We start from the raw sequence: 180,791 nt of genomic DNA, 5'->3' as shown, positions 1-180,791 counted from the left end.
TGGTGGAGCTAAGCGGGATCGAACCGCTGACCTCTTGCATGCCATGCAAGCGCTCTCCCAGCTGAGCTATAGCCCCACATGTGACTTTACTGACCGCACTCTGTTGGGTTCAGAGTTTGGTGGAGCTAAGCGGGATCGAACCGCTGACCTCTTGCATGCCATGCAAGCGCTCTCCCAGCTGAGCTATAGCCCCATCGTAAAGCTGTCATGTTGACGGGCGGCATAATATGAATTCCACCGCGGAGTGTCAACGGCAAAATCAATCCCAGCCATTCAATCGCCGAAAAATCATGCAAATGAATCACTTTGCGAGCCTGCTCGCAGTCAGGAGTTAAGCCTGTCACGTTTTCACGTAAAACGGTGCTATAAAATGAGCCGTTAATTAACCCCACTGATATTCAGGAAATTGCATGATCAAGGAACGAATGACGCCAGAAGAGTTAGCCCTCCTCACTGGCTATAGCCGCCAGACCATCAATAAATGGGTACGCAAAGAGGGTTGGATTACATCACCAAAACCAGGTGTCCAGGGCGGGAAAGCTCGCCTGGTACATGTGAACGAAAAAGTCCGTGACTTTATCCGCAGCGCACGTCGGGCAACTGAAACGTCCGAACTGCCAGAAGGCGTCAGTCATGATAGTTCGCTTCACACGCTGCTCCTGACGCTGGCCAATGAAATGACGCCGGAAGAGCAGAAGCAGATGACATCGCTGTTAATGCGGGAAGGGATTACCGGATTGTTGCAACGTTTAGGGATTCGCGATCAGAACTGATATGAAAAAATTACGCAGCAAAATGACCACGGAAGAGCTGGCGGAGAGTTTGGGCGTTGCCAGACAAACGGTTAATCGCTGGATACGCCAGCAGGGATGGAAAACCGAAGGCCTCAACGGCGTGAAGGGTGGTCGCGCGCGGCTCATTCATATTGATGCGCGCGTGAAGGAACATATTATGAGCCTCCCGGCGATCCGTAACCGTCAGGCGGTTTACCATCTCGCTGAGGTCACCGCTTCATACAGTGAACCCTCTTCAAACCTGTCTCCGGGCATTATTGAGACGCTGGAGAGTATGACTCAGCCAGAGCAGAGGCGTCTGGACGCCTTATTGAAACGCGAAGGCATACACGGCTTTCTGACGCGGCTCGGTCTCACGGAATAAGAGGCATAAAAAAACGGCAGGTTAACCTGCCGTTTTTTATCTGAGGCGTAATTACTGCTGATTTTCGCGTTCAGCAATAAAGTCCAGCGCCTTGTTAATGCGCGCCACGCTGCGTGACTTGCCGATGGCGTGAACCGTCACATCCAGTGCCGGAGACTGACCCGCCCCGGTCACCGCAACGCGCAGTGGCATACCGACTTTACCCATACCGACTTCCAGCTCGTCTGCCGTCGCCTGAATGGCGTGATGCACATTCTCAGCGGTCCACTCAGTAAGGGCCGCCAGCTTGTCGCGCACCACTTCCAGCGGCTGACGCGCAACCGGACGGAGGTGTTTCTTCGCGGCGTCCGCGTCGAACTCTTCAAACTCTTCATAGAAGTAGCGGCAGCTTTCGGCAATCTCTTTCAGCGTTTTGCAGCGCTCGCCGAGGAGTTTCACCAGATCCGCCAGCTCAGGGCCAGTGCGGGTATCAATATTTGCCTGCTCAATATGCCACTGCAGATACGTCGCCACATATTCTGGCTGCATGGTGTTGATGTAGTGATGGTTCAGCCACAGGAGCTTGTCGGTATTAAAGGCGCTCGCTGATTTGCTTACAGAGCTCAGAGAGAACAGTTCGATCATCTCTTCGCGACTGAAGATCTCCTGGTCACCGTGGGCCCAGCCCAGACGCACCAGATAGTTCAGCAGCGCTTCCGGCAGATAACCGTCGTCGCGATACTGCATAACGCTTACCGCACCGTGACGTTTAGACAGTTTTTTCCCGTCATCGCCGTTGATCATGGAGACGTGCGCATAAACTGGCACAGGGGCGTTCAGCGCCTTCAGGATGTTGATCTGACGTGGCGTATTGTTGATATGGTCTTCACCACGGACAACGTGAGTAATTTCCATATCCCAGTCGTCAACCACAACGCAGAAGTTGTAGGTTGGAGAACCGTCGGTACGACGGATGATCAGATCGTCCAGCTCCTGGTTGCTGAATTCAATTGGGCCACGGATCTGGTCGTCAAAGATTACCGATCCCTCTTGCGGGTTAGCAAAACGCACCACGCAAGGCTCATCTGCAGCATGCTCGCTATGGTCGTGGCGGCAGCGGCCGTCATAACGCGGCTTTTCACCGTTCGCCATCTGCGCTTCACGCAGTTCATCCAGACGCTCTTTAGAGCAGTAGCACTTATACGCCGTGCCCGCGACCAGCATCTCATCAATGACGGCGTTATAGCGGTCAAAGCGTTTGGTCTGGAAGTAAGGACCTTCATCCCATTCCAGATTCAGCCAGTTCATCCCATCCATAATGGCTTCAATTGCTTCTGGCGTGGAGCGCTCAAGATCGGTGTCTTCAATACGCAGCACGAACTCACCTTTGTTGTGGCGTGCGAAAAGCCAGGAATAGAGAGCGGTACGTGCACCACCGACGTGCAGATAGCCTGTCGGGCTCGGCGCGAAGCGAGTTTTGATTTTCATGAAATGGCCTTACGTTATAAAGATGCCGGCAATCGGCAAATCCTGGGAAAAAAACAATGGGCAATATTCTATCACTGTGGGGGGATTCCTCAATGTTGATCCCTTTATCGTGACCGAGTTTGCGATTTTTGTTTAGAAATCATGCGCCATTGCCCGTTTCGCGATCGTTTTGTTTAATTTTACGACGAACGAATAAAAACTTTAGAAAATGCGTTGACTCATTTTCAACTCTCCCTATAATGCGACTCCACACAGCGGGGGTGATTAGCTCAGTTGGTAGAGCATCTCCTTTACACGGAGGGGGTCGGCGGTTCGAGCCCGTCATCACCCACCATCTACTTCGGTAGACTCGCAGTGTAGATAAGAATTGAGATTGGGCGATTAGCTCAGTTGGTAGAGCATCTCCTTTACACGGAGGGGGTCGGCGGTTCGAGCCCGTCATCGCCCACCATTTCGGGTCGTTAGCTCAGTTGGTAGAGCAGTTGACTTTTAATCAATTGGTCGCAGGTTCGAATCCTGCACGACCCACCAATGTAGAAAGGCGCCCTAAAGGCGCCTTTTTGCTATCTGCAGTTTGTCTACTTCCGCCTTCCAGTACACTTTCACCGCATCATCAATACTGATTGTGTATCGATGTAACTCCCTGCCAGATATGGCAGTTTTGCTCAAGCTAATCCCGTTAGTGCCGATACCTCTGTTTTATAACGCGAGGAAAAAGTATGACGACCATTCAGGCTTCAACCCAACAGATTCAAACCAGCGGCGCGAGTGGAACTTCCAGCAGCAACGATATCGCTACGCAAATCACCCGCATTCTCGACAAGATCAAAAAGCTGACTCAGCAGTTAAAAGAGCTGGCGAACAGCCCCATCAGCACCGATGAGAAGAAAAAGCAGCAGGAACTTATTCAGACCCAGCTCAAAGTGCTGCAGGCACAGCTCGCCGCGCTGCAGCGCCAGCAGGCCGAAGAAGCCCAGAAGAAGCAGGATCAAAAGCTGGGCAAAGTGGAAGGTGTGAATAACCCTTCAGACAATAATCAGATTGATATCTACATCTAATCTTCTGATGCGTTAAACAGTGGGTCGCGTATGCGGGCTTCGGTTAATCGTTGTGCCTGGATACGCACCACTTCCCAGATAGCCTGCGCCGCCCCCGAGAGTGAGCGATTTTTTCGCCGCACCAGCATCAGCTTTCGCTCAACAACGGGCGTTAATCGCTTGACGGCCAGCCGGCTTCCCTGCGGCAGGGGAAGCGCCAGGGCGGGCAACACGCTGATGCCAATGCCGGCTTCCACCATGGGAAACAGCGTCGCCGGGTGACCAATCTCCTGCACGATCGTTGCCTTTACGCCCTGATTCACCAGCGCGGAATCAATCAGCGGACGGCTGCCCGAGGCATAATCCTGTAAAACCAGGTTCGCGCCCGTCAGGGACTGCCAGCTGACTTCCGGCAACGTAGCCAGCGGGTCGTCGTCACGGCAGAGCAGCAAAAAGGGCTCGGAAAGTACGCTTTCGCACGCCAGATCGCTCGCCTGGCCGGGATCGATAACGATACCAAAATCCACATCTCCCTGGCGGATGCTCTCCAGCACCCACTGCTGCGGCCTGTCATGCAGGACAAAATCAATGTCCGGGTAGCGATGACTTCCCTCGGCAATACATTGCGGGATAAGGTGTGCAGAGATTGTCTGACTGGCCGCGACGCGCACGGTCCCCGAAAGCTGCTGCCCCAGCCTCCCCACGTCTCTGAGCGTGCTGTTCAGCTCATCCAGCAATCGTTCAAGACGCAGGGCGAGCTGCTGCCCTGCTTCGGTCAGCACCACTTCACGGGTTGTGCGGTCAAGCAACTTCACCCCGGTCTGATTCTCAAGCTCTTTCACGCTGTGGCTGACCGCCGACTGGCTCAGGCCAATCATCTCCCCTGCCCGGCTAAAGCTGCGGGCGTGAGCGACGGTGACGAAAATACGAAGCTGGCGTAAGGAGTAATTCATCTGTTTCATTCATGAATGGATGCAATAAATCAATTTTATTTCTCAAATGGAAAAAAGCACAATAGCGACATCTGTTTTCAGGAGTCATTATGAAACTATTTCGTATTGTTGATCCGTTTACGCTCACCCTGGTGGTTACCGTTTTACTGGCCTCGTTCTTCCCCGCCCGCGAGGGCTTCGTCCCGTTTTTTGAAGGGCTGACGACGGCCGCCATCGCGCTGCTGTTCTTTATGCACGGCGCAAAGCTCTCGCGCGAAGCGATTATTGCCGGCGGTAGCCACTGGCGTCTGCACCTCTGGGTGATGTGCAGCACGTTCATTCTGTTCCCAATCCTCGGGGTGCTGTTTGCCTGGTGGGCGCCGGTTAACGTCGACCCGGCGCTCTACACCGGTTTCCTGTATCTCTGTATTCTGCCGGCTACCGTGCAGTCCGCCATTGCCTTTACCTCTCTCGCCGGAGGAAACGTTGCGGCCGCGGTTTGCTCGGCATCGGCATCCAGCCTGTTAGGGATTTTCGTTTCCCCGCTGCTGGTGGGCCTGCTGATGAACATGCACGGCGCGGAAGGCAATCTCGAGCAGGTTGGAAAAATCTGCCTGCAGCTGCTGCTGCCGTTTGTCCTGGGGCATCTATCCCGTCCATGGACCGGGGCGTTCGTGGCTAAGCACAAGAAATGGATTTCAAAAACCGACCAGTCGTCGATTCTGCTGGTGGTCTATTCCGCCTTCAGTGAAGCGGTTGTGAACGGGATCTGGCATAAGGTGGGCGCAGGTTCGCTGCTGTTTATCGTGGTGGTCAGCATCGTCCTGCTGGCGATTGTGATTGCGGTAAACGTCTTTGTGGCACGCAGGTGCGGCTTCAGCAAAGCGGATGAAATCACCATTGTCTTCTGCGGTTCGAAAAAGAGCCTAGCTAACGGTATCCCGATGGCCAATATTCTGTTCCCGACCTCGGTGATTGGGATGATGGTGCTGCCGCTGATGATTTTCCACCAGATCCAGCTGATGGTCTGCGCGGTGCTGGCGCGTCGCTACAAGCGCCAGACCGAAAAGCTGGCGCAGGAAGAGACCCGCGCCGCGAAGGCTTAAGGACGTTTCAGGGGCTGAACCAGCTGGGTCAGCCCCTCGGTTTTGATCAGTAACGTGATAGCCATCAGCTCGCCCAGCCGCCCTGCCGGGAATTCATCCTTACGGGCAAACCACAGCAGATACTCCTCCGGCAAATCAATCAGCCTGCGGCCCTTGTATTTACCGAACGGCATCTCCGTATTGGCTATTTCAACGAGCTGTTCTTTCTCCACGTTACTCTCCTAACAGACGCATCATTTCCGCTTCATCGATAACCGCAATGCCGAGCTCCTGGGCTTTTGCCAGCTTCGAACCCGCCGCTTCCCCGGCGATCACCAGGTCGGTTTTCTTCGACACGCTGCCCGCCACTTTGGCCCCCAGCGCCACCAGGCGCGCTTTCGCATCGTCGCGTGAAAGCTGGCTCAGGCTGCCGGTCAGGACTACTGTTTTACCGGCGAACGGGCTGTCGATCTCTTCGGCGTTAACCACTACCGGCGCGGGCCACTTAATGCCCTCTTCCAGCAGCTTGCCGATGACTTCACGGTTGCTCTCTTCGGCGAAGAAGTTAAAGACGTGCGTGGCGACCACAATGCCAACGTCAGGGACTTTCTGCAGCTCGTCGATGCTTGCCTTTTCCAGCGCCTCCAGCGTACCAAAGTACGCCGCCAGGCCCGCTGCCGTCGCCTCACCCACTTCACGAATGCCCAGCGCGTACAGGAAGCGGGCAAAGGTCGTCTCTTTGGCGGCTTCCAGCGCGTTAACCACATTCTGGGCTGACTTTGGCCCCATGCGATCCAGACCGGTCAGTTTACCTGCCGTCAGCCTGAAGAGATCCGCTGGCGTATGGACATACTCTTTCTCAACCAGCTGATCGATAATCTTGTCGCCCATGCCGTCGACGTCCATCGCCCGACGGGAGACGAAGTGCTTCAGCGATTCTTTACGCTGCGCACCACAGATTAACCCCCCCGTACAGCGCGCCACAGCTTCACCTTCCACACGCTCAACGTCGGAGCCGCACACCGGGCAGTGGGTCGGGAAGACGATCTCGCGCGTATCGGCAGGACGTTCCGACTCCACGACGTTAACCACCTGCGGGATAACGTCGCCCGCGCGGCGAATCACCACTTTGTCACCAATGCGCAGGCCGAGGCGTTCGATTTCATCGGCGTTATGCAGCGTGGCGTTACTCACCAGCACGCCCGCAACCTGCACGGGCTCCAGACGGGCGACCGGGGTAATCGCCCCCGTACGACCGACCTGGAACTCCACGTCGCGAACGACGGTCATCTGCTCCTGAGCAGGGAACTTAAACGCCACCGCCCAGCGCGGCGCGCGCGCCACAAAGCCCAGCTGCTCCTGCAGCGCCAGTGAATTCACCTTGATGACGACGCCATCAATATCAAAACCGAGCGTCGGACGGTCCTCTTCCACCTTGTGGTAGAACGCCAGCACCGCTTCCGGCGAGTCGCAGAGCTGAACGCGGTTGCTCACCGGCAGGCCCCACGCTTTAAACTGCAGCAGGCGTCCGAGGTGCGTATCCGGCAGCTCGCCGCCCTCCAGAATACCGACGCCGTAGCAGAAGAAAGTAAGCGGTCGCTTCGCGGTAATACGCGGGTCAAGCTGGCGCAGAGAGCCTGCCGCCGCATTACGCGGGTTAGCAAACACCTTCCCGCCGGTGCGACGCGCCTCGTCGTTAATTTTCTCGAAGCCCGCCTGGGGCAGGAACACCTCGCCGCGCACTTCCAGACGCGCGGGAATGTTGTCACCCTGCAGCTTCAGCGGGATCGCGCGGATGGTACGCACGTTGGTGGTGATGTCTTCGCCCGTCGTACCGTCGCCACGCGTTGCGGCACGCACCAGCACGCCGTTTTCGTAGAGAAGACTGACCGCCAGGCCATCCAGCTTGAGCTCGCAGCACCAGGTGAGGGAGTCGCTGCTTTTCAGGCGATCCTGCACGCGCTTGTTAAACGCGAGGAAGCTCTCTTCATCGAAGACGTTATCCAGCGACAGCATCGGCACCTCATGGCGCACCTGGCTGAAAGCGCCCAGCGGCTCAGCGCCGACGCGCTGGGTAGGGGAATCCGGCGTGATAAGCTCCGGATGCTGCGCCTCTAATTCGCGCAGCTCGCGCATCAGGCGGTCATATTCGGCATCCGGGACTTCCGGCGCGTCCATAACATGATAGAGGTATTCATGATGGCGAAGCGTGGTTCGCAGTTCAGTGAGTTGTTGTTCGATTGAGTCCATATCGCACCATCAATGAGAAAAAACCCCCGACAGGCGGGGGTTGAGGAGGAGTTGAAGTAAACGCGACGATTACGCGTTAGCTTCCTTAACTTCGCGGATGCGGTCCTGATACTCGCGCAGCTTCTGCGGGGTCATCATTCGACGCTGATCGTCGAGCACCACGCCGCCGACTTCGTCAGCGATGTGCTGAGCGGACTGCAGCATCAGCTTAAAGTTTTGCAGTTCGTCGCCGTAAGAAGGCACCTGCATAAAGATAGTGACGCCCGGGGTCACGAAATCACCGGTCATTTCCGGATCAAAGGTGCCAGGGTTAACCATGTTGGCCAGGCTGAACAGCGCCGGACCGCTACCGTCAGGGCTCAGATGGCGATGGAAAATGTTCATATCGCCAAACTTGAATCCTGCCTGTTGAATACTGTTGAGCAGCACGTCACCGTTAAGATGGCTGCCGTGATGCGCGGCCACGTTCATGATGATCACCGCTTCTTTACGCTGCGGTTTTTCAACAACCGGCTCTGGTTCTACAACGGGCTCAGGCTCAACGTGTAGAGCCGGAGCAGGCTGAGGCGCAGGCTGTACGTGAGCAGGCTGCTGCGGTTGTTGTACCGGCTGAGCAGGCTGTTGCTGCACGGGCTGCTGCACCGGTTGCTGTTGAACCGGCTGTGGCGCAGCAGGCTGCTGATAGACAGGCTGTTGCGGCGGCTGGCGCACCGGTTCTTCCACAGGCTGCGGCGCTGGCTGGCGCGGCTGTGCGGAAGCATACGGCGGTTGATACTGGTGCTGCGAAGGACGAGGCGCTTCATGCTCCCCATGGCCTGCGCCGGGCGCAGTATTGACCCGATGAACACGAACTTCACCCACGCCGTCGTCATCGCTGCCGTCGATGTCATCTTCACTGTCATCGTCGTCACGACTGGACTTCATGCGCTTCAGTGGGCGATCGCGAAACATCGAGGAACGCTCTTTACGGCTGGTCCAGAAACCATGTACCAGTAAAGCGATTATGGCGATCGCGCCAACAATGATTAATATCAGACGCAAATCCTGCATCATTATATTCTCTGTTGTTCTAACACCTTGCCACCACGGCAAACATTTACTCACTAAGAGTATTTGCCGTTTACGTCAAGTGCAAGTGTGTGCAGAGCATTCACAGCATAAAGATGAAGGAAATCGTGCTTTTTGCTGGTTTTTCGAACATTTCCGAACTGGTCATTGCTCCGTAAGTGGATAATATAGGCGGGCAATTCCACTGGTTGTGTAAAAAGGAGTACAGCCTGGCTATGGTTTCAACATCTTCTTCTCCCCCGCGCAGCGGCGTCTGGTATTTTTCTCAGGGCTGGAAACTGGTCTCCCTGCCGGGGATTCGACGCTTCGTGATTCTGCCGCTGTTGATCAACATTATTCTGATGGGCGGCGCGTTCTGGTGGCTATTCGCAAAGCTGGAGAGCTGGATCCCGTCGCTGATGAGTTACGTGCCGGACTGGCTGCAGTGGCTTAACTACCTGCTCTGGCCGGTGGCGGTGATCTCCGTGCTGCTGGTGTTTGGGTACTTCTTTTCGACGATTGCCAACTGGATAGCCGCACCGTTCAACGGTCTGCTGGCGGAACAGCTGGAAGCGCGGCTTACCGGTGCGACGCCACCGGACACGGGCGTGCTGGGGATCATGAAAGACCTGCCACGCATCATGAAGCGCGAGTGGCAGAAGTTTGCCTGGTACCTGCCCCGCGCGGTCGTGCTGCTTATCCTCTATTTTGTGCCAGGCATTGGCCAGACGGTGGCGCCGGTGCTGTGGTTCCTGTTCAGCGCCTGGATGCTGGCCATCCAGTACTGCGACTATCCGTTCGATAACCACAAGGTGCCGTTTAAAGAGATGCGCACCGCCCTGCGCAGCCAGAAGGTCGCCAATATGCAGTTTGGTGCGCTGACCAGCCTGTTCACCATGATTCCCTTCCTGAATCTGTTCATCATGCCCGTCGCCGTCTGCGGCGCGACGGCGATGTGGGTCGACTGCTACCGTGCTAAGCACGCGTTATGGAAATAATGCAAAAATGTGTAAAGCAGGGGTGGCTTATGCCGCCCCTTATTCCATACTGATCCCCATTATTTCCTTGCAGTATATAGATATGCGAATTCCTTACTTCCCCCTACCTGCTCAACAGGTATGCTGGGTCGGTATCCCAATTTCATACAGTTAAGGACAGGCCATGAGTAAGATTTATGAAGACAACTCGCTGACTATCGGTCATACGCCCCTGGTTCGACTGAACCGTATCGGTAATGGACGCATTCTGGCGAAGGTCGAATCACGTAACCCGAGCTTCAGCGTAAAATGCCGTATCGGTGCAAACATGATTTGGGATGCTGAAAAACGTGGCGTACTGAAGCCTGGCGTTGAGCTGGTGGAACCGACCAGCGGCAATACCGGTATCGCTCTGGCCTATGTTGCCGCCGCGCGTGGCTACAAGCTGACGCTGACCATGCCAGAAACCATGAGCATTGAGCGTCGTAAGCTGCTCAAAGCGCTGGGCGCGAACCTGGTGCTGACCGAAGGCGCGAAGGGCATGAAGGGCGCCATTCAGAAAGCTGAAGAGATTGTGGCCAGCGATCCGGCGAAATATCTGCTGCTTCAGCAGTTCAGCAACCCGGCTAACCCGGAAATTCACGAGAAGACCACAGGTCCGGAAATCTGGGAAGATACCGACGGCCAGGTTGACGTCTTTATCTCCGGAGTGGGTACCGGCGGTACGCTGACCGGCGTGTCACGCTATATTAAAGGCACAAAGGGTAAAAAAGACCTGATCACCGTTGCCGTTGAGCCAACTGACTCACCGGTTATCACCCAGGCACTGGCGGGTGAAGAGCTTAAGCCAGGCCCGCATAAAATTCAGGGTATTGGCGCAGGCTTCATTCCGGGCAACCTGGATCTGAAGCTGATCGATAAAGTGGTGACTATCACTAACGAAGAAGCCATTTCTACCGCGCGTCGCCTGATGGATGAAGAAGGCATTCTGGCGGGTATCTCTTCCGGTGCAGCCGTTGCGGCAGCGCTCAAGCTTCAGGAAGATGAAGCCTTTACCAACAAGAATATTGTGGTTATCCTTCCTTCTTCGGGCGAGCGTTACTTGAGCACCGCACTGTTTGCCGATCTGTTTACCGAAAAAGAGCTGCAACAGTAGTGCCAGCATGTTAATAACGCGTAAAAAAGCACCTTTTCAGGTGCTTTTTTGTGGCCTGCTTCAAACTTTTGCCCCTCCTGGCATTGCTTCACCCCGTTGGGTCTGGTATTTAAACCAGCAATTATTTTGATGCGTGAAATTAATCGGTGAATGAAATAGCCTTGCTGAATCGATTTTATGATTTGGTTCAAGTCTTGCTTTCGCTGCATAATGTTTAATGACGATCGAAACGTCAGCGCTAACAATACAGGCTAAAGTTCAGTCGCCAGGCTAGACTTTAGTTCCACAACACTAAACCTATAAGTTGGGGAAATACAATGTTCCAGCAAGAAGTTACCATTACCGCTCCGAACGGTCTGCACACCCGCCCTGCTGCTCAGTTTGTTAAAGAAGCAAAAGGCTTCACTTCTGAAATCACTGTGACTTCCAACGGCAAAAGCGCGAGCGCAAAAAGCCTGTTCAAACTGCAGACTCTGGGCCTGACTCAGGGCACCGTTGTCACCATCTCTGCAGAAGGTGAAGACGAGCAGAAAGCAGTTGAGCATCTGGTAAAACTGATGGCTGAGCTCGAGTAAGTTTCCGGGTTCTTTTAAATATCAGTCACAAGTAAGGTAGGGTTATGATTTCAGGCATTTTAGCATCCCCGGGTATCGCTTTCGGCAAAGCACTGCTGCTGAAAGAAGACGAGATCGTCATCGACCGGAAAAAAATTTCTGCCGACAAGGTTGATCAGGAAGTTGAACGTTTTCTGAGCGGTCGTGCCAAGGCATCTGCGCAACTGGAAGCAATCAAAACTAAAGCTGGCGAAACTTTCGGTGAAGAAAAAGAAGCCATCTTCGAAGGGCACATCATGCTGCTCGAAGATGAGGAGCTGGAGCAGGAAATCATAGCCCTGATTAAAGATAAAGGCATGACGGCCGACGCGGCTGCGCATGAAGTTATCGAAGGTCAGGCAACTGCCCTGGAAGAACTGGATGATGAATACCTGAAAGAGCGTGCGGCTGACGTACGTGACATCGGTAAGCGCCTGCTGCGCAACATCCTGGGTCTGGCCATCATCGATCTGAGCGCGATTCAGGATGAAGTTATCCTGGTTGCCGCTGACCTCACCCCGTCTGAAACCGCACAGCTGAACCTGAAAAAGGTCCTCGGTTTCATCACCGACGCGGGTGGCCGTACCTCACACACCTCTATCATGGCGCGCTCTCTGGAACTGCCTGCCATCGTGGGTACCGGTAGCGTCACCTCTCAGGTGAAAAACGGCGACTATCTGATTCTGGATGCCGTAAACAATCTGGTTTACGTCAACCCAACCAATGAAGAGATCGATAAACTGCGCGCGGTTCAGGAGCAGGTTGCGACTGAAAAAGCGGAACTCGCTAAGCTGAAAGACCTGCCAGCCATCACCCTGGACGGCCATCAGGTAGAAGTGTGCGCAAACATCGGTACCGTCCGCGACGTTGATGGCGCTGAGCGCAACGGTGCGGAAGGCGTAGGTCTCTATCGTACAGAATTCCTGTTCATGGACCGCGACGCGCTGCCAACGGAAGAAGAGCAGTTTGCTGCCTATAAAGCCGTAGCTGAAGCGTGTGGCTCTCAGGCGGTTATCGTCCGTACCATGGACATCGGCGGCGACAAAGAGCTGCCGTACATGAACTTCCCGAAAGAAGAGAACCCGTTCCTGGGCTGGCGTGCAATCCGTATCGCGATGGATCGTAAAGAGATCCTGCGTGACCAGGTTCGCGCGATCCTGCGTGCCTCTGCTTTCGGTAAACTGCGCATCATGTTCCCGATGATCATCTCTGTTGAAGAAGTGCGTGCACTGAAGAAAGAGATCGAAATCTACAAACAGGAACTGCGCGACGAAGGTAAAGCGTTTGACGAGTCAATCGAGATCGGCGTGATGGTGGAAACACCTGCGGCGGCGACCATTGCGCGTCATTTAGCCAAAGAAGTTGATTTCTTTAGTATCGGCACCAATGATTTAACGCAGTACACCCTGGCAGTTGACCGTGGTAATGATATGATTTCACATCTCTACCAGCCAATGTCACCGTCCGTACTGAACTTGATCAAGCAAGTTATTGATGCTTCTCATGCAGAAGGTAAATGGACTGGCATGTGTGGTGAGCTTGCAGGCGACGAACGTGCTACACTTCTGTTGCTGGGTATGGGTCTGGACGAATTCTCTATGAGCGCCATTTCCATCCCGCGCATTAAGAAGATTATCCGTAACACGAACTTCGAAGATGCGAAGGTGTTAGCAGAGCAGGCTCTTGCTCAACCGACAACGGACGAGTTAATGACGCTGGTTAACAAGTTCATTGAAGAAAAAACAATCTGCTAATCCACGAGATGCGGCCCAAATTACTGCTTAGGAGAAGATCATGGGTTTGTTCGATAAACTGAAATCTCTGGTTTCTGATGATAAGAAAGACTCCGGAACTATTGAGATTGTTGCTCCGCTCTCCGGCGAGATCGTCAACATCGAAGACGTGCCGGATGTAGTGTTTGCTGAGAAAATCGTTGGTGATGGCATTGCTATCAAACCAACTGGCAACAAAATGGTTGCTCCAGTTGACGGCACCATCGGTAAAATTTTTGAAACCAACCATGCGTTCTCTATCGAATCTGATAGCGGTATCGAACTGTTCGTTCACTTCGGTATCGACACCGTTGAACTGAAAGGCGAAGGCTTCAAACGTATCGCGGAAGAAGGCCAGCGTGTTAAAGTTGGCGACCCGGTAATTGAATTCGATCTGCCACTGCTGGAAGAAAAAGCCAAGTCTACCCTGACGCCGGTTGTTATCTCCAACATGGACGAAATCAAAGAACTGATCAAACTGTCTGGCAGCGTCACCGTGGGTGAAACCCCGGTTATCCGCATCAAGAAGTAATTCTTGCCGCACAGAAAAATGGCGCCTTCGGGCGCCATTTTTGTTTATGCCGGTAGGATAAGCTCGTCGTAGCCCTTCGACTGGGTATAGAGCATCACGTCAGTCACCCGATCGCCGGCCATGCGAATGGCATCGGCAACGGTTTTTCCCTCAACAATTCCGCTCACCAGCTCTGAACAGAACAGGTCGCCCGTCCCTTTCAGATCGGTTTCTACGCGCGGATGCGCGCTGACGGTCACGCCTTCATTCGTCACCAGCACCACGTGGATGTTTTCCGGGTCATCGGCCACCGGCGCGCTGGTGATCGCCACCCATTTCAGGCTGTCGGAGAGCAGTCCCTGCGCCGCCGCGATGGCGCTTTCCGGCGTACGGCACGGTTTGCCGCTTAACACTTCCAGCTCATAGACGTTCGGCGTAATCCCCTGCGCTAGCGGCAGCAGGTGTTCCCGATACGCCTGCGGGATCTCAGGCTTCACGTACATACCGCTGTCGATATCGCCGATAACCGGGTCGACCAGCACCAGCAGGTCAGGATGCTGCGCTTTGACCGCCTTCAGCCATTGAGCCAGCAGAACGATCTGGCTGGCGCTGCCCATATAGCCGGTGGTGACCGCTTTAAGCTCGCGCAGGATCTCGCGCTCTTCCAGTGCCTTAAGATAGCCGCTGAACCACTCATCGGGGATCACTCCACCATAAAACGTATCGTAGTGCGGCGTGTTGCTAAACAGTACCGTCGGCACGGCGGTAACGTTCAGCCTGTGGGTACGAATATTCGGTACCGCAATGCTGTTTCCCACGCTGCCGTAAACCACCTGCGACTGCACGGCGACAATGTCGGTTTGCTGCGCCCGGGTATTATCCCGGAATAGAATCATCTCCATGACGCTTAAATCCCCGCCCCCTGCGAATAACTCTCTTCACCAAAGACGCCGGTAGACAGATAGCGATCGCCGCGATCGCAAATAATCGCCACCACTACCGCCCCCGGGTTTGCCTGCGCTACCCGAATCGCACCCGCTACCGCGCCGCCCGAACTGACGCCGCAGAAGATACCTTCGCGCACGGCCAGCTCACGCATGGTATTTTCCGCCTCGCGCTGGTGAAGATCCAGCACCTGGTCCACCAGCTGCGCATTAAAGATGCCGGGCATATACTCCGCCGGCCAGCGGCGAATACCCGGAATGCTGCTCCCCTCTTCCGGCTGGAGGCCAACGATGGTGACGGCTTTTTCCTGCTCGCGCAGAAAACGCGATACCCCGGTAATGGTGCCTGTGGTGCCCATGCTGGAGACAAAATGGGTGATACGCCCGTCGGTTTGCTGCCAGATTTCCGGGCCGGTGGTGGTGTAGTGCGCGTACGGGTTGTCCGGGTTGTTGAACTGATCCAGCAGTTTACCTTCACCGCGCCCGGCCATCTCCAGCGCTAAGTCGCGTGCGCCTTCCATTCCCTGCTCTTTGGTCACCAGAATCAGCTCGGCCCCGTAGGCACGCATCGCGGCGCGGCGCTCCTGGCTCATGTTGTCCGGCATCAGCAGCTTCATGCGGTAGCCTTTCAGCGCGGCGATCATCGCCAGGGCGATACCGGTGTTGCCGCTGGTGGCCTCTATCAGCACGTCGCCTGGCTTAATTTCTCCGCGTTTTTCGGCCTGGACAATCATCGACAGCGCCGCGCGGTCTTTCACCGACCCCGCCGGGTTATTGCCTTCGAGTTTGACCCAGATTTCGCTGCCGTTGTCCGGACCCATGCGCTGAAGCTTGACCAGAGGAGTGTTGCCGATGGTGTGTTCTAGTGTATTCATGATCGCTGTCCAATAAAAAGCCCGGTGGCGCTTCGCTTACCGGGCCTACAGACGTCATATTGTAGGCCGGGTAAGCGCAGCGCCACCCGGCAAAACTACGTAATCCTAACCTATCAGGCTGACTCCGCCAGAGCAATATCCTCGCGCGTCTCGATGCGCTCCTTCCCGTGATAAATACGGGCGTGCTGCAAACCAACAAACAGGCGCTCCCCCCGGTGCGGCGGCACGTCGTCGCGCATGACCACGGTCAGCGGCTCGGTATACCAGCCCAGCGGCTGTACCACCAATTGGGTGTAGTGACCTTTAGGGCTAGCTTCCAGCACCTGCACCGGCAGCGGTGAATCCAGGCTGGTTCGGCGGCTCACGTCCACTTCCCACGGACGCAGGAACAGATCGACCGGCCCCTGATGCGCGGAGGTATAGCCCAGCGGCCAGCGATGCGCGCCAACGTGGAACTGTCCGCCGCGAATAGTGCCCTGCAGACGGTTTACCTCGCCCATAAACTCCAGCACGAAGCGGGTCGCCGGTTCACGCCAGAGCTGCTCCGGCTCGTCAACCTGCTCAATGTTGCCCTGGCTCATGACCACCACGCGATCCGCAACTTCCATCGCCTCTTCCTGATCGTGGGTCACGAAGACGCTGGTGAATTTCAGCTCTTCATGGAGCTGACGCAGCCAGCGGCGCAGCTCTTTACGCACCTGCGCATCCAGCGCGCCGAAGGGTTCATCCAGCAGCAGAATTTGAGGCTCAACGGCCAGCGCGCGCGCCAGCGCCACGCGCTGTTTCTGCCCGCCGGACAGCTGGGCCGGGAAACGATCCGCCAGGTGAGCCAGCTGCACCATCTCCAGCAGTTTGGTCACTTTCGCCTTAATAGTTGCCGCATCCGGACGTTCGCGACGCGGCAGCACGGTCAGGCCAAACGCGATGTTGTCGAACACGGTCATGTGGCGGAACAGCGCGTAGTGCTGGAACACAAAGCCTACTTTACGATCGCGGGCGTGCAGACGGCTCACGTCGGTGCCGTGAAAGCGGATGTGCCCGCTGGTCTGATGCTCAAGCCCGGCGATAATACGCAGCAGCGTGGTTTTGCCCGAGCCGGACGGCCCCAGCAGCGCCACCATTTGTCCGGAAGGGATATCCAGCGAGATATCATTCAGCACCTGGGTGCGACCAAAAGACTTCTTAATATTGGCAATCTCAATGCTCATGATTTCCCTCCTGATGCTGACGTTTTTCCTGATTTTCTAAACGCCACTGCACCACACTCTTCAAAAACAGGGTCAAGATGGCCATCAGCGTCAGCAACGCTGCGGCAGTAAACGAGCCGATGGTGTTGTAGTCCTGCTGCAGCAGCTCAATCTGGAGCGGCAGCGACAGGGTTTCACCCCGGATGGAGCCGGAGACGACGGAAACGGCACCGAACTCACCAATCGCGCGGGCGTTGGTCAGCACCACGCCGTAAAGCAGCGCCCAGCGGATATTCGGCAGCGTCACGCGACGGAACATCTGCCAGCCGGAAGCGCCCAGCAGCACCGCCGCTTCGTCTTCGTTGCTCCCCTGGCTTAACATCACCGGCACCAGCTCACGCACCACAAACGGACAGGTCACGAAGATGGTGACCAGCACCATGCCCGGCCAGGCGAACATGATCTGCAGGTTATGCTCGTCCAGCCAGCCGCCCAACGGACCGTTGGAGCCGTAAAAGAGCAGGTACACCAGACCCGCCACCACCGGCGATACGGCGAAAGGAATGTCCAGCAGGGTCAGCAGCAGCTGACGTCCCGGGAAGTTAAAGCGGGTTACCAGCCAGGCCAGCAGGGTCCCGAACACGAGGTTCACCGGCACGGTGATCAGCGCAATCAGCACGGTCAGCCAGATGGCATGCAGCATATCCGGGTTCGCCAGGTTTTCCAGCGCGGGCATCAGGCCCTTGCTGAACGCCTGAACGAAGATATAAACCGTCGGCACGACGAGAATGAGGGCGGAAACCAGCACGCCCGCCCCAATCAGAAACCATTTACCCCAGTTGATGCGGGGTGCATCGTATCGCTTCAATTGCGTAACTTCCGCCATCAGTGACCTACCACACGTCGACCAAAGCGACTTTGCAGAGTGTTAATCGAGTACAGCAGCAGCAGCGAGGCCGCCAGGATCACCGAGGCAATCGCGCTCGCCGCCGGATAATCAAACTCCTGCAAACGGATGAAAATCATCAGCGAGGTGACTTCTGTTTTCCAGGCGATGTTCCCGGCGATAAAAATCACCGCGCCAAACTCACCGAGGCTGCGGGTAAACGACAGCGCAACGCCCGCCATCAGCGCAGGAGAGAGCTCCGGCAAAACCACCTTGCGGAAGCTCTGCCAGCGCGTGGCGCCGAGCGTTTCCGCCGCTTCTTCGTATTCCGGACCCAACTCTTCCAGCACCGGCTGCACGGTACGAACCACAAACGGGATGCTGGTAAAGGCCATCGCCACCGCGATACCGAGCCAGGTGTAGGTCACTTTGATGTCAAATTTCGCCAGCCACTCGCCGTACAGCCCGTTCACGGAGAAGAGCGACGCGAGGGTTAAGCCCGCCACCGCCGTCGGCAGCGCAAACGGCAGATCCATCAGGGCGTCAAGCAGCGTGCGACCCGGGAAGCGATAGCGGGTTAAGATCCACGCCATCAGCAGGCCAAACACGCCGTTAAAAATGGAGGCAACAAACGCCGACAGCAGCGTCACCTTGTAGGCCGCCACCACCTGCGGGTTGGTGACCACGTCCCAGTACTGCGCCCAGCTCATCTGAGCAAGCTGCATCACCAGCGCGCTGAGCGGCAACAGCAGGATCAGGCAGACGAACAGCAGGCTGGTCCCGAGGCTTAAGGTAAAGCCCGGCAGCACGCGTTTTGTCGAAACTGCAAACATCACTTATGCCCCGCCGCCAGCAATTTGTCTAACTCACCGCCGCTGGCAAAATGCGTTTTCATCACATCAGGCCAGGAGCCGAAATGATCTTCCACGCGGAACAAATCGGTCTGCGGGAACTTATCTTTCAGCTTGTTCATCACGTCCGGGTTATTCACGCGATAGTAATAATCGGTAATGATGGTCTGCGCCTGCGGGCTGTACAGGTAGTTGAGGTAGGCTTTTGCCGCTTTCTCGGTACCGTTTGCCTGCACGTTTTTATCCACCCACGCCACCGGGAACTCGGCCAGGATGTTGGTTTTCGGGATAACGACCTCGAAGCCCTGCGCTTCGTACTGTTTGCGGATATTATTTACTTCCGATTCAAAGCTGATCAGAACATCGCCGAGACCGCGCTCCGCGAAGGTCGTTGTCGCCCCGCGGCCGCCGGTATCAAACACTTCGACGTTTTTCAGGAACTGGGTCATGAACTGCTCGGTTTTTGCTTTATCGTTACCGTCAGCCTTGTCCGCCGCGCCCCACGCGGCTAAATAGGTATAACGCGCGTTACCGGAAGTTTTTGGGTTCGGGAAAATCAGCTTCACGTCGGAACGCACCAGATCGCTCCAGTCGTGGATATTCTTCGGGTTGCCCTTACGCACCAGGAAGCCCATGGTGGAATAGAACGGGGAGCTGTTGTTCGGCAGTCGGCTCTGCCAGTCCGCTGGGATCAGCTTGCCTTTGTCGTGCAGGATCTGCACGTCAGTCACCTGGTTGTAAGTCACCACATCTGCTTTCAGGCCCTGCAAAATCGCCAGCGCCTGCTTGGACGATCCGGCGTGGGACTGTTTGATGGTCAGCTTGTCGCCGTTATTATCTTTCGCCCACTGCTGTTCGAACGGTGGATTAAGGGCGGCAAACAGCTCGCGGGAGACGTCATACGAACTGTTCAACAGTTCAGTCGCCTGCGCCTGTGCCACCAGCAGTAAACCTGCCAGCGCCAGAGTTCCTTTTTTCAGTACAGTAACGGCCATTGCGCACCCTTATAAATGTGATGACTATCTTATAGTCATAATATTTATAACGGGGATGAAAGGAGTAACGGTTTTATATACCGTTTGGTGATTTAGAAGCAGAAAAGGGAATAAGGGTGAGGCCTGATGCCTTCACCCCAGCCCTCTCCCGCAGGGAGAGGGAGAAAGGACATTACAGCGCCAGCAGACGCTCAACGGACGGCGCAAAGTAATAGCCGCCGGTCACCGGTTTGGTGAAGCGCAGCATGGCGTCGCGCTTGCCGTCGGTATCGCCAAACATGCTCAGCAGCTGCTGCTCAATGTTATACAGGCGCGCGCAGTAGGCGCAGAAGTAGAGGCCGTGCGTGCCGCTTGCGGTACCGTACGGCAGGCTCTGGCGAACAATCTTCAGCCCTTTTCCGTCTTCTTTGAGATCAACGCGGGACAGGTGAGAGGTTACAGGACGGTCGTCGCCGTCGATCTCTTCGTTGGCTTCTTTAGTGCGGCCAATCATCATCTCCTGATCGTGCACGCTCATGCGGTTAAGCTGCTTGAGGTTGTGCTCCCAGCGCTGCACGAACACGTAGCTGCCGCCCGCGTCCACGCCGTCTTTGATTACCGCGACTTCACGACGCGTCTCTTCGCCTGCCGGGTTTTCGGTCCCGTCGACGAAGCCGCTCAGATCGCGCTCTTCCACCCAGCGGAAGCCGTGAACCTCTTCCTGCACCTCAACGCTGTCGCCAAAGGCCGCTACTGCCGCCTGGGCAACGGAGAAATTCACGTCGTGACGCAGGGAGAGAATATGGATCAGCACGTCGTACTGAGTTGCCGGAGCCAGGCCTTTGCCGTAAGGGATGAAGTCTTTCAGCTCTTCCGCCCCTTCGCCACCGCTCAGCTGACGCCAGACGTTATTGCCAAAGGCAACAACGGCGCCGAGGTGGGCTTCCGGGAATTTGGTCTGGAAGGTTGCCAGCTTATCAACAAACGCTTTACTGGCCGCACGCAGGGCATCCACGTCCCCTTTAACATTGGCTTCAATCCAAATCGCCGCGCGGCAATGTTCTGGCAAAATGCCACTCTGAACCTGAGACATCGCTCCTCCTGAAATAAAGATGCCACGTCAGCGTGGCATTGATGGCGGCTATTATACCCGGATTTCAGCGAGGCGGTTTGTTCAGGCGCAAATTACTGCTTCCAGAGTATTTTGCTCACTTTCCAGCTCCTGAGCGTGTCGTCGGACGGCATCAGACCTTCCGGGCCGCTCCAGGTTCCGGTGAAGACATAGCTGATGTGCTGGCTGCCTTCAGCCTTACATTCCACCGCGACCTTGTCGTCAGACGGCAGGCTGGTGCAGTTGCCAAAGGCCTGCTTATAAAGGTCGCTGAACGGCGTACCCACCTTCACACCGCTCGCCGTCGGAATATCTTCATCCATCACAGCGATACGGTTTACGGTGCCTTTGTCACCGTTAATCACCAGCGCCAGCTTGTCGCCCTTCAGCGCTTCGTAATAGCGAACAATATTGCCATTCTCCGTTTTCATGCCGCTGCGCAGACGGTAATCGCCGCTGAGCGCATCCTGAATGGCGTCCTGATCCAGCGCCGTCGCGGCGGTAATTTTCCCCACGCCCTGCTCGGTGACTTCCGTTGATGAGCCAAACCAGTTCCACGGATACGCGGCGGACCAGTTAATGGAGGAGAGCGTCGAACAGCCGGTCAACGCCAGCGGGAGAGCGCATAAAAGTAAACGCAGCGATTTCATTGAAACGTCCTTTCTTGTTAAATCAACGCTTGTTGGAGTGCAACATCGGCAAAAAGTGCCGGATTAATCATCCTGATGCGCAAAACAGGCGCGAAGACGCGGGTTGGTCAGCAGCCACAGCAGCGCCACAATATCGGCAACCACCAGCGCAACGCCGGTGCCCGTCAGCGGTTCACCGTACCACCAGAGTACCGGCTGCCAGAAGAGCAGCGCAACCTGGGCGAGGATCAGCAGCCAGCGAAGCGCGCGCCAGAAACGTGGGATCGCATGCCGTCGTCCGCTGCACAAAAAAGCGACCACCGCCGGTACGCCCGGCAGCAAGCCGAGCCAGAAGGCGTCGTGATCGGGATAGAAGAGATTCAGCAGCGTGTCGCCCTGCCCGCGCGACGCGGCGGCCATCACAAACAGCACCCAGGTCCGGGCCTGGAGCAGCAGAACGCACCAGAATAAAAAGGGCAGCCTGACGCGGCCCTGCGCGTCATAGTCTGCCGGATGGATCTCAGTACTCTTCATCTTCGATCAGACGCTTTCCTAAACTCAGCACGTCGGAATGCTCGTAGCCCAGACGCTCATACATGCCCAGCACCACGTCGTTATCTTCCCGTACCATGATCTGGATTTTCGGGCAGCCGCGGGCGATCAGCTTCTTCTCGAGCCGGTTCAGCAGCGCATTGGCAATGCCGCGGCCACGGTATTCCGGGTGGACGCCCAGATAATAGGCCGAGCCGCGGTGGCCGTCATAACCGCCCATGACCGTCCCCACAACCTCGCCATTGACTTCCGCGACCAGAAACAGACTGACGTCGTGATTCAACTTACGTTCGATATCCATTTCCGGATCGTTCCACGGACGCAGCAGATCGCAGCGCTCCCAAAGGGTGATCACCTCTTCGAAATCTTCCTGGCGAAAAACGCGTATCTCCATGGTATTAACCGCCTTTTCGGGTTTAAAAACAGTGATTATGGCGCGAAGCTCGCCTTTCGCCAATAACCGGGGAAAATCTCGCCAAAATTTGGCATAATGTCACTTTGTCACGTATTGAAATGAAAAGTAAAACAATTCTCAACATGGACTGTCGTAACGGGAAACACGATACGATATAACACCAGGACCCCATTTTTTAGTATTCAGGCCGCATGAGCACATTCAAACCATTAAAAGCACTCACATCGCGTCGTCAGGTTCTCAAAGCGGGGCTGGCGGCCTTAACGTTAACGGGCATCGCAAAGCAGGCTCAGGCAAAAGACGAGAGCACGCTCAAAACCAGTAACGGACACAGCAAACCGAAAACCAAAAAGCCGGGCGCGAAGCGTCTGGTAATGCTCGACCCGGGCCACGGCGGTATTGATACCGGCGCCATCGGCAAAAACGGGTCAAAAGAAAAACACGTCGTGCTGGCAATTGCAAAAAATGTGCGCGCAATTTTACGCAGCAACGGCATTGACGCCCGTCTGACGCGCTCTGGCGACACCTTTATTCCGCTGTATGACCGCGTTGAGATCGCCCACCAGCACGGTGCGGATCTGTTTATGTCGATTCACGCCGACGGCTTTACCAACCCTTCTGCGGCAGGCGCCTCGGTGTTTGCACTCTCTAACCGTGGTGCCAGTAGCGCCATGGCAAAATACCTCTCCGACCGCGAAAACCGGGCGGATGAAGTCGCCGGGAAAAAAGCCACCGACAAAGATCATCTGCTACAGCAGGTGCTGTTCGACCTCGTGCAGACGGATACGATTAAAAACAGCCTGACGCTCGGCTCGCATATTCTGAAGAAGATTAAGCCAGTGCATCGTCTGCACAGTAAAGGCACCGAGCAGGCGGCATTCGTGGTGCTGAAGTCGCCGTCCATCCCGTCCGTGCTGGTGGAAACGTCCTTTATTACCAACCCGGAAGAAGAGCGGCTCCTCGGCACCACGGCGTTTCGTCAGAAGATCGCCAACGCTATCGCCTCCGGCATTATCAGTTACTTCAACTGGTTCGATAACCAAAAAGCGCACTCCAGGAAACGTTGATGAAACCCGATGCTCAACTGGTCAAAACCTTCCTGCTGCAGCTGCAGGATGAGATCTGCCAGAAACTGGCTGCCGCAGACGGCGGTGAATTTCAGGAAGATAACTGGCAGCGCGAGGCCGGAGGCGGCGGGCGCAGCCGCGTGCTGCGAAACGGCGGCATCTTCGAACAGGCAGGCGTGAATTTTTCCCACGTTCACGGCGACGCCATGCCCGCATCTGCGACGGCGCATCGTCCTGAACTGGCGGGCCGTAGCTTCGAGGCGATGGGCGTTTCGCTGGTAGTGCACCCGCACAACCCGTTCGTGCCGACGAGCCACGCCAACGTGCGCTTTTTCATTGCGGAAAAACCAGGCGCCGACCCGGTCTGGTGGTTCGGCGGCGGTTTCGATTTAACGCCATACTACGGCTTCGAAGAAGATGCCGTGCACTGGCACACCACCGCGCGGGATCTTTGCCTGCCGTTTGGCGAAGACGTCTACCCGAAATTTAAAAAGTGGTGCGACGACTACTTTTACCTGAAGCACCGCGACGAGCAGCGCGGCATCGGCGGGCTGTTCTTTGACGATCTCAACACGCCTGATTTTGATACCGCGTTCAGCTTTATGCGCGCGGTAGGCGAAGGCTATACCGACGCCTATCTGCCCATCGTCGAGCGCCGTAAAAATACCGACTACGGCGTGCGCGAGCGAGAGTTCCAGCTTTACCGCCGCGGGCGCTACGTGGAGTTCAACCTGGTGTGGGATCGCGGGACGCTGTTCGGTCTGCAGACCGGGGGGCGCACGGAGTCGATTCTGATGTCGATGCCGCCGCTGGTGCGCTGGGAGTACTGCTACGAACCAAAAGAAGGCAGCCCGGAGGCTGCCTTGCGTGAGTTTATTCAGGTTCGGGACTGGGTGTAGCCCTTATGCCCTCTCCCTTTGGGAGAGGGTAAAAATTACAGCGGCTGCGTCTGCGCCTCAACCACCGCCAGCGCCACCATATTCACGATACGACGCACAGAGGCAATCGGCGTTAACACGTGCACCGGTTTCGCCACGCCCATCAGTACCGGTCCTACGGTCACCCCTTCAGAGCTGGAGACGCGCAGCAGGTTATAGCTGATACGCGCCGCTTCCACGTTCGGCATAATCAGAATGTTGGCCGATCCCTTCAGCGGGCTGTCCGGCATACGTTCGTTACGGATGCTTTCCACCAGCGCGGCATCGCCGTGCATTTCCCCGTCAATCATCAGCTCCGGCGCACGCTCGCGCACCAGCTCCAGCGTCTGACGCATTTTGCAGGCCGCCGCGGATTTAGACGAACCAAAGTTAGAGTGCGACAGCAGCGCCACCTTCGGCTCAATACCAAAGCGACGCACGGTCTCGGCGGCCATCACCGTGATTTCCGCCAGCTCGTCCGGGGTCGGATCGTCGTTAACGTAGGTGTCCGCAATAAAGGTGTTGCCGCTCGGCAGCAGCAGCGCGTTCATCGCCCCGGCGGTATGGACGCCGTCGCGATAGCCGAAGATCTCCTGCACCACGCTAAAGTGCTCGTGGTAGTCGCCGATGGTGCCGCAGATCAGCGCGTCCGCCTCGCCGCGATGCACCATGATCGCGCCGATCACCGTCGTGTTGCTGATGACCGCTTTCTGAGCCTGCTCCTGGGTGATCCCCCGGCGCTTCATGATCGCGTAGTATTCGCTCCAGTACTCTTTGAAGCGCGGATCGGATTCGTTGTTAACGATCTCGAAGTCGACGCCCGGCTTAATCTGCAGGCCCAGCTTCTGGATACGCATTTCAATCACGCTCGGACGACCAATCAGGATCGGTTTCGCCAGGCCTAAGGTGATCAGCTCCTGGGTGGCGTGCAGCACGCGCGCCTCTTCCCCTTCCGCCAGCACCACGCGCTTCGCGTCGGCGCGGGCCTGAGAGAAGATCGGCTTCATGAACAGGTTCGTTTTATAGACAAACTCGGTGAGCTTATCGACGTAAGCGTCGAAATCGTGAATCGGACGCGTCGCTACGCCGGAGTCCATCGCCGCTTTGGCCACCGCAGGGGCAATTTTAACAATCAGACGCGGGTCGAACGGTTTCGGAATGATGTAGTCCGGGCCGAAGCTCAGATCCTGATCGCCGTACGCAGACGCGACCACTTCGCTCTGCTCGGCGTGGGCAAGCTCCGCGATGGCGTGAACGGCGGCAAGCTTCATCTCTTCGTTGATCGCCGTTGCGCCGACGTCCAGCGCACCGCGGAAGATGAACGGGAAGCAGAGCACGTTGTTGACCTGGTTCGGGTAGTCCGAACGGCCGGTACAGATGATGGCGTCTTCGCGCACCGCTTTCGCCAGCGGCGGCAGGATTTCCGGTTCCGGGTTCGCCAGGGCCAGGATCATTGGCGCACGCGCCATCTTCTTCACCATCTCCTGGGTCAACACTTTCGGACCGGAGCAGCCGAGGAAGATATCCGCGCCGTCAATCACGTCGTCCAGGGTGCGTTTACCGTCGTCGTCGACCGCGTACGCCGCTTTGGTTTCAGCCATGTTCGGCTCGCGGTCTTTATAGATAACGCCCTTGGAGTCGCAGACCACAATGTTGTGTTTCTGCATACCCAGCGCCACCAGCAGGTTCATACAGGCGATGGCCGCGGCGCCTGCGCCAGAGACCACCATGCGCACGTCGGAGAGATTTTTCTCTACCACGCGCAGGCCGTTGAGAATCGCGGCGGTGCTGATAATCGCGGTTCCGTGCTGGTCATCATGGAACACGGGAATGTTCATACGCTCGCGCAGCTTCTGCTCGATATAGAAACATTCCGGCGCTTTGATGTCTTCCAGGTTAATCCCGCCGAAGGTCGGCTCCAGCGCGGCCACCACGTTGATGAATTTGTCAGGATCGAGTTCGTCCACCTCGATATCGAACACGTCGATACCGGCGAATTTCTTGAACAGTACCCCCTTCCCTTCCATCACCGGCTTACCGGCCAGCGCGCCGATGTTGCCCAGCCCCAGCACCGCCGTGCCGTTAGAGATCACGGCGACAAGGTTGCCGCGCGCGGTATATTTGTAGGCCGCCAGCGGGTCTTTTTCGATTTCCAGACACGGGGCTGCGACGCCCGGCGAATAGGCCAGCGCCAGATCGCGCTGGGTTGCCAGCGGCTTGGTTGGGGAGACCTGGATTTTGCCCGGGACAGGGAACTCGTGAAAATCGAGGGCACTCTGTTTCAACTGCTCATCCATCTTATTTTTCCTTTCACGTATCGGTCAAAAGGGTGACGTAAGCGATCCTGATGCACACCCTGGTGTGCCGCCTAGTATCGCCTCAGGCCGCCTCCTAAACTTTGAAGGCAGCCAAACTCTCACCATCACACATTAAAAATTGTTATCAATTTATAACAGCCATGTTACCCGTCTCAAAAGCAATGCCTCCCCCGTCTGCTATGCTTTTTTGTTAAGTCCATCATGATTTTTCCAGAAGTGTGAACTAACGCACTCATCTAACTCTTTTATTTCCAAGGAGTAATTATTTATGAACCAGCTAGACGGCATCAAAAAATTCACCACCGTGGTTGCAGACAGCGGCGATATCGAGTCGATTCGCCACTATCAGCCGGAGGACGCGACCACTAACCCTTCGATACTGCTCAAAGCTGCAGGGCTTGCCCATTTTAGCCATCTGATTGATGACGCCATTGCCTACGGTAAACAGCGCGGGAAAACGCAGGAGCAGCAGGTCGCCGAAGCCAGCGACAAGCTGGCGGTTAATTTTGGTGCGGAAATTCTTAAAAGCATCCCGGGCCGCGTCTCGACCGAAGTCGACGCCCGCCTCTCGTTCGATAAAGAAAAGAGCATTAATAAGGCGCGTCGCCTGGTGGAACTGTACGAGGAGCAGGGGATCGATAAATCACGCATTCTGATCAAGCTGGCGTCCACCTGGGAAGGCATCCGAGCGGCTGAGGTGTTGGAAAAAGAGGGCATCCACTGCAACCTGACCCTACTGTTCTCGTTTGCCCAGGCGCGCGCCTGCGCTGAAGCGGGCGTGTTCCTCGTCTCGCCGTTTGTCGGGCGCATCTACGACTGGTATCAGGCGAAACAGCCGATGGATCCGTACGTGGTGGATGAGGATCCGGGCGTGAAATCGGTCCGTAATATCTACGACTACTACAAACAGCACCGCTATGAAACCATCGTGATGGGGGCCAGCTTCCGCCGTACCGAGCAGATCCTCGCCCTGGCAGGCTGCGACCGTCTGACCATCTCCCCTAACCTGCTCCAGGAGCTCCAGGACAAAGAAGAAACGGTGATCCGCAAGCTGGTGCCGACCTCCACCGTTCTGCCAAAACCGAAAGCCATGACCGAAGCGGAGTTCCGCTGGGAGCACAATCAGGACGCCATGGCCGTGGAAAAACTGGCGGACGGCATCCGCCAGTTCGCCGTCGACCAGCGCAAACTTGAAGATCTTCTCGCCGCCAAACTTTAACCTTGCCACGGAGTGAACTATGTCCCGTAAAGAGCTAGCCAATGCCATTCGCGCCCTCAGCATGGATGCCGTGCAAAAAGCCAATTCCGGCCACCCCGGCGCGCCGATGGGCATGGCTGATATTGCCGAAGTGCTGTGGAACGACTTTCTGAAGCACAACCCCAATGACCCGACCTGGTACGATCGCGACCGCTTTATTCTCTCCAACGGTCACGCCTCAATGCTGCTCTACAGCCTGCTGCACCTTTCCGGCTACGATCTGCCACTTGAGGAGCTGAAAAACTTCCGCCAGCTGCACTCCAAAACGCCGGGGCACCCGGAAATTGGCTATACCCCGGGGGTGGAAACGACGACCGGACCACTCGGTCAGGGGCTGGCCAATGCGGTCGGGCTGGCGATTGCCGAACGCACGCTGGCGGCACAGTTTAACCAGCCGGACCACGAGATTGTCGACCACTACACCTACGTGTTTATGGGCGACGGCTGCCTGATGGAGGGGATTTCACATGAGGTCTGCTCCCTGGCGGGCACGCTGGGGCTCGGCAAGCTAATTGGCTTCTACGATCACAACGGCATCTCCATCGACGGGGAGACCGAAGGCTGGTTTACCGACGACACGGCAAAACGCTTCGAAGCCTACCACTGGCACGTGGTGCACGAGATCGACGGCCATGACCCTGAAGCGGTGAAAAAAGCGATTCAGGAAGCGCAGAGCGTGAAGGATAAACCGTCCCTGATTATCTGCCGCACGGTCATCGGCTTCGGCTCGCCGAACAAGGCGGGCAAAGAAGAGGCGCACGGCGCGGCGCTGGGCGAGGAGGAAGTCGCGCTGACCCGGCAGAAGCTGGGCTGGAAACATCCGCCGTTTGAGATCCCGAAAGAGATCTACAGAGCCTGGGATGCCCGTGAGACGGGTGAAAAGGCCCAGCAGGCCTGGAACGAGAAGTTTGCCGCCTACAAAAAAGCGCACCCGGATCTCGCCGCCGAGTTTTCCCGCCGCATGAGCGGTGGCCTGCCGGAGGACTGGGACGATAGAACCCAGGCGCTGATTGAAAACCTGCAGTCCAACCCGGCGAAAATCGCCACCCGCAAGGCGTCGCAAAATACCCTGAACGCAATCGGACCTCTTCTGCCCGAACTGCTCGGCGGCTCGGCGGATCTGGCGCCCAGTAACCTGACTATCTGGTCGGGCTCAAAATCGCTGAAAGAGGACATTGCCGGGAACTACATCCACTACGGCGTGCGCGAGTTTGGGATGACCGCCATTGCCAACGGCATCGCCCATCACGGCGGGTTTGTTCCGTACACCGCCACCTTCCTGATGTTCGTCGAGTACGCCCGTAACGCGGCGCGCATGGCGGCCTTAATGAAGGCGCGGCAGATTATGGTTTACACCCATGACTCCATCGGACTCGGGGAAGACGGGCCTACGCACCAGGCGGTTGAACAGCTGGCAAGCCTGCGCCTGACGCCCAACTTCAGCACCTGGCGCCCGTGCGATCAGGTCGAAGCGGCGGTAGGCTGGAAGCTGGCGGTAGAACGCCACAATGGCCCAACGGCATTAATTCTGTCACGCCAGAACCTGGCGCAGATTGAGCGAACCCCGGAGCAGGTGAAAAACATCGCCCGCGGCGGCTACATCCTGAAGGACAGCGGCGGCAAGCCGGACGTGATCCTGATTGCGACCGGCTCCGAGGTGGAAATCACGGTGAAAGCGGCGGAGAAACTGACTGCCGAAGGACACGCGGTGCGCGTGGTGTCCCTGCCCTCAACGGACATTTTCGACGCCCAGGACGAGGCGTACCGGGAATCGGTCCTGCCGTCCAGCGTCGCGGCTCGCGTGGCGGTGGAAGCCGGTATTGCCGACTACTGGTACAAGTATGTCGGGCTCAAAGGGGCGATTGTCGGCATGCGGGGCTACGGCGAGTCCGCCCCTGCCGACAAGCTGTTCCCGTACTTCGGCTTTACCGTTGAGAACGTGGTGGAGAAGGCGCTGAGCGTGATCTAGTGGGGTCTGCGTTGCCGGGTGGCGGCTACGCCTTACCCGGCCTACTAAAACCGCCAAACCGTAGGCCGGGTAAGCAACAGCGCCACCCGGCATAAAACTACCGCGTGATCCACAGCGTGGGCCAGGCATCTGGCCCGTTCCAGCTGTCGCAGCTGGGCTCCTCGGCGTAGCGCACCAGGCGGAAGCGCTGGCCGTCAAAACGCCAGCGCGTCTGGATCCCGCAATCGCCCAAACCGCGCCCCAGCGCGAGCGTTGTCAGCTCGCGCGTCTTTTCATCGAAGCTGGCGTTCATCAACTCCATTTCGCTCCCGTCGCCTGATGGCGTAAACGGCAGACGCAGCCTGACGCTGCGCGCGGTGAACGGTTTTTTACGCGATACCAGCCACGCCAGATCGACCGTGTTATAGGCCCCCGCCTCGCAGCTGACGATCAGCAGCGCTTTGTCATCGGTTAACGCGGTGACGCGCACTTCCCGACGGTTAGGATCCAGCGAGCACTGGCTTGCGTTCATCCGCCCGGTACCATAGTCCAGCAGGTCGTTCAGTTCGGCGTGGGAGAGCGGCGTCGGGGTCGGGTTGACGACCGCCACCTTTTTAAGGGCAGGAGCAGGCGGAACGCTTAACGGCGGATCGTCACCTTTCTTGATCCACGCGGTTTCACTGCCGACGCGCTTTTGCTGCGCATCAATGAACAGCAGCGCGGCCTTAAGCCCGGTCAGTGAAATAACCTGCTTACCGTCGCGCAGGGTCAGGGCCTTCCCTTCCTGGATGTTTTTCAGAAAGGCGGTGATGGTAGCCGCATCGTCCGTTTTAAGATGCCAGGGCGTGAGCTGCCAGCGCTGTTTGTCCAGCTTCAGGGGAACGTTATCCAGCAGCAGCCGGGGGGCAATCTCTGGCTCTTTTACCGAGGGCGTATCAAGGCCGCCGAGATCGATACGCAGCGTGGCGTCCGTTTTCGCCCCGGCGCTACGGGTGAGCGTCATGACCAGACCACGGTGTTCACCCGTGTTGCGTGCGAGGCAAAAATTCTGGTTATTGCAGGTTACCTGCCAGTCGGAGAAGGCTTGCTGGGCAGGTGCAGCCCGCACCTGCGGCGCGAGGAGCACACAAAACAGGTAAAACAAAAAGACGCTGTAGCGCATGAATGACACAATCCCGGAACGAAAACGCTTAACTGGGCAGTATCTTCGTGTTCCCGCCGGGGTTGCTCAATCGGATTTATCAGATATACCCGAAAAACAGGCTATATCCGTTCGAAAGTGGTGCTCATCAGCCCGGTTGTCTGTAAATACTGCAGTAATATCACCGCCTTACCATCCCTGATTTCGCCTGAACGCATCATCTCCAGCGCCCGGGCAAAAGGAAGCTCCAGCACTTCGATATCTTCATCCTCCACGCCACCGCCCCGGTGAGTGCGCTGCGCGTCGCTGTATTCCGCAATGAAGAAATGCACAATTTCCGTTACGCCGCCCGGCGACATAAACAGCTCGAAGACCTTTTTGACCTCGCCCACTTCGAAGCCGGTCTCTTCCACGGCCTCTTTGCGGATACAAACTTCCGGCTCATCATCATCGAGCAGGCCCGCGCAGGTTTCAATCAGACGTCCGTCAGGGTTGCCATTAACCCATGTCGCCACCCTGAACTGACGGATCAGCACCACGCTCTGCTTTTCACGGTTATAGAGCAGAATGGTTGCCCCGTTGCCACGGTCGTAAACCTCGCGTTTGTGGCGGATCACCTCACCGTTGTTACGCGTAAGATCATAGGTGATGTTACGCAGGACAAAGTAGTTTTCAGAGAGAATTTTGTCTTTGATAACGTCAATTTTCAAGGTCATACGGGCTCCACAACACAATGAGTCGTCTTATACTACGCCGTGAATCCCGCTTTGTCGCCCGCCGGTTTAATGATGATTTGGCGCGTTAACCCCAAGCCAGTCGAGTATCCCCTGCGCCGCATGACGCCCTTCCGCCATTGCGGTCACCACCAGATCCGCGCCGCGTACCGCATCGCCCCCGGCGAAGATCTGTGGGTTAGTCGTCTGGTAACGGTAGCGGCTCTCGACGGAGGCAACGATCCGCCCCCGGTCGTCCGTTTCGACACCCTGCGCCTGCAGCCACGGCATCGCGTGCGGGTTAAAACCAAACGCCATGATGACCGCATCAGCCGCCATCACGAACTCACTGCCCGCTACCGGAACCGGTCGACGCCGTCCCTGCGCGTCCGGTTCACCGAGCTCGGTACGCAGCATCCGGATACCGCTGACCTTACCGTTCGGATCCAGCGTCAGCTCAACCGGCTGGACGTTAAATTCAAACGCCGCGCCCTCTTCTCGGGCGTTCTTCACCTCTTTCTTCGAGCCAGGCATATTGGCCTCATCCCGACGATAGGCGCAGGTCACCTTCGCCGCGCCGTGGCGTAACGCGGTGCGGACGCAGTCCATCGCGGTATCGCCCCCGCCAAGCACCACCACGTTTAAGCCCTGGGTATCAATAAACGGTTCGCTGGCCGTCGACTCCAGCCCCATAACATGGCGCGTGTTACCTACAAGGAAAGGCAGCGCGTCATAGACCCCAGGCGCGTCTTCATGCGGGATACCCGCCTTCATCGAGCGATAGGTTCCCACGCCAATAAACAGGGCGTCGTACTCGTGCTTTAACTGCGACATCGACACGTCCTGGCCCACCTCGCAGTTCAGCTCGAAGCGGATCCCCATCGCGGTAAATATCTCTCTGCGCCGCGCGAGCAGCGATTTGTCCAGCTTGAATGCCGGGATGCCAAAGGTCAGCAATCCGCCAATTTCCGGATGCCGGTCATAGACCGTCACACTCGCGCCGCTGCGCGCCAGCACGTCGGCGCACGCCAGCCCGGCGGGCCCCGCGCCGACGATCGCGACACGTTTACCTGTCGGCGTGACGGCGGACATATCTGGCCGCCAGCCCATCGCCAGCGCCCGATCGGAGATATAGCGCTCAATGTTACCGATGGTCACGGATCCCGCCTCTTCACGTATTGTGCAGGCACCCTCGCATAATCGGTCCTGCGGACAGACGCGGCCGGTAATTTCAGGTAAACAGTTGGTCTGATGTGAAAGCTCGACCGCGCCGGCGATATCCCCCGCGTTGAGGCGCTCGATCCACTGCGGGATGTGGTTATGCAGCGGGCAGGTCCATTCGCAAATGCTGTGCTCTCCGCATTTCAGGCAGCGCGACGCCTCGCGGGCGGCCTGCTCGTCCCGGAACGGCAGGTAAATTTCGTTAAAATGGCCCACGCGTTCTGCGGCAGCCAGCTTGTCGGGCTCGCCGCGTGGCGGGGTTGTTTGCATCTGATGCAGTTTGGTGCGCGAAGCGTCCTCTCTGACGGCTTCCGCATGCCAGGGCTGCGCTTCCAGGCAGGCCGTGCGCTGGCGGCGCGATTTCGCCAGAGTATCAAGGACAGCAGGCGTCGCCAGTGAGAGGACATCTGCCGGGCAATTTTCGATACAGGCCGGGCCGTGTAGCCGCGTCAGACAGAGATCGCATTTATTCGCCGAGGCCTTCACGCCGCCGCTGTCGAGCGGGGTGACGATAATCTCCATCGTGCCAAACGGGCAGGCCACCACGCAGGCCTTACAGCCGATGCATTTTTGTTGATTCACCTGTACGCTGTCATCGCATTTGCTGATGGCGCCGTTCGGACAGCTTTGCGCGCAGGGCGCGTTTTCACAGTGATGACAGGTGACGGGGCTACTCTTCTCGCCGGCTCGCAGGACCGTAATGCGGGGATGAAAATGGCGCTCGCTCAGGACGTGCTGCTCATCGTTGTGCGCCATCACGCAGGCCACTTCGCAGGCGCGACACCCGATGCACTGCTGGCTGTTAGCCATAATAAAACGATTCATAACCACACCTGTTTTTGGTTCAATAACCTTATTCTTTGTATGAATATGGTATTTACGCATCACGGCGCGATCGGGCAATGTTCAAATGCCCGGAATGCCGAATTATTTACAGTGAACCTGTAGCAGATCAATTTTATTCAGAGAGCCGTTCTGTGACCGTTAAACGACCCGTTTCCGGAAGCCTTGCCTGGGCTTTCTTTTCGATAATTGCCTTATCCGTGCTGACCAGCACCGTCGCGCTGCTGACGCTAGCCAGCAGCCAGCGTGACGCCGAAGCCATTAATATCGCGGGTTCGCTGCGCATGCAGAGCTATCGTCTGGGCTACGAGATGCAGCGCAACAGCCCTGCCCTTGCCGCGCATCGCGACAGCTGGCAACGGACGCTGAGCGCGCCTGCCCTGCAGAAGCTGAACCGCTGGTACGTCCCGGACAATGTTAAAGCGCGCTACCAGCAGCTGCACGTGGCCTGGCTGGAGATGGATGCGCGCATCGCCCGCGGCGACAGCGCGTGGTATCAAACCCACATTGAGGATTTTGTCGGCCGTATTGATGCCTTTGTGCTCGCCCTTCAGCACTACACCGAACATAAAATCCAGACGGTGACCCTGCTCTCGCTGGCGGGCGCTCTCGGGATCCTGCTCCTGACGCTGTTTACCCTGCGACGCATCCGTCGCCAGGTGGTGTTGCCGCTTAACAATCTGGTGGCGGCCAGCGAACGGGTTGAGCGTGGCGAATTTACAACCCCGGCGCCGGATACCGCCCTGCCGAACGAGCTGGGCCAACTCTCCCGCGCCTTCAACCACATGTCCGCCGAGCTGGCTACGCTTTACCGTTCGCTCGAAGCCTCGGTCGCGGAAAAGACTCGGCATCTGCATGAAGCCCACCAGCAGCTCGACATGCTGTTCAAATGCTCTCAGGCGCTGAATACCGGCCAGATAGACAGCCACTGCTTTCGGCATATCCTGCAGATTGTCCATGACTATACGCAAATGAATTATCTCGAACTGCGCACCAGCGACGACTGGCGGCTGTCTGAAGGGACGGAGTCACATGGCATTCCTTTGCAGCACCTGCCGGTACTGATGCAGGACACCCTTTACGGCGAGCTGCGCTGGCAAAGCGAGACGGACAGCGTTCCCCTTCCGCTGATGAGAAGCGTGGCGACCATGCTCGGGCGCGGGCTGTACTTTAACCAGGCGCAAAAACATTACCAGCAGCTGCTGCTGATGGAAGAGCGCGCCACCATTGCCCGCGAGCTGCACGATTCGCTGGCGCAGGTGCTGTCGTATCTGCGCATTCAGCTTGCGCTACTCAAACGCGCCGTGCCCGAGGAAAATACCCGGGCGCAGACCATCATCACCGACTTCTCCCGCGAGCTGAACAATGCCTGGCAGCAGCTTCGCGAGCTGCTCACCACCTTCCGCCTGACGCTCAACCACGCAAACTTACCCGCGGCGCTGCAGGAGTCCCTCGACGTCCTTCAGAGCCAGACGCAGGCGAAGCTGCATTTAGACTGCCGCCTCTCCTCGCTGGCGCTGGACGCGCAAAAGCAGGTGCATTTGCTGCAGATCGTGCGTGAGGCCGTGCTGAACGCCATTAAGCACGCTCAGGCCAGCGAGATCACCGTCAGCTGCGTGACCGCCGTGGACGGTACGCACAGCGTCAGGATTCGTGATAACGGCATCGGGATTGGCGAAGCCAGCGAGCCGCCGGGACACTACGGCCTGAACATTATGCGCGAACGCGTGCAGCGGCTCGGCGGGATGCTGCACTTCTCGCAGCCGCAAAACGGCGGCACGCTGGTCAGCGTGACGTTCCCGGCGCCCGCGCCGTTAACGGGTAAATAACGGTAAAGGAGGACGCGCAGGAAAAAGCGCATGATAATTTACATTATCTCCTTTATTTCTCCACGTTTGGCCTGAGCCTTACCGCTAAAGTTATGCGGGCAATAAACAATAATGACGTGCAGCAAAACGAGGTCACTCTTTCATGGCGAATTTTTTCATCGATCGCCCCATTTTTGCCTGGGTGCTTGCCATCCTGTTGTGTCTGACAGGTGTCCTGGCGATTACTTCACTTCCTGTTGAGCAATACCCCGATCTGGCACCGCCTAACGTGCGCGTAACGGCAAACTACCCCGGCGCTTCCGCACAAACGCTGGAAAACACCGTGACGCAGGTTATCGAGCAGAACATGACGGGTCTGGATAACCTGATGTACATGTCCTCACAAAGTAGCGCCACGGGCCAGGCGACGGTTACCCTGAGCTTTAAGGCGGGCACGGACCCGGACGAAGCGGTGCAGCAGGTGCAAAACCAGCTGCAGTCGGCCATGCGCAAGCTGCCCCAGGCGGTGCAGAATCAGGGCGTGACCGTGCGTAAAACCGGTGATACCAACATTTTAACCATCGCGTTTGTCTCGACAGATGGCTCGATGGATAAACAGGACATTGCGGACTACGTCGCCAGTAATATTCAGGATCCCATCAGCCGTATCAACGGCGTCGGGGATATCGACGCCTACGGCTCACAGTACTCCATGCGCATCTGGCTCGATCCCAACAAGCTAAACAGCGTCCAGATGACGGCAACCGACGTGACGAATGCCATCAAGGCCCAGAACGCCCAGATTGCGGTGGGGCAGCTGGGGGGAACGCCGTCCGTCGATAAGCAGGCCCTGAACGCCACCATCAATTCGCAATCCCTGCTGCAGACGCCGGACCAGTTCCGCAACATCACCCTGCGCGTGAATCAGGATGGGTCGGAAGTGCGTCTGGGCGATGTCGCCACGGTGGAAATGGGGGCGGAAAAATATGACTACCTGAGCCGCTTTAACGGCAATCAGGCCTCCGGTCTGGGGATAAAGCTTGCGTCCGGCGCAAACGAAATGGCCACGGCAAAACTGGTGTTAGACCGTCTGGACGAACTTTCACAGTATTTCCCGCACGGGCTGGAGTACAAAGTCGCCTATGAAACCACCTCCTTCGTTAAAGCGTCGATCGAGGACGTGGTGAAGACCCTGCTGGAAGCCATCGCGCTGGTATTCCTGGTGATGTACCTGTTCCTGCAAAACTTCCGCGCGACGCTGATCCCAACCATTGCCGTCCCCGTGGTGCTGCTGGGGACCTTTGCGGTGCTTTACGCGTTCGGGTACAGCATTAACACCCTGACGATGTTTGCGATGGTGCTGGCGATTGGCCTTCTGGTGGATGATGCCATCGTGGTGGTTGAAAACGTCGAACGCATCATGAGCGAAGAAGGACTCTCCCCGCGCCAGGCGACGCGCAAATCCATGGGGCAAATTCAGGGGGCGCTGGTCGGTATCGCGATGGTGCTGTCGGCCGTCTTTATCCCGATGGCCTTCTTTGGCGGCACCACCGGGGCGATTTACCGTCAGTTCTCAATAACCATCGTCTCGGCGATGGTGCTCTCCGTGCTGGTGGCGCTGATCCTCACCCCTGCGCTGTGCGCCACCATTCTGAAACCGCTGCACAAAGGGGAGCAGCACGGGCAAAAAGGGTTCTTCGGTTGGTTTAACCGGATGTTCAACCGCAATGCCGCGCGGTATGAATCTGCCGTCGGTGGCGTGCTCCATCGCAGCCTGCGCTGGATGATGATTTACGTTATGCTGCTGGGCGGCATGGTCTGGCTGTTTATGCATCTCCCCACCTCGTTCCTGCCGATGGAAGACCGGGGCATGTTCACCACCTCGGTGCAGCTCCCGAGCGGCGCAACGCAGCAGCAGACGCTGAAAGTGGTCCAGAAAGTGGAGCAGTACTTCTTCACCAAAGAGAAAGATAACGTTGTGTCGGTCTTCTCCACCGTGGGCTCTGGCCCGGGCGGAAACGGGCAGAACGTCGCCCGCATGTTCGTCCGCCTGAAGGACTGGGACGAGCGCGATACCAAAACCGGAACGTCATTTGCCATTATTGAACGTGCGACCAAAGCCTTTGCGCATATTAAAGAGGCGCGCGTCTTCGCCAGCAGCCCGCCGGCGATAAGCGGTCTGGGCAGTTCCGCCGGGTTTGATATGGAACTGCAGGATCACGCCGGCGCGGGCCACACGGCGCTGATGGCGGCACGCGATAAGCTGTTAGCGCTGGCGGGCAACGATCCTGGCCTGACCCGCGTTCGCCATAACGGTCTTGACGACAGCCCGCAGCTCCAGGTGGATATCGATCAGCGTAAGGCGCAGGCGCTGGGCGTGTCGATCAACGATATCAACGATACCCTGCAGACGGCGTGGGGCTCGAGCTATGTGAATGACTTTATGGATCGCGGCCGCGTGAAAAAAGTGTATGTCCAGTCCGCCGCGCCGTTCCGCATGCTGCCGGATGATATAAACCGCTGGTTTGTCAGGAATAACGCTGGCGGCATGGTGCCGTTCTCCGCGTTTGCCACCTCGCACTGGGAGAGCGGTTCGCCGCGTCTGGAGCGCTATAACGGCTATTCTGCGGTTGAAATCGTCGGGGAAGCCGCGCCGGGCGTCAGTACCGGTACCGCTATGGATACCATGGAAAAACTGGTTCAACAGCTGCCCGCCGGTTTTGGTCTGGAGTGGACGGCCATGTCCTACCAGGAGCGTCTCTCCGGGGCACAGGCTCCCGCACTTTACGCGCTCTCTCTGCTGGTGGTCTTCCTCTGCCTAGCCGCACTGTATGAAAGCTGGTCGGTACCGTTCTCGGTCATGCTGGTCGTGCCGCTTGGCGTCATCGGTGCGCTGCTGGCGACCTGGATGAGCGGCCTCGAGAACGATGTTTACTTCCAGGTGGGTCTGCTCACCGTGATTGGGCTATCGGCGAAAAACGCCATTCTGATCGTTGAATTTGCCAACGAGATGAATGCCAAAGGCCACGAGCTGATGGCCGCCACGCTGCACGCCTGCCGTCAGCGCTTACGCCCGATCCTGATGACGTCGCTGGCGTTTGTCTTTGGCGTACTGCCGATGGCAACCAGTACGGGCGCAGGCTCCAGCAGCCAGCATGCCGTCGGGACGGGAGTGATGGGCGGCATGATTTCGGCAACCATCCTGGCCATTTACTTCGTGCCGTTGTTCTTTGTGCTGGTCCGTCGTCGCTTCCCGCTAAAGGAACGCGCTGAGTAAGTGATTGAAATAAAAAAAGGCGGCTTTATCGGCCGCCTTTTTATTGTGTGATTAATTCACACTATGGTTATTTTACTTATTTTAGTGCTCTTGCAATTCTTACTGAATGTCATTTACGAAGCATGCCTTCGATAAAATCTTTCCAGTTCCCCAGTTCACGTTCAATCATAACAACCTCTCTTATTATTATGCGCATTCTACAAAAACGGACCATCATTGTGAAGACTATTTAACCAATTGCTGTGATTGTACCCCACGTCCTGCGGGGATTTATGATAAATATGAACGGAGAGGCCTCAATTTTTTGTGACGGCTGGCAATATTTTGAAATAACCCTCCGAACGGGTGAGTTTTATTTTACCCGCTGAGTTTATTCGAAATTTAAACTTTATGGACATCTATGCTTAAAGGGTGAAAGAATATTCAGCGTACAGATGTGAGTTGAATTAAGAAGACGCGTAAATCCAGACGATTCCTGAATGTGTTATATTCCACTTAAGGATACATCTTCGAATTTACTGAACGTTTAATCATCATTAGGTCAAAAGGATTCACCATGGTTGTGATGTACGGCATTAAAAATTGCGACACCATCAAAAAAGCCCGCCGCTGGCTGGAAGCAAACGGCGTGGAGTATCGCTTCCACGATTACCGTGCCGACGGGCTTGATGCAGAATTTCTGCATAGCGCGATCGGCGAGCTGGGGTGGGAAGCCCTGCTGAACACCCGCGGCACCACCTGGCGTAAGCTGGACGAATCTCTGCGCGCCAGCATCAACAACGCCGACAGCGCGGCAAAACTGATGCTCGACATGCCGGCAATTATCAAACGCCCATTGCTCTGCGCGCCAGGGCAGCCTATGCTGCTGGGTTTCAGTGAAACCCTTTATTCCGACTTTTTTCGTTGAGGTGTAGTTTATGTCATGCCCGGTCATTGAGCTGACTCAGCAGCTTATTCGCCGTCCTTCCCTTAGCCCGGACGACGCAGGTTGTCAGGCACTTATGATTGAGCGCCTGCGTGCCATCGGTTTTACCGTTGAACGCATGGATTTTGGCGATACTCAGAACTTCTGGGCGTGGCGCGGACAGGGCGAAACGCTGGCCTTTGCCGGGCATACTGACGTCGTTCCCGCCGGTGACGCGGATCGCTGGATTAACCCGCCGTTTGAGCCGACCATCCGCGACGGCATGCTGTTTGGTCGCGGCGCGGCAGACATGAAAGGCTCCCTGGCGGCGATGGTCGTGGCGGCAGAGCGCTTTGTGGCTCAGCATCCAAACCACAAAAACCGTCTGGCGTTTTTAATCACCTCCGACGAAGAAGCCAGCGCCCATAACGGCACCGTGAAGGTTGTTGAAGCACTGATGGCGCGTAACGAGCGTCTCGACTACTGCCTGGTCGGTGAGCCGTCCAGTACCGAAGTGGTGGGTGATGTTGTCAAAAATGGGCGCCGCGGCTCGCTGACCTGTAACCTGACCATTCACGGCGTTCAGGGGCACGTTGCATACCCGCATCTGGCCGATAACCCGGTCCATCGCGCTGCGCCGATGCTGAGCGAGCTGGTGGGCATCGAGTGGGATAAAGGCAACGAATTCTTCCCGCCAACCAGCATGCAGATCGCGAACGTCAAGGCCGGGACCGGCAGCAACAACGTGATCCCGGGTGATTACTTCGTCCAGTTTAACTTCCGCTTCAGCACCGAACTGACCGATGAGATGATCAAGGCGCGCGTTATCGCGCTGCTGGAAAAATATCACCTGCGCTACACCGTGGAGTGGTGGCTTTCCGGCCAGCCGTTCCTGACGCAGCGCGGTAAGCTGGTGGATGCGGTGGTGAACGCCATCGAGCACTATAATGAAATTAAGCCACAGCTGCTGACAACGGGTGGCACCTCAGACGGGCGCTTTATCGCCCGTATGGGTGCCCAGGTTGTCGAACTGGGTCCAGTGAACGCAACCATTCATAAAATCAATGAGTGTGTCAATGCGGCAGATTTGCAACTGCTGGCCCGTATGTATCAACGAATTATGGAGCAACTCGTCGCCTGACGAACGCTCTGAGAGGAATAGCGAATGGATTGGCTTTCAAAGTACTGGTGGATTCTGGTGTTAGTTTTTCTGGTCGGCGTACTGCTGAACGTGATTAAAGATCTTAAGCGCGTTGACCATAAAAAATTTCTCGCCAACAAACCGGATCTTCCCCCGCACCGTGATTTTAACGACAAGTGGGACGATGACGACGACTGGCCGAAGAAGGACCAGAAGAAGTAATCCCCTCACCCCCAGCCCCTCTCCCCAGAGGGGCGAGGGGAGCCATGTTCCCTCCCCCTTAGAGGTGAGGGGAAATAATCACATAAACTCTACAATATCATCGTTATCCGGCTTACCGCCGCTGAGCGCTTCATCAAAGTAGTGCTTCGGTACGGTATAGCGCAAACGATCGAGCGCGAACTGCATGCTACGGTCGTCAATCGCGTGGCCCAGATCGTCAACAATATCCAGCGTCGCGTCCCCACCTTCGCGAATCAGCGCTTCCTGAGCGGCAACCGCATGCGATAGCTCAATCACCCGGTCTTCACCACCGTGGATCAGGTGGATCGTGGTCTGCGTGGTCGCGCTTGTCGGTAACGTCGCAAAACGGCCGTTAAACGCAATGACGCGTGACGTCAGACCCGGCTGCGCTTTTACGCTTTCCAGCGACATGATTGACCCCTGCGAGAAGCCAATCAGCGCGGTCGCGTCAGCACCTACGCCGCTCTGCTGCTGCCAGTAGCGGACGATGTCGATAAAGGTCGGCATGATGGCGTCGATGCGAGCCTGACGATTCTCTTCCGTCACGCTCTGAACAGAGAACCACTGGCGCCCGTTCGGACCACATGGCTCTACGCCACCGATGCTGACAATCAATGCCTCCGGAAAAACGGGCGCAAACCAGCTGCCAATCTGACCCATATTGACGGCATTATCGCCAACGCCATGAAACAGAAGCAGTAACTGTTTAGCCGGTTTGTCAGGGCTTTGAACAACAAAATGGTCGTGTTTCATGGTGGTCTCCTTAATAGATGACCTGGATTCTACGCCTCCCGACGTGAATGACCATGCCACTTTACTGAAGAAGTCATTGAAAAAATTGCCATTGCAAAATGTCTTCTTTCAACTGCTGGCTACGGAGATAATCAAGACTTTCAATCGCTTGCGCGGTTTCATTTCGCAACGTTGCCAGCAACGCTTTTCGCCCGACGCCTTCCGTTTTTCCGTCCATTTTCCCGCGCAGGGCCGGAAGCGGCATGTCCACGGTTAACAACAGCCGCGTCAGTGCGGCAACCGAGGTTGAAAACGCCCGATGAGCAAAAGCAAACCCCGCCAGCTCCAGCCAGTCGTCATTATTAAGGGTAGCTTCCCAGCCGTCTTCCACGGGGATCTTTTCACCGTTCCAGGCCGATAGCACCCGCGCATCGCGCTTCAGACGCCGCTGCGCCTGCTCGCACAGCTGACGCCCGGCCTCGCTCTGGGGCAGCAACGCCATGGCGGTGTAGCAGCCGCTGCTGGCTTCACGATGGCTGCCCATCCGCACCAGCACAAACCCACATTGCTGCCAGAAATGCCACAGCCCATCGGTATAGCCAAAGCTCACCGACAGATAGTCTTCGCCGCTGGCGCCGCGAACAAGCGCCTGGCCAATCCCTTCCCGCTGACGGTGAGGATGTACGGCAATGCGGGTGACCCGTCGTCCTCTGAGCGTCGCCGCCAGCGGAGAGCCGCCGTGCGCCGCCAGAGACTGCGCCACCAGGTTACCGCGCGGACGCCGATATCCTGCCCATACGGCGCGGCTAAGCTCAGGGGAGAGCCCGCCCTCCTCCACCAGCCAGAGCGCCCCGGCGATAACCGGATTCGTTTCGGCAACGGCAAACTGCTGCCCGGGCGCGTCCATCATGCGGCGTAAATCGAGCGGCGAGGTGCGATAATGCGCCGCGCAGAGGAGCTCGTATACGCTCGCTGCAAGCGCCGGGCGGCTTTCCCATGCCGTCGGCGTCAGGGACGTTAAACGCACCTCCCCTTCCGGGCGTAGGTCAATCAGCGTATCGTCAAACAGCAGCGCGCTGGCAACAACCCGCTCAAGCGGGCAGCCCGCAGCCCAGCGTACCGGTGTAGATAAGCTGTAGCGCTGCAGCCCGGCAAACCGACCGCAGAATTTAAGCAAGAATCCCCGGCCCGTCCCCTCATATCCCTGCACCGTGGTGGTCAACAGCACGCGAGGGAAACGGGCAACTAGCTTTTCAAGCAGAGGTCCGGGGATCGCAGCGGCTTCATCGACAATCAGCCAGTCAGCCCGGTGTGAAGAGGCAAGCAGCGCGTCCGGGGCCATAAAATGAAAACGCTCTCCGGCAAAGCGGGCGATGATATCCGTCGCCCCCTTCGACGGCGCGGTAACCACGGCGCTGCCCGCAATGCGGTTCAGCAGCATGCCCGCCAGGGCTGATTTTCCGCGCCCGCGCGCGGCGGTGACGGCCACGATGCCACCCGACATCCCCTGCAGCACATCCAGGATCTCAGCCTGCTCGCGCTGCGGGGCGCCGCTGGCAGGCTGCCAGTCTGGCGCGTCGGGTAAAGGCGGAAGGGATAACCCGCGGCCCTGAAGCCAGACAATCGCGTCGGGATCGGCGGCAATCGTCCGGCAGAAATGGTGGACAAAATGCGGCGTGGCTATCGCTTCGGCGCTGTCGCTCCAGCGCAGTGAATCGCTGTCAGGCAACCCGGGCCACGCATCGAGCGGCGGAACCCGCAGCACCAGAAGGCTTCCGGCGCTCAGCGTTCCGCTCAGGGCGGCAAATGCGGCGACATCAAACCCGGCGCTGGCGTCAAAAACGGCGTGCCGGTACTCGCGTCCCAGCAGGCCGCCGATGGCTTTTGAAGGGTGTTCGTCAAGCCTTACCCAGTCTCCGGGCAAGGCGTCACGCAGGGTCAGCGCCTGGGTTAACGTCCACTGCGCCTCACCGCTGAGCACCACCAGCCGACGATGGCCGGTGCGCTCAAGCTCTCTTATCAGCTGTTCAAACTCCAGCATTACATCGTTTTGCCGAAGGTATTACACTGCGCCGGATCGCCGCTGTCGAAGCCGCGTTTGAACCAGCTATAGCGCTGCTGTGAGGTACCGTGAGTGAAGCTGTCCGGCACGACGCGTCCCTGGCTCTGCTGCTGAAGACGGTCGTCACCAATAGCCTGAGCGGCATTTAACGCCTCTTCAAGATCGCCGGATTCCAGCACGCCCTGCTGCTGCATACTGTGGCCCCAGACGCCCGCGAAGCAGTCCGCCTGCAGCTCCATTTTAACGGAAAGGCGGTTCACGTCAGCCTGAGACGCATTTTGCTGGAGCTGGCGCACTTTGGGCTCAATTCCCAGCAGTTTTTGCACGTGATGGCCGACTTCATGCGCAATCACGTAGCCCTGGGCAAAATCACCGTCAGCGCCAAGCTTGCGTTTCATGTCATCGTAAAAAGAGAGATCGATATAGACGGTGCCGTCTGCCGGGCAGTAGAACGGCCCCATCACAGATTGCCCGGTACCGCATCCGGTGCGGGTTGCCCCCCGGTACATCACCAGCTTCGGCTGCTGGTAGGTACGCCCCATCTTCTCAAACAGCTGACCCCAGGTGTCTTCTGTTGTGGCGAGAATAACGGAGGTAAATTTGGCCGCTTCATCTTCATTCGGGCTGATGGAGCGCTGAGAATGCTCCTGCTGCTGCAGCGGCTGACCGGTCATCAACCCGGTGAGGTCAACGCCGTAATATCCCGCAACCAGCACGACAATCAGCAGGATTATCCCGCCCTTGCCGCTGGGTAACCGGAAGCCTGGTCCTCCCATTGAAGGACCGCCGCCGCCATCACTGCGTCTGTCTTCTACATTGTCACTTTCACGACGCCCTTGCCAGCGCATAACCACCTCGAACTATTCCATTTATAATAGCTATGATCGTAGGCGGTTAACGGCAAGATTACCATAGGAAACAAAGGTAAGACGCCAAAGGATGGGAACATCCTTTGGCAAGTGAGGGAGTTAGTCGAGCTTAACGCCTAAACGGTGAGCAACCGCTTCGTACGCTTCAATCAGGCCACCCAGGCTCTGACGGAAACGGTCTTTGTCCATTTTATCCAGGGTTTCTTTATCCCACAGGCGGCTACCGTCTGGTGAGAACTCATCGCCCAGCACCACTTCGCCTTTGAACAGACCAAACTCCAGCTTGAAGTCGACGAGGATCAGGCCCGCGTCATCAAACAGTTTTTTCAGCACGTCGTTGGCTTTGTAGGTCAGCTCTTTCATGCGCGCCAGGTTCTCCTGGTTCACCCAGCCGAAGGTTTCGCAGTAGGATTCGTTGACCATCGGGTCGTGCATGGCATCGTTTTTCAGGAACAGGTCGAACAGCGGTGGATTCAGTTCGATACCTTCTTCAATGCCCAGACGCTTCACCAGGGAGCCCGCCGCACGGTTACGAATAACGCACTCAACCGGAACCATATCCAGTTTTTTCACCAGACATTCCGTATCGGACAGCAACGCTTCCATCTGGGTCGGGATGCCCGCTTCGGCCAGTTTGGTCATAATGAAGTGGTTGAACTTGTTGTTCACCATGCCTTTACGATCGAACTGCTCAATGCGTGCGCCATCCCCTGCTGACGTATCATTGCGGAACTCGAGCACCAACAGATCCGGGTTTTCCGTGCTGTATACGGTCTTCGCTTTGCCACGATACAACTCAGCTTGCTTCTGCATCTTCATTACTCCTGGTGTGATGATTTGTGTTCAAAACTGGGGATATTATGCCACGCACACGTTTGCGTAGCACTAAAATAAAAAGGGCTGGATTCACCAGCCCTCGTATTTATTTGCTGAATGCTGCCTGGAAGACAGCGACCAGCGCATCGTTCTGCGACTGGGTCAGCGTATGACCTTTTGGATCGATAAACTGCAGACTGCTGCGGTTATCAAGGTCGCCTACCTGAATCTTGTAGTCACCGGAGGCAAGCTGAGGATCTTTCGCGCCCAGTTCCTGCCATGCGCTGTCGGAGAGCGGCTTATACGTTGCCGTCATGCTGCCGGTTGAACGCGTGCTGTCGGTCACTTTCATGCCCACTTTTTCCAGTGTCGCTGGCAGACGCTGCCAGGTCTGGTTAAACGGTGCACGCACCACCAGCATTGGCAGGCCGGTATCATCCGCACCGCTTTGCACATCGAAGGTCGCGCCGTTGCGGCTCTGCGCGGCGTTGGCGGCATCGGTAGCGGTCTTATCCAGACCCGCGGCAATCACGTTCAGCATTTCGGTGCTGTAACGCTGCAGGGACGCGGCATCCGCAACCGGTTTACCCGCCTGCTCCAGGTTCAACAGCTTAACGTTAACCGCCTGCTGGTAACCCTGTGGTTTAACGGAGACTTGATAACGACCGCGATACTGCTGGTCTTCATCCAGGCGGTTCCATTCGATCCAGTCGGTGGTTAACGTCTGGCTGGCGTCATCGCGTTTATCGATGGTGTAGTTCTTCGACTGAATGACGCTGACAACCTGCGGCCACAGCGTGCTACCGCGCGCGCTCTCAACCATCAGAGACGCCGTATCACCGGTGAACTGGGTACGCGCCCCGCTGACCAGCGCCAGAGGCTGTGCTGGCGGACGAATATCAAGCGCTTTACCGACCAGGCCGCTGCCGTTGGTCACGGGAATATTATAATCGCCGTTCTGAATCGGCAGGATCATACCAGCCGGTGCGTGAAGTTCAGCAAGCGGGGTCGCATCCAGATAGGATTCATCACCGCTCACCTGGCGCTTGTAGCGCGAATCTGAACTACAGGCAGCGAGCAGCATAACAAGCGAAACACTCGCAACCTTCGCCAGGCGCGACTTCTGTACTGAATAAGCCATCAAATCTCCCTAAACTCTACAGCAAACCGGCATGCTTCAGCGCCGCCCTGACGATGTCACGACCGTGGTCGGTAATCGGTGTCATTGGCAGACGCAGCGTATCGGTTGCTACAAGCCCCAACTCCTTACATGCCCATTTCACTGGGATCGGATTGGGTTCGACAAATAATTTATTGTGCAGCGGCATCAGACGCTGATTAATGACGCGCGCTTCATCAAAGTGACCGGCTGCGGCCAGTTTGCACATTTCAGCCATATCGCGCGCCGCAACGTTTGACGTTACGGAGATCACGCCATGACCACCGAGCTGCATAAAGTCCAGCGCGGTCGCATCATCACCACTCAACAGGATAAAGTCGTCTGAAACCAGCTCTTTGATCTGATGAACGCGGCTTAAGTTCCCTGTCGCCTCTTTAATACCGATAATATTTTTTACTTCCGAGAGACGACCAACGGTTTCCGGCAGCATATCGCAACCGGTACGGGACGGCACATTATACAGAATTTGTGGCAAGTCAGTATGTTCAGCGATGGCTTTGAAGTGCTGGAACAAACCTTCCTGAGTAGGACGGTTGTAATAAGGGGTCACCGTCAGACAGCCCACGATGCCGCTGTCGTTAAAACGTTTGGTCAGGCTGATAGCTTCTGCGGTTGCATTAGCCCCTGTCCCCGCGATGACCGGAATACGTCCGTCCGCCAGTTCCAGGGTCAGCATCACCACATCGCCGTGCTCGTCGTGGCTCAGCGTTGCGGATTCACCGGTAGTCCCTACCGAAACGATCGCCGAGGTTCCGTTGGCGACATGGTAATCAATGAGCTTCTTCATGCTTGACCGGCAGACATTACCTTTTTCATCCATCGGTGTAACAAGCGCGACAATACTTCCCGTGAACATGAGCCATCCTCTGTGCGAACAAGAGCCTCAATGTTACGTTTGGAACTGTAATAAAAGCAAGCGACCTGAGGCTCGCAGGCGGTTGTATGCATGTTTTTTTTATGCTTTCCTTAGGAAGACTTAACCATGCAAAGGAAGAACAGGTTTGACAACCTCATCACAACATTACCTGGTTATCACTGCGCTGGGTGCCGACAGGCCGGGTATCGTGAACACCATCACCCGTCACGTAAGCAGCTGCGGCTGTAATATCGAAGACAGCCGTCTGGCGATGCTTGGCGAAGAGTTCACATTTATTATGTTGCTTTCCGGGACATGGAACGCCATTACGTTGATTGAATCGACCCTGCCGCTGAAGGGGGCCGAACTGGATTTGCTGATTGTCATGAAGCGCACCACCGCGCGTCCGCGTCCGGCACTGCCTTCTACCGTCTGGGTGCAGGTTGAAGTGCCTGATTCACCGCATCTGATTGAGCGTTTCACCGCGCTTTTTGACAATCATCAGATGAATATTGCCGAACTGGTTTCCCGTACGCAGACAAGCGATGACCAGGGTCTTCCGGTGTTGTTTATTCAAATTACCGCGCACAGCCCTGCCTCACAGGATGCGTCAAATATCGAGCAAGCGTTCAAAGCCCTCTGTACAGAATTAAACGCGCAGGGCAGTATAAGCGTCGTCAATTATTCGCAGCACGAACAGGATGGAGTTGAGTAATGAACCCACTGAAAGCCGGTGACATCGCACCGAAATTTAGCTTACCGGATCAAGACGGCGAGCAAGTAAATTTGACCGACTTCCAGGGACAGCGTGTTCTGGTCTATTTCTACCCGAAAGCCATGACCCCCGGCTGTACCGTACAGGCCTGCGGCTTACGCGACAACATGGACGAGTTGAAAAAAGTCGGTGTGGAAGTGCTGGGTATCAGCACGGATAAACCAGAAAAGCTGTCACGATTTGCTGAAAAAGAGCTGCTGAACTTCACGCTGCTTTCTGATGAAGATCATCAGGTGTGCGAGCAGTTCGGCGTCTGGGGCGAAAAGACGTTTATGGGTAAAACCTACGACGGCATTCACCGCATTAGCTTCCTGATTGACGCTGACGGTAAAGTTGAACATGTGTTTGACGACTTCAAAACCAGCAACCACCACGACGTGGTGTTGAACTGGCTGAAAGCAAGCGCCTGATAAACAGCAAAACGGCAACCCAGGTTGCCGTTTTTAATGTTTTCCCCCTCTCCCCGTGGGAGAGGGTCGGAGTGAGGGCATCAGGCCGCACAAAGACTACTTCTCTTCCACCACCGGCACATCCGGCCACGCGTGGACCACGGCCTTAATCAGCGTCGCCAGCGGAATCGCAAAGAACACGCCCCAGAATCCCCACAGCCCGCCGAAAATCACCACGGATAAGATAATCACCAGCGGATGCAGGTTCACCGCTTCGGAGAACAGCACCGGTACCAGCAGGTTACCGTCCAGGCCCTGAATAATCAGGTACACCGCAAAGCAGCTCCAGAACTCTGTCCCCAGCCCAAACTGGAACAGCGCGACCCCAACAACCGGAATTGTCACCACAAACGCGCCGATGTATGGAATCAGGACCGACAGCCCCACCAGCACCGCCAGCAGCAGCGAGTAGTTCAGGCCGAAAATCAGGAAGCCAATCCAGGTGGCGACCCCCACGACAATCATCTCCAGCACCTTGCCGCGAATGTAGTTGGTGATCTGCTGGTTCATCTCTTCCCAGACCTGCCCTGCCAGCCCGCGGTTGCGCGGCAGAATACGGCGCACGGCGTTGAGCATCTGATCTTTATCTTTCACCAGGAAGAAAACCATCAGCGGCACGAGCACAAGGTAAACCGCCAGCGTCAGCAGCCCGACCAGCGAGGCCAGAGAGTACTTCACTACCGAATCGCCCATCGTCATGATGCGGGCGCGCATATTTTCGGCCATCGCGTCGATAATTCCGGCATCCATCAGGGCCGGGTAACGGCGCGGCAGCGTGGCGGCAAAATCAGAGAGTTTATTCAACATGCCGGGCATATCGCGGATCAGGTTAATTCCCTGCTGCCAGGCGACCGGCATCACCACAAAGGCCATTAGCAGCAGGATGCCGACAAACAGCACCAGCACGATGCTGGTCGCCCAGCGGCGGGAACAGCCGATGTGTTCCAGGCGCGCCGTCGGCCACTCCAGCAGGTACGCCAGCACAATCGCCACCAGCAGTGGCGCGAGCAGGCCGCTGAAGAAGAACAGAATACCGAACCCGGCAACCAGAATAACCAACAAAGCAATGGCTTCCGGGTCGCTGAACCGACGCCGGTACCATTGCATTAACATTTCGAGCATACAACCCTTCCCTGAATCGAATGGCGGGAGTGAGACGGTGAATTGTATCTAACTGTCACAAAAAAGACTTTCGCTTTTTGTATCCCGATCGCAATCCGCAAAAGCCTGATGAATGGGATTTTCTTCATGCTGTAACACGGCTACACTCGCAGAGCAGCAGAGATGAACGTTATGCCGGTTCATCGGTCAAATTAGCACATCCAACATACAGGACAGTGGTTATGTTCAGGCAGTTGAGAAAAACACTGGTTGCAACACTGATTGCCGCGGTGACGGTCGGTCAGGTGTTGCCCGCTTTTGCTGACTCGTCCGATTCATTGCCGGACATGGGCACCACAGCAGGAAGCACGCTCTCTATTGGGCAAGAGATGCAAATGGGGGATTACTATGTTCGCCAGCTGCGCGGCAGCGCCCCGCTGATTAACGACCCTTTGCTGGTACAGTACATTAACGGGCTGGGGATGCGTCTGGTTTCGCACGCCGACTCGGTAAAAACGCCCTTCCATTTCTATTTAATCAATAATGACGAAATCAACGCCTTCGCCTTCTTTGGCGGAAACGTGGTGCTGCATTCGGCATTATTCCGTTATTCCGACAACGAAAGCCAGCTGGCCTCGGTAATGGCGCACGAAATTTCGCACGTCACCCAGCGCCACCTGGCGCGCGCCATGGAAGACCAGAAACGTAACGCCCCCCTCACCTGGGTGGGCGCGCTGGGCTCCATTCTGCTGGCGATGGCCAGCCCGCAGGCCGGGATGGCAGCCCTGACCGGTACGCTGGCGGGAACGCGCCAGGGGATGATCAGCTTTACCCAGCAAAACGAACAGGAAGCGGACCGCATCGGGATTCAGGTGCTGCAGCGTTCGGGCTTTGACCCGCAGGCCATGCCGAGCTTCCTCGAAAAACTGCTCGATCAGGCGCGTTACTCTTCCCGTCCGCCGGAAATCCTGCTGACGCACCCGTTACCCGAAAGCCGCCTGTCGGACGCGCGTAACCGTGCCAACCAGATGCGTCCGGTGGTGGCCCAGTCTTCGCAGGATTTCTACATGGCGAAGGTGAGAACGCTGGGGATGTACAATTCCGGGCGTAACCAGCTCACCAGCGACCTGCTGGATACCCTGGCGAAAGGCAACGTGCGTGAGAAAAACGCCGCGCAGTATGGTCAGGCGCTCCAGGCGATGGAAGCCAGCAAATACGACGAGGCGCGCAAAGCGCTGCAACCGCTTCTGGCTGCCGACCCTAACAACCCGTGGTACCTCGATCTGTCGACGGATATCGATCTGGGCCAGAAGAAAACGGCCGATGCGATCAACCGTCTGAAGGGGGCGAAAGACGTCCGTACCAACCCGGTGCTGCAGCTTAACCTGGCGAACGCTTACTTACAGGGCGGTCAGCCTGGCGAAGCGGCGACCATTCTGAACCGCTATACCTTTAACAATAAAGACGATCAAAACGGCTGGGATCTGCTCGCTCAGGCGGAAGCCCAGCTCGGCAACCGCGATCAGGAGCTGGCGGCGCGTGCCGAAGGTTTTGCCCTGGTGGGCCGCCTCGATCAGGCGATTTCCACGCTCAGCAGCGCCAGCGCGCAGGTCAAACTCGGCAGCCTCCAGCAGGCCCGTTACGACGCGCGTATCGATCAGCTGCGCGGCCTGCAGCAGCGCTTTAAGCCGTACGAAAAGATGTAATCAAGGAGAATTCACGTCATGACAGACTCCGTAAAAATTTATCACAACCCTCGCTGCTCCAAGAGCCGCGATACCCTGAGCCTGCTGAAGTCTAACGGCGTTGAGCCGGAAGTGGTGCTGTACCTCGACACACCACCTGACGCGCAAACCCTCCGCCAGCTGCTGCACATGCTGGGAATGGGCAGTGCAAGAGAGCTGATGCGTCAGAAAGAAGATCTGTATAAGTCGCTTAACCTGGATGACAGCCGTCTCACCGAGGCTGAGCTGATCCAGGCGATGGTTGAAAATCCAAAGCTGATTGAGCGCCCGATAGTGGTGGCGAACGGCCAGGCGCGCATTGGACGCCCGCCGGAAGACGTGCTCGAGATCCTCTAGTCCTTATGCCGCAGCGCTTCCAGAAAGGCCTGCGGCGTACTCTCTCCCAGCTTTTTCTGCGCTTTTCCCCGGTTGTAAAATTCGCACAGCTGGATCAACAGCTCGCCTGCCGGTTCACTGTTCAGACGTGGGATGATTTCACATAGCGGTAGATCAACCTGAACGGCGCGGTATTGCTGTGGATGCACCGTTACGGTGGTATTACGCTCCTCAAGCTTCACCTCGAAACCAAAAGTCTCAACAGATTGAATATCAGCCGGACAGGCTGCCAGCGCGTCGTTCGTCCAGTGGGCCAGCAGCTGCGGAGAAATGCCCGCGTACAGCCGGGCGTAGCACCAGCCGCTCACGGGTTCACGCGCGCAGAGCAGATGCTGTTCCCCGCCATCGTCCATATGCAGCGACAGAGGCTGATGATGTAACAGGAGTTTTTGCGGCACGATACCTGCCTTCAGCGCCTTTTTTCCCTGCAACGTCGCGCCCTTATGCTTTATCGAAGCCGGTTTGAGATAGCGGTTCAGGGTCGCGCGGGACACGGCGATCCCGAGTTCGCTATTGACCATCTGCAGCAGTTCGTCCAGCGGGGCGCCAGTGATATCCCGCAGGGCATTGACCAGCGCAACCTGCTCCTGTCTCAATGCTTTGTGTATCACTTTTGGCGTCGTGTGATTATCCGAAACCTGCTCGCGGTTGCGCCAGCGCCTGACGGTAGTGACCGAAATACCCAGCTCGGTAGCCAGCTCCCTGTCGCTTTTATCTGACTGCTGTAGATAGCGACGGATGCGCGGCGTCGTGGTGGCATTAGCATGCAGTTTAATTTCCATCGCAGGATCCTCGGAACCAATCTTATGAGATTTATACTACACCAGCGATTGCTTTGTGACCGATTTCACCTTTCGCTCGCCGCGCTTCACTGATAATCCTAAGACATAACACAAACAACACCCCTCAATCTTGTACGGAGTTCACAATGAACAATGTTCTGGGATTTCTTGAAGCAAAACTGATGCCGCTGGCGGCCAAAACGGCCCAGCAGCGTCATCTCGGGGCCATTCGTGGCGCCTACGTGTCATTCATGCCGTTTATCATCGTCGGCTCTATTCTGCTGGTGATCTCGTCGTTCCCGAATCAAGCCTATCAGCAGTTTATGTCTCAGGCCTTTGGTGAGAGCTGGAGCGCCATTATTGAAATCCCGTTCAACGCGGTGTTCTCCACCATGTCGCTGTTCATCAGCTTCCTGGTGGCCTTCCGCCTGGCGGAACACTACGGTGAAGACCGCATCTCCTGCGGTATCCTGGCGCTGGTCGCCTTTCTCATCCTGACGCCCTTTATCAAAGTGGCGGAAAACGGCGGTATTACCGTCATTCCGGTGGAGTGGATTGGCAGCAAAGGGCTGTTCGTGGCGATGATCGGTTCCCTGCTGTGGACGGAGATGTTCTGCTGGCTCAAGCGCAAAAAACTGGTGATCAAAATGCCGGACGGCGTGCCTCCGGCGGTGCAGGAGTCGTTCGCCGCGCTGATCCCGGCCCTGCTGGTGATGATTCTGGTGCTGGGTATCCGCATCGTTTTTGAAAACACCCACTACAACACCATCCACCAGTTTATTTACGAAGTGGTTGCCACGCCGGTGCGCCACTACGGCACCTCTTACTTTGGCGCGCTGATGACGGTGTTCAGCATCACCATTCTGTGGTCAGTGGGCATTAACTCCGGCTCGATGATCAACGGCATCATTCGCCCGCTGTGGATGGAGAACCAGACCGACAACATCGCCGCGATTCAGGCAGGCACGACGCCGCCGCACATTATCACCGAACAGTTTTTTGACATGATCTGGATGGGCGGCGCGGGGGCCACGCTGTCGCTGGTGATTGCGATGCTGATTTTCGCCCGCAGCAAAAACATGCGTGAAGTGGCGCGCCTCGGCGCCGGGGCATCGGTGTTTAACATCAACGAACCGATCCTGTTTGGCCTGCCGGTGATTATGAACCCGATAATGCTTATCCCGTTCAACCTGGTGCCGCTGGTGCTGGTCACCGTGCAGTATGCGGCGATGAAGATTGGCGCGGTTGCCGTCACCACCGGGGTGTTTATTCCCTGGACGCTGCCGCCGGTTATCAGCGGCTTTATCGTTACCGGACACCTGAGCGGCAGCGTCATGCAGCTTATCAACCTGCTGATTGGCGCCATGCTGTACCTGCCTTTCATGCGTATCGTGGACAAACAGTACCGCGCGGCGGAAATGGCCACCGTTACGCAAACCGACACCACCCTTGCAAAACAGGAGTAAAGCATGTGGGGAATTATCGCGACCTGGAGAATGGCGCTTGAAGGCGTTACGGAGTCTGCGTTTGCGCTGGCTGCGGGTAAACCGGTCTCTGCAGCGGTTGTGGATGCCGTCGCCGCCGTCGAAGACTTTCCGTTTTATAAATCCGTCGGCTACGGCGGGCTGCCCACCGAAAATGGCGAAGTGGAGCTGGACGCCGCCTACATGGACGGCGATACGCTGGCGTTTGGCGCCGTGGGCAACCTGGTGGATATCGCCAACCCGGTGCGCGTGGCGCATGCGTTAAGCCGCCAGCGCTACAACAGCCTGCTGGTCGGCCAGGGCGCGCGGGAATGGGCGCTGAGCCAGGGCTTCGCCGACAAAACCATGCTCACTGACCGCGCCATGCAGCACTACCGCAAACGCTGCCGCGAGACGCTGGATAAGGGCTTAAGCCCTTACGACGGGCATGACACCGTCGGCATTATTGGCCTTGATAAACAGGGGTCAATGAGCGTCGCCACCTCCACCAGCGGCCTGTTCATGAAAAAACGCGGTCGACTCGGCGATTCGCCCATTATTGGTTCCGGCTTTTACTGCGACAGTGAAACCGGCGCGGCCACCGCCACGGGCGTCGGTGAAGATCTGATGAAAGGCTGCACCAGCTACGAAATCGTCCGCCGCATGGCGCAGGGTATGACGCCGCAGCAGGCGGCGGATTCGGTGGTGTTCGAGCTGGAAGACAAGCTGATGTCGCGCTTTGGCCGCGCGGGCGATCTTTCCGTGGTGTGCATGAACAACAGGGGCGAATTCGGGGCCGCCACCAACATCAAAACCTTCTCGTTTGTGGTGGCGACGGCTCGCCAGCCCCTCACCGTTTTTCGTACCGAACGCCTGCGGGAGAAAACGCATTATTACGCCGTAGACGATGAGTGGATGCAGGCCTATGCCGCGCGGATCCGCGCGCCGATTGAGGAGTCATGATGATCACGTATCAGTTTATCACCGCGCTTTCTGAAGCGGCTCCGCAAAGCCATTTGATTGCGTCCGCCTCCTGTAGGCATTTGCCCGAAACGGCGCTTGTCGCGGAAATGCGCGAGTCTGCCAGCATCGCTGACACCCGCTTTGGCTGCGCCCCGTTTGCCCGGATCACTCTGCTGCCGGAAGCCCTCTGGCAGGACAGCCTGACCGAAGGATTGCTGACGGCGCTGCGCCCGCTGCTGGCCTCGCCCGTCAGCCCCGAGCTGATACTGGACGTTACCGATATCAACGATGTGGTGCAGGCGCAGGTGCTGCGTTTTCTCTTTAATCAGGCGCACAGGCTGAGCGACCTGAAGCTGAAGAAAACGGATGAATCGGCGGTGCGCCTTACGCACATCACCGCCCTCTGCCTGCCGGAACAGCAGGCAAAACTGGAGGGTGTCTTCCGCCAGCAGCAGGCCATCGCCCGCGGCATGGTCGCGGCGCGACGTCTGGCGGATATGCCGTCCGACCGATGCACGCCGCAGTTTGTGGTGGAAGAGGCGCAAAGGCTCTGTGCCGCCTTCCCCGCCCTGCGCTGCGAAGTGCTGAACGAAAAGGCTATTGCTGAGCAGGGTCTGGGGCTGCTGCACGCCGTTGGCAAAGGGGCGACCTGTCCGCCGCGCCTGCTGGCGATCCATTATGACGGCGTCAACGACGGCCCGGTGCGCTGCTATGTGGGAAAAGGTATTACCTTCGATACCGGCGGCCTGTGGCTGAAGGAAGGCGCGGGCATGTACACCATGAAATACGACATGTGCGGTGCGGCTAACGTGCTGGGCCTGATGCTGACCGTGGCAGAGCTGGCGCTGCCCGTACGCATCATGGGCGTGCTGGCGCTGGCGGAAAACGCCATTGGCCCGGACGCCATGCAGCCCGGAACGGTGGCGACGGCCTGCAACGGCACCACGGTTGAAATCAACAACACCGATGCCGAAGGCCGACTGGTGCTGGCGGACGCCATCGCCTGGGCCAGCCAGCGCCATCCGCAGGCGCGCTATATTATTGATATGGCGACCTTAACCGGCGCGGTCGTGAAGGCGCTGGGGTATGAATTGAGCGGATTAATGACGCAGGATGAACCGCTGCGCGCGGCGCTGACGCTGGCGGGCAAGCAGAGCGGCGATGAAGTATGGTCCCTGCCGCTGGATGCGCGGCTGAAAAAACAGACCGACAGCGCCATTGCCGATCTGTGCAACACGCCGACCAACAATGCGGCAATCAGCGCGTCGGCGGCGTGGCTGCTGCACCACTTTTGCCCGCCGACCATTCCGTGGGCGCATCTGGATATCAGCGGTACGGCGCTGTGGCGAGAGAGCGGAAGGAGCGTGGCATCGGGAAGACCAATTCCACTTTTGGTTGAACACCTGCTGGGGGATGTCTAGTTTTCGTAGGCCGGGTAAGGCGCAGCCGCCACCCGGCACAACTACAGCTTGAGAATATCTTTCACAAACGGAATGGTCAGCTTGCGCTGGGCGGTAATGGAGGCGCGATCGAGCTGATCGAGCGTGTCAAACAGCGTGCGCATTTCGCGATCCAGGCGCTTGAGCAGGAAGCGCCCCACGTCCTCCGGCAGCTCAAACCCGCGCTGCTTTGCGCGCAGCTGTAACGCCTGAAGCTTATCTTCATCCGACAGCGGCTGGAGCTTGTAGATTTGCCCCCAGTCCAGACGAGACGCCAGATCCGGCAGCCCCAGATTGAGCTGTCTCGGCGGACGATCGCCGGTGATCAGCAGCCGGGTTTTGCCCGACTCCAGAATGCGGTTGTAGAGGTTAAAGATCGCCATTTCCCACGGCTCATCACCCGCCACGCATTCGATATTATCGATGCAGACCAGCGAGAGATGTTCCATTCCCTCCAGCACCTCAGGTACGAACCAGGTGCGTTTATCCAGCGGCACGTAGCCTACCGCATCACCGCGCGCCGAAAGCTCCGCGCAGGCGGCATGCAGCAGATGGCTGCGCCCCGCGCCTTCGCGTGACCAGATATAGATGTATCCGCTGTGATCCTGGCGCAGCACGTTTTGCAGTGCAGCCAGTAAAGAGGGGTTATCACCCGGCCAGAAACTCGCGAAAGTTTCGTCGTCAGGGAGATAGAGTGGCAGAGAGAGCTGTGCCGGTCCGTTCAGAAATACCTCAACCAGAGATCCTACGTAAAATCGGAATGGAGTTTAACACGGAACCTGCAAGGAGAGAACCGGGCGATCCTTCGCCCGGTAATACGATCAATGTGACGCTTTTTCGCTGTCGTCCGCGTCCAGAATTTCTTCTTCCGGGCGAATGACCGAGATCAGCTTGAAGATCAGGCTCAGGCCCACGCCGACGATGGTCGCCAGCGCCATGCCCTTCAGCTCGACCGCACCGATGTGCACCTTCGCGCCGCTCACGCCGATGATCAGGATAACGGAGGTCAGGATCAGGTTTTGCGCTTTGCTGTAATCCACTTTGGATTCAATCAGCACGCGAATACCGGAGGCACCGATCACGCCGTACAGCAGCAGAGAAACGCCGCCCATTACCGGCACCGGAATGATCTGAATCGCTGCCGCCAGCTTGCCGACGCAGGAGAGCAGAATGGCGATGATCGCCGCGCCGCCGATAACCCAGGTACTGTAGACGCGGGTAATCGCCATCACGCCGATGTTCTCACCGTAGGTGGTGTTTGGCGTGGAGCCAAAGAAACCGGAGATGATGGTGGAGAAACCGTTCGCAAACATGGAGCGGTGCAGACCCGGGTCGCGGATTAAATCGCGCTTAACGATGTTCGCCGTCACCACCAGGTGGCCGACGTGCTCCGCAATCACCACCAGCGCCGCAGGCAGAATGGTGAAAATAGCAAACCATTCGAAGCGTGGCGTATAGAAGGTTGGCAGCGCGAACCAGTGCGCCTGAGCGATCGGGGTGGTGTCCACCACGCCCATCGCGAAGGAGAGCGCATAGCCCGCCAGCACGCCGATCAGGATCGGGATAATCGCCATGAAGCCGCGGAACAGCACGGAGCCAAACACCGTCACGCCCAGCGTTACCAGCGAGATGATAATGGTTTTGGAATCCGGTGACTGGCCGTCAGCAGGCAGCAGACCGGCCATATTCGCCGCGACGCCCGCCAGCTCAAGACCGATGACGGCAACGATGGCGCCCATCGCCGCAGGCGGGAACATCACGTCCAGCCAGCCGGTACCGGCTTTCTTCACAATGAAGGACACCACGCAGAACAGGACGCCACACATGATAAAGCCGCCCAGCGCGACTTCATAACCCAGCGGCAGCAGCAGCAACACCGGCGAGATAAAGGCAAAGCTCGACCCGAGATACGCCGGGATTTTGCCTTTACAGATAAAGAGGTACAGCAGCGTACCGATGCCGTTGAACAGCAGCACGGTGGCCGGGTTAATGTGGAACAGGATTGGCACCAGCACGGTTGCGCCAAACATGGCGAACAGGTGCTGCAAACTAAGCGGGATAGTCTGTAAAAGCGGCGGTCTTTCACTCACCCCGATAGCACGGCGCGTCATAGTGTTTTCCTCTGTGTAGTATTGTTGGTGTTTTATTCAAAAAAAAGCCGACTATCAAAGTCGGCTTATTTATCGTTATTCGATTATTTCGTACCAAAGATCTTATCGCCGGCATCGCCGAGCCCCGGGATGATGTACCCATGCTCGTTCAGGCCCTGGTCGATAGAGGCGGTATACAGCTCAACGTCCGGGTGCGCTTTTTCCAGCGCCGCGATCCCTTCCGGAGCGGCAACCAGTACCAGCACCTTAATGCTGTTACAGCCCGCGTTTTTCAGCAGGTCGATGGTGGCGATCATAGAGCCACCGGTCGCCAGCATTGGGTCAACCACCAGCGCCATACGCTCGTCGATGTTAGAGACCAGCTTCTGGAAGTAAGGAACTGGCTCAAGGGTTTCTTCGTTACGGTAGATACCCACCACGCTGATACGCGCGCTTGGCACGTGCTCCAGCACGCCTTCCATCATGCCGAGACCGGCACGCAGGATTGGCACCACGGTAATTTTCTTACCTTTGATCTGCTCAACCTGCACCGGGCCGTTCCAGCCTTCGATGGTGACTTTTTCTGTTTCCAGATCAGAGGTCGCTTCGTAAGTCAGCAGGCTGCCGACTTCAGATGCCAGTTCGCGAAAACGCTTCGTGCTGATGTCATGCTCACGCATCAGGCCCAACTTGTGTTTAACGAGTGGGTGTTTCACTTCCACAATCTTCATTCTCTTTCTCCTCTGAGGTGGCGTCCGCAAAAAAATCGCGGGATTATACCGCTTTTTTCGGATTAGGCCATACCCATGTTGCTTGACGTATATCAAGCAAAGTGATTTAGAGACAAAAAAACCGGAGGCGAGACTCCGGCTTGGGTGCGGGGTTCTGCCCGGTGGCACTGCGCTTACGCGGCCTACGTGTAGTGTAGGTCGGGTAAGCGTTAGCGCCACCCGACAATTACAGGTTCTCGCCGTTGCTCGCAATCACCTGCTTATACCAGTCGAACGATTTCTTTTTACTGCGGTTCAGCGTGCCGTTCCCTTCATTGTCTTTATCCACAAAGATAAAGCCGTAGCGTTTTTTCATTTCGCCCGTACCGGCAGACACCAGGTCGATGCAGCCCCACGGGGTGTAGCCCATCAGCTCCACGCCATCTTCCACCACCGCTTTTTTCATCTCGCGGATATGGGCGGCCAGATAATCAATACGGTACTGGTCGTTCACCGTGCCGTCGCTCTCCTGCACGTCGATCGCGCCAAAGCCGTTCTCAACGATAAACAGCGGCAGCTGGTAGTGATCCCAGAACCAGTTCAGGGAGTAACGCAGCCCGACCGGGTCAATCTGCCAGCCCCAGTCGGATTTCTGCACGTACGGGTTAGAGACCAGGCTCTTGCTTTCGTCGTAATCCAGCTGCGGGTTGTCCGCCGTCGCCTTGGTGGCGAAGGACATGTAGTAGCTGAAGCCGATGTAATCGACGCAGCCCTGCGTCAGCGCGGCTTTATCCTCTTCGGTGATATCCAGCGCGAAGCCGCGACGTTCGAAGTAGTTGAGCAGGTGCTGCGGGTACTTCCCGCGAACGTGCACGTCGGTGAACCAGTAGCGGCGGTGCATGGCGTTCATCGCCATCATCATATCGTCCGGCGCACAGGTCAGCGGGTAGATAGGACACATGGCAATCATGCAGCCGATCTGCAGCGACGGGTTAATCTCGCGCCCCGCCTTCACCGCCAGGGCGCTGGCCACGAGCTCGTAGTGCGCCGCCTGGAACATCACCGGCTCACGGTCTTCACCCGGCGCGTACTTCAGCCCGGAGTTCGTGAACGGCGCAAAGTCTTCGTGGAAGTTAGCCTGGTTGTTGATCTCGTTGAAGGTCATCCAGTACTTCACCTTATGCTGGTAGCGCTGGAACACCACTTTTGCAAAACGAACGAAGAAGTCGATCAGCTTACGGTTGCGCCAGCCGCCGTATTCGGTGACCAGATGGAAAGGCATCTCGAAGTGAGAAAGAGTGATAACCGGTTCGATGCCGTACTTCAGGCATTCGTCGAACAGATCGTCATAGAATTTCAGGCCAGCCTCGTTAGGCTCAAGCTCGTCGCCTTTCGGGAAGATCCGCGTCCAGGCAATAGAGGTGCGGAAGCATTTGAACCCCATCTCGGCAAAGAGTCTGATGTCTTCTTTATAGCGGTGGTAGAAATCGATGGCTTCATGGTTAGGATAATTTTTCCCCTCCAGCACGCCGTTGGTGATTTCACGCGGCACGCCGTGCGCCCCCGCGGTCATCACATCGGCGACGCTCACGCCCTTGCCGCCCTCTTTCCAGCCGCCTTCCAGCTGGTGCGCCGCAACGGCCCCGCCCCACAGAAAATCTGCTTTAAATCCCGACATTCGCTTTCCCTCATTCTGCGTTATTTTCTGCAAAAACAATTACAGAAACCGGTTTCAGTTCGATGATGTGCAAAGGGAATAATCGTTGCAAGCAGTTCTCAGAAACCGGTTTCATTTTCGTGAACAGAGTCAAGTTTGGCTGCATTCACGAGGTACACAGAAAAAAAGATCCCCACGTCCAGAATAGGCTCGCAAACGTTTGCCTGGACTGTTAGAATTGCGCCGTTTTTTCTTACTAGCTATGCAATCGCGTGGGGATTTAAGCCGTGACCAACAAAACTTCTCTCAGCTACAAAGATGCCGGTGTTGATATTGACGCAGGTAATGCGCTGGTTGACCGAATCAAAGGTGTGGTGAAAAAAACCCGCCGCCCGGAAGTGATGGGTGGTCTGGGTGGATTCGGCGCACTGTGCGCGCTGCCGCAAAAATATCGTGAACCTGTTCTGGTCTCGGGTACTGACGGCGTAGGCACTAAACTGCGCCTGGCGATGGATTTAAAACGTCACGACACGATCGGTATCGATCTGGTCGCGATGTGCGTGAATGACCTGGTGGTACAGGGCGCAGAGCCGCTGTTCTTCCTCGATTACTACGCAACCGGCAAACTGGACGTGGATACCGCTGCCAGCGTGATTAACGGTATCGCCGAAGGCTGTCTGCAGTCCGGCTGTGCGCTGGTAGGTGGTGAAACCGCGGAAATGCCGGGCATGTATCACGGCGAAGATTATGACGTCGCGGGCTTCTGCGTCGGCGTAGTAGAAAAATCAGAAATTATCGACGGCAGCAAAGTGGCCGATGGCGATGTGCTGATCGCGCTCGCCTCCAGCGGCCCGCACTCCAACGGCTACTCCCTGGTGCGTAAAATCCTCGAAGTGAGCGGCTGTGACCCGCTGACCACCGAGCTGGACGGTAAACCGCTGGCTGACCATCTGCTGGCGCCGACCCGCATCTACGTGAAAAACGTGCTTGAGCTTATCGAGAACGTCGACGTTCACGCTATCGCTCACCTGACCGGCGGCGGCTTCTGGGAAAACATCCCGCGCGTCCTGCCGGACAACACCCAGGCGGTGATCGACGAATCCTCATGGCAGTGGCCAGCCGTGTTTAACTGGCTGCAGACCGCGGGCAACGTGAGCTCTCACGAAATGTACCGCACCTTTAACTGCGGCGTAGGTATGGTTATCGCCCTGCCGGCAAGCGAAGCGGATAAAGCGGTTAAGCTGCTGACTGAAAAAGGTGAAAACGCGTGGAAAATCGGTACGATTAAAGCTTCCGATTCCGAACAGCGTGTGGTCATTGAATGAAAAACATCGTGGTGCTCATTTCCGGCAACGGAAGCAATTTGCAGGCCATCATAGACGCCTGCAAGCAGAAGAAAATCAATGGCACCATTCGGGCAGTTTTCAGCAACAAGGCCGACGCGTTCGGCCTTGAGCGCGCGCGGGATGCGAACATTCCCGCGCACGCGCTGGAAGCCAGCCAGTTCGCCGGGCGTGAAGCCTTTGACCGCGAGCTGGTGCATGAGATTGATGCCTACGCGCCGGACGTGGTCGTGCTGGCGGGCTATATGCGTATTCTGAGCCCGGCCTTCGTCGAACACTTCGCCGGTCGTCTGCTGAATATCCACCCTTCCCTGCTGCCGAAATATCCCGGCCTGCACACCCATCGCCAGGTTCTGGAAAACGGCGATGAGGAGCACGGCACCTCCGTGCATTTCGTTACCGACGAGCTGGACGGCGGTCCGGTGATCCTGCAGGCGAAAGTTCCGGTCTTTGACGGCGACAGCGAAGAAGACGTGACGGAACGCGTGCAGACCCAGGAACACGCCATTTACCCGCTGGTGGTCAGCTGGTTTGTCGACGGGCGTCTCGAGATGCGCGACGGCGCAGCCTGGCTGGACGGCGTGAAGTTACCCCCGCAGGGTTATGCGGCCGAAGAGTAGTTTGTTACGTCGGGTGGCGCTGCTGCGCTTACCCGACCTGTTCATTGCATTACCCGATATTCCCTTCTCCAACCTTCTAAAATCCCCAACAAAAAAAAATAACTGTCATACTTTTCTGGCACTGTTGGACATATCGTGGAAATGCTCGCCATAATAAGGACGAGACGGATTTACCACGTCCTGTGATTGAACTGGAGTGTGAGCTGTAATGGGTCAGGAAAAGTTATATATCGAGAAAGAGCTAAGCTGGTTAGCATTTAACGAACGTGTACTCCAGGAAGCGGCAGACAAAAGTAACCCGCTGATCGAGCGCATGCGTTTTTTGGGCATTTATTCCAACAACCTGGATGAGTTCTACAAGGTTCGCTTTGCCGAGCTGAAAAGACGCATCATCATCAGCGAAGAACAGGGCTTAAACTCGCACTCGCGGCATCTGCTGGGCAAAATCCAGTCCCGCGTGCTGAAAGCCGATCAGGAATTTGACGGCCTGTATAACGAACTGCTGCTGGAGATGGCGCGCAATCAAATCTTCCTGATTAACGAACGCCAGCTTTCCGTTAACCAACAAAACTGGCTGCGCCACTACTTCAAACACTATCTGCGCCAGCACATTACCCCGATTCTGATCAACCGCGAAACCGACCTGGTTCAGTTCCTGAAGGATGATTACACCTACCTGGCGGTGGAAATTATTCGCGGTGAGTCTATCCGTTACGCGCTGCTGGAGATCCCGTCCGACAAGGTGCCGCGCTTTGTGAACCTGCCGCCGGAAACCCCGCGCAGACGCAAGCCGATGATCCTGCTCGATAACATCCTGCGCTACTGCCTGGACGACATCTTCAAAGGCTTCTTCGATTACGATGCGTTAAACGCCTACTCGATGAAAATGACCCGTGACGCCGAATATGACCTGGTGCACGAGATGGAAGCCAGCCTGATGGAGCTGATGTCCTCCAGCCTGAAACAGCGCCTGACGGCCGAACCGGTACGTTTTGTTTATCAGCGCGATATGCCGGACGCCATGGTGGAAATGCTGCGCGAAAAGCTGACCATTTCGCGCTATGACTCCATCGTGCCGGGTGGCCGTTACCACAACTTTAAAGACTTTATTGGCTTCCCGAACGTCGGCAAAGCCAATCTTGTGAACAAGCCGCTGCCGCGCCTGCGCCATCTGTGGTTCGATAAATTCCGCAACGGATTCGACGCCATTCGCGAACGCGATGTGCTGCTCTACTATCCATATCACACGTTTGAGCACGTGCTCGAACTGCTGCGTCAGGCCTCGTTCGATCCGAGCGTGCTGGCGATCAAAATCAACATCTACCGCGTGGCAAAAGATTCCCGCATCATCGACGCGATGATCCACGCGGCGCACAACGCCAAAAAGGTCACCGTGGTGGTTGAGCTGCAGGCGCGCTTCGACGAAGAGGCCAACATCCACTGGGCGCGCCGTCTGACGGAAGCCGGTGTGCACGTCATCTTCTCCGCGCCGGGGCTGAAAATTCACGCCAAGCTGTTCCTGATTTCCCGTAAAGAGGGCGACGATGTAGTGCGTTATGCCCACATCGGTACCGGGAACTTTAACGAGAAAACGGCGCGAATTTATACCGACTACTCGCTCTTAACCGCCGATGCCCGCATCACTAACGAAGTGCGCCGGGTCTTTAACTTTATCGAAAACCCGTACCGTCCGGTGAGCTTTGACTATCTGCTGGTCTCGCCGCAGAACTCGCGCCGCCTGCTGTACGATATGATCGATAAAGAGATCGCCAATGCCCAGAAAGGGCTGTCGTCCGGCATCACGCTGAAGCTTAACAACCTGGTCGACAAAGGGCTGGTGGACAGGCTGTACGCGGCATCCAGCTCCGGCGTGCCGGTTAACCTGCTGATCCGCGGCATGTGCTCGCTGATCCCGGAACTGGAAGGCATCAGCGACAATATTCGTGTGATCAGCATCGTTGACCGTTACCTGGAACACGATCGGATCTATATTTTTGATAATGCGGGTGATAAACAGGTCTATCTCTCTTCGGCAGACTGGATGACGCGCAATATTGACTACCGTATTGAAGTCGCGGCACCGCTGCTGGATCCGCGACTGAAGCAGCAGATCCTCGACATCATCGAGATTCTGTTCAGCGATACCGTGAAAGCACGCTATATCGACAAAGAACTCAGTAACCGCTATGTACCGCGCGGCAACCGCCGCAAAGTGCGGTCGCAACTGGCGATTTACGACTATATCAAATCACTCGAGCAACCCGATTAACCTATGCCGATAAATGATAAGACCCCACGCCCGCAGGAATTCGCCGCGGTCGACCTTGGCTCTAACAGTTTCCACATGGTCATCGCCCGTGAGGTGGATGGCGCGCTGCAGATCATCGGTCGTCTGAAGCAGCGCGTACACCTGGCGGATGGTCTTGATGAACGCAGCATGCTCAGCGAAGAGGCGATGGAGCGCGGGTTAAACTGCCTGTCGCTGTTTGCTGAACGCCTGCAGGGCTTCTCGCCTTCCAGCGTGTGCATCGTGGGCACTCACACCCTGCGCCAGGCCCTGAACGCCCCGGAGTTCCTCAAGCGAGCCGAAAAAGTGATCCCCTACCCGATTGAGATCATCTCCGGTAACGAGGAAGCGCGTCTGATTTTCATGGGCGTTGAGCACACCCAGCCGGAAAAAGGACGCAAGCTGGTTATCGATATCGGCGGTGGCTCAACGGAGCTGGTGATCGGCGAAGACTTTGAGCCGCGCCTGGTGGAAAGCCGCCGTATGGGCTGCGTCAGCTTCGCGCAGATGTATTTCCCGGGCGGCACCATCACCCGCGAGAACTTCCAGCGCGCGCGTATGGCGGCTGTCCAGAAGCTGGAAAATCTGGCCTGGCAGTACCGTATTCAGGGCTGGAACGTGGCGCTGGGCGCGTCGGGCACCATCAAGGCGGCGCACGAAGTGCTGCTGGCGATGGGTGAAAAAGACGGGTTTATTACGCCCGAACGCCTGACGTTGCTGACCGAAGAAGTGCTGAAGCATAAAAGTTTTGACGCCTTAAGCCTGCCGGGTCTTTCCGACGAGCGTAAAGCGGTATTCGTGCCGGGGCTGGCTATTCTCTGCGGCGTGTTTGATGCCCTCGCCATAAAAGAGCTGCGTCTGTCGGACGGCGCGCTGCGTGAAGGCGTGCTGTATGAGATGGAAGGCCGTTTCCGCCATCAGGATATTCGCAGCCGCACCGCGCAAAGCCTGGCCAATCAGTACAACATCGACCGTGAACAGGCGAAGCGCGTGCTGGACACCACGGTGCAGATGTACGAACAGTGGCAGGAGCAGAATCCGAAGCTCGCGCACCCGCAGCTTGCCGCGCTGTTGAAATGGGCCGCGATGCTGCACGAGGTGGGGCTGAACATCAACCACAGCGGGATGCACCGCCATTCGGCCTACATTCTGCAAAACAGCGATCTGCCTGGCTTCAACCAGGAGCAGCAAACCATGATGGCGACCCTGGTGCGTTATCACCGCAAGGCCATCAAGCTCGACGACCTGCCGCGCTTTACGCTGTTCAAGAAAAAACAGTTTCTGCCGCTTATTCAGCTGCTGCGTCTGGGCGTGCTGCTCAATAACCAGCGTCAGGCCACCACCACGCCGCCTACGCTGAAGCTTAAAACCGACGACCATCACTGGACGCTGAGCTTCCCGCACGACTGGTTCAGCCAGAACGCGCTGGTCCTGCTGGACCTGGAAAAAGAGCAGCAGTACTGGGAAGCGGTCACCGGCTGGCTGCTCAAAATTGAAGAAGAGAGCGCCGACGTCGCCGCGTAACGGCTCAGGCGTCCGCGGTGGACGCCTCAGCTTCCAGCAGTGACTCAAGCGGTGCCGGTCTGCCAATCAGATAACCCTGCACATAATCGATGCCTAGCGCCTGAACCGCGCTACGTATCTCTTCGCTTTCGACATACTCCGCTACCACCAGCATCTTTTTCATGCGCGCCAGATGGCAGATAGACGCCACAATCTGATAATCCAGGCTGTTGTTGACGATATTGCGAATAAAGCTGCCGTCAATCTTGAGAATATCCGCGTCCACGCTTTTCAGCCGCGCATAGCTCGCATAGCCGGTGCCAAAATCATCAATTGCAATACGTACCCCCATTTTCTGCAGCTGCCGGAGGATGTGTAGCGCCTGCTCCGCATTGCAAAAGGTGCTGCACTCCGTCACTTCAAAGATCAGTTGCCACGGCTCAATGGCGTATTTCGCCAGCAGGCGACTCACCTCAAGCGGAAACTGCACCCGACACACGGTCGACGGGGCAAGATTAATGGCAAAGCGCTGGCCGGGCAGTCTTTCGCGATGCGCGGCCAGGAAGCGCAGGGTGTGCTCGAGCACCCACAAATCTACCCGCGAAGAGAGACCAAACTCCTGCGCGACGGGCAGGAACTGGTCGGGGGAAATCAATAGCCCGTTTATATCCGGCATTCGGAGCAGGACTTCGTGATAGCAATCGCCACGCATGCCGCAAACGGGTTGAACCAGCAGGGCGAATTCGTCGTTATCGAGCGCCTTTTGCAGGCGGCTCATCATCGCGACTTTATCCTTCAGGTTGCGCTGCAAATGGACGGCCCCACGCTGCTGAAGGTTTTCCGGATGGTTGGAGGAGAGCGACAGGTCGGCAACCACGCCCAGTTCGCCCAGCACCAGATAAAGATGGTTAACCGGGGACCGGACATAGCAATAGCTCACGCCCACCTGCGGCTGCAGCTGCATGCCGTCCCAGACAAAGCGGAACTGCTTGATGTGCTCGTCCAGGGCCTCAATCCGCTGCTGGTGCGATTCCGCGTTAAGCCGTACCGCCAGGTCATACCCGGTCAGGTGATACACCAGCTCATTGGGCTGGAGAATGCCATTCACCCACTGCGCCAGCTGCTGTTTGTACTGAATGCGCAGCAACACGCCGTAATTTCGGCCCAGAATTTCCAGCTCCGGAATGCGCAGCAGGCAGAGCGCCGACCACGGGTTTTTCGCCAGATCGCGCGACAGCGCCCGCAGGTTAGGCATATGGACGACCGGGTCGAGCAGCGCCAGCCTGCGGGAGCGTTTGTTCGCTGCGCGCTGCCGGGTCGCCAGCATCGACATATAAATCACCACGAAGGAGAAGACCAGGTAACTGGAAGAGGTGATCGCCAGCTGAATGTCATACCCCGGATTCACCGGGATATAGCGGTAAAAATAGTGAATAGACACCAGCAGTATCGGCGTCCAGATAAGCGAAATTAGCTTATAGCCAAAACGCATCGCGCCCCAGAGCATCACCGGCATCAGCAGGGAAAGGGTGTAGTTGGTGGTGAAAATGGAGCTGTTCTCATTCATCGGAAGCAGCAGCAGCGAAAGCAGCCCGCCAAGCGCGATAGCCCACACCAACAACTCAACGACCGTCACCTTTTTGTCTATCTCGGAACGGATCTGCGAGAGAAGGCTTTTGATATAGCGCGGATGACGAAGCAGGCGGATCAGCAGATAGCTCAGCGGCACGCCCGTCAGGCCGCTGACCAGCAGCGTCTGATAGTTGATGAGCGTGCGAATATTGAGGGGGTTTAATCCCGCAAGGCTCTGGCGGCTCTCATACACGCCTAAATACACCGCAAACTGAAACAGCACCAGAAACAGCGTCGCGGGGCAGAACGCCTGCCAGAAGATGCGCTGCGCCATCAGCCGAACGTCGCCGTACGCGGTCATATTCCGTCTGGGCGCAAACACCCGGTAGCCACCCCAGCTGAGCACTAAAGGGACGACAAAATGGAGGATCCCCGCGACGGTTTCAAACATACCGACCGACGGGTAATAGCGGATAAACAGCGACAATACGATCCCGGGCAGCGCTTCCAGGCCAAAGAACATCATCAGCGAAAGCAAAAATGAGAGGGGTAAATAATAGAGTGCCGCAATGCCGTCGCCCAGCTGCGTGAACGTATTCGCAATGCTCAGCACGGGAAGTAAAACCACCGGCAAAATAAGCGGCAATGCCCACCAGCGGTTTTCATTTTTTTTCAGGAAAGCCAGAATGTTCATAGATGCCCGGTTAAACCCCTTTCGCTCCAGAGGGAAAATAAAGACAGGCATCCAACCTGACGTACGCGCCGCCCGGCAAGGTGAGGGGCGAACTGTATGGAGGAAGGATTTTAAATATCAGGGCCGGGAAGCCGTTGACTTAAATCAAACTACTTTACGCAAATAACTTTTTGCGGCGTTTTTTTGAAATTATTTTCTTCATATTATCAATATGGTAAATGCATTAATTAATTTCAATAACATTAATCAATGTAAACATTGACGGTTATTTACACACAGCAGAATTGACCCCGCCTTCCCGCTGTGCCTTAATATCCTTGTCGCCCAAAAGGGCTTATCCAGGAAAAACAGAGTGAGTCAGGTCACGCGTATGCGCAAACGACATCAATTTAATACCCGAATGACCCGCATCATACTGCTCATCAGCTTCCTGTTTTTCTTTGGCCGCTTCGTTTACTCTTCAATTGGCGCCTGGTACCACCATCAGGACAAAACCCAGTCGCAGCAATCCAGCCTGACCGTCGACACCGCTGACCGCTAAACAGCCGTAGGATGTTGCACGAGCCGAATAATGGCCGCGATCCCTTTGCTGAGGATTTTATCCTGCCGCATTACCACCGCCAGCTGCCGCTGCAGCATGGGCGTAAGTGACATCACGCATAGCCCTTCGCGATCGGCATCCTGTTGGACCGCCATTCGCGGCACAATACTGTAGCCCAGCCCCGCGCGAACCATGCGTTTGATCGCCTCGATGCTGCCAAGCTGCATCACCGGTGCGATCGCTAATCCATTAGCCGCAAACCAGCCCTCGATCAGCGCCCGGGTACCGCTGCCTGATTCAAAGGCAATCAGCGGCTGAGCGTGCAGCGCCTCCGGGGTAAAATCCCTGAAAGCATCCTGCTGCTCCCGCGACGCGATAAAAACAAACTCTTCGTCCATTACCGGCATGACGTCCAGCGCTCTGCCGCTCACCGGCAGCGTCACCAGCCCCATATCGAGCCGGTTCTCTTCGATGGCCCTGACGATGTCGAGGGTGTTGCCCGTCGTCACCCCCACGCTCAGGAGCGGATAGTCTCGACGCAGCTTCTCCAGCAGCGGCGGCAGAAGATGGATGCAGGCCGTTGCCCCCGTGCCAAGCGTAATGGTGCCGCTCACATCTTGGCTGAATGCGCTCACGGACCGGATGGCGTCATCTACCGCCAGCTGAATACGCTCCCCATGCGCCAGCAACGCCTGCCCGGCAGCCGTAGCCTTAATCCCTCGCCCGGTCCGCTCCACCAGCCGCGTTTGCAGAAACTGCTCCAGCTGACGTATTTGCAGGCTGACGGCGGGCTGGGAAATACCCAGCGCATCCGCTGCCGCTGAAAAGCTGCCGCGCTGGATCACCAGACGGAAGGTGGCGAGATAGCCCAGATTAAGCGTTGTCATTCAAAGTTTCTCTTATACCGCGCATAAGGTTGCTGCCCTGCCAGCACAATAGCGCGCGAGTTATGCTCAGGACAACTGCATAACGGAATGAAAAACAATGGAAACACCCGCCCTGCCACGCCGCCTCGCCCTCACGGCGGGATGTAATCAGCTTATCAACTGGGGGATCTCGTTTTATATGCCCGGCACCTTTGCGCTGGCGATTTCAGCCGACCGGGGATGGTCATCACCGCAGATTTACCTCGGCCTGACGCTGGCGATGCTGGTCATGGCGGCGGTTTCTCCGTTTGTCGCCCGCCTGCTGGCACGCTTTGGCGGTCAGACGGTGGTGATGAGCGGCACGTTGCTGATCGCCGCAAGCTGCGCAGGGATGGCCTATACCCAGACGCTTTTTGGCTGGTACTGCGCCTGGCTGATCGGCGGCGTAGGGATGCGCCTGTCGCTGTACGACGCGCTGTTCGCCGCGCTGGTAAACCTCTACGGGCAGCAGGCGCGAAGAACAATCTCACGCGTCACGCTGGCGGGCGGGCTGGCCTCCGCCGTTTTCTGGCCGCTGGGCGATGCTCTGCTTCAGGTCATGAGCTGGCAGGAAGCGCTGCGCGTCTACGCGCTCTTCGGCCTGCTGAGCGCGATGCTGATTCGAACGCTTCCCCGGCAGCGGCTGACGGTGACGACAAAGGTCACCGCGCCGCCGCTGAACAACGAGCGGCGTAACGGCTGGCTTTATGCCGCCTTCATTGCCCTCATCACCTTTGTCTCTAACGGCACGTCCCCCCATCTGCCGGAGTTTATTGCCCACTTTGGCCTGCCGGTCGCCATCGGCATGCTGTGGGGAGTCGGCCAGACGGGCGCCCGCTCGCTGGAAGTGCTGGCGGGTGCCCGCTTAACCCCCTTCAAACTCACGCTTTTTACCGCGCTCGCCATGCCGCTCTGCTTTCTTCTGGGGATGAGCAGCGCCCTGTTTGCGTGGTGTGCGGCCGGGTTCGTGCTGGGCTACGGCGCCATCAACGGGCTGGTCACCATTGTGAAAGCCACCCTGCCGCTGGAGCTGTTTAGCGCCGAAAGCTATGCCCGCCGCACGGGCATGCTGCTTATCCCCGGCCAGCTGATGGCGGCAGCCTCACCGTTTGCCTATGCGTGGCTGAATAAAACGCTGGGGATCGCGGGTGCAATGTGGGTATCAACGGGCCTGACGCTGGTGATTGCCGGGCTGGCGATAGCGATTGTGCGTCGTCCAGGCAGGCAAACTGTATCGCACTGTATCCAGAGCGCCACGCTAACAAACGGGTACAAAACGCCGCCTCCGGCAAATATCTCCGATACATAAAAATGGTTTTCTTTCCCTGTCGTCATTCACAACCGATAAGGAGAGAACCCATGATTCGTCGCTATGCACTTTTCCCCCTGCTAGTCCTGGCCTCTGTAGCCCATGCCCGGACCATGCCGCTGGATAACCTGAGCGCCGCGGACGTTAACGGCCCCGCCGCCGTTGCGCCGCTGGCGCAGCCGCAGCCGCCCGCAAAGCTGATAGTCGATCCGCCGCTTGCCGGGCCGCTGAGCAAAGGCGCGGTGTTTATCCAGTACCGTGCCGAAAACCTGCGCATCGAGCCGGTATTCGGCCCGGAGGCGCTCAAGGTCACCCCGCGCATCGGTCACATTCACGTGGTGGTGGATGACGCGCCGTGGCACTGGGCTGACGCCAGCGGAGAGCCGGTGATCCTCGTGGGGCTACCCGCCGGTAAACACAAGGTGACGATTATTCTGGCCGACCCGACGCACAAGCCGCTCGACCACAAAACCGTTGAATTCACCGTCCCGCCCCACGCGACGGTCCACCACTTTTAAGGAGTCTGAAGATGAAAGCACTGTCTGTAGTGACGGCAGGCCTGCTGGCGGTTTCCGCCAGCGCCTTTGCGCAGAGTAAAACCAGCGTCGTGCTGGTGCACGGCGCGTTTGCCGACGGCAGCAGCTGGAATAAGGTGATTACCCTGTTGCAGAAGCAGCACGCCGAGGTCATTGCCGTCCAGCTCCCGCTCACGTCGCTTAAGGATGACGTTGCGGCCACGCGGCGGGCCATCGCCCGCGCCCAGGGTGACGTGGTGCTGGTGGGCCACTCCTGGGGCGGCACCGTGATTAGCGAGGCGGGCAACGATGCGCGGGTAAAATCGCTGGTGTACGTGGCGGCGTTCGCGCCGGATTCCGGCCAGTCGACTGCGGATCTGGCAGGAAGCTATCCTGCCCCGCCGGGCAGCGCGGGCATTGCTAAAACGGCGGACGGCTATTTATACCTGCCGACAGGAGCTGTCAGAAAGGACTTCGCGCCTGACGTGAAGCCAGACACTCAAAACACGACTGCAGCCACGCAGGGGCCAATTAAGGCCGAGGCGTTTGGTGAAAAGGTCACCCACGCGGCGTGGCATGATAAACCGAGCTGGTATGTGGTCAGCAAGAATGACCGAATGATCACCCCCGATCTTGAACGGGCGATGGCGAAGACGATCCATGCGAAAACCGCCGAGGTGGCGGCAAGCCACGTGTCGATGGTGAGCCAGCCGCAGATCGTCGCCCGGACGATTGAGCAGGCGATAAGCAGTAATTAACCGGAGTGACTCATTCGATCTTCTGCACTTCCGTATCCACCGGCAGCAGCGCAGTGCCGTCATGCGCTGCTGGCGCCATAAAGGGAACCGGCCTGCCCGTCCGCCTGTCGACCAGCAGCGAGTGACGCTCGCCCTGCGCAAACAGATTTTGCTCTCCCCACTGACGCAGCGCCACGATCACCGGGAAAAGACGTTCGCCTTTGTCGGTCAGAACATATTCCTGATAAGCCGTGCCGTCCGATGCTCCCTGTAACGTCAGGATTTCCGCCTCAACCAGCTTGCGAAGCCGGTCAGAAAGGATGTTGCGCGCCACCCCAAGGCTGCGCTGAAAATCCCCGAAGCGCGTCATGCCGTCAAACGCATTACGCACAATGAGAAGCGACCAGCGATCCCCGAGCAGATCAACGCTGCGGGCAACGGGACAATATTCCTCTTTTACCGTATTTCGGGACATCACCTGTTTTCCTCGCAAAGGCCAGCCTATAACTAGTTGCATTTTAAAACTGCTTAACCTAGCATTCAACCAGTTTCATTTTAAAACCAGATTACCACAGGCGAGGATTTTGAATATGTCACTGACGTCAGCCCTTCCTTCAGCCGACATGCCGCGCAGCATGGTCTGGCTGTTCGCCACCGCCAGCGGCCTAAGCGTGGCAAACGTCTATTACGCCCAGCCTCTGCTTGACGCGCTGGCGAACGATTTCAGCATCAGCCATGCGGCCGTGGGTGGCGTGGTGACCGCGACACAAATTGGCTGCGCGCTGGCTCTTTTGCTTGTCGTTCCTCTGGGTGACAAAGTGGATCGTCGACGACTCATGGCAGTACAGCTGATTGCTCTGGTGGTGGCGCTGGTTTCCGTCAGCATGGCACAGTCCTCTTCAGCTCTGCTGATCGGTATGCTTGCGACCGGTATGTTGGGCACGGCCATGACGCAGGGGCTGATCGCCTACGCCGCCAGCGCCGCGTCGCCCCATGAGCAGGGACGCGTTGTCGGCGCGGCACAGGGCGGCGTGTTCATAGGTCTGCTGCTCGCTCGCGTCTTTGCCGGTGGCATCAGCGATATCGCGGGCTGGCGCGGGGTTTATCTTTGCGCCGCCGCACTAATGCTCATGATTGCGTTACCTCTGTGGTGGCGACTCCCCACCCTGCCAGCAGTCACAGCCACGATGAGCTATCCGCGCCTGATTGGCTCAATGCTCACGCTGCTGCGGCAGGAAAAAATGCTGCAGATACGCGGCGTGCTGGCGCTGCTGATGTTTGCATCGTTCAACATTTTCTGGAGCGCGCTGGTGCTGCCGCTGAGCGCACCGCCGTTTAACTTTTCGCATACAGCGATTGGCGCGTTTGGACTGGCTGGCGCGGTGGGCGCGCTGGCGGCCGGCCGGGCAGGACGCTGGGCCGATCGGGGATATGCCCAGCGCACCAGCGCGGCGGCGCTGAGTATCTTACTGTTAGCCTGGTGGCCCTTGTCGCTGATGGACCGTTCACTCGGGATCTTGCTTATCGGCATCATACTGCTCGACTTGGGCGGTCAGGCGCTGCACGTCACTAATCAGAGCATGATTTTCCGCACCCGTCCCGAGGCGCACAGCCGGCTGGTCGGGCTGTACATGCTGTTTTATGCCGTCGGCAGCGGGCTCGGTGCGCTCGGCACAACGATGACGTATGCCTGTGCCGGCTGGCCGGGCGTCTGCCTGCTTGGCGCCTCGGTCAGCCTGCTGGCGCTGGTGTTCTGGTGGCTAACCCGCGCTAGCCACCGCTGACCGCGGGATAATCCCGATTAATCCACGCGTGGTCCTCTTCCCAGGTGAACATCCATTTGCGCACCGGGCCGGCCATCACGTTGAGGTAGTAGCTGTCATACCCGGCCATCGTCGCGACCGGGTGGTAGCCCTTCGGCACCATCACCACGTCACGGTTATAGACCGCCATACACTCATCCAGCGTTCTGTCATCGGTGTAGACGCGCTGCATGCAGAACCCCTGCTCCGGGTTGAGGCGATGGTAGTAGGTCTCCTCCAGATAGGTCTCCTGCGGCGGGTTATCCGTGTCGTGCTTGTGGCTCGGGTACGAGCTGGTGCAGCCCTCACTGGTCCACACCTCCACCACCAGCAGGCTGTCGGCGGGCCTGTCTTCCGGCAAAATGTTATGCACGTAGCGCTGGTTGTGACCTTTGCCGCGCGCTTCACCGTCGATATCCTGCGGGGCAATCAGCCGCGTCGGATACGTGCCTTTGCCCGGCGCGGCGCAGACCGCCAGCTCCAGCGTCGTCAGCGCCTTCACCTGCACCGATTCCTGCGGGGCGACGTACACCGCCCACGGCTTAATGCGCTCGAAGGGGCTCATCCGCTCGCCGATATCGTTAAACTGCGCGGAAGGCGTGCTGATGGAGGCCCGCCCGGCGACCAGCACCAGGCAGCGCTCTTCGCTGACGGCGGGCAGCGTCAGCGTCTGCCCCTCCTGCAGCTCATACGCCTCAAAGCCGACGTAGCCCCACCCTGCGCCTTCCGGTGTAACACACTGGGAGCGCCCCTCCGCGTTCGGCTGTTGCCAGCGTGATAACAGACGTGACATGTTCCCTCCTCAAATCAGTCCGGCGTCGCGCGCCAGGCGGCTCAGGTTGTTATACCCCAGACGGGCGTAGGTCAGCGGATGGGCAATCGCCGGATCCTGCTCGGCCTCGACCACCAGCCAGCCGTGATAATCCTGCGCCTTCAGCAGCCGCATAATCGGTGGGTAATCGACGCAGCCGTCGCCCGGCACGGTAAACACGCCGCTCAGCACCGCATCGAGGAAGCTGGTTTTGCGGTTTTTCACGTCCGCCAGCACGTCGGCGCGCACGTCTTTGCAGTGAACGTGATTGATGCGCGACGCCCAGCGCTGCGCCACCGCCAGCGGATCGGCCCCGGCAAAGGTCAGATGGCCGGTATCCAGCAGCAGTCCGACCGCCTCCCCGGTGTGAGTCATCAGGTTGTCCACGTCCTCGGCAGACTCAATCACCGTCCCCATATGGTGATGGTAGGCAATCTGCACGCCCTGCTGCTGCGTATAGCGGGCAAATTCGGTGAGCTTCTCGCCGTACTCCTTCCAGCGCTCCTGCGGGAAGCGCGGGCGCAGATGCACCGGGGTCTGCTGCTCGCCGTGAATGCAGCCGCTCACTTCCGCAAACACCAGCACCTTCGCCCCCAGCTCGCGCAGCAGCGTCAGGTGCGACTGCACGGCGGCGATCTCCTCCTCCACGCTGCGCTCCAGCAGGCGGCCGGAGTACCAGCCGGAGACCAGCTGCAGGTCGTGACGCTGCAGGATGGGGCCAAGCAGGCGCGCTTCGCGCGGGAATTTATTGCCCAGCTCGAAGCCGGCAAAACCGGCCTCTTTCCCTTCTCTCAGACAGGTTTCCAGCGAGGTTTCCGCGCCGAGAGAAGGCAGATCGTCGTTCGTCCACGTCAGCGGGTTAATGCCTAATTGCACACTCATTGTCGTCTCCATTATGCGTGTCCGCGCTCGCGCCACCAGGCGATAAGCTGCAGGTAGTTGTCCCGGATGCGCGCCACCAGCTGCGCATCGTCAATATCGTGCTTCAGCCACGCGCGGGAGGCATCGCCAAACAGCGTGCGCCCCACGGCGAAGCCTTTCACTACCGTCTGCCCCGCTGCGGCTTTGAAGTCGGCGCGCAGCTGTTCCGCCGGGGCGTCCAGGCCGAGGATCACCACCCCGCGGCAGTGCGGGTCCCGGCGTTCGATAATCTCGCTCAGCGCCGTCCAGCCGTCGGCGGAGAGCGGCGGCAGCTTCCACCAGTCGGGATAAATGCCGAGGTTGTAGAAGCGCGAGATGGCGCGCAGGTAGAGCTCGTCGCTGCGCGGCATGCTGGCGGGCAGGATCACCTCCAGCAGCAGCTCGTGCCCGGACCGGCAGCAGGCGTGGTACACCTCGGCGATTTTCTGCTCCTGCTCCAGGCGCAGGCCGTGAGCGTCTTCCGGATGGAAAAAGACCAGGCACTTCACCACGTGCTCCTGCGGCCAGCTGATAAGCTGGGTGCCGATGTTGCCGTGCTCCATCTCCAGCGGCCGGGAGCCCGGCAGCTCGATGGGACGACCAATCCACCACCCTTCCCCGGTGATCGCGTTCAGCGCGTCCTGACCAAAGGTGCCGTCGCACAGCAGGCCGGCTTTGCCCTCCAGCCCGGCGCGGCTCGCCGCCTCGCGGCTGGCCTGCAGGATCAGCTGCTTCAGCGCCGGAATGCGCTTAAGCGACGCGCCGCACTGCATCGCCATATCCTCAAGCTGGCTGCGGTGGTCGAAGGCCATCACGCACAGCTCCGGCCATTCGCGGCGTCGGGTGGTCACCCGGTGGAGATGGTTAAGACGCGGGTCGAGATCCGGGCGCGGCACATCCGCAGCGCGGGAGAGATAGTCATCCAGCTCGATTTTGCTCGGCATCGCCGGGGCGCAGCCGTGGCGCGAAACCACCAGCGCGCCGCAGGCGTTGGCGTAGCGGCACGCCTGCTCCCAGCCCTCGTCGTTCAGGTAGCCGCGCAGCAGGCCGGACATAAACGCGTCCCCCGCCCCGAGGACGTTCAGCACCTCCACGCGCACGCCGGTCACCGTCAGGCCGTCGTCCAGCCGGGACGGAATAGCGTCGGTATAGACCGAGCAGCCGAGCGCGCCGCGTTTGCAGACCAGCGCAGCGTCACTGACGGCGCGCACCTGCTCCAGCGCCTGGAGGGTATCCGTGCTGCCGCCCGCAATGTGAAACTCCTCTTCGGTGCCGACAATGACGTCGAAGAGGTGCAGAACCTCCTGCAGCTCGCGGGTGACCTTCTCGGCGGCGATAAAACGCGTTTCGCCGTCGCCTAAGGAGGTGAGCCCCCACAGCACCGGACGATAGTCGATGTCCAGCACCGTGCGCACGCCGTGACGGCGGGCATAGCCCAGCGCCGTCAGCACCGCCTCGCGGGTCTGCGGATGAGAAAGGTGAGTCCCGGTGATGGCAAGACAACGTGCGGAGGCAATGTAGCTTTCGTCCACATCGCTGGCGGTAATCGCCATATCCGCGCAGTTATCGCGATAAAAAATCAGTGGAAAGGTGTCCCGGTCTTTAATGCCGAGGAGCACCAGCGCCGTAAGTCGTTGTTTATCGGTAATCAGATGGCTGGTATCGCAGCCCACCTGGTTGAGCTCTTCCCGCAGGAAGCGGCCCATATGTTCATCGCCGACGCGCGCCAGCATCGACGAACGTAAACCCTGACGCGCGGTGCCGTACGCCACGTTACCCGACGACCCGCCGAGATATTTGGCGAAGCTCGACGCGTCCTCCAGACGGGCACCAATCTGCTGACTGTAGAGGTCTACCGCCACGCGGCCCATGCATATCACATCAAACTGCTTTTCCACGTTGATACCTCATCAGACAATGTCGTTCACGTTCAGCCAGCGGCCTTCCCGGTGCGAGAGCGCAATCGCGTCCAGCACGCGCGACACCTTCCAGCCCTCTTCGAAGTCCGGCCACATCGGCGCGTCGGCGGCAATCCCGTCCACCAGGTCGCGCACCTCCACCGTTTTTTGATCGTTAAAGCCAATCCCGTGGCCCGCGCCCATGCAGAACGCGGCGTAGTCCGGGTGCGCCGGGCCGACGAGCAGCGTGCGGAACCCCTGACGGTTCACAGGATCGTCATGCAGATAGAGCTTCAGCTCGGCCATGCGCTCCTGGGTGAAGCTGATGGCGCCTTTCGTCCCGGTGATGACGTACGAGAGCCCCATCTTGCGTCCGCAGGCAACGCGGGAGGTTTCAATCACGCCCTGCGCCCCGCCCGCGAAACGCACCATCGCGTGGGCCTGATCCTCGTTTTCAACGGCAATCATCTCAGACGATCCGGCCTTCGCCGGTCGCGCCGGGACCACGATCTTCAGATCGCCGCAGACCTGCTCGATATCCCCGACCAGGTACTGGGCCATGTTGACGATATGCGCCGCGAGGTCGCCCAGCGCCCCCAGCCCGGCGGTCTCTTTGAAGCAGTGCCAGTGAATGGGCGAAAGCGGGTCGGCCATATAGTCTTCGTTGTGGGTGCCGTAGAAGTGGATCACCTCGCCAATCTCGCCTCGCGCGATAATCTCCTTCGCCAGCTGCGCCGTCGGGTTCTTCATGTAGTTGAACCCCACCAGCGTTTTCACTCCTGCCCGCTGTGCAGCCTCAACCATTTCACGCGCGTCGTGGGCGTTCAGCGCCAGCGGCTTTTCCGAGTACACATGCTTGCCGTGGCGGATCGCCTCCAGCGCCATCTCCTTATGCAGATGGTTGGGGGAACAAATATCCACCACGTCAATGGCCGGGTCGGCCACCAGCGCCCGCCAGTCCCCGGTGGAGCGGTTGAAGCCAAACGCCTGCGCGCGCGCTGCCGCCAGCTCCGGCGTGACTTCCGCCACCATCTCGCGCACCAGCCTGCCGCGCAGGTTGAACACCGTCGGGGCCTGGGCATAGGCGATAGCGTGCGCCTTGCCGATATACCCGGTGCCAATTAATCCAATACGAACCTCTTTCATCGTGATCCTCACAGTGCGCCGCGACGGCTTTTGGCATAGGTATCGAATGCCACCGCCAGAACGATAATTAATCCGGTGATAATCTGCTGGTAGTAGGCCGAGACGTTCATCAGCACCAGGCCGTTAATCAGAATGCCCATGATGATGGAGCCGATAATGGTGCCGCCGATGCGCCCGTAGCCGCCCATCAGCGAGGTGCCGCCGATCACCACCGAGGCGATGACGCGCAGCTCAAAGGAGATCCCGGCTACCGCCTCGGCGCTCCCCAGACGCGCGCTCAGGATGAAGCCCGCCAGCCCGGCCAGACAGCCGATCAGCACGTAGACGCTGACCAGCACGCGCTTCACGTTGACCCCCGCCAGTCGCGCCGCCTCCGGGTTGCCGCCGATGGCGTAGACGAAGCGTCCCCAGCGGGTTTTATGCAGCGCCAGATAGCCGCCGACGGCGACGATGGCGAAGATCCAGATAGGAATAGAGATGCCGAGCAGCTCCCCGCGTCCCCACCAGCGGTAGCCCTGATCGAAACCGGCGATCGGCGCGCCGTCGTTAATCACCAGCGTCAGGCCGCGCCAGATTGTCATCCCGCCGAGGGTGACGATGAACGGCGGCAGGCGCAGGCGGGTGACGCCCAGGCCGTGCAGGAAGCCAATCGCCGTGCCCATCGCCAGACAAATCCCCAGCCCAATCAGCCAGCTCATGCCGCCCCAGGCGTTCGGGTCGACGGTGGTGAAGTTGTCGCCTTTGATCACGTACGCCGCGGTCATGGCGCACACCGCCAGAATGGAGCCCACGGAGAGGTCGATCCCGGCGGTGAGAATGACGAAGGTCATCCCCACGGCCATGATCCCGTAGATGGACACTTCGGTCAGGATGTTGAAAATATTGCGTTCAGAGAAAAAGTTGCTGTTCTGCGACTGGAAGAAGATCAGCAGCAGGATCATGAAAATCAGCACCCCGAAGCGCTCGAAGAAGGCGATGGGATCGATGCGTCCGGCGCGTTTGACCGGGGCCTGCGTTTTAGAAATCATCTGCGTCATGAGAAACTCCGTTATGCCGCGTTCAGGGCGTTGTGGTTGATGGCCATCATCGTCATCAGCCGTTCTTCGTTGGCATCGTCGCCGTGGATCTCGCCGGTCACCCGGCCTTCGCTGAGGGTGATGATCCGGTCAGACACCGCCATCACCTCAGGCAGATCGGAGGAGATCACGATCACCGCCACGCCCTTTTTCGCCATGTCAAACAGCACCTGGTGCACTTCCGATTTGGTCCCCACGTCGATGCCGCGCGTCGGCTCATCGACGATCAGCACCCGCGGGTTGAGCGCCATGCAGCGCGCGAGGATCACCTTTTGCTGGTTGCCGCCGGAGAGCTTGCGCACCTCCTGCGCGCTGTTGACCATTTTGATCTGCAGCGCCTTGCGGTAGGACTCAATCAGATCGTCCTCTTTGCGGGTGTTCACGAACCAGCACCACTGCAGCAGCGAGGAGAGACAGGAGAGCGACAGGTTGTCGCGGATCGACAGCCCCAGCACCGCCCCCTCTTTTTTGCGATCTTCCGGCACCAGCGCCACGCCCTGGTCGAGGGCATACAGCGGGTCGCGCGGCTGGTACGGCACGCCGTCCAGCTCAAAGCTCCCGGAGGTAAACGCGTCTGCGCCAAACAGGCAGCGCGCCACCTCGGTACGTCCCGCGCCCACCAGCCCGGCAATGCCCAGAACTTCCCCGGCGTGGACGTGGAAGCTGATGTCGTGCAGGGCGATGCCGTGCGGATCCAGCGGCGGCTTTTCGCGGCTCAGCCCCTTCACCGCCAGGCGGACGGGTTTGTCTTCATGATGCGTTTCGCTGGCCGGACGGCGGTTAAAGGCCACGTCGCGCCCGACCATCAGGCGGATCAGCTGTTCGACGTTGGTCTCCGCCACCGCGCCGGTGCCGGTAAAGCGGCCGTCCTGGAAAACGGTGAAGCGATCGCAGAGCTGGAAAACTTCGTGCAGACGGTGGGTAACGTAAATAATGCTCACGCCGCGGTTTTTAAGCTCCCGCACCACGCGGTGCAGGCTTTCCACCTCGCTGTCGCTCAGCGCGGCGGAAGGTTCGTCCATAATGATTAACCGGGCGTTGAGGGTCAGCGCCCGGGCGATCTCCACCATCTGCTGCTGGGCGACGCTCAGGCGGGCGACAGGCGTGGTCGGCGCAACGTTCAGCTGGAGGTAATCGAGAATGACCTGCGCCTCCTGGTTGACCGCCCTTTCGTCGACGATCAGGTTGCGCCTGCGCGGCTCGCGACCGAGAAACATGTTTTCCGCGACGGTCATGTTGGGCAGCAGGTTGAATTCCTGATAGATGGTGATAATGCCCTTGTTCTGGCGCGCCACCGGGGAGTCGTCCACCGGCAGCGTTTCGCCGTTGAACCAGATATCCCCGCGCGTTTGCGGCTGCGCGCCCGCGAGCGCCTTCAGCAGCGTGGATTTTCCCGCCCCGTTTTCCCCCAGCAGGGCGTGAATTTCGCCGCTGCCAACGGTCAGCTGAGCGCTGCTCAGCGCCCAGACGCCGGAAAAGCTTTTTGCCAGGTCGGTCACTTTCAGTAAGGGTTGCGACATCAGTCTGCTCCTCCTCATGATGAGCCGCCAGAGGCGGCTCGGGACATATTAGTTACCGGCCTCACCGATACGCTCAGCCTGCTGCAGGTTCTCTTTGGTGATCAGCGTCGGCGGGTAGTCGGCCCCGGTGATGGCTTTCTTCTCGCGCACGTTGGCCACCAGCTGGCTCATCGCCGTCTGCACCGCAAAGCCCGGGCGCTGATCCGCCGTTACCGCCAGCCAGCCGTCGCGCACGCGGGCCAGCGCTTCCGGCACCGCATCAAACCCGGTCACGAGGATTTCGCCCGGCTTCACGCCCTGGCTCTGCAGCGCTTCAATCGCGCCCAGCGCCATATCGTCGTTGGCGGAGAGGATCACCTGCGGGCGCTTCGGCAGCGAAGGCAGAACGCTTTCAACGATGCGCATTCCTTCAGAACGCATCCAGTTGCCGGTCTGATCGGCGACGATCTTGTACTTATCCCCGCCCGCCTTCAGGCTGTCGCGGATCCCTTTGGTGCGTTCAATGTTGGAAGAGGAGCCCGGCTGACCGGTGAGGAGAATGATGTCCGCGCCGTCGGGGAATTTGGTTTTAACGAAGTCGCCAACCGCCTGGCCGCCCTTGTAGTTGTTGGCGCCAAAGTGCGGCACTTTCTTCTGGCTGTCGACGGAGCGGTCAAGAGTGACGATCGGCAGCTTTGCATCCTGAATTTCATCCACAGCGCTGGAGACCGCGTTGACGTCGTTCGGGGAGACGATAAAGCCCTGCGCCCCGCGGGTGATGGCGTTTTCCAGGTCAGCCACCTGCTTCGGCGAGCTGCCCTGCCCGTCCAGCACCTGAAGCTTCACGCCCATCTCTTTTGCGGCTTTCACCGCCGTGCGCTGCATGTGAACTTCAAACGGCATGGCCAGGTTTGGCGTACTGAAAACGATTTGCTCGTTTTCGGCGAGGGCGGCCCCGGACGTCATGGCGATGAGGGCGGCTACGATCAGTTTTTTCATTATTATGTCTCTCTGTGTAGGGTTGTTGTGTTTAGAGGACGATCTCGCGCTGGCTGCGCAATGACTCCAGCGCTTTATCCGCAAGGTACAGCGCACGTTCACCATCATCGCCGCTGCAGTCAGGCACCGCTTCGCCGCGCAGGACCGCAACAAAGTGTTCCCATTCCGCGGCGTAAGCGGATTTGTAGCGCTGCAGGAAGAAGTGTTCCGGCAGCGCGCTGGTGCAGCCCTGTTTGCCGTAGTGCTGCACCTGGTTTTCCAGAATGTTGCCCGCGCACAGCAGCCCTTCGGAGCCGTGCAGCTCCAGGCGCTGGTCGTAGCCGTAAGATGAACGGCGGCTGTTGACGATGGTCGCCATCGCGCCGGAGGCATATTTCAGAACGATAAACGCGGTATCGATATCTCCCGCCTCGCCAATCGCCGGATCCACCAGGTTGCTGCCCTGGGCATACACCGACACCGGCTCTTCGCCCATGATGAAGCGCGCCATGTCAAAGTCGTGAATGGTCATATCGCGGAACATGCCGCCGGAGACGCGCACATACTCCGCAGGCGGCGGAGACGGGTCGCGAGAGATGATCAGCAGCGATTCCGGTTTGCCGATGCGCCCGGCCTGCGCGTCGGTTTTCACGCGGCGAAACTGCGGGTCAAAGCGGCGGTTAAAGCCGATGAACAGCGGCACGTCGTACTCTTTGACCACCTTCAGGCAGTCGCGCACGCGGGCGAGGTCGAGGTGTACCGGCTTTTCGCAGAAGATGGCCTTGCCGTGGCGGGCGGCCATTTCAATCAGGTCCGCGTGGGTATCGGTGGCGGAGGCGATCAGCACGGCGTGAACGTTAGGGTCGGTCATCGCCTCGTTCAGGCTCTGCTGGCGGGCCTGATACTGCGCGGCGAGACGGGTGGCAAATTCCTGATTCGGGTCAACCACGGACCAGAGCGTGGTCGCGCCGTGGCTGGCGATGTTAGCTGCATGTACCTGGCCAATTCGGCCAGCGCCCAGTAAAGCAATGTTAAACATAACGGCTCCCGGTGTTGGTGAATGCTGTGAACTAACGACCCTATAAATAAAACATTTATTTCATTTTTATAAATAGTGAAAATTATGTTTTTGAGTGCGGGTTAACACTTTTGAGATGAATGAGATAAATTTTGTTATCAATCTCACAACATGAGTGGGCATGCGGCAACTCCCATCACCCCGGCCCTCTCCCTCAGGGAGAGGGAGTAAAAAACCGCACCGATCCGTCCCCTCTCCCTGTGGGAGAGGGTTAGGGTGAGGGGAAAACAAAAATGAAATGAAAATTTCGTTACGGCAGGAAAACTTAATACTGACGGGCTTTTTTCACCTGCGCCTGCGTTTGCTCAGCGGCCTCACGCACGGCAGACGACGCCGCCACCTGCGCATCACCGGTTCGCCACCAGGAGGCGTAGTCGTGAGTCATGGTCTTCGGCAATACCTTGATGTCCAGCAGCGTCGGGCCGGGATGCGCCCGCGACGCCTCCAGCGCCGCCAGCAGGCTTTGCTCATCGTTCACCCGCCACGCGCGGCAGCCGTAGCTTTCCGCGTTTTGCGCAAAGTCGACCTTCACCAGCGGCCCGTCGAGACGCCCGGTTTCCGGGTTGCGGTGGCGGTTTTCGGTGCCAAAGCTGCCCATGCCGTGCCCCATCTGCAGGTTATTAATGCAGCCGAAGCTGGCGTTATCAAATAGCAGAACGGTGACCTTAATGCCCTCCTGAACGGCGGTTTGCAGCTCGGAGTGCAGCATCATGTAGGAGCCATCCCCCACCATGGCGTACACCGGCTGCTCGGGTCTGGCGAGCTTCGCGCCGATGGCCGCCGCAATCTCGTAGCCCATGCAGGAGTAGCCGTACTCCAGGTGATAGCTGTCCGGCGTTTTAACCTGCCAGAGGCGCTGTAAATCCCCCGGCAGCGAACCGGCCGCGCCCACCACGATGGCGTTATCTTCAATATGCTGGTTGATCAGCCCCAGCACCCGCGTCTGGGTCAGGCGGGTGTTGAGCGTCTCGCCGTATTCCGCCAGCTGCGCATCCAGGTGCCCCGCCACTTCGGGCGCGTCGTCAGGACACCACTGGCGATCCCACAGGCGGCGGCACTCGTCGCGCCAGGCAGACTTCGCCTGAGCGATCGCCTCTCCCCAGCCGCTGCGGTAATCCCCGAGCGCGTGGGTCAAGGCCTGGAGCCCGGTTTGGGCATCGGCAATCAGCGCGGTGGCGTCCAGCTTCAGGGCATCAAACTCGGCCACGTTCAGCAGCAGGAATTCGACGTCCGGGTGGGAAAAGAGCGCCTTGGAGCCGGTGGTAAAGTCGGTAAGGCGCGTGCCGATGCCAATCACTAAATCGGCCTGCGGCGCGAGCTGGTTGGCGGCCATTCCGCCCGTCACCCCTATGCCGCCCAGGTTAAGTGGGTGGTCACTTACCAGCGCTCCCTTTCCGGCCTGGGTTTCGGCAAACGGCAGCCGCAGCGTTTCGACAAATTCGCGAAACGCCTCATGCGCGCCGGAATAGCGCACGCCGCCGCCGCACACCACCAGCGGACGACGCTTGCGGGCGATCAGCGCCCGCGCCTGCGCCAGACGCTGCGGATCGGGCGGACGGCGTTCGATGTGATGCACGCGACGCGCGAAGAAGCTCAGCGGGTAGTCCCAGGCCTCTCCCTGCACGTCCTGCGGCAGGCAGATGGTCACCGCGCCGGTATTGGCGGGGTCAGTGAGCGTTCGCATCGCGCTTAGCATGGCGCTCATCAGCTGCTCGGGGCGGTTAATCCGGTCCCAGTAGCGGGAGACCGGACGGAAGCAGTCGTTGGTGCTGATGCTGAGATCGTGATACTGCTCGATCTGCTGCAGCACCGGGTCCGGCTGGCGGCTGGCGTAGATATCGCCCGGCAGCAGCAGGAGCGGGATGCGGTTCGCCGTGGCGGTGGCCGCCGCCGTGACCATATTGGCGGCGCCCGGCCCGACGGAGGAGGTGACGGCAAAAATCCGCTGACGGCGGTGCTGTTTGGCGAATCCCGTCGCCATATGGGCAATGCCCTGCTCGTTGCAGCCCTGCATCACCTGCAGATGGCCCGGATCCTGCTCCAGCGCCTGGCCAATGCCCAGCACGTTGCCGTGCCCAAAGATGGTGGCGACACCCTCCACGAAGGGCGTTTCATCGCCATCCACGCTGACGTACTGTTGATTCAGGAACCGGACCAGCGCCTGGGCCATGGTCATACGTTCGGTTTGCATAAAATCTCCTGTCAGCCCAGCGTCGGCATGGAGAACGCAGCGCCTGTCTCCTGCTGCATTTCCGGCCAGCGCGCGGTGATGGTTTTCATTCGGGTGTAGAAGCGCACGCCGTCGTTGCCGTGGACGTTGAGCGCGCCAAAGATGGAACGTTTCCAGCCGCCGAAGCTGTGGAATGCCATCGGCACCGGGATCGGCACGTTGACGCCCACCATGCCCGCCTGCACCTCTTCGCAGAAGCGGCGCGCGCAGCCGCCGTCGCGGGTGAAGATCGCTGAACCATTACCATATTCATGGCGGTTAATCAGATCCACCGCGCTGGCGTAATCTGCTACGCGCACCACAGAAAGCACCGGGCCAAAAATCTCTTCTTTATAGATGGTCATCTCCGGGGTGACGTTATCGAACAGCGTCGGCCCGACGAAGTAGCCCTGCTCGTGGCCCTTCACGCTGAAGCCGCGACCGTCCACGCGAAGTTTCGCTCCCTGCGCTTCCCCGCTGTCGATGTAGCCCAGCACCTTGCTGCGGTGCGCGGAGGAGATGAGCGGCCCCATTTCGTTTTCCGGCGACTGGTCCAGGCCCGGTCCGACGCGCAGCGCGGCAATCTGTTTCTCCAGCCGGGCGCAGAGGTCATCGGCGGTTTTATCCCCCACCGCCAGCACCACCGAGAGCGCCATGCAGCGTTCGCCCGCCGCGCCGTAGGCCGCGCCCATGATGGCGTTAGTCGCCATCTCCATGTCGGCATCCGGCATGAGAATGCAGTGGTTTTTCGCGCCGCCCAGCGCCTGGCAGCGCTTTCCGTGGGCGGACGCGGTCTGGTAAATGTATTCCGCAATTGGCGTGGAGCCGACAAAGCTCACCGCCTGCACGCGTGGGTCGGTCAGGAGCACGTCAACGGACTCCTTATCGCCCTGCACCACGTTGAACACGCCCTCCGGCAGGCCGGCCTCTTTCAGCAGCTGCGCCAGCGCGAGCGCCAGAGAAGGATCTTTTTCCGACGGCTTCAGCACGAAGGTGTTGCCAGTCGCCAGCGCAATCGGGAACATCCACATCGGCACCATCGCCGGGAAGTTAAACGGGGCGATCCCGGCGCAGACGCCGAGCGGCTGCATCAGCGAGTGGCTGTCGACGCCGGTACCGACGTTCGCAGAGTGTTCACCCTTTTGCAGATGTGGGATGCCGCAGGCAAATTCTACTACTTCCAGGCCGCGGGTCAGTTCGCCCACCGCGTCGGAGAAGACCTTGCCGTGCTCTTCGCTGATGATGCGGGCCAGTCGCTCCATATTCTCTTCCAGCAGCGCCTTGAAGCGGAACATCACGCGCGCGCGCTTAAGCGGAGCATGGCGCGCCCACGCCGGAAACGCCTGCTGCGCGGCGGCAATCGCCTGCTCCGTTTCCTGCGCCGTACTCATCACCACCTGGCGGATCTGCTCGCCGGTGGCCGGGTTGAAGATCGCCTGAACGCGCTGGCCTGAACCGGTGACACATTCGCCGTGAATAAAATTCGCTACCGTCTCCATCCTTAACCTCTCGCTGTTGATACGTGACTGTTACCTGAACACTGTGTACTGAACACTATATATGAAACAAATATTCCATTTTAAGTTGAAATAAAATAAATGATGATTATTGTGATCAAGGATGGATTTTTATGTTAACAGCCAGCACCACTGACGCCGCGTGCGCTATTAAGGGTTCTCGGGCGAGGAAATGACTGAATCTTCTGTTTCATTTTTGCTGCCAGATGGATGGCCGACATTTAAAAGACGCGGTTTTGCGTTTAGAATCATATGACTGTATTTGGGGGATAACATGACGACAGCAACCAGCCTGAACGAACTGCAGCAGCAAATCCGCGATCGCTACGATAGCCTGAGCAAGAGGCTGCAGCAGGTCTCACGCTACGTGCTGGACAACACCAACAGCGTGGCCTTTGATACGGTTGCCGTCATTGCCGAGCGCGCCGACGTGCCGCCCTCGACGCTGATCCGCTTTGCCAACGCCTTTGACTTCACTGGCTTCAACGAAATGAAACAGCTGTTTCGCATGAACCTGGTGGAGGAGACCGCCAGCTACAGCGACCGCGCGCGGCTATTTCGCGAGATGGAGAGCGAGGCCGTGCCGGAAACGCCGCTCGATATCCTGCAGGAGTTTGCCCGCTCGAACGCGCAGGCGCTGCAGCAGCTGGCCGCCCGCGCCGAGCCGGAGATGCTGGAGCGCGCGGTACAGCTGCTGGCCGACGCCGACACCATCTACATCGCCGGACTGCGTCGATCCTTTAGCGTCGCCGCGTACCTTACCTATGCCCTGAGCCATCTGGAATGCCGCCCTATCCTGCTCGACGGCATGGGCGGGATGCTGCGCGAGCAAATCAGCCGCATTAAGGCGCGCGACATCGTGGTGTCGATCAGCTTCTCGCCGTACGCGGAAGAGACGGTGATGGTCAGCGAAACCGCCGCCAGCGTCGGCGCGCGGCAGATTGTGATTACGGACAGCCAGATCAGCCCGCTGGCGACGTTCAGCGATCTCTGCTTTGTGGTGAAAGAGGCGCAGGTGGACGCGTTCCGGTCTCAGTCGGCGACGCTGTGCCTGGTGCAGTCGCTGGTGGTGGCGCTGGCGTATCGGTTGGGTAATAATCGTTAATGAGAATTGATTGAAATTTAACTTTTGGTTAAATCCTAACTTAAAATCATGAGTATTCAAAGAGCGGTCTTAATGACTGCCACAACGCATCCTAGGTAAAGAACTAAAGATGATATATCAAATAATCCCCTGATTTTTAAAAGACCACTACACAAACATCAACAAAATGGGTTATCTTTAGTTATTATAACCTAAAAGTGAAGAAACAAAGATGGCCACCAAAACTTCGACAACAGAATCTGACGACGAACTTCCTTTTGAAGTTAACTTCATTGAACAAGCAGAATATATTGATACTGAGAAGTTTATCGAATTAACCATTGAGCATCCTAAAGAAGAATCCATTCTAAGAAAACTTATGGGTGGTGGAGCAAAATTACTTATCGGCCCTCGTGGTTGTGGCAAAAGCACTTTAATGCTAAAAGCATTTAATAAAATGGTGAATAGCTTAAGTACCCAAGCACTACCAGTGTACGTTAACTTCAAACTAGCATTAAAAATTGAGCCCCTATACAGTAAAGGAGCAAATGCTCCTTTTTGGTTTAAAGGTTGGTTAACGCTTAAAGTAATTGAAGCATTGCGTGTAACTCTCGATAGAGTTGGAAACATTGACATTCCTGAATCGTTTCCAAAAAAAGAATTCATTGAAAGATCTATTGTCAAAATTGAAGCTGGATTTACTGAGAGCACTGAAATTGAACAATTCAGTATTCCTTTCCTTCAACACACTATTGATGATATTCTTTATCGCAACAATATAAACCGATGTGTACTCCTTATTGATGATGCAGCGCATGCTTTCTCAGAAAAACAACAAGAAGATTTCTTTGACTTTTTCCGTGCTGTAAAATCAAAATCGATTTCACCTAAAGCAGCAGTATATCCAGGCATTACTTCTCACTCTCCATCTTTCCAAGTCGGACACGATGCGGAACAAATAGATGTTTGGGTTAAGCCTTCAGGTGAAGATTATGAAGTATTTATGCTTGAACTTGCGCGTAAACGCTTTGAAGGAACCCCAATCAAATTAGTTGATGATAACGCAGATGATATAGCATTTTTAGCATATTGCTCATTTGGAATACCAAGAGCATTTTTAGGAATGCTTCGTGTTATTTATAACTCACCTGAGTCTTACTTTAATGCTGATAACTCTCTTTCAAAACCAAAAATACTAGCACTTTCTAGAAGCGGAAAAGAAATGTCTCATGGAGTTTATTCTTCCTTAGAAGCTAAACTACCATCTTTAAAGAGCTATGTGGAAAATGGAGAATTTATTTATAGGGCTCTTTTAGATAGCATAAAAGAATTTAATATTGGTAAAGTTCGCTCTGAACAGACTATGCAATTCGGGATTAGAAACCCTTTAGATCCAAACCTTGAAAAAGTAATGAGTTTCTATCAATACGCTGGACTTATTATGCCTATCGGTGATTATTCCCGTGGAGAAAATGGTGTATTTTCAGTTTATGAAGTACATATTGGTGATTTAGTAACTGATAATGCAATTGTAAGCCGCAGAACCAAATCAATAACAATGTTTTTGGAAGTCTTGAGGGCAAAAAAAACATTTAGCTTGGCCAAGAATGGTATCTACTAAAATTCTTGAAGCAACAAGATTAACCGGGGCGGATTTCAAAATTTCTTTACCACAATGCCAAAACTGCGGTACTGAAAGGCCGACACCTGAAGCACATTTTTGCCCAAACTGCGGTTCTCGTCTTAAATCATCCTCTGCCTACGAACATTTAGCGGACCAAGATATAAGTGTGCTAGACATATCTGCCGCGATGAAAGATAGGATTAAAAAGAACTCTCAGATAAGAAAAGTAAGAGATATTCTTATTGACAGCAGTCGCGAACAGCTAATGTCTATAAAATATATTAAAAAGGCCAGAGCTGTAAAAATTGTTGGTGCTGCAGAAGAATATGTATCTTGAGGGCGTAAAAAATGAAAATTGAGGATTTTGTTTGTACAGCCCCACCGACTGCAAGCCTTTCAGGCTTGGGTAATTGTATGCTTGAAATAGAAATGCCCTCTCCGATTGATTTTTATATTAAAAATTCCAGAGAGATTATTCAGTATGGCACTACAGAGCGTCTCGGCCAGATGGATAAACTTGGCGGCCTCTTACTGTTAGGTTTAATTTCGTCTGCAGAAGGATACTTTCGTTCTATATTATCTGAAACGTTAGATATTTGCCCGATGTGTAAAAGTACATCTGCTGATAAACAAATCAATTTAGGTGGCATCTTATGGCATGGAAAGGATGAATTCCGAAGGAGCGCTTTCGAACATATGTCTTTCGCCTCAGCAAAAGAATTGACAGCCGTTTCAAAGAATTATCTTAGTTTTGACTTGAAGGGAGGAATATTTAACAGCATATTAAAAGACTATGATGCAGTTTGTCATTTGCGTCATGGGCTAATCCATAATGCTGGAATTCTCCCAGGAAGAAATGCTGTTCAGATTGACATTCAATCATATTCTAAACCTGTAGAAATTAGAATAGATTTTGCTTTCCTTCAAAATGCTGCTGCAGCTATCGATTCACTTGTGGTAACGTTTAACAGAGCGCTTTTTTCAGAAATGTGTGGCAGATGGGCTAATCACTGGCGAAGCAGATCCGATTGGATACCAAGTGATGAACGCCGAAAATTTTTACAAATTTGGAATATCTTCGCTTGTAAGACTGAACTTCACACGCGCCAAGGAAAATCAAGGCTTACACCATCTAAGTGCATGGAAAAAATCAAAGATGAATACAATATATAACTTCAGTAAATTTGCATTCTAATTAATCATCCAAACAATAGGCATTTAAGAAGAAATCACGTATTTTTTAGTGCAAAAATTAAGCCCGCCAGATAACGGGCTCATTTTTTATTCCCACTCAATTATTGATTGAAAATTAAAATACAATTATATCAGTCTATTATATTGTTATGATGTGGCAGTAACATGAAAAATACCATCTTTTATAAAAAGTTTGATTCGAGCACAACCAGCCACTGATGTGATCTACCCCAAGTCATGGGTTGTTTCGTTCCGGATAGACACCGTTGTGTAAGAATTGGTAGCCTCCCCCTCCTTTGAAGACTGATGATCGGTAAATTACGAATGGGTGTGAGAGAGGTTAAACACGGTTTCGCTTCAAATGCACATGGACAACGGCTCGGAATTTATCTCTTGGGCGGTGGGCAGAAGAGCATGCTGTTGCCAAGAACTTATCAGCCCAGGCAAGCTCATGCAGAATGCGTTTATCGAACGTTTTAACAGGACCTACCGGACGGGAATCCTGGATTTTTATCTGTTCAGAACTCTGAAAGAGGCAAGGGAAGTCACAGAGAACTTGCTGAACGAATACAACAGCGAACGCCCACACGACCCCCTTAACAACCTGACGCCGAAAGAGCACCAGCTGATGAGGGTAAATCGGAAATCTCAAAAATTGGCGGGAACTAAACCGGTGTACTTACATTAGATTTAAACGCAGAATGTGACTAGCGTTGAAGTTCGATGCAGAAATCTAATCTCTTTGGTGGATGAACTTGCGCGCGCTTCGCTATGATTGGGCTACTGTCGATCAAAATTCGACAGTTTTCGCCGTTAACCGGATCGTTTTAAATAGAATAGAGCCAACTAATGAACCCAGCATTTAGCGCGCTTTTGAATGAGAAAATCGAACTCTTTAGGCATTCTTTTTCAGCTGCCTCACGCCAAACATTTGTATCTCCAAAAACGGGAAAACTAATACACTCTGGTGAATTTGGCACCTACAGGGAAGAAATTATTCGAGGATTCTTAAAGTTGTGCGTGCCCGCAAGACTTGAAATCGGTACAGGTTTTCTAATGAACTCAGCTGGGGAAATTTCTACCCAAGCGGACATCGTGATTTATGCCCCGTCGGCAGTGCCGCGAATAGAATCGAATGAGCATCAGCGTTTTTTTCCTATTGAAGGAGTTTGCGCTATTGGAGAAGTCAAGAGTCGCCTGTCCAAAGCAGGACTGCGAGATGCTTTGAACAAATTAGCGCGAGTAAAAGCTACGGCAGACATTTCACTCCCAGCGACTCCGATCTTTAGAGATGCCTCAATAATTTCATATCCTTTCAATAGAGAAGAAATCGAATATGATCAAATTTTATCTATACTTATATGTGAGGGCTTTGACTTTGATCCCAAAACATTTGCTAATGAGATTGATGATTGGTACGAATCCGATGTAAAGAATCATCACAAGCATAATATGATTTTAAGTGTCGAAGACGGAATCGCTCTCTATATGCATTCAAATGGTAAATCATGGATGTATCCTCCCACAAAAAAATCCCCAGCAAAGAATCGTTTCCTGGCGCCAGTTGATAATAAAAATCTGCACTTTCATCTTTTTTGCAGTTATATGTTTTTGGCAGCATCAAGCACGACCGTGTTATATCCAGAAATCACCACCTACATGCCAACTCTGACTGGAGGGTTATATTACGACCAAAAATAATTTAAAACGCAGCGATATAAATATAGAGAGAACATTGTCGCTGATCGGTCATGCTTGTAGCGGTAGTTTGATTTATAGTTACGCCACTACTTCAGTTCCGCCCACTGAAATTTTAAAGAATAAGAAACTCCACCATGATGAGAAATACATACAAACTCATATCTCACTAGATTGAGATTGGTAGCGCGGTTTGATAAGTAGCCCAGCTTGATCATCTTTATTTGAGCCACGGTGCCCACCAGGTTGAGGCCGACTTCTGCCAGTGGGAGCTAGCCAGCTTGTCGATCGATTCCGACACAAGCGACTCATCGAGTAGTTGTAGCGAAAGGAGATTGAGCCCACTGCCGTGACGCCCACGTAGAACCTATCCCGGTCATTCACCTTGTAGAGTTTTTCTTTAGGTTTGGCTTGGGGTTCGCGGATTACGTTCAAAAAATACTATGCTCAGAAACACATCAAAAAAGTAGGAAAAACGAATGAAATCGGGCGAATGGTGGGATTTGATACTATGCTCCCCTCGGCAGAGGCGATATGTTATCGAACGCCAAGCATAACACTTGGCTAAGTGAATGCCCCATCCTATGCCACATAGATGCACAAAGCTGCCAAAAATTGCCAGCACCTAAAAGCCGAAAGCCCGCAATTGAGCGGGCTCCAAGGTATTTCTTGCTAGATCGTGCCAGACAGTGCCGGGAGCGGACTCATTCCCACTCAATCGTAGCCGGTGGCTTACCGCTGATGTCATACACCACGCGGGAAATGCCGTTCACTTCGTTGATGATGCGGTTAGACACGCGCCCTAAGAAGTCATACGGCAGGTGCGCCCAGTGCGCGGTCATGAAGTCGATGGTTTCCACCGCACGCAGGGAAACAACCCAGTCGTACTTACGGCCATCGCCCATCACACCGACGGAGCGAACCGGCAGGAACACGGTGAACGCCTGGCTTACCTTGTTGTACAGGTCAGCTTTGTGCAGCTCTTCGATGAAGATCGCGTCCGCGCGACGCAGCAGGTCGCAGTACTCTTTCTTCACTTCGCCCAGCACGCGCACGCCCAGACCCGGACCCGGGAACGGGTGACGGTAGAGCATGTCGTACGGCAGACCCAGTTCCAGACCAATCTTACGCACTTCGTCTTTGAACAGCTCGCGCAGCGGTTCAACCAGGCCCATCTTCATCTCTTTCGGCAGGCCGCCCACGTTGTGGTGAGATTTGATGACGTGTGCTTTACCGGTTGCGGAGGCCGCAGACTCGATCACGTCAGGGTAGATAGTGCCCTGCGCCAGCCACTTCACGTCTTCCAGCTTCAGCGCTTCTTCGTCGAACACTTCCACGAACACGCGGCCGATGATTTTACGTTTCGCTTCCGGATCGTTCTCGCCTTTCAGCGCGTCCAGGAAGCGCTGCTCGCCTTCCACGTGAATGATGTTCAGACCGAAGTGGTCGCCGAACATGTCCATAACCTGCTGGGCTTCGTTCAGACGCAGCAGACCGTTGTCCACGAAGACGCAGGTCAGGTTTTTACCGATGGCGCGGTGCAGCAGCATCGCGGTCACGGAGGAGTCCACGCCGCCGGAGAGGCCGAGGATCACTTTGTCATCGCCAACCTGCTGGCGGATACGCTCAACGGCGTCGTCGATGATTTTTGCCGGGGTCCACAGAGCTTCACACTGGCAGATGTCGCGAACGAAGCGCTCCAGCATGCGCATACCCTGACGGGTGTGGGTCACTTCCGGGTGGAACTGCACGCCGTAGAAGCGTTTTTCTTCGTTCGCCATGATGGCAAACGGGCAGCTTTCGGTACTGGCAACGGTCACGAAGTCAGACGGGATGGCGGTGACTTTGTCGCCGTGGCTCATCCACACGTCCAGCAGCGGTTTACCGTCTGCGGTCAGGGAGTCTTCGATACCGCGCACCAGCGCGCTGTCGGTGACGACTTCTACCTGTGCGTAGCCAAACTCGCGCTCGTTAGAGCCTTCCACGTGGCCGCCCAGCTGCATTGCCATGGTCTGCATGCCGTAGCAAACGCCGAATACCGGCACGCCAGCGTCGAACACGTACTGCGGCGCGCGCGGGCTGTTCTCTTCGGTGGTACTTTCCGGGCCGCCGGACAGGATGATGCCGCTTGGATTGAATTCGCGAATCTGTGCTTCCGTGACATCCCACGCCCACAGCTCACAGTAAACGCCCAGTTCACGTACGCGACGCGCCACCAGCTGAGTGTACTGAGAACCGAAGTCCAGGATGAGAATGCGATGTTTATGAATGTTTTCCGTCATTGACGCTAATTCCGAGGCAAGTGAAACAAAAACAGAGCGCCCGATTTACTCGTCGTCTTTCAGGCTGCAGGTGCGTTGGCTGCGTCCATTCGCCCCGGTCACATAGTTAACTATGCTCCCGGGGTCTCATGGACTTGCCGCCTTCCTGCAACCCGAAATCCATAGAGTAACTGGATCGGGCGCGGAAACTTATCAGGAGCCCAGACGGTAGTTCGGGGACTCTTTGGTGATCGTCACGTCGTGAACGTGGCTCTCCTGGATACCCGCACCGCTGATGCGTACGAATTCCGCTTTAGTACGCAGCAGGTCAATGGTACCACAGCCGGTCAGACCCATACAGGAGCGCAGGCCGCCCATCTGCTGGTGAATGATCTCTTTCAGACGGCCTTTATAGGCAACGCGACCTTCGATACCTTCCGGTACCAGTTTGTCTGCGGCGTTATCGGTCTGGAAGTAACGGTCAGAGGAGCCTTTGGACATCGCGCCCAGGGAGCCCATACCGCGGTAAGATTTGTAAGAACGGCCCTGGTAGAGTTCGATTTCACCCGGGGATTCTTCGGTACCGGCCAGCATGGAGCCTACCATTACGGCAGCTGCGCCCGCGGCGATCGCTTTGGCGATATCGCCTGAGAAGCGGATACCGCCGTCAGCGATAACCGGAATACCGGTGCCTTCCAGCGCTTCAACCGCGTCAGACACGGCGGTGATCTGCGGAACACCCACGCCGGTGACGATACGGGTAGTACAGATGGAGCCAGGGCCGATACCCACTTTCACCGCGCTGCAGCCAGCGTCAGCCAGCGCGCGAGCGCCTGCGCCAGTGGCCACGTTACCGCCGATGATCTGCAGATCAGGGTATTTGGCACGGGTGTCGCGAATACGTTGCAGAACGCCTTCGGAGTGGCCGTGAGAGGAGTCAATCAGCAGGACGTCAACGCCCGCAGCGACCAGCGCGTCAACGCGCTCTTCGTTACCGGCGCCAGCGCCAACCGCAGCGCCAACGCGCAGACGGCCATGCTCGTCTTTACAGGCGTTAGGCTTACGTTCTGCTTTCTGGAAATCTTTAACGGTGATCATGCCGCGCAGGTGGAAGCTGCTGTCAACAACCAGCGCTTTTTCAACGCGTTTTTCGTGCATTTTTGCCAGCACCACGTCGCGGGTTTCACCTTCGCGAACGGTGACCAGACGCTCTTTTGGCGTCATGTAGACGCTGACAGGCTGGTTCAGGTCAGTCACGAAACGCACGTCACGACCGGTGATGATGCCAACCAGTTCGTTCTCTTCGGTCACCACCGGGTAACCGGCGAAACCGTTACGTTCGGTCAGGGCTTTCACTTCGTGCAGCGTGGTGGTTGGCAGAACGGTCTGTGGGTCAGACACGATGCCGGATTCATGTTTCTTCACGCGGCGAACTTCTTCCGCCTGACGTTCGATAGACATGTTTTTGTGAATAAAGCCAATGCCACCTTCCTGTGCCAGGGCGATAGCCAGGCGCGCTTCAGTCACGGTGTCCATTGCCGCAGAGAGCATAGGAATGTTCAGGCGAATGGTTTTCGTCAACTGCGTGCTGAGATCGGCAGTATTCGGCAGAACAGTGGAGTGAGCGGGAACGAGGAGGACGTCGTCAAACGTCAGTGCTTCTTTAGCGATACGTAGCATGGGCAATATCTCTGACCTGGGTGGTTAAATATTGCCGTGGCATTATACAGAGCGTAACCGATTGCATCTACACTTTTTTATAAAAAAGCTTGCGATTGCCTCTCAGCAGGTTACTATCGACTGAATAACTTGCTGATTTAGAATTTGATCCCGCTCACATGTTATCCTCTCAATCCCCCTCAATTTATACCGTCAGCCGCCTGAATCAGACGGTGCGTTTGCTGCTTGAGCAGGAAATGGGGCAGGTCTGGATCAGCGGTGAGATCTCTAACTTCACGCAGCCGTCCTCCGGTCACTGGTACTTTACCTTAAAAGACGACACCGCCCAGGTGCGCTGCGCGATGTTCCGCAACAGCAACCGTCGCGTGACGTTTCGTCCTCAGCACGGCCAGCAGGTTCTGGTTCGCGCCAATATCACTCTGTATGAACCGCGCGGCGATTATCAAATCATCGTCGAGAGCATGCAGCCTGCGGGCGAAGGCCTGCTGCAGCAGAAGTATGAACAGCTAAAAGCCAGGCTCTTTGCCGAAGGGCTGTTCGACCAGCAGTACAAAAAACCGCTGCCCTCCCCCGCCCACTGCGTTGGGGTCATCACCTCGAAAACCGGTGCGGCACTGCACGATATTTTGCACGTGCTGAAGCGTCGCGATCCTTCCCTGCCCGTCATCATCTACCCGACCGCCGTTCAGGGTGACGATGCTCCGGGCCAGATAGTTCGCGCCATTGAGCTGGCGAACGCCCGTCAGGAGTGCGACGTATTAATCGTCGGGCGCGGCGGCGGCTCGCTGGAAGACTTGTGGAGCTTTAACGACGAGCGCGTGGCGCGGGCAATCTTTGCAAGCCTGATCCCCGTGGTAAGCGCCGTCGGCCACGAAACGGACGTAACGATAGCCGATTTTGTCGCGGATCTGCGCGCGCCTACGCCGTCCGCGGCGGCGGAAGTGGTCAGCCGGAACCAGCTGGAGCTGCTGCGTCAGATTCAGAACGGCCAGCAGCGTCTTGAGATGGCGATGGACTACTTCCTTGCCAACCGTACCCGCCGCTTTACCCAGCTTCATCATCGTCTTCAGCAGCAGCACCCGCAGCTGCGTCTGGCGCGTCAGCAGACCGTGCTGGAGCGCCTGCGTCAGCGCATGAATTTCGCGCTGGATAGTCAGCTTAAGCGCGCGGTTTCGCGCCAGCAGCGCGTGACGCAGCGCCTGAACCAGCAGAACCCGCAGCCGAAAATTTATCGCGCGCAAACGCGGATCCAGCAGCTGGAGTATCGTCTGGCGGAGAGCGTCCGGGCGCGTCTGAGCACCACCCGCGAACGTTTTGGCAATGCGGTGACCCATCTTGAAGCGGTCAGCCCCCTCTCCACGCTGGCGCGCGGCTATAGCGTGACGACGGCAACGGATGGCAAAGTGCTGAAGCAAACCAAACAGGTGAATACCGGCGATGTGCTGACGACGCGTCTTTCCGACGGCTGGGTAGAAAGCGAAGTGAAGTCAATTAAACCGGTGAAAAAAACGCGTCAGCGTAAAACCGGATAATTCCTCGCCGGTTACTTACTATACTGCTGCTATTCCCTTTTTTAATAAGGAGAGCAGCATGCCCCATCTTCATAGCGTTATTCCACCTTATATTCTTCGTCGTATTATCGAAAGCGGTTCCGAGCCGCAGCAGCGCTGTGCCCGTCAGACCTTAACCCACGTCCAGACGCTGATGGCCCACATGCCCGGCAAACCCGCCGCGCCGCACGTGAATAAAGCCGGACAGCTGGAACGCGATATCTACGACGCGAAGCAAACCCAGGAGCTGCCGGGTACGCAGGTGCGTTACGAAGGCCAGCCGTCGAACGGCGATGTGGCGGTGGATGAAGCCTACGATTATTTAGGTATTACCCATGATTTCTTCTGGAAAGAATATCAGCGCGATTCGCTCGATAATAAAGGGCTTATTTTGACCGGCACCGTTCACTATGGCCGGGAATATCAGAACGCCTTCTGGAACGGTCAGCAGATGGTATTTGGCGACGGCGACGGGGAAATATTTAACCGCTTTACCATCGCCATCGACGTGGTAGCGCACGAGTTGAGCCACGGCGTGACCGAGACCGAAGCCGGGCTTATCTATTTTGAACAGTCGGGCGCGCTGAACGAGTCTCTGTCGGACGTGTTTGGCTCGCTGGTCAAACAGTACCATCTGAAGCAAACCGCCGATAAAGCAGACTGGCTCATTGGTGAAGGGTTGCTGGCGAAAGGGATCAACGGCAAAGGGCTGCGCTCAATGTCTGAACCCGGCACCGCCTATGACGATCCCCTGCTCGGCAAAGACCCGCAGCCTGCGCACATGAAAGATTTCATTAAAACGCGCGAGGATAACGGCGGCGTGCACCTGAACTCCGGCATCCCAAACCGGGCATTTTATCTGGCCGCGACGGCGATCGGCGGCTACGCCTGGGAAAAAGCGGGTTATGCCTGGTACGACACGGTTTGCGATCGCAAACTGGCGCAGGATGCGGATTTTGAGGCCTTCGCAAAGCTGACGATCGCGCACGGAGAGAAACGCTCCGGCAGCGACGCTGGTGCGGCCATTAAACAAGCCTGGGAACAGGTGGGAGTGTTGTAAATGCAGGTTCCGGAACTGACGGATGACGCCGTGGTTGAGCTGGCCCGGGAAGGCGGCGTCGCTTTTATTCCCAAGCTGAGCGGACAGCGCACCATCGCGCTCTCCTCGCTCAATGAGGCCCAGCGCCAGCGCCTGGTGAGCATCCTGGAGCAGGCTTTTCCACGCGGTCAGCCGCCCGGGCAAGCCTCTTCACCCGGCAGCGGCGACCAGCGCTATTTCCGCATCCAGATTGTCTGGACCGGGCAAAATCAGGCGCACTACGCCGATATCATCGTGCTGGTGCCCGAGCAGGAAGCGCCCGAGTCGCTGGTCGAGCTGTGGAAGAAAGGCGAAGGCTGCGTCTGCGATTAACCTTCGGCCCGAACAAACTCCACGCGTTTTTTAGAGATAAGACCGTGGCCGTTCTGGCAGAAATAGTCCACCGCACCGCAGGCTTTTAATACCTGGAGTGGCTGATGGCACTCCGGGCAAAGGGCTACAAGCGCAATATCTTTATTACAGCTGTCGCAGTGCGCTACGCCGTTCTGGGACTCCAGCGGTGCCTGGCATTCCGGGCAGGTAATCGACATATTCTCTCCTGTTGGGTTTTACCGGGGCATAACGCCGCCCCGGCAAGACCGAGCTTTATGAGGCGTTAGCAGCCGGTTTAGTCTGCGCATTTTCCAGCATGCGGCGCACCGGAACAATAAGGACGATCAGTACCGCGGCACAAATCAGCAGCGCGATGGAGCAGCGAGCAAAGAGATCCGGCAGCATATCCAGCTGGTCGGCCTTCACATGACCGCCAATCAGGCCCGCCGCCAGGTTACCCAGAGCGCTGGCGCAGAACCACAGCCCCATCATCTGGCCGCGCATTCTTTCCGGCGCAAGCAGCGTCATGGTCGCCAGGCCAATCGGACTCAGGCACAGTTCGCCTAGCGTCAGCATCAGGATGCTGCCCACCAGCCAGAACGGCGACACGCCCGCTCCACCGCTGCTCAGCACGTTCTGTGCCGCCAGCATCATCAGGCCAAAGCCTGCCGCCGCGCACAAAATACCAATAACAAACTTGGTGATGCTGCTCGGACGAATGTTTTTGCTCGCGAGCTTCGGCCATGCCCAGCTAAACACCGGAGCCAGCAGGATGATGAACAGGGCGTTGATTGACTGGAACCATACCGCCGGGATTTCAAAATCACCAATCATGCGGTTAGTGTAGTCGTTGGCAAACAGGTTGAACGAGGTTGGTTTCTGCTCAAACGCGGACCAGAAGAACGCCGCTGAAATCAGCAGAATAAAGCAGACCAACAGCCTGGCGCGCTCTTTACGGTTCAGCCCCGCAAAGACAAACAGATAAATAAAGTAGAGGGCTACGGACGCCGCAATCACGTAGACCAGCACGCTGGCTACCGCGACCGGGTTAATCACAATCACGCCCTGCGCAATCAGCGTCACGATCGTTGCCACGCCAGCCGCCAGCGCCAGCAGCCAAACGCCCACGCCGTTACGCTTCACCACCGGGCTGTTCCAGGTAGAGTCGAGGCCGACTTCGCCGTCATAGCGTTTCATTGCCGGAACGGCAAACACGCGGAAGATAATCAGCGCCACCAGCATCCCGATACCGCCTATACCAAAGCCCCAGTGCCAGCCGTGGGTTTTGATCAGCCAGCCGGAAATCAGCGGCGCGATAAACGAGCCCATGTTGATGCCCATATAGAACAGCGAGAAACCGCCGTCACGACGCGCGTCGCCTTTTTTATACAGGGTGCCGACCATCACCGAGATACAGGTTTTGAACAGCCCTGAGCCAAGCACGATGAACATCAGGCCGATAAAGAACAGGTTGTTCCCCATCACCGCAGAGAGCGCGATCGACAGGTGTCCGAGCGCAATCAGAATTGAACCGTACCAGACGGCTCTCTGCTGACCGAGCCAGTTATCGGCCAGCCACCCACCCGGCAGCGCGGCCAGGTACATGGTACCGGCAAAGATACCGACAATCGCCGAGGCGTTTTCACGCGCCAGGCCCATCCCGCCGTCATAGACGGTGGCGGCCATAAACAGGATCAGTAACGGACGAATGCCGTAAAACGAGAAGCGCTCCCACATCTCGGTGAAGAACAGGGAACCGAGCGGATACGGATGGCCGAAGAACGTTCGGCTCTCTTTTTGATTAACAGTGGATTGCATAATTCTCCCGAAAGGTATGTCGTCGTGCTTGTAAACACCAGCAGGTACGCCGGCCAGTTACGTATCTGGCCGATTTTTTACATGCGGCGAAAAGTTAGTTAACCATTTGATAACCAGGCGCTAGTTTTGTCTAGTACCAGACCCTGGACTTTAAGATGAAAATTCGACGATTGTCTACTTTCTTAGATTTAAACTTGGTTAAAAGTGAATAGTGATTGACTTCACACAGAGATAACCGGCGGTATGATTTGGCAAAAAAAAGCCCGCGATAAACGCGGGCTTTCGTGAGGCAGGTAAAGATTATTTGCTTTTCTTAATGTGCTTAATCAAGCGCTTACGCTTACGCATCTGGTTTGGCGTCAGGGTGTTGCGCTTGTTGGCAAACGGGTTTTCCCCTTCCTTGAACTGGATACGGATAGGCGTGCCCATTACGTCCAGCGATTTACGGAAGTAGTTCATCAGATAGCGCTTGTAGGAATCCGGCAGGTCTTTCACCTGGTTGCCGTGAATTACTACGATTGGCGGGTTGTAACCACCGGCGTGGGCATATTTCAGCTTCACGCGACGGCCGCGCACCAGCGGCGGCTGATGGTCTTCAGCAGCCATATTCATGATGCGGGTCAGCATCGCGGTGCTCTGACGACGGGTGGAGCTGTCGTACGCTTCACGCACGGATTCGAACAGGTTACCCACCCCGCTGCCGTGCAGCGCAGAGATAAAGTGCACGCGGGCGAAGTCGATAAAGCCCAGACGGAAGTCGAGGGTCTCTTTCACCTGCTCGCGCACTTCATTGCTCAGGCCATCCCACTTGTTGACCACGATAACCAGTGAGCGCCCACTATTGAGGATAAAGCCGAGCAGAGAGAGATCCTGATCGGAGATACCTTCGCGTGCGTCGATGACCAGCAGCACTACGTTGGCATCTTCGATCGCCTGCAGGGTTTTGATAACGGAGAATTTTTCCACCACATCGGTGATTTTCCCGCGCTTACGCACCCCGGCGGTGTCGATGAGGACATACTCGCGCTCGTCGCGCTGCATAGGGATGTAGATACTGTCACGGGTGGTGCCCGGCATGTCGTAAACGACCACGCGCTCTTCACCCAGAATACGGTTAGTAAGCGTAGACTTACCTACGTTTGGACGACCCACGATGGCCAGCTTGATCGGCAGATCCTGCGGGTTGAAGTCGTCTTCAGGCTCTTCTTCGCCCTCTTCTCCGTCTTCAAACTGCGCCCAGTATTCAGCGTCTTCGTCCACTTCTTCCGGCGGGTTTACTTCGTCAACCCACGGCAGCAGAACGGTTTCCAGCAGGCTGGTGACGCCACGGCCATGCGATGCCGCAATCGGGTAGATTTCACCCAGGCCAAGAGACCAGAAATCCGCGACGGCCTGATCGGCATCGATACCGTCAGTTTTGTTCGCCACCAGGAAGGTCGGCTTTTCGCGTGAACGCAGGTGTTTGGCAATAGCGGAGTCCGCCGGCATCAGGCCAGCGCGCGCATCCACCATAAACAGCACCACATCCGCCTCTTCAATCGCCAGCAGCGACTGTTCCGCCATGCGGGTTTCAACGCCGTCTTCTGTGCCGTCAATACCACCGGTATCAATACAGATGAACTCGCGTCCTTCCACCTCTGCACGACCGTACTTACGGTCACGCGTCAGCCCCGGGAAATCCGCAACCAGCGCATCACGGGTGCGTGTTAAACGGTTAAAAAGAGTGGATTTTCCAACGTTAGGGCGCCCGACAAGCGCGACCACAGGTACCATGTTTGAAGCCTCATAAAATTCAAAATAACGTCACTTTCGCGGCGTTTTTAAAAATGTCAAAACGGCTCCTGAGTGAACAGGAGCCGTTTAGTATACTACAACCGCCGGGTAATTAACGCGTGATCGCGTACAGCGTGCCGTCTTTTGCCTGAATCAGCAGTTTGCCGTCGGCCACAACCGGATCGGTCAGGAAGCCAGAGCTGTCGACTTTTTGCTGTGCAACAAAGCGGCCGTTATCCGGATCGATCCAGTGCATATACCCTTCGCTGTCGCCAACCACCAGGCTACCGTTGTACAGCACAGGCGAGGTCAGCAGACGGTGCAGCAGATCGCTTTGCGTCCACAGCGTCACGCCGCCTTCGGTGCTCAGCGCCAGCAGACGGTCGTTCTGATCGACCATATAGATGCGGTTGCCCTCAACGATGAAATCGTTCACAGAGCCCAGCTCACGTTTCCACATGATCTGGCCGCTGCGCAGATCCAGCGCGGTCAGGTTGCCGTTATAGGCCAGCGCGTAAACCACACCGTTAACAATGACCGGCGTTGTGTCTACGTCGCTCAGACGGTCAATTTCCGTTGAGCCGGTGGCCTGAGAGATACGCTGCTGCCAGATCATCTGACCCTGCTGCATCAGCACGGCGCTCACGCGACCGTTGTCACCGCCCACAATGGCAGCACCAAATGCGGTAGCCGGTGCTGATTCACCGCGCAGAGAGAGCGCAGGCATATCCAGGTTAACGGTCCATTTCACCAGACCGTCAGCTTCGTTCAGCGCCTGCAGCTGGCCGTTGCTGGTATGAATCAGCACCAGACCGTCGCTCACCACCGGACGAGACAGGGATTCACCCGCTACGGTTGTTTGCCAGGCAATAGAGCCGTCGCTGCTGTTCAGCGCATAAACCTGCGCTTTTTCGCTGCCCACGTAAACATGGCCACCGGCAACGGTCAGACCGCCAGAGAGCAGTGCAGGTTTACGGGAGAACCAGCCGTCTTTTTCCGCCAGGTTAACGGACCATACTTCTTTCCCGTCATCGGCGTTCACCGCTTTCACGGTACCTTTGCGGTCAGCGGCATAGACAACGCTGTCTGCATACGCAGGATGAAGGTTGGAATAGAAATCACCAATCCCATTGCCCACGGAGACATCCCACGCGGTGGATGGGGTAAACTGGTTTTCAACCGTCGGCAGTGGGGACATTTTCACAACGTCTTCTTCGCCACTGAACAGTGAACAACCACTCAATAACGTAACAGAAAGCAGTCCTGGCAGAAGTAATTTACGCAATTGCATCGGGTCCCTCTCAGACGGACAAATTATTTATTTTCATCTGCATCATTTCGCTCAGCGCAGGTGAAGCATTGCTCTCGACGCCAGCTTGCCACGCTTTACGCGCGCCCGCTTTGTCACCTTTGCTCAGCAGTGCTTCACCGCGCAGATCGGCAACGATGGCAGCAAAACCTTCGCCTTTGATGGTATCGAGCGTTTTCAGCGCATCGTCAGCTTTTTTCTGCTGAACCTGAATACGTGCCAGGCGCAGATTGATCACCGCTTTCAGGTTCTCATCGCTTGCCGCAGCAAGGCTCTGAGAGAGCTGTGCAGCGGCTTTATCCAGTTCGTTCTTATCAACGTACTGCTGAGCCACTTCCAGCGCAGCCAGTGCACCGTAGGTGTTTTTGTTGTCAGCCGCAAATTTTTCTGCCGCCGTCAGCGTTTGCGGCTGATCGGCACGAATTGCGCTCACGGTATTTTCATAGGACAGGGACGCGCCGCGCGCGGAATCTGCCTGATGATTGTTCCAGTAACGCCAGCCCACCAGCGCACCGACACCTAAAATAACCCCAACAACCAGCGCTTTGCCGTTTTCAACAAAGAAGCGCTTAATCGCGTCGACCTGATCGTGTTCGTTCTCGTAAATTTCCACGCAGTCCTTCTCCTTAGCCCAATAGAGTGCGCAAGTGCGCCGCAACGCCGTCCTGCGTTACCGTTGTCTGCTCACCAGAGCGCAGGTCCTTCACCACCACTTCGCCGTTAGCCACTTCGGACTCGCCCAGCACCAGTGCAATACTTGCGCCCCACTTATCGGCACGAGCAAACTGTTTTTTAAAGTTGCCGCCGCCATGGTTGGTCATCAGCTTAACGCCCGGCAGCGCATCGCGCACGCGTTCGGCAAGCTGCATCGCCGCAGACTGCGTTTCCGCGCCTGAAGCCACCAGGTATATATCGACAACGGAATCTGCTTTAAATTCCGGATTAACTGCCTGAACCAGCAAAACAAGTCGCTCAAGGCCCATCGCGAAGCCAACAGCAGGGGCTGCGCGACCTCCAAGTTGCTCAACCAGACCGTCATAACGGCCGCCCGCACATACGGTGCCCTGAGAACCGAGGCTGGTGGTCACCCACTCAAACACGGTGCGGTTGTAGTAGTCCAGACCGCGCACCAGGCGCTGATTCACGGTATAGGCGATGCCTGCCGCTTCAAGCAGCTTGCACAGGCCCGCGAAGTGTTCGCGAGATTCTTCATCCAGGTAGTCACCCAGCGCAGGCGCATCGTTCAGCAGTGCCTGAACATCCGCGTTTTTGGAATCCAGAACGCGCAGCGGGTTACTGTACATGCGACGTTTGCAGTCTTCGTCCAGCTTCTCTTTATGCTGTTCCAGGAACGCCACCAGCGCATCGCGGTAGTTAGCGCGTGCTTCCAGAGAACCGATAGAGTTCAGCTCAAGAGAAACGTGATCGGCGATACCGAGGGCGCGCCACCAGCGGGCGGTCAGCATAATCAGTTCAGCGTCGATGTCCGGGCCCTGCAGGCCAAAGACTTCCACACCCAGCTGATTGAACTGACGATAACGACCTTTCTGAGGACGTTCGTGGCGGAACATCGGGCCGATATACCACAGGCGCTGCTCCTGATTGTACAGAAGACCATGTTCGATGCCGGCGCGTACGCAGCCCGCCGTACCTTCCGGACGCAAGGTCAGGCTGTCGCCGTTGCGGTCCTCAAAGGTGTACATCTCTTTTTCAACCACGTCGGTGACTTCACCGATCGCGCGTTTGAATAACGGGGTCTGCTCTACAATCGGCAAACGGATTTCGCTGTAACCGTAGCTGCCGAGCACCTGCTTCAGTGTGCCTTCAATGCGCTGCCAGATGGCGGTTTCGCCAGGCAGATAATCGTTCATGCCGCGGATGGCTTGAATGTTTTTTGCCACGTTTATTCTCTTTCTATATACAAAAAAAACCCAAAGAATGGGTTCAATCATACATGGGAAGCGGCACGCTTCCCATCACGTTATTTTTCAACCTGCTGAACGCTGATACGCTGTGTTTCGTCCATCATGGCGGCTTTGGCGCGGATGCGGGCTTCAAGCTGGTCGATCATGTCGCTATTATCCAGACGATCTTTACGAACGCCATCTTCATAGAGACCACTTTTCTTGTTACCGCCGGTTACGCCCAGGGTTGACACCAGTGCTTCACCCGGACCGTTTACCACGCAGCCGATGATGGAGACGTCCATCGGGGTGATAATGTCTTCCAGACGCTGCTCCAGGGCATTCACCGTCCCGATCACATCAAACTCCTGACGCGAGCAGGTTGGGCAGGCAATGAAGTTGATCCCACGCGCGCGAATGCGCAGCGACTTCAGGATATCGAAACCGACTTTGATCTCTTCGACCGGATCGGCCGCCAGCGAGACGCGCAGGGTGTCACCGATCCCTTCAGAGAGCAGCAGCCCCAGACCGATCGCGGATTTTACAGAGCCGCTGCGCAGGCCGCCTGCTTCGGTGATCCCGAGGTGCAGAGGCTGGTCGATCTGCTTTGCCAGTAGACGATAAGACTCTACCGCCAGGAACACGTCGGACGCTTTTACGCTGACTTTGAACTGATCGAAGTTAAGACGATCGAGATGATCGACGTGGCGCATCGCGGATTCGAGCAGCGCCTGTGGCGTCGGCTCGCCGTATTTTTCCTGCAGGTCTTTTTCCAGGGAACCGGCGTTAACGCCGATACGGATAGGAATATTTTTATCGCGGGCGCAGTCCACTACCATGCGGATACGCTCTTCGTTACCGATGTTGCCCGGGTTAATGCGCAGGCAATCGACGCCGTATTCGGCCACTTTCAGTGCGATGCGGTAGTCGAAGTGGATATCAGCCACCAGCGGAACGCTGACCTGCTGTTTGATCAGTTTGAACGCCTCAGCGGCATCCATGGTCGGGACGGAAACGCGAACAATGTCCGCGCCTACACGTTCTAATGCTTTGATTTGATTGACCGTCGCTTCTACATCGGTAGTGCGCGTGTTGGTCATCGACTGAACGGCGATAGGTGCCCCATCGCCGATTGGCACATTCCCAACGTAAATCCGTTTCGATTTTCTACGTTGAATCGGAGCCTGGTTATGCATGAAAAATCTCCCGCGTTGCCCGTCTGTTACTGTGCTGCTGATTGTTCGGCATTAACGGTAAGACGTGCAACCTGGTTAGTTCTGATAAAGCGGCTCAGGTCGACAGGTTTTCCTTGATACTGGATCTGTACCGCTGCCGGAGCGCCGATTTTAAGTTTATAGGGAGCCTGGCCGGTTAGGTTTAACGTGCCATCTTTACGCTGCAGGCCGCTGAACAGTTTTTTACCTGTCGCGTCAGTCACTTCCAGCCAGCAGTCGGCGCTGAAGTTCATCACCAGCGCGTTGGGATCGGCTGCTGTTGCCGTACCCGCCGGGTTGGTTGGCAGAGACGCTGCGCTATTGTCTGCAGGCTGAGTAGCCGCAGGCACGTTCGCTGCAGTATCAACATTCGCCTGAGAAGGGGCAACAACCGCATTTTGATCCTGAGCCTGCGGCGCAGCGGTGTTAGCCGTTGCTGACGGAGCCTGTGCTGCATCGGTCGCCGACGCGTCTGGCGCTGCGGTCTGTGGCTCGCTTGAGGACGCTGCACCGTCGGTATTCAGCGGCACGTTCTGGGCATTCTCACTTCCGGCCTGGTTGAGTTCAGCAGAGGATTGATCGGCCATGGTGGTGATCTCTTCCTGCTGGGCTTTGTGGTTTTGCCACCACCATGCGCCCGTCAGGCCAATCACCACAAACAGCACCAGCCAGGTAAAGCTCATCAGCCAGCCATCGCGTTTTTTACGACGTTTCCCCAGGGAGAAGGTCTGCATCGGCGCAACTTTTGCTGCACGGACCGGTGCCTGCTTCTCCATCATTGGCAGTAATTCATTTTCGGGGATATGGACCAGTTTTGCGTAAGAGCGGATATAACCGCGCAAGAACGTTGAAGCCAGATCGGCAGGTGCCTTATCTTCTTCAATATCGCGAACCGTGGAAACCTTCAGGCACAAGCGTTCCGCAACGGCTTGCTGGCTGAGTCCGAGTTGTTCACGGGCGTTGCGAAGACGAACGCCAGTGGAGAGTGCTTCATGTTGGTCGTGAGTGGCTTCAGTATTCATTCGCTACAACTACTGGTACGTGAAAAATAAGGGTTCAGGTGCCGGTGAGTCACAATGCCACCCGCACCGCGAAACTTCTGGTCAGTTAACCTTGAACAGAGAGTATAAGACTGTCAGCCCGGAGATGACAGTACAGCCCTGCCCGTACGGCTAAACTGTTGTTACGTCGTTACATACTGCCCGAAAGTCGGATGAAACGCACCGTAATTATTGTTCAGTCATAACGAATCTGACTGATTATTCAGTAAGACCAGGCTTCACGGCGCAGATAATGCGCCGTGAGTGCATAATAATCAAACAGCTTTAACCGCGATCGTCTCGCCCTGCATGCGTTTACGCAGGGTACGTTTGGTACGGTCAATAACATCACCTGCCAGCTGTCCGCATGCTGCATCAATGTCATCACCACGGGTTTTACGCACGATGGTGGTGAAACCATACTCCATCAGCACCTTGGAGAAACGGTCGATACGGCTGTTCGAGCTACGGCCATACGGCGCGCCCGGGAACGGGTTCCATGGGATCAGGTTGATTTTGCATGGCGTATCTTTCAGCAGTTCAGCCAGCTGATGCGCATGTTCGGTACCGTCGTTGACGTGGTCAAGCATCACGTACTCGATTGTGACGCGGCCCTGGTTGGCGTTGGATTTCTCCAGATAGCGACGCACCGCAGCGAGGAAGGTTTCGATATTGTACTTTTTGTTGATCGGCACAATTTCGTCACGAATTTCGTCGTTTGGTGCATGCAGGGAGATCGCCAGCGCAACGTCAATCATGTCGCCCAGCTTGTCCAGCGCAGGCACAACGCCTGAGGTAGACAGCGTTACGCGACGCTTGGACAGACCAAAACCGAAGTCATCCAGCATGATTTCCATCGCCGGAACGACGTTGGTCAGGTTCAGCAGCGGCTCACCCATCCCCATCATCACCACGTTGGTGATAGGACGCGTACCGGTTACTTTTGCCGCACCGACGATTTTCGCGGCACGCCAGACCTGGCCGATAATTTCTGACACCCGCAGGTTACGGTTAAAGCCTTGCTGCGCGGTTGAGCAGAATTTGCACTCCAGCGCACAACCTACCTGAGAGGAGACACACAGCGTGGCGCGGTCTTCTTCCGGGATGTAGACGGTCTCAACGCGCTGATCGCCGACCGCAATCGCCCATTTGATGGTGCCATCCGCTGAGCGCTGCTCTTCCACCACTTCCGGTGCGCGGATTTCAGCCACTTCCTTGAGCTTGTTGCGCAGGACCTTGTTGATGTCAGTCATGTCATCAAAATTGTCGCTGCAGTAATGGTACATCCACTTCATGACCTGATCGGCACGAAACGGCTTTTCGCCCATCTCTTTAAAGAACTCGCGCATCTGCTGACGGTTCAGATCCAGCAGGTTGATTTTTCCATTTTTATTGGGAACCGCAGGAATGGCGACTTCGGAGGTATTCACTAATTCAGACATAATATTTTCCGGCCTCGTTGTTACACGTTATGGCCCATGGAGGGTTGAATAGAAACGCCCCGGAAAGCAGTCTGCTCGTCCGGGGCGTTGCATTGTACAAAGTCTGGCGCAGGGATGCCACGTCTGGACGCGGCATTTACGAAAATAATGTGTAAACGAAACCGTTAAATTAACGGGTGCGTGGACACACTTCGCCTTCTGCGAAGAAGAAAGCGATTTCGCGTGCAGCAGATTCAACAGAGTCAGAACCGTGGGTACCGTTCTCGGTGAAGCTGTCCGCATAGTCAGCGCGCAGAGTACCTGCCAGCGCGTTGTCCGGGTTGGTTGCGCCCAGCAGGTCACGGTGACGCTGTACTGCGTTTTCGCCTTCCAGCACGGATACCACGATTGGACCGGAGGTCATGAACTCAACCAGGCCGTCAAAGAATGGGCGACCTTCGTGCTCAGCGTAGAAACCGCGAGCCTGCTCAACGGTCAGGTGCAGCATTTTGGTGCCAACAATTTTGAACCCTGCAGATTCAAAGCGAGCGAAGATGCTGCCAATAACGTTTTTTGCCACCGCGTTTGGTTTGATGATGGAAAAAGTACGTTCAATAGCCATGATAACCTCTGTCAATGTTCTGTTGTTTTGCATACCTGAGTATGGTGTGGCGCGGATTATAATGAGCAATAGCGCCATTGCCTATGGATTCAGGTAACATTTTTTTAAAATAAGACGAGTTTTAGCAACAGCTCACATCAGAAAGCTATTTTCAGGTCACTGCAACGTAAAATTCACCGTCGCGACCTGACCGGTCTCATCCATAACGAGTAACTGATAATCGCCCGATTTATCAAGCTGTAATGTGTAAACTCTTCCCTTCACATTCAGCGGTTCACCGTTCAAAAACCACCAGCGCTCGCCGCTATTGCCGGTCGCCTGAAGCGGCAGCGAAACGCGGGATTCCCCCGGCAGACGTTTGATGACGGCCCCTTCACGCACGCCTGTCAGGATGAGTGGCGCAGGTGCGTCCTGCGATAGCGGAGGACAGGTGGTTGAGGAAGGAGGGACCCGTACCGCGCGACGCTCGGTTGCCGGCAGCCACGGCTCCAGCGGCAGCGGCCAGACATCCAGGACTTTTTCAGTTGCATCAGGGCAATCTGCCGCCACGCGTTTACCCGTTTTATCCAGCCAGACCGGGAAACGAATGCCGCGTATCCCTTCCTGTTCGGGCAATAGCAGCGTGGGCGGTTCACTCCCTTCCAGCAGCCAGGTCGACAGGCGACGCCGACAGTTTTCACTTCCTTCCGGCAGCGACTGGCCGCCCGGCCAGCAGATCACGCCCCGCCCGACGCTCTCCGGACGCGGGTCGCGCGGCAGGCGGGCTTCGTCTACCGTTGAGCGTGACTGAAGCAGGTTATTAACCTGATTTAAGAGTGGAACTGCGCTGGCGAAACCAAACTGCCCCGCTACGGGCGTGCCGTCCGGTCGTCCTGTCCAGATGCCTATTACGTAGCGGGCATTAAGACCAATCGCCCAGGCATCACGGTAACCGTAGCTGGTGCCGGTTTTCCACGCCAGCGGTGCGATCTGCGGTAACGCATTATCCGGCAGCGGCTGCGCCTCGTTCGCCAGAATACGGCGAATAATCCACGCCGAGCCTTGCGACAGCAGCGGACGTTCAATGAGCGGATCGCCCGGCTGTAACCGCAGCCTCCCCGCCTTACCGTGTCGGGCAAACGCGCTGTAGGCCGCTGTGATATCCGCCAGCCGGGCGCCTGCCCCTCCGAGGATCAGGGACAGATTTGGCTGCGCCCCCGCAGGCAGGATCAGCGGCAAGCCTGCGTTGCTCAACATCCCGGCAAAACGTTTTGGCCCGTAGGCTTCCAGTACCTGTACCGCGGGCAGGTTGAGGGAGCGCACCAGCGCTTCACTCATGCTGACCGGTCCGTGGAACCCACTGTCAAAATTCCCGGGGCGATAATCACCGGTTTTTCTGGGAACGTCCTGGAGCAGCGAGGCGGGATGGATCAGGCCATCGTCCAGTGCCATACCGTAAATAAAGGGCTTTAACACCGATCCCGGGGATCGGATCGCATTGACCATATCCACGTGGCTAAAACGCGTGTCATCGTTAATATCCACCGACCCGACCCAGCCGCGCACTTTCATATCGGTATGATCCACGACGATCATCGCCAGCGAGCTTCGTGCCGGCAGGCGAGATTTCCAGTTCATCGCCAGCTCTTCCAGCTGCCGCTGCAGTCCGGCATCCAGCGTGGTGACAATTTTTGCGTCGCGGCTTTTGCCGAGCATCATGCGCGCAAAGAGCGGCGCCAGCTGCGGCATCTGTCGGGGCGCCAGCCATACCGATTCTTCCCGTGATTCTTTAACCTGCTTCGCGGACCAGACGCCCTGCGTTACCATGCGGTCGAGCACTTTGTTGCGCGCTGCCTCGGCCCGTTCAGGCCAGCGGTCCGGACGTAAGCGGCTGGGTGCCTGCGGCAGTACCGCCAGCAGCGCCGCTTCGGAATAGCTGAGCTGCGACGGCGGTTTGCCGAGATAGGTCCAGCTTGCCGCCCCGACGCCCTGCAGCGTGCCGCCAAACGGAGCGCGGTTGAGGTAAAGGGTGAGAATGTCGCGTTTGGAAAGATGCCACTCCAGCTGCATCGCCCGCCAGAGCTGACGAACTTTGCCGCCAAAGGTGCGCGGATGCGGGTCCAGCAGGCGTGCCACCTGCATGGTGAGCGTGCTTCCACCAGAGACGACTTTGCCAGAACTGAGATCCTGCCAGGCAGCGCGCAGGACAGAGAGCGGGTTTACGCCTGGGTGATCCCAGAACCAGCGATCTTCATACTGGATCAGCGCCTCAAGGTAGCGGGGAGAGACCTCTTCAATGGTAACCGGGTAGCGCCAGATCCCGTCGCTATCGGCAAAACGCCAGAGCGGCGTGCCCTTCTCATCTACCACCACCCGGGCGGGATTAACCTCTTTCAGAGGCAACGGCCACAGGCGGTCGGCGGCGACAATCAGCCCCCATAAAACGAGAAGCGCTCCCGCCAGCCATAGCCAGCGGGAGCGTGTCAGACGTGCCATTTGCATATTACGGAACAACAATCAGCGGGCCGCTGGCCGCCCCCGTTGCCCGCCACTGCGGAACGTACATAGACTCCACCATCGGGACCGGCACCTGATAGGTTCCCGGCGTCACGGCACGGGCCAGATAGACCAGCGTGACCGGCTGACCTTCGTTTACCGGCACGGCAGCCACAAAGCGGTCGTCGCGGAACTCCATATGCTGAATATCCGCCTGCTGCATCTGGCTGAGCAGGTTCTGTACCTCACTGCCGCTGTCCTGCAGGCTGGCGCTGCTGCTCGCCAGGTTCTGGTTTTCCAGCTCCAGACCCGCAGGGAGCAGATCCACCACCAGCGCATCCGGCACATTCTGGCTGGCTTTAACGTCCAGCCACACCAGCACCAGTTCGCCGCTCTTCAGCGAAGAGAGCGATTTACTGCTGCCGTCGGTTGCCAGGATATGACGTTCCACCTGCAGCACGTTCGCGCTCGGCTGAGGGGCATATTCCGGATAACCGGTGCTGTCCAGGCGTACCCACAGCGGCGCTGTACCGGTGTTAGTCACCTGCAGCGCGCCAAGCTGGTCGCCGCTCACGTTTTGCACCAGTGACTTATCGCCGCCTGATGCGGTCTCAGACAGCGAAGTTTTCGCCTGCCACGCACCAGACAGGGTTTGCAGCGAGCGTCCGGCCAGGAACAGCGCATTGCTCTCCTGCGTTGACAGCCAGCGCTGGCTGAAGGCCTGTTCAGACAGAGCATTCAGCAGCGTATTTTGCGCATCTGGCAGCAGCTTGTACTCCTCAAGAAGAGAGAGCATCAGCGCGTTATCGCGAAGCTGGCTGCCGTAATCGGCCATCCAGTTTTTGCTGTCGTTGCGCGGGGTTTTGAGCGCCAGATCCAGCGCCTGCTGGCTGCGCGGCGCATCGCCCATCAGTTTGAGCGCCATGCCCAGCTGCATCAGCGGAAGTCCGGAAGCCGCCTGCCCGTGGCGATCCCAGATTTCACGCAGCGCGCCCAGCGGCGCTTTTTGCTGACGTGCCAGCACCAGCGCGGCATAGGCCTGCACGGCAAACTTGCTGGCCTGAGTATCGTCGCTGTAGCGAATGGACATCATGCCCGGATCCTGCAGGTAGCGCAGCAGGCGGTTATTGGCGTTATTCACCGCATCGACGGGTACGCTGTAACCCTGCTCGCCCGCGCGCACCAGGAAGTCGGTCACGTAGGCCGTCAGCCAGTACTCTTCCGGACCGTTTTTATCCCATAGCGCAAAACCACCGTCTTCACGCTGCATCTGCAGCAGACGGGAGATGCCAATATCAATCGCTGCACGGCGCTTGTCATCGGTGTCGCCCTTGATGCCAAGTGCAGTCAGCTGCGCCGCGTTGGTGTAGAGCGACGGGAACAGGCCACTGGTGGTCTGTTCCAGGCAGCCATACGGGTACGCCTGCAGTTCGCGAATATAGCGCGCCAGGTTAAGCGGTGGTTTGCCGCTCAGCAGCAGTTGTCCCTGCAGGGTAGCAGGAGAGAAACCGTTACTATGCTGCGCCGGTGCGGTCCAGGACTCACCGGGGTTCAGCATGGCACCGGTATTCACCGTCTGCGCCGGGAATGCCGGCCGCACGCCGATTTTCCAGCTCTTCTGCTGCGGTGCGAAAGTCTCGCCCGGAAGTTGCAGGCCCGTAACCTGTGCTGTCACCTCACCATCACCATAACCGTCCAGCGCCCGCACCGGAATAAACAGGGTACTGCGCGCGCCAGGAGACAACTGAACCGGCTGCGGCTGCGAGCCTTCCAGCGACAGTTTTCCTGTCGCGGTCAGGGCGACGTTCAGCGTTTGCGGCATGTCCGTCAGGTTGGTGAGGTCCAGCGTCAGCCGTGAGGTGTCCCCGCTTGCCAGGAAGCGCGGCGTGTTAAGCTCGGTAATGACCGGCGCAGCCACCACAACCTTGCTTTCGCTGCTGCCGAAATCGTCTTCCGTCCAGGCCTGCGCCATCAGACGCAGCTCGCCGTTGAAATCACCAATCGGCAGCGTAATCGTGCCTTCTCCGTTGGCATCCAGCGTAACCGGCTGTGCCTGCTGGGCAATAATGGTGACGTGGTTCACCGGCGGCTTACCGCCGCGCTTCAGCTCATCACCGTCACCACCAAAGCGCAGCGCGGCCAGGCGGCCCTGCCCTTCGATGACCTGGCCGTAGATATCGTAGATATCCGCGCCGTAGCGTTTCTGACCGAAGAAAGCCTGCCACGGATCGGGCGTAACGTAATCGGTGATGTTCAGCACGCCGCTGTCAACCGCCGAGACCAGTACGTTCACTTTCTGCGGAACCGCACCCTCTTTCACGCTGGCTTTCACCTTCACAGAGAGCGTCTGGTTTGGACGCATTTTCTGCGGGTTATCGAGCGCAATGTTCAGACGACGATTTTCATCGCCCATCGGCAGATGCAGCAGGCCGACCGCGCGTTTCGGCGTGGCGGATTTCGATTTATCCCCAGGACGAACCACCAGCGTACTCAGGTAGAGATCGTGACGTTTCCAGGCTTTGTCGACCGGGATAGCGAGATCAAGCCCGTTTGCCGGGACGTCGATCTCTTTCCACCACAGCGGCCCTTCGCTGGACTCGATCATCGCATAGCCCTTACCTGCTGCCGGCGCTGCAATGTGCAGGTTAATGGTATCGCCTGGCTGATAGGCTGGCTTATCCAGTTTCAGCGTCACGCGGTCAGGACGTGCAGCCCCGGTGCCGTCGCTGTTATCCTGCCAGCTGTAGCCTGCCCAGAAGCGCACGCTGCTGACCATCTCATCAGGCGCTTTAACCTCCAGACGGTATGAGCCCCACTCCACCGGGAAGGTGACTTTACCCGTCTCGTCGGCCTTGAGAGTCAGCTCCTGCTCGCCTTCAACCAGATCTTTTTGATCGAACTGAGACTGCCAGCCTTCGCTCTCAGACCAGTTCCAGAAGTAGTCGCGGCGCTCACGGATCAGGCGTACCTGTAAACCGGAAACCGCCTTTTTCGCTCCGCTGGCATCGGCATAAACGATGTCGAAGCTGGCGTTGCCGTTCTCGTCAACAATCGGTTGGTTGACGGTGGTATCGGTGCGGTAGTCGTAAACGGCTTTACTGGCGAACTGAGGGCGGATACCCGGCAGCTCAGCCGCTGGCCAGATGGCCTGCTCAGCGCGACGCGTCACCGGACGGCCGCCCGACTCCAGCAGGCTGGCCTGCAGGATCAGCTGCAGCGGAGAGTGGACCTCTTTCCACTGGCTTTCGGTAGAAACCTGCCCACGCCCCTGCTCATCCAGCGTAAGCTGAACTTCATCCAGACTGCGGCTCAGGTTCTCCTCCGCGATATCGCCAAACTGGAAGCCCGGCAGCGCAGCCACCGCGTCACGCAGCGGACGCAGGAAAAGCTGGCCCTGCAGAGAATTACCGTTGGCCGGTGCGCCATACAGGTAATAGCCCACCACGTTAAAGTCCACGTTATCCTGCGGTGAAACCGGCGATTTTTCTCCGCTCAGGTTCAATGCCATACGCTCGGGCATGAAGTCTTCGACGTGGAAGTCCCACAGGCGCTGCAGGTTATCGCCCGTGTTGGCACGGATATGCCACATACCGGTCTGCGCTCCGCTGTCCAGCGGATAGTTAAAGCGATAGAGCCCATTCTCTGGCTTGACGACAATCGTACACGCAACCTGTCCATCCGGGCGCAGCACGTCAAGCTTCACGGGCTGATCGGGAAGCGGCTTACCGTCACTGTCGCGCAGTAAGCCGTTGAGGATCACCGTTTCACCCGGACGATAGAGATCGCGCGGGCCAAACATGAAGAATTGCTTGCTGTAGCCGGGGCTACCGGCAATATCGAACTCCGCCAGATCCAGCGCCGGAAGCTTGAGGTCAAGCAGCGTGGTCTGGCCGTCTTTGCTCGCCAGAATCAGCGCGGCTTCTTTGTCCGTTTCAAGCTTCGCATGACCGTCGGCATCGCTCTTCGCCTCGGCGAGAGTCTGGCCTTTATCGTTCAGCAGCGTGACGGTCACGCCGGACTGCGCCGCACCGTTTTCCAGACTCTGAGTGAAAATATCCAGGCGGTTATGGTAACGGTGAGCGGACAGGCCAATATCGCTTAGGGTAAAGAGCGTTGCGGCATTGCTGTAGTTATAGTGCCCAGCCTGGTTCATGACCGCGATATAAACGCCAGACTGCTGGAGCGGTTTAATATCCTTCAGGGGCAACAGCAATTTTTCGCGCGTGTTGCGCGCCGGATTAAGATCGAATCGACCGGTGTAAACCAGCTCCGCCATCTTCAGCAGGTTATCGGATTCCCAGTTGGTCAGCGAGTTACGGTACTCCCACTGGCTGACAAGGGAGGCCAGCGATTCCGGCTTCACGCGGTAAAAGTTGACATCAACATTGTTGACGTTGAGCGCCATCACCGGCAGACCTTCCACCACCTTGCCCGGCAGCAGCGAGCCGCGGCTGGCAAAACCAACGGTGGGTTCAATGTCCCGGGTGGTCAGGGCTTTTTCATAATCAATTCCGAACGTCGCCTTGTTCAGCGCCTGCAGGTCACGTTCAACGGTGACGACCAGGTTGCGGTTAGGCTCCAGATGACGCAGGCGAAGCTCTTTCAGGTTAGGCGCAAGTTCCCACGCCCCGTCAACCTTGCCGCTTTTCTTGTCCACGACATGCACCGTTTTGGCGAAATCCTGATCGGGATTCAGCGGAACAGAAAAGGTCAGCACCAGCGTGGCGGCACCGTCGAGCTGAACTTCTGAGGTATCCAGCAACGTCAGCGCTTTTCCCTGAGTCTGGGCAGCCAGTTTAGCCAGCGTTTCAGCATTGGGCTTTTCTGCAGCTTTCGGTGTGGATGCGGTGGATGCCGCGGGAGCCGCAGCCTGAGTTTTATCGTCGCTGTTATCACAGCCGACAAGCGTAAACGTGGTGAGCAGCGCAAGAGAGAGCGCGGCTAAGCGAAACGGTTTCATCCTTTGTCCCTGGCCCATGGAGCCTGTTGGTCGTCGTCCGGATAAGTATTATCCGCAAGTTTCATTAATTCAAAAAGGCCAATTTTAAAATCTGGAAAGCGTCTCGCAGAACGGCATCACGCCGCTACGCCGTGATGGAACCGCGATCACAGCACATAACGTCACATGTTACCTTTCAAGTCATTTGTTTTTAAAACAAGAAGATAGCTGGCTAAGCTCGCCCGAAGGCTGCTAGTTTTATGACCATGACGCACCCCGAGTGCGCGGTTCAAAAAGAGAGAAAGCCATGAAACGAGCCGTGAACGCCCTACAAAATTTCGGAAAATCATTGTACGGACCGGTACTTATCTTACCGATCGTCGGTCTGTTTATCGCCTTTGGTAACGTTCTGGGTAACGGTAATCTCGCTGAATACCTGCCGTTTCTGGGCCATCCGCTGATTCAGCACCTTGGTCAGCTTATCGCGAAATCTGCCGTGTCGGTGCTGGTCAACCTGGCGCTGGTGTTTGCCGTCGGGATCCCGATTGGTCTGGCGACGCGTGATAAAGGCTATGCCGCGCTGATTGGTCTGGTGACCTTCGTCGTGTTCATCAACGCCATGAACGTCACGCTACAGCTGCAGGGCGCGCTGGCGCCAGCGGCCCAGATGAAAGCGGCCGGGCAGACCATGGTACTGGGCGTGCAGGTGCTGGAGATGGGCGTTTTTGCCGGGATCCTGACCGGGGCGCTCTCCGGATATCTGTACAACAAATACTCCAGCGTACAGTTTAACGGCGCGATGGCGATTTACTCCGGCCACTGTTTTGTCGCCATCGTCATGCTTCCCGTCTCCATGCTGCTCGGCGTGGTGATGAGTGAGCTGTGGCCGTATGCCCAGCACGGCATTAGCGCCCTGGCGCTGGCCATCAAAGGCTCCGGGCCGTTGGGCGTGGCAATCTACGGTTTCCTGGAACGTATTCTGGTCCCCACCGGCCTGCACCATCTGGTTTATACCCCGTTCCTCTATACCGAGCTGGGCGGCACGCAGGAGGTGTGCGGCGCAACCTATCAGGGCGCACGCAATATCTATTTCGCCGAGATGGCCTGCCCGGACGTGAAACAGCTCAGCAGCACCGTGGTGTGGGACGCGCGCGGCATCAGCAAGATGTTCGGCCTGCCTGCCGCAGCCCTGGCGATGTACGTGACCGCAAAGCCGGAGCGTAAAGCCATTGCGAAAGCCATTCTGATCCCGGCGGCGCTGACCTCGCTGCTGGTCGGCGTGACCGAGCCGATTGAGTTCTCCTTCCTGTTCGTCGCTCCGCTGCTCTTCGTGGTGCACGCGGTGCTGACCGGCATCGGCATGATGCTGTTCTCGCTGCTGGGCGTTCACGCCATCGGCGCCAACGGGATTATTGACTTCATCCTCTACAACCTGCCGCTCGGCACGGAGAAGTCCAACTGGCCGATGTACATCGTGGTCGGGCTGATCATGTTCGCCCTCTACTTCGTGGTGTTCCGCTTCCTGATCCTGCGCTTCAACATGAAAACGCCGGGCCGTGAGGATGACGATCGGGAGACGCGCCTCTACAGCAAGCAGGAGTACCAGGCGAAGGGCAATAACGACGGGCTGGGCGAATCCATCGTGACGGGTCTGGGCGGCCGGGAAAACATTGAGGTGGTGGACAACTGCTACACCCGCTTACGCGTCACGGTGAAGGACGTCGCCATTATCGACGAGCCGCGGCTCAAGGCGACCGGCGCGAAAGGGATTATCAAACAAGGTAACAACGTTCAGGTGGTCTACGGGCTGCACGTCAAAAAAATGCGAGAAGCCGTTGAGACGTTTCTCTGAAAGGAGCTAAAGATGTTTACACCCCCATTTATTCTGTCGATTGCCGGCGGCGGTAGCACCTACACGCCGGGCATTGTGAAAAGCCTGATGGTGCGCCTGCAGGATTTCCCGCTGGCCGAAATCCGCCTTTATGACATCGACGAGGCGCGCCAGAACACCATTGCGCCCGTCGTCGAAAAGGTCATTCGCGACCACAGCCAGAGCATCAAGTTCACCGTCACCAGTGACCCGGAAGTGGCGTTCAGCGGCGCGCATTTCGTCTTCGCCCAGATGCGCGTCGGCCAGTACAAGATGCGCGAGCAGGATGAGAAGATCCCGCTGCGCCACGGCGTGGTCGGCCAGGAAACGTGCGGGCCCGGTGGCCTGGCCTACGGACTGCGCACGATCCTGCCGATGGTGGAGCTTATCGATCTGGTCGATCGCTACGCGCACGAAAAAGCCTGGATCGTGAACTACTCCAACCCGGCGGCGATCGTCGCGGAGGGCGTGCGGCGGCTGCGGCCAAATGCGCGGGTGCTGAACATCTGCGATATGCCTGTCGCCGCGATGCGCAATATGGGGGCGATTCTGGGTGTCGATCGCCGCAGGCTGGAGGTGGACTACTTCGGCCTGAACCACTTCGGCTGGTTTACCCGCGTGCTGGTGGACGGCGAAGACAAGCTTCCCGAACTGCGTAAACATATCGCGAAGTTTGGCCTGCTGACGGAAGATGCGGCTAAAACCGATCCGCAGCATTCCGATCCATCATGGGTCAAAACCTGGCGCAACATTAAGCCGATCATGGACAACTTCCCGGAGTATCTGCCGAACCCGTATCTGCAGTACTACCTGATGCCGAACCAGATCGTGGAGCATCAGAACCCGGACTATACCCGCGCCAATGAAGTGATGGACGGGCGCGAGAAAAAGCTGTTCGCCGCTGCCGAAGAATACAAGCGCACCGGGATCCTGCCGGACGCCTTCCACGTAGGCGTCCACGGCGAGTTTATCGTCGATGTCGCCTGCTCGCTGGCCTTTAACCTGCGGAGCCGCCATCTGGTGATGGTGGAAAACCGCGGGGCGATTACCAACCTGCCTTACGATGCCGTGGTGGAGGTGCCCGCTTATATCACCTCCGAAGGCCCGGAACCGATTCGCGTCGGTCAGGTGCCGCTGTTCCATCAGACCCTTTTGCAACAGCAGCTCGCCTCTGAACAACTGCTGGTGGAGGCCACCATCGAGGGCAGCTATGAGAAAGCCCTGCAGGCGTTTACCCTCAACCGCACCGTGCCGACCATGGAACACGCGAAAGCGATTCTGGATGAGATGATCGAGGCCAACCGCGACTACTGGCCTGCGCTGCAAAAAGCCTGGCAGGACGGCGAAACGGTGAAAAAATAGGGGCTTGCTCGCGAGTTGAACGTGGTTTGCTTGTCGGTGTCAGAAAAAACACCGACAATCCTTTTTTACGGAAAAGAATGGAGGCAACCCATGTCCACCTCATATTTTGTCGCCGCCGACTGGCTGATTGAGCACGGTGACGATCCGGAAGTTCAGATTATTGACGCGCGTATGGCCCCGGCCGGGCAGGAACACCTTCGCGATATGGTCGCGGAATACCGTGCCGGACATCTGCCTGGCGCGGTATTTTTTGATATCGAAGCCCTCTCCGATCACAACTCTCCCCTGCCGCACATGCTGCCGCGCCCGGAAGCGTTTTCTGTGGCGATGCGCGAGCTGGGCGTCAGCAAAGACAAACACCTCGTTGTTTATGATGAAGGTAACCTCTTCTCCGCACCGCGCGCGTGGTGGATGCTGAAGAACTTCGGCGTGGAAAAAGTCTCTATTCTGGCGGGCGGGCTGGCGGGCTGGAAGCGCGACGAGCTGCCGCTCCAGCAGGGTGACGTGACGCTGCCGGAAGGCGAGTTCGACGCCACGTTCGACGCGCACATGGTGAAACGCCTGACCGACGTGCTGGTCGTGAGTCATGAAAAAACGGCGCAAATCGTCGATGCCCGTCCTGCACCGCGCTTCAATGCCGAAGCGGATGAACCGCGTCCGGGGCTGAAGCGCGGACATATTCCGGGGGCGCTGAACGTGCCGTGGGGCGAGCTGGTGTTTGAGGGCGAGCTGAAAACCACCGACGAGCTGCGGGCCATTTTTGACCGTGCTGGCGTGGATTTACATCGTCCGATTATTGCCAGCTGCGGCTCCGGCGTAACGGCCTGCGTGGTGATCCTGGCGCTCGCCACGCTCGGCGCGAACGACGTCACGCTCTACGACGGCGCCTGGAGCGAATGGGGTGCGCGGGACGATCTGCCGGTTGAACCCGCGAAATAATGGATAACCGCCTGGCCACGCTGTTAACGCGCGGGACATCGCTGACCCGCGCGGAGTATCGCGTCCTCGCCCACCTCACGGAGCACCCGCTGCTGGTGGGCAACATCACGGTACGCGAGCTGGCGCAGGCGACGTTTGTTTCTACAGCCACCATCATGCGGCTGTGTCAGAAGCTGGGGTTCAGCGGCTTTAGCGAGTTTATCTGGCACTGCAAGCAGCTGCTCTCCGACACGCCGCATATTGCCGCCCAGGGGCAGTCGCTTCCTGAACTCCCGGCGCTGTTTAATCAGTTTATCGCCAACTATCAGCACACCTTCCAGTGGGTCACGCAGGAAAAGCGCCAGCAGTTTGCCGACCTGCTGCGCCAGAAAGAGAGCTTCTTTCTCTACGGGGCCGGGTTTTCCTATCTGTTTGCGGAGTACCTGACCAAGAAGCTGCAGGTGCTGGGCAAAACGGCGTTTATCTCCGGGCCGGGGGACAGCCGGAATATTTTCCTCAGCAACGCCGCCCGCTATCAGGTGTTTATTGCCGTCTCGCGCAGCGGCGAAACGGAGCAGGTGCTGGATAAAGCGCGGATTGCCAAAAACGTCGGCATGACGATCGTCGCGTTTACCCGCGCCTCGGCCAACACGCTGGCGGGGATGGCGGACGTGCACTTTGCCCTCTATGACGAAGCGGTGCACTTCGCCGCTGAAGCCGCGGGGGTGACGTCGTTTGAGTCGAATCTGGTGCTGCTGATGGATTTACTGCTGCTGGAAGCAACGGGGTGATATTCACCCCGCCATAATCAGATGATGCGGTTAGTTTTGAGATCGCGCAGGAAGCCGCCCCAGCGACGCTCGTAGAACGGGGGGATGTGCTCGGTAATAAAGTGGCTGATGCCCTTCTCACCGTTCTTCACCTGGCAGATATCAATCGGCTCATCGCCCGGCAGCGTGTCGGTCGCCACACTTCCCGCCGCCTGAATGATTTCGTCGATATCGCCGTCCGCCTCAATACCAATCAGCAGTACCGGATGCTCGTCCGCACGCTCTTTAATGGAGCAGAGAAACGCGCGTCTAACCGGTTTCAGGGTTTTGAACAGCGTCGTCAGGGAATCAATCATCTGCGCGGGCGGCTCGGCCACTTCAGACAGCAGCAGCGTTTCGCCCCCTTCCAGCACTTCCTGGGTGCTGAGCGGGTTGCCTTCTTCACCTATCAGATGGCTGATTTCACGCGGGGTAAACTCTTTCCCGGTCGGCAGCTTCGCGTTAAGGAACAGCGTCTGGCCCAGCGTCATTTCGAACAGGGTACGCACCGGCATCACTACGAACGCCTGTTCGTCTTCTACCGCTTCCTGCAGGGCTTCCAGCGAGGTGAAGAACGGGATCACCGACGTGCCGTCGTCTTTCTCCCAGTGCAGCAGATCCAGCGCGCTGTCTTCGACAACCTGCTCACCTTCCGCCGCGGTGCCCGGCACCCAGACGGTGGATTCCAGCAGCGTGCGGAAAAATGCCGGACGGTGGGCGGGCTCGGTCGCCGCCTGCTCCAGCAGGGTTTCTAATTCGTTTTTGGTTTCGGACATAACAATTCCAGATGATGCATTTCCCCTCACCCCAGCCCTCTCCCTCAAGGGAGAGGGAGCAAACCATCCCCTCTCCCCTTGGGAGAGGGTTAGGGTGAGGGCAATAAAGATTACTCAGCCGTCAGCAGGTTCGCCACGGTACGCACGCCCAGACCGGTCGCGCCAGCGGACCACTGCTCAACCGCCGCTTTACGGTACGTTGCGGAACAGTCGATGTGCAGCCAGCCTTCGTGGTAGTTCTCAACGAAGTGGGACAGGAAGCCTGCCGCCGTGCTTGCACCCGCCGGGTACGCCGCGCTCGCGGTGTTGTTCAGCTCGGCAAAGTTGGACGGCAGCTGGCTGCGGTGGAACTCGGCCAGCGGCAGACGCCAGAACGGCTCGTTTTCCGCAGCGGCGCTTGCCAGCAGGCGAGCAGCCAGCTTGTCGTCAAAGCTGAACAGCGCGTGGTAGTCGTTACCCAGGGCGGTTTTTGCCGCGCCGGTCAGGGTCGCCATGTCGATAATCAGCTCTGGCTTCTGGGCAGACGCGTCGATCAGACCATCGGCCAGCACCAGACGGCCTTCGGCGTCGGTGTTCATCACTTCGACGTTTTTGCCGTTGCGGTAGCGAATGATGTCGCCCAGCTTGAAGGCGTTACCGCTCACCATGTTGTCCGCGCAGCACAGATACAGCTTCACGCGCTTGTTCAGACCGCGGGTAATGGCGAACGCCAGCGCGCCGGTGATGGTTGCCGCGCCGCCCATGTCGGACTTCATGGAGTCCATGAACGCGCTCTGCTTCAGGCTGTAGCCGCCGGTATCGAAGGTGATGCCTTTACCCACCAGGCAGGCAAAGACCGGCGCCGCTTTATCGCCGGTTGGGTTGTAATCCAGCGCCAGCAGGACCGGAGGACGCTCAGAACCACGGCCCACGGTGTGGATGCCCATGTAGTTCTGCTCGCGCAGGTCTTCACCTTTGGTGATGCGGTAGGACATTTTCTCGCCCGCCACGCCGCACAGCAGGTCAACCGCGCGCTGCGCCAGCTGCTCAGGACCGAGCTCTTCCGCCGGGGCGTTGATGGTGTCGCGCACCCAGTCGATGATTTGCAGGCGGCTTTCCAGCTCTTTCTGACCGGCTTCGTCGAGGTTAGCCCACTCGATTTTGCGGGTGCCTTTCGGCCCTTTGTAGCCAGCCCAGAATGCCCAGCTGCGGTCGGTATCCCAGCCTTCGCCTTCCAGGGACACATGCTTAATGCCCAGGCCGTCAATTTTGCGGGCGGCGCGCTGGATCAGGCCCAAATCATCTTTGCCCGTCAGGTGCAGGGTAATGCCGTCGTTATTAATGCTGTAGGTGGCTTTCTCGCCCCAGCGTGCGTCAGCAGGCTGATTCGAGAGCGTAATCTTCATCGCTTCGTTCATTTTATTTTTCCTTATTAGCAACTAGCAAACGGGCCGCCTGAAGGCAGCCCGTTATGTTATTTATTCTGCTTCATCTAACCAGACTAACAGAATCGCCTCCAGAATTTTTTCATTGGATGCGTTTGGATCGTCGTCGAAATCCTCTAAATCGCAGATCCACTGGTGCATGTCGGTGAATCGTACGGTCTTCGGATCGAGATTCGGGTTCGCGTCGTAGAGCGCTTCGCCGATTTCACGGCTGTCTGTCCACTTCAGTCCCATATCAATGCTCGCGTGCGTGGTTGATAGTGTAGCGTGGGAATTCCACGACCAGATCTTCATCGGTCACCGCGGCCTGGCAGCTCAGGCGGCTGTCAGGCTCCAGACCCCATGCTTTATCCAGCATGTCGTCTTCGTCTTCGGTGCTCTCGGCGAGAGAGTCGAAACCTTCACGCACGATGCAGTGGCAGGTGGTGCAGGCACAGGATTTTTCACAGGCGTGTTCCACTTCGATACCTGCACGCAGGGCAACATCGAGAATGGTTTCACCGGTCTTCGCTTCCAGAACAGCGCCATCCGGACAGAGGTCCGCATGAGGCAAAATAACAATCTTTGGCATATTAAACCTCGTCCACGGACTGGCCTTTCAGCGCGACGCGGACAGATTTGTCCATGCGGCGAGCAGCAAAGTCCTGGGTTTGTTTATCAACGTTTTTAATGGCTTCTTCTATTGCGTCAGCGTCATTGCCTTCTGCTACTGCGCTTAAATGCGCGGCAGCGTCGTCAATCACCTGGCGCTCAGCGGCGCTTAACAGCGCGGCATCGGCAGCGAGCGCGCCGTTCAGGCTCTCCAGCACGCGGGCGGCTTCAACTTTTTGTTCAGCCAGCATACGCGCCTTCACATCCTGTTCGGCGTAGCTCATTGAGTCCTGAATCATGGAGGCGATTTCGCCATCGGTCAGGCCGTAGGACGGCTTCACCTGAATGGACGATTCCACGCCGGTCGATTTTTCCATCGCCGTGACGCTCAGCAGACCGTCCGCATCCACCTGGAAGGTGACGCGAATATGCGCCCCGCCCGCAGGTAGCGCCGGGATACCGCGCAGCGCAAAGCGCGCCAGAGAGCGGCAGTCCTGCACCAGCTCGCGCTCGCCCTGCATTACGTGGATGGACATCGCGGTCTGGCCGTCTTTGAAGGTGGTGAACTCCTGCGCGCGCGCCACCGGAATGGTGGTATTACGCGGGATCACTTTCTCCACCAGGCCGCCCATGGTTTCTAACCCGAGCGACAGCGGGATGACGTCGAGCAGCAGCATTTCGCTGTCCGGCTTGTTGCCGACCAGAATATCGGCCTGGATTGCGGCGCCCACGGCAACCACTTTGTCCGGGTCGATGGAGGTCAGCGGCGTGCGGCCAAAGAATTCGCCCACGCGCTCGCGCACCAGCGGCACGCGAGTCGAACCGCCCACCATGACCACTTCCAGCACCTCGTTCGCCTCAACGCCCGCATCTTTCAGTGCGCGACGGCAGGCCAGCAGGGTGCGTTTCACCAGCGGGGCAATCAGATCGCTGAACTGGTCGCGGGCGATCTCACCCTGCCAGCCCGCAACGTTTACGGTAACCGTCTGCGCATCGCTCAGGGCGATTTTGGCGTCGATGGCCGCATCCAGCAGTTCACGCTGCACGCGCGCATCGCTGCGATCGCTGATGCCCGCCTGCTCGCGAATATAATCCGCCAGCAGATGATCGAAGTCATCGCCGCCCAGCGCGGAATCCCCGCCGGTCGCCAGCACTTCAAATACCCCGCGGCTTAAGCGCAGGATCGAGATATCAAAGGTACCGCCGCCGAGATCGTAAACCGCGATCACCCCTTCCTGACCGGAGTCGAGGCCGTAGGCAATCGCCGCCGCCGTCGGTTCGTTCAGCAGGCGCAGCACGTGCAGGCCTGCCAGACGCGCGGCGTCTTTGGTGCCCTGACGCTGTGCATCGTCAAAATAGGCCGGAACGGTGATGACTACACCGTCCAGATCGCCGCCAAGCGTTGCCGTCGCGCGCGCCGCCAGCGCTTTGAGGATGTCGGAGGAAACGCGAATCGGGTTCAGCAGACCGGCCGCGGTCGCAATCATCGGCAGGCCGTTTTCACTGGCCTGCAGCTGATACGGCAGATGCGGATAGCGGGTCTGAATATCGGCCAGCGAGCGGCCCATCATGCGCTTTACGGAGCTGATGGTGTTGGCCGGATCGCGCGCGGCGTTGGCGCGGGCGTCATAGCCGACCGCGTGACCCTGCTGCTGGTAGTGGACCACGGAAGGCAGCAGATGGCGGCCCTGCTCGTCAGCCAGCGTTTCCGCCTGGCCGCTGCGCACGGTCGCCACGAGGGAATTGGTGGTGCCCAGATCGATACCCACCGCCAGACGACGCTGGTGCGGTGCGGCACTTAAGCCAGGCTCACTAATTTGTAATAAGGCCATAATTGCTTCCGAAATTAAAAATCGAGCAGCTTTTCTTCGAGTTGTTCAGCACTGCTTCGCAGTTTATCGAGAAAACGGAGTTTGCGCACAGTGTCTGCCGCCACGTCCCAGGTCTCGTTGTTCAGTTGCTCCACCATCTGCTGATGGCGGGTATCGAACATGCCCTTCACGCGCGTGATGAAGCTTTCCAGACGCGCTTCGTCTTTGGCCTGTTCAATCTCATCCAGCTCTTCGCGAAGCTCCAGCTGTTCCATCAGAAAAGCGGTGTCGCGTACGGTATGCTGTTCGCTCGCCAGATCGAAACCGTGGAGCGAGAGCAGATATTCTGCACGCGCCAGCGGATGGCGCAGCGTCTGCCAGGCCTGGTTGATGGTCGCAGAGTGCGATACCGCGGCCAGCTGTTCTGCCTGAGTACCACTGGCGAATTTATCCGGGTGATACTGACGCTGAAGATCCTGAAAACGAATCGTCAGCGCCTGGAGATCAATCGGGTATTGAGCGGGTAGTCCGAAGAGAGTGAAGTAATCCATAACAATCTCAGGGGTAGCCTGTTAGAAGAAACCCCACGCGCAGCAGAGCCACGGTGGGGTTATACCTTCTTACTTCGCGCTGCAGATGCGTTGTCTGCGCTCGTTCACCCCAGTCACTTACTTAAGTAAGCTCCCGGGGATTCACTCGCTTGCCGCCTTTCTGCAACGCGAATTAATCGGTATAACAGCGGAACGCGGTTAAACGTGGAAGCTTTCGCCGCAACCACACTCGTCTTTGACGTTCGGGTTCGTGAACTTGAACCCTTCGTTCAGGCCTTCTTTGACGAAGTCCAGCTGAGTGCCGTTGAGGAATTGCAGGCTTTTGCCATCGACCACCACCTTCACGCCCTTGTCTTCAAACACGGTGTCGTCAGACGCCGGCTCGTCAACAAACTCCAGTACGTAAGCCATACCAGAACAGCCGGAGGTACGTACGCCCAGTCGCAGGCCAAAGCCTTTACCACGGTTCGCCAGAAAAGAGCTTACTCGCGCGGCAGCGCTGTCGCTAAGGGTAATCGACATACTCAAACCTCAATTATTTTGCTTCACGTTTGCTTTTGTAATCCGCAATGGCGGCTTTGATCGCGTCTTCTGCCAGAATTGAACAGTGAATTTTCACCGGTGGCAGTTCGAGTTCTTCAGCAATATCCGTGTTCTTGATTGCCTGTGCTTCGTCCAGAGACTTGCCCTTCACCCATTCGGTAACCAGGGAGCTGGACGCGATAGCAGAACCGCAGCCGTAGGTCTTGAAGCGCGCGTCTTCAATGATACCTTCATTGTTGACTTTAATCTGCAACTTCATCACGTCGCCACACGCCGGTGCGCCAACCATGCCGCTACCGACAGATTCGTCGCTGTTGTCAAAAGAGCCAACGTTGCGCGGGTTTTCGTAATGATCGATGACTTTTTCGCTGTATGCCATGATTGAATTCTCCTTATGTACCGATTAGTGATGTGACCATTCAATGCTGTTCAGATCCACGCCCTGCTTGAACATTTCCCACAGTGGAGAAAGGTCGCGCAGACGGCCGATGGAGTTGCGAACCAGCTTGATGGTGTAGTCAATCTCTTCTTCGGTAGTGAAACGACCTAAAGAGAAACGGATAGAGCTGTGCGCCAGCTCGTCGGTCATGCCCAGCGCGCGCAGCACGTAGGATGGCTCCAGGCTTGCAGACGTACAGGCAGAACCGGAAGAAACGGCCAGATCTTTCAGCGCCATGATCAGCGATTCGCCTTCAACATAGTTGAAGCTGACGTTAAGGATGTTCGGTGCGCCCTGCTCGAGATCGCCGTTCAGATACACTTCTTCCATATCTTTCACGCCGTCCCACAGACGGTTACGCAGCGTGCGCAGGCGCGCCATCTCGGTTTCCATCTCTTCTTTTGCAATGCGGTACGCTTCGCCCATGCCCACGATCTGGTGAACAGGCAGCGTGCCGGAACGCATGCCGCGCTCGTGACCGCCGCCGTGCATCTGTGCTTCGATGCGGATACGCGGTTTACGACGAACGTACAGCGCGCCGATCCCTTTCGGGCCATAGATTTTGTGGCCGGAGAAGGACATCAGGTCCACTTTCAGCTGGCTCAGATCGATAGGCAGTTTGCCCACGCTCTGGGTCGCGTCAACGTGATAGATGATACCGCGCGCGCGGCACATTTCGCCGATGGTCGCGATGTCCTGAACGACGCCGATTTCGTTGTTGACGTGCATGATGGAAACCAGAATGGTGTCATCACGCATGGCCGCTTCGAGCTCTTTCAGGTCGATGATCCCGTTGCTCTGTGGCGCCAGGTAAGTCACTTCGTAACCTTCACGCTCCAGCTGGCGGCAGGTATCCAGCACGGCTTTGTGTTCGGTTTTGCTGGTGATGATGTGCTTGCCTTTTTTCTGATAAAAGTTGGCTGCACCTTTGATCGCCAGGTTGTCGGATTCGGTCGCACCGGAGGTGAATACAATCTCACGCGGGTCGGCACCCACCAGGTCTGCAATCTGATTACGGGCGATATCAACCGCCTCTTCAGCATGCCAGCCAAAACGGTGTGAACGGGAAGCTGGGTTACCAAAGTTTCCGTCCAGGGTCAGACACTGCATCATTTTCTCGGCAACACGCGGGTCCACCGGCGTGGTTGCGGAGTAATCGAGATAAATCGGTAATTTCATTGCTCTTTAAACTCCGTACATCGCTTCAATGCAAGGAATCAGGCAACCGGCTGGATGTACGACCGAGTACGCGGGGCGTGACCGCCCCGGCCTGATTCTGAAATCTTTATCGTTTTATTACGCGCGCAGTTTGACGTCGATAGCGTCCTGCGCGCGGGTGCTGCGTTGGGAATCCTGACCGTGCTGACGACCAGAGACATCCAGAACTTCCTGGTTATTGACCAGTTCACCCAGGGTGATGTTGTTCAGGAAGCCGGTGAGACGGTCGCTCAGATCGCGCCACAGCGCGTGGGTCAGGCATTTATCGCCGCCCTGGCAGCCGCCTTTACCCTGGCAACGGGTCGCGTCAACGGATTCGTCAACTGCGCTAATCACTTCACCAACTGCAATACTGCCCGCGTCTTTACCCAGCAGATAACCGCCGCCTGGGCCACGAACGCTGGAAACCAGTCCATTTTTACGCAGTCTGGAGAACAGCTGTTCCAGGTAAGAGAGGGAGATCCCTTGTCGTTCAGAAATATCAGCCAACGGAACCGGGCCCGCTTCGGAGTTGAGCGCAACGTCCAGCATCGCGGTCACGGCATAACGCCCTTTAGATGTCAGTCTCATGTCTTACTTAACCTCAAACTCGCCCCTGCCCGGGGTTTTTTATTGTAAAATGGGGGTATTGCATAGCAGGGCCAAGTCTGACATTCCTGACTAAAATGGTCAACTATTTACTTGACTGTTTTAGTCAGGTATTTAACGTTCCGTGCCTTCAAAATCCCGGTGCGGCCTGATGCCCTCACCTCAGCCCTCTCCCACGGGGAGAGGGGAAATCGACACTACTCTTTATTCTTCTGCTCAATCGACGCCAGAATCCCGCGCAGGATGTTCAGCTCCTGGCTTTCCGGGCGCGCGCGGGTAAACATGCGGCGCAGCTTGTTCATCACCTGGCCCGGGTGGCCTTCACGAATAAAGCCGGTTGAGAGCAGCGTCTGCTCCAGGTGACCGTAGAAGCGCTCAAGGTCGTCCACCAGCGGGTAGGCCGTTTCTTCTTTAGGCTCTACCTGTTTCTCCTGCGTCGCCAGCCACGCCATACGCACCTCATAGGCGATAACCTGCACCGCCATCGCCAGGTTCAGCGAGCTATATTCCGGGTTAGCCGCGATGGCGACGTGATAATGGCACTTCTGCAGCTCGTCGTTGGTCAGGCCAACGCGCTCGCGGCCAAACACCAGCGCAACCGGAGCCTGTTCCGCTTCTGAGACGCTTTTCAGGCCGCATTCGCGCGGGTCCAGCATCGGCCACGGCAGCGTGCGTGAACGCGCGCTGGTGCCAACAACGAGGCTGCAGCCGGCCAGCGCTTCGTCAAGGGTATCGACGATCTGAGCGTTGCCGATCACGTCGCTGGCACCGGCCGCCAGGGCGATAGCCTGCGAGTCAGGTTTGACCAGCGGGTTAACCAGCCACAGGTTCGTTAAGCCCATGGTTTTCATAGCGCGGGCAACGGAGCCCATGTTGCCGGTGTGCGATGTTTCGACCAGCACGATTCGAATGTTTTGCAGCATAATTTTTAATGTCTGAATTCAGCGTCTGAAGAATATTCCGGCATATTATCATAAACGGGAGACATAATCCGATCCCACTGCTATACTCTGCGCCGATTTTCCTGTTCTTTAACATCCAGTGAGAGAGACCGATGCATCCGATGCTGACCATCGCCGTGCGCGCAGCGCGCAAGGCGGGTAATGTAATTGCCAAACACTACGAAACGCCAGACTCCGTAGAAACCAGCCAGAAAGGCAGCAATGATTTCGTGACTAACGTCGATAAAGCCGCAGAAGCGATTATTATCGAAACGATCCGCAAATCTTACCCGCAGCACACCATCATCACCGAAGAAAGCGGTGAACATGAAGGTACCGATCAGGATGTTCAATGGGTTATCGATCCACTGGATGGCACCACCAACTTCGTCAAACGCCTGCCACACTTCTCTGTGTCTATCGCAGTACGCATTAAAGGCCGTACTGAAGTCGCCGTTGTTTACGATCCAATGCGTAACGAACTGTTCACCGCTACCCGCGGTCAGGGCGCACAGCTGAACGGCTACCGTCTGCGCTGCAGCAACGCACGCGATCTGGACGGCACCATTCTGGCGACCGGTTTCCCGTTCAAGGCGAAACAGCACGCGACCACCTATATGAATATCCTGGGCAAACTGTTCACCGAATGCGCGGACTTCCGCCGCACCGGTTCTGCCGCACTGGATCTGGCCTATGTAGCAACAGGCCGCGTTGACGGTTACTTCGAGCTGTCGCTGAAGCCGTGGGACTTTGCTGCGGGCGAGCTGATCGCACGTGAAGCAGGCGCCATCGTGTGTGATTTCACCGGCGGCCATAACTATATGTCTACCGGCAACGTCGTTGCGGGTAACCCACGCGTTGTTAAAGCCATGCTGGCCAACATGCGTGATGAACTGAGCGATGCGCTGAAGCGTTAATCCCGGTCATTCCCTCTCCCGTGGGAGAGGGAATCCCAACTAAAACGGCCGCAATCCTCTTCCCACCGGCATCGCGCTCATCCACATCGTCACCGCCGCAACCAGCAGAATCACCCCGCCCGCCAGCGCAAGCGTTGTCCACCCTACCTGCCGCCACAGCACCGGTGTTTTATTGCCGCTGAGTCTGACCGCAAGCTGACGGAAGCTGTGAACCAGCAGCGCTAAAGACGAAATGGTGAGAGACGTCCCTGCCGCCATCGCCAGCGCGGAAAGCATTCCCCAGCCAAACACGCCTATCACCTTGCTGAACAGCAGCACCATTATTGCCCCCGAACACGGGCGCATGCCCATCGAGAGAATAATCATCAGCCGCGCGCGCCAGTCGTCGCCGTTCTGCAACTGTTCCTGCGTGGGCAAATGCTGATGCCCGCAGCCGCAGTTTTCATCATGAACGTGAGGCGGCGTAAAGGTTTTGAATTTCGGTTTTTGCAGCAGCACGCGCAGCTTTTTCAGCGCCCGCCAGCAGAGGGTCAGCCCCAGCACGCCCACCAGCGCGTAGCTCCCCTTCTCCAGCCAGAAACTGCTCATGTGCAGCTGGCGCGCGGGAAGCTGCAACAGCGAAAGCACGACTACGACGAGCGCAATCGCCACGCTGCCCTGAAGCAGCGAGGAGGCCAGCGTCAGCCCGATACTCGATTTCAGCTTCGACGGATGGGTGGCGAGCCAGGTCGTTATCACGATTTTGCCGTGCCCCGGCCCCAGCGCGTGCAGAACGCCATAGATAAAGCTGAACGCCAGCAGGGAACCACCCGCTTTGGTCGGGTTCTCGGCCACCGCCTTCAGCAGACCGCTCATCTGCTGGTTGACCTCACGCTGCCAGACGATGCTTTTCATCATGACCTGCGGCCAGGCCTGCCAAAGCCAGAGCGAGCCGCAAACGGCCAGCAGGAGAAAAAGCGCCAGCGGCCAGAGGTGCAGCCAGCGGCGCGGTTTCCGAACCGGAGAGGAGATCACTGACATTGTAACGTCACCTCCTGCGCGAACTGTTTACCCAACTCCATGTCCTCAGGCGGTGCATCTTCCTTATCAAGCGAGACCGCAAAGTTCAGCGTCTCCTCGCTGGGTTTCGGGGTGTGAACGCCAATTTTGCAGTTTTTTTGCAGAGCGTCCGGCAATCGTACGTCGCCGTCTTTGTCATAGCGCATATCGACATAGTAGGTAGGATCAAAAGTGGAAAACGTGTAAGTTTGCCCGGCCAGCGGCTGCGGATGCGCCAGCGGGAGCACAAACGTCAGCACCGCCTGATGCCCGTCACGCGTCATCCCGTATTCCGTTGGCCGGTTCAGAAATTTAACCTTTTGCCCGTTGTGCCAGAATTCCGTGAAGTAGTGCTGGCCGAGCACGTTGGCCATCACTTCCGCCGCCAGCTTTTTCCAGATTTCATCGCCGGGCTTCGCGTTTCCCGCATCATAGAGCAGATCGGCCGAGGTGATTTCATCCATCGTCCAGCGCATCTTCAGGCCGCTCAGCTGCGTGCCGTCGGTAACCAGCTCGGTCTGGAGGTCAATAAAACTGTGAGGGTGTGCGCTGGCGGTGAAGCTGATAACCGCCAAAAATAACGCCATCGCACTTTGTTTAACTGTTTGCATCAATTCCTCACGTCAAAAATTCTGTGATGTTCCCCAGCAATCCTGAGTGAAAGGCCTGCCGGCGCGCTTTTCAGCGCTCATCCTTTAGCTATTCTTATCAAACATTCACACTGGATACCTGACAGATGATGACGACGCTTGAAATTCCATCTGTGCTTTCCAGTTCGCAGCGCCGCTGCCAGGTGCTTTTGATGCTTTACCTGCCCGATGCTGCCGTCACCGCACAGAGCATAATCGCTGCCAACGGGGTGGACGACGCGATGGCACGGCAAGATATAGCCGAGACGCGCGATGAAATCCAGCGCTATCACCGGCTGGACATCGTCACGCACCACGACGGCAGCTACCGGATTGAAGGCACAGCCCTGAATCAGCGTTTATGCCTGCTGCACTGGCTGCGCCGGGCGCTGCGGCTTTGCCCGCAGTTTGTCTCGCACCAGTTTACCCCCGCATTAAAAACCGCGCTTAAACAACACGGCATTGCGCGGCCGCTTTACGACGATGCGAACCTGCGGGCGCTGATCGGCTTCTGCTCACGCAAGCTGCAGCGCCAGTTTGAATGCCGCGACGTCCAGTTTTTACAGCTCTATCTGCAATACTGTCTTATTCAGCACCAGCTCGGGAATACGCCACAGTTTTCTCACGTTCAGCGCAGCTGGACCCAGTCGAGAGGGGAGTATTTTACGGCCCAGGAGATCGTGCGTCACTGGAGACGTCGCGTGCCGCAGGGAGCGCACGGGGATGAACAGCTGTTTCTGGCCCTGCTGTTTATGATGCTGCGCACGCCCGATCCGGTGCTCGATAAACACCAGCAGGATCAGCGCTTGCGCCGGGCCATCGTGCGCATGGTCGCCCGTTTTCGCTCGCAGACCGGGATGAACTTCAGCGATGAGCAAGGGCTGACCGATCAGCTGTATATCCATCTGGCTCAGGCGCTGGACCGCTCGCTGTTTGAAATTGGCATCGACAATAGCTTGCCGGAGGAGATCCATCGTCTCTATCCCCGGCTGTTACGCACCACAAAGGAAGCGCTGTTTGAGCTGGAAGCGGAGTTTGGGCTGCGTTTTTCTGATGAAGAGATGAGTCTTGTCGCGGTGATTTTTGGCGCATGGCTGATGCAGGAGACCGATCTGCACGAAAAACAGGTGATCCTGCTGACGGGAGACGATAAAGCCAGCGAGGATCTGATTGAACAGCAGCTTCGCGAGCTGACGCTGCTGCCGCTCAACATTCGCTATCTGACGCTGCAGGCTTTCCAGAAAGAGGGGGCACCGCGCGAAGCCGCGCTGGTTATCACCCCCTACCCTACCGTTCTGCCGCTGTTCTCGCCGCCGCTGATACATGCCGTTGAAACATTGAACGCGCAGCAGCAAGAACATATTCGCGCCATGCTGGAATCATAGCGAGGCGCGAGCGGCCACTTTCGGGCGAACAACGATGGCGGGTAAGGCGACCAGCGCCATCACCCAGAAAACCCCATGCCCCAGGTGTTGGTAGAGGAACCCCGCAAAGACCGTCATGATCGCGATACTGCCCCCCATCGCGACCGCCGAGTAGACGGCCTGCAGGCGAATAACGTCTCCGCCCTCGCGCGCTGCGATATAGCGCATAGCCGCCAGATGGCACACGGTAAAGGTGCCGCAGTGAAGAATTTGCGCCACTATCAGCCACGGCAGATCGGTCGTCCAGCCCATAATCCCCCAGCGCGCCACGCCGCACACGGCGGAAAGCAGCAGAAGGTCTCGCGCGCCAAAGCGACGGAACAGCTTCTTGCTCAGGGCAAAAATAATGACTTCGGCCACTACCCCCAGCGACCACAGATAGCCCACTGCGGAAGCAGAATATCCCGCCCCCTGCCAGTAGATGGCGCTGAAGCCATAGTACGCCGCATGCGCCCCCTGAAGCAGACAGACACACGCCAGAAAACGCCAGCTTTGTGCCACCAGGCTCCGCCAGGCGGGCCAGCCTGCGCTCTCCTGATGGCGGCTTTCCCCTTGCGGCATCACCGACGGACGCAGCAGCATACCCAGCAGCATAGAGGCAATACCGATACTCAGCAGGGCGAGAATGGCGCGGTAATCGTAAAGGCTGACCAGTTTGCCCACCAGCGCGGAGCCAATCACAAAGGCAATTGAGCCCCACAGGCGCACGCGGCCGTAGTCCATGGTGATCTGCTTTTGCCAGGTGTTCGCCAGGGCATCCGTCAGCGGTACCAGCGGTGAGAAGAACAGGTTAAAGCCGACCATCACCACCATCAGCCAGGCAAACTGGTGGCTGACCCAGAAGCAGGCAACAAAGACCAGCGTCAGCAAAGCAAGAATGCGCACGGCCTTGATCAGTAAGGAGGGATCGCTGACGCGCGGGGCAATCAGCAGGCTGCCGAGGAAACGCGCCACCAGCCCGGCCCCCAGCAGGACACCGATAGTCTCAGGAGTCAGGCCGATACCCTTGAGCCAGACGCTCCAGAAGGGCAGAAAAATACCGTAGCTAAAGAAATAGGTGAAATAACTGAGCGCCAGCCAGCGCGTGGAATGCAAGACCATGAATCCCTCCCGAAATCGAGGCCATAGTCTGGCGAGAATATAAAAATTAAGCAAGTAGATAGCCTGCTATAAATTAACGAAAAATTAACATCTTGTGCAGTCGTCTGGCTTATGGCAGGGAATGAAAATATGTATTACGTTTAAATTACTCCACTTGCAGAGGTTTTTCTGCCATGAACTCACTACGTTATTTCGATTTCGGTCAGTCACGTCACCTGCTGCTGCTGATTGGCCGCATCGCGCTTGTCGTGCTGTTTATCATCTTTGGTTATCCAAAACTGACGGGGTTTAGCGGCACCGTACAATATATGACCTCGCTGGGTACGCCGATGCCCATGCTGGCGGCCATTATTGCGGTGGTGATGGAAGTCCCTGCTGCCATCCTGATCGTGCTGGGCTTTTTCACCCGCCCGCTCGCGGTACTGTTTGTATTCTATACGCTGGGCACGGCGATTATCGGTCACCATTACTGGGATATGACCGGTGATGCGGTCGTGCCGAATATGATTAACTTCTATAAGAACGTCAGTATTGCTGGCGCCTTTATTTTGCTGGCGATTGTCGGACCTGGAGCCATTTCCCTCGACCGGCGTTAAGCCATAAAAAAAGGCCGCAAGCGCGGCCTTTTTTATTTCTGCCAGGCAGAGGAATTACGCGTATACCGGGAAGCGTGCGCAGATATCCAGAACTTTACCTTTGACGCGCTCGATAACCGCTTCGTCATTGATGTTGTCCAGAACGTCACACATCCAGCCAGCCAGCTCTTTCACTTCCGCTTCTTTGAAGCCGCGGCGAGTCACGGCCGGAGAACCGATACGGATACCGGAGGTCACGAACGGGCTCTTCGGATCGTTTGGCACGCTGTTTTTGTTCACGGTGATGTTGGCGCGGCCCAGGGCTGCGTCAGCTTCTTTACCGGTCAGGTTCTTATCAACCAGATCCAGCAGGAACAGGTGGTTTTCAGTACCGCCGGAGACCACTTTGTAGCCACGGTTCAGGAACACTTCCACCATCGCTTTAGCGTTCTTAGCAACCTGCTGCTGATAAACCTTGAACTCAGGCTCCATCGCTTCTTTCAGCGCAACGGCTTTAGCCGCGATAACGTGCATCAGCGGGCCGCCCTGCGCGCTTGGGAATACAGCGGAGTTCAGTTTTTTGTACAGCTCTTCGTCACCGCCTTTCGCCAGGATCAGGCCACCGCGTGGACCCGCCAGGGTTTTGTGGGTGGTGGTGGTCACAACGTGAGCGTGTGGAACCGGGTTCGGGTAAACGCCAGCGGCAATCAGACCCGCAACGTGCGCCATGTCGACGAACAGGTAAGCACCGATACTGTCTGCGATTTCACGCATTTTTGCCCAGTCAACGATACCGGAGTAAGCAGAGAAGCCACCGATGATCATCTTCGGTTTGTGCTCTTTAGCCTGCTTCGCCATGTCTTCGTAGTCAATTTTACCGGACTCATCAATACCGTAAGGGATGATGTTGTACAGTTTGCCGGAGAAGTTAACCGGGGAGCCGTGAGTCAGGTGGCCGCCCTGCGCCAGATTCATACCCAGAACGGTATCGCCCGGCTGCAGCAGCGCGGTATAGACCGCGAAGTTAGCCTGAGAGCCAGAGTGTGGCTGCACGTTCGCGTAGTCAGCGCCAAAGAGTTCTTTCGCACGGTCGATAGCCAGCTGCTCAACGATATCCACGTACTCGCAACCGCCGTAGTAGCGTTTGCCCGGGTAACCTTCAGCATATTTGTTAGTCAGCTGAGAACCCTGCGCCTGCATGACGCGCGGGCTGGTGTAGTTTTCGGAGGCGATCAGTTCGATGTGCTCTTCCTGACGTACTTTTTCCTGCTCCATAGCCTGCCACAGTTCGGCATCATAATCGGCAATGTTCATTTCACGCTTTAACATCCGCATCTCCTGACTCAGCTAACAAGTAAATTTTGGCCTGAAAAGGCAGTCCTGTTGGACGACGGGCAACAGTATAACTGATTAGTTCTGTGATAACAGGTCTTGACAAACGATTTTACGCAAACGTTTTCCTTCGCGCCACGCAAGGGTTTGAGGAATAAAGCTCTCGCCCTTTCCAGCGGATTTCTTTTCAGGTTTGTGATGCATATTTTTCATCTTGCAAAGAACCATTTACAACGCAGGGGTATTTTTTATAAGATGCATTTAAAATACATCATTAAAGTCACATCGGAAGGAAGCTGCCATGCTCGACGCTCAAACCATCGCTACCGTTAAAGCCACCATCCCCCTGCTGGTGGAAACCGGCCCTAAACTCACCGCCCATTTCTACGATCGCATGTTCACGCATAACCCGGAGCTCAAAGAAATTTTCAACATGAGCAACCAGCGTAACGGCGATCAGCGCGAAGCGCTTTTCAACGCCATCGCGGCCTACGCCAGCAATATTGAAAACCTGGCCGCACTGCTGCCTGCGGTGGAAAAAATCGCGCAGAAACACACCAGCTTCCAGATCCAGCCCGAGCAGTACAACATTGTGGGTAGCCACCTGCTGGCAACGCTGGACGAGATGTTCAGCCCGGGCCAGGAGGTGCTGGACGCGTGGGGGAAAGCCTACGGCGTGCTGGCAAACGTGTTTATCAACCGCGAAGCGCAGATCTACAGCAAAAACGCCAGCAAGAACGGCGGCTGGGAAGGCACACGCGCCTTCCGCATCGTTGAGAAAACGCCGCGCAGCGCGCTGATTACCAGCTTTGAATTTGAGCCGGTGGACGGACAGCCGGTTGCCGATTACCAGCCGGGCCAGTATCTGGGCGTGTGGCTGAAGCCTGAAGGTTTCCCGTATCAGGAGATCCGCCAGTATTCTCTTACCCGCAAGCCAAACGACAAAGGCTACCGCATTGCGGTGAAGCGTGAGGACGGCGGTCAGGTATCCAACTGGCTACACAACGAAGCTAACGTGGGCGACGTGGTCCATCTGGCCGCGCCGGCGGGCGATTTCTTCATGGCCGTAGAAGCGAATACACCGGTTACGCTGATCTCTGCGGGCGTCGGCCAAACGCCAATGCTGGCGATGCTAGATACGCTGGCGAAAGCCAACCACGGCGCGCAGGTCAACTGGTTCCACGCTGCGGAAAACGGCGACGTGCACGCCTTTGCGGATGAAGTGAAAACGCTTGGGGCGTTCCTGCCGCGCTTCACCGCGCATACCTGGTATCGCCTGCCGACGGATGCAGACCGCGCGGCCGCACGGTTTGACACTGAAGGCCTGATGAATTTAAGCCAGATGGAAGGGACGTTTAGCGCGCCGGACATGCAGTTCTACGTCTGCGGGCCGGTGGCGTTTATGCAGTATGCCGCGAAGCAGCTGGTGGAGCTGGGTGTGAACAAAGACAACATTCACTACGAATGTTTCGGGCCCCATAAGGTGCTGTAATGAAAAAGCCCCTCGTTCGAGGGGCTTTTTTCGCCGGGTGGTTGCACCTTACCCGGCCTACAAAACCGTTGGCATTGTTAAATCGCGGCGTCGTCTTCTTCGCCGGTACGGATACGGATCACGCGCGCCACGTCAAAGACGAAGATTTTACCGTCGCCGATTTTGCCCGTCTGCGCGGTGCGGATAATGGTATCCACGCAGGTATCGACGATATCGTCGCTGACCACGATTTCAATTTTTACTTTCGGCAGAAAGTCGACCATGTACTCTGCGCCACGGTAAAGCTCGGTGTGGCCCTTCTGACGACCAAAACCTTTCACTTCCGTCACGGTCATCCCGGTGATGCCGACTTCCGCCAGCGCTTCACGCACGTCATCCAGTTTGAAAGGTTTAATAATCGCATCAATCTTTTTCATGGTGGGTCCTTAAACTCTTGCCTGTAAGCTGCCTCGTAATCGATTGCTCACAGTATCATACGGCATTACTCTTTAAAATCGTTTGCTTCCAGCTCGTGGCGCGACAGCAGCTTGTAGAACTCGGTGCGGTTGCGTCCGGCCATGCGCGCCGCGTGGGTCACGTTGCCTTTGGTTATCTGCAATAGCTTGCGCAGATAGTTCAGCTCGAACTGATTCCGCGCTTCCGCAAACGTCGGCAGGGCCGTGTTTTCCCCTTCCAGCGCCTGCTCCACCAGCGCATCGCTGATCACCGGTGAGGAGGTCAGCGCCACGCACTGCTCAATCACGTTCACCAGCTGGCGCACGTTACCCGGCCAGCCTGCGGCCATCAGCCGCTTCATCGCGTCGGTGGAAAACGCGCGCACGAACGGTTTATGGCGATCGGCCGCCTGGCGCAAAAGATGGTTCGCCAGCAGCGGAATGTCTTCCGCGCGCTCCGCCAGCGCCGGGATCTTCAGATTCACCACGTTCAGACGGTAGTAGAGATCTTCGCGAAACTCGTTGCGCGCCATCACTTTTGGCAAGTCGCGGTGGGTGGCGGAAATAATGCGCACATTAATATCGATATCGCGGTTGCTGCCCAGCGGGCGAACTTTTCGCTCCTGCAACACGCGCAGCAGTTTGACCTGCAGCGGTGCGGGCATGTCGCCAATCTCGTCCAGGAACAGCGTGCCGCCTTCCGCGGCCTGGAACAGCCCTTCCCGGCTGCTCACCGCGCCGGTGAATGCGCCGCGGGCGTGTCCAAACAGTTCAGATTCGAGCAGCTGTTCCGGAAGCGCGCCGCAGTTAATGGCGATAAAGGCGTTTTTACTGCGCGGGCTGGCGTTATGGATCGCCTGGGCCAGGATCTCTTTCCCGGTTCCGCTCTGGCCGTTGATGAGCACGCTGACGTCGGACTGCGCCACCATCCGGGCCTGTTCAAGCAGACGCAGCATAATCGGGCTGCGGGTGACGATGGACTCCCGCCACGCTTCATCCCCCGCCGGGGCGGCATGTTCCAGCGCGCTGTCGATAGCCTTATACAGCGCGTCTTTGTCCACCGGCTTGGTCAGGAAGCTGAAGACCCCCTGCTGCGTCGCGGCAACCGCATCCGGGATCGACCCGTGCGCCGTCAGGATAATCACGGGCATACCCGGCTGCTGCTTCTGGATCTCCGCGAACAGCTGCAGGCCATCCATTTCGTCCATCCGCAGGTCGCTTATCACCAGATCGATTTTCTCGCGGCTGAGGATTTTTAGCCCTTCCAGCCCGCTTTCAGCGGTCACGACGCTGTAGCCTTCGCTCACCAGACGCATCCCCAGCAGCTTTAACAGCCCGGGATCGTCATCCACCAGTAAAAGATGGGCAGGTTTACGGCTCGTCATGCTTCACATCCTCTTGTTTCGGCGTATCGCTGTCCGGTGCAGCGGATGAGCTCCCCGGCTGATATTTACGCGACGAGAGCTGCCTTTCGATATCGGTCAGGTTTTCCAGCTTACGCGTCGTGGTATCCAGCTGCGTACGTAAATGTTGCTGCTGTTGACGCAGCGTATCAAGCTCGCTGTCGGTTGACTGCTGCAGCTTGCTGTAGCGGGAGCGCTCTTCAGACAGCTGAAGCTGTAATGTCTGCCCATCGCGCCAGAGCTGGTATACCGGGCGTACCTGCACGGGAAGATTGACCACGTACGTGTCCAGTCGGGTCACATTGACGCGACGTTCAACGGGGGTAATTTTCGCATCTGCGAGTAAAATCCCGCGCTTGAAAGCGTCCTGCCAGGTGTCGTCATCCAGCATCGCCGCCTTCGAGCGGGCGTCTACCGGCGCCAGACGCTGGGCGCAATCTATCCCACGCAGCCAGAACAGCGGGTTGCTTTCAACGTCATGTCCTGACAGGTTCCAGATGTCGTCACAGCGGGTTGAGAGGAAGTCTGCCAGCTGGTTATCGGGCCATTTATCTTCCTGTTTATCGCTAATGGCACTTTGTGGCGCATGGGAAACACACCCTGCCAGAAATAAACAGGGCAGGCTCAGGCGAAGCGTTTTGCTGGAAAACACCGCACGTACGGCGCGGAAAAAGACGTGTGACATACTCACCAGACATAGATTCATTTTATTGATTTTTCCGGCTCACGGGCAGTTCGATACGGAAGCAAACATCTGAACGTTCGTCCGCGGCAATGTTTAGCTCACCCTGCATGCGTCGTATGCAGTCCCGGGCGATGCTCAAGCCCAGACCGCTTCCTTTAACCGCGCCTTTCCGCTGATGACTTCCCTGGAAAAAGGGTTCGAAGATCATGGTTTTTTCGTCATCGGGGATCGGGGTGCCGGTGTTTGCGACGTCAATAAACACCCGTGAACCATTCGTATTACTTCGGATATAAATGTTACCGGATTCAGTACCATAGTGCACCGCATTGGAGTAAAGATTATCCAGAACGCTCATCAGCAGCATGGGTTCAGCCAGGCACGCAGGCGCATTCAGCTCGACGCCGGTATGCATCATTTTAGCTCTTGCTGGCAAGCTGTGGGCGGAGATCACCATATCCACCAGCGGCTCAATCTCAACGTTTTCCAGTACAACCGCCCCGTCAGCCAGCTTGCGGTTGTAATCCAGCAGTTGCTCAATCAGCTTTTGCAGATTGCGGCTGCTGTTATCCAGGATCTCGACAATTTCTTTCTGTTCTGGCGTAAGGGGCCCGGCCACTTCGTCCGCCAGCAGCTCCGTCCCTTCGCGCATGCTGGCCAGCGGCGTTTTAAGCTCATGAGAGATATGGCGCAGGAACTGATGGCGCTGTGATTCGAGCCACGCCAGGCGCTCGGACAGCCAGATAATGCGCTGGCCTACGGATCGCAGCTCGCGGGGACCTTTAAAGGCGACCGTATCCCCGAGCGATTTCCCCTCCCCCAGGCGGTTGATCATACGCTGGATACCCTTTACCGGGCCGATGATCATGCGGGTAAAGAGCAGTACCAGCCCGAGGCTCACCAGGAACAGCACCAGCGCCTGCCAGCCGAAAAACTGGCCACGCTCGGCAATCTCCTGCTGGAGCTGCTGGCCGCGAGAGAAAATCACCGCGCGCGTAGACTGCACCATCTCGGTATTGGCGCTGGCAAAAGCTTCGAGGCGCGCGGCGGCAACGGCATCCGGGCCGCTGTTGCTGCACTGCAGTTGCGCGAGATCGTTTAAATCCTGACGCAACGCCTGATAGAGCTTGTCATCAGGTAAGACCCCCGCGTGAGCGTCCAGCATTTCGCTGTAGCGTTTACGCTGGCTCTGATAAACCTTTTCCAGCGTCCGATCGTCAAGCACGCAATACTGACGATAGCTGCGCTCCATCTCCAGCGCGGCGTTGGTCATCGCTTCACTGCGTCTGGCGTCGATGAGCGTCGTACGGTTGGTCAAAGCCGCCTGCGCGCTCAGCGCGTTCAGGCTTTGCCACGCCTGCCAGGCAAGGATCAGCAGCGGCAGCAGGATCAGCAGGAAGGCCATCATGACGAGCTGCCGCAGGGAGCGGGGGAAAACGGGCCAGCGTTTCAACGCATTACTCTCTTAATGGGGGTTTACGCAGAGCGTAACTGAGTCTGCCCTTCAGATACAACAAAGCCGGGTAAAAACCCGGCTTTGTCATGGAATGAGGCGGTGCCTAACTCGACGTTTCGCCCTGGCCTGATAAAGCATCGCTATGATCAGTAGTTGGACGGCAGGCACCTTTTTGTGCGTCATTCGAAGTTTATGTAGCGCGTCCCGAAGGGGCTGACATAAGAAGGTGAATGAGCCACTGGTTAATATTATGCAACACCCGTGCCAGAATGCAAAACAAAATATTAACAGTTTGAAATATATGATTTTTACTCGTTTATCACGTTAATTATCGGTTGAATGATTTTCAGGCTAAGTGTCGCTATTCAGCAACACCTTAAGGGGAACCTTACCTGACATATATAAATCAAAGAGTTAAGTGTCTCCATTTGGAGACAGCTATATTGCGGGTCTGTCGCGTAATTGCGACACAAACAAAAAAGCCCGGTCGAGCTTTCGCTTACCGGGCCTGGAAGGGGGTGGGGCTAAAACTTAACCCAGCTGCTTACGCGCGTTGCGGAAGATACGCATCCACGGGCTGTCCTCGCCCCAGTTTTCCGGGTGCCAGGAGTTGCTCACGGTACGGAATACGCGTTCCGGGTGCGGCATCATGATGGTCGCGCGACCGCTTTCGCTGGTCACTGCCGTAATACCGTTGGCGGAGCCGTTCGGGTTAGCCGGATAGGTTTCCGTCACCTTGCCGAAGTTATCGACAAAGCGCAGCGCTACCAGGCCTTTGCTCTCCAGCTGAGCCAGATGCGCAGCGTCGCGCACTTCTACCTGACCTTCGCCGTGGGAAACGGCGATTGGCATCTGTGAACCGACCATCCCCTGCAGCAGCAGAGACGGGCTTTGGGTCACTTCCACCAGGCTGAAGCGCGCCTCGAAGCGGTCAGACTGGTTGCGCACAAAGCGCGGCCAGGCTTCGCTGCCCGGGATCAGCTCGCGCAGGTTAGACATCATCTGGCAGCCGTTACACACGCCCAGCGCCAGGGTCTGCGGACGGTGGAAGAAGGTTTCGAACTCGTCGCGCACGCGGCTGTTGAACAGGATGGACTTCGCCCAGCCTTCGCCCGCGCCCAGCACGTCACCGTAGGAGAAGCCGCCGCACGCCACCAGCGCCTGGAAATCTTCCAGACCGGTACGCCCGGCCAGCAGGTCGCTCATGTGGACGTCGATAGCGTCAAAGCCCGCGCGGTGGAAGGCAGCTGCCATCTCAACGTGGGAGTTGACGCCCTGCTCGCGCAGCACGGCCACTTTTGGACGCGCGCCCGTCGCTATGTACGGCGCGGCGATGTCTTCGTTGATGTCGAAGGAGAGCTTCACGTTCAGGCCTGGATCCTGGTCATTCGCTTTCGCGTTATGCTCCTGATCGGCACATTCCGGGTTATCACGCAGGCGCTGCATCTGCCAGGTGGTTTCCGCCCACCACATGCGCAGCGTGGTGCGGCTTTCGCTGAACACCGCGTGACCGTCTGCTTCAATAACGAAGCGGTCGCCCTGAACGGCTTTGCCCAGATAGTGCACGCAGTCTGCCAGACCATGCTTCGCCAGAATCGCTTCAACCGCGTCGCGATCTGCCGCACGCACCTGAATCACGGCGCCCAGCTCTTCGTTGAACAGCGCCGCCAGACGGTCTTCGCCCAGCGTCGCAATGTTCGCTTCCACGCCGCAGTGGCCGGTGAAGGCCATCTCTGCCAGGGTCACCAGCAGGCCACCGTCGGAACGGTCGTGGTAGGCCAGCAGCTTACGCTGCGCCACCAGCGCCTGAATCGCGTCGTAGAAGCCTTTCAGCTGCGCCACGTCGCGCACGTCGGCTGGCTTATCGCCGAGCTGGCGGTAAACCTGCGCCAGCGCGGTAGCACCCAGCGCGTTGTGGCCTTTGCCCAGGTCAATCAGCAGCAGGGCGTTGTCTTCGGTCGCAAGCTGCGGCGTAACGGTGTGACGCACGTCTTCCACGCGGGCAAACGCGGTGATCACCAGCGACAGCGGAGAGGTCATCTCGCGCTGTTCGTTGCCTTCCTGCCAGCGGGTTTTCATCGACATGGAGTCTTTGCCCACCGGAATGGTCAGGCCGAGGGCAGGACACAGCTCCTCGCCCACCGCTTTCACGGCTTCATACAGGCCAGCATCTTCGCCAGGGTGGCCGGCAGCGGCCATCCAGTTGGCGGAGAGCTTGATACGTTTGATATCGCCAATCTGCGTCGCGGCGATGTTGGTCAGCGCTTCACCGACCGCCAGACGGGCAGAGGCCGCGAAGTCCAGCAGCGCCACCGGGGTGCGTTCGCCGAGAGCCATCGCTTCGCCGTAGTAGCTGTCGAGGCTCGCGGTGGTCACGGCGCAGTTCGCGACCGGGATTTGCCACGGGCCGACCATCTGATCGCGCGATACCATACCGGTCACGGTGCGATCGCCGATGGTCACCAAGAAGGTTTTCTCTGCCACAGCAGGCAGGTGCAGCACGCGGTTTACCGCTTCTGCCACGGTGATGCCCTGGCGATCCAGCGCTTTGCCCGCCGCTTTGCGGGTGGTTACGTCGCGGGTCATCTTCGGCGTTTTACCGAGCAGCACGTCCAGCGGCAGATCGATCGGCTGGTTGTCAAAGTGGGTGTCGCTTAAGGAAAGGTGCTGCTCTTCGGTCGCTTCACCGATGACGGCATACGGCGCGCGCTCGCGGCGGCACAGCTCGTCAAAAAGCGGCAGCTGATCCGCAGCAACCGCCAGCACGTAGCGCTCCTGGGATTCGTTACACCAGATTTCCAGCGGGCTCATGCCCGGCTCATCGCTCAGGATGTCGCGCAGGTTGAAGCGCCCGCCGCGGCCACCGTCGCTCACCAGCTCCGGCATGGCGTTGGACAGGCCGCCCGCGCCCACGTCGTGGATGAAGAGGATCGGGTTGGCGTCGCCCAGCTGCCAGCAGCGGTCGATCACTTCCTGGCAGCGGCGCTCCATCTCAGGGTTGTCGCGCTGCACGGAGGCGAAATCGAGATCCGCATCAGACTGGCCGGAGGCCATAGAAGAGGCCGCGCCGCCGCCCAGACCGATGTTCATCGCCGGGCCGCCCAGTACGATCAGCTTCGCGCCGACGACGATCTCACCTTTCTGCACGTGATCGGCACGGATGTTGCCGATCCCGCCCGCCAGCATGATCGGCTTGTGGTAGCCGCGCAGCTCTTCGCCGTTGTGGCTGTCCACTTTCTCTTCATAGGTACGGAAGTAACCGTTCAGCGCCGGACGACCAAATTCGTTGTTAAACGCCGCGCCGCCCAGCGGGCCTTCGGTCATGATATCCAGGGCGGTCACGATGCGCTCTGGCTTGCCGAAATCCTCTTCCCACGGCTGTTCAAAGCCCGGGATACGCAGGTTAGAGACAGAGAAACCGACCAGACCCGCTTTAGGTTTAGCGCCACGACCGGTCGCGCCTTCATCACGGATTTCGCCGCCGGAGCCTGTCGCCGCACCCGGCCACGGGGAGATCGCCGTCGGGTGGTTGTGGGTTTCCACTTTCATCAGGATATGCGCGGGCTCCTGATGGAAGTCATAGCGCCCTGCTTCGCGATCGGCGAAGAAGCGGCCCACCTCGGAACCTTCCATTACCGCGGCGTTGTCTTTATAGGCAGACAGCACGTGGTCAGGGGTTTGCTCCATGGTGTTTTTGATCATTTTGAACAGCGACTTCGGCTGCTGTTCGCCGTCAATAATCCAGTCGGCGTTGAAAATCTTGTGGCGGCAGTGCTCAGAGTTAGCCTGCGCGAACATGTAAAGTTCGATGTCGTTCGGGTTACGGTTGAGCTTAACAAACGCATCCTGCAGGTAGTCGATTTCGTCTTCTGCCAGCGCCAGGCCGAGACGCAGGTTGGCGTCAATCAGCGCCTGACGGCCCTGCCCCAGCAGGTCTACGCTCTGTACCGGCGCAGGCTGATGGTGAGAGAAAAGCTTCTGCGCGTCATCGAGAGAGGCAAAAACGCTCTCCATCATGCGATCGTGCAGTTCAGCCGCAACCGCCTGCCACTGCGCGTCGCTCAGGGTAGAGGCTTCCACGTAGTACGCCACGCCGCGTTCCAGACGGTTAATCTGGCTCAGGCCACAGTTGTGGGCGATGTCGGTGGCTTTGGAAGACCAGGGGGAGATGGTGCCCGGACGAGGCGTAGCAAGGATCAGTTTGCCGGTTGGCGTATGGCTGCTCAGGCTTGGACCATACTTGAGCAGGCGTTCCAGCTGTACGCGCTCCTCTGCATTGAGGGGGGCATTCAGGTCAGCAAAATGGACATACTCAGCGTAAATATTGCTTACCGGAAGGTCGGCCGCCTGAAAACGTGCCAGCAGTTTAGTGATACGGAAGGCAGACAGTGCAGGCGAACCACGCAGAATTTCCATCATAAGTCTCTCGTCTTCGAAGCGCCGGGGCGCTTACAGTGTGCGCAAGGGGGGAAAACGGGCGTCATTATAGAGAATCCTGAGCGCCGACGAAACCGTTTGCGTCGAAATAAAATTTGCACAGAGATTTAACAATAGATGTGACCTGTCTCTCTAATTGGTTGCCAAGTGGCGCAAGTTTACGCAAAATGCCGCTCATTCAATGGCAAACCTTATGATTAACATGGCTACAGCAGACTGAGGCAACCGGCGTCGCAGAGAATTAACTAATTGAAAAAATTAAAGATTAATTATCTGCTCATCGGCATTGTAACGTTGCTGCTGGCAGTGGCCCTCTGGCCTTCCATCCCCTGGTTCGGCAAAGCCGAAAACCGTATCGCCGCCATTCAGGAGCGGGGGGAATTGCGCGTCAGTACCCTCAACTCGCCGCTGATTTACAGCGACGTCAACGGCAAAATCATTGGCCTGGATTATGAACTGGCACAACAGTTCGCCGATTATCTTGGCGTGAAGCTTAAAATCACCGTCCGCCAGAATATCAACCAGCTGTTTGACGACCTCGATAACGACGATGCCGATATGCTCGCCGCCGGGCTGGTGTATAACAGCGAGCGCAGTAAGAACTACCAGCCAGGCCCGACCTACTACTCCGTTTCGCAGCAGCTGGTTTACCGCGTCGGGAGCCTGCGCCCGCGCTCGCTGTCCACGATTAACGATCGGCAGCTGACGATTGCGCCCGGCCACGTGGTGATTGACGATCTGCGTGAGCTCAAGGAGAAGAAATATCCCGACCTGAGCTGGACGGTGGATCCAAAACTCGGCACGATGGAGCTGCTGGAGCAGGTAAAAGATCAGAAGGTGCCCTACACCATCGCCGATTCGGTCGCGATCAGCCTGTTCCAGCGGGTGCATCCTGAAATCGCCGTGGCGCTGGACGTCACCGACGAGCAGCCCGTGACCTGGTTTAGCCAGCTTGATGACGACCAGACCTTCTCTGCCGCGATGCTTGATTTCTTCAACACCATCAATGAAGACGGTACCCTGGCGCGTCTGGAGGAAAAGTACCTCGGGCACGGCGATGACTTTGACTACGTTGACACCCGCAGCTTCCTGCGCGCGGTAGACAGCGTCCTGCCGGACCTGCAGCCGCTGTTCGAAAAATACGCCCAGGAGATTGACTGGAAGCTGCTGGCGGCTATTTCGTATCAGGAATCCCACTGGGACACCCAGGCCACGTCGCCCACGGGCGTACGCGGTTTGATGATGTTAACCAAAAATACCGCGCTGAGCCTGGGCGTGAACGATCGTACCGATGCCGAACAGAGCATCAGCGGCGGCGCGCGCTATCTGCAGGATATGATGGCCAAAGTACCGGAAACGGTGCCGGAAGAAGAGCGGATCTGGTTTGCGCTGGCGGCCTACAATATGGGCTACGCGCATATGCTTGATGCGCGAGCGTTGACGGCCAAAACGAAAGGTAACCCGGACAGCTGGTCAGACGTTAAGCAGCGCCTGCCGCTGCTGAGCCAGAAGCCATGGTATAACAAGCTGACATACGGCTACGCGCGCGGACATGAAGCCTACGCCTACGTGGAAAATATCCGTAAATATCAGATTAGCCTGGTCGGGTATCTGCTGGAGAAAGAGAAAGAGGCGACGGAGGCCAAACAGCTGGCTCAAAGCTACCCGGTCGTGGCGCCGGACGAGCTTAATCGTCCGACGGCTTCAATTCTGCCTTTTGCTGCTTTTTCTGCTGACGGCGCATTCGAAAGAAATCGCTTAATAGCCCCGAACACTCTGGTGCAAGCACCCCACCGATAGTCTTCACCTGGTGGTTCATACCCGGGTGACCCAGCACGTCCATCAGCGAACCGGCCGCACCGGTTTTTTCATCCCGCGCCCCGAAAACCAACGTCCCGATCCGGCTGTGCACCATCGCGCCGGAGCACATCACGCACGGCTCCAGCGTCACATACAGCGTGGTATCAAGCAGACGATAGTTTTGCAGCACCAGACCGCCCTGGCGAAGCGCCATAATTTCGGCATGCGCAGTAGGATCGTGGCGACCAATAGGCCGGTTCCACCCTTCGCCAATCACCTGATTGTTATGAACCAGCACCGCGCCCACGGGCACTTCGCCCTCGTCCCAGGCGCGTTGAGCCAGCGTCAGCGCGTGGCGCATCCAGTATTCATGATTGTGTTCAGGGTTGGACAAAGGCTGATACTCCAGTCGAAAAGCGGGCAGCATTATACACGCCCATTATGGATAAGCCTATTCGAGTTGCTGAAGTTCGCCTGATGGCGTGACGCGCCAGCGGTGCTGGCAAAAATAGAGCAGCGGGTTGTCCTGCTTGCTGTCGCTGTAGCCGCTGTACAGGCGCAGCGGCGTACCGATGCGTTTTTCCAGCTGGACCACTTTTTCATGCCCCAGGCAGCGCAGGGTCAGCACCCAGCCGCCGTAACCGCGGGCAATTTGCGTGGCGATAAGATTCACGCGCGGAAGCCAGGGGGTATCAAAATAAACCTGCTCCACCAGCGTCTGCGGGGAGCCGGTAATGAGCCAGATGTCGGCATCATTCGCGTCGAGATAGCTGGTCAGGCGCGCCTGCACCACCGGAAAGGCGGCGACGTGGCTGCGAAACCAGTGCGCAAAATCCTTTTCGAGCTGCTTAAGCCGCGCTTCGCTGTGCCCAAAGGTACATCCCCACAGCAGCAGACTCATCGGCCATCGCGCCGCCCGGCCTTTCACCAGCAGCGCGATCCCGATAACCGGTAAGAGCGGCAGCACGAGCAGCGCATTCAAAGGCTGACGCCGCAGCAGGTAACGCATAAACGTGCCAAACATATCCTGCTGATGCAGCGTTCCATCCAGGTCGAAAAAGACAACGCGACGCGCGTGATTTGCCAAACCTTACTCCTCTGGGTCGTTGAAACCTAACAGCCAGGTAAACAGGAACCCGGCGATCACCGCTACTAAATAGCCTAACAGATAGAGCATCACTTTTCCGGTCACGATGGTTAATGCCAGCGGTAAACCGGAAAGCCCAAAGGTGATCACGGTGGCGACTTTCCAGTAGCTGATCAGCGCCCCGCCTACCGCGCCGCCCAGACAGGCGGCGAGGAACGGTTTACCCAGCGGCAGCGTAACGCCGAAAATCAGCGGCTCGCCAATGCCGAGCAGTCCGACCGGGAGCGCGCCTTTAATCATTTTTTTCAGACGCGCGTTGCGGGTTTTCATCAGTACGGCAATCGCCGCGCCGACCTGCCCCACTCCCGCCATCGACAGGATAGGCAGCAGCGCGTTATAGCCGTGCGCCTGCACAAGCTCGACGTGGATCGGCACCAGCCCCTGGTGCAGGCCGGTCAGCACCAGCGGCAGGAAGGTACCTGACAGCACCGCTCCCACCAGCAGGCCGCCGCGGTCAATAGCCAGAGACGCGCCGTGAGCGATGGCTTCAGAGATCCATCCGCCTAGCGGCTGGAGGGCCACAATCGCTACGCTACCGGTAATCAGCGTGGTCAACAGCGGGTTGAGAATAAGCTCGATCGAGCCAGGCAGAACCGCGCGCAGCCTTTTCTCGATCCAGCACATCAGAATGACCACCAGCAGCACGGCGATCACCCCGCCGCGCCCGGGCTGGAGCGCCTCGCCAAACAACGTGATCTGCGCCAGCTGCGGGCTGGACAAGATGCCCGCCATGACCCCGCCCATGGCCAGCGATCCGCCAAACACCTTCGCGGTATTCACCCCGACCAGAATGTTCATAATGGCGAAAACAGCGCTGCCGAAGATCCCGAGAATCCCCAGCAGGTTCGGATAGTGCGTGGCGAAATCCCCCACGATATCCGGTCGCTTGAGGATATTGATGATCCCGGTGATCAGGCCGGAGGCAATAAACGCCGGGATCAGCGGAATAAAGACGTTTGCCAGCTGACGCAGCGCATCGCTCATGGGGGCTTTGTATTTGGCCTTCGCCTGCGCCCTCGTTCGTTCCGCATCGTCAATCGACGCGCTCGCGCTTACGCCCATCAGCGCACGCATGGCATCAACAACCTGCGCCGCTTTCCCCGGCCCGACGATCAGCTGATGCTGCTGCCCCTGTTTAACGTAGCCGCTGACGCCGGACAGCTGCTTCAGGCGCGGCACGTCGAGTTGGTCGTCGTTATGCACCTCGACGCGCACGCGCGTCATGCAGTTTTCGAGACGCTGAATATTTTTTTCTCCACCGATCCCCTGCAGGATATCGCTGGCGAGCGCTGCTGTTTTGTCCATAGACGCCTCTGTTAGTTTTCTAATGCCGCCCGTAAGAAGCCGCTATGCGCATCGAGTTTGGCTCTCGCGGCCGCCGCATCCAGCCCGCTCAGGATCATCAGAATGGCCGGTTTAACATCGTGATCGGTCTGCTTGAGTACCGCTTCTGCCTCTTCACGGCCTGCGCCTGTCGCCTCCATCACCATGCGGCAGGCTCTGTCCACCAGCTTGACGTTGGTGGCCTGCATATCCACCATCAGGTTCTGATAAACCTTGCCGAACTTCACCATCGCGCCGGTGGAGATCATATTGAGCACCAGCTTTTGCGCGGTCCCGGATTTCAGGCGCGTGGAGCCGGTGAGCGCTTCCGGCCCAACAACCGGAGAGATAGCAATAGCAGCCACCTGCGCAATCGGGGAGCCCGGATTACAGGAGATGGCCACCGTCGTGCAGCCCGTCCGGTTGGCGTATTCCAGCCCGCCAATGACGTACGGGGTGCGCCCGGATGCCGCCAGCCCGACCACCAGATCCTTCGCGGTCAGATTCAGCCCCTTGAGATCATCCTCACCCAGCTGTTTGTTATCTTCCGCACCTTCAACGGCTTTCAGCAGCGCACCGGGTCCACCGGCAATCAGCCCAACGACCAGACCGTGCGGCACCCCAAAGGTGGGCGGACATTCTGACGCATCCAGCACCCCAAGACGCCCGCTGGTGCCCGCCCCCATGTAGATAATGCGACCGCCGGCCTTGAGGGCTTCCGCCGCCGCATCGACAGCTTTCGCCACCTCGGGTAATGTCTCTTTCACAGCCTGCGCGACCAGCGTATCCTGTTGATTAAAGCGGTTAACCAGCTCCAGGGTGGAGAGTGCATCCAGATCCATGGTTTGCGGGTTACGCGTTTCAGAAACAAGTGAGCCAAGATTCATTTTTGTACCTCAAGAATTTTTAATTCATAATAATCACACTATAATGGAATATAAAATTCATTCAGGCGAGCAAAATTCGTATTTGCGCAGATAATCACATTTTCGCCAGGAGACCCTATGAACTGTTTAATTCGCATTCGCCAGCGCTATGCAGGCTTTGCCCAAAGCGACAAGAAGCTGGCGGATTTTCTGCTTTCTCAACCCGATCGCGCGCGCCATCTCAGCTCGCAGCAGCTGGCGAGTGAAGCCGGCGTGAGCCAGTCCAGCGTGGTGAAGTTTGCCCAGAAGATTGGCTTTAAGGGATTCCCCGCCCTCAAGCTGGCGATCAGCGAAGCGCTGGTGAGCAACCCCAATCCGCAGTCCATGCCGGTGCATAATCAGATCCGCGGCGATGACCCGATGCGGCTGGTTGGCGAAAAGCTGATCAAAGAGAACGTGGCGGCCATGCACGCGACGCTCGATGTGAACACTGAAGAGAAGCTGCTGGAGAGCGTGGCGATGCTGCGCGGCGCGCGGAGGATCATTCTGACCGGTATCGGCGCGTCCGGACTTGTGGCGCGTAACTTTGGCTGGAAGCTGACGAAAATTGGGCTTAACGCCATCGTCGAGCAGGATATGCACGCCCTGCTGGCAACCGTACAGGCAATGGATCCTGACGATCTGCTGCTGGCCATCTCCTACTCCGGCGAGCGCCGTGAAATCAACATGGCAACTGATGAAGCGCTGCGCGTCGGCGGTAAAATTCTGGCGATCACCGGTTTTACACCGAATGCCCTCCAGCAGCGGGCAACGCGCTGTTTATATACCATTGCCGAGGAACAGGCCACGCGCAGCGCGGCTATCTCGTCCACCAGCGCGCAAATGATGCTGACGGACCTGCTGTTTATGGCGCTGGTGCAGCAGGATCTGGAGCGCGCGCCCGAGCGCATTCGTCACAGCGAAGAACTGGTAAAGAAACTGGTTTGACGCGTATAATGCCCCCCCGGTTTGTGTTGTTTCTGAGAATTTCCTGATGGCGCTGTTAATTACCAAAAAATGCATTAATTGCGATATGTGCGAGCCCGAATGCCCGAACCAGGCGATTTCGATGGGCGACAGCATTTATGAGATTAACAGCGACCGCTGCACGGAATGCATCGGCCACTATGAAACGCCGACCTGCCAGAAAGTGTGCCCGATCCCGAATACCATCCTGAAGGATCCGGCCCACGTCGAGAGCGAAGAGCAGCTATGGGATAAGTTTGTCCTGATGCACCACGCGGACAAACTTTAACTTTCGATGATCACCGTCGCGCTGGCATAGTGACGTTCATCCGCGATCGTCACGTGCATATGATTCACCCCCAGCTTTTCCGCCAGCTTTTGCGCTTCTCCCCACAGACGCAGGCTCGGTTTGCCCAGCTCATCGTTAAACACTTCGAACTGATTAAACGCCAGGCCGTTACGAATGCCGGTCCCGAAGGCTTTGGCCGCCGCCTCTTTTACCGCAAAGCGCTTTGCCAGAAAACGCACCGGCTGCTGATGCGCTTCCCAGATGGCCCACTCGTTATCGCTCAGCACGCGTCTTGCGAGGCGATCGCCGCTACGGGCGATCACCGCTTCAATGCGGGCTATTTCAACGATATCGGTGCCTAAGCCCAGAATGGCCATTACTGACGCGCTTCCTGCATCAGGCGTTTCATCTCTGAGACCGCCTCTTTCAGGCCGCTCATCACCGCACGGCCAATGATGGCGTGGCCGATGTTCAGCTCGTGCATTTCCGGCAGGGCGGCAATGGCCTTCACGTTGTGGTAGGTCAGGCCGTGACCGGCGTTAACCTTCAGTCCCAGGCTTGAGGCGTACGTGGCCGCTTTAGCGATACGCTCCAGCTCTTTGGCCTGTTCGGCATCGTTTTTGGCATCGGCATAGCAGCCGGTGTGGATTTCGATATACGGTGCGCCCACGTCGGCCGCCGCTTTAATCTGGGCGAAATCGGCGTCGATAAACAGAGAAACCAGGATACCGGCATCCGCCAGGCGCTTGCAGGCATCGCGCATTTTGTCGAGCTGACCGGCCACGTCCAGACCGCCTTCGGTGGTCACTTCCTGGCGTTTTTCCGGCACCAGGCAGCAGAAATGCGGCTGGGTCTCGCAGGCAATCGCCAGCATCTCTTCGGTGACTGCCATCTCCAGATTCATACGGGTGTCCAGCGTCTGGCGCAGAATGCGCACGTCGCGATCGGTGATATGGCGACGGTCTTCACGCAGGTGAACGGTAATGCCGTCAGCGCCAGCCTGTTCAGCGATAAACGCCGCCTGAACCGGATCGGGATACGCCGTGCCGCGCGCATTACGCAGCGTGGCGATGTGGTCGATGTTGACGCCTAACAGTAATTCAGCCATGACAATCCTCGGTATTTTGGTTCATTTCTCTTCCCCCTCTCCCTCCGGGAGAGGGCTGGGGTGAGGGGTAAAACGTTAACGTTTCGGCACAAACTGCCTGAATAATTCGCGGCTCTTTAAGGGCTTGCCGCCAAGATACGGCTTGAGGGCAATCCGGGTAAAGCGTTTTGCTGCGCGCAGGGTGTCCAGATCGGGAAACTCGCGCTCATACAGCGCCCGGAGCTGGCGCCCGGTAAAGGTGCTGTTGTCTATCACGATACTGGCAATGAAGCCCTTTTCTTCGCGGTAGCGGTAGGTCATAGTGTCTTCTATCTCATCACCGCTGCCCGCGCAGTGCAGAAAATCTACGCCGTATCCGAGGTGGCCCAGCAGCGCCAGTTCAAAACGACGCAAGGCGGGTTCGGGCGTGCCGGTTGCGCCAGCCAGCGACTGGATACAGTGCAGATAATCGAAGAAAAGTTCAGAGAAGCGGGTCTCATGTTCAAGAACGCGTGAGATGAGTTCGTTGACATACAGACCGCTGTAGAGCGTGATGCCGGAAAGAGGAAGCGCCAGGGAGACGGCTTCAGCACTGCGCAGGGTTTTCACTTCCCCTCGCCCACCAAAGCGTACCAGCAGCGGCGTGAAAGGCTGTAGGGCGCCTTTCAGATTAGAACGTTTGGAACGTGCGCCTTTCGCAACAAGGCGCACGCGGCCCGACTCTTCCGTGAAGACGTCCAGCATGAGGCTGGTTTCGCTCCAGGGACGACTATGCAGGACAAAGGCGCGCTGCCATCCATCCATATGCTCGTCGTCTTATGTTACTGGTCTTCGCCGTAACCGAGGCTGCGCAGAGCACGCTCATCATCGGCCCAGCCAGATTTCACTTTCACCCACAGTTCGAGGTGAACCGGCGCTTCGAACATTTCCATCATGTCCTTACGGGCTTCGATACCGATGGTTTTGATCTTGGCCCCTTTGTTGCCGATAACCATCTTCTTCTGCCCTTCGCGCTCAACGAGGATCAGGCCGTTGATATCGTAGCCACCGCGCTCGTTGGTCTGGAAACGCTCGATCTCTACCGTTACGGAGTAAGGCAGTTCAGCACCCAGGAAACGCATCAGCTTTTCACGGATGATTTCAGACGCCATAAAGCGCTGAGAGCGATCGGTGATGTAGTCTTCCGGGAAGTGATGAATCGCTTCCGGCAGATGCTTCCGCACGATGCCCGCGATGGTATCCACGTTCAGGCCGGTCTCAGCAGACAGCGGAACGATATCAAGGAAGTTCATCTGGCTACCGAGCCACTGCAGATGCGGCAGCAGGTCGGCCTTTTCCTGCACGTTATCAACTTTGTTGACCGCGAGGATGACCGGCGTTTTGCCGTCACGGAGCTTGTTCAGCACCATCTCGTCGTCCGGCGTCCAGCGGGTGCCTTCCACAACGAAAATCACCAGCTCTACGTCGCCGATCGAGCTGCTCGCCGCCTTGTTCATCAGGCGGTTGATGGCACGCTTCTCTTCCATGTGCAGGCCCGGGGTATCGACGTAGATCGCCTGATACGCGCCTTCAGTATGGATGCCGACGATGCGGTGACGCGTGGTCTGCGCCTTACGCGAGGTGATTGAAATCTTCTGCCCAAGCAGATTATTCAGCAGGGTGGATTTGCCAACGTTCGGACGTCCGACGATGGCAATAAATCCGCAATAGGTTTTCTCTTCGCTCATTCCAGCTCCAGCATTTTTAACGCCTGTTCGGCGGCAGCCTGTTCAGCCTTACGACGGCTTGAACCTGTGCCCACCACCGGTTCACTCAGGCCACTGACCTGGCAATGGATGGTAAATTCCTGATCGTGCGCTTCGCCACGCACCTGCACCACCAGATAAGACGGCAGCGGCAGATGACGACCCTGCAAATATTCCTGCAGACGCGTTTTTGGATCTTTTTGTTTATCGCCCGGGCTGATTTCGTCCAGACGGGTCTGATACCAGTTCAGGATCAGCTTTTCTACGGTCTGGATATCGCTGTCCAGGAACACACCACCAATTAATGCTTCGACCGTATCGGCAAGAATAGATTCACGACGGAAGCCGCCGCTTTTCAGTTCACCCGGTCCAAGACGCAGACATTCGCCCAGCTCAAATTCGCGCGCGATTTCCGCAAGGGTATTACCCCGAACCAGCGTGGCACGCATGCGGCTCATATCACCCTCGTCCACACGCGGGAAACGATGATAAAGCGCATTCGCAATCACGAAACTTAAAATAGAGTCGCCTAAAAACTCGAGACGCTCATTATGTTTGCTGCTGGCACTGCGGTGGGTTAATGCCTGTTGCAACAACTCCTGATGATGAAAAGTGTAGCCCAGCTTCCGTTGAAGCCGATTAATTACGATGGGGTTCATGCGATACCAATAAATGAATGCGTCAAAAATGCAGCACACGAAACCGACCTGAGAAAACCAACGCGGTTTCGTGTGCCGTGGCACCCTTGCAGGGCCAACCTTAAACTTCGGGGGAATATTCTATACACAACGACAGGGGATGTCGTTAGTTCGAAGAGATTTATCGTGGAAATAATTCACGTAGCCGCTAATTAACGCGGCTACGCGTTCATTTATTGAGAATTAATGGATTCCGCCGATACGATTCAGGCGTACACCGGTCGGCCATTCGCCTTCCTGCTTCTCAAAACTCATCCAGATGGCTGTGGCTTTGCCGACCAGATTCGCTTCCGGCACAAAGCCCCAGTAACGGCTGTCCGCAGAGTTATCGCGGTTGTCACCCATCATGAAGTAATGTCCTGGCGGTACAATCCAGCTCGCCAGCTGCTGGCCAGGCTGGCGATAGTACATACCCAGCTGATCCTGCGCGATTGGCACGGTGAGGATTCGGTGCGTCACATCGCCCAGCGTCTCTTTGCGCTCAACCAGACGGATGCCGTCCTCTTTGGTTTCACCTTTCGAAACCTGGAAGAACCCGCTGGTCGCTTCGCCGCCGTTACGACGGGCAAAGGTCTGCACAAAGTCACTTGGCTCAACGTTTGAGTAAGTGATTGGCAACGCGTTTTCACAGGCGGTACCGGAGCTGCAGCCCGGCTGAACGGTGACTTCTTTCGCAACCGGATCGTAAGTGACTTTATCACCCGGCAGACCTACCGCGCGCTTGATGTAGTCCAGGCGCGGATCTTCCGGATATTTAAACACCACGATGTCGCCACGTTTCGGATGACCGGTTTCGATCAGCGTTTTCTGGTAGATAGGATCTTTAATGCCGTAGGCAAACTTCTCTACCAGAATAAAATCACCAATCAGCAGCGTTGGCATCATTGAACCTGATGGGATTTGGAACGGCTCGTAAATAAACGAACGTACCACCAGCACAATCGCCAGCACCGGAAATACCGAGGCGCCCGTTTCCAGCCAGCCCGGTTTCGGGCCGACTTTCTTCAGGGTTTTCGCGTCAATCCCATCTCCAGTGGCTGCCTGAGCGGCAGCCTGACGTTCACGACGTTTTGGGGCGAAGATAAACTTATCCAGACACCACAGCAGACCTGTTACCAGGGTAGCAATGACCAGGATCAGGGCAAACATGTTCGCCATGCCAACTCCTTAGGGTTATTTGCCGTCTTTACCAACATGAAGGATGGCAAGGAATGCTTCCTGCGGCAGCTCGACGTTACCGACCTGCTTCATACGCTTCTTACCTTCTTTCTGCTTCTGCAGCAGCTTTTTCTTACGGCTGACGTCACCGCCATAGCACTTCGCCAGAACGTTTTTACGCAGCTGTTTCACGGTTGAACGCGCGATAATGTGGTTGCCAATCGCCGCCTGAATCGCGATATCGAACTGCTGACGCGGGATCAGATCTTTCATCTTCTCAACCAGCTCGCGACCGCGGTACGGCGCATTGTCGTTGTGGGTGATCAGCGCCAGCGCATCCACGCGCTCGCCGTTGATCAGCACGTCCACACGCACCATGTTGGAGGCCTGGAAGCGTTTGAAGTTGTAATCCAGTGACGCATAGCCACGGGAGGTCGACTTCAGACGGTCGAAGAAGTCGAGTACCACTTCCGCCATCGGGATTTCATAGGTCAGCGCCACCTGGTTACCGTGGTAAACCATGTTGGTCTGCACGCCACGCTTCTCAATACACAGCGTAATGACGTTCCCCAGGAATTCCTGCGGCAGCAGCATGTGACACTCTGCAATAGGCTCACGCAGCTCCTGAATGTTGTTCAGCGGCGGCAGCTTGGACGGGCTATCGACGTAGATCACTTCTTTCGAGGTGGTTTCAACTTCATAGACTACCGTCGGCGCCGTGGTGATCAGATCCAGATCGTATTCACGCTCCAGACGTTCCTGAATGATCTCCATGTGCAGCAGACCGAGGAAGCCACAGCGGAAGCCGAAGCCCAGCGCCGTTGAGCTTTCTGGCTCGTAGAACAGGGAAGCATCGTTCAGGCTCAGTTTACCGAGCGCGTCACGGAAGTTTTCGTAGTCGTCAGAGCTGACCGGGAACAGACCCGCGTAAACCTGCGGTTTCACCTTTTTAAAGCCTGGCAGCGCTTTATCTGCCGGGTTACGTGCACCGGTCAGGGTATCGCCCACCGGCGCGCCGAGGATGTCTTTAATGGCGCAGACCAGCCAGCCTACCTCGCCGCATCTCAGCTCGGTACGGTCAACCTGTTTTGGCGTGAAGATGCCCAGACGGTCTGCGTTGTAGACCTGTCCGGTACTCATTACCTTAATTTTGTCGCCTTTACGCATGGTGCCGTTTTTAATACGCACCAGAGAGACAACGCCCAGATAGTTATCGAACCAGGAGTCGATAATCAGCGCCTGCAGCGGGCCATCCGGATCGCCTTCCGGGGCCGGAATGTCACGTACCAGGCGTTCCAGCACGTCGGTCACGCCCACACCGGTTTTCGCGGAGCAGCGCACGGCATCGGTCGCGTCAATGCCGACGATATCTTCAATCTCTTCCGCTACGCGTTCAGGATCGGCGGCTGGCAGGTCGATCTTGTTCAGAACCGGCACAACTTCGAGATCCATTTCCATCGCGGTGTAGCAGTTTGCCAGGGTCTGGGCTTCAACGCCCTGCCCGGCATCCACCACCAGAAGCGCGCCTTCACAGGCCGCGAGCGAGCGTGAAACCTCATAGGAGAAGTCAACGTGGCCTGGGGTGTCGATAAAGTTCAGTTGATAGGTTTCACCATCAGCCGCTTTGTAATCAAGCGTAACGCTCTGCGCTTTAATGGTGATACCGCGTTCGCGTTCCAGGTCCATGGAGTCCAGAACCTGGGCTTCCATTTCACGATCAGACAGGCCACCGCAAATCTGGATAATACGGTCAGACAGCGTCGACTTACCGTGGTCAATGTGAGCAATGATCGAAAAGTTACGTATGTTCTTCATATAGTTAAATAATTATGCCTTACGAATTCCTGGAGGCCGCTGTTCTTAGCCTGACGTTTTTCAGTGCGAAAACGCAGCATTCTACACTACATCCTCGCTACCTGGAAATGCACTTAGAAGCAGGTATAGCGTGAAGAAAGGCCGTTTTCTGTTTTAGGGTGTAAAAAATGATAAAGCCCGATGGATCACCGGGCCTCAGAAGAGAGCGTTTCAACACGAAGCTGGTCTGGTGCCAGCCCAACGCTGAGAATGACAGGCTGCCACTCCTCGCGCGCGGCGAGCGTCGGAGAGAGCCCTTTGGCAAGCCAGAATCCCCCCACGCCACCCAATGCGGCACCGCACATAGCGGCCACATCGGTACCAAACAGCATCTGAAACAGGCCGCCCATGATAAACAGGCCGACCAGCGGAGAGAGATACACCAGCATAGCGGAGCTGAGCAGGCTGCCTTCCGCGATGCCCAGTTCCACCTTCTGCCCCGCCATCAGCGGCTGTTCGCTTGGCACAGAAATCGTGTGCGATGTTTGTGGCCCGAGCTTATTCAACACGCGGCTGCCGCAGCCGGCGCGTGATGCGCAGCTATTACATGAGGCTTTAACATCGCAGCTCACCAGCGCAATGCCGTTTTGCCAGGAGACAACCGTCGCCCACTCTTTGATCATTGTGCAGCCCTGAATTTAATGCTGTCGGAGATGCGCTTCGCCGTCTGCGGAGGGAGTTCTCCCACAATGGTGATCTCTGCGTTATCGCGTACCGTTGTACTCACCGTACGGCGCCCGGTACGCAGCATTTGTTCGGCGCTGTTTGCCGTTGCGCGATTAATATTCACCGAGAAGCTGAACAAACCATCCGAATAGAGGCGCGATTCTACCGGCGTTTCAATCGTTGGCAGCTGACGACGGCTGCTGGACACTTCGCTAAACCCTTGCGGGATCCAGGCAGGTACCCAGTTGAAATTAACGGAATCCCCGGCAGGAACAGAAAGCAGCGGCGGCAGGCTGGCCTTAGCCAGATTCTGCATGCTGTTGCCAACCTGATTGTTCACGCTGAAGGAGATAACCCGGAACTGTTCCAGCGTTTCACCGTCACGGTCGAGCAGGTCAACACGCATGGGGAGTTTGGTTTCGGCATCAATCCAGACGATGTAGCTGTAGCGCGTTCCGTCCCGGGCAACAACGCGAATTACCTCGCACAGTCTGTCCGCGATGCGGGTACGCCCTACTGAAATAAAATCGTAGTAAGGGGCAAGCCGTTTGAAGTCGGTGTAAATGAGTGACGGCAGGGAATCAACGATATAGTCGCCATTCAGCGTGAAAGGCTCCAGGCCTGGCTCGAAATAGCTGATTTCATTACCACGTTGGACCACTTCCCGACGCGGGCCATCCATCTGTAAAAGCTGGGCGAGCGGCTGCTTATCAAGACGGGCATGACGATAGCGTAACGACTCGACGCCCTGCTTATTGATGCTGATAAATGCCAACTCATAATTGAGTGACTGGCTGGCCAGATTCATTTGCTGCAACAACGCCCCGGATGAAACATCAGCCGAGGCGTTGGCAGAGAAGAACAGGCTACCCGCCATCAGAGACATGGCGAACCAAAGTTGCTTCATTACTGCGATTGCGTTCCTAAAGTTTGGTTTCCGGGCACCTGCACAGCAGCTTGCTGTGTCTGCGCCTGCTCAAACTGAAGCTGTTCAGAGTGCAGACGACGCTGCAACTCGTAATCCTGCAACATCGCATTAATGCGACGGCGCTGCTCCTGAACCTGCTGTTGCTGACCGCCGCTGGCGGATGCATCAGCCGGTACGCCCAGGCTTACCGGGCTGGCTTTGCCCATCATCGGCAGTGTGTTAAACACTGGCGCTTCTGGCTGCTGATTAGTTTCAGACTGAGTATTATAGTGCTGGACGCCAACAATAACTGCAAGCGATACGCATGCAGCCACACCCATTTGGGTAAGCTGGCTGGCCCACGGACGCACCTTTTGCCAGAACGGCATTTTCTGCCATTGGTGAGGCGCGGGTTGAGCTTCAGGAATCAGCGGAGTGGTCTGATGAACAGGCTCATTCTCGATCGCCGCCATGACGCGGGCTGAGATATCGAAATGGAGAACCTCGCCGGTGTCACCGCGAAGGGTGTCACGGATGAGATGGTAACTCTCCCAGGTCTCTTGCATTTCGGGTGAATGAGACAGCTCGTTGAGCAGCTCACTATCCACCGTTTCACCATCCATTAAAGCGGAAAGTTTTTCTTTCTGCATGCCTAATACCTTTTCCAGTATCCCGCTATCGTCAACGCCTGATAAGCGGTTGAACTTTATTATCAATAGCTTCTCGCGCACGGAAAATTCGTGAACGTACCGTGCCGACCGGACAATCCATGATAGCGGCTATCTCTTCATAGCTCAGACCATCCAGCTCCCGTAACGTAATTGCCATACGTAAATCTTCCGGGAGCGACTCGATCGTGCGAAAAACGATTTGTCTCAGTTCTTCTGACAACATTAAGTTCTCAGGGTTCGAAATTTCTTTCAATGCGCCGCCGCTTTCAAAGTTTTCGGCGTCGATTGCGTCCACATCACTTGAAGGCGGACGACGGCCCTGAGCGACCAGATAATTCTTTGCCGTATTGACCGCAATACGGTACAGCCAGGTATAAAAAGCACTATCTCCCCGGAAAGAATCCAGCGCGCGATAGGCCTTAATAAAAGACTCTTGCACCACATCAGGCACATCGCCTGACGGTACATAGCGGGAAACCAGGCTCGCCACCTTATGCTGGTAGCGGACCACCAGTAGGTTAAAGGCTTTCTGATCTCCCTTCTGGACCCGTTCAACCAGGACCTGGTCCGTTAACTGCTCGCTCATCCGAGGTAATGTCTCCCCAAACCTAAATTCCACGCGTTATCGAAACGCCACTCTAAAAATACCGCACTTTGAGCAAGCACCATTTAGAGTGTCTGATCTTCAATAAGTTCCGTAACGCCTTTGTTTTTGTTCATCGCGCCGCAGACCGTTTATTTTCTCTCATTATAAGTCTGTTCACGATACGCACCACTTTATGACAAGAAACATCTTTTTCCCGCCAGAAGAGTAACGCAACACAGGCTTTATTTCACCACAAAATCTGACGCTAACGATCTGCTTCGCAAAATAATTTCACTCATTTACCCTCCGTTTACCTCCGCTTACGCGTTTAGCCATTGCGACAGCCTCTAAAAAAATACGTGCGATATATCGCATTCAGGTGCTATTCTGACCCAACACTGTTTAGTAAATTAAACAACAATCATGAACACAACACCTGAACTCCATTGTGATGTACTGATCATCGGCAGCGGCGCTGCCGGTCTCTCTCTGGCGCTGCGCCTGGCCGAGCATCAAAACGTTATCGTTCTGAGTAAAGGACCGATAAGTGAAGGTTCCACGTTTTATGCCCAGGGCGGCATTGCCGCCGTTTTTGATGAGACAGACAGCATTGCATCCCACGTCGAGGATACGCTCATTGCCGGAGCAGGGATCGTGGATGCACACGCCGCAGAGTTTGTCGCCAGCAATGCCCGTCACTGCGTTCAGTGGCTCATCGACCAGGGCGTCTTATTCGATACTCAGGTTCAACCCAACGGTGAAGAGAGCTACCACCTGACTCGCGAAGGCGGCCATAGTCACCGCCGCATCCTGCACGCAGCGGATGCCACCGGAAAAGAAGTGGAAACCACGCTGGTCAGCAAAGCGCTGAACCATCCTAATATTCGGGTTCTCGAGCGAAGCAATGCCGTTGACCTGATTATCTCTGACAAGATTGGCCTGCCCGGCACGCGTCGCGTGGTGGGCGCCTGGGTCTGGAACCGTAATAAAGAGAAGGTGGAGACCTGTCAGGCGAAGGCAGTGGTGCTGGCGACGGGCGGCGCCTCCAAGGTGTATCAATACACCACGAACCCGGACATAGCCTCCGGAGACGGTATCGCTATGGCCTGGCGCGCTGGCTGCCGGGTGGCGAACCTCGAGTTTAATCAGTTTCACCCAACCGCCCTGTTCCATCCCCAGGCGCGCAACTTCCTGCTGACGGAAGCCCTGCGCGGTGAAGGCGCGTATCTGAAACGCCCTGACGGCTCCCGCTTTATGCCCGACTTTGACGCCCGGGGTGAACTGGCCCCGCGTGACATCGTTGCCCGCGCCATCGATCATGAAATGAAGCGTCTTGGCGTGGACTGCATGTATCTCGATATCAGCCATAAGCCAGCAGAGTTCATTCGCCAGCATTTCCCGATGATTTACGAGAAGCTGCTCAACCTTGGCATTGATTTAACGAGTGACCCGGTGCCCATTGTGCCAGCGGCCCACTATACCTGCGGTGGCGTGATGGTTGACGATCATGGGCGTACTGACGTAGACGGTCTGTATGCTATCGGTGAGGTCAGCTATACCGGACTTCACGGCGCGAACCGTATGGCCTCTAACTCGCTGCTTGAGTGTCTGGTGTACGGCTGGTCGGCGGCGGAAGACATCACGAAGCGCATGCCTTACGCCCGCGAGACAGAGCGCCTGCCAGCCTGGGATGAAAGCCGCGTGGATAATCCGGACGAGCTGGTCGTGATCCAGCACAACTGGCATGAACTACGGCTGTTTATGTGGGACTACGTAGGGATTGTGCGCACCACGAAACGCCTGGAACGCGCCTTGCGCCGCATCACCATGCTGCAACAGGAAATTGATGAGTATTATGCTAATTTCCGCGTATCCAATAATCTGCTGGAGCTGCGCAATCTGGTGCAGGTTGCCGAGCTGATTGTTCGCTGCGCGATGATGCGTAAAGAGAGCCGCGGGCTGCACTATACCCTGGACTACCCGGATCAGCTTGCTGAATCCGGCCCGTCGATACTCGCCCCGCAGGTTTACATAAACAGATAAAATGCCTGGGTCAGGGCAGTGTAATCTTCGGAATAGCGCTGGTCTGGCCCACGGATCACCATTCGGTCATTAAAGCATTCACCCTCTTTTGGCGAGAGCGCCAGCAGCACGCGGTGCGGCAGTCGACCTTCCGTATCCGAAATATCGGTACGCAGACGTAACGTCCAGCCGATCTCCTGCGCGATACCGATGAACGTGTAGCCGGTACTCTCTGGCAGGACCACACAGAAAAAACCCTCTTCGGAGATGAGTTCTGCCGCGCTGGTGAGCAGCGCTTTATGATCGAGGGAGCCGGTATAACGCGCCTGTTCACGCTCGGGTGTCCCGCACTCAACGCCGGGCTCGTAGTAGGGAGGGTTGCTGACGATCAGATCGTAACGCGCGGTTTGTTCAGGCGCCCAGGCGAGCACATCTGCGCATTCCACCTTCATTCGCGCTGCCCAGGGGGATTCGGCCATATTGTCACTCGCCTGCTCTGCGGCCTGCGCGTCCAGTTCGACGGCATCAATGATGACATGTTCTTCCGTACGCTGCGCCAGCATCAGCGCCACCAGCCCGCTGCCGGTACCGATATCAAGAATACGCTTAACACCTGCGACAGGCGCCCACGCTCCCAGTAAAATACCGTCTGTACCGACCTTCATGGCACAGCGATCGTGCGCGACAAAAAATTGTTTAAACGTAAAACCATCGCGGCGCAGCTGCGCTTTGAGTTGAGACATGTCAGGGCAACCTTCTAAGTGAAACTGGAGTAGCATAGGGGAAAGCGAAGTGGCCGAAAAGCGATATCCATACAAACAGATGAAGATTACAGCCGTAACGTCTATAATCAGCGCCCCACACAGAGGTAGAACATGACTGTAACGACTTTTTCCGAACTTGAACTCGATGAAAGCCTGCTCAATGCACTTGAGAGCAAAGGCTTTACACGCCCGACCGCCATTCAGGCAGCGGCCATTCCGCCTGCGCTTGAGGGCCGCGATGTGCTCGGTTCTGCGCCAACCGGCACGGGGAAGACAGCAGCCTATTTGCTGCCTGTGTTGCAGCATCTGCTCGACTTCCCGCGTAAAAAATCTGGCCCGCCGCGTATTTTGATCCTGACGCCTACGCGCGAACTGGCAATGCAGGTTGCCGATCACGCGCGTGAACTTGCGGCAAATACTCATCTGGATATCGCCACCATCACCGGCGGCGTTGCGTACATGAACCACGCCGAAGTGTTCAGCGAAAACCAGGACATCGTCGTTGCGACGACGGGCCGCCTGCTGCAGTACATTAAAGAAGAGAACTTCGACTGCCGCGCGGTTGAAACGCTGATCCTCGACGAAGCCGACCGCATGCTGGACATGGGCTTCGCACAGGATATCGAGCACATTGCAGGGGAAACGCGCTGGCGTAACCAGACGATGCTGTTCTCTGCCACCCTCGAAGGGGAAGCGATCAAAGACTTCGCAGAGCGTCTGCTGGAAGATCCGGTGGAAGTCTCGGCGACGCCGTCCACCCGTGAGCGTAAGAAGATCCACCAGTGGTACTACCGCGCGGACAACCTTGAGCACAAGGTCGAATTGCTGAAACACCTGCTGAAGCAGGAAGATGCTCTGCGCACAATAGTATTTGTGCGTAAGCGCGAGCGCGTGCACGAGCTGGCTGAGATGCTGCGTAACGCCGGGATCAACAACTGCTATCTTGAAGGCGAGATGGCGCAGATTAAGCGTACCGAAGGGATTAAGCGTCTGACCGATGGTCGCGTTAACGTGCTGGTTGCGACTGACGTTGCCGCACGTGGGATCGACATCCCGGACGTCAGCCACGTCATTAACTTCGATATGCCGCGCAGCGGAGATACCTACCTGCACCGCATTGGCCGTACCGGCCGCGCGGGCCGCAAAGGGATTGCGATTTCACTGGTCGAAGCGCATGACTACCTGCTGCTGCAGAAGATTGGCCGCTATGTTGATGAGCCGCTGAAAGCGCGTGTTATTGACGAACTCCGCCCGACCACGCGTGCGCCGAGTGAAAAGATGACGGGTAAACCGTCCAAGAAAGCGCTCGCAAAACGTGCTGAGAGAAAAGAGAAAGAAAAAGAGAAACCGCGCGTGAAGCAGCGCCACCGCGATACCAAAAATATTGGTAAGCGCCGTAAGCCAAGCTCTGCCGCATCAGAGACGAAAACTGAAGAGTAAAAAAAGCCGGGGAAATCCCCGGCTTTTTTATTCCCCCCTGCTGAAGCCGTTACAGGCTTTCAGTAAAGGTACGGGCGATAACGTCGCGCTGCTGTTCTGGAGTCAGTGAGTTAAAGCGAACCGCATAGCCAGACACGCGGATAGTCAGCTGTGGGTATTTTTCTGGATGCTCAACGGCATCCATCAGCGTTTCGCGGCGCAGCACGTTAACGTTCAGGTGCTGACCCCCTTCCACGCGCACTTCCGGCTGCACTTCCATAGGAACTTCACGGTATTCGATTTCGCCCAATTTGTTTACCGGTACGATTTCATCTTCAGCAAAACCCGCTTTCGCAACGACGCAGCGCGCTTCGTTCTTCTCGCTGTCCAGCAGCCAGAAAGAATTGAGCAGATCGTCATTTGCAGCTTTAGTAATCTGGATACCTGTAATCATGTGTTGCCTCCCTTAGGCTACATTAACTCGTGTCGGCCTCTCGCGGCCAATTGGTAAAACCATTGTTTCTTGTGTGTATATATAACATTCACACCCCGGCGATTTATTGATTTAAATCAACAAAAACACCAACCACATAAAGAGTGTGGTTTGAATTTATTGTTTTAGATCAATTTAACAGCCTTACCAATTCAACTTACCCTGTATCTTTTCAAAATAAATTTAGCCACTTAGCACGTATTTCAGCGCGTAATTTTGCTCACCGGGGTGAAACAGGTAAGCTAGTCAGAGATTGAGATTCGCAGGAGAGCGAGATGACGACACCTTTAACCTGGCATGACGTGCTGGCAGAAGAAAAGCAGCAGCCTTATTTTATCAATACGCTCAGCACCGTTGCCGCTGAGCGTCAGTCCGGACAGACGATTTACCCGCCGCAGAAAGACGTGTTTAACGCCTTTCGCTACACCGAACTGAGCGATGTGAAAGTGGTCATTCTGGGCCAGGATCCCTATCACGGCCCCGGGCAGGCGCATGGGCTGGCGTTTTCCGTTCGTCCGGGCGTGGCTATCCCCCCTTCTCTGCTCAACATGTATAAAGAGCTTGAAGCAACCGTGCCCGGTTTTACCCGGCCAAACCACGGTTACCTGGAAAGCTGGGCGCGCCAGGGCGTGCTGTTGCTGAATACGGTGCTTACCGTACGGGCGGGTCAGGCGCACTCGCACGCCAGTCTGGGCTGGGAGACGTTTACCGATAAAGTCATCAGCCTTATCAACGAGCATCGTGAAGGGGTGGTGTTTTTACTCTGGGGTTCTCACGCGCAGAAGAAAGGGGCGATTATTGACCGTCAGCGTCATCACGTGCTGAAAGCACCGCACCCGTCACCGCTGTCTGCACATCGCGGTTTCTTTGGCAGTAATCATTTTGTTCTGGCGAATGAATGGCTGGAAAAACGTGGCGAAAAGCCGATTGACTGGATGCCTGTATTACCGGCAGAGAGCGAGTAGTTTGAGTTTGTATGCCCGGCTCACCGGGCATACAAAAAGCATAATGGCTTATGCCTTGTTCTGACGCCACCATTCGGCCAGCAGTACGCCGGTCGCAACGGATACGTTCAGACTTTCCACATTGCCTGTTCCGTCGATAGAGACGCTCAGATCCGCACTGGAGAGCGCCGCGTCAGACAGACCATCACGTTCCTGCCCCAGCACCAGCACCATTTTGCGCGGCAACGTCGCTTTAAACAGCGGCGTACCGGCATGGCTTGAGGTGGTCACGATGGAATAACCCGCTTTACGGAACTGCTCGAGTGCGTCCAGAACGCTGTCGCCGGTGATCGGCTGTACGTGCTCGGCTCCGCCTTCCGCAGTACGGATCGCGGCACCGGATTCCAGCAGCGCGGCATCCTGCAACAGCACGCCTTTCACGCCAAAGTGCGCGCAGCTACGCATCATTGCGCCCAGGTTGTGCGGGTTGCCCACATCTTCCAGGGCCAGCACGCAGTCATCGGCATCCGCCTGGCTGACCCACTGCTGCACGGTCGTGCCGTTACGCTTTTTGATCAGGAAGCAGACGCCGCCGTGGTGTTCAGTGCCGGACGCTTTGGTCAGCTCGGCATCATCAACCACGTGGTAGGCTTTACGGTTCGCGGCCATCCAGCGCAGCGCTTCTTTGAAGCGCGGGGTCACGCTCTGGATAAACCAGGCGCGGACGATACACTCAGGACGGCTCAGGAACAGCGCCTGGCAGGCGTTCTCGCCATACACGCGGGTCTCTTCCGCACGCTGACGGCGCAGCACTTCCGGGTCGATAAAGCTTTTACCGCTGATACCGCCGTGATCGGCTTTTTCCGGCGTCTCATCGCCAGGGGCGCGAGAAACGGTGCGCCACGGTGAGGCGTTATCACGTGAGAAGTCATCACGCGGACGATCGTCGCGTGAACGGTCACTGCGTGGGCGGTCGGAACGCGGACGGTCATCGCGTTTGCGATCGTCACGTTTGCGGTCATCACCGCGGTTATTTCTGTCATCGCGGGCGGGGCGACGGCCACCGTCTGCACGAGAAGACGCCGGACGCCCGCCACCTTTTCCGGTACGCGGATTTTGGGTGCGTTTATCAGAGTCATCATCACTGCGGACATACATCACTTTGACCTTGCCGCTTTTGTTTTTCATTTCGTCGTTCATGCTTTTCTCCACCAGCGCTGCGCGAAGCGCGCAGATTACCCGATGTGCCAGCGCATAGCCATAATTTCGTACAAAAGCCTGTGACTATTGTTCTCATTGAATAAAACGCATTGTTGTTTCAAACAGGCTCATTGATAATATGTAACATATTAGAAACATTATCGGCGTTGTGCCGCTGTCCCACGGCTCTATCAGAGGTTAGTTATGAATACCGTATGTGCCAACTGTCAGGCTCTTAATCGCATTCCGGACGATCGGATGGAAGATGGTGCGAAATGCGGACGTTGTGGCCATGAATTATTTGATGGCGATGTCATTAACGCGACGGGTGCTACGCTGGACAAACTCCTCAAGGACGATCTTCCTGTCGTGATCGATTTCTGGGCGCCATGGTGCGGCCCATGCCGTAGCTTCGCGCCGATTTTCGAAGATGTGGCCGAAGAGCGCAGCGGAAAAATGCGGTTCGTTAAGGTCAATACCGAAGCCGAACCCGAACTGAGCGCACGTTTTCGTATTCGCAGCATCCCGACCATTATGATTTTCAAAAATGGCGAAGTGATCGATATGCTTAACGGCGCGGTTCCAAAAGCACCTTTTGAAAGCTGGTTAAACGAGTCGCTGTAACATTCACGGGGCACGTCTTGTGCCCCGCTCCCGCCTCTGCGAAAATAGCGTTTTTCCTGCATTTCGCCCATGACTGATAACGCCGTTCTTAAATTACGCGCCGAACGCCTTGCGCGCGCCACCCGACCGTTCCTCGCACGAGGCAACCGTATTCGCCGCTGTCAGCGCTGCCTGCTGCCGCTGAAGGTTTGTCTGTGCGAGACGCTGGCACCGAGTACGGCACAGAGCCGTTTTTGTCTGGTCATGTTCGATACCGAGCCGATGAAACCCAGCAATACGGGGCGTCTTATCGCCGATATTCTGCCGGATACCGCCGCGTTTCAGTGGTCCCGTACGGAGCCGCCTCAGGCCCTGCTCGATTTAGTGGCCAGCCCGGACTATCAGCCTATGGTCGTTTTCCCCGCGTCTTATGCAGGCGCGGAGCGCCAGGTGCTTTCAACGCCGCCATCCGGTAAACCACCGCTGTTTATCATGCTGGACGGTACCTGGACCGAAGCGCGAAAAATGTTTCGCAAAAGCCCCTATCTCGACGCGCTGCCGGTGATTTCTGTCGATCTTTCCCGCGTCTCCGCCTACCGCCTGCGTGAAGCGCATGCTGACGGGCAATACTGCACCGCCGAAGTGGCGATTGCGCTTCTGGATTTAGCGGGAGATACCGCTGCGGCTGGGGCTCTGGGCAACCATTTCTCATGCTTCCGGGAGCGCTATCTGGCGGGAAAAACCGTTCATAAGGGCAGCGTCACAGCGCCCGAGCCAGAAAGCGTTTAAAATCATCAGGTCGCTTGCATTCACAGGAGGCCTGCATGAGCCAGCGAGGGTTAGAAGCGCTACTTCGTCCTAAATCCATTGCCGTTATCGGCGCATCAATGAAGCCGGATCGTGCTGGCTATCTGATGATGCGTAATCTGCTGGCCGGGGGATTTAATGGCCCCGTCATGCCCGTCACGCCGTCCTATAAGGCCGTTCAGGGGGTACTTGCATGGCCTGATGTACAAAGCCTGCCTTTCGTGCCGGATCTTGCCGTACTCTGTACAAACGCGAAGCGCAACCCGGAACTGCTGGAATCACTCGGCAAGAAAGGGTGTAAAACCTGCATAATTCTCTCGTCTCCGCCTGAACAGAAAGCCGAGCTTCTGGCCTGCGCCAGCCGCTATCAAATGCGCATTCTTGGGCCAAACAGTCTGGGCCTGCTCGCCCCCTGGCAGGGGCTGAATGCCAGTTTCTCCCCGGTCCCGATCCGCAAAGGCAAACTGGCGTTTATCTCGCAGTCGGCTGCGGTATCGAACACCATCCTCGACTGGGCGCAGCAGCGTGAAATGGGATTCTCCTACTTCATTGCCCTGGGAGACAGCCTGGATATCGACGTTGATGAGCTGCTGGATTTTCTGGCGCGTGACGGCAAAACCAGCGCGATCCTGCTTTATCTTGAGCACCTCAGCGACGCGCGTCGTTTTGTCTCGGCTGCGCGAAGCGCTTCGCGTAATAAGCCGATCCTGGTGATCAAAAGCGGACGCAGCCCTGCGGCACAGCGTCTGCTGCATTCTCATTCCGGCATGGATCCCGCCTGGGACGCCGCCATTCAGCGCGCGGGGTTGCTGCGGGTACAGGATACGCACGAGCTTTTTTCCGCCGTTGAGACGTTAAGCCATATGCGCCCGTTGCGCGGTGAGAAGCTAATGATTGTCAGTAACGGTGCGGCGCCTGCCGCACTCGCGCTGGACGAGCTGTGGCGGCGCTTCGGCAAGCTGGCAACGCTGAGTGAAGAGACGCTGCAGCGCCTGAAAGAAGCGCTTCCGACCAGCGTGACGCCCGGCAATCCGCTTGATTTGCGCGATGACGCCAGCAGCGACCACTACATCAGGGCGATATCCATTTTGCTGGATAGCCAGGATTTCGATGCGCTGATGATTATCCACTCCCCCAGCGCGGTCGCGCCGGGCAGTGAAAGCGCGCGCGCGCTCATTGACGCCGTGCGCAACCATCCGCGAGGTAAATACGTTACCCTGCTCACCAACTGGTGCGGTGAGTTTTCCTCTCAGGAGGCGCGGCGCTTGTTCAGCGAGGCCGGGCTGCCAACCTACCGCACGCCGGAAGGCACCATCACCGCGTTTATGCATATGGTGGAATATCGCCGCAACCAGAAACAGCTGCGTGAGACGCCGGCTTTGCCGGGGAATCTGACGGCGAACACCGTCGACGTTCACCGGCTGTTGCAGCAGGCTATCGAAGAGGGCGCGACCTCGCTTGATACGCATGAAGTGCAGCCCATTCTGGGCAGCTACGGGATGCAAACCCTGCCGACCTGGATCGCCAGCGACAGCGCTGAGGCCGTGCATATTGCTGAACAGATTGGCTATCCGGTGGCCCTGAAGCTCCGCTCCCCGGATATCCCGCATAAGTCTGATGTTCAGGGGGTTATGTTATACCTGCGTACGGCGACTGAGGTGCAGCAGGCAGCTGATGCCATTTTTGATCGGGTCAAAATGGCCTGGCCGCAGGCAAGGATCCACGGATTGCTGGTGCAAAGCATGGCAAACCGCGCAGGGGCTCAGGAATTACGGGTGGTGGTTGAACACGATCCCGTCTTCGGCCCGCTCATCATGCTGGGAGAGGGTGGCGTTGAGTGGCGTCCGGAGGAGCAGGCCGTGGTGGCGTTACCGCCGCTGAACATGAACCTGGCGCGTTATATGATCATCCAGGCGATTAAAAGTAAAAAGATCCGTGGCCGGAGTGCGCTGCGCCCGCTTGATATAGCCGGGTTAAGTCAGTTCCTGGTGCAGGTGTCTAACCTGATTGTGGATTGTGCCGAAATCCAGCGGCTGGACATTCATCCGCTGCTCGCCTCGGGCAATGAGTTTACGGCGCTGGACGTGACCCTGGATATCGCGCCATTCGAAGGAGACAGAGAGAGCCGTCTGGCGATCCGCCCGTATCCCCTGCAGCTGGAAGAGTGGGTTGAGATGAAGAATGGGGAACGCGCCTTGTTCCGCCCTATTCTGCCGGAAGATGAGCCCCAGCTGCGGGCCTTTATCTCTCAGGTCACGAAAGAGGATCTTTATTATCGCTATTTTAGCGAAATCAACGAATTTACCCACGATGATTTAGCCAATATGACCCAGATCGACTACGATCGAGAAATGGCGTTTGTTGCCGTTCGTCGCTCCGATAAGGGGGATGAGATCCTCGGCGTCACGCGTGCTATTTCTGACCCGGATAACGTCGATGCGGAGTTTGCGGTGCTGGTGCGCTCCGATCTTAAAGGCCTGGGTCTGGGCAGACGGCTGCTGGAAAAACTTATCAGTTATACGCGAGATCACGGATTGTTACGCCTCAATGGCATTACTATGCCTAACAATCGCGGTATGGTGACCCTTGCGCGAAAACTTGGGTTTGACGTTGATATTCAGCTGGACGAAGGTATTGTGGCCTTGTCCCTCAGTCTGACATCAGCAGACAAACGCGAGTAAGCTACTGGAAATGTTACCCACTTTGGACGGGACTGGTGGTATCATTGTCCGCTTATGTTGTTTGCATGGTACAGACAACCCTTCAATGAACAGAGAAGAAACGCACTGTGATGTTGTCAAAATTTAAGCGTAATAAACATCAACAACACCTTGCTCAACTACCGAAGATTTCTCAGTCAGTTGATGATGTAGAGTTCTTTTACGCTCCCGCTCATTTTCGGGAGACGCTTCTGGAAAAGATTGCCAGCGCCACGCGACGCATTTGCATTGTAGCGCTCTATCTTGAACAGGATGAAGGTGGGCGCGCGATCCTGAACGCGCTCTATGAAGCCAAACGTCAGCGTCCGGAACTTGATGTTCGCGTGCTGGTAGACTGGCATCGCGCTCAGCGTGGCCGTATTGGCGCTGCCGCCTCAAACACCAATGCTGACTGGTATTGCCGCACGGCGCAGGAAAATCCTGGCGTTGATGTGCCTGTTTATGGCGTCCCGGTTAATACCCGTGAAGCGCTCGGCGTCCTTCATTTCAAGGGATTCATCATTGATGACAGCGTGCTTTACAGCGGCGCAAGTCTGAATGATGTTTACCTTCATCAGCTCGATAAATATCGCTACGACCGCTACCATCTGATCCGTAATCCGCAGATGGCCGATATCATGTTTAACTGGGTTGATAAAAATCTGGTCCATGGCCGCGGTGTTAATCGCCTTGACGATCCTGAGCGTCCTAAAAGCCCGGAAATCAAAAACGATGTTCGCGCCTTCCGCCAGGAGCTGCGTGATGCGGTCTATCATTTCCAGGGTGATGCGAACAACGAAGAGTTATCCGTTACCCCGCTGGTAGGGCTCGGTAAATCAAGCCTGCTGAACAAAACGATATTCCATCTGATGCCGTGCGCGGAGCAGAAACTCACCATCTGTACGCCGTACTTCAACCTTCCTGCCGTGCTGGTGCGTAATATCATTCAGCTGCTGCGCGACGGTAAAAAAGTGGAAATCATCGTTGGTGATAAAACCGCAAACGACTTTTTCATTCCTGAAGATCAGCCGTTCAAAATCATCGGTGCGCTGCCTTATCTCTATGAGATCAACCTGCGCCGTTTCCTGAGCCGTTTACAGTATTACGTAAACACTGACCAGCTGGTTGTGCGTCTCTGGAAAGATGAGGACAACACTTACCATCTGAAAGGAATGTGGGTCGACGATGAGTGGATGCTGCTGACCGGTAATAACCTGAACCCACGCGCGTGGCGACTGGATCTGGAAAACGCTATCCTAATCCATGACCCGCAGCACGAGTTAGCCGCAAAACGTGAACGTGAGCTGGAGCTGATTCGCACGCATACCACTGTAGTTAATCATTACCGCGAACTGCAGAGCATTGCCGATTATCCGGTAAAAGTCCGCAAGCTTATCCGCCGCTTACGTCGTATCCGTATCGACCGACTTATCAGCCGCATTCTGTAATGTCCAGGCCCTGCCACCCGCAGGGCTTTTTTATGGAGCCGTTGATGCGTATTCCTCTGTTACTTAGCGTCCTCTTTCTGACTGGCTGTAGCCATATGGCCAACGATAACTGGTCCGGACAGGATAAAGCCCAGCATTTCCTCGCTTCCGCGATGTTGTCCGCAGCCGGCAATGAATATGCGCAGCATCAGGGATACAGCCGGGATCGTAGCGCGGCGATAGGGTTGATGTTCTCAGTCAGTCTTGGAGCATCAAAAGAACTGTGGGATAGCCGCCCCGCAGGGAGCGGCTGGAGCTGGAAAGATTTCGCCTGGGATGTCGCCGGCGCAACGACCGGCTATGCCGTGTGGCAGATGGCGCGCTATTAAAGTCGAATGCCTTTCCCTTTGCGATGCAACATCAGGGAAACAATAAAGGCCAGTGCGCCCATTATCGTTACGTACCAGAAGAATGTCGTTTCACTTCCCCATGATTTAAGCGATAACGCAACGTACTCCGCCGATCCGCCAAACAACGCATTAGCTACCGCATAAGAGAGCCCTACCCCTAAAGCACGTACCTGCGCCGGGAACATTTCGGCTTTCAGTATTCCGCTAATAGAGGTATAGAAACTGACAATCACCATCGCCAGCATCACCAGCGCAAACGCGGCATATGGCGAAGTCACATGCTGAAGGGCAGACAGAATAGGTACGGTACATAACGCCGACAGCCCGCCAAAAATCAGCATCGACGTTCGTCGACCGATTTTATCCGAGAGCGCACCGATAATAGGTTGTATGAGCATAAAGACAAACAGCGCCACGGTCATGACTACGCTGGCAACGTTTGCGTGCATGCCGGTGGTGTTCACAAGGTACTTCTGCATATAGGTGGTGAACGTGTAGAAACTAAGAGAGCCGCCCGCAGTAAAGCCCAGCACCATAAGGAAAGCTTTGCGGTTACGCCATAACCCTTTGAATGTTCCAGCCTCCTTCAGCGTTCTGACTTCCTTCTGAGAGGTTTCATCTAACTGACGGCGTAGCCAAAGTGCGACCACCGCCAGTACTGCACCCATCGCGAAAGGAATTCGCCATCCCCAGGCGTGAAGTTGTTCGTCCGTCAGGATTTGCTGCAGGATCACCACCACAAGAATGGCCAGCAGTTGACCACCAATCAGCGTGACATACTGGAATGAGGCGTAAAAACCTTTACGGCCTTCCAGTGCAATCTCACTCATGTAGGTCGCACTGGTACCGTATTCTCCGCCCACCGATAATCCCTGAAATAAGCGGGCCAGTAAAAGTAGCGCCGGTGCCCAGGTACCAATCGATTCATATCCCGGCAAGCAGGCGATCACCAGAGAACCAAAGCACATCATGCACACCGAGATCAGCATAGAAGCCTTTCGGCCGCGACGATCCGCAATGCGACCGAACAGCCAACCCCCGATGGGTCGCATTAAAAACCCTGCGGCAAAAACCCCCGCTGTTTGTAGCAGCTGCGTTGTGGTGTTGCCGGATGGGAAGAAAATATGAGCGAAGTAGAGTGAACAGAATGAGTAGACGTAAAAGTCGAACCATTCAACCAGATTCCCTGAAGAGGCGCTGACGATTGCCCATACCCTTCTTCGGGTATCACTGTTAGCCAGCGTCCCGTTTGATGTAATGCTTTCTGTCATTGTGATTATGCTCCTGCCATAAACAGCGGCGTATTGAGCCAGGAGACTCAATTACCTCGTAAATGAAATGTTATAATTTTGTTATAAATAACATTGCGACAGGGATCACACATTCCATTAGCAGGATAAGGGATTAAGAGAAAGGCCAGAGAGGATAAGCACAAAGCAAAAAACCCCGCACCTTACGGTACGGGGTTCTTCTATTTGATGCCTGGCAGTTCCCTACTCTCACATGGGGAGACCCCACACTACCATCGGCGCTACGGCGTTTCACTTCTGAGTTCGGCATGGGGTCAGGTGGGACCACCGCGCTAAAGCCGCCAGGCAAATTCTGTTTAATCTGTATCAGGCTGAAAATCGTGTCTGTCTCATCCGCCGAAACAGCTTCGGCGTTGTAAGGTTAAGCCTCACGGTTCATTAGTATCGGTTAGCTCAACGCATCGCTGCGCTTACACACCCGACCTATCAACGTCGTAGTCTTCAACGTTCCTTCAGGACCCTTAAAGGGTCAGGGAGAACTCATCTCGGGGCAAGTTTCGTGCTTAGATGCTTTCAGCACTTATCTTTTCCGCATTTAGCTACCGGGCAGTGCCATTGGCATGACAACCCGAACACCAGTGATGCGTCCACTCCGGTCCTCTCGTACTAGGAGCAGCCCCCCTCAATTCTCCAGCGCCCACGGCAGATAGGGACCGAACTGTCTCACGACGTTCTAAACCCAGCTCGCGTACCACTTTAAATGGCGAACAGCCATACCCTTGGGACCTACTTCAGCCCCAGGATGTGATGAGCCGACATCGAGGTGCCAAACACCGCCGTCGATATGAACTCTTGGGCGGTATCAGCCTGTTATCCCCGGAGTACCTTTTATCCGTTGAGCGATGGCCCTTCCATTCAGAACCACCGGATCACTATGACCTGCTTTCGCACCTGCTCGAGC

Annotated in this window: 160 protein-coding genes, 5 tRNA genes, 2 rRNA genes and 1 pseudogene; 65 read left to right on the top strand and 103 right to left on the bottom strand. The window is 56.9% G+C overall.

The features are described from left to right. Positions 1-76, bottom strand: a tRNA-Ala gene (locus AC27FC_RS16665). A 41-nt stretch (positions 77-117) separates the two neighbouring features. Further along, a tRNA-Ala gene (locus AC27FC_RS16660) sits at positions 118-193 on the bottom strand. Positions 194-410: 217 nt separating this feature from the next. Here AC27FC_RS16660 and AC27FC_RS16655 point away from each other — a divergent pair. Together AC27FC_RS16655 and AC27FC_RS16650 are read left to right on the top strand one after the other, a co-directional pair. Continuing rightward, positions 411-773: a YfeC-like transcriptional regulator gene (locus tag AC27FC_RS16655; protein WP_033146143.1), complete on the top strand. Its 363-nt coding sequence runs from the start codon at positions 411-413 to the stop codon at positions 771-773. A gap of 1 nt (position 774) precedes the next feature. Then, positions 775-1,158 (top strand): YfeC-like transcriptional regulator, encoded by a 384-nt coding sequence (locus AC27FC_RS16650; protein WP_033146144.1) that lies wholly within the window; start codon positions 775-777, stop codon positions 1,156-1,158. A gap of 51 nt (positions 1,159-1,209) precedes the next feature. Here the strand turns inward: AC27FC_RS16650 and gltX are convergent, their stop codons facing one another. After that, entirely contained in the window at positions 1,210-2,625 is a 1,416-nt protein-coding gene (gene gltX, locus AC27FC_RS16645; RefSeq protein WP_033146145.1) for a glutamate--tRNA ligase, read from the bottom strand. Between the two features lie 258 nt (positions 2,626-2,883). Between gltX and AC27FC_RS16640 the strand changes: the two genes are divergently transcribed. From AC27FC_RS16640 to AC27FC_RS16625, 4 genes are all read left to right on the top strand, one after another. Continuing rightward, a tRNA-Val gene (locus AC27FC_RS16640) sits at positions 2,884-2,959 on the top strand. Positions 2,960-3,000: 41 nt separating this feature from the next. Next, positions 3,001-3,076, top strand: a tRNA-Val gene (locus AC27FC_RS16635). Positions 3,077-3,080: 4 nt separating this feature from the next. After that, positions 3,081-3,156 (top strand) — tRNA-Lys (locus AC27FC_RS16630). 188 nt (positions 3,157-3,344) lie between these two features. After that, positions 3,345-3,683, top strand: coding sequence for a FlxA-like family protein (locus tag AC27FC_RS16625; RefSeq protein ID WP_039263694.1), 339 nt, complete (start codon positions 3,345-3,347; stop codon positions 3,681-3,683). Here the strand turns inward: AC27FC_RS16625 and AC27FC_RS16620 are convergent. Next, the gene (locus tag AC27FC_RS16620; RefSeq protein ID WP_033146568.1) at positions 3,680-4,615 is read right to left on the bottom strand and encodes a LysR family transcriptional regulator; all 936 of its coding nucleotides are present in this window, start codon (positions 4,613-4,615) and stop codon (positions 3,680-3,682) included. The two genes, AC27FC_RS16625 and AC27FC_RS16620, sit on opposite strands and share 4 nt — an antisense overlap. A gap of 89 nt (positions 4,616-4,704) precedes the next feature. On the opposite strand from AC27FC_RS16620, the gene AC27FC_RS16615 reads away from it, so the two are divergent. Next, on the top strand, positions 4,705-5,700 hold the full coding sequence (locus AC27FC_RS16615) for a bile acid:sodium symporter family protein (protein ID WP_196354943.1): 996 nt from the start codon (positions 4,705-4,707) through the stop codon (positions 5,698-5,700). Here the strand turns inward: AC27FC_RS16615 and AC27FC_RS16610 are convergent. The 3 genes from AC27FC_RS16610 to zipA all read right to left on the bottom strand — a co-directional run bounded on the left by AC27FC_RS16610 (position 5,697) and on the right by zipA (position 8,982). Then, entirely contained in the window at positions 5,697-5,912 is a 216-nt protein-coding gene (locus AC27FC_RS16610; protein WP_003861328.1) for a DUF3820 family protein, read from the bottom strand. The genes AC27FC_RS16615 and AC27FC_RS16610 overlap by 4 nt on opposite strands. 1 nt (position 5,913) lies before the next feature. Then, the gene (ligA, locus tag AC27FC_RS16605; protein ID WP_196354944.1) at positions 5,914-7,929 is read right to left on the bottom strand and encodes an NAD-dependent DNA ligase LigA; all 2,016 of its coding nucleotides are present in this window, start codon (positions 7,927-7,929) and stop codon (positions 5,914-5,916) included. 69 nt (positions 7,930-7,998) lie between these two features. Next, entirely contained in the window at positions 7,999-8,982 is a 984-nt protein-coding gene (zipA, locus tag AC27FC_RS16600) for a cell division protein ZipA (RefSeq protein ID WP_033146149.1), read from the bottom strand. Positions 8,983-9,212: 230 nt separating this feature from the next. Here zipA and cysZ point away from each other — a divergent pair, with 230 nt between their 5' ends. The 5 genes from cysZ to crr all read left to right on the top strand — a co-directional run bounded on the left by cysZ (position 9,213) and on the right by crr (position 14,006). Further along, positions 9,213-9,974 carry a sulfate transporter CysZ gene (gene cysZ, locus AC27FC_RS16595; RefSeq protein ID WP_033146150.1) on the top strand — a complete coding sequence of 254 codons (762 nt, stop codon included), beginning with the start codon at positions 9,213-9,215 and terminating at the stop codon, positions 9,972-9,974. A gap of 163 nt (positions 9,975-10,137) precedes the next feature. Beyond that, a complete protein-coding gene (cysK, locus tag AC27FC_RS16590) occupies positions 10,138-11,109 on the top strand; it encodes a cysteine synthase A (protein WP_014884739.1) in 972 nt (323 codons plus the stop codon). Positions 11,110-11,426: 317 nt separating this feature from the next. Further along, positions 11,427-11,684, top strand: coding sequence for a phosphocarrier protein Hpr (gene ptsH, locus AC27FC_RS16585; RefSeq protein ID WP_000487600.1), 258 nt, complete (start codon positions 11,427-11,429; stop codon positions 11,682-11,684). Positions 11,685-11,728: 44 nt separating this feature from the next. Next, complete coding sequence (gene ptsI, locus AC27FC_RS16580; protein ID WP_023332954.1) at positions 11,729-13,456, top strand: phosphoenolpyruvate-protein phosphotransferase PtsI; 1,728 nt, start codon at positions 11,729-11,731, stop codon at positions 13,454-13,456. A gap of 40 nt (positions 13,457-13,496) precedes the next feature. After that, on the top strand, positions 13,497-14,006 hold the full coding sequence (crr, locus tag AC27FC_RS16575) for a PTS glucose transporter subunit IIA (RefSeq protein ID WP_003861316.1): 510 nt from the start codon (positions 13,497-13,499) through the stop codon (positions 14,004-14,006). A gap of 44 nt (positions 14,007-14,050) precedes the next feature. On the opposite strand, the gene pdxK is transcribed toward crr, so the two are convergent. From pdxK to AC27FC_RS16525, 10 genes are all read right to left on the bottom strand, one after another. After that, positions 14,051-14,887, bottom strand: a complete 837-nt coding sequence (gene pdxK / locus AC27FC_RS16570) for a pyridoxine/pyridoxal/pyridoxamine kinase (RefSeq protein ID WP_023332955.1) — start codon at positions 14,885-14,887, stop codon at positions 14,051-14,053. 5 nt (positions 14,888-14,892) lie between these two features. Beyond that, on the bottom strand, positions 14,893-15,804 hold the full coding sequence (gene cysM, locus AC27FC_RS16565) for a cysteine synthase CysM (protein WP_045355358.1): 912 nt from the start codon (positions 15,802-15,804) through the stop codon (positions 14,893-14,895). 113 nt (positions 15,805-15,917) lie between these two features. Then, positions 15,918-17,012 (bottom strand): sulfate/thiosulfate ABC transporter ATP-binding protein CysA, encoded by a 1,095-nt coding sequence (gene cysA / locus AC27FC_RS16560; RefSeq protein WP_008501607.1) that lies wholly within the window; start codon positions 17,010-17,012, stop codon positions 15,918-15,920. Beyond that, the gene (gene cysW / locus AC27FC_RS16555; RefSeq protein WP_023308733.1) at positions 17,002-17,877 is read right to left on the bottom strand and encodes a sulfate/thiosulfate ABC transporter permease CysW; all 876 of its coding nucleotides are present in this window, start codon (positions 17,875-17,877) and stop codon (positions 17,002-17,004) included. Before cysW ends, cysA begins: the two co-directional genes overlap by 11 nt. Beyond that, positions 17,877-18,710 (bottom strand): sulfate/thiosulfate ABC transporter permease CysT, encoded by an 834-nt coding sequence (gene cysT, locus AC27FC_RS16550; RefSeq protein ID WP_004123378.1) that lies wholly within the window; start codon positions 18,708-18,710, stop codon positions 17,877-17,879. The genes cysW and cysT overlap by 1 nt, the downstream gene beginning before the upstream one ends. Then, positions 18,710-19,723, bottom strand: a complete 1,014-nt coding sequence (locus AC27FC_RS16545) for a sulfate ABC transporter substrate-binding protein (RefSeq protein WP_023308734.1) — start codon at positions 19,721-19,723, stop codon at positions 18,710-18,712. The genes cysT and AC27FC_RS16545 overlap by 1 nt, the downstream gene beginning before the upstream one ends. Before the next feature lie 172 nt (positions 19,724-19,895). Next, positions 19,896-20,795 (bottom strand): Dyp-type peroxidase, encoded by a 900-nt coding sequence (locus tag AC27FC_RS16540; protein WP_196354945.1) that lies wholly within the window; start codon positions 20,793-20,795, stop codon positions 19,896-19,898. A gap of 92 nt (positions 20,796-20,887) precedes the next feature. Continuing rightward, on the bottom strand, positions 20,888-21,463 hold the full coding sequence (locus AC27FC_RS16535; RefSeq protein WP_196354946.1) for an RpoE-regulated lipoprotein: 576 nt from the start codon (positions 21,461-21,463) through the stop codon (positions 20,888-20,890). Between the two features lie 63 nt (positions 21,464-21,526). Continuing rightward, positions 21,527-21,976: a DUF2919 domain-containing protein gene (locus AC27FC_RS16530; protein ID WP_039263703.1), complete on the bottom strand. Its 450-nt coding sequence runs from the start codon at positions 21,974-21,976 to the stop codon at positions 21,527-21,529. After that, the gene (locus AC27FC_RS16525; protein ID WP_048974882.1) at positions 21,963-22,388 is read right to left on the bottom strand and encodes a GNAT family acetyltransferase; all 426 of its coding nucleotides are present in this window, start codon (positions 22,386-22,388) and stop codon (positions 21,963-21,965) included. The genes AC27FC_RS16530 and AC27FC_RS16525 overlap by 14 nt, the downstream gene beginning before the upstream one ends. A gap of 212 nt (positions 22,389-22,600) precedes the next feature. On the opposite strand from AC27FC_RS16525, the gene amiA reads away from it, so the two are divergent. Beyond that, positions 22,601-23,476 carry an N-acetylmuramoyl-L-alanine amidase AmiA gene (gene amiA / locus AC27FC_RS16520; protein WP_023308739.1) on the top strand — a complete coding sequence of 292 codons (876 nt, stop codon included), beginning with the start codon at positions 22,601-22,603 and terminating at the stop codon, positions 23,474-23,476. Further along, complete coding sequence (gene hemF / locus AC27FC_RS16515; protein WP_029739984.1) at positions 23,476-24,375, top strand: oxygen-dependent coproporphyrinogen oxidase; 900 nt, start codon at positions 23,476-23,478, stop codon at positions 24,373-24,375. The genes amiA and hemF overlap by 1 nt, the downstream gene beginning before the upstream one ends. A 35-nt stretch (positions 24,376-24,410) precedes the next feature. Here the strand turns inward: hemF and maeB are convergent, their stop codons facing one another. Next, positions 24,411-26,690, bottom strand: coding sequence for an NADP-dependent oxaloacetate-decarboxylating malate dehydrogenase (gene maeB, locus AC27FC_RS16510; RefSeq protein WP_023308741.1), 2,280 nt, complete (start codon positions 26,688-26,690; stop codon positions 24,411-24,413). Between the two features lie 289 nt (positions 26,691-26,979). On the opposite strand from maeB, the gene tal reads away from it, so the two are divergent. Further along, positions 26,980-27,930 (top strand): transaldolase, encoded by a 951-nt coding sequence (gene tal, locus AC27FC_RS16505; protein ID WP_196354947.1) that lies wholly within the window; start codon positions 26,980-26,982, stop codon positions 27,928-27,930. Between the two features lie 19 nt (positions 27,931-27,949). Further along, the gene (tkt, locus tag AC27FC_RS16500) at positions 27,950-29,938 is read left to right on the top strand and encodes a transketolase (RefSeq protein WP_143346627.1); all 1,989 of its coding nucleotides are present in this window, start codon (positions 27,950-27,952) and stop codon (positions 29,936-29,938) included. Positions 29,939-30,035: 97 nt separating this feature from the next. On the opposite strand, the gene AC27FC_RS16495 is transcribed toward tkt, so the two are convergent. The 3 genes from AC27FC_RS16495 to aegA all read right to left on the bottom strand — a co-directional run bounded on the left by AC27FC_RS16495 (position 30,036) and on the right by aegA (position 33,817). Further along, positions 30,036-31,079 carry a DUF1176 domain-containing protein gene (locus tag AC27FC_RS16495; RefSeq protein ID WP_094934572.1) on the bottom strand — a complete coding sequence of 348 codons (1,044 nt, stop codon included), beginning with the start codon at positions 31,077-31,079 and terminating at the stop codon, positions 30,036-30,038. 101 nt (positions 31,080-31,180) lie between these two features. Beyond that, entirely contained in the window at positions 31,181-31,774 is a 594-nt protein-coding gene (gene nudK, locus AC27FC_RS16490) for a GDP-mannose pyrophosphatase NudK (protein WP_094934573.1), read from the bottom strand. Positions 31,775-31,840: 66 nt separating this feature from the next. Next, positions 31,841-33,817: a formate-dependent uric acid utilization protein AegA gene (aegA, locus tag AC27FC_RS16485; RefSeq protein WP_196354948.1), complete on the bottom strand. Its 1,977-nt coding sequence runs from the start codon at positions 33,815-33,817 to the stop codon at positions 31,841-31,843. Between the two features lie 152 nt (positions 33,818-33,969). On the opposite strand from aegA, the gene narQ reads away from it, so the two are divergent. Together narQ and acrD are read left to right on the top strand one after the other, a co-directional pair. Beyond that, on the top strand, positions 33,970-35,664 hold the full coding sequence (gene narQ, locus AC27FC_RS16480; RefSeq protein ID WP_487160245.1) for a nitrate/nitrite two-component system sensor histidine kinase NarQ: 1,695 nt from the start codon (positions 33,970-33,972) through the stop codon (positions 35,662-35,664). Positions 35,665-35,806: 142 nt separating this feature from the next. Beyond that, the gene (acrD, locus tag AC27FC_RS16475; protein WP_196354950.1) at positions 35,807-38,920 is read left to right on the top strand and encodes a multidrug efflux RND transporter permease AcrD; all 3,114 of its coding nucleotides are present in this window, start codon (positions 35,807-35,809) and stop codon (positions 38,918-38,920) included. Between the two features lie 109 nt (positions 38,921-39,029). Here acrD and ypfM read toward each other — a convergent pair whose 3' ends face one another. Continuing rightward, entirely contained in the window at positions 39,030-39,089 is a 60-nt protein-coding gene (ypfM, locus tag AC27FC_RS16470) for a protein YpfM (RefSeq protein WP_015572204.1), read from the bottom strand. A gap of 387 nt (positions 39,090-39,476) precedes the next feature. Between ypfM and AC27FC_RS16465 the strand changes: the two genes are divergently transcribed. The 3 genes from AC27FC_RS16465 to AC27FC_RS16455 are packed head-to-tail and all read left to right on the top strand — an operon-like array spanning position 39,477 to position 41,187. Then, a complete protein-coding gene (locus AC27FC_RS16465) occupies positions 39,477-39,827 on the top strand; it encodes an ArsC family reductase (RefSeq protein WP_033146164.1) in 351 nt (116 codons plus the stop codon). A gap of 10 nt (positions 39,828-39,837) precedes the next feature. Then, entirely contained in the window at positions 39,838-40,965 is a 1,128-nt protein-coding gene (gene dapE / locus AC27FC_RS16460) for a succinyl-diaminopimelate desuccinylase (RefSeq protein ID WP_039263709.1), read from the top strand. A gap of 24 nt (positions 40,966-40,989) precedes the next feature. After that, positions 40,990-41,187: a YpfN family protein gene (locus tag AC27FC_RS16455; protein WP_014171111.1), complete on the top strand. Its 198-nt coding sequence runs from the start codon at positions 40,990-40,992 to the stop codon at positions 41,185-41,187. 78 nt (positions 41,188-41,265) lie between these two features. Here the strand turns inward: AC27FC_RS16455 and ypfH are convergent, their stop codons facing one another. The 6 genes from ypfH to dapA all read right to left on the bottom strand — a co-directional run bounded on the left by ypfH (position 41,266) and on the right by dapA (position 47,723). Continuing rightward, a complete protein-coding gene (ypfH, locus tag AC27FC_RS16450) occupies positions 41,266-41,961 on the bottom strand; it encodes an esterase (RefSeq protein ID WP_196354951.1) in 696 nt (231 codons plus the stop codon). A gap of 73 nt (positions 41,962-42,034) precedes the next feature. Further along, complete coding sequence (locus AC27FC_RS16445) at positions 42,035-43,981, bottom strand: tRNA(Met) cytidine acetyltransferase TmcA (protein WP_196354952.1); 1,947 nt, start codon at positions 43,979-43,981, stop codon at positions 42,035-42,037. Next, positions 43,981-44,850, bottom strand: coding sequence for a KPN_02809 family neutral zinc metallopeptidase (ypfJ, locus tag AC27FC_RS16440; protein ID WP_196354953.1), 870 nt, complete (start codon positions 44,848-44,850; stop codon positions 43,981-43,983). The genes AC27FC_RS16445 and ypfJ overlap by 1 nt, the downstream gene beginning before the upstream one ends. Positions 44,851-44,970: 120 nt before the next feature. Then, entirely contained in the window at positions 44,971-45,684 is a 714-nt protein-coding gene (gene purC, locus AC27FC_RS16435; protein ID WP_032659350.1) for a phosphoribosylaminoimidazolesuccinocarboxamide synthase, read from the bottom strand. Positions 45,685-45,793: 109 nt separating this feature from the next. Beyond that, entirely contained in the window at positions 45,794-46,828 is a 1,035-nt protein-coding gene (gene bamC, locus AC27FC_RS16430; RefSeq protein ID WP_033146169.1) for an outer membrane protein assembly factor BamC, read from the bottom strand. Positions 46,829-46,844: 16 nt separating this feature from the next. Continuing rightward, positions 46,845-47,723: a 4-hydroxy-tetrahydrodipicolinate synthase gene (gene dapA / locus AC27FC_RS16425; RefSeq protein WP_033146170.1), complete on the bottom strand. Its 879-nt coding sequence runs from the start codon at positions 47,721-47,723 to the stop codon at positions 46,845-46,847. A 145-nt stretch (positions 47,724-47,868) separates the two neighbouring features. Here dapA and AC27FC_RS16420 point away from each other — a divergent pair, with 145 nt between their 5' ends. Both AC27FC_RS16420 and bcp read left to right on the top strand, forming a co-directional pair. Beyond that, positions 47,869-48,438, top strand: a complete 570-nt coding sequence (locus AC27FC_RS16420; protein WP_045888584.1) for a glycine cleavage system transcriptional repressor — start codon at positions 47,869-47,871, stop codon at positions 48,436-48,438. Further along, entirely contained in the window at positions 48,438-48,908 is a 471-nt protein-coding gene (gene bcp / locus AC27FC_RS16415; RefSeq protein ID WP_032659360.1) for a thioredoxin-dependent thiol peroxidase, read from the top strand. The genes AC27FC_RS16420 and bcp overlap by 1 nt, the downstream gene beginning before the upstream one ends. A 96-nt stretch (positions 48,909-49,004) precedes the next feature. On the opposite strand, the gene AC27FC_RS16410 is transcribed toward bcp, so the two are convergent. After that, on the bottom strand, positions 49,005-50,069 hold the full coding sequence (locus tag AC27FC_RS16410; protein ID WP_104950377.1) for an AI-2E family transporter: 1,065 nt from the start codon (positions 50,067-50,069) through the stop codon (positions 49,005-49,007). Positions 50,070-50,290: 221 nt separating this feature from the next. Between AC27FC_RS16410 and bepA the strand changes: the two genes are divergently transcribed. Both bepA and arsC read left to right on the top strand, forming a co-directional pair. Then, positions 50,291-51,754 (top strand): beta-barrel assembly-enhancing protease, encoded by a 1,464-nt coding sequence (bepA, locus tag AC27FC_RS16405; RefSeq protein ID WP_196354954.1) that lies wholly within the window; start codon positions 50,291-50,293, stop codon positions 51,752-51,754. An 18-nt stretch (positions 51,755-51,772) separates the two neighbouring features. Next, positions 51,773-52,129, top strand: coding sequence for an arsenate reductase (glutaredoxin) (gene arsC, locus AC27FC_RS16400; RefSeq protein ID WP_487160244.1), 357 nt, complete (start codon positions 51,773-51,775; stop codon positions 52,127-52,129). Here arsC and AC27FC_RS16395 read toward each other — a convergent pair. Further along, entirely contained in the window at positions 52,126-52,950 is an 825-nt protein-coding gene (locus AC27FC_RS16395; protein WP_196354955.1) for a helix-turn-helix domain-containing protein, read from the bottom strand. The two genes, arsC and AC27FC_RS16395, sit on opposite strands and share 4 nt — an antisense overlap. 146 nt (positions 52,951-53,096) lie before the next feature. Between AC27FC_RS16395 and celB the strand changes: the two genes are divergently transcribed. Genes celB through AC27FC_RS16380 form a run of 3 tightly spaced genes read left to right on the top strand, consistent with a single transcriptional unit; the run spans position 53,097 to position 56,797 of the window. Continuing rightward, positions 53,097-54,416, top strand: coding sequence for a PTS cellobiose transporter subunit IIC (gene celB, locus AC27FC_RS16390; RefSeq protein ID WP_094934581.1), 1,320 nt, complete (start codon positions 53,097-53,099; stop codon positions 54,414-54,416). Between the two features lie 3 nt (positions 54,417-54,419). Then, positions 54,420-55,376: a glycosylasparaginase gene (locus tag AC27FC_RS16385; RefSeq protein WP_196354956.1), complete on the top strand. Its 957-nt coding sequence runs from the start codon at positions 54,420-54,422 to the stop codon at positions 55,374-55,376. Then, positions 55,376-56,797 carry a leucyl aminopeptidase family protein gene (locus AC27FC_RS16380; RefSeq protein ID WP_196354983.1) on the top strand — a complete coding sequence of 474 codons (1,422 nt, stop codon included), beginning with the start codon at positions 55,376-55,378 and terminating at the stop codon, positions 56,795-56,797. Before AC27FC_RS16385 ends, AC27FC_RS16380 begins: the two co-directional genes overlap by 1 nt. Positions 56,798-56,838: 41 nt before the next feature. On the opposite strand, the gene AC27FC_RS16375 is transcribed toward AC27FC_RS16380, so the two are convergent. The 4 genes from AC27FC_RS16375 to AC27FC_RS16360 form a co-directional block, all read right to left on the bottom strand. Then, positions 56,839-57,540 carry a DnaA inactivator Hda gene (locus tag AC27FC_RS16375; RefSeq protein ID WP_211438414.1) on the bottom strand — a complete coding sequence of 234 codons (702 nt, stop codon included), beginning with the start codon at positions 57,538-57,540 and terminating at the stop codon, positions 56,839-56,841. A 96-nt stretch (positions 57,541-57,636) separates the two neighbouring features. Continuing rightward, complete coding sequence (gene uraA, locus AC27FC_RS16370; RefSeq protein WP_196354957.1) at positions 57,637-58,926, bottom strand: uracil permease; 1,290 nt, start codon at positions 58,924-58,926, stop codon at positions 57,637-57,639. 83 nt (positions 58,927-59,009) lie between these two features. Then, on the bottom strand, positions 59,010-59,636 hold the full coding sequence (gene upp, locus AC27FC_RS16365; protein ID WP_023308769.1) for a uracil phosphoribosyltransferase: 627 nt from the start codon (positions 59,634-59,636) through the stop codon (positions 59,010-59,012). A gap of 226 nt (positions 59,637-59,862) precedes the next feature. Continuing rightward, entirely contained in the window at positions 59,863-61,293 is a 1,431-nt protein-coding gene (locus tag AC27FC_RS16360; protein WP_196354958.1) for a 6-phospho-beta-glucosidase, read from the bottom strand. Between the two features lie 266 nt (positions 61,294-61,559). Here AC27FC_RS16360 and purM point away from each other — a divergent pair, with 266 nt between their 5' ends. The 4 genes from purM (at position 61,560) to ppx (ending at position 67,046) form a co-directional block, all read left to right on the top strand. Next, positions 61,560-62,597 carry a phosphoribosylformylglycinamidine cyclo-ligase gene (purM, locus tag AC27FC_RS16355; protein WP_008501643.1) on the top strand — a complete coding sequence of 346 codons (1,038 nt, stop codon included), beginning with the start codon at positions 61,560-61,562 and terminating at the stop codon, positions 62,595-62,597. Next, positions 62,594-63,235 (top strand): phosphoribosylglycinamide formyltransferase, encoded by a 642-nt coding sequence (gene purN / locus AC27FC_RS16350; RefSeq protein WP_196354959.1) that lies wholly within the window; start codon positions 62,594-62,596, stop codon positions 63,233-63,235. The genes purM and purN overlap by 4 nt, the downstream gene beginning before the upstream one ends. A gap of 208 nt (positions 63,236-63,443) precedes the next feature. Continuing rightward, on the top strand, positions 63,444-65,504 hold the full coding sequence (gene ppk1 / locus AC27FC_RS16345) for a polyphosphate kinase 1 (RefSeq protein ID WP_033146179.1): 2,061 nt from the start codon (positions 63,444-63,446) through the stop codon (positions 65,502-65,504). Between the two features lie 3 nt (positions 65,505-65,507). After that, on the top strand, positions 65,508-67,046 hold the full coding sequence (gene ppx / locus AC27FC_RS16340) for an exopolyphosphatase (RefSeq protein WP_023308773.1): 1,539 nt from the start codon (positions 65,508-65,510) through the stop codon (positions 67,044-67,046). 4 nt (positions 67,047-67,050) lie between these two features. Here the strand turns inward: ppx and AC27FC_RS16335 are convergent, their stop codons facing one another. Then, on the bottom strand, positions 67,051-69,291 hold the full coding sequence (locus tag AC27FC_RS16335) for an EAL domain-containing protein (protein ID WP_196354960.1): 2,241 nt from the start codon (positions 69,289-69,291) through the stop codon (positions 67,051-67,053). Positions 69,292-69,643: 352 nt separating this feature from the next. On the opposite strand from AC27FC_RS16335, the gene AC27FC_RS16330 reads away from it, so the two are divergent. Beyond that, entirely contained in the window at positions 69,644-69,832 is a 189-nt protein-coding gene (locus AC27FC_RS16330; protein ID WP_029739958.1) for a YfgG family protein, read from the top strand. On the opposite strand, the gene AC27FC_RS16325 is transcribed toward AC27FC_RS16330, so the two are convergent. After that, positions 69,829-70,719 (bottom strand): LysR family transcriptional regulator, encoded by an 891-nt coding sequence (locus AC27FC_RS16325; RefSeq protein ID WP_196354961.1) that lies wholly within the window; start codon positions 70,717-70,719, stop codon positions 69,829-69,831. The genes AC27FC_RS16330 and AC27FC_RS16325 overlap by 4 nt on opposite strands. Positions 70,720-70,816: 97 nt before the next feature. Here AC27FC_RS16325 and AC27FC_RS16320 point away from each other — a divergent pair, with 97 nt between their 5' ends. The 3 genes from AC27FC_RS16320 to AC27FC_RS16310 are packed head-to-tail and all read left to right on the top strand — an operon-like array spanning position 70,817 to position 73,319. Continuing rightward, positions 70,817-72,046: an MFS transporter gene (locus AC27FC_RS16320; RefSeq protein ID WP_196354962.1), complete on the top strand. Its 1,230-nt coding sequence runs from the start codon at positions 70,817-70,819 to the stop codon at positions 72,044-72,046. 50 nt (positions 72,047-72,096) lie between these two features. Beyond that, positions 72,097-72,564 (top strand): DUF6130 family protein, encoded by a 468-nt coding sequence (locus AC27FC_RS16315; RefSeq protein ID WP_033146182.1) that lies wholly within the window; start codon positions 72,097-72,099, stop codon positions 72,562-72,564. Between the two features lie 11 nt (positions 72,565-72,575). Continuing rightward, positions 72,576-73,319, top strand: a complete 744-nt coding sequence (locus tag AC27FC_RS16310; protein WP_196354963.1) for an alpha/beta fold hydrolase — start codon at positions 72,576-72,578, stop codon at positions 73,317-73,319. Positions 73,320-73,329: 10 nt separating this feature from the next. On the opposite strand, the gene AC27FC_RS16305 is transcribed toward AC27FC_RS16310, so the two are convergent. Beyond that, positions 73,330-73,773 (bottom strand): winged helix-turn-helix transcriptional regulator, encoded by a 444-nt coding sequence (locus AC27FC_RS16305; RefSeq protein ID WP_023308780.1) that lies wholly within the window; start codon positions 73,771-73,773, stop codon positions 73,330-73,332. Between the two features lie 115 nt (positions 73,774-73,888). On the opposite strand from AC27FC_RS16305, the gene AC27FC_RS16300 reads away from it, so the two are divergent. Next, positions 73,889-75,082 (top strand): MFS transporter, encoded by a 1,194-nt coding sequence (locus tag AC27FC_RS16300; protein ID WP_232960114.1) that lies wholly within the window; start codon positions 73,889-73,891, stop codon positions 75,080-75,082. Here AC27FC_RS16300 and iolB read toward each other — a convergent pair. From iolB to AC27FC_RS16250, 10 genes are all read right to left on the bottom strand, one after another. Beyond that, positions 75,069-75,893 carry a 5-deoxy-glucuronate isomerase gene (iolB, locus tag AC27FC_RS16295; protein ID WP_143346611.1) on the bottom strand — a complete coding sequence of 275 codons (825 nt, stop codon included), beginning with the start codon at positions 75,891-75,893 and terminating at the stop codon, positions 75,069-75,071. The genes AC27FC_RS16300 and iolB overlap by 14 nt on opposite strands. A 9-nt stretch (positions 75,894-75,902) precedes the next feature. Then, on the bottom strand, positions 75,903-76,793 hold the full coding sequence (iolE, locus tag AC27FC_RS16290) for a myo-inosose-2 dehydratase (protein WP_196354964.1): 891 nt from the start codon (positions 76,791-76,793) through the stop codon (positions 75,903-75,905). A gap of 11 nt (positions 76,794-76,804) precedes the next feature. Continuing rightward, the gene (locus AC27FC_RS16285; RefSeq protein WP_196354965.1) at positions 76,805-78,709 is read right to left on the bottom strand and encodes a bifunctional 5-dehydro-2-deoxygluconokinase/5-dehydro-2-deoxyphosphogluconate aldolase; all 1,905 of its coding nucleotides are present in this window, start codon (positions 78,707-78,709) and stop codon (positions 76,805-76,807) included. A gap of 12 nt (positions 78,710-78,721) precedes the next feature. Then, positions 78,722-79,855, bottom strand: coding sequence for a Gfo/Idh/MocA family protein (locus AC27FC_RS16280; RefSeq protein WP_047060731.1), 1,134 nt, complete (start codon positions 79,853-79,855; stop codon positions 78,722-78,724). An 8-nt stretch (positions 79,856-79,863) separates the two neighbouring features. Beyond that, positions 79,864-80,892 (bottom strand): ABC transporter permease, encoded by a 1,029-nt coding sequence (locus AC27FC_RS16275; protein ID WP_013098254.1) that lies wholly within the window; start codon positions 80,890-80,892, stop codon positions 79,864-79,866. Between the two features lie 11 nt (positions 80,893-80,903). Further along, positions 80,904-82,451, bottom strand: a complete 1,548-nt coding sequence (locus AC27FC_RS16270; RefSeq protein WP_094934594.1) for a sugar ABC transporter ATP-binding protein — start codon at positions 82,449-82,451, stop codon at positions 80,904-80,906. Positions 82,452-82,499: 48 nt separating this feature from the next. Continuing rightward, positions 82,500-83,429, bottom strand: a complete 930-nt coding sequence (locus AC27FC_RS16265) for a substrate-binding domain-containing protein (RefSeq protein WP_033146190.1) — start codon at positions 83,427-83,429, stop codon at positions 82,500-82,502. 31 nt (positions 83,430-83,460) lie between these two features. Then, complete coding sequence (gene iolG / locus AC27FC_RS16260; RefSeq protein ID WP_038417345.1) at positions 83,461-84,447, bottom strand: inositol 2-dehydrogenase; 987 nt, start codon at positions 84,445-84,447, stop codon at positions 83,461-83,463. 304 nt (positions 84,448-84,751) lie between these two features. Next, positions 84,752-86,677: a 3D-(3,5/4)-trihydroxycyclohexane-1,2-dione acylhydrolase (decyclizing) gene (gene iolD, locus AC27FC_RS16255; RefSeq protein ID WP_094934596.1), complete on the bottom strand. Its 1,926-nt coding sequence runs from the start codon at positions 86,675-86,677 to the stop codon at positions 84,752-84,754. An 11-nt stretch (positions 86,678-86,688) separates the two neighbouring features. Further along, positions 86,689-88,194: a CoA-acylating methylmalonate-semialdehyde dehydrogenase gene (locus AC27FC_RS16250; RefSeq protein ID WP_196354967.1), complete on the bottom strand. Its 1,506-nt coding sequence runs from the start codon at positions 88,192-88,194 to the stop codon at positions 86,689-86,691. Between the two features lie 292 nt (positions 88,195-88,486). On the opposite strand from AC27FC_RS16250, the gene AC27FC_RS16245 reads away from it, so the two are divergent. The 6 genes and pseudogenes from AC27FC_RS16245 (at position 88,487) to AC27FC_RS16220 (ending at position 93,815) form a co-directional block, all read left to right on the top strand. Continuing rightward, positions 88,487-89,317, top strand: a complete 831-nt coding sequence (locus AC27FC_RS16245) for a MurR/RpiR family transcriptional regulator (protein ID WP_153656524.1) — start codon at positions 88,487-88,489, stop codon at positions 89,315-89,317. A gap of 211 nt (positions 89,318-89,528) precedes the next feature. Then, entirely contained in the window at positions 89,529-90,917 is a 1,389-nt protein-coding gene (locus tag AC27FC_RS16240) for a hypothetical protein (RefSeq protein ID WP_368982200.1), read from the top strand. Next, positions 90,904-91,257, top strand: a complete 354-nt coding sequence (locus AC27FC_RS16235; RefSeq protein WP_368982201.1) for a zinc-ribbon domain-containing protein — start codon at positions 90,904-90,906, stop codon at positions 91,255-91,257. The genes AC27FC_RS16240 and AC27FC_RS16235 overlap by 14 nt, the downstream gene beginning before the upstream one ends. Positions 91,258-91,268: 11 nt before the next feature. Continuing rightward, positions 91,269-92,093, top strand: a complete 825-nt coding sequence (locus tag AC27FC_RS16230) for a hypothetical protein (protein WP_196354969.1) — start codon at positions 91,269-91,271, stop codon at positions 92,091-92,093. 379 nt (positions 92,094-92,472) lie between these two features. Next, positions 92,473-92,802, top strand: a pseudogene (locus AC27FC_RS16225) (integrase core domain-containing protein); the annotation flags it as partial. Positions 92,803-92,963: 161 nt separating this feature from the next. Then, complete coding sequence (locus tag AC27FC_RS16220; protein ID WP_196354970.1) at positions 92,964-93,815, top strand: DUF6602 domain-containing protein; 852 nt, start codon at positions 92,964-92,966, stop codon at positions 93,813-93,815. Positions 93,816-94,516: 701 nt separating this feature from the next. Here AC27FC_RS16220 and guaA read toward each other — a convergent pair. Then, positions 94,517-96,094: a glutamine-hydrolyzing GMP synthase gene (guaA, locus tag AC27FC_RS16215; RefSeq protein WP_487160243.1), complete on the bottom strand. Its 1,578-nt coding sequence runs from the start codon at positions 96,092-96,094 to the stop codon at positions 94,517-94,519. Positions 96,095-96,286: 192 nt separating this feature from the next. After that, positions 96,287-97,753, bottom strand: coding sequence for an IMP dehydrogenase (gene guaB, locus AC27FC_RS16210; RefSeq protein WP_023333022.1), 1,467 nt, complete (start codon positions 97,751-97,753; stop codon positions 96,287-96,289). Positions 97,754-97,911: 158 nt separating this feature from the next. Between guaB and xseA the strand changes: the two genes are divergently transcribed. The 3 genes from xseA to AC27FC_RS16195 are packed head-to-tail and all read left to right on the top strand — an operon-like array spanning position 97,912 to position 100,714. Continuing rightward, positions 97,912-99,285 (top strand): exodeoxyribonuclease VII large subunit, encoded by a 1,374-nt coding sequence (gene xseA / locus AC27FC_RS16205; RefSeq protein WP_196354971.1) that lies wholly within the window; start codon positions 97,912-97,914, stop codon positions 99,283-99,285. Between the two features lie 58 nt (positions 99,286-99,343). Continuing rightward, positions 99,344-100,363, top strand: coding sequence for a M4 family metallopeptidase (locus AC27FC_RS16200; RefSeq protein ID WP_033146197.1), 1,020 nt, complete (start codon positions 99,344-99,346; stop codon positions 100,361-100,363). Then, positions 100,364-100,714 carry a protealysin inhibitor emfourin gene (locus AC27FC_RS16195; protein WP_033146198.1) on the top strand — a complete coding sequence of 117 codons (351 nt, stop codon included), beginning with the start codon at positions 100,364-100,366 and terminating at the stop codon, positions 100,712-100,714. Here AC27FC_RS16195 and AC27FC_RS16190 read toward each other — a convergent pair. From AC27FC_RS16190 to AC27FC_RS16135, 12 genes are all read right to left on the bottom strand, one after another. Then, a complete protein-coding gene (locus AC27FC_RS16190; protein ID WP_196354972.1) occupies positions 100,711-100,932 on the bottom strand; it encodes a zinc ribbon domain-containing protein in 222 nt (73 codons plus the stop codon). The two genes, AC27FC_RS16195 and AC27FC_RS16190, sit on opposite strands and share 4 nt — an antisense overlap. Before the next feature lie 55 nt (positions 100,933-100,987). Continuing rightward, positions 100,988-102,532: a peptide MFS transporter gene (locus AC27FC_RS16185; protein ID WP_029741661.1), complete on the bottom strand. Its 1,545-nt coding sequence runs from the start codon at positions 102,530-102,532 to the stop codon at positions 100,988-100,990. Between the two features lie 300 nt (positions 102,533-102,832). Next, positions 102,833-104,305 carry a ribosome biogenesis GTPase Der gene (gene der / locus AC27FC_RS16180; protein ID WP_023308811.1) on the bottom strand — a complete coding sequence of 491 codons (1,473 nt, stop codon included), beginning with the start codon at positions 104,303-104,305 and terminating at the stop codon, positions 102,833-102,835. Positions 104,306-104,417: 112 nt separating this feature from the next. After that, complete coding sequence (bamB, locus tag AC27FC_RS16175) at positions 104,418-105,596, bottom strand: outer membrane protein assembly factor BamB (RefSeq protein WP_087823103.1); 1,179 nt, start codon at positions 105,594-105,596, stop codon at positions 104,418-104,420. Between the two features lie 10 nt (positions 105,597-105,606). Next, complete coding sequence (locus AC27FC_RS16170) at positions 105,607-106,227, bottom strand: YfgM family protein (RefSeq protein ID WP_033146211.1); 621 nt, start codon at positions 106,225-106,227, stop codon at positions 105,607-105,609. Between the two features lie 13 nt (positions 106,228-106,240). Then, positions 106,241-107,515: a histidine--tRNA ligase gene (gene hisS / locus AC27FC_RS16165; RefSeq protein WP_032622984.1), complete on the bottom strand. Its 1,275-nt coding sequence runs from the start codon at positions 107,513-107,515 to the stop codon at positions 106,241-106,243. Between the two features lie 80 nt (positions 107,516-107,595). Continuing rightward, positions 107,596-108,714, bottom strand: coding sequence for a flavodoxin-dependent (E)-4-hydroxy-3-methylbut-2-enyl-diphosphate synthase (gene ispG, locus AC27FC_RS16160; RefSeq protein WP_023308814.1), 1,119 nt, complete (start codon positions 108,712-108,714; stop codon positions 107,596-107,598). Positions 108,715-108,740: 26 nt separating this feature from the next. Next, the gene (rodZ, locus tag AC27FC_RS16155; protein WP_094934603.1) at positions 108,741-109,754 is read right to left on the bottom strand and encodes a cytoskeleton protein RodZ; all 1,014 of its coding nucleotides are present in this window, start codon (positions 109,752-109,754) and stop codon (positions 108,741-108,743) included. A 293-nt stretch (positions 109,755-110,047) separates the two neighbouring features. After that, positions 110,048-111,214, bottom strand: coding sequence for a dual-specificity RNA methyltransferase RlmN (rlmN, locus tag AC27FC_RS16150; RefSeq protein WP_014171168.1), 1,167 nt, complete (start codon positions 111,212-111,214; stop codon positions 110,048-110,050). Positions 111,215-111,383: 169 nt separating this feature from the next. Next, positions 111,384-111,815, bottom strand: coding sequence for a nucleoside-diphosphate kinase (gene ndk / locus AC27FC_RS16145; protein ID WP_003860625.1), 432 nt, complete (start codon positions 111,813-111,815; stop codon positions 111,384-111,386). Positions 111,816-111,971: 156 nt separating this feature from the next. Next, a complete protein-coding gene (gene pbpC, locus AC27FC_RS16140; protein ID WP_196354973.1) occupies positions 111,972-114,296 on the bottom strand; it encodes a peptidoglycan glycosyltransferase PbpC in 2,325 nt (774 codons plus the stop codon). A gap of 1 nt (position 114,297) precedes the next feature. Beyond that, positions 114,298-119,250, bottom strand: a complete 4,953-nt coding sequence (locus AC27FC_RS16135; protein ID WP_487160242.1) for an alpha-2-macroglobulin family protein — start codon at positions 119,248-119,250, stop codon at positions 114,298-114,300. Between the two features lie 286 nt (positions 119,251-119,536). Here AC27FC_RS16135 and AC27FC_RS16130 point away from each other — a divergent pair, with 286 nt between their 5' ends. From AC27FC_RS16130 to AC27FC_RS16115, 4 genes are all read left to right on the top strand, one after another. Then, on the top strand, positions 119,537-121,081 hold the full coding sequence (locus AC27FC_RS16130; protein WP_058841758.1) for a PTS transporter subunit EIIC: 1,545 nt from the start codon (positions 119,537-119,539) through the stop codon (positions 121,079-121,081). Between the two features lie 12 nt (positions 121,082-121,093). Next, on the top strand, positions 121,094-122,461 hold the full coding sequence (locus AC27FC_RS16125; RefSeq protein WP_045888293.1) for a 6-phospho-alpha-glucosidase: 1,368 nt from the start codon (positions 121,094-121,096) through the stop codon (positions 122,459-122,461). A gap of 90 nt (positions 122,462-122,551) precedes the next feature. After that, positions 122,552-123,400, top strand: coding sequence for a 3-mercaptopyruvate sulfurtransferase (gene sseA, locus AC27FC_RS16120; protein ID WP_064673764.1), 849 nt, complete (start codon positions 122,552-122,554; stop codon positions 123,398-123,400). After that, complete coding sequence (locus tag AC27FC_RS16115; RefSeq protein ID WP_064673765.1) at positions 123,400-124,170, top strand: MurR/RpiR family transcriptional regulator; 771 nt, start codon at positions 123,400-123,402, stop codon at positions 124,168-124,170. Before sseA ends, AC27FC_RS16115 begins: the two co-directional genes overlap by 1 nt. A gap of 17 nt (positions 124,171-124,187) precedes the next feature. Here the strand turns inward: AC27FC_RS16115 and sseB are convergent, their stop codons facing one another. From sseB to trmJ, 11 genes are all read right to left on the bottom strand, one after another. After that, positions 124,188-124,964: an enhanced serine sensitivity protein SseB gene (gene sseB / locus AC27FC_RS16110; protein WP_196354975.1), complete on the bottom strand. Its 777-nt coding sequence runs from the start codon at positions 124,962-124,964 to the stop codon at positions 124,188-124,190. A 110-nt stretch (positions 124,965-125,074) separates the two neighbouring features. Continuing rightward, positions 125,075-126,361, bottom strand: coding sequence for an aminopeptidase PepB (pepB, locus tag AC27FC_RS16105; protein ID WP_096150450.1), 1,287 nt, complete (start codon positions 126,359-126,361; stop codon positions 125,075-125,077). A gap of 60 nt (positions 126,362-126,421) precedes the next feature. Next, positions 126,422-126,622 carry a Fe-S cluster assembly protein IscX gene (gene iscX / locus AC27FC_RS16100; RefSeq protein WP_094934611.1) on the bottom strand — a complete coding sequence of 67 codons (201 nt, stop codon included), beginning with the start codon at positions 126,620-126,622 and terminating at the stop codon, positions 126,422-126,424. Between the two features lies 1 nt (position 126,623). Continuing rightward, a complete protein-coding gene (gene fdx / locus AC27FC_RS16095) occupies positions 126,624-126,959 on the bottom strand; it encodes an ISC system 2Fe-2S type ferredoxin (RefSeq protein WP_003860652.1) in 336 nt (111 codons plus the stop codon). Position 126,960: 1 nt separating this feature from the next. After that, positions 126,961-128,811 (bottom strand): Fe-S protein assembly chaperone HscA, encoded by a 1,851-nt coding sequence (hscA, locus tag AC27FC_RS16090; protein ID WP_033146222.1) that lies wholly within the window; start codon positions 128,809-128,811, stop codon positions 126,961-126,963. Between the two features lie 14 nt (positions 128,812-128,825). Continuing rightward, the gene (gene hscB / locus AC27FC_RS16085; protein ID WP_024908642.1) at positions 128,826-129,341 is read right to left on the bottom strand and encodes a co-chaperone HscB; all 516 of its coding nucleotides are present in this window, start codon (positions 129,339-129,341) and stop codon (positions 128,826-128,828) included. Positions 129,342-129,539: 198 nt separating this feature from the next. Further along, positions 129,540-129,863, bottom strand: a complete 324-nt coding sequence (iscA, locus tag AC27FC_RS16080) for an iron-sulfur cluster assembly protein IscA (protein ID WP_003860659.1) — start codon at positions 129,861-129,863, stop codon at positions 129,540-129,542. A gap of 13 nt (positions 129,864-129,876) precedes the next feature. Beyond that, positions 129,877-130,263: a Fe-S cluster assembly scaffold IscU gene (gene iscU, locus AC27FC_RS16075; protein WP_003860661.1), complete on the bottom strand. Its 387-nt coding sequence runs from the start codon at positions 130,261-130,263 to the stop codon at positions 129,877-129,879. A gap of 24 nt (positions 130,264-130,287) precedes the next feature. Continuing rightward, positions 130,288-131,502, bottom strand: a complete 1,215-nt coding sequence (gene iscS / locus AC27FC_RS16070) for a cysteine desulfurase (protein ID WP_008502157.1) — start codon at positions 131,500-131,502, stop codon at positions 130,288-130,290. A 117-nt stretch (positions 131,503-131,619) separates the two neighbouring features. Then, the gene (gene iscR / locus AC27FC_RS16065; RefSeq protein WP_023308826.1) at positions 131,620-132,111 is read right to left on the bottom strand and encodes a Fe-S cluster assembly transcriptional regulator IscR; all 492 of its coding nucleotides are present in this window, start codon (positions 132,109-132,111) and stop codon (positions 131,620-131,622) included. Between the two features lie 215 nt (positions 132,112-132,326). Then, positions 132,327-133,052, bottom strand: a complete 726-nt coding sequence (gene trmJ / locus AC27FC_RS16060; RefSeq protein WP_033146224.1) for a tRNA (cytosine(32)/uridine(32)-2'-O)-methyltransferase TrmJ — start codon at positions 133,050-133,052, stop codon at positions 132,327-132,329. 131 nt (positions 133,053-133,183) lie between these two features. Here trmJ and suhB point away from each other — a divergent pair, with 131 nt between their 5' ends. Continuing rightward, a complete protein-coding gene (suhB, locus tag AC27FC_RS16055) occupies positions 133,184-133,987 on the top strand; it encodes an inositol-1-monophosphatase (protein ID WP_023308828.1) in 804 nt (267 codons plus the stop codon). A 39-nt stretch (positions 133,988-134,026) separates the two neighbouring features. Here suhB and AC27FC_RS16050 read toward each other — a convergent pair whose 3' ends face one another. Beyond that, a complete protein-coding gene (locus tag AC27FC_RS16050) occupies positions 134,027-135,007 on the bottom strand; it encodes a nickel/cobalt transporter (protein WP_094934612.1) in 981 nt (326 codons plus the stop codon). Further along, positions 134,998-135,636 carry a DUF1007 family protein gene (locus tag AC27FC_RS16045; RefSeq protein ID WP_033146226.1) on the bottom strand — a complete coding sequence of 213 codons (639 nt, stop codon included), beginning with the start codon at positions 135,634-135,636 and terminating at the stop codon, positions 134,998-135,000. The genes AC27FC_RS16050 and AC27FC_RS16045 overlap by 10 nt, the downstream gene beginning before the upstream one ends. Before the next feature lie 125 nt (positions 135,637-135,761). On the opposite strand from AC27FC_RS16045, the gene csiE reads away from it, so the two are divergent. After that, positions 135,762-137,039, top strand: a complete 1,278-nt coding sequence (csiE, locus tag AC27FC_RS16040) for a stationary phase inducible protein CsiE (protein ID WP_047173875.1) — start codon at positions 135,762-135,764, stop codon at positions 137,037-137,039. On the opposite strand, the gene AC27FC_RS16035 is transcribed toward csiE, so the two are convergent. Then, entirely contained in the window at positions 137,034-138,179 is a 1,146-nt protein-coding gene (locus tag AC27FC_RS16035) for a 3-phenylpropionate MFS transporter (protein ID WP_008502163.1), read from the bottom strand. The genes csiE and AC27FC_RS16035 overlap by 6 nt on opposite strands. 173 nt (positions 138,180-138,352) lie before the next feature. On the opposite strand from AC27FC_RS16035, the gene AC27FC_RS16030 reads away from it, so the two are divergent. Beyond that, positions 138,353-138,775 carry a DoxX family protein gene (locus tag AC27FC_RS16030; RefSeq protein ID WP_029741147.1) on the top strand — a complete coding sequence of 141 codons (423 nt, stop codon included), beginning with the start codon at positions 138,353-138,355 and terminating at the stop codon, positions 138,773-138,775. Between the two features lie 54 nt (positions 138,776-138,829). On the opposite strand, the gene glyA is transcribed toward AC27FC_RS16030, so the two are convergent. Beyond that, positions 138,830-140,083, bottom strand: coding sequence for a serine hydroxymethyltransferase (gene glyA / locus AC27FC_RS16025; protein ID WP_008502165.1), 1,254 nt, complete (start codon positions 140,081-140,083; stop codon positions 138,830-138,832). A gap of 304 nt (positions 140,084-140,387) precedes the next feature. On the opposite strand from glyA, the gene hmpA reads away from it, so the two are divergent. Then, the gene (gene hmpA, locus AC27FC_RS16020) at positions 140,388-141,578 is read left to right on the top strand and encodes an NO-inducible flavohemoprotein (protein WP_196354976.1); all 1,191 of its coding nucleotides are present in this window, start codon (positions 140,388-140,390) and stop codon (positions 141,576-141,578) included. A gap of 77 nt (positions 141,579-141,655) precedes the next feature. Here the strand turns inward: hmpA and glnB are convergent, their stop codons facing one another. The 5 genes from glnB to purL all read right to left on the bottom strand — a co-directional run bounded on the left by glnB (position 141,656) and on the right by purL (position 149,972). After that, positions 141,656-141,994: a nitrogen regulatory protein P-II gene (gene glnB / locus AC27FC_RS16015; protein WP_003860685.1), complete on the bottom strand. Its 339-nt coding sequence runs from the start codon at positions 141,992-141,994 to the stop codon at positions 141,656-141,658. Positions 141,995-142,059: 65 nt separating this feature from the next. Then, positions 142,060-143,397: a two-component system response regulator GlrR gene (gene glrR, locus AC27FC_RS16010; protein WP_023308835.1), complete on the bottom strand. Its 1,338-nt coding sequence runs from the start codon at positions 143,395-143,397 to the stop codon at positions 142,060-142,062. Further along, positions 143,384-144,121 (bottom strand): two-component system QseEF-associated lipoprotein QseG, encoded by a 738-nt coding sequence (gene qseG, locus AC27FC_RS16005; protein ID WP_033146230.1) that lies wholly within the window; start codon positions 144,119-144,121, stop codon positions 143,384-143,386. The genes glrR and qseG overlap by 14 nt, the downstream gene beginning before the upstream one ends. Before the next feature lies 1 nt (position 144,122). Then, a complete protein-coding gene (gene qseE, locus AC27FC_RS16000) occupies positions 144,123-145,550 on the bottom strand; it encodes a two component system sensor histidine kinase QseE/GlrK (RefSeq protein ID WP_033146231.1) in 1,428 nt (475 codons plus the stop codon). A 534-nt stretch (positions 145,551-146,084) separates the two neighbouring features. Next, positions 146,085-149,972 carry a phosphoribosylformylglycinamidine synthase gene (purL, locus tag AC27FC_RS15995; protein WP_143346597.1) on the bottom strand — a complete coding sequence of 1,296 codons (3,888 nt, stop codon included), beginning with the start codon at positions 149,970-149,972 and terminating at the stop codon, positions 146,085-146,087. 267 nt (positions 149,973-150,239) lie between these two features. Between purL and mltF the strand changes: the two genes are divergently transcribed. Next, the gene (gene mltF, locus AC27FC_RS15990) at positions 150,240-151,790 is read left to right on the top strand and encodes a membrane-bound lytic murein transglycosylase MltF (protein WP_487160241.1); all 1,551 of its coding nucleotides are present in this window, start codon (positions 150,240-150,242) and stop codon (positions 151,788-151,790) included. On the opposite strand, the gene tadA is transcribed toward mltF, so the two are convergent. From tadA to murQ, 4 genes are read right to left on the bottom strand one after another with little or no spacing between them, the layout of a single operon-like run. Next, positions 151,678-152,217 carry a tRNA adenosine(34) deaminase TadA gene (tadA, locus tag AC27FC_RS15985; protein WP_196354978.1) on the bottom strand — a complete coding sequence of 180 codons (540 nt, stop codon included), beginning with the start codon at positions 152,215-152,217 and terminating at the stop codon, positions 151,678-151,680. The genes mltF and tadA overlap by 113 nt on opposite strands. Before the next feature lie 24 nt (positions 152,218-152,241). Continuing rightward, entirely contained in the window at positions 152,242-152,877 is a 636-nt protein-coding gene (gene yfhb, locus AC27FC_RS15980; RefSeq protein ID WP_033146235.1) for a phosphatidylglycerophosphatase C, read from the bottom strand. Positions 152,878-152,880: 3 nt separating this feature from the next. Then, complete coding sequence (locus AC27FC_RS15975; protein ID WP_094934618.1) at positions 152,881-154,242, bottom strand: PTS transporter subunit EIIC; 1,362 nt, start codon at positions 154,240-154,242, stop codon at positions 152,881-152,883. Between the two features lie 11 nt (positions 154,243-154,253). Beyond that, positions 154,254-155,147: an N-acetylmuramic acid 6-phosphate etherase gene (gene murQ / locus AC27FC_RS15970; protein WP_196354979.1), complete on the bottom strand. Its 894-nt coding sequence runs from the start codon at positions 155,145-155,147 to the stop codon at positions 154,254-154,256. A gap of 117 nt (positions 155,148-155,264) precedes the next feature. Here murQ and AC27FC_RS15965 point away from each other — a divergent pair, with 117 nt between their 5' ends. Then, positions 155,265-156,113: a MurR/RpiR family transcriptional regulator gene (locus tag AC27FC_RS15965; protein ID WP_023333056.1), complete on the top strand. Its 849-nt coding sequence runs from the start codon at positions 155,265-155,267 to the stop codon at positions 156,111-156,113. Between the two features lie 46 nt (positions 156,114-156,159). Next, positions 156,160-156,420, top strand: coding sequence for a YfhL family 4Fe-4S dicluster ferredoxin (locus AC27FC_RS15960; RefSeq protein WP_008502177.1), 261 nt, complete (start codon positions 156,160-156,162; stop codon positions 156,418-156,420). Here AC27FC_RS15960 and acpS read toward each other — a convergent pair. From acpS to rseD, 12 genes are all read right to left on the bottom strand, one after another. Next, positions 156,417-156,797 carry a holo-ACP synthase gene (acpS, locus tag AC27FC_RS15955; RefSeq protein WP_023294331.1) on the bottom strand — a complete coding sequence of 127 codons (381 nt, stop codon included), beginning with the start codon at positions 156,795-156,797 and terminating at the stop codon, positions 156,417-156,419. The two genes, AC27FC_RS15960 and acpS, sit on opposite strands and share 4 nt — an antisense overlap. Next, entirely contained in the window at positions 156,797-157,528 is a 732-nt protein-coding gene (gene pdxJ, locus AC27FC_RS15950) for a pyridoxine 5'-phosphate synthase (RefSeq protein ID WP_032659491.1), read from the bottom strand. The genes acpS and pdxJ overlap by 1 nt, the downstream gene beginning before the upstream one ends. A 75-nt stretch (positions 157,529-157,603) precedes the next feature. Continuing rightward, positions 157,604-158,311, bottom strand: coding sequence for a DNA repair protein RecO (recO, locus tag AC27FC_RS15945; RefSeq protein WP_039263761.1), 708 nt, complete (start codon positions 158,309-158,311; stop codon positions 157,604-157,606). 17 nt (positions 158,312-158,328) lie between these two features. Beyond that, positions 158,329-159,234, bottom strand: coding sequence for a GTPase Era (gene era / locus AC27FC_RS15940; protein ID WP_006176722.1), 906 nt, complete (start codon positions 159,232-159,234; stop codon positions 158,329-158,331). After that, on the bottom strand, positions 159,231-159,911 hold the full coding sequence (gene rnc / locus AC27FC_RS15935; RefSeq protein ID WP_003860711.1) for a ribonuclease III: 681 nt from the start codon (positions 159,909-159,911) through the stop codon (positions 159,231-159,233). Before rnc ends, era begins: the two co-directional genes overlap by 4 nt. A 222-nt stretch (positions 159,912-160,133) precedes the next feature. Then, a complete protein-coding gene (lepB, locus tag AC27FC_RS15930) occupies positions 160,134-161,108 on the bottom strand; it encodes a signal peptidase I (protein WP_069303186.1) in 975 nt (324 codons plus the stop codon). A gap of 15 nt (positions 161,109-161,123) precedes the next feature. Further along, positions 161,124-162,923: a translation elongation factor 4 gene (lepA, locus tag AC27FC_RS15925; RefSeq protein ID WP_032659499.1), complete on the bottom strand. Its 1,800-nt coding sequence runs from the start codon at positions 162,921-162,923 to the stop codon at positions 161,124-161,126. 185 nt (positions 162,924-163,108) lie between these two features. Continuing rightward, positions 163,109-163,585, bottom strand: a complete 477-nt coding sequence (gene rseC, locus AC27FC_RS15920; protein WP_023308850.1) for a SoxR-reducing system protein RseC — start codon at positions 163,583-163,585, stop codon at positions 163,109-163,111. After that, positions 163,582-164,535, bottom strand: a complete 954-nt coding sequence (gene rseB, locus AC27FC_RS15915; protein WP_033146239.1) for a sigma-E factor regulatory protein RseB — start codon at positions 164,533-164,535, stop codon at positions 163,582-163,584. The genes rseC and rseB overlap by 4 nt, the downstream gene beginning before the upstream one ends. Further along, on the bottom strand, positions 164,535-165,185 hold the full coding sequence (gene rseA, locus AC27FC_RS15910) for an anti-sigma-E factor RseA (RefSeq protein WP_008502186.1): 651 nt from the start codon (positions 165,183-165,185) through the stop codon (positions 164,535-164,537). Before rseA ends, rseB begins: the two co-directional genes overlap by 1 nt. Positions 165,186-165,216: 31 nt before the next feature. Further along, positions 165,217-165,792, bottom strand: coding sequence for an RNA polymerase sigma factor RpoE (gene rpoE / locus AC27FC_RS15905; RefSeq protein ID WP_006176728.1), 576 nt, complete (start codon positions 165,790-165,792; stop codon positions 165,217-165,219). After that, complete coding sequence (rseD, locus tag AC27FC_RS15900) at positions 165,789-165,875, bottom strand: rpoE leader peptide RseD (protein ID WP_223862639.1); 87 nt, start codon at positions 165,873-165,875, stop codon at positions 165,789-165,791. Before rseD ends, rpoE begins: the two co-directional genes overlap by 4 nt. A gap of 340 nt (positions 165,876-166,215) precedes the next feature. On the opposite strand from rseD, the gene nadB reads away from it, so the two are divergent. Further along, a complete protein-coding gene (gene nadB, locus AC27FC_RS15895; protein WP_094935801.1) occupies positions 166,216-167,835 on the top strand; it encodes an L-aspartate oxidase in 1,620 nt (539 codons plus the stop codon). Here nadB and trmN read toward each other — a convergent pair. Continuing rightward, complete coding sequence (trmN, locus tag AC27FC_RS15890) at positions 167,820-168,557, bottom strand: tRNA(1)(Val) (adenine(37)-N(6))-methyltransferase TrmN (RefSeq protein ID WP_094935802.1); 738 nt, start codon at positions 168,555-168,557, stop codon at positions 167,820-167,822. The genes nadB and trmN overlap by 16 nt on opposite strands. Before the next feature lie 132 nt (positions 168,558-168,689). Here trmN and srmB point away from each other — a divergent pair, with 132 nt between their 5' ends. Then, entirely contained in the window at positions 168,690-170,018 is a 1,329-nt protein-coding gene (gene srmB, locus AC27FC_RS15885) for an ATP-dependent RNA helicase SrmB (RefSeq protein ID WP_196354980.1), read from the top strand. A 49-nt stretch (positions 170,019-170,067) separates the two neighbouring features. Here srmB and grcA read toward each other — a convergent pair whose 3' ends face one another. After that, the gene (gene grcA / locus AC27FC_RS15880; RefSeq protein ID WP_029741127.1) at positions 170,068-170,451 is read right to left on the bottom strand and encodes an autonomous glycyl radical cofactor GrcA; all 384 of its coding nucleotides are present in this window, start codon (positions 170,449-170,451) and stop codon (positions 170,068-170,070) included. 314 nt (positions 170,452-170,765) lie between these two features. Between grcA and ung the strand changes: the two genes are divergently transcribed. Beyond that, the gene (ung, locus tag AC27FC_RS15875) at positions 170,766-171,455 is read left to right on the top strand and encodes a uracil-DNA glycosylase (RefSeq protein WP_023308856.1); all 690 of its coding nucleotides are present in this window, start codon (positions 170,766-170,768) and stop codon (positions 171,453-171,455) included. A gap of 48 nt (positions 171,456-171,503) precedes the next feature. On the opposite strand, the gene AC27FC_RS15870 is transcribed toward ung, so the two are convergent. Beyond that, a complete protein-coding gene (locus AC27FC_RS15870; protein ID WP_047060787.1) occupies positions 171,504-172,634 on the bottom strand; it encodes a tRNA/rRNA methyltransferase in 1,131 nt (376 codons plus the stop codon). A 204-nt stretch (positions 172,635-172,838) separates the two neighbouring features. On the opposite strand from AC27FC_RS15870, the gene trxC reads away from it, so the two are divergent. From trxC to AC27FC_RS15845, 5 genes are all read left to right on the top strand, one after another. Continuing rightward, entirely contained in the window at positions 172,839-173,258 is a 420-nt protein-coding gene (gene trxC / locus AC27FC_RS15865; RefSeq protein WP_023308858.1) for a thioredoxin TrxC, read from the top strand. A 69-nt stretch (positions 173,259-173,327) separates the two neighbouring features. Continuing rightward, positions 173,328-174,026: a tRNA-uridine aminocarboxypropyltransferase gene (gene tapT / locus AC27FC_RS15860; RefSeq protein WP_196354981.1), complete on the top strand. Its 699-nt coding sequence runs from the start codon at positions 173,328-173,330 to the stop codon at positions 174,024-174,026. 35 nt (positions 174,027-174,061) lie between these two features. Further along, the gene (locus tag AC27FC_RS15855) at positions 174,062-176,725 is read left to right on the top strand and encodes a bifunctional acetate--CoA ligase family protein/GNAT family N-acetyltransferase (protein WP_094935806.1); all 2,664 of its coding nucleotides are present in this window, start codon (positions 174,062-174,064) and stop codon (positions 176,723-176,725) included. A gap of 110 nt (positions 176,726-176,835) precedes the next feature. After that, complete coding sequence (pssA, locus tag AC27FC_RS15850) at positions 176,836-178,191, top strand: CDP-diacylglycerol--serine O-phosphatidyltransferase (RefSeq protein WP_023333068.1); 1,356 nt, start codon at positions 176,836-176,838, stop codon at positions 178,189-178,191. A 44-nt stretch (positions 178,192-178,235) separates the two neighbouring features. Further along, positions 178,236-178,559, top strand: a complete 324-nt coding sequence (locus AC27FC_RS15845) for a YfiM family lipoprotein (protein WP_033146245.1) — start codon at positions 178,236-178,238, stop codon at positions 178,557-178,559. Here the strand turns inward: AC27FC_RS15845 and AC27FC_RS15840 are convergent. From AC27FC_RS15840 to AC27FC_RS15830, 3 genes are all read right to left on the bottom strand, one after another. Beyond that, a complete protein-coding gene (locus AC27FC_RS15840) occupies positions 178,556-179,851 on the bottom strand; it encodes an MFS transporter (protein ID WP_029741120.1) in 1,296 nt (431 codons plus the stop codon). The two genes, AC27FC_RS15845 and AC27FC_RS15840, sit on opposite strands and share 4 nt — an antisense overlap. Positions 179,852-180,060: 209 nt before the next feature. Further along, positions 180,061-180,176: ribosomal RNA gene (gene rrf / locus AC27FC_RS15835) — 5S ribosomal RNA — on the bottom strand. 71 nt (positions 180,177-180,247) lie between these two features. After that, positions 180,248-180,791 (bottom strand): 23S ribosomal RNA (locus AC27FC_RS15830); the annotation flags it as partial.

The organism is Enterobacter sp. C3_dUdeg, from assembly GCF_057536195.1.
Note: the sequence above shows the minus strand (reverse complement) of the source record. Positions and strands in the feature narration are given on the sequence as shown.

What these genes read in the sequence shown, in the direction of transcription:
- AC27FC_RS15845 (WP_033146245.1), top strand. Translation starts at nt 178,236, where the DNA reads ATGCGTATTCCTCTGTTACTTAGCGTCCTCTTTCTGACTGGCTGTAGC.
- iscU (WP_003860661.1), bottom strand. Translation starts at nt 130,263, where the DNA reads ATGGCATACAGCGAAAAAGTCATCGATCATTACGAAAACCCGCGCAAC.
- AC27FC_RS16315 (WP_033146182.1), top strand. Translation starts at nt 72,097, where the DNA reads ATGATTCGTCGCTATGCACTTTTCCCCCTGCTAGTCCTGGCCTCTGTA.
- iolB (WP_143346611.1), bottom strand. Translation starts at nt 75,893, where the DNA reads ATGTCACGTCTGTTATCACGCTGGCAACAGCCGAACGCGGAGGGGCGC.
- sseB (WP_196354975.1), bottom strand. Translation starts at nt 124,964, where the DNA reads ATGTCCGAAACCAAAAACGAATTAGAAACCCTGCTGGAGCAGGCGGCG.
- hscB (WP_024908642.1), bottom strand. Translation starts at nt 129,341, where the DNA reads ATGGATTACTTCACTCTCTTCGGACTACCCGCTCAATACCCGATTGAT.
- gltX (WP_033146145.1), bottom strand. Translation starts at nt 2,625, where the DNA reads ATGAAAATCAAAACTCGCTTCGCGCCGAGCCCGACAGGCTATCTGCAC.
- AC27FC_RS16465 (WP_033146164.1), top strand. Translation starts at nt 39,477, where the DNA reads ATGGTTGTGATGTACGGCATTAAAAATTGCGACACCATCAAAAAAGCC.
- pbpC (WP_196354973.1), bottom strand. Translation starts at nt 114,296, where the DNA reads ATGCAAATGGCACGTCTGACACGCTCCCGCTGGCTATGGCTGGCGGGA.
- bepA (WP_196354954.1), top strand. Translation starts at nt 50,291, where the DNA reads ATGTTCAGGCAGTTGAGAAAAACACTGGTTGCAACACTGATTGCCGCG.
- ypfJ (WP_196354953.1), bottom strand. Translation starts at nt 44,850, where the DNA reads ATGCGCTGGCAAGGGCGTCGTGAAAGTGACAATGTAGAAGACAGACGC.
- celB (WP_094934581.1), top strand. Translation starts at nt 53,097, where the DNA reads ATGAACAATGTTCTGGGATTTCTTGAAGCAAAACTGATGCCGCTGGCG.
- nadB (WP_094935801.1), top strand. Translation starts at nt 166,216, where the DNA reads ATGAACACAACACCTGAACTCCATTGTGATGTACTGATCATCGGCAGC.
- zipA (WP_033146149.1), bottom strand. Translation starts at nt 8,982, where the DNA reads ATGATGCAGGATTTGCGTCTGATATTAATCATTGTTGGCGCGATCGCC.
- qseG (WP_033146230.1), bottom strand. Translation starts at nt 144,121, where the DNA reads ATGAATCTATGTCTGGTGAGTATGTCACACGTCTTTTTCCGCGCCGTA.
- era (WP_006176722.1), bottom strand. Translation starts at nt 159,234, where the DNA reads ATGAGCGAAGAGAAAACCTATTGCGGATTTATTGCCATCGTCGGACGT.
- crr (WP_003861316.1), top strand. Translation starts at nt 13,497, where the DNA reads ATGGGTTTGTTCGATAAACTGAAATCTCTGGTTTCTGATGATAAGAAA.
- AC27FC_RS16200 (WP_033146197.1), top strand. Translation starts at nt 99,344, where the DNA reads ATGCCCCATCTTCATAGCGTTATTCCACCTTATATTCTTCGTCGTATT.
- ptsH (WP_000487600.1), top strand. Translation starts at nt 11,427, where the DNA reads ATGTTCCAGCAAGAAGTTACCATTACCGCTCCGAACGGTCTGCACACC.
- AC27FC_RS16545 (WP_023308734.1), bottom strand. Translation starts at nt 19,723, where the DNA reads ATGGCCGTTACTGTACTGAAAAAAGGAACTCTGGCGCTGGCAGGTTTA.
- AC27FC_RS16625 (WP_039263694.1), top strand. Translation starts at nt 3,345, where the DNA reads ATGACGACCATTCAGGCTTCAACCCAACAGATTCAAACCAGCGGCGCG.
- AC27FC_RS16530 (WP_039263703.1), bottom strand. Translation starts at nt 21,976, where the DNA reads ATGAAGAGTACTGAGATCCATCCGGCAGACTATGACGCGCAGGGCCGC.
- lepA (WP_032659499.1), bottom strand. Translation starts at nt 162,923, where the DNA reads ATGAAGAACATACGTAACTTTTCGATCATTGCTCACATTGACCACGGT.
- sseA (WP_064673764.1), top strand. Translation starts at nt 122,552, where the DNA reads ATGTCCACCTCATATTTTGTCGCCGCCGACTGGCTGATTGAGCACGGT.
- AC27FC_RS16050 (WP_094934612.1), bottom strand. Translation starts at nt 135,007, where the DNA reads ATGTCAGTGATCTCCTCTCCGGTTCGGAAACCGCGCCGCTGGCTGCAC.
- pssA (WP_023333068.1), top strand. Translation starts at nt 176,836, where the DNA reads ATGTTGTCAAAATTTAAGCGTAATAAACATCAACAACACCTTGCTCAA.
- arsC (WP_487160244.1), top strand. Translation starts at nt 51,773, where the DNA reads ATGACAGACTCCGTAAAAATTTATCACAACCCTCGCTGCTCCAAGAGC.
- AC27FC_RS16130 (WP_058841758.1), top strand. Translation starts at nt 119,537, where the DNA reads ATGAAACGAGCCGTGAACGCCCTACAAAATTTCGGAAAATCATTGTAC.
- glnB (WP_003860685.1), bottom strand. Translation starts at nt 141,994, where the DNA reads ATGAAAAAGATTGATGCGATTATTAAACCTTTCAAACTGGATGACGTG.
- ypfH (WP_196354951.1), bottom strand. Translation starts at nt 41,961, where the DNA reads ATGAAACACGACCATTTTGTTGTTCAAAGCCCTGACAAACCGGCTAAA.
- hemF (WP_029739984.1), top strand. Translation starts at nt 23,476, where the DNA reads ATGAAACCCGATGCTCAACTGGTCAAAACCTTCCTGCTGCAGCTGCAG.
- pdxK (WP_023332955.1), bottom strand. Translation starts at nt 14,887, where the DNA reads ATGGAGATGATTCTATTCCGGGATAATACCCGGGCGCAGCAAACCGAC.
- rnc (WP_003860711.1), bottom strand. Translation starts at nt 159,911, where the DNA reads ATGAACCCCATCGTAATTAATCGGCTTCAACGGAAGCTGGGCTACACT.
- guaA (WP_487160243.1), bottom strand. Translation starts at nt 96,094, where the DNA reads ATGACGGAAAACATTCATAAACATCGCATTCTCATCCTGGACTTCGGT.
- acpS (WP_023294331.1), bottom strand. Translation starts at nt 156,797, where the DNA reads ATGGCCATTCTGGGCTTAGGCACCGATATCGTTGAAATAGCCCGCATT.
- lepB (WP_069303186.1), bottom strand. Translation starts at nt 161,108, where the DNA reads ATGGCGAACATGTTTGCCCTGATCCTGGTCATTGCTACCCTGGTAACA.
- csiE (WP_047173875.1), top strand. Translation starts at nt 135,762, where the DNA reads ATGATGACGACGCTTGAAATTCCATCTGTGCTTTCCAGTTCGCAGCGC.
- pdxJ (WP_032659491.1), bottom strand. Translation starts at nt 157,528, where the DNA reads ATGGCTGAATTACTGTTAGGCGTCAACATCGACCACATCGCCACGCTG.
- rseB (WP_033146239.1), bottom strand. Translation starts at nt 164,535, where the DNA reads ATGAAGCAACTTTGGTTCGCCATGTCTCTGATGGCGGGTAGCCTGTTC.
- AC27FC_RS16305 (WP_023308780.1), bottom strand. Translation starts at nt 73,773, where the DNA reads ATGTCCCGAAATACGGTAAAAGAGGAATATTGTCCCGTTGCCCGCAGC.
- purN (WP_196354959.1), top strand. Translation starts at nt 62,594, where the DNA reads ATGAAAAACATCGTGGTGCTCATTTCCGGCAACGGAAGCAATTTGCAG.
- AC27FC_RS16320 (WP_196354962.1), top strand. Translation starts at nt 70,817, where the DNA reads ATGGAAACACCCGCCCTGCCACGCCGCCTCGCCCTCACGGCGGGATGT.
- trxC (WP_023308858.1), top strand. Translation starts at nt 172,839, where the DNA reads ATGAATACCGTATGTGCCAACTGTCAGGCTCTTAATCGCATTCCGGAC.
- AC27FC_RS16615 (WP_196354943.1), top strand. Translation starts at nt 4,705, where the DNA reads ATGAAACTATTTCGTATTGTTGATCCGTTTACGCTCACCCTGGTGGTT.
- AC27FC_RS16115 (WP_064673765.1), top strand. Translation starts at nt 123,400, where the DNA reads ATGGATAACCGCCTGGCCACGCTGTTAACGCGCGGGACATCGCTGACC.
- AC27FC_RS16245 (WP_153656524.1), top strand. Translation starts at nt 88,487, where the DNA reads ATGACGACAGCAACCAGCCTGAACGAACTGCAGCAGCAAATCCGCGAT.
- iscS (WP_008502157.1), bottom strand. Translation starts at nt 131,502, where the DNA reads ATGAAATTACCGATTTATCTCGATTACTCCGCAACCACGCCGGTGGAC.
- maeB (WP_023308741.1), bottom strand. Translation starts at nt 26,690, where the DNA reads ATGGATGAGCAGTTGAAACAGAGTGCCCTCGATTTTCACGAGTTCCCT.
- cysM (WP_045355358.1), bottom strand. Translation starts at nt 15,804, where the DNA reads ATGAATACACTAGAACACACCATCGGCAACACTCCTCTGGTCAAGCTT.
- iscX (WP_094934611.1), bottom strand. Translation starts at nt 126,622, where the DNA reads ATGGGACTGAAGTGGACAGACAGCCGTGAAATCGGCGAAGCGCTCTAC.
- AC27FC_RS16265 (WP_033146190.1), bottom strand. Translation starts at nt 83,429, where the DNA reads ATGAAAAAACTGATCGTAGCCGCCCTCATCGCCATGACGTCCGGGGCC.
- cysA (WP_008501607.1), bottom strand. Translation starts at nt 17,012, where the DNA reads ATGAGCATTGAGATTGCCAATATTAAGAAGTCTTTTGGTCGCACCCAG.
- glyA (WP_008502165.1), bottom strand. Translation starts at nt 140,083, where the DNA reads ATGTTAAAGCGTGAAATGAACATTGCCGATTATGATGCCGAACTGTGG.
- der (WP_023308811.1), bottom strand. Translation starts at nt 104,305, where the DNA reads ATGGTACCTGTGGTCGCGCTTGTCGGGCGCCCTAACGTTGGAAAATCC.
- AC27FC_RS16185 (WP_029741661.1), bottom strand. Translation starts at nt 102,532, where the DNA reads ATGCAATCCACTGTTAATCAAAAAGAGAGCCGAACGTTCTTCGGCCAT.
- cysZ (WP_033146150.1), top strand. Translation starts at nt 9,213, where the DNA reads ATGGTTTCAACATCTTCTTCTCCCCCGCGCAGCGGCGTCTGGTATTTT.
- AC27FC_RS16385 (WP_196354956.1), top strand. Translation starts at nt 54,420, where the DNA reads ATGTGGGGAATTATCGCGACCTGGAGAATGGCGCTTGAAGGCGTTACG.
- AC27FC_RS16300 (WP_232960114.1), top strand. Translation starts at nt 73,889, where the DNA reads ATGTCACTGACGTCAGCCCTTCCTTCAGCCGACATGCCGCGCAGCATG.
- AC27FC_RS16655 (WP_033146143.1), top strand. Translation starts at nt 411, where the DNA reads ATGATCAAGGAACGAATGACGCCAGAAGAGTTAGCCCTCCTCACTGGC.
- grcA (WP_029741127.1), bottom strand. Translation starts at nt 170,451, where the DNA reads ATGATTACAGGTATCCAGATTACTAAAGCTGCAAATGACGATCTGCTC.
- tkt (WP_143346627.1), top strand. Translation starts at nt 27,950, where the DNA reads ATGTCCCGTAAAGAGCTAGCCAATGCCATTCGCGCCCTCAGCATGGAT.
- AC27FC_RS16030 (WP_029741147.1), top strand. Translation starts at nt 138,353, where the DNA reads ATGAACTCACTACGTTATTTCGATTTCGGTCAGTCACGTCACCTGCTG.
- AC27FC_RS15975 (WP_094934618.1), bottom strand. Translation starts at nt 154,242, where the DNA reads ATGGACAAAACAGCAGCGCTCGCCAGCGATATCCTGCAGGGGATCGGT.
- AC27FC_RS16310 (WP_196354963.1), top strand. Translation starts at nt 72,576, where the DNA reads ATGAAAGCACTGTCTGTAGTGACGGCAGGCCTGCTGGCGGTTTCCGCC.
- uraA (WP_196354957.1), bottom strand. Translation starts at nt 58,926, where the DNA reads ATGACGCGCCGTGCTATCGGGGTGAGTGAAAGACCGCCGCTTTTACAG.
- AC27FC_RS16035 (WP_008502163.1), bottom strand. Translation starts at nt 138,179, where the DNA reads ATGGTCTTGCATTCCACGCGCTGGCTGGCGCTCAGTTATTTCACCTAT.
- hmpA (WP_196354976.1), top strand. Translation starts at nt 140,388, where the DNA reads ATGCTCGACGCTCAAACCATCGCTACCGTTAAAGCCACCATCCCCCTG.
- recO (WP_039263761.1), bottom strand. Translation starts at nt 158,311, where the DNA reads ATGGATGGATGGCAGCGCGCCTTTGTCCTGCATAGTCGTCCCTGGAGC.
- nudK (WP_094934573.1), bottom strand. Translation starts at nt 31,774, where the DNA reads ATGACCTTGAAAATTGACGTTATCAAAGACAAAATTCTCTCTGAAAAC.
- bcp (WP_032659360.1), top strand. Translation starts at nt 48,438, where the DNA reads ATGAACCCACTGAAAGCCGGTGACATCGCACCGAAATTTAGCTTACCG.
- srmB (WP_196354980.1), top strand. Translation starts at nt 168,690, where the DNA reads ATGACTGTAACGACTTTTTCCGAACTTGAACTCGATGAAAGCCTGCTC.
- AC27FC_RS16650 (WP_033146144.1), top strand. Translation starts at nt 775, where the DNA reads ATGAAAAAATTACGCAGCAAAATGACCACGGAAGAGCTGGCGGAGAGT.
- AC27FC_RS16620 (WP_033146568.1), bottom strand. Translation starts at nt 4,615, where the DNA reads ATGAATTACTCCTTACGCCAGCTTCGTATTTTCGTCACCGTCGCTCAC.
- AC27FC_RS16360 (WP_196354958.1), bottom strand. Translation starts at nt 61,293, where the DNA reads ATGTCGGGATTTAAAGCAGATTTTCTGTGGGGCGGGGCCGTTGCGGCG.
- dapE (WP_039263709.1), top strand. Translation starts at nt 39,838, where the DNA reads ATGTCATGCCCGGTCATTGAGCTGACTCAGCAGCTTATTCGCCGTCCT.
- rseD (WP_223862639.1), bottom strand. Translation starts at nt 165,875, where the DNA reads ATGGTGCTTGCTCAAAGTGCGGTATTTTTAGAGTGGCGTTTCGATAAC.
- cysK (WP_014884739.1), top strand. Translation starts at nt 10,138, where the DNA reads ATGAGTAAGATTTATGAAGACAACTCGCTGACTATCGGTCATACGCCC.
- fdx (WP_003860652.1), bottom strand. Translation starts at nt 126,959, where the DNA reads ATGCCAAAGATTGTTATTTTGCCTCATGCGGACCTCTGTCCGGATGGC.
- hscA (WP_033146222.1), bottom strand. Translation starts at nt 128,811, where the DNA reads ATGGCCTTATTACAAATTAGTGAGCCTGGCTTAAGTGCCGCACCGCAC.
- tapT (WP_196354981.1), top strand. Translation starts at nt 173,328, where the DNA reads ATGACTGATAACGCCGTTCTTAAATTACGCGCCGAACGCCTTGCGCGC.
- ppk1 (WP_033146179.1), top strand. Translation starts at nt 63,444, where the DNA reads ATGGGTCAGGAAAAGTTATATATCGAGAAAGAGCTAAGCTGGTTAGCA.
- AC27FC_RS16270 (WP_094934594.1), bottom strand. Translation starts at nt 82,451, where the DNA reads ATGTCGCAACCCTTACTGAAAGTGACCGACCTGGCAAAAAGCTTTTCC.
- ligA (WP_196354944.1), bottom strand. Translation starts at nt 7,929, where the DNA reads ATGGACTCAATCGAACAACAACTCACTGAACTGCGAACCACGCTTCGC.
- rodZ (WP_094934603.1), bottom strand. Translation starts at nt 109,754, where the DNA reads ATGAATACTGAAGCCACTCACGACCAACATGAAGCACTCTCCACTGGC.
- ispG (WP_023308814.1), bottom strand. Translation starts at nt 108,714, where the DNA reads ATGCATAACCAGGCTCCGATTCAACGTAGAAAATCGAAACGGATTTAC.
- AC27FC_RS16540 (WP_196354945.1), bottom strand. Translation starts at nt 20,795, where the DNA reads ATGTCTCAGGTTCAGAGTGGCATTTTGCCAGAACATTGCCGCGCGGCG.
- suhB (WP_023308828.1), top strand. Translation starts at nt 133,184, where the DNA reads ATGCATCCGATGCTGACCATCGCCGTGCGCGCAGCGCGCAAGGCGGGT.
- bamB (WP_087823103.1), bottom strand. Translation starts at nt 105,596, where the DNA reads ATGCAATTGCGTAAATTACTTCTGCCAGGACTGCTTTCTGTTACGTTA.
- xseA (WP_196354971.1), top strand. Translation starts at nt 97,912, where the DNA reads ATGTTATCCTCTCAATCCCCCTCAATTTATACCGTCAGCCGCCTGAAT.
- AC27FC_RS15840 (WP_029741120.1), bottom strand. Translation starts at nt 179,851, where the DNA reads ATGACAGAAAGCATTACATCAAACGGGACGCTGGCTAACAGTGATACC.
- cysT (WP_004123378.1), bottom strand. Translation starts at nt 18,710, where the DNA reads ATGTTTGCAGTTTCGACAAAACGCGTGCTGCCGGGCTTTACCTTAAGC.
- AC27FC_RS16495 (WP_094934572.1), bottom strand. Translation starts at nt 31,079, where the DNA reads ATGCGCTACAGCGTCTTTTTGTTTTACCTGTTTTGTGTGCTCCTCGCG.
- AC27FC_RS16325 (WP_196354961.1), bottom strand. Translation starts at nt 70,719, where the DNA reads ATGACAACGCTTAATCTGGGCTATCTCGCCACCTTCCGTCTGGTGATC.
- iscA (WP_003860659.1), bottom strand. Translation starts at nt 129,863, where the DNA reads ATGTCGATTACCCTTAGCGACAGCGCTGCCGCGCGAGTAAGCTCTTTT.
- ndk (WP_003860625.1), bottom strand. Translation starts at nt 111,815, where the DNA reads ATGGCTATTGAACGTACTTTTTCCATCATCAAACCAAACGCGGTGGCA.
- AC27FC_RS15960 (WP_008502177.1), top strand. Translation starts at nt 156,160, where the DNA reads ATGGCGCTGTTAATTACCAAAAAATGCATTAATTGCGATATGTGCGAG.
- purL (WP_143346597.1), bottom strand. Translation starts at nt 149,972, where the DNA reads ATGATGGAAATTCTGCGTGGTTCGCCTGCACTGTCTGCCTTCCGTATC.
- AC27FC_RS16280 (WP_047060731.1), bottom strand. Translation starts at nt 79,855, where the DNA reads ATGAAAGAGGTTCGTATTGGATTAATTGGCACCGGGTATATCGGCAAG.
- pepB (WP_096150450.1), bottom strand. Translation starts at nt 126,361, where the DNA reads ATGAACGAAGCGATGAAGATTACGCTCTCGAATCAGCCTGCTGACGCA.
- AC27FC_RS16195 (WP_033146198.1), top strand. Translation starts at nt 100,364, where the DNA reads ATGCAGGTTCCGGAACTGACGGATGACGCCGTGGTTGAGCTGGCCCGG.
- dapA (WP_033146170.1), bottom strand. Translation starts at nt 47,723, where the DNA reads ATGTTCACGGGAAGTATTGTCGCGCTTGTTACACCGATGGATGAAAAA.
- ppx (WP_023308773.1), top strand. Translation starts at nt 65,508, where the DNA reads ATGCCGATAAATGATAAGACCCCACGCCCGCAGGAATTCGCCGCGGTC.
- AC27FC_RS16380 (WP_196354983.1), top strand. Translation starts at nt 55,376, where the DNA reads ATGATCACGTATCAGTTTATCACCGCGCTTTCTGAAGCGGCTCCGCAA.
- AC27FC_RS16230 (WP_196354969.1), top strand. Translation starts at nt 91,269, where the DNA reads ATGAAAATTGAGGATTTTGTTTGTACAGCCCCACCGACTGCAAGCCTT.
- ptsI (WP_023332954.1), top strand. Translation starts at nt 11,729, where the DNA reads ATGATTTCAGGCATTTTAGCATCCCCGGGTATCGCTTTCGGCAAAGCA.
- rseA (WP_008502186.1), bottom strand. Translation starts at nt 165,185, where the DNA reads ATGCAGAAAGAAAAACTTTCCGCTTTAATGGATGGTGAAACGGTGGAT.
- trmN (WP_094935802.1), bottom strand. Translation starts at nt 168,557, where the DNA reads ATGTCTCAACTCAAAGCGCAGCTGCGCCGCGATGGTTTTACGTTTAAA.
- AC27FC_RS16125 (WP_045888293.1), top strand. Translation starts at nt 121,094, where the DNA reads ATGTTTACACCCCCATTTATTCTGTCGATTGCCGGCGGCGGTAGCACC.
- bamC (WP_033146169.1), bottom strand. Translation starts at nt 46,828, where the DNA reads ATGGCTTATTCAGTACAGAAGTCGCGCCTGGCGAAGGTTGCGAGTGTT.
- trmJ (WP_033146224.1), bottom strand. Translation starts at nt 133,052, where the DNA reads ATGCTGCAAAACATTCGAATCGTGCTGGTCGAAACATCGCACACCGGC.
- AC27FC_RS16335 (WP_196354960.1), bottom strand. Translation starts at nt 69,291, where the DNA reads ATGAACATTCTGGCTTTCCTGAAAAAAAATGAAAACCGCTGGTGGGCA.
- purC (WP_032659350.1), bottom strand. Translation starts at nt 45,684, where the DNA reads ATGCAGAAGCAAGCTGAGTTGTATCGTGGCAAAGCGAAGACCGTATAC.
- AC27FC_RS16250 (WP_196354967.1), bottom strand. Translation starts at nt 88,194, where the DNA reads ATGGAGACGGTAGCGAATTTTATTCACGGCGAATGTGTCACCGGTTCA.
- rlmN (WP_014171168.1), bottom strand. Translation starts at nt 111,214, where the DNA reads ATGTCTGAATTAGTGAATACCTCCGAAGTCGCCATTCCTGCGGTTCCC.
- AC27FC_RS16535 (WP_196354946.1), bottom strand. Translation starts at nt 21,463, where the DNA reads ATGAAATCGCTGCGTTTACTTTTATGCGCTCTCCCGCTGGCGTTGACC.
- AC27FC_RS16410 (WP_104950377.1), bottom strand. Translation starts at nt 50,069, where the DNA reads ATGCTCGAAATGTTAATGCAATGGTACCGGCGTCGGTTCAGCGACCCG.
- murQ (WP_196354979.1), bottom strand. Translation starts at nt 155,147, where the DNA reads ATGAATCTTGGCTCACTTGTTTCTGAAACGCGTAACCCGCAAACCATG.
- tadA (WP_196354978.1), bottom strand. Translation starts at nt 152,217, where the DNA reads ATGCTGCCCGCTTTTCGACTGGAGTATCAGCCTTTGTCCAACCCTGAA.
- amiA (WP_023308739.1), top strand. Translation starts at nt 22,601, where the DNA reads ATGAGCACATTCAAACCATTAAAAGCACTCACATCGCGTCGTCAGGTT.
- AC27FC_RS16455 (WP_014171111.1), top strand. Translation starts at nt 40,990, where the DNA reads ATGGATTGGCTTTCAAAGTACTGGTGGATTCTGGTGTTAGTTTTTCTG.
- acrD (WP_196354950.1), top strand. Translation starts at nt 35,807, where the DNA reads ATGGCGAATTTTTTCATCGATCGCCCCATTTTTGCCTGGGTGCTTGCC.
- AC27FC_RS16240 (WP_368982200.1), top strand. Translation starts at nt 89,529, where the DNA reads ATGGCCACCAAAACTTCGACAACAGAATCTGACGACGAACTTCCTTTT.
- AC27FC_RS16220 (WP_196354970.1), top strand. Translation starts at nt 92,964, where the DNA reads ATGAACCCAGCATTTAGCGCGCTTTTGAATGAGAAAATCGAACTCTTT.
- AC27FC_RS15870 (WP_047060787.1), bottom strand. Translation starts at nt 172,634, where the DNA reads ATGAACGACGAAATGAAAAACAAAAGCGGCAAGGTCAAAGTGATGTAT.
- AC27FC_RS15855 (WP_094935806.1), top strand. Translation starts at nt 174,062, where the DNA reads ATGAGCCAGCGAGGGTTAGAAGCGCTACTTCGTCCTAAATCCATTGCC.
- AC27FC_RS16525 (WP_048974882.1), bottom strand. Translation starts at nt 22,388, where the DNA reads ATGGAGATACGCGTTTTTCGCCAGGAAGATTTCGAAGAGGTGATCACC.
- AC27FC_RS16135 (WP_487160242.1), bottom strand. Translation starts at nt 119,250, where the DNA reads ATGAAACCGTTTCGCTTAGCCGCGCTCTCTCTTGCGCTGCTCACCACG.
- AC27FC_RS16190 (WP_196354972.1), bottom strand. Translation starts at nt 100,932, where the DNA reads ATGTCGATTACCTGCCCGGAATGCCAGGCACCGCTGGAGTCCCAGAAC.
- iolD (WP_094934596.1), bottom strand. Translation starts at nt 86,677, where the DNA reads ATGCAAACCGAACGTATGACCATGGCCCAGGCGCTGGTCCGGTTCCTG.
- AC27FC_RS16275 (WP_013098254.1), bottom strand. Translation starts at nt 80,892, where the DNA reads ATGACGCAGATGATTTCTAAAACGCAGGCCCCGGTCAAACGCGCCGGA.
- AC27FC_RS15965 (WP_023333056.1), top strand. Translation starts at nt 155,265, where the DNA reads ATGAACTGTTTAATTCGCATTCGCCAGCGCTATGCAGGCTTTGCCCAA.
- AC27FC_RS16395 (WP_196354955.1), bottom strand. Translation starts at nt 52,950, where the DNA reads ATGGAAATTAAACTGCATGCTAATGCCACCACGACGCCGCGCATCCGT.
- ung (WP_023308856.1), top strand. Translation starts at nt 170,766, where the DNA reads ATGACGACACCTTTAACCTGGCATGACGTGCTGGCAGAAGAAAAGCAG.
- AC27FC_RS16445 (WP_196354952.1), bottom strand. Translation starts at nt 43,981, where the DNA reads ATGCTGGAGTTTGAACAGCTGATAAGAGAGCTTGAGCGCACCGGCCAT.
- glrR (WP_023308835.1), bottom strand. Translation starts at nt 143,397, where the DNA reads ATGACGAGCCGTAAACCTGCCCATCTTTTACTGGTGGATGACGATCCC.
- iolE (WP_196354964.1), bottom strand. Translation starts at nt 76,793, where the DNA reads ATGAGTGTGCAATTAGGCATTAACCCGCTGACGTGGACGAACGACGAT.
- tal (WP_196354947.1), top strand. Translation starts at nt 26,980, where the DNA reads ATGAACCAGCTAGACGGCATCAAAAAATTCACCACCGTGGTTGCAGAC.
- AC27FC_RS16235 (WP_368982201.1), top strand. Translation starts at nt 90,904, where the DNA reads ATGGTATCTACTAAAATTCTTGAAGCAACAAGATTAACCGGGGCGGAT.
- iscR (WP_023308826.1), bottom strand. Translation starts at nt 132,111, where the DNA reads ATGAGACTGACATCTAAAGGGCGTTATGCCGTGACCGCGATGCTGGAC.
- rpoE (WP_006176728.1), bottom strand. Translation starts at nt 165,792, where the DNA reads ATGAGCGAGCAGTTAACGGACCAGGTCCTGGTTGAACGGGTCCAGAAG.
- iolG (WP_038417345.1), bottom strand. Translation starts at nt 84,447, where the DNA reads ATGTTTAACATTGCTTTACTGGGCGCTGGCCGAATTGGCCAGGTACAT.
- cysW (WP_023308733.1), bottom strand. Translation starts at nt 17,877, where the DNA reads ATGGCGGAAGTTACGCAATTGAAGCGATACGATGCACCCCGCATCAAC.
- guaB (WP_023333022.1), bottom strand. Translation starts at nt 97,753, where the DNA reads ATGCTACGTATCGCTAAAGAAGCACTGACGTTTGACGACGTCCTCCTC.
- AC27FC_RS16045 (WP_033146226.1), bottom strand. Translation starts at nt 135,636, where the DNA reads ATGCAAACAGTTAAACAAAGTGCGATGGCGTTATTTTTGGCGGTTATC.
- upp (WP_023308769.1), bottom strand. Translation starts at nt 59,636, where the DNA reads ATGAAGATTGTGGAAGTGAAACACCCACTCGTTAAACACAAGTTGGGC.
- aegA (WP_196354948.1), bottom strand. Translation starts at nt 33,817, where the DNA reads ATGAATCGTTTTATTATGGCTAACAGCCAGCAGTGCATCGGGTGTCGC.
- rseC (WP_023308850.1), bottom strand. Translation starts at nt 163,585, where the DNA reads ATGATCAAAGAGTGGGCGACGGTTGTCTCCTGGCAAAACGGCATTGCG.